This is a genomic window from Ewingella sp. AOP9-I1-14 (genome assembly GCF_052375995.1).
GTDB lineage: Bacteria > Pseudomonadota > Gammaproteobacteria > Enterobacterales > Enterobacteriaceae > Ewingella > Ewingella allii.
In genome coordinates, this window is the sequence record NZ_JBQSVA010000005.1 from 171,205 (window position 1) to 344,517 (window position 173,313).

Annotated in this window: 154 protein-coding genes and 2 pseudogenes (1 of these 156 only partly in view); 92 read left to right on the top strand and 64 right to left on the bottom strand. The window is 54.6% G+C overall.

Features of this window, described 5'->3' with window-relative positions; all coding sequences use genetic code 11:
• Positions 1-1,103 carry the 3' portion of a malate:quinone oxidoreductase gene (locus tag ACT3RT_RS15330; RefSeq protein WP_496203272.1) on the top strand. Its footprint begins 565 nt before the window's first position, so 1,103 of the gene's 1,668 nt are visible here — the last part of the coding sequence; the start codon falls outside the window, past its left edge; its stop codon occupies positions 1,101-1,103.
• A gap of 54 nt (positions 1,104-1,157) precedes the next feature.
• Here the strand turns inward: ACT3RT_RS15330 and cytX are convergent, their stop codons facing one another.
• Both cytX and ACT3RT_RS15340 read right to left on the bottom strand, forming a co-directional pair.
• The gene (cytX, locus tag ACT3RT_RS15335; protein WP_496203273.1) at positions 1,158-2,411 is read right to left on the bottom strand and encodes a putative hydroxymethylpyrimidine transporter CytX; all 1,254 of its coding nucleotides are present in this window, start codon (positions 2,409-2,411) and stop codon (positions 1,158-1,160) included.
• 220 nt (positions 2,412-2,631) lie between these two features.
• Positions 2,632-3,288 (bottom strand): Qnr family pentapeptide repeat protein, encoded by a 657-nt coding sequence (locus tag ACT3RT_RS15340; protein ID WP_496203274.1) that lies wholly within the window; start codon positions 3,286-3,288, stop codon positions 2,632-2,634.
• A 139-nt stretch (positions 3,289-3,427) separates the two neighbouring features.
• Between ACT3RT_RS15340 and dcp the strand changes: the two genes are divergently transcribed.
• Positions 3,428-5,590: a peptidyl-dipeptidase Dcp gene (dcp, locus tag ACT3RT_RS15345; protein WP_496203275.1), complete on the top strand. Its 2,163-nt coding sequence runs from the start codon at positions 3,428-3,430 to the stop codon at positions 5,588-5,590.
• 99 nt (positions 5,591-5,689) lie between these two features.
• Here dcp and ACT3RT_RS15350 read toward each other — a convergent pair whose 3' ends face one another.
• A complete protein-coding gene (locus tag ACT3RT_RS15350; RefSeq protein WP_485903063.1) occupies positions 5,690-6,892 on the bottom strand; it encodes an MFS transporter in 1,203 nt (400 codons plus the stop codon).
• Between the two features lie 122 nt (positions 6,893-7,014).
• A complete protein-coding gene (locus tag ACT3RT_RS15355; protein ID WP_485903012.1) occupies positions 7,015-7,668 on the bottom strand; it encodes a TetR/AcrR family transcriptional regulator in 654 nt (217 codons plus the stop codon).
• A gap of 148 nt (positions 7,669-7,816) precedes the next feature.
• On the opposite strand from ACT3RT_RS15355, the gene ACT3RT_RS15360 reads away from it, so the two are divergent.
• Positions 7,817-9,355 (top strand): MDR family MFS transporter, encoded by a 1,539-nt coding sequence (locus ACT3RT_RS15360; RefSeq protein WP_485903013.1) that lies wholly within the window; start codon positions 7,817-7,819, stop codon positions 9,353-9,355.
• Between the two features lie 62 nt (positions 9,356-9,417).
• Here ACT3RT_RS15360 and ACT3RT_RS15365 read toward each other — a convergent pair whose 3' ends face one another.
• A complete protein-coding gene (locus ACT3RT_RS15365) occupies positions 9,418-10,230 on the bottom strand; it encodes a Cof-type HAD-IIB family hydrolase (protein WP_353503665.1) in 813 nt (270 codons plus the stop codon).
• Between the two features lie 180 nt (positions 10,231-10,410).
• Here ACT3RT_RS15365 and ACT3RT_RS15370 point away from each other — a divergent pair, with 180 nt between their 5' ends.
• Positions 10,411-12,243 (top strand): ABC transporter ATP-binding protein, encoded by a 1,833-nt coding sequence (locus ACT3RT_RS15370; protein ID WP_485903014.1) that lies wholly within the window; start codon positions 10,411-10,413, stop codon positions 12,241-12,243.
• Positions 12,244-12,266: 23 nt separating this feature from the next.
• Here the strand turns inward: ACT3RT_RS15370 and ACT3RT_RS15375 are convergent, their stop codons facing one another.
• Positions 12,267-13,388: a GNAT family N-acetyltransferase gene (locus tag ACT3RT_RS15375; protein WP_496203276.1), complete on the bottom strand. Its 1,122-nt coding sequence runs from the start codon at positions 13,386-13,388 to the stop codon at positions 12,267-12,269.
• A 27-nt stretch (positions 13,389-13,415) separates the two neighbouring features.
• Positions 13,416-14,333, bottom strand: coding sequence for a LysR substrate-binding domain-containing protein (locus ACT3RT_RS15380; RefSeq protein ID WP_496203277.1), 918 nt, complete (start codon positions 14,331-14,333; stop codon positions 13,416-13,418).
• Positions 14,334-14,448: 115 nt separating this feature from the next.
• Between ACT3RT_RS15380 and ACT3RT_RS15385 the strand changes: the two genes are divergently transcribed.
• A complete protein-coding gene (locus ACT3RT_RS15385) occupies positions 14,449-15,204 on the top strand; it encodes a metallophosphoesterase family protein (protein ID WP_496203278.1) in 756 nt (251 codons plus the stop codon).
• 50 nt (positions 15,205-15,254) lie between these two features.
• Here ACT3RT_RS15385 and ACT3RT_RS15390 read toward each other — a convergent pair whose 3' ends face one another.
• Positions 15,255-15,890, bottom strand: coding sequence for a carbonic anhydrase (locus ACT3RT_RS15390; RefSeq protein WP_353504042.1), 636 nt, complete (start codon positions 15,888-15,890; stop codon positions 15,255-15,257).
• A gap of 322 nt (positions 15,891-16,212) precedes the next feature.
• Here ACT3RT_RS15390 and msrA point away from each other — a divergent pair, with 322 nt between their 5' ends.
• Complete coding sequence (gene msrA, locus ACT3RT_RS15395; protein WP_353503660.1) at positions 16,213-16,758, top strand: peptide-methionine (S)-S-oxide reductase MsrA; 546 nt, start codon at positions 16,213-16,215, stop codon at positions 16,756-16,758.
• Between the two features lie 203 nt (positions 16,759-16,961).
• Entirely contained in the window at positions 16,962-18,227 is a 1,266-nt protein-coding gene (gene folC, locus ACT3RT_RS15400; protein ID WP_496203279.1) for a bifunctional tetrahydrofolate synthase/dihydrofolate synthase, read from the top strand.
• A 61-nt stretch (positions 18,228-18,288) separates the two neighbouring features.
• Here folC and ACT3RT_RS15405 read toward each other — a convergent pair whose 3' ends face one another.
• The 7 genes from ACT3RT_RS15405 to ACT3RT_RS15435 form a co-directional block, all read right to left on the bottom strand.
• Complete coding sequence (locus ACT3RT_RS15405) at positions 18,289-19,311, bottom strand: DapH/DapD/GlmU-related protein (protein ID WP_353503658.1); 1,023 nt, start codon at positions 19,309-19,311, stop codon at positions 18,289-18,291.
• Positions 19,312-19,606: 295 nt separating this feature from the next.
• On the bottom strand, positions 19,607-20,026 hold the full coding sequence (locus tag ACT3RT_RS15410; protein WP_034793985.1) for a helix-turn-helix domain-containing protein: 420 nt from the start codon (positions 20,024-20,026) through the stop codon (positions 19,607-19,609).
• Complete coding sequence (locus tag ACT3RT_RS15415; protein ID WP_034793981.1) at positions 20,023-20,334, bottom strand: type II toxin-antitoxin system HigB family toxin; 312 nt, start codon at positions 20,332-20,334, stop codon at positions 20,023-20,025. Before ACT3RT_RS15415 ends, ACT3RT_RS15410 begins: the two co-directional genes overlap by 4 nt.
• 200 nt (positions 20,335-20,534) lie before the next feature.
• Complete coding sequence (locus ACT3RT_RS15420) at positions 20,535-20,984, bottom strand: GyrI-like domain-containing protein (protein WP_496203280.1); 450 nt, start codon at positions 20,982-20,984, stop codon at positions 20,535-20,537.
• Between the two features lie 271 nt (positions 20,985-21,255).
• Positions 21,256-22,608 (bottom strand): glutathione-disulfide reductase, encoded by a 1,353-nt coding sequence (gorA, locus tag ACT3RT_RS15425; protein ID WP_353503656.1) that lies wholly within the window; start codon positions 22,606-22,608, stop codon positions 21,256-21,258.
• A 193-nt stretch (positions 22,609-22,801) separates the two neighbouring features.
• A complete protein-coding gene (locus ACT3RT_RS15430) occupies positions 22,802-23,644 on the bottom strand; it encodes a 23S rRNA (adenine(2030)-N(6))-methyltransferase RlmJ (RefSeq protein ID WP_100936460.1) in 843 nt (280 codons plus the stop codon).
• A gap of 185 nt (positions 23,645-23,829) precedes the next feature.
• Positions 23,830-24,432 (bottom strand): histidine phosphatase family protein, encoded by a 603-nt coding sequence (locus ACT3RT_RS15435; protein WP_485903021.1) that lies wholly within the window; start codon positions 24,430-24,432, stop codon positions 23,830-23,832.
• 287 nt (positions 24,433-24,719) lie between these two features.
• Between ACT3RT_RS15435 and prlC the strand changes: the two genes are divergently transcribed.
• Complete coding sequence (gene prlC, locus ACT3RT_RS15440) at positions 24,720-26,795, top strand: oligopeptidase A (RefSeq protein ID WP_485903022.1); 2,076 nt, start codon at positions 24,720-24,722, stop codon at positions 26,793-26,795.
• A complete protein-coding gene (gene rsmJ, locus ACT3RT_RS15445; protein WP_034793967.1) occupies positions 26,792-27,538 on the top strand; it encodes a 16S rRNA (guanine(1516)-N(2))-methyltransferase RsmJ in 747 nt (248 codons plus the stop codon). Before prlC ends, rsmJ begins: the two co-directional genes overlap by 4 nt.
• Positions 27,539-27,619: 81 nt before the next feature.
• Here the strand turns inward: rsmJ and uspA are convergent, their stop codons facing one another.
• Positions 27,620-28,069 carry a universal stress protein UspA gene (gene uspA / locus ACT3RT_RS15450; protein ID WP_353503652.1) on the bottom strand — a complete coding sequence of 150 codons (450 nt, stop codon included), beginning with the start codon at positions 28,067-28,069 and terminating at the stop codon, positions 27,620-27,622.
• Between the two features lie 348 nt (positions 28,070-28,417).
• Between uspA and uspB the strand changes: the two genes are divergently transcribed.
• Positions 28,418-28,753: a universal stress protein UspB gene (gene uspB, locus ACT3RT_RS15455; protein ID WP_034793963.1), complete on the top strand. Its 336-nt coding sequence runs from the start codon at positions 28,418-28,420 to the stop codon at positions 28,751-28,753.
• Between the two features lie 123 nt (positions 28,754-28,876).
• Here the strand turns inward: uspB and pitA are convergent, their stop codons facing one another.
• The gene (gene pitA / locus ACT3RT_RS15460; RefSeq protein WP_485903023.1) at positions 28,877-30,391 is read right to left on the bottom strand and encodes an inorganic phosphate transporter PitA; all 1,515 of its coding nucleotides are present in this window, start codon (positions 30,389-30,391) and stop codon (positions 28,877-28,879) included.
• A 346-nt stretch (positions 30,392-30,737) separates the two neighbouring features.
• On the opposite strand from pitA, the gene ACT3RT_RS15465 reads away from it, so the two are divergent.
• Complete coding sequence (locus ACT3RT_RS15465; protein ID WP_496203281.1) at positions 30,738-31,934, top strand: NAD(P)/FAD-dependent oxidoreductase; 1,197 nt, start codon at positions 30,738-30,740, stop codon at positions 31,932-31,934.
• Positions 31,935-32,031: 97 nt separating this feature from the next.
• On the opposite strand, the gene ACT3RT_RS15470 is transcribed toward ACT3RT_RS15465, so the two are convergent.
• Positions 32,032-33,240: an MFS transporter gene (locus ACT3RT_RS15470; RefSeq protein ID WP_496203282.1), complete on the bottom strand. Its 1,209-nt coding sequence runs from the start codon at positions 33,238-33,240 to the stop codon at positions 32,032-32,034.
• A 484-nt stretch (positions 33,241-33,724) separates the two neighbouring features.
• On the opposite strand from ACT3RT_RS15470, the gene ACT3RT_RS15475 reads away from it, so the two are divergent.
• Both ACT3RT_RS15475 and ACT3RT_RS15480 read left to right on the top strand, forming a co-directional pair.
• Entirely contained in the window at positions 33,725-34,642 is a 918-nt protein-coding gene (locus ACT3RT_RS15475) for a LysR family transcriptional regulator (protein ID WP_496203283.1), read from the top strand.
• A gap of 306 nt (positions 34,643-34,948) precedes the next feature.
• Positions 34,949-36,322 carry a hypothetical protein gene (locus tag ACT3RT_RS15480; protein WP_496203284.1) on the top strand — a complete coding sequence of 458 codons (1,374 nt, stop codon included), beginning with the start codon at positions 34,949-34,951 and terminating at the stop codon, positions 36,320-36,322.
• A gap of 623 nt (positions 36,323-36,945) precedes the next feature.
• On the opposite strand, the gene ACT3RT_RS15485 is transcribed toward ACT3RT_RS15480, so the two are convergent.
• Positions 36,946-38,661, bottom strand: coding sequence for a bifunctional ornithine lipid synthase OlsF (locus ACT3RT_RS15485; RefSeq protein WP_485903028.1), 1,716 nt, complete (start codon positions 38,659-38,661; stop codon positions 36,946-36,948).
• 164 nt (positions 38,662-38,825) lie between these two features.
• On the opposite strand from ACT3RT_RS15485, the gene ACT3RT_RS15490 reads away from it, so the two are divergent.
• Entirely contained in the window at positions 38,826-39,806 is a 981-nt protein-coding gene (locus ACT3RT_RS15490) for an alpha/beta hydrolase (RefSeq protein ID WP_353503645.1), read from the top strand.
• Between the two features lie 51 nt (positions 39,807-39,857).
• Here ACT3RT_RS15490 and ACT3RT_RS15495 read toward each other — a convergent pair whose 3' ends face one another.
• Positions 39,858-40,385 (bottom strand): GNAT family N-acetyltransferase, encoded by a 528-nt coding sequence (locus tag ACT3RT_RS15495; RefSeq protein WP_353503644.1) that lies wholly within the window; start codon positions 40,383-40,385, stop codon positions 39,858-39,860.
• A gap of 595 nt (positions 40,386-40,980) precedes the next feature.
• Here ACT3RT_RS15495 and ACT3RT_RS15500 point away from each other — a divergent pair.
• The 5 genes from ACT3RT_RS15500 (at position 40,981) to licT (ending at position 47,543) form a co-directional block, all read left to right on the top strand.
• Positions 40,981-41,676: a pirin family protein gene (locus ACT3RT_RS15500; protein WP_353503643.1), complete on the top strand. Its 696-nt coding sequence runs from the start codon at positions 40,981-40,983 to the stop codon at positions 41,674-41,676.
• Between the two features lie 204 nt (positions 41,677-41,880).
• Positions 41,881-42,879 (top strand): gluconate operon transcriptional repressor GntR, encoded by a 999-nt coding sequence (gntR, locus tag ACT3RT_RS15505; RefSeq protein ID WP_353504041.1) that lies wholly within the window; start codon positions 41,881-41,883, stop codon positions 42,877-42,879.
• A gap of 371 nt (positions 42,880-43,250) precedes the next feature.
• On the top strand, positions 43,251-45,134 hold the full coding sequence (locus tag ACT3RT_RS15510) for a beta-glucoside-specific PTS transporter subunit IIABC (protein WP_496203285.1): 1,884 nt from the start codon (positions 43,251-43,253) through the stop codon (positions 45,132-45,134).
• Positions 45,135-45,153: 19 nt separating this feature from the next.
• Positions 45,154-46,563: a glycoside hydrolase family 1 protein gene (locus tag ACT3RT_RS15515; RefSeq protein WP_485903030.1), complete on the top strand. Its 1,410-nt coding sequence runs from the start codon at positions 45,154-45,156 to the stop codon at positions 46,561-46,563.
• A gap of 152 nt (positions 46,564-46,715) precedes the next feature.
• The gene (gene licT, locus ACT3RT_RS15520; protein ID WP_496200434.1) at positions 46,716-47,543 is read left to right on the top strand and encodes a BglG family transcription antiterminator LicT; all 828 of its coding nucleotides are present in this window, start codon (positions 46,716-46,718) and stop codon (positions 47,541-47,543) included.
• A 121-nt stretch (positions 47,544-47,664) separates the two neighbouring features.
• Here the strand turns inward: licT and ACT3RT_RS15525 are convergent, their stop codons facing one another.
• Positions 47,665-48,183 carry a gluconokinase gene (locus tag ACT3RT_RS15525; protein ID WP_353503639.1) on the bottom strand — a complete coding sequence of 173 codons (519 nt, stop codon included), beginning with the start codon at positions 48,181-48,183 and terminating at the stop codon, positions 47,665-47,667.
• A gap of 246 nt (positions 48,184-48,429) precedes the next feature.
• Between ACT3RT_RS15525 and gntT the strand changes: the two genes are divergently transcribed.
• The gene (gntT, locus tag ACT3RT_RS15530) at positions 48,430-49,746 is read left to right on the top strand and encodes a gluconate transporter (RefSeq protein ID WP_353503638.1); all 1,317 of its coding nucleotides are present in this window, start codon (positions 48,430-48,432) and stop codon (positions 49,744-49,746) included.
• Positions 49,747-49,889: 143 nt separating this feature from the next.
• Positions 49,890-50,024, top strand: coding sequence for a hypothetical protein (locus ACT3RT_RS15535; RefSeq protein ID WP_353503637.1), 135 nt, complete (start codon positions 49,890-49,892; stop codon positions 50,022-50,024).
• 73 nt (positions 50,025-50,097) lie between these two features.
• Here the strand turns inward: ACT3RT_RS15535 and ACT3RT_RS15540 are convergent, their stop codons facing one another.
• From ACT3RT_RS15540 to ACT3RT_RS15550, 3 genes are all read right to left on the bottom strand, one after another.
• The gene (locus ACT3RT_RS15540; protein WP_154145695.1) at positions 50,098-50,421 is read right to left on the bottom strand and encodes a helix-turn-helix domain-containing protein; all 324 of its coding nucleotides are present in this window, start codon (positions 50,419-50,421) and stop codon (positions 50,098-50,100) included.
• Entirely contained in the window at positions 50,418-50,768 is a 351-nt protein-coding gene (locus tag ACT3RT_RS15545) for a type II toxin-antitoxin system RelE/ParE family toxin (protein WP_496203286.1), read from the bottom strand. Before ACT3RT_RS15545 ends, ACT3RT_RS15540 begins: the two co-directional genes overlap by 4 nt.
• Positions 50,769-50,834: 66 nt before the next feature.
• The gene (locus ACT3RT_RS15550) at positions 50,835-51,428 is read right to left on the bottom strand and encodes a YhgN family NAAT transporter (RefSeq protein ID WP_034793928.1); all 594 of its coding nucleotides are present in this window, start codon (positions 51,426-51,428) and stop codon (positions 50,835-50,837) included.
• A gap of 293 nt (positions 51,429-51,721) precedes the next feature.
• Here ACT3RT_RS15550 and asd point away from each other — a divergent pair, with 293 nt between their 5' ends.
• From asd to glgP, 6 genes are all read left to right on the top strand, one after another.
• The gene (asd, locus tag ACT3RT_RS15555; RefSeq protein WP_034793925.1) at positions 51,722-52,825 is read left to right on the top strand and encodes an aspartate-semialdehyde dehydrogenase; all 1,104 of its coding nucleotides are present in this window, start codon (positions 51,722-51,724) and stop codon (positions 52,823-52,825) included.
• Between the two features lie 384 nt (positions 52,826-53,209).
• The gene (glgB, locus tag ACT3RT_RS15560) at positions 53,210-55,396 is read left to right on the top strand and encodes a 1,4-alpha-glucan branching protein GlgB (RefSeq protein WP_353503635.1); all 2,187 of its coding nucleotides are present in this window, start codon (positions 53,210-53,212) and stop codon (positions 55,394-55,396) included.
• On the top strand, positions 55,393-57,384 hold the full coding sequence (gene glgX, locus ACT3RT_RS15565; RefSeq protein WP_496203287.1) for a glycogen debranching protein GlgX: 1,992 nt from the start codon (positions 55,393-55,395) through the stop codon (positions 57,382-57,384). Before glgB ends, glgX begins: the two co-directional genes overlap by 4 nt.
• 74 nt (positions 57,385-57,458) lie before the next feature.
• Positions 57,459-58,736: a glucose-1-phosphate adenylyltransferase gene (glgC, locus tag ACT3RT_RS15570; RefSeq protein ID WP_496203288.1), complete on the top strand. Its 1,278-nt coding sequence runs from the start codon at positions 57,459-57,461 to the stop codon at positions 58,734-58,736.
• 178 nt (positions 58,737-58,914) lie between these two features.
• Positions 58,915-60,351 carry a glycogen synthase GlgA gene (gene glgA, locus ACT3RT_RS15575; protein ID WP_353503632.1) on the top strand — a complete coding sequence of 479 codons (1,437 nt, stop codon included), beginning with the start codon at positions 58,915-58,917 and terminating at the stop codon, positions 60,349-60,351.
• Between the two features lie 40 nt (positions 60,352-60,391).
• Positions 60,392-62,839, top strand: coding sequence for a glycogen phosphorylase (glgP, locus tag ACT3RT_RS15580; protein ID WP_496203289.1), 2,448 nt, complete (start codon positions 60,392-60,394; stop codon positions 62,837-62,839).
• Positions 62,840-63,051: 212 nt separating this feature from the next.
• Here glgP and glpD read toward each other — a convergent pair whose 3' ends face one another.
• From glpD to ACT3RT_RS15605, 5 genes are all read right to left on the bottom strand, one after another.
• The gene (gene glpD / locus ACT3RT_RS15585) at positions 63,052-64,563 is read right to left on the bottom strand and encodes a glycerol-3-phosphate dehydrogenase (protein ID WP_353503629.1); all 1,512 of its coding nucleotides are present in this window, start codon (positions 64,561-64,563) and stop codon (positions 63,052-63,054) included.
• A 275-nt stretch (positions 64,564-64,838) separates the two neighbouring features.
• Positions 64,839-65,597: a DeoR/GlpR family transcriptional regulator gene (locus ACT3RT_RS15590; RefSeq protein WP_034793903.1), complete on the bottom strand. Its 759-nt coding sequence runs from the start codon at positions 65,595-65,597 to the stop codon at positions 64,839-64,841.
• Positions 65,598-65,606: 9 nt separating this feature from the next.
• The gene (gene glpG / locus ACT3RT_RS15595; RefSeq protein ID WP_485903034.1) at positions 65,607-66,443 is read right to left on the bottom strand and encodes a rhomboid family intramembrane serine protease GlpG; all 837 of its coding nucleotides are present in this window, start codon (positions 66,441-66,443) and stop codon (positions 65,607-65,609) included.
• Positions 66,444-66,635: 192 nt separating this feature from the next.
• On the bottom strand, positions 66,636-67,262 hold the full coding sequence (ycaC, locus tag ACT3RT_RS15600) for an isochorismate family cysteine hydrolase YcaC (protein ID WP_485903035.1): 627 nt from the start codon (positions 67,260-67,262) through the stop codon (positions 66,636-66,638).
• A 90-nt stretch (positions 67,263-67,352) separates the two neighbouring features.
• Complete coding sequence (locus tag ACT3RT_RS15605) at positions 67,353-68,222, bottom strand: pirin family protein (RefSeq protein WP_485903065.1); 870 nt, start codon at positions 68,220-68,222, stop codon at positions 67,353-67,355.
• A 137-nt stretch (positions 68,223-68,359) separates the two neighbouring features.
• Between ACT3RT_RS15605 and ACT3RT_RS15610 the strand changes: the two genes are divergently transcribed.
• Entirely contained in the window at positions 68,360-69,265 is a 906-nt protein-coding gene (locus ACT3RT_RS15610; protein ID WP_496203290.1) for a LysR family transcriptional regulator, read from the top strand.
• 6 nt (positions 69,266-69,271) lie between these two features.
• On the opposite strand, the gene ACT3RT_RS15615 is transcribed toward ACT3RT_RS15610, so the two are convergent.
• The 4 genes from ACT3RT_RS15615 to ulaG all read right to left on the bottom strand — a co-directional run bounded on the left by ACT3RT_RS15615 (position 69,272) and on the right by ulaG (position 73,043).
• Positions 69,272-70,462 carry a trans-sulfuration enzyme family protein gene (locus ACT3RT_RS15615; RefSeq protein ID WP_396131860.1) on the bottom strand — a complete coding sequence of 397 codons (1,191 nt, stop codon included), beginning with the start codon at positions 70,460-70,462 and terminating at the stop codon, positions 69,272-69,274.
• A gap of 224 nt (positions 70,463-70,686) precedes the next feature.
• Positions 70,687-71,007 carry a thiosulfate sulfurtransferase GlpE gene (glpE, locus tag ACT3RT_RS15620; protein WP_034793888.1) on the bottom strand — a complete coding sequence of 107 codons (321 nt, stop codon included), beginning with the start codon at positions 71,005-71,007 and terminating at the stop codon, positions 70,687-70,689.
• 84 nt (positions 71,008-71,091) lie between these two features.
• Complete coding sequence (gene ulaR, locus ACT3RT_RS15625; protein ID WP_353503624.1) at positions 71,092-71,847, bottom strand: HTH-type transcriptional regulator UlaR; 756 nt, start codon at positions 71,845-71,847, stop codon at positions 71,092-71,094.
• Between the two features lie 131 nt (positions 71,848-71,978).
• Positions 71,979-73,043: an L-ascorbate 6-phosphate lactonase gene (gene ulaG, locus ACT3RT_RS15630; RefSeq protein ID WP_353503623.1), complete on the bottom strand. Its 1,065-nt coding sequence runs from the start codon at positions 73,041-73,043 to the stop codon at positions 71,979-71,981.
• Between the two features lie 418 nt (positions 73,044-73,461).
• On the opposite strand from ulaG, the gene ulaA reads away from it, so the two are divergent.
• The 8 genes from ulaA (at position 73,462) to malQ (ending at position 82,636) form a co-directional block, all read left to right on the top strand.
• On the top strand, positions 73,462-74,865 hold the full coding sequence (gene ulaA / locus ACT3RT_RS15635) for a PTS ascorbate transporter subunit IIC (RefSeq protein ID WP_353503622.1): 1,404 nt from the start codon (positions 73,462-73,464) through the stop codon (positions 74,863-74,865).
• Between the two features lie 47 nt (positions 74,866-74,912).
• Positions 74,913-75,221, top strand: coding sequence for a PTS ascorbate transporter subunit IIB (gene ulaB, locus ACT3RT_RS15640; protein WP_353503621.1), 309 nt, complete (start codon positions 74,913-74,915; stop codon positions 75,219-75,221).
• A gap of 10 nt (positions 75,222-75,231) precedes the next feature.
• Positions 75,232-75,714, top strand: a complete 483-nt coding sequence (gene ulaC, locus ACT3RT_RS15645; protein WP_396131862.1) for a PTS ascorbate transporter subunit IIA — start codon at positions 75,232-75,234, stop codon at positions 75,712-75,714.
• An 18-nt stretch (positions 75,715-75,732) separates the two neighbouring features.
• Entirely contained in the window at positions 75,733-76,389 is a 657-nt protein-coding gene (locus ACT3RT_RS15650) for a 3-keto-L-gulonate-6-phosphate decarboxylase UlaD (RefSeq protein ID WP_034793873.1), read from the top strand.
• A 10-nt stretch (positions 76,390-76,399) separates the two neighbouring features.
• Positions 76,400-77,263 (top strand): L-ribulose-5-phosphate 3-epimerase, encoded by an 864-nt coding sequence (locus tag ACT3RT_RS15655; protein WP_496203291.1) that lies wholly within the window; start codon positions 76,400-76,402, stop codon positions 77,261-77,263.
• Positions 77,257-77,946 carry an L-ribulose-5-phosphate 4-epimerase gene (locus ACT3RT_RS15660; RefSeq protein ID WP_185689053.1) on the top strand — a complete coding sequence of 230 codons (690 nt, stop codon included), beginning with the start codon at positions 77,257-77,259 and terminating at the stop codon, positions 77,944-77,946. Before ACT3RT_RS15655 ends, ACT3RT_RS15660 begins: the two co-directional genes overlap by 7 nt.
• Positions 77,947-78,128: 182 nt before the next feature.
• Complete coding sequence (gene malP, locus ACT3RT_RS15665; protein ID WP_496203292.1) at positions 78,129-80,549, top strand: maltodextrin phosphorylase; 2,421 nt, start codon at positions 78,129-78,131, stop codon at positions 80,547-80,549.
• An 8-nt stretch (positions 80,550-80,557) separates the two neighbouring features.
• A complete protein-coding gene (gene malQ / locus ACT3RT_RS15670) occupies positions 80,558-82,636 on the top strand; it encodes a 4-alpha-glucanotransferase (RefSeq protein ID WP_496203293.1) in 2,079 nt (692 codons plus the stop codon).
• A 57-nt stretch (positions 82,637-82,693) separates the two neighbouring features.
• Here malQ and nfuA read toward each other — a convergent pair whose 3' ends face one another.
• On the bottom strand, positions 82,694-83,269 hold the full coding sequence (nfuA, locus tag ACT3RT_RS15675; protein ID WP_353503616.1) for a Fe-S biogenesis protein NfuA: 576 nt from the start codon (positions 83,267-83,269) through the stop codon (positions 82,694-82,696).
• Between the two features lie 59 nt (positions 83,270-83,328).
• A complete protein-coding gene (gntX, locus tag ACT3RT_RS15680; protein WP_496203294.1) occupies positions 83,329-84,018 on the bottom strand; it encodes a DNA utilization protein GntX in 690 nt (229 codons plus the stop codon).
• A gap of 44 nt (positions 84,019-84,062) precedes the next feature.
• Between gntX and bioH the strand changes: the two genes are divergently transcribed.
• The 3 genes from bioH (at position 84,063) to ACT3RT_RS15695 (ending at position 86,130) form a co-directional block, all read left to right on the top strand.
• The gene (gene bioH / locus ACT3RT_RS15685; protein ID WP_496200444.1) at positions 84,063-84,833 is read left to right on the top strand and encodes a pimeloyl-ACP methyl ester esterase BioH; all 771 of its coding nucleotides are present in this window, start codon (positions 84,063-84,065) and stop codon (positions 84,831-84,833) included.
• Between the two features lie 230 nt (positions 84,834-85,063).
• Positions 85,064-85,339, top strand: coding sequence for a YdgH/BhsA/McbA-like domain containing protein (locus ACT3RT_RS15690; RefSeq protein ID WP_034793855.1), 276 nt, complete (start codon positions 85,064-85,066; stop codon positions 85,337-85,339).
• A 170-nt stretch (positions 85,340-85,509) separates the two neighbouring features.
• On the top strand, positions 85,510-86,130 hold the full coding sequence (locus ACT3RT_RS15695; RefSeq protein WP_353503613.1) for a malonate decarboxylase holo-ACP synthase: 621 nt from the start codon (positions 85,510-85,512) through the stop codon (positions 86,128-86,130).
• On the opposite strand, the gene ACT3RT_RS15700 is transcribed toward ACT3RT_RS15695, so the two are convergent.
• The 5 genes from ACT3RT_RS15700 to greB form a co-directional block, all read right to left on the bottom strand.
• Positions 86,127-86,366 (bottom strand): FeoC-like transcriptional regulator, encoded by a 240-nt coding sequence (locus ACT3RT_RS15700; protein WP_353503612.1) that lies wholly within the window; start codon positions 86,364-86,366, stop codon positions 86,127-86,129. The two genes, ACT3RT_RS15695 and ACT3RT_RS15700, sit on opposite strands and share 4 nt — an antisense overlap.
• A gap of 9 nt (positions 86,367-86,375) precedes the next feature.
• Positions 86,376-88,691 carry a Fe(2+) transporter permease subunit FeoB gene (gene feoB, locus ACT3RT_RS15705; RefSeq protein WP_353503611.1) on the bottom strand — a complete coding sequence of 772 codons (2,316 nt, stop codon included), beginning with the start codon at positions 88,689-88,691 and terminating at the stop codon, positions 86,376-86,378.
• 72 nt (positions 88,692-88,763) lie between these two features.
• The gene (feoA, locus tag ACT3RT_RS15710; RefSeq protein WP_353503610.1) at positions 88,764-88,988 is read right to left on the bottom strand and encodes a ferrous iron transporter A; all 225 of its coding nucleotides are present in this window, start codon (positions 88,986-88,988) and stop codon (positions 88,764-88,766) included.
• Positions 88,989-89,372: 384 nt separating this feature from the next.
• Positions 89,373-91,718 carry a Tex family protein gene (locus ACT3RT_RS15715; protein ID WP_496203295.1) on the bottom strand — a complete coding sequence of 782 codons (2,346 nt, stop codon included), beginning with the start codon at positions 91,716-91,718 and terminating at the stop codon, positions 89,373-89,375.
• 113 nt (positions 91,719-91,831) lie between these two features.
• The gene (greB, locus tag ACT3RT_RS15720; RefSeq protein ID WP_353503608.1) at positions 91,832-92,320 is read right to left on the bottom strand and encodes a transcription elongation factor GreB; all 489 of its coding nucleotides are present in this window, start codon (positions 92,318-92,320) and stop codon (positions 91,832-91,834) included.
• A 284-nt stretch (positions 92,321-92,604) separates the two neighbouring features.
• Here greB and ompR point away from each other — a divergent pair, with 284 nt between their 5' ends.
• Both ompR and envZ read left to right on the top strand, forming a co-directional pair.
• Positions 92,605-93,324: an osmolarity response regulator transcription factor OmpR gene (ompR, locus tag ACT3RT_RS15725; RefSeq protein ID WP_009635740.1), complete on the top strand. Its 720-nt coding sequence runs from the start codon at positions 92,605-92,607 to the stop codon at positions 93,322-93,324.
• Positions 93,321-94,682: a two-component system sensor histidine kinase EnvZ gene (gene envZ / locus ACT3RT_RS15730; protein ID WP_396131873.1), complete on the top strand. Its 1,362-nt coding sequence runs from the start codon at positions 93,321-93,323 to the stop codon at positions 94,680-94,682. The genes ompR and envZ overlap by 4 nt, the downstream gene beginning before the upstream one ends.
• A 689-nt stretch (positions 94,683-95,371) precedes the next feature.
• Here the strand turns inward: envZ and pckA are convergent.
• The 5 genes from pckA to ACT3RT_RS15755 all read right to left on the bottom strand — a co-directional run bounded on the left by pckA (position 95,372) and on the right by ACT3RT_RS15755 (position 101,574).
• Complete coding sequence (gene pckA, locus ACT3RT_RS15735) at positions 95,372-96,991, bottom strand: phosphoenolpyruvate carboxykinase (ATP) (protein ID WP_353503606.1); 1,620 nt, start codon at positions 96,989-96,991, stop codon at positions 95,372-95,374.
• Positions 96,992-97,238: 247 nt separating this feature from the next.
• The gene (gene hslO, locus ACT3RT_RS15740) at positions 97,239-98,123 is read right to left on the bottom strand and encodes an Hsp33 family molecular chaperone HslO (RefSeq protein WP_353503605.1); all 885 of its coding nucleotides are present in this window, start codon (positions 98,121-98,123) and stop codon (positions 97,239-97,241) included.
• A 30-nt stretch (positions 98,124-98,153) separates the two neighbouring features.
• Positions 98,154-98,558, bottom strand: coding sequence for a ribosome-associated heat shock protein Hsp15 (hslR, locus tag ACT3RT_RS15745; RefSeq protein WP_496203296.1), 405 nt, complete (start codon positions 98,556-98,558; stop codon positions 98,154-98,156).
• Between the two features lie 9 nt (positions 98,559-98,567).
• Positions 98,568-99,272: a GMP/IMP nucleotidase gene (gene yrfG, locus ACT3RT_RS15750; protein WP_496203297.1), complete on the bottom strand. Its 705-nt coding sequence runs from the start codon at positions 99,270-99,272 to the stop codon at positions 98,568-98,570.
• 154 nt (positions 99,273-99,426) lie between these two features.
• Positions 99,427-101,574, bottom strand: coding sequence for an intracellular growth attenuator family protein (locus tag ACT3RT_RS15755; RefSeq protein WP_353503602.1), 2,148 nt, complete (start codon positions 101,572-101,574; stop codon positions 99,427-99,429).
• Between the two features lie 474 nt (positions 101,575-102,048).
• Between ACT3RT_RS15755 and nudE the strand changes: the two genes are divergently transcribed.
• Entirely contained in the window at positions 102,049-102,606 is a 558-nt protein-coding gene (gene nudE, locus ACT3RT_RS15760) for an ADP compounds hydrolase NudE (protein WP_353503601.1), read from the top strand.
• A 99-nt stretch (positions 102,607-102,705) separates the two neighbouring features.
• On the opposite strand, the gene mrcA is transcribed toward nudE, so the two are convergent.
• On the bottom strand, positions 102,706-105,261 hold the full coding sequence (mrcA, locus tag ACT3RT_RS15765) for a peptidoglycan glycosyltransferase/peptidoglycan DD-transpeptidase MrcA (protein WP_485903045.1): 2,556 nt from the start codon (positions 105,259-105,261) through the stop codon (positions 102,706-102,708).
• A 121-nt stretch (positions 105,262-105,382) separates the two neighbouring features.
• On the opposite strand from mrcA, the gene pilM reads away from it, so the two are divergent.
• The 11 genes and pseudogenes from pilM to trpS all read left to right on the top strand — a co-directional run bounded on the left by pilM (position 105,383) and on the right by trpS (position 115,496).
• Positions 105,383-106,243: a pilus assembly protein PilM gene (pilM, locus tag ACT3RT_RS15770; RefSeq protein WP_353503599.1), complete on the top strand. Its 861-nt coding sequence runs from the start codon at positions 105,383-105,385 to the stop codon at positions 106,241-106,243.
• Positions 106,231-106,776: a PilN domain-containing protein gene (locus tag ACT3RT_RS15775; protein WP_496203298.1), complete on the top strand. Its 546-nt coding sequence runs from the start codon at positions 106,231-106,233 to the stop codon at positions 106,774-106,776. The genes pilM and ACT3RT_RS15775 overlap by 13 nt, the downstream gene beginning before the upstream one ends.
• Positions 106,777-106,791: 15 nt before the next feature.
• Positions 106,792-107,655: a hypothetical protein gene (locus ACT3RT_RS15780; RefSeq protein ID WP_496203299.1), complete on the top strand. Its 864-nt coding sequence runs from the start codon at positions 106,792-106,794 to the stop codon at positions 107,653-107,655.
• A 37-nt stretch (positions 107,656-107,692) separates the two neighbouring features.
• Complete coding sequence (gene hofQ, locus ACT3RT_RS15785; protein WP_496203300.1) at positions 107,693-108,964, top strand: DNA uptake porin HofQ; 1,272 nt, start codon at positions 107,693-107,695, stop codon at positions 108,962-108,964.
• A gap of 344 nt (positions 108,965-109,308) precedes the next feature.
• Positions 109,309-109,830 (top strand): shikimate kinase AroK, encoded by a 522-nt coding sequence (aroK, locus tag ACT3RT_RS15790; protein ID WP_034793822.1) that lies wholly within the window; start codon positions 109,309-109,311, stop codon positions 109,828-109,830.
• A 57-nt stretch (positions 109,831-109,887) separates the two neighbouring features.
• Positions 109,888-110,970 carry a 3-dehydroquinate synthase gene (aroB, locus tag ACT3RT_RS15795; RefSeq protein WP_034793819.1) on the top strand — a complete coding sequence of 361 codons (1,083 nt, stop codon included), beginning with the start codon at positions 109,888-109,890 and terminating at the stop codon, positions 110,968-110,970.
• Between the two features lie 141 nt (positions 110,971-111,111).
• Positions 111,112-112,137, top strand: a complete 1,026-nt coding sequence (locus ACT3RT_RS15800; RefSeq protein WP_485903049.1) for an SPOR domain-containing protein — start codon at positions 111,112-111,114, stop codon at positions 112,135-112,137.
• A gap of 80 nt (positions 112,138-112,217) precedes the next feature.
• Positions 112,218-113,030 (top strand): adenine-specific DNA-methyltransferase, encoded by an 813-nt coding sequence (gene dam / locus ACT3RT_RS15805; protein WP_353503596.1) that lies wholly within the window; start codon positions 112,218-112,220, stop codon positions 113,028-113,030.
• Between the two features lie 61 nt (positions 113,031-113,091).
• Positions 113,092-113,781 carry a ribulose-phosphate 3-epimerase gene (gene rpe, locus ACT3RT_RS15810; RefSeq protein ID WP_496203301.1) on the top strand — a complete coding sequence of 230 codons (690 nt, stop codon included), beginning with the start codon at positions 113,092-113,094 and terminating at the stop codon, positions 113,779-113,781.
• A pseudogene (locus ACT3RT_RS15815) lies at positions 113,774-114,486 on the top strand (phosphoglycolate phosphatase). Before rpe ends, ACT3RT_RS15815 begins: the two are co-directional and overlap by 8 nt.
• Positions 114,487-114,488: 2 nt before the next feature.
• Positions 114,489-115,496, top strand: a complete 1,008-nt coding sequence (trpS, locus tag ACT3RT_RS15820; protein WP_185689073.1) for a tryptophan--tRNA ligase — start codon at positions 114,489-114,491, stop codon at positions 115,494-115,496.
• Positions 115,497-115,578: 82 nt separating this feature from the next.
• Here the strand turns inward: trpS and cysG are convergent, their stop codons facing one another.
• From cysG to nudI, 4 genes are all read right to left on the bottom strand, one after another.
• Positions 115,579-116,961: a siroheme synthase CysG gene (cysG, locus tag ACT3RT_RS15825; RefSeq protein WP_496203302.1), complete on the bottom strand. Its 1,383-nt coding sequence runs from the start codon at positions 116,959-116,961 to the stop codon at positions 115,579-115,581.
• Positions 116,962-116,975: 14 nt separating this feature from the next.
• Positions 116,976-117,302, bottom strand: coding sequence for a nitrite reductase small subunit NirD (gene nirD, locus ACT3RT_RS15830; protein WP_496203303.1), 327 nt, complete (start codon positions 117,300-117,302; stop codon positions 116,976-116,978).
• Positions 117,299-119,851, bottom strand: a complete 2,553-nt coding sequence (nirB, locus tag ACT3RT_RS15835; protein ID WP_485903051.1) for a nitrite reductase large subunit NirB — start codon at positions 119,849-119,851, stop codon at positions 117,299-117,301. The genes nirD and nirB overlap by 4 nt, the downstream gene beginning before the upstream one ends.
• A gap of 159 nt (positions 119,852-120,010) precedes the next feature.
• Complete coding sequence (gene nudI, locus ACT3RT_RS15840) at positions 120,011-120,436, bottom strand: nucleoside triphosphatase NudI (protein ID WP_486031593.1); 426 nt, start codon at positions 120,434-120,436, stop codon at positions 120,011-120,013.
• A gap of 134 nt (positions 120,437-120,570) precedes the next feature.
• On the opposite strand from nudI, the gene ACT3RT_RS15845 reads away from it, so the two are divergent.
• On the top strand, positions 120,571-121,854 hold the full coding sequence (locus tag ACT3RT_RS15845; protein ID WP_353503590.1) for a cytosine deaminase: 1,284 nt from the start codon (positions 120,571-120,573) through the stop codon (positions 121,852-121,854).
• On the opposite strand, the gene ACT3RT_RS15850 is transcribed toward ACT3RT_RS15845, so the two are convergent.
• Genes ACT3RT_RS15850 through ACT3RT_RS15860 form a run of 3 tightly spaced genes read right to left on the bottom strand, consistent with a single transcriptional unit; the run spans position 121,851 to position 124,517 of the window.
• Positions 121,851-122,861 carry a LacI family DNA-binding transcriptional regulator gene (locus ACT3RT_RS15850; protein WP_496203304.1) on the bottom strand — a complete coding sequence of 337 codons (1,011 nt, stop codon included), beginning with the start codon at positions 122,859-122,861 and terminating at the stop codon, positions 121,851-121,853. The two genes, ACT3RT_RS15845 and ACT3RT_RS15850, sit on opposite strands and share 4 nt — an antisense overlap.
• Positions 122,862-122,899: 38 nt before the next feature.
• Complete coding sequence (locus tag ACT3RT_RS15855; protein ID WP_485903053.1) at positions 122,900-124,207, bottom strand: 6-phospho-beta-glucosidase; 1,308 nt, start codon at positions 124,205-124,207, stop codon at positions 122,900-122,902.
• Complete coding sequence (locus tag ACT3RT_RS15860; RefSeq protein ID WP_353503588.1) at positions 124,194-124,517, bottom strand: PTS sugar transporter subunit IIB; 324 nt, start codon at positions 124,515-124,517, stop codon at positions 124,194-124,196. The genes ACT3RT_RS15855 and ACT3RT_RS15860 overlap by 14 nt, the downstream gene beginning before the upstream one ends.
• Before the next feature lie 332 nt (positions 124,518-124,849).
• Between ACT3RT_RS15860 and ppiA the strand changes: the two genes are divergently transcribed.
• From ppiA to argD, 10 genes are all read left to right on the top strand, one after another.
• On the top strand, positions 124,850-125,419 hold the full coding sequence (gene ppiA / locus ACT3RT_RS15865; protein WP_496203305.1) for a peptidylprolyl isomerase A: 570 nt from the start codon (positions 124,850-124,852) through the stop codon (positions 125,417-125,419).
• A gap of 140 nt (positions 125,420-125,559) precedes the next feature.
• Complete coding sequence (locus tag ACT3RT_RS15870; RefSeq protein WP_353503587.1) at positions 125,560-127,083, top strand: helicase HerA-like domain-containing protein; 1,524 nt, start codon at positions 125,560-125,562, stop codon at positions 127,081-127,083.
• Between the two features lie 135 nt (positions 127,084-127,218).
• Positions 127,219-127,389, top strand: a complete 171-nt coding sequence (locus ACT3RT_RS15875) for a YhfG family protein (RefSeq protein WP_485903056.1) — start codon at positions 127,219-127,221, stop codon at positions 127,387-127,389.
• Complete coding sequence (locus ACT3RT_RS15880) at positions 127,379-127,981, top strand: putative adenosine monophosphate-protein transferase Fic (RefSeq protein WP_496203306.1); 603 nt, start codon at positions 127,379-127,381, stop codon at positions 127,979-127,981. Before ACT3RT_RS15875 ends, ACT3RT_RS15880 begins: the two co-directional genes overlap by 11 nt.
• 415 nt (positions 127,982-128,396) lie before the next feature.
• Entirely contained in the window at positions 128,397-128,630 is a 234-nt protein-coding gene (locus tag ACT3RT_RS15885; protein WP_185689084.1) for a hypothetical protein, read from the top strand.
• 39 nt (positions 128,631-128,669) lie between these two features.
• Positions 128,670-128,906, top strand: coding sequence for a hypothetical protein (locus ACT3RT_RS15890; RefSeq protein WP_496203307.1), 237 nt, complete (start codon positions 128,670-128,672; stop codon positions 128,904-128,906).
• A gap of 524 nt (positions 128,907-129,430) precedes the next feature.
• Positions 129,431-130,726 carry an HlyD family secretion protein gene (locus tag ACT3RT_RS15895; RefSeq protein ID WP_485904082.1) on the top strand — a complete coding sequence of 432 codons (1,296 nt, stop codon included), beginning with the start codon at positions 129,431-129,433 and terminating at the stop codon, positions 130,724-130,726.
• A complete protein-coding gene (locus ACT3RT_RS15900) occupies positions 130,716-132,833 on the top strand; it encodes a peptidase domain-containing ABC transporter (RefSeq protein WP_496203308.1) in 2,118 nt (705 codons plus the stop codon). Before ACT3RT_RS15895 ends, ACT3RT_RS15900 begins: the two co-directional genes overlap by 11 nt.
• Before the next feature lie 175 nt (positions 132,834-133,008).
• Positions 133,009-133,584, top strand: coding sequence for an aminodeoxychorismate synthase component II (locus tag ACT3RT_RS15905; RefSeq protein ID WP_496203309.1), 576 nt, complete (start codon positions 133,009-133,011; stop codon positions 133,582-133,584).
• A gap of 177 nt (positions 133,585-133,761) precedes the next feature.
• Positions 133,762-134,979: a bifunctional acetylornithine/succinyldiaminopimelate transaminase gene (gene argD, locus ACT3RT_RS15910; protein WP_496203323.1), complete on the top strand. Its 1,218-nt coding sequence runs from the start codon at positions 133,762-133,764 to the stop codon at positions 134,977-134,979.
• A gap of 404 nt (positions 134,980-135,383) precedes the next feature.
• Here the strand turns inward: argD and ACT3RT_RS15915 are convergent, their stop codons facing one another.
• Positions 135,384-137,462: a YccS/YhfK family putative transporter gene (locus ACT3RT_RS15915; protein WP_496203324.1), complete on the bottom strand. Its 2,079-nt coding sequence runs from the start codon at positions 137,460-137,462 to the stop codon at positions 135,384-135,386.
• Positions 137,463-137,559: 97 nt separating this feature from the next.
• The gene (crp, locus tag ACT3RT_RS15920; protein WP_034793770.1) at positions 137,560-138,192 is read right to left on the bottom strand and encodes a cAMP-activated global transcriptional regulator CRP; all 633 of its coding nucleotides are present in this window, start codon (positions 138,190-138,192) and stop codon (positions 137,560-137,562) included.
• 364 nt (positions 138,193-138,556) lie between these two features.
• Between crp and ACT3RT_RS15925 the strand changes: the two genes are divergently transcribed.
• Positions 138,557-138,964, top strand: a complete 408-nt coding sequence (locus ACT3RT_RS15925) for an OsmC family protein (RefSeq protein ID WP_185689089.1) — start codon at positions 138,557-138,559, stop codon at positions 138,962-138,964.
• A gap of 3 nt (positions 138,965-138,967) precedes the next feature.
• On the opposite strand, the gene ACT3RT_RS15930 is transcribed toward ACT3RT_RS15925, so the two are convergent.
• Entirely contained in the window at positions 138,968-139,873 is a 906-nt protein-coding gene (locus ACT3RT_RS15930) for a LysR substrate-binding domain-containing protein (protein ID WP_496203310.1), read from the bottom strand.
• A 192-nt stretch (positions 139,874-140,065) separates the two neighbouring features.
• Here ACT3RT_RS15930 and ACT3RT_RS15935 point away from each other — a divergent pair, with 192 nt between their 5' ends.
• On the top strand, positions 140,066-141,262 hold the full coding sequence (locus tag ACT3RT_RS15935; RefSeq protein WP_353503577.1) for an MFS transporter: 1,197 nt from the start codon (positions 140,066-140,068) through the stop codon (positions 141,260-141,262).
• Between the two features lie 21 nt (positions 141,263-141,283).
• A complete protein-coding gene (locus tag ACT3RT_RS15940) occupies positions 141,284-142,471 on the top strand; it encodes an amidohydrolase (RefSeq protein WP_496203311.1) in 1,188 nt (395 codons plus the stop codon).
• Between the two features lie 6 nt (positions 142,472-142,477).
• On the opposite strand, the gene ACT3RT_RS15945 is transcribed toward ACT3RT_RS15940, so the two are convergent.
• A complete protein-coding gene (locus ACT3RT_RS15945) occupies positions 142,478-143,347 on the bottom strand; it encodes a phosphoribulokinase (protein ID WP_034793756.1) in 870 nt (289 codons plus the stop codon).
• Positions 143,348-143,640: 293 nt separating this feature from the next.
• Between ACT3RT_RS15945 and ACT3RT_RS15950 the strand changes: the two genes are divergently transcribed.
• The gene (locus ACT3RT_RS15950) at positions 143,641-144,459 is read left to right on the top strand and encodes a creatininase family protein (RefSeq protein ID WP_485904093.1); all 819 of its coding nucleotides are present in this window, start codon (positions 143,641-143,643) and stop codon (positions 144,457-144,459) included.
• A gap of 28 nt (positions 144,460-144,487) precedes the next feature.
• Here ACT3RT_RS15950 and ACT3RT_RS15955 read toward each other — a convergent pair whose 3' ends face one another.
• Positions 144,488-145,387 (bottom strand): LysR family transcriptional regulator, encoded by a 900-nt coding sequence (locus ACT3RT_RS15955; RefSeq protein ID WP_353503575.1) that lies wholly within the window; start codon positions 145,385-145,387, stop codon positions 144,488-144,490.
• 120 nt (positions 145,388-145,507) lie between these two features.
• On the opposite strand from ACT3RT_RS15955, the gene ACT3RT_RS15960 reads away from it, so the two are divergent.
• Genes ACT3RT_RS15960 through ACT3RT_RS15990 form a run of 7 tightly spaced genes read left to right on the top strand, consistent with a single transcriptional unit; the run spans position 145,508 to position 152,801 of the window.
• Positions 145,508-146,530, top strand: a complete 1,023-nt coding sequence (locus ACT3RT_RS15960; protein ID WP_185689092.1) for a BMP family protein — start codon at positions 145,508-145,510, stop codon at positions 146,528-146,530.
• 17 nt (positions 146,531-146,547) lie between these two features.
• The gene (locus ACT3RT_RS15965; protein WP_496203312.1) at positions 146,548-148,116 is read left to right on the top strand and encodes an ABC transporter ATP-binding protein; all 1,569 of its coding nucleotides are present in this window, start codon (positions 146,548-146,550) and stop codon (positions 148,114-148,116) included.
• Positions 148,113-149,231 carry an ABC transporter permease gene (locus ACT3RT_RS15970; RefSeq protein ID WP_485904098.1) on the top strand — a complete coding sequence of 373 codons (1,119 nt, stop codon included), beginning with the start codon at positions 148,113-148,115 and terminating at the stop codon, positions 149,229-149,231. The genes ACT3RT_RS15965 and ACT3RT_RS15970 overlap by 4 nt, the downstream gene beginning before the upstream one ends.
• A complete protein-coding gene (locus tag ACT3RT_RS15975; protein WP_496203313.1) occupies positions 149,228-150,166 on the top strand; it encodes an ABC transporter permease in 939 nt (312 codons plus the stop codon). The genes ACT3RT_RS15970 and ACT3RT_RS15975 overlap by 4 nt, the downstream gene beginning before the upstream one ends.
• Positions 150,167-150,171: 5 nt before the next feature.
• The gene (locus ACT3RT_RS15980; protein WP_496203314.1) at positions 150,172-150,615 is read left to right on the top strand and encodes a cupin domain-containing protein; all 444 of its coding nucleotides are present in this window, start codon (positions 150,172-150,174) and stop codon (positions 150,613-150,615) included.
• Positions 150,612-151,394, top strand: a complete 783-nt coding sequence (locus ACT3RT_RS15985) for a cysteine hydrolase family protein (protein WP_353503569.1) — start codon at positions 150,612-150,614, stop codon at positions 151,392-151,394. The genes ACT3RT_RS15980 and ACT3RT_RS15985 overlap by 4 nt, the downstream gene beginning before the upstream one ends.
• Before the next feature lie 15 nt (positions 151,395-151,409).
• The gene (locus ACT3RT_RS15990; RefSeq protein WP_154148060.1) at positions 151,410-152,801 is read left to right on the top strand and encodes an amidohydrolase family protein; all 1,392 of its coding nucleotides are present in this window, start codon (positions 151,410-151,412) and stop codon (positions 152,799-152,801) included.
• 5 nt (positions 152,802-152,806) lie between these two features.
• Here ACT3RT_RS15990 and ACT3RT_RS15995 read toward each other — a convergent pair whose 3' ends face one another.
• Together ACT3RT_RS15995 and ACT3RT_RS16000 are read right to left on the bottom strand one after the other, a co-directional pair.
• Positions 152,807-153,055, bottom strand: coding sequence for a YheU family protein (locus tag ACT3RT_RS15995; protein ID WP_034793736.1), 249 nt, complete (start codon positions 153,053-153,055; stop codon positions 152,807-152,809).
• A gap of 17 nt (positions 153,056-153,072) precedes the next feature.
• Positions 153,073-154,080 carry a hydrolase gene (locus ACT3RT_RS16000; protein ID WP_485904106.1) on the bottom strand — a complete coding sequence of 336 codons (1,008 nt, stop codon included), beginning with the start codon at positions 154,078-154,080 and terminating at the stop codon, positions 153,073-153,075.
• Between the two features lie 101 nt (positions 154,081-154,181).
• On the opposite strand from ACT3RT_RS16000, the gene ACT3RT_RS16005 reads away from it, so the two are divergent.
• Positions 154,182-154,784: a LysE family translocator gene (locus ACT3RT_RS16005; protein WP_496203315.1), complete on the top strand. Its 603-nt coding sequence runs from the start codon at positions 154,182-154,184 to the stop codon at positions 154,782-154,784.
• Between the two features lie 51 nt (positions 154,785-154,835).
• Here ACT3RT_RS16005 and ACT3RT_RS16010 read toward each other — a convergent pair whose 3' ends face one another.
• Together ACT3RT_RS16010 and ACT3RT_RS16015 are read right to left on the bottom strand one after the other, a co-directional pair.
• The gene (locus ACT3RT_RS16010; RefSeq protein ID WP_485904108.1) at positions 154,836-156,074 is read right to left on the bottom strand and encodes a 5-bromo-4-chloroindolyl phosphate hydrolysis family protein; all 1,239 of its coding nucleotides are present in this window, start codon (positions 156,072-156,074) and stop codon (positions 154,836-154,838) included.
• A 2-nt stretch (positions 156,075-156,076) separates the two neighbouring features.
• A complete protein-coding gene (locus ACT3RT_RS16015) occupies positions 156,077-157,237 on the bottom strand; it encodes a toxic anion resistance protein (protein ID WP_496203316.1) in 1,161 nt (386 codons plus the stop codon).
• A 271-nt stretch (positions 157,238-157,508) separates the two neighbouring features.
• Between ACT3RT_RS16015 and tauA the strand changes: the two genes are divergently transcribed.
• The 4 genes from tauA to tauD are packed head-to-tail and all read left to right on the top strand — an operon-like array spanning position 157,509 to position 160,969.
• A complete protein-coding gene (gene tauA, locus ACT3RT_RS16020; RefSeq protein WP_496203317.1) occupies positions 157,509-158,510 on the top strand; it encodes a taurine ABC transporter substrate-binding protein in 1,002 nt (333 codons plus the stop codon).
• Positions 158,511-158,520: 10 nt separating this feature from the next.
• Entirely contained in the window at positions 158,521-159,288 is a 768-nt protein-coding gene (gene tauB / locus ACT3RT_RS16025) for a taurine ABC transporter ATP-binding subunit (RefSeq protein ID WP_353503564.1), read from the top strand.
• Positions 159,285-160,124, top strand: a complete 840-nt coding sequence (tauC, locus tag ACT3RT_RS16030; RefSeq protein ID WP_353503563.1) for a taurine ABC transporter permease TauC — start codon at positions 159,285-159,287, stop codon at positions 160,122-160,124. Before tauB ends, tauC begins: the two co-directional genes overlap by 4 nt.
• On the top strand, positions 160,121-160,969 hold the full coding sequence (gene tauD, locus ACT3RT_RS16035) for a taurine dioxygenase (RefSeq protein WP_496200479.1): 849 nt from the start codon (positions 160,121-160,123) through the stop codon (positions 160,967-160,969). Before tauC ends, tauD begins: the two co-directional genes overlap by 4 nt.
• 74 nt (positions 160,970-161,043) lie before the next feature.
• Here tauD and ACT3RT_RS16040 read toward each other — a convergent pair whose 3' ends face one another.
• Positions 161,044-162,963 carry an ABC transporter ATP-binding protein gene (locus ACT3RT_RS16040; RefSeq protein ID WP_496203318.1) on the bottom strand — a complete coding sequence of 640 codons (1,920 nt, stop codon included), beginning with the start codon at positions 162,961-162,963 and terminating at the stop codon, positions 161,044-161,046.
• A 131-nt stretch (positions 162,964-163,094) separates the two neighbouring features.
• Between ACT3RT_RS16040 and kefG the strand changes: the two are divergent.
• The 4 genes and pseudogenes from kefG to slyD all read left to right on the top strand — a co-directional run bounded on the left by kefG (position 163,095) and on the right by slyD (position 166,491).
• Positions 163,095-163,648, top strand: a pseudogene (gene kefG / locus ACT3RT_RS16045) (glutathione-regulated potassium-efflux system ancillary protein KefG).
• Positions 163,648-165,456 carry a glutathione-regulated potassium-efflux system protein KefB gene (gene kefB / locus ACT3RT_RS16050; RefSeq protein ID WP_486031568.1) on the top strand — a complete coding sequence of 603 codons (1,809 nt, stop codon included), beginning with the start codon at positions 163,648-163,650 and terminating at the stop codon, positions 165,454-165,456. Before kefG ends, kefB begins: the two are co-directional and overlap by 1 nt.
• A 112-nt stretch (positions 165,457-165,568) precedes the next feature.
• Positions 165,569-165,772 carry a YheV family putative zinc ribbon protein gene (locus ACT3RT_RS16055; protein WP_034793711.1) on the top strand — a complete coding sequence of 68 codons (204 nt, stop codon included), beginning with the start codon at positions 165,569-165,571 and terminating at the stop codon, positions 165,770-165,772.
• Positions 165,773-165,891: 119 nt separating this feature from the next.
• Positions 165,892-166,491: a peptidylprolyl isomerase gene (gene slyD / locus ACT3RT_RS16060; RefSeq protein WP_496203319.1), complete on the top strand. Its 600-nt coding sequence runs from the start codon at positions 165,892-165,894 to the stop codon at positions 166,489-166,491.
• Positions 166,492-166,573: 82 nt separating this feature from the next.
• Here slyD and ACT3RT_RS16065 read toward each other — a convergent pair whose 3' ends face one another.
• Entirely contained in the window at positions 166,574-166,792 is a 219-nt protein-coding gene (locus tag ACT3RT_RS16065; RefSeq protein ID WP_034793707.1) for a protein SlyX, read from the bottom strand.
• Positions 166,793-167,036: 244 nt separating this feature from the next.
• Here ACT3RT_RS16065 and fkpA point away from each other — a divergent pair, with 244 nt between their 5' ends.
• The 8 genes from fkpA to fusA all read left to right on the top strand — a co-directional run bounded on the left by fkpA (position 167,037) and on the right by fusA (position 173,227).
• On the top strand, positions 167,037-167,885 hold the full coding sequence (gene fkpA, locus ACT3RT_RS16070; RefSeq protein WP_353503559.1) for an FKBP-type peptidyl-prolyl cis-trans isomerase: 849 nt from the start codon (positions 167,037-167,039) through the stop codon (positions 167,883-167,885).
• A 254-nt stretch (positions 167,886-168,139) separates the two neighbouring features.
• Positions 168,140-168,862 (top strand): helix-turn-helix transcriptional regulator, encoded by a 723-nt coding sequence (locus ACT3RT_RS16075; protein WP_034793705.1) that lies wholly within the window; start codon positions 168,140-168,142, stop codon positions 168,860-168,862.
• On the top strand, positions 168,859-169,251 hold the full coding sequence (gene tusD, locus ACT3RT_RS16080) for a sulfurtransferase complex subunit TusD (RefSeq protein ID WP_185689107.1): 393 nt from the start codon (positions 168,859-168,861) through the stop codon (positions 169,249-169,251). The genes ACT3RT_RS16075 and tusD overlap by 4 nt, the downstream gene beginning before the upstream one ends.
• Before the next feature lie 19 nt (positions 169,252-169,270).
• Positions 169,271-169,630 carry a sulfurtransferase complex subunit TusC gene (tusC, locus tag ACT3RT_RS16085; RefSeq protein ID WP_396131914.1) on the top strand — a complete coding sequence of 120 codons (360 nt, stop codon included), beginning with the start codon at positions 169,271-169,273 and terminating at the stop codon, positions 169,628-169,630.
• A 13-nt stretch (positions 169,631-169,643) separates the two neighbouring features.
• Complete coding sequence (tusB, locus tag ACT3RT_RS16090) at positions 169,644-169,931, top strand: sulfurtransferase complex subunit TusB (protein ID WP_353503556.1); 288 nt, start codon at positions 169,644-169,646, stop codon at positions 169,929-169,931.
• Between the two features lie 143 nt (positions 169,932-170,074).
• The gene (gene rpsL, locus ACT3RT_RS16095; protein ID WP_013573668.1) at positions 170,075-170,449 is read left to right on the top strand and encodes a 30S ribosomal protein S12; all 375 of its coding nucleotides are present in this window, start codon (positions 170,075-170,077) and stop codon (positions 170,447-170,449) included.
• Between the two features lie 96 nt (positions 170,450-170,545).
• Positions 170,546-171,016, top strand: coding sequence for a 30S ribosomal protein S7 (gene rpsG / locus ACT3RT_RS16100; protein ID WP_005969574.1), 471 nt, complete (start codon positions 170,546-170,548; stop codon positions 171,014-171,016).
• Positions 171,017-171,112: 96 nt separating this feature from the next.
• Positions 171,113-173,227 (top strand): elongation factor G, encoded by a 2,115-nt coding sequence (fusA, locus tag ACT3RT_RS16105; RefSeq protein WP_353503555.1) that lies wholly within the window; start codon positions 171,113-171,115, stop codon positions 173,225-173,227.
• Positions 173,228-173,313 lie beyond the last annotated feature (86 nt).

Consider the following 173,313-nt stretch of genomic DNA (forward strand, 5'->3'; position numbering starts at 1 on the left):
ACCAGAAAATTGCTGCGACCCGCATTCCAATTGGTACTGACGTTAACTTCGGTGAAATCACCCACCAGTTAGTGGCATCGCTGCAGAAAAATCAAAACTTCTCCCTGAGCCTTGGCCACGAAGTCCGCGACATCAAACGCAACCCAGACAACACCTGGAACGTGACCGTCGCTGACCTGAAAAACAACGGCAAAGAGAGCGTTGTGAAGGCTAAATTCGTGTTTATCGGTGCTGGCGGCGCGTCCCTGACCCTGCTGCAAAAATCCGGTATTCCAGAAGCTGACAACTACGGCGGCTTCCCGGTTGGCGGCCAATTCCTGGTGACTGAAAACCCAGAAATCGTAAACCGTCACTTGGCGAAAGTGTATGGCAAAGCCTCTGTTGGCGCGCCTCCGATGTCCGTTCCACACTTGGATACTCGTGTTTTCAACGGTAAACGCGTTCTGCTGTTCGGACCGTTCGCGACTTTCTCCAGCAAGTTCCTGAAAAATGGTTCTCTGTGGGATCTGTTCGGTTCCGTGAACTTCTCTAACATCGGCCCGATGACTGACGTCGGTATCGACAACTTCGATCTGGTTAAATACCTGATTAGCCAAGTTATGTTGAGCGACAACGACCGTTACGAAGCGCTGAAAGAGTACTTCCCAGACGCGAAGAAAGAAGACTGGAGACTGTGGACTGCGGGCCAACGTGTTCAGATCATCAAGAAAGACCCGAAAGAAGGCGGCGTACTGCGTCTGGGCACCGAAGTGGTTAGCTCTAAAGATGGCAGCATCGCGGCGCTGTTAGGCGCATCACCGGGCGCATCAACTGCGGCTCCAATCATGCTGCACCTGATGGAAACCGTGTTTAAAGATAAAGTTGCTACCCAAGAATGGCAAACCAAACTGAAGCAGATCATTCCTTCATACGGCACCAAACTGAACGGCAACGTGGAAGCGACCGAGAAAGAATTGGGCTACACCAGCCGCGTTCTGCAACTCGACAACCCAACGCCAGCAGCCCAACCTGCTGAGCAGGCACCGGCGGCAGAAGCTGCTCCGGCTCCACAGGGCAATACCGAGAAGAAAGAACAGAAACAACCAGCCGATATCGCGCTGTAAGTTACGTTCTCTTCTGATGCATGAAAACCGCCTTTAGGGGCGGTTTTTTTATGCTTACGCTTTACGCCCCAACCCCCAGCAAACCAGTGCGGCAACCAACAGTGACGGTAGCGTAGCCCCGACGTCGGGCAGGAAATGCGCCATCAGGTGATACACCGCGATACCTATTACCCAAGCTGCAAGCGAGCGCATATTCAGGTCGTGGTGAGCGTGGCGGCGCAAAATGAAGTGATGAGTCAGCACCACGCCAAACAGTGGCGCAAACACCGAGCCAATCAGTAGCAGGAAGTTCTCATACTGGGTCAGCGGCACGCTCCAGGCGATTAGCGTACACAGCAGGCCAATCCCCAGCGTCAGTTTGCCGATGCCAATAGGCAGCGAGGTGCCGGCGGACACCGCCGCCGAGTGAATATCCGCGAAGGCATTTTCATGTTCGTCGACCAAAATCAGCAATAGAGGAATGCCCAAGGCGACGCCCGAAAGGGCCAGCAGAAGGGCATTGGCGTCAGCCGAGTTGGTGACGAAAGCCAGCGTGTAGGCCACGCCGAGCGACATCATCCAGCAGCTGCCAAGGAAATACCCGCAGGCCGTTCCCCAGAAATTTTGCCGCGCCGATTTGCCAAAGCGGGTGTAATCCGAAACCAGCGGCAGCCATGAAAAGGCCATCGACACCACGATATCGCAGGCCAGCGCGAACGGCATCGAACCGTCTCCGGCTTTGTGCCACAGGGCGGCGAGGTCAGCGTGCTGGAATAGATAAACCGTCAGCCACGCGCAGCTTGCCATCAGCAGCCAGATACCCCAGCGGCGTAGTACTACGCGAATAAATGCCAGAGGGCCGCTGGCCGCCAGCAGTGTCGCCACCGCGCCAAAAATAAAGGTCCACAGGGTCGAATTCGCCCAAGGCGTGCCGCTTCCCCAAGCTCGCTGGGCCAGCAGGCTTGCTGCATCGCGCATCACCACGATTTCAAACGCGCCCCAGCCGACCAGCTGTATCAGGTTAAACAGCACCGGCAGGGCAACGCCGCGCTTGCCGAGAGTCAGCCGCAGCGAGGCCATCGACGACAGCCCGGTCTGCCCGCCAATCACGCCGACCAGCGCCAATAGCGCCACGCCCACCGCGCTGCCAAGCAAAATGGCCGCCAGCGAACCCGCCAGCCCAAGGCCCGGCGCCAGAATCGCGCCCGCCTGCAGCACCATCAGACCCATGCCGAGCGAGAACCACAGCGAGAATAAATCAGACCAGCCGAGCACCCGAGACTTCTCAGGAATCGACGTTTGAGGCGAGTAAATACTATTATCTTTCATGGGGTTAATTTCGTTATCACAGCGAACGGCTGTTATAGCATATCTGCTGTGGGTTCAGATGACAGAGGGGGAGGAAACGCACTTTTCGGTGCTATTAGCATTTTCTCTAAGGAAGAGTTGTCTGAGGAGGCAGTTGTCAACCGTAAGTTGACAACTGCGATGGACGGAAAAGAGTACTTAACCCAGCTTTATGCATTGTCTTGACCATTCCCCCCACCCCCTACTTAGAATGAATCACAATCACCCCGAGCTTCTCCAGCAAATGGCTTTGCTGCCAGTCGTCGATTTTCGCGCCGTCGAGATCCACCATGCGCAGGTTGAGTTCGCCGAGGTCTGAGTTGGTCAGGTCGCAGTGGGTGACGTTAATGTCATTCCAGTTGAATTCGGTGAATTCGCCGCCGGAAAGGTCGGAGCCACTGAGGTTTGCGCCGCGCAGATTGGCGCCGCTCCAGCGGTTTTCCCACAGTTCACATTTCTCCAGCACCACCTTGCTGAAATTGGTGTAGCTGAAGTTGTTTTTGGTGAGAAAGGCGCTGCAAAACCAGCTGCGAGGGGTGATCATATTCATGAAATTAGCCCCGGCAAAGTCTGCGCCGGTCGCTTTGCATTCGCGCATTTCCAGCCCTAACGCCTGAATATATTTGAAATCCGCCATGGTCAAATCGCAGTGTTTAAAGCTGGCATCTTTCATTTGGGCGTTCTGGAAAGAGCAGCCTTTCTGGTTCTCATCATCATAAAAGCTGCAATTGAGGAAGGCGGTGTCGCTCAGATCTGCGCCGTCAAAACGGCATTGCAGAAAGCGGCAATCCTCTAAAATTTCACCGGTGAATTGCAACTGGCTGATGCGTTTCTGAATGAAGATCTGTTTTTTTATCATGAGAGTTACCTGTAATTATTTACAGGTGTTATAACCTATGAACAGCAGAATTCACAATAATCTCATCACGATTTTGCTGATCCAGCGAGCTGTTACTATGCTCAAGGACTTAACGGAAATTAGGCAAAGGAACCCTTCAATGCGTCTTTCAAACCTCTTTTTGGCTATTAGTTTGGCATGCAGCTCGTACGTGGCAGTGGCGGAGACCCCTTCCACGGCGACCTCAAAGCAGGAAAATGTCATGAACAGTCCCGAACAAACGGTAAACCCTTTCTTTGAACGCAGCCCGTTGATTTATCAGGCTCCGCAGTTCGACAAATACAAAGAGAGTGATTACGCCCCGGCGATTGCCGAAGGTATTAAACAGAAGCTGGCTGAAGTCGATAAAATTGCTAATGACACGGCGCCGCCAACCTTTGAGAACACCTACGTGGCGCTGGAGAAATCCGGCGTGCTGCTGACCCGCGTATTGAGCGTGTTTGATGCGATGACCTCGGCCAATACCACTGACGGCCTGCAGAAAATTGATGAAGAGACCTCGCCAAAACTGGCGGCAATGTCGGACAGCATTCACCTCAACAGCAAGCTGTTTGATCGCCTGAAAACGGTTTACGAGCAGCGTAATTCCTCAAAATTAGATGCCGAGTCCCAGCGGCTGATTGAAGTGACATATAAAGATTTCGAGCTGGCGGGTGCCAACCTGTCTGATGCCGATAAAGAAAAACTCAAGGCCCTGAACCAGCAGGCGGCGACGCTCAGCACTCAATTCACCAATAAGCTGCTGGCGGCCAGCAAGGCGGGCGGGCTGACGCTGAAAGACCAGAAACAGCTGGCCGGTTTGAGCGAGGCCGAGCTTTCAGCTGCGTCTCAGGCAGCAAAAGATCGCAAGCTGACCGACGCGTGGCTACTGGTGTTACAGAACACTACCCAGCAGCCGTTGCTTCAGCCGTTGGAAGACCGCGACACCCGCAAAGCACTCTATGAGGCGTCGATTAATCGTGCCGAGCACGGCGATGCAAACGACACGCGCCAGCTGATTTCCAAGCTGGCGAAGGTCCGCGCCGAGCAGGCGCAGATCCTGGGTTTCCCTTCTTATGCTGCATGGAAATTGCAAAACCAGATGGCGAAAACGCCGCAGGCCGCGCTCGACTTCATGCATAAAATTGTTCCAGCCGCTACTGCTCGCGCTGAACGAGAAGCACAGGACATTCAGACGCTAATTGATAAGCAAAAAGGCGGCTTCAAGCTGGCGGCATGGGACTGGCAGCACTATTCCGAGCAGGTGCGCAAAGAGAAATATGACCTCGACGACGCGCAGATCAAACCCTATTTCGAGCTGAACAATGTGCTGGAAAACGGCGTGTTTTATGCTGCCAACCTGCTCTACGGGGTGACTTTCAAAGAGCGCCATGACCTGCCGGTTTATAACCCTGACGTGCGGGTGTTCGAGGTGTTCGACAAAGATGGCCAATCCATGGCGCTGTTCTACGCCGATTATTACCAGCGCGATAACAAAGGCGGTGGTGCGTGGATGAGCAATTTCGTCGATCAGTCCAAGCTGTTTGGCACCAAGCCGGTGATCTATAACGTCGCCAACTTCCAAAAACCGGCGGATGGAAAACCTGCGCTGCTCTCTTGGGACGAAGTGATCACCATGTTCCACGAGTTCGGCCACGCGCTGCATGGCCTGTTCGCCGACCAGCAGTATCCAAGCCTCTCCGGAACCGCGACGCCGCGTGACTTCGTCGAATTCCCATCGCAGTTCAACGAGCACTGGGCGAGTGATCCGAAAGTCTTCTCCCACTTCGCCAAAAATTACCAAACCGGCGAGGCCATGCCGCAGGCGCTGCGCGACAAAATCGAGAAAGCCAGCAAGTTCAATAAAGGCTATGAGATGACCGAGTTGTTGGCCGCTGCGCTGCTCGATATGCACTGGCACAGCCTGAGCGCCAGTGATCCAGAGCAGGACGTGGACAAGTTCGAAGCGGCCTCGCTGAAGAAAGACAATATCGATCTAGCCTATGTGCCGCCGCGCTACCGTTCCAGCTACTTCCAACACATCTGGGGCAATGGCTACGCCGCCGGTTATTACGCCTATCTGTGGACCGAAATGCTGGCCGATGACGCCTTCGCGGGTATCGAAGAGCAGGGCGGGCTGACCCGTGAAAACGGGCAGAAATTCCGTGACAAGATCTTGTCTCGCGGCAATAGTGAAGATCTCGAAAAACTCTATGAAACCTGGCGCGGTAAGGCTCCTTCTATTGAGCCAATGCTGATAAATCGTGGGTTGAAAGAGGAGTAATGGATGGAAGGCCCGGAGTTATTTCTGGGCCTTTTTTTGATCTTGAAAAAACAATAAAATCAAAAGATTGTTTCTTTAATCTGCGGCGGCGAGACTTTATTAAACCGCCTCCCGCACCGCCAGCCTATGCCCTAGCCAGAAGAACAGCAGGCCGGTGGCGGCGGAGGCAATGAGCGCGATAAACATCACCGATGGGGCTGCGTAACTGAGCAGGAAACCACAGAGGACGGGGTTGATGGCCCCGCCGAGGTTGCTCAGGTTTTGCATGCCGTAATAGCTGCCTTTCATATTGTCCGGCGCAATAAAGTCGATGAACATATATTCCGCCGGAATGACGATTAGCTCGCCGAAGCTGAAAATCGCCATCGCAATCACCCAAATCAGTACCGACGGCCCAGCCAGCATAAAGCCTGCCAGTCCAATCATGAAAAATACTGTGCCGAGGAACAGCCATTTGAGCAGGGTGGCCTGGCGCATGCGGCTGCTAAGGGCATACTGAAAAACAATCACAATCAGGGCGTTAGTGATCATCACCGCGCCGATCACCTTGTAGGCGAACACGGCGTCGGAGGTCAAAATCAGGTATTGCGAGAGGTAGCCGGTGAACTGGCCGAAGACAATCGAACCCAGCGTGCTGCCAAGGGTGAAGTAAATCAGGCGGCGGTCGTGGGCCAAAATACTCAGGGTTTGGCGCAAGTTCGGCTTTGGTAGCGGCTTCTGTTCGATTTCCGCCTGTGCCGGGCGATTGGGGATATTGCGAATGCCCCAGCTCAGGGTGATCACCGTGACCAGTGCCAATCCGCCGGAGATCAAAAACGGCAGCATTGGGCTAAAACCTGCCAGCCATACGCCAAGGGAAGAGCCGACCGCCCAGCCGACGTTAATCAGCGTGTAGTTCATTGAAAAGGCTTTCACCCGCTTCTCCACGGGTAACCAACTGGCAATACAGGCTTTTAGGGTGATACTCAGTAGCGCGTATGAGGAGTTGAGCAGCGCCAGTACCACTAGCACGCCAGTGATAGAGGGCAGGACCGGCAGCAGGAAAAAGCTGAGTGAGAAGAAGCTTATCGAGGCGGCGATCAGCGTTCGATGGTTAAATTTATCCACCAGATAGCCGCCGTACAGGCTGCTGAGGATGCCCAGGGCCAGACTAGCCCCCATTATCACGCCGACGCTTTTGGGCAGCAGATGATAATGCTCGGTAAGATAAATGGTGATGAAGGGTAGCGTGATGCCACGCCCGATGGTGAGAACCAGCGAGCTGGCGAGTAAAGCGAGAATAATCGGCGGCATTCCCTTCATTTTTTTAACGTTCATCCTTCAAATTTTTAACATCCAGACCAAACACTCTACTCTCATCTCGAGCATTTTTTGTGTCGTAAAAAAGTTAAAAATGAAGGTATTACGCATATAAAATGCTGCGTTTATTCCTTATTTTGGGGTGCAATGCCGCGAAGTAATAAGGAGGCGACGTGGCGGGATAAATCCTCGGCCGTCAGCTTGGTTTTTCCCGCGATACGCTGGTTTTGCATGGCGGCAATCGGCAACAGCGTCAGGCCAAATAGAGAGAGAAAGACCAACTCTGGCTCGATATCAGGATTGAGATAGCCCTGTTTTTGCCAGCCCAACATGCACTGGTGAACCGCTTTTTTTTCATTGTCTCCAAAACGCGCGTCCATCCGCTCTTTCAGCAAACCGCTCTCGCTGAGCACTTCGCGTATCCACAGCGGCGCAAACCAGGAGTGCTTGACGGAAATATCGATAAAACGCTGGGCCAGCGCGGTAATGGCTGCCACAGGGTCATTGGGATGCGCTTCAAACAGGCTGCCCACCGAGGCGCGAGCCGGCAGAAAACGCTCGTCGATCAGCACGTCCAGCAGCTGTTCGCGGGTATTGAAGTAGTAATGCAGCATGGCGGAAGTGACGCCAGCCTCGCGGGCAATGGCGCTCAGCGGGGTTTCGGCAATGCCTTGCTGGGCAAACATTTTCAGGGCGGTATCCAGCAAAAGGTCGCGTTTATCGGCGCTTTTACTGGTGCCTGCCGGTCGGCCCGGGCGACGCGGTTGTTTCTCTGTCATGACTTTCCCTGAGAGGTGTAGGTGGATTCTGATTAAGACGTTTTACCACTTTTTGACGGCGATATATTCACTTTGATCCATTGACCAGATGATTGAGTTTCTCATATATTAATTATCCAGTTAATTAATTACAAGTCAGACTCCTTTTATGACACTAGAGAATCAATCCAGCCTGATCGGTGACGGACAAGCAGTGAAAGCCCCGGTGGCGCAGAGCCAGCCCTCTTTCCGCATTGTCTTTTTTGCGCTGATGATGGCAATGCTGCTGGCGGCGTTAGACCAGACTATCGTTTCTACCGCGCTGCCCACCATTGTCGGCGAGCTGGGCGGTCTGTCCGACTTGTCTTGGGTGGTCACGGCTTACCTGCTGGCATCGACCATCGTAGTGCCGCTGTACGGCAAATTTGGTGACCTGTTTGGCCGCAAAATCGTGCTGCAAACGGCGATCATTGTGTTTTTGGTCGGCTCGGCGCTCTGTGGTCTGGCGCAGAATATGACCGAACTTATCCTGATGCGTGCCTTGCAAGGGCTGGGCGGGGGCGGCCTGATGGTGGTTTCCATGGCGGCGGTGGGCGACATTGTTACTCCCGCCGAACGCGGTAAGTATCAGGGCTTTTTCGGCGCCGTATTTGGGCTGGCGACGGTGGTCGGGCCGCTGCTCGGCGGCTTCCTGGTGGAGCACTTCAGCTGGCGCTGGATTTTCTACATCAACCTGCCGTTGGGCATTGTGGCGTTGCTTATCATCGGTGCGGCATTCCAGTCGCGGGTAGAGCGCGTTAAGCATGAGATTGACTACATTGGCGCGGCGTATTTGGCGACCGCGCTGACCTGCATCATCCTGTTTACCAGCGAAGGCGGCACTGTATTGTCATGGTCAGACGGCCAACTGTGGTGCATTTTGGCCTTCGGGTTAGTCTCGGTGGGCGGCTTTATTTACGAAGAGCGGCTGGCGATTGAACCCATCATTCCGCTGCATTTATTCCGCCAGCGCACCTTTATGCTGAGCTGCTTGATTAGCTTCATCATTGGTATGGCGCTGTTCGGCTCGGTGACTTTCCTGCCGCTCTATTTGCAGGTGGTGAAAGACTCGACGCCGTCCGAAGCGGGGATGCAGATGCTGCCGCTGATGGGCGGGATTATTTTTAGTTCGATTCTTAGCGGGCGGATTATCAGTAAGACCGGCAAGTACCGTATTTTCCCGCCAGTCGGCACCTTGCTGGCCTTTATCGGCATGATGCTGCTGGGGTCCATGAAGCTCGACGCGCCGCTGTATACGCTTTATCTCTATATGGCGATGGTGGGTCTGGGTATTGGGATGGTGATGCAGGTGCTGATCCTCGCCGCGCAAAACAGCGTCGAGCTGAAGATGATTGGCGTGGCGACCTCCAGCACCACGCTTTTCCGTTCCATTGGCGGCTCGATTGGCGTCGCCGGGTTTGGCGCGGTCTTCACCCACGTGCTGCAAAACAAGTTGGAAGCGCTGATCCCCTCTGGTACCCAGTTGCCCCGGGCATTAGGAGCAAAGGCCGTGCACGAACTGCCGCCGACCATCCGCGAGGACTATTTCCAAGCCTTTGGCTCGGCGATCCACTCGGTGTATCACATCGCCGCGGCGGTGATGATTGTCGGGTTCGGGCTGGCGTTGATGATGAAGGACGTGCCGCTGCGCGGGAAAGTGTCGAGATAAAACTGTGCTGCACCTCCCCTGAAAGGGGAGGTATCAAACCCAGAACCGCCACACTTCCTCAATCAGGCAAAAGGTTTCTCGTGCTTGATAATCTTATCAATCACATCCAACACCCCTTCCTCATTGTTCGACCCAGCGACGTAATTGGCGGCGGCGGTTGCCGAGGCCATGGCGTTCGACATTGAGAAGCCAAACCCGGCCTGTTGCAGCATTTCGATGTCATTGCCGCCGTCGCCGAAGGTGACGACTTCGCTATCGTCGATGCCCCACAGCTCCTGCAAAATGCGCAGCCCGTTGGCTTTATGGCGGCCGGGAATGATCAGGTCGGCAGAGCCGTGGCCGCTGGAAACCGGGGTGACAATATGGCCCAGCTCGCGGTCAATGGAAGTCATCAGCTCCGCCAGATGCTCGTCGGAAATATTCAGGGCGAATTTGAAAATGGTGTCGTTGATTTCGCTGGTGCTGTCGATTTGAATCAGGTGATGGTAAAAACGTTTCATCTTCTGGTAAAAATCTTCAGGGCGGGACGCGTGAATATAGGCGCTGTTCTTGCCGCAAATTACCGTGCGCACGCCGGGAATTTCATGCAGGAAATTGAGGATTTTCTCGACGGACTCGGCAGGGATTTCCGCCACTGACACGTCCTGCCCTTCATTTACAATATAAGCGCCGTTCTCAGCGACAAAGGCTATCTCAGAGGCGATTTCAGGGAAGAAGGATTTAAGCTGGAAATATTGGTTACCGCTGGCGACGACGAATTTAATACCCTGCTGTTTTAATTGGGTATATTGCGACAAAAAACGCGTTTTGTTGTATTTTTTATCATCATCGAGAAACGTGCCGTCCATATCCACTGCGATTAACTTTACTGACATAAATCCCTCTCGTTGCGCTCAAAATGTAACTTTCATCATAAAAGCTATCGTGTAAAGGTCAAACGAAATGGCCGCCGAAAAGGGTCTACGCTTATAGCTTGTTGCACGTCACCAATGCCAATTCACCGGCGAAATATCAGGGCAGGACAGCTCTGACAAATATAACTTCAGAGGTTCTCTATGTTGTACCGCCGTTTTGAACGAATTATTGATATCTTCCGCAAGGCGCCAGCGGACGCGCCACCCGACAAAGTGGGCGCTTTCTATCTCTATTATTTGCGTCAGGTTTGGCCGATGTTCGCCGCGCTGCTGGTGGTCGGGCTGGTGGCGTCATTAATCGAAGTGGCACTGTTCAGCTATCTCAGCCGTATTATCGATTTAACTAATAGCACGCCTCCGGCGCAGTTCTTCAGCTTGCACGGGCCGGAGCTGCTGTGGATGGCGGCGGTGGCGCTGATCCTGCGTCCGGTCTTCTTCGGGCTACATGACCTGCTGGTGCATCAGACGATCAGTCCGGGCATGACCAGCATGATCCGCTGGCAAAACCACAACTACGTGCTGCGCCAAAGCCTGAACTTCTTCCAGAACGATTTTGCCGGGCGTATCGCGCAACGCATTATGCAAACCGGTAACTCATTGCGTGACTCGGCGGTGCAGGCGGTGGACGCCATCTGGCACGTGCTGATTTACGCGGCCAGCGCCCTGGTGCTGTTCGCCGAAGCCGACTGGCGGCTGATGATCCCGCTGATTATCTGGATTCTGGGCTATATTGCCTGCCTCTACTATTTCGTGCCGCGCGTGAAGGCTCGCTCGGTGGAGTCCTCCGAGGCGCGTTCCAAACTGATGGGCTGCATTGTCGACGGCTACACCAATATCACCACGCTCAAGCTGTTTGCACATACCGACCTCGAGCAGCAATACGCCCGCGATGCCATTACTGAGCAGACCCATAAAACTCAGATGGCCAGCCGCGTGGTGACCAGCATGGACGTAGCCATCACCACCATGAACGGCCTGCTAATTGTCGGGACTACGGGTCTGGCGGTGTGGCTGTGGACCCAGTCGCTGATTAGCGTCGGGGCTATTGCCCTGGCGACCGGGCTGGTGATCCGCATTGTTAACATGTCCAGCTGGATCATGTGGGTGGTGAACGGCATTTTCGAAAATATCGGCATGGTTCAGGACGGGCTGAAGACCATCGCCCAGCCGATCAAAGTGAGTGATAAGCCGGACGCAAAACAGCTGGACGTTCACAGCGGAGAGATTCGTTTCGATCAGGTGAATTTCAACTACGGCAAAGAGCGTCAGGTGATTGGCGGGCTGAATCTGAATATTCGTCCGGGCGAGAAAATTGGCCTAATCGGGCCGTCGGGTGCCGGTAAATCGACGCTGGTGAACCTGCTGCTGCGACTGTATGACATTGATGGTGGGCGGATTTCTATCGACCAGCAGGATATTTCTCAGGTCACGCAGGAGAGCCTGCGGGCGCAAATTGGCATGATCACTCAGGACACGTCGCTGCTGCACCGCTCAATTCGCGACAACCTGCTGTATGGCAGTCCGGACGCCACTGATGACGATATTTGGCAGGCGATTCATCGCGCCCGCGCCGATGAGTTTATCCCCGAACTGTATGACCCGCAGGGCCGTTCCGGGCTGGACGCTCACGTCGGCGAACGCGGCGTGAAGCTCTCCGGCGGCCAGCGCCAGCGTATTGCCATTGCCCGCGTGTTACTGAAAAACGCGCCGATTTTGATTCTGGATGAAGCCACCTCGGCGCTGGATTCCGAGGTCGAGGCGGCGATTCAGGAAAGCTTCGAAGATCTGATGCAGGGCAAAACGGTGATCGCCATTGCTCACCGCCTGTCGACCATCGTCAAAATGGACCGTCTGGTGGTACTGGAGAAAGGCAAAATTGTCGAAGCCGGCACCCACGCCGAGCTGCTGGCGCACAACGGCCTGTATGCCCGCCTGTGGCAGCATCAGACCGGGGGCTTTGTCGGCACCGATTAATATCTAGTTTGAAAACGACACCGTCAGGCTTTGCGATAAGGCAGAGCCTGACGTGCTTCCTCCTCCCACTGCAACACCGCCGCGCGCTCCTCTTGCAAGAAATTCTCCACCGCAGCCTGTAACCCGCCGTGGCGTAAATGGTGCCACGAATGGGTGATCACCGGCTCAAAGCCGCGCAGCAGCTTGTGTTCGCCCTGCGCCCCGGCGTCAAACCGCGCCAGCCCTTTGGCAATCGCGTAGTCCATCCCCTGATAGAAACAGGTTTCGAAATGCAGCCGGTCGAACTCCGCCAGACAGCCCCAGTAGCGGCCATAAAAGGTGTCGCCGTCCACCAGACTAAATGCCATTGCCACCGGCTGGCCGCCGAGGGTGGTGAGGACGACACGCAGGCTCTGCGGCATACGTTCGGCCAGCAGGCTGAAGAATTCCCGCGTCAGATAAGGCGCACGGCCGCGCACCAGATAGGTATTGGCATAGCAGGTGTAGATGAAATCCCACTGCGCTTCAGTGACCTGCGCGCCCTCCAGCCATGCAAATTCAAAGCCCTGAGCCGCCACCAGTTCGCGCTCTTTGCGCATCTGTTTGCGTTTGCGCGAAGCCAGCGTGTCGAGGAAATCCTGAAAGTCGCGATAACCGCGATTGTGCCAGTGATACTGCAAGCCGGTGCGCTGTAGCCATTCGCCTCGGCCAGCAAACAGCCCATGATTGCCCGCGTCGGTAAAGTTGATATGCCCGCCGGAGAGCTGCTGCTGGGCTAAATAGTCCGGCAGTTGGTCGAGCAGTTGCGCGGCGGCGGCGGGGTCGCCCAGCAGGCGGGCGCCGGTCACTGGGCTAAAAGGCACCGCGCCGAGCCACTTGGGGTAATAGCGAATTCCCGCGCGCTCGCTGGCTTCCGCCCATCCCTGATCGAAAACATATTCTCCGGCGGAGTGCATTTTGCGGTAGCCGGGAATGGCCGCCAGACAGTTTTCGCCTTCCATCCACAGCAAGTGCTCCGTCTGCCAGCCCGTGCGCGGCGTGATGCTGCCACTCTCTTCCAAAGCAGAAAGAAAGGCGTGACGCTGGAAGGGCTGACCGGCGGGCACCATGGCGTCCCACTGCTCGGCGGGGAAATCGGCCAGACGGTTCAACGCGGTAATGGGCATGGCAATTCTCTCTGTCTTGGTAGCGAATTAAGGTTTTATCGGGTGGCCCTGCGGGTCAATCAGGGCGTCATCAAACTGCATCGACTCGGCAAAGCTAATGAAATTCACAATCGCCGGGGTTCTTTCCCACTGGCGGAACAGCATCACAATGCACGAGGGGATCTCCGGCGGCTGAATCGACCGGTAGACCACGCCGGGCAGGGAGATCACTCTCGACAGGCTGGCCGGGATCACGGCGATGCCGACGTTAAAGGCCACCTGCGCCAGTACGTCCACCAAGCCACCCGACGGATACTGCTGGCGAATCGAAAAGCCGCCGCGCCGCGCCACTTCGTGCATCCCTGAGGTCTGTTCGGCCATCACGAAGGCTTCTCCTGCCAACTGCAGAGGAGCAATGGGCTCGACAGCGTCCGCCAGCGGGTGAGAGGCGGGGAGCGCGAGGCAGAAATTATCTCGCTGGAGGGCGCGCATTTGCAGGCCGTCCGGCAGCGGCGTTGGGCCACGGACCAGCGCCACGTCCAGCGAGCCGTCGAGTAAATCCTGCGGCAGCGACACCATCGGCCTCTCGGAGGTCAGCAGCGCGATTTGAGGCCGCTGCTGCTTGTATTCGCACACCAGCTGGCCGAGCAAGCCTGACCACAAAGCTGAACCCACGTAGCCCAGCGCTACCTGCCCAATCTCACCCCGCGCGGCGCGCAGTCCGGTGTCCAGCGTGCGCTGTGCTTGCAGCAGAGTGGCGGCAGCTTCGTGACGAAATAATTCCCCAGCTTGGGTCAGATGAACAGCGCGTTTTGTGCGCACGAACAGCGGGGTGCCGACCATCTCTTCCAGTTGCTTGATTTGCACTGACAGCGTGGGGGCCGCGATATTCAGACTCTCAGCCGCCGCGGCGAAATGCAGCTGGTCGGCCACCGCCATAAAGTAGCGCAAATGTCTCAGCTCCACGGCATTCCTCCTAATAATTAGTCTTTACCTAATTATTCTAACGATCCTGATGATTGAAGTTAACAGCCTACGATCGCATCGTATTGCGATAGTTTGAGAAAAATGGAAACAAAAAATGATCAGGCAAATTGCCGTTTTTAGTGATGTACACGCCAACTTGCCGGCGTTAAAGGCCGTGCTGGAAGATATTGATGCGCGACGCATCACCGAGATTTACTGCCTTGGCGACTTGGTAGATTTTGCCCCTTGGCCGAACGAGGTGATTGAGCTGCTGCGCCAGCGCCAAATTCCCACGGTGATGGGCAATCATGATGACCGTGTGGCATTTGACCGCCCGGTGACGCCAATGGCAAAGCACTCGCCGCAAGAGCGCGAGGCGCGAGTAGAAGCTATCGCGCTGAGTAAAGCGACGATTAGCGCCGAAAATATGGCCTACCTGCGCGATTTACCCTTTAAGCGGCAGGTAGTGCTGGGGGAGGGAGATAAGGCAAAAAGCCTGCTGTTGGTGCATGCCAGTGCTAACGCCATTCACGAATATATCTATCAAGATCATAGTCCAAGCGCGTTAGCCGACATGTGCGCGGCCAATCATGCCGATGGTATGCTAATGGGCCACACGCATTGTGCCTATCTCCGGCAGCTCGCGACGGCGAGTGGGAAAAGCGTATTAATTGGCAATACCGGCGCCACCGGGCGAATAAAATTGGGGCAGCCTTTGGCAACCTATATGATCTGTACTTGGGAAGAGGGTGATATTTCAGCAGAGATTGTGGCATTGGAATATAACGTGGTGGAAACGGCATCGGCCATTATTCATAGCCCAATCCCTGATTTCTACGCGAGGGAGTTAATAACTCACTCCCTCGGTTGAACCTGCTGAAATAATAAGTCACCTTGCAAGGTGACTTATTAAATGGCGAATTAGGTCGCCGTCGCTTCAGGATTGTCAGACAGTGAGATAAAGGTCTTGGTCTTGCTGTCGAATGCTTCAATCGAGCCAGACTCGATATCATAAACCCAGCCGTGCAGGTTCATTTGGCCCTTGGCTAATGCCAGCGCCACGCAAGGGTGGGTGCGCAAGTTACCCAACTGGGCGATGACGTTTTCATGCACCATGCCGTTAACGCGCGCTTGGGAAGTTTCATGCCCGGCGGAGTCATTGATGGCTTTCGCCGCATCCGCATAGCGCAGCCAGTGGGCCACGGCAGGCATGTGGTCGAGGCAGGAGCAGTTTGCCACGGCGGTCATTGCGCCGCAGTCTGAGTGACCGCACACCACGATATCGCGAATGCCGAGCGCCATCACGGCGTATTCGACGGTGGCGGACACGCCGCCAGGCTCAGGCCCAAAAGGTGGCACGATGTTACCTGCGTTACGAATAACAAACAGTTCGCCGGGCTCACGCTGGGTGACTAATTCCGGAACTAAACGGCTGTCGGAGCAGGATATAAAAAGGGTCTTAGGGTTTTGATTAGATGCGAGCTTTTTGAAAAGCTTAGAACGCTGTGGGAATGCGTCTTTTTGGAATCTTAAAAAACCTTCAATTACGTCTTTCATCATGAATTCCATATATATTAATTGCAGCGATGTTGCCACGAAAAACAGGGCAAATCAATCAGTGGCGAATATGTGTAATTATATGTCATTAACTGCATGGCCCGTCGCCGATTAATATCAGGATTTTCCTGATATTTTACTCTATTATTATCCATAAGAAGGTTGTGGCTTATTTGCGGTATAGCTTGCAGCAGGGTTTGCGCAATGCTCGCGGCACTTTTCGCGCAGCCATTCCGCCCTTTTTCTGTTGTTATTCCTTTATGAACGCTGAACGACTAGTCTTATGACATAAGAGGTCGTATCCCAATGTGAAGGAGTCTGTATGACAATCGAATATGCCGTCTTCGGTGGTGGGTGTTTCTGGTGTACCGAAGCCGTTTTTAAAGACGTGATTGGTGTCGAATCGGTTGAGAGTGTCTACACCGGTGGCCGCCGTCCAAACCCAACTTACGAGCAGGTATGCAGCGGCGCGACGGGTCACGCAGAAGCCATTCGCGTTGGCTTTGACCCAGAGAAACTGAGCTACGGCGACCTGCTGGATATCCATTTCGTGACCCATGATCCGACCCAGTTGAACCGTCAGGGCAACGACATCGGCACGCAGTATCGCTCGGTTTTATTCCCGGCAGATCAGCACCAGCAGGCCGAAGCCGAGGCTGCTATTCAGCGCGCCCAGGCCGACAACAGCCAGCCGGTGGTCACCACCATCGAGCCACTGGGTGAAGTCTATGTCGCCGAAGATTACCACCAGAACTACTGGGACGGCGCGGGCCAGCGCAATGGTTACTGTCTGGCAGTGATCCCTCCGAAATTGCAAAAGCTGCGTAAGAGCTATGCGGCTAAGGTGAAATCTCTGCAACAGCCGTGAATTTTTTTCGCCTAATGGCGTGAAAAAGCCGTAATGTGAAATTTATTAGCGCGCCCGTGGGGAAACCTACCGGCGCGTTTTTTCATTGTGAGAAAACATTTCACTCATGTTGTTGGGCAGGAGGACATGTTGTATAAACTTTCTGCTCTATAGGGTTTATAAAATATAAAAATTGAAGATTACTTATCCGAGGAAAATATAACATGAGTGAAAAAGTCGGTGTTCCACAGGCAACTTCCGATTTGCATGACTGGCTGTCCTATATTGATAGTCTCCACTCGCAAGTTATAGATATGAGTCTTAATAGAATTAAAGCGGTGGCTAATACTTTAGAGGTATTAAAACCTGCGCCATTTATTTTTTTAGTGGGTGGCACCAATGGCAAAGGCACCACCTGTCACACGCTGGAAAAAACGCTGCAACTCTCCGGCTATAAAGTGGGGGTGTTTAGCTCGCCTCACATGATCAATTACACCGAAACCGTGCGCATTCAGGGTAAAGAGCTGGCCGGAAGCGAGCACGTTGCCGCCTTTGTTGCCATTAACCATGCCCGTCAATACACTACGCTCACGCCATTTGAATTCAACACCTTAGGTGCTTTCTGGCTGATGAAGCAGGCGCAGGTGGATGTGGCGATTATCGAAGTTGGTATGGGCGGGCGTGATGACGCGACCAATATCATCGAGCCAGACATTTCGGTGATAACCAACGTTGCGCTGGACCACGAAGACTGGCTGGGCAAAGACACCGAGGCCATCGGCGAGATCAAAGCCGGTATTTTCCGCGCCGGTAAACCTGCCATCATTGGGCAGGCGAGCGCGCCCGCGTCGCTGCTGGCCTACGCTCAGAAAATTGGCGCGGTGACCCATCAGCGCGACGCCAATTGGCAACTCGACGTAGAAGAAAATAAATGGTCATTCAGTGATGCCGCAGGCCAACTGACTGACTTAGCCATTCCTAAAATGCCGCTGGAAAACGTGGCGACAGCAATTGCCGCTCTGCGCGCCAGTGGATTAAATTTCACGCCTGCCGCTCTGCAAGAGGTTATTCTTCACGCCAATTTACCGGGTCGTTTCCAAATTATTGGCAATAGCCCAACCACTATTTTAGATGTCGCGCATAACCCGCACGCGGCGGCTTATTTAGCGGAAAGATTACGCAAATTCCCAATTAAGGGAAATTATCGTTTTGTTATCGGCATGCTTATTAATAAAGATATCAAAGGTACTGTCGACCATTTAAAAACTTTATCTGATAAATGGTATTGCTGTGGAGTGCAGGCCGGGCCGCGAAGCACTAAGCCGGAAGATGTCGCGCAATATTTACCTCAGGCGCAAAAATTCGCCGATATTTTGGCGGGCTGGGAAGCCGCAAAACGCGATGTGCAAGAAGGGGATGTGATTGTGGTCTGTGGGTCATTCTTCTCCGTCGCGCCGGTGTTGAATGCGTTGAACTTAGAGTCTGAATAAACAGTTTGCCAGAATAAAAACGCCCGCAGGTTGAGATGCCTGCGGGCGTTTTTGCTTCTAATCACTCAGCGAATGTCTGCCAAACATCATCTGGAACATAGGTCGGGTTCTGCCCCGAGCGATGCAATGTCGGTAATAACAGGCTTTGCTCTCCGGGGCGATCTACCACTTCAACCGTCCCCGTGGTCGCGTTTCTGCGGAACAGCAAGTTTGACTTGCCGGCCAGCGTAATGGCTTTCACCGTGCTGCCGTCGGCTTTGGTTACCGGCAGGCCAGCGGTGATATACAGACCGGCTTCCACCGCGCAGTTATCTCCCAACGAAATACCCACCCCGGAGTTGGCGCCCAATAGACAGTTGGCGCCAATCGACACCACGTGCTTCCCGCCACCCGAGGTGCTGCCCATAATCGAGGCACCGCCGCCGATGTGCGAACCGCCCTGAATAGTGGCGCCAAGGCTGATGCGCCCTTCGACCATGCAAGGCCCGAGGGTGCCGGAGTTCATGTTGCAAAAACCCGCCGAAGAGACAAAAGTACCCGGCGCCAGATAAGCCCCGAGCATGATTTTGTTGGGATCGAGCAGGTAGACGTCGGTGGCTGGCACATAATCGACCATGCGCGGCAGCCTGAAAACGCTATACACCGTCGGCCTGCCCGGCGTGTTTCTGCTGACTTTTTGCAACTCTTTCAGCTGTTGCGGCAGGCAGGGGCCGTGAGAGGTCCAGGCCACATCGATCAACAGCTCGGTAAAACCGGCGAGGTTGGCCTGCCACGGCTTAATTTTGCGCTGGCTCAGCAAATGCAGGCGCAGGTACAGGTCGTGCAGGTCGCGGGGGGGCTGACGTAAATCAGCAATGGTGGTGTGGATGGCAATGCTTCGCACCCGACGCATTGTGTCGTGGTCCGGCGTTGCTAATTGGAATTGTGTTTGTGCTTCACTGGCGGAAAGATAACGTGTTTCTGAAATTTCTGTCACCGACTGCAAAGTTGTTTCGGCAAACCAACTATCCAGTACTACTCCATTCTCGGCAACCGTTGCAAGGCCGTGTCCGCTGGCCCCTTGTGCAACATAATTGTCTGTCATGTCTTTTCGTTCTTGTGGTGAAAATAACGGAATTCACAAAATGGCAGGTTCGTCACAAAGAGAGAATAGGGCGCGATTAAAGAATTATGTAATCAGATGTGAGTCATGGATTTTTATCAAAAAATGGAACTTAAAACGATTTTTCGCCACGCTTTCGCCACTATTTTAATGATTTTAACGGTTGGGGGCGGTAAAGTTGATTTTTGCCTTATAAGAGCAGATTAGCTTTACGAATTAGCTACCCCCTTTAATCTGCTCGCCAATAAAAACCCCCGCTAAGAAGCAGGGGCATTTTTTAGTCTTCGTTGACGAATATCGAAACAGGCAGATTGAAGCGTTTTGCCAGCGCTTTCATGTGCTCCACCGTTAAATTCCTGTCGCCATTCAAAATGCGACTGACTAATGAGCGTTGGCCAATTTCATTCTCAAAATCGCTCTGCGTGAGTCCATACTGATCCATTAAAACGCGTAACATGGAAACGCCCGGAGGCGTGGCCGCCAGCAAAGCGTTAAATTCAGCAAAATCGGGCGACTCATTTTCATAACGATCGATTTTGGCCGTTAACATCTCAATGAGCGGGTTGCTTGGATCAAATTCTACAAGGTACTCAGCAAGCTCAACGGCTTCTTTATAGTCAGCCTTAGACGTGCTGCCTCCTAAGAGAGGTACAATGCTAACCAACTGTTGTGAGGCTTTGATTGCTTCGCTAATCATGCTGGGTTCTCCCGATATTTCTTCACTAACTTATCGTATTCAGCGTGAGTGGATATTGATTTGATGAACAACCGCCCGTATTCAAAGTCAGCGAAGAACATTAACCTGAGGTTATTGCCGCCTACATCAACTACCCACCACTTATCTCTGTACTTCATCCTATCCAGACTGGGAAAAACCTCCCTCATCTCATCTGGATCACTAAAATTTCCTCGCTTGAACGCTCTGTAGACATCATTTAGCGCTTTAGCATCGTTGGGAAACTTTTGTGCTGCTTCATCAAATGGTCCCTTTGATACAACGTGCATGGCTCACTCCCTGTTCCAACTTGGAAACATGATAGCGCACTTTTTATACGTTTCCAAGTTGGAACATGTGTGGCTGAGCGATGCCTCACGTTGCTACGCAAATCTCGCCCTCAATCCTCTTTTACAAAGTCTACAAATACGTGGGTTTTCTGCGAGCAAATAATAATCCCCAACACATCGGGGATAATTATTTATGGCACCTATTTCACCGCAATATAAATACTAATACTTTGTTCACCCGAGTAATATTCAAAGTCAGTAGTATAAGCCCGCTGATATTGAGCTTCTTCGCTCTGGAAATAACGCCAGACTTCGCCCCATAAATCGATACAGGCTTGCGGCAATTCACCTTCGGCAGAGAAGACCAGATAATTACCCTCTTGAATCTCTACGGCTTCCAACCCAGAGTCGTCTTGTGTGGAAAGCGTATTCGCTGCGGCATAGACATCAAAGCTGCCATTGAAATCTGACTCATACCCCGAGTAAACCCCATAAACTTTCGATGTGGGTTGCAAGCGAGGTGCAGCCTGCGCGAAAAACTGCTGCCACAGCGGGCCGATTTTTGCGGTTTCAGCCTCCCTCTCATCCTGATTTTTTGTCCGTGTCTTAAAACCAAATACCGTAAATTTTTCAATCTGTTGGGTCTGCATATTCATTCCTTTATTGCACGGAGATAAAGTGAAACCAAAAGCAGATGATGACTTTTAAAATTATGGAAAGGAAGTGGGTAGAGCGTTGTGGGCCACGGCCTACAGCCGCCGTCGATTTGTCCCATTCTTTCCCATTATCTTAAGAATAATATAGAAGCTGCTTGCTGTGTTTTGCCCGCCCTGTCGGCGGGCTTTTTTATTCTCAATATCCCAAAAACAAAAAAGCCGCAGAGATAAACCTGCGGCTTTTAATTAATTCCAGATTGAGTAATTAACGCATGGTCACGAACTCTTCAGCACCTGTTGGGTGAATCGCTACGGTGTTATCGAAGTCTTTCTTGGTGGCGCCCATTTTGATGGCTACCGCGAAGCCTTGCAGCATTTCGTCCATGCCGTAACCGATGCCGTGCAGGCCAACGATTTTCTCTTCTTTACCCACGCAGACCAGCTTCATGCGGCACGGCTGGCGGTGCTGGGTGACGGCGGTGTACATCGCGGTGAAAGCAGATTTGTACACTTTCACATTGTCCGCGCCGAATTTCTCAATAGCTTCCGGCTCGGTCAGGCCCACGGTGCCGATGGCAGGGTGGCTGAAGACCACGGTCGCGATGTTGCTGTAGTCCAGATGCTCGTCCGGCTTGTTGTTGAACAGGCGCTCGGAGAGACGACGGCCCGCCGCAACGGCGACTGGCGTTAGCTCGACGGCACCGGTGTTATCACCCACCGCGTAAATGCCTTTAACACTGGTGTTCTGGAACTTATCGACGATGATGTAGCCTTTGTCGTTAGTTTTCACGCCAGTAGCTTTCAGATTGAAGTTGTCAGTCTCTGGCTCACGGCCAATCGCCCACACCAGGCTGTCGACTTCAAACTCTTTGCCATTTTCCAGTTTCAGGGTCAGGCTGCCGTCGGCATTTTTGACCACTTCTTTTGGAATCGACTCTGTATGCAGCGCCGGGCCTTCGGTGTTCATCACTTCAACCAGCGTTTCAACGATCAATGGATCGAAAGTACGCAGCGGCGCGTGTTTACGCACGAACAGGTGAGTTTCTGCACCCAGCGCGTTCATCACGCCAGCAATCTCAACCGCGATATAGCCTGCGCCCACAACCGCAACGCGTTTTGGCATTTCAGTCAGGTCAAAGAAACCGTCTGAGTCGATACCGTATTCCGCACCCGGAATGTTCGGGTGGCTAGGGCGGCCGCCGGTGGCGATCAGGATGTGATCGGCAGTGATCTTCTCGCCGTTAACTTCCACAGTGTGATCGTCGATGAAGCGAGCAAAGCCGCGGATCACGTCCACTTTATTTTTACCCAGCACGTTGTCGTACGAGGTGTGAATACGGTCGATGTAGGCAGTACGGTTGGCGACCAGCGTCTTCCAGTTGAAGCTGTTGACCGTGGTATCGAAGCCATAATCTGGGCCGTAGTTACGGATTGCTTCAGCAATCTGCGCCGCGTGCCACATGACTTTCTTCGGAACGCAACCTACGTTGACACAGGTGCCGCCAAGCTCTTTTGCTTCGATCAGCGCACATTTTTGCCCATGCATGGCGGCACGGTTAATTGATGCGATACCGCCGCTGCCGCCGCCAATTGCCAGATAGTCATAATGTTTAGTCATCGGTTAGTCCGTTAGAGAAAGTGAATGGGCCTCAATGGGCGTCATGAATCTTAAAAAATTGCCTAAGAGTTTAACGTGAGAATTCGCTTTGTCGCAAAGGTTGCATCAATGATTGTAATAGGTGTGGAACGTTTTGATAGCCAGAGCCTTGGGGGAGGCGGCTCTGGCCAGGGGAGAGTGAGGCTGGCAGAATTTACTCTGGCACCACCCATTTCACCAACTGGTGGCCCGTGCCCGATGGCACCAGCGTTTCCAGCAGCCACGGCAGCACGTTGTTCATCTGCTGTTCCAGCTTCCACGGCGGGTTAATCACGATCATGCCCGAGGCGGTCATACCGCGCTGGTCACTGTCCGGACGCACACCCAGCTCGATTTGCAGAATGCGGCGAATGCCGGTGGCTTCGAGGTCGCGCAGCATCTTCTTGATTTGCTGACGCATGACTACTGGATACCATAGCGCGTAGGTGCCGGTCGCGAAGCGTTTGTAACCTTCCTGAATGCCTTTCACCACGTCCTGATAATCGGTTTTCAGCTCGTAAGGCGGGTCCATCAAAATCAAACCACGGCGTGACTGTGGTGGAAGTTGGGCCTTCAACTGCTGGTAGCCGTCTTCGCGCACGACGCGGGCGCGGTTGTCTTTCTGGAACTCACTGCGCAGCAGCGGGAAGTCGCTCGGGTGCAGTTCGGTCAGGTGCAGTTTGTCCTCTTCACGCAGCAGCTGGCGGGCAATCAGCGGCGAGCCGGGGTAGTAGCGCAGGCTCTCGTTGCGGTTGAAATGCTTGATGGCCGACATATAGGCCGCCAGTTCCGCAGGCTGATCTTCACGCTGCCAAATACGCGCGATGCCTTCCAAATATTCGCCGGTGCGCTCGGCGTGTTCGCCACTCAGCAGGTAGCGACCAGCGCCCGCGTGGGTGTCGAGATACAGGAAAGGTTTCTCTTTTTCTTTCAGAGATTCAATGATCAGGCTCTGAACGGTGTGTTTCAGGACGTCGGCGTGGTTGCCAGCGTGAAAACTGTGGCGGTAACTCAACATAGGTTTTACGTTTCCGAATAATGAATGTAGACAGTAAAATCAGTGGGTTACCGAAAGTTTATACTGTACTGGGAATGTGAAGAAGGCGGCCAGCTGTCGCGACGCGCCTTGAATGGGGCTTAGTATAAACTGTCTGGCGAAGAAATTGGCAAAAGCCTTACCTCATCGCCAGCGGCTTGGACAGATTAGGAGGCGTTCGGGCAGGTGTCGGACACGCCGTTCAGGTTTTCCTGCTCGATTTTAAAGGTCACTTTTGGCGTCGCGGCGGACTTATCTAAGGTCAGGATAAAGATGCTGTCGAAATCCTTGCCCGGCCACTCCGGCACCACGCTTGGGTCACCGCCGTTCTCTTTGACGATATTTTTCACGATTTTGTCGAGGTTCTTGTGCTCCCAGGAGACAAAAATCTTCGCGTCTTTGTACTTATCGTCCTGCAACTCTTTGGTTACGCCGTCAACGTCGTCGGCGTGAAACTGAATATTGATTGGCTGGTTGAGGCGCACGGCGGTGGGCATGATGGTGGAAAGCGGGCGCAGTGAGTTACCCAGCTTTTGCTCTTTCGGGCCTGCGGCAAAAATGTGGTCAGGATTGCCATAGCGCGGCAATAACACGCCCGGCAGCGCCAGTGCGCGGTTCAGCCCTTTGCAGGTCAACTGGCCGCTACTGCTCGCCGGTTTTTCGCCGTGACGGACAAAAATCAGCGTTTCTTGCGCGCTGGCCATCTGACTGGTCATCACCAGCGAGAGCAGGCCAGCGGCCAACATTCCTAACTTCATCGCTTTCATCATTTTATCCTTTGCTCTGTTTTTGTTGATTTGAGCACATCCTAACCCGGGCCCAAAGCCGGCGCGAATGCCAGCTGGCTTAATTTTCGTTACCGGTTGAAACAGCCTACATCTCTTCCAGCCATTGATTTTCGCCGAAACTGGCCTCATGTTAGAAATTACGCCATTTTTATTGCAATTCGAATTTATGACTGACGCGCGAAGACGCCAAATACCGCGCCGCGCATCAGACCCAAGGCGATAAGCGCACGACGCTATCGCCCTTAGCGACACAAAAAGGACTGGCCCCTATGACTGAACAGCAAAATCTGTCGAACAACCCGCTTCTGAAACCTTTTGTCCTGCCGCCGTTTTCTGCGATCCGTCCTGAACACATTGTCCCTGCCATCAAATCCGTGATCGAAGATTACCGCCAGACGGTGGAAGAGGTTGTGGCGCAATCCGGGCCTTTTAGCTGGGAAAACCTGTGCCAGCCGCTGGCGGAAAGTGACGATCGTTTTAGCCGTATCTGGTCGCCGGTCGGCCATCTGAACGCGGTAAAGAACAGCCCAGAGCTGCGCGAGGCCTATGAGCAATGTCTGCCGCTGATTTCTGAATTCAGCACTTGGATGGGCCAGCACGCGGGGCTGTATCAGGCTTATCGCGAGCTGAAAGAGGGCGCGAACTTCGACCAACTGACGCTGGCGCAGAAAAAATCGGTTGATAACGCGCTGCGTGATTTCGAGCTGTCCGGTATCGGGTTATCGCCAGAGAAGCAAAAGCGCTACGGCGAAATCTCGGCTCGCCTGTCCGAGCTGGGTTCGACCTACAGCAACAATGTGCTCGACGCCACCATGGGCTGGAGCAAGTTGATCACCGATGTGAAGGATTTGAAAGGCTTGCCGGAGAGCGCGCTGGCCGCTGCCAAAGCGCTGGCTGAGTCGAAAGAGCAAGAAGGCTGGCTGTTGACGCTGGATATCCCGAGCTACCTGCCGGTGATGACCTATGCGGAAAACCGTGAGCTGCGTGAAGAGATGTATCGCGCCTTCCTGACCCGCGCCTCGGATCAAGGCCCGAACGCCGGTAAGTGGGACAACAGCCAAGTGATGGCCGATGAGCTGGCGCTGCGCCACGAACTGGCCGAGCTGCTGGGCTTTACATCCTTTGCCGACCAGTCTCTGGCCACTAAAATGGCCGAAAGCCCGTCTCAGGTGATCGACTTCCTTAATGGCCTGGCGAAACGCGCCCGCCCGCAGGCTGAGCAAGAGCTGGCCCAGCTTCGCGCCTTCGCCAAAGAGCATTACGGCGTGGATGAGATGGAAGCCTGGGACCTGCCGTTCTACGGTGAAAAGCAGAAACAGCACCTGTTCTCTATCAATGACGAACAGCTGCGCCCGTACTTCCCTGAGCAGCGTGCGCTGGAAGGCTTGTTCGAGGTGGTGAAACGCATTTATGGCATCACCGCCAAAGAGCGCAAAGACGTGGACACGTGGCACAAAGACGTGCGTTTCTTCGACCTGTTTGACGACAGCGGCGAACTGCGCGGCAGCTTCTACCTCGACCTCTATGCTCGCGAACACAAACGCGGCGGCGCATGGATGAACGACTGCGCGGGCAGCCTGCGCAAAGCCAACGGCGAAGTGCAGAAGCCGGTGGCCTACCTGACCTGTAACTTCAACCGCCCGGTGGGTAACGGCCCGGCGCTGTTTACTCACAATGAAGTCACCACGCTGTTCCATGAGTTCGGCCACGGCCTGCACCATATGCTGACCAAAATCGACGTCTCGGGCGTTGCGGGTATCAGCGGGGTGCCGTGGGACGCCGTCGAACTGCCAAGCCAGTTTATGGAAAACTGGTGCTGGGAGCCGGAAGCGCTGGCGTTTATCTCCGGGCATTTCGAAACCGGCGAGCCATTGCCGACCGACATGCTGGATAAAATGCTGGCAGCCAAGAACTATCAGGCGGCGCTGTTTATCCTGCGTCAGCTGGAGTTCGGCCTGTTCGACTTCCGCATGCACGCCGAGTATGACCCTGCCAAGGGCGCGCAGATCCTGCAAACCCTCGCGGAAATCAAAAAGCAGGTCGCCGTGGTGCCATCGCCAAGCTGGGGTCGTTTCCCACACGCCTTCAGCCACATTTTCGCCGGTGGCTACGCGGCGGGTTACTACAGCTATCTGTGGGCCGAAGTGCTGTCTGCCGATGCTTACTCGCGCTTCGAAGAAGAGGGGATTTTCAACCGCGAAACCGGCCAGTCCTTCCTCGACAACATTCTGTCGCGCGGCGGTTCTGAAGAACCGATGGAGCTGTTCAAACGCTTCCGTGGGCGCGAGCCTCAGCTAGATGCTATGCTGCGCCATTATGGAATTAAGGAAAGCGTCACCTCGTGAGTGTCTGTTTAATCTGTGAAGAAGGCGCCTCTCAGGGCGCCTTATCTATTCTGGCCGAGCGCTGGAACCTGACCTCTGACCCCGACGCCAATATGGCGCTGGTGCTGACCCCTGAGCGTCTCGAACTGCGCAAGCTGGACGAGCCAAAGCTGGGGGCGATTTTCGTCGATTTCGTCGGCGGGACCATGGCGCACCGCCGCAAGTTCGGCGGCGGGCGGGGCGAAGCGGTGGCGAAAGCCGTCGGCGTCAAAGGCAGCTATTTGCCAAACGTGGTGGATGCCACAGCAGGCCTCGGACGCGACGCGTTCGTGCTGGCGTCACTGGGCTGCCACGTGCGCATGCTGGAGCGTAATCCGGTGGTCGCGGCGCTGCTCGATGACGGTCTGGAAAGAGGCTATCGCGATGCTGAAATCGGCCCGTGGCTGCGCGAGCGCATGACGCTGCTGCACGCCTCGAGCCTGACCGCCTTGTCGGAACTGACGCCGAAGCCGGAAGTGGTCTACCTCGACCCGATGTATCCGCATAAGCAGAAAAGCGCGCTGGTGAAGAAAGAGATGCGCGTCTTTCAGGGGCTGGTGGGGCCGGACGAAGATGCCGATGGCCTGCTGGAACCGGCGCGCCGTCTGGCAACCAAGCGTATCGTGGTGAAACGGCCAGACTACGCCCCGCCGATGGCGGACATTGCCGCGCAGGCCGCGGTAGTCACCAAAAGCCACCGGTTTGATATTTATACGCCGCTTTGAGCCTTCATCGTGTTCTGCGACACCATAAAAAAGGAGATGCTAAGCATCTCCTTTTCTTTATGTAGCGCGGGACCGGCGGAATTAGTCGATGGCGGCTTCGTCTTCTTCGTCACGCAGAGGGACGATCAGCATATCGATGTGTACGGTGTTGATCAGCTGGCGCGCAGAGGACATCAGCTTGCTCCAGAAGTCCTGATGATGGCCACACAGCACCAAATCGACGTCATATTTCTTGATAGCATCAACCAGCACCTGGGCTAAATCACCGCTGCCGCTCAGGGTTTCTGAAATAGGATAGCCGGCATTCTGGGACAGCTCGTTCAACGCGTGGTGAGTCTCTTCAGAAATGCGTTTCTGCATGTCACCCAAATTCACGTCAATCAGGCCGGTGTACAGGTCGGAATAATTTACGTCAACATGAATGAGTGACACTTTGGCGTTATAAGGACGCGCCATAGAAACCGCTTTCTCTACCAGTACTTTGCTTTCAGGGGAAAGATCAACCGCAATGAGTATGTGTTTGTAAGACATGAGAAAACTCCTTCCATAAGTCAGTTAATAACCATTTCAGCATCATGCGAGTTCCATGTCTTAAGTATAGCGCTAAAACGGACAGATAAATCAAGCGCATCGCCCGCGTTTCTGGCAAGAGATAAATACTTCCCCACTTTTTTATATCGTTTCCTACACTCAATATTAGGGGGCCGACGCAATATGCTTGCGCCCCCGAGTTTCTGCACGAGTTAGGAGGGCGGGCGAGAGGTTGCCCGGGGGGTGTGATGTCATAAGAGGTTGGGCGGGGTCGCAAAGCGTCATCAATAAGGACAGCCCGTTTTTCTGATGGTTGTCCGCGTGATGAACCCGTCTTGAGGGGGAGTTATGATCAGTCCCGTTGCGCTGTTTTGGGCTTTATGTTTTGTCTTCGTGGTGAATATGCTGCGCTATTACTCTTCTTTGCGGGCGCTACTGGTGGTGCTGCGTGACTGCGATCCGCTGCTCTATCAATATGTCGATGGGCGGGGATTCTTCACCACTCACGGGCAGCCGAGTAAGCAAATTAGACTGGTGAGCTACATCTATGCTCAGCGCTATACCGATCATCACGACCCTGAGTTTATTCGCCGTTGTGAGCGAGTGCGCGGTCAGTTTATGTTAACCACGGCGCTGTGCGGGCTCATCCTCGTCAGTATGTTAGCGATGCTCATTTGGTTCTAATCTACAGGTTTTATTGTTCAGCTAAGGGAGGGAGTTTTGCTTTTCCAGCCAATAAAAAAGGCGACTTGCTATTAACAAGTCGCCTTTTGCATTTATTAACCTAACTCAAATCAACTTATCAAATTAGATAAGTTTCAGCGCGATCCAGTACAGGCTACCTGAAAGCACAATCGACACCGGCAGGGTTAAGATCCATGCCATGGCGATGCTTTTCACGGTTTTGCTCTGCACGCCGCCGCCGTCAACCAGCATGGTACCGGCAACCGCTGAAGAGAGTACGTGGGTGGTGGATACCGGCATACCGGTATAACTTGCCACGCCAATCGACAGTGCCGCGGTCAGCTGGGCTGACAGGCCCTGCGCGTAGGTCATGCCTTTCTTGCCAATCTTCTCGCCGATGGTGGTCGCAACGCGCTTCCAGCCAATCATCGTACCCAGCGCCAAGGCCAGTGCGACGGCAATAATGATCCACAGCGGCGCGTACTCTACCGTTTGCAGAATGTCGCCTTTCAGGTTGCCCAGGAAGCGTTTATCGGCTGAAGAGGTTTCGTCCAACTTCGCGGCTTTGTCTGCGGTATCGGCCACGCACATCAGCAGGCGGCGCATGTGGCTGCGCTGCTCTGGCGACAGGTCGCTGTAAGATTGCAGATTCGCCAGCAGTGATTGCGCGCGATCGATAGCGTCCAGCGCGTGTGAGCTATCGCAGTGGAACACTTTCTCTTTCTGCGTATCTGCGGCATCAGCCGCCGCTTCGTCCGGCGTTGGCACCAGCGGCGTCAGCGCCACCACGTGCGGCAGGGCGTCGCTGTGCTGCTGATAATATTGCTGCAAGTGAGTCACTGCGTCACGGGTACGCGCGATGTCGTAACCGGTGGCATTCATATTCAGCACGAAGCCCGCAGGCGCAACACCAATCAACACCAGCATAATCAGACCAATGCCTTTCTGACCGTCGTTCGCACCGTGTGAGAAGCTCACGCCGATAGCAGACAGGATCAGGCCGATACGGGTCCAGAATGGCGGCTTCTTCTTGCCGTCTTTCTTTTCACGCTCAGCAGGCGTCAGGTGAATACGCGCGTGTTTCTTGGTGCCGCTCCAGTAGCGACGCAAAATGAAGATCATCGCCCCCGCCATAATCATCCCCACCAGTGGAGAGACAATCAGCGACGCGAAAATACCTATCATTTTGGGAATGTTTAACGCATCGACCACCGAGCTGTGAGTCACTAATGCATTAGTCAAACCGACGCCGATGATGGCACCAATCAGGGTATGGGAGCTGGAGGCCGGAAGGCCAAAATACCAAGTGCCGAGGTTCCAGATGATGGCGGCGAGCAGCATGGAGAACACCATGGCCAGACCGTGGGTGGAACCGACATTCAGTAGCAGGTCAGTCGGCAAGAGGTGAACGATGGCATAAGCCACACTCAATCCGCCGAGAATAACGCCTAAGAAGTTAAATACCCCAGCCATAACGACCGCAAGTTGCGAGCGCATTGCACGGGTATAGATGACGGTAGCTACTGCGTTAGCCGTATCATGGAAGCCGTTGATAGCTTCGTAGAACAGCACAAACAGTAACGCGAGGATCAACAACGAACCGGTATGGATGTCTAACCCGGCAAATAAATGCAGCATAATTGTTACGCCAGTTTGTGGTCATGAACGCCGCGCATTATCTGCGAGAACGGGGCGACGGTAAAAGGAAAATATGACATTTTTTTGACTAAAAGCAGGTTGATTTTGTAGCTTGTTCGAAGTAACTCTTTTCAAATCAGAAGGTTACTCCTCCGTCTTTCATGACACATTTCGTTACCAGCGCCATCTATTTACTTTCCCGGCTGGCATCAGCTCCTTCCGCACCTTACAATCGCCGCCCGTGACAGGTTTCTGGCGACTATTTAGCCTGCTTTTCTGTCAAAAAAAGTACAGCAATCAGTACAACTTTAAACGTAGTTGAAGATCAGAAAAAAGTGAGGCCGATGTGGAACAGGTTGATGTAGTCGTGGTTGGCGCAGGCGCTGCGGGCATGTTTTGTGCCGCGCTGGCGGGTCAGGGTGGCCGCCGCGTTGTGCTGCTCGACAACGGCAAAAAAGCGGGCCGTAAAATCCTCATGTCAGGGGGCGGGCGCTGTAACTTCACCAATCTGTATGCCGAACCGGCGGCTTATCTTTCCAACAATCCGCATTTTTGCAAATCGGCGCTGGCGCGCTACACCCAGTGGGATTTCATCGACATGGTTAACCGCCATGGCATCGCGTGGCATGAGAAAACCCTCGGCCAGCTGTTCTGCGATGACTCGGCGCAGCAAATCGTCGCCATGCTGGAGAGTGAATGCACGAAGGGCAAGGTGGAAATCCGCCTGCGCAGCGAAATCACCTCGGTGGTGAAAACCGAAACTGGCTTTGAAATCAATGTGAACGGCTCAACTGTAAGTACTCACTCACTTGTGGTGGCGAGCGGCGGGTTATCCATGCCGGGCCTCGGCGCATCGCCATGGGGATATCGCCTGGCGGAGCAATTTGGCCTGAAAGTGCTACCAACCCGAGCCGGCTTGGTGCCCTTTACGCTGCATAAGCCGCTGTTGGACCATCTGCAGACCCTGTCCGGCGTTTCGGTGCCGTCGGTTTTGACTGCCGAAGACGGCACGGTGTTTCGCGAAAGCATCTTATTTACCCATCGTGGCCTGTCCGGCCCGGCGGTTTTACAGCTTTCCAGCTACTGGCAGCCCGGCGAGTTTGTGAGCGTTAACTTACTCCCTGAGCTGGATTTAGCCGGCTTTTTGAACGATCAGCGCCAGCAGCACCCTAACCAAAGCCTGAAAAATACGCTGGCGATGCAGCTGCCGAAGCGTCTGGTTGAGTGTCTGCAAACCCTCGGCCAAATTCCCGATGTCACCCTCAAGCAGCTCAACGTGCCGCAGCAGGCAGACTTAGTCGAACAGCTACAAAACTGGCGCGTTCAGCCGAACGGTACCGAAGGCTATCGCACGGCTGAAGTCACCCTCGGCGGCGTCGACACCAAAGAGCTGTCATCCAAAACCATGGGCGCCACTAAAGTCCCCGGCCTGTACTTCATCGGCGAAGTGGTTGACGTCACCGGCTGGCTCGGCGGCTACAACTTCCAGTGGGCCTGGAGCTCGGCGTGGGCCTGCGCGCAGGAGCTGGTGCGCGCCAGATGATCATAAAATCGCACTGAGGTAGCTCAGCCCAGAACGTCGATTGGGTCGCTCATCTAATCAACTCCACGACGTGCTGGACTAAGTGGCACTCTTATTTTTAGTTAAGGGTGGCCTTTTCACGCATCGGCTTGGGGTCTTCGTTGGATATTTGCTTGTAAGCCAATACCGATGAAAAAGAGGCTAACAGGCAGCAGACGAAGGCAAAGAGAAATACGGCGGGATAGCCAAATAGTGACACAATGCCCCCGCCCACCAGTCCTGCAATTAAGATCCCTATATCAAAACAAGACTCATAGGTACTCAGCGCCAGACCGATATTTTCATCAGGCATACTTTTTAATGCCGGAAGGGCAAGCAAGGGGTAAATCATTGACAGGCCGAATCCTGTTAAGAAAGATCCCAGCATTGCCTCGTAGGGATGAGATGAAAGTGCAATCAATAATAAACCAATGGCTTCAATGGCAATTGAAAACAGTGTCAGTTTTAAACCTGAACTGTCTGCTTTCCACCCCAAGGTTAGTCTTGAAACAACATAACCTACGCCAAATAAAGCTAAGGCGACGGCTGCCTGGCTTCCCCACCCATTTTTAATAAAATAGAGCACGAGAAACGTCGTAATAGAGGCATAACCTATATTGGCCAGCGAGAATCCCGATCCCGCTTTCCATATTCTTTGGATCGCATAGGAAAGTTTCGCGTGATTTTTTACGGGATGCGTTGCCACAGGTTTAATGATAGCGACGAGCAAAAGACCAAACGCAGGTAGAACCGTCATAGCAATAGCAGAAATAGTAATACCAGTGTGGTAATACGACCATGTACCCGCATAATTACCCAGCGCTAAGCCCAGGAACATGGCGATACCCACCCAAGACATAATTTTCCCGGCATGTTCTCGACCGACGAGGCCAATAGGCCACGTGCCACTGCAAGTAAAAATTAAGCTTTCGCCAATACCCATGAGTATTCGCGAAAAAATAATGACAGATAAAGCGACTTTAGCTGAATCAATAAAACCGAATGAAAACAAACATAATAGCCCCGCCAGCAAGGTGAGGGACAGTCCCAGCACCATACCTTTTCGTGGTCCATGATTGTCAGAATATCGACCAGCGGCTGCTCGAGAAAACAGTGTTGATAATGATTCAGTGGCGACAACCAGGCCAACATAAAAAGCGGAATAGCCCAAGGACTCATTAATATACAGAGGCAATGTCGCGAGGGATAATCCAAGTGTTGTTATAGCGATAAAAAGAATGCTCGCGACGCAGCTCGCAGCAATAATATTATTCTTTATCTTATACATGACTATTTTCCTCGTAAATGACCTTGTCCTCGTTAAGCGTTATTCGGCCTTCAAGAAATGCCCGGACAGCCCGATAGATCATCTTTTTTTCGGCCAGAAGAATCGCTTCTTTCAGGTCACTCTCAGTCATTCCATTCGCTATTCTGACGGGTTCCTGATCAATAATAGGCCTTGTTGATACCCATAGTATAAAGCCGAGAATTTCTCGTTGGGTTATATTATTTAACGTTATATTTAGCGGGATGTGTGCCTGAAATAACGTGCTGTGTATTAGATGCGTTTTTTCTTTGCAACAAGAATAACGCTGAGTCTCCTTGTTAACTATTTCCATTATTGATATGCAGTACTGTTAATTTAATTTTCTATCAAGGTTATGACCGATGATAAATGGTAATTGGAGAATAAATTCAACGTAATGATTTGTAAATCCCTCTAACCGACCTTACACTAAAGAAAAAATGTCTTTAATACGTATAAGGTTATTATGGAAAGCCTTAAGGGGATGACCGCGTTCGTTTCTGCCGCTGAGCTTCTCAGTTATGCAGGTGCGGGCCGAGTTCTGGGTGTCTCTTCTTCCGCCATTGCTAAAAGTGTAGCCAGACTTGAGAACGAGCTGGGGGTTAGGCTGTTCTACAGAACAACCCGCAGTATTGGGCTAACGGAAGAAGGTGCGATTTTTTATGAGCGTTGTAAGCATATACTGGATGATATTTACGACGCACAGGCGATGATTTCGTCCACGCGGTCGCGTCCTAAGGGCAGACTGCGTGTGAGCGTGCCGCAGATCTTCGGCCACAATCTGCTTATGCCATTGCTACCTGAGTTCCTAAAGGTGTATCCAGAAATCGAACTCGATATCGATTTTGAGGATCGTGTGATTGATATAATTGGCGAAGGGATAGATATTGCGGTGAGAAGTGGGGAGCTCAGGGATACGCGATTGATTGGTCATCGGCTAGGGGAGCAGCATTTTGTTGTTTGTGGTTCTAATAGTTATTTAGAAAAACAGGGTACTCCTCAGGACCCTACCGATCTCGTCAAACATAATTGTATCCATTTTAAATACCCCTCAAATGGTCTCCTCGCCCAATGGTCGTTTTCAGCGCCTAATACACACTTAAGTCTTCCCCGTAATCTTATCTTTAATAATACGGATGCCGGGTTACGCGCTGCCATTGATGGACTTGGTATTGCCCATTTACCTGTTTATGTTGCGGAAAGCGCGATAAAAAATAAACTTCTGCAACCGATACTCACCGAGTTTATGGTTCCCCTTGGTTCATTATCACTTATTTGGCCCTCTAATCGGCATCTGTCTCCCAAGGTCCGGGCTTTTGTAGACTTCATTATTAATGAAGTGCGTGCCAACCCAGCGATGTTCGAGCCAAAATTGCTGGAATAAATAACCGAAATTTCTTTTAGACCTTATTCGGAATATGCGCCGCGCTCAGTAAAAATAAAAAGGCTGCCGTTTGGCAGCTTTTGGTTAGCATACTGACTGGTTTTAACTAAACAGCTTCACGAAGCTGGTCATATTTACCTGACCGAGATCCTGCGCCAAGGCCGAGAACGGCGATATGGCTCATTATTGGGTAGGCTGACTAACTTCTGCACAGCGGGCGGAACTAACCCAAACGATTATCCACTCAAATCTTCGTCATCTGAAGACAACTTTGATATTCATCATCGAATCGAATGGATACTCACCATGCCAAACCCATATAACTACGGAATGCCGAATAATAATTACATTTATCGGCCGCCCGAACCGCCTGCTCATCCGCAAAATTATATTTATCAGCAGCCTGCGCTGCCGAATAATCAGCAGATTTATCAACAGCCTAATAACGGTAACTGGGGACCGATGCCGGCCGCACCGCGTCCAGGCAATGTGCCGCTGCCGCCGGTGCATGTGCCGATGCCACCACCGCCGATTAACAGTCTCTATGCGTCGACCAGCAATCATCGGCAGTACGACTATGTGCCGATGCCGCCGCCGCCGCACCCGAAAATCATTCCGCTGCCTGCCTATGAGCCGCCGCGCCAGAATAATTTACATCCGCTGGCCCAGCAGGAAGTCAGGCGCAATCCGCTACCTTCCACCAGCCGACCGCCTGCTGCTGCTCCGGCGCAAAGCAGCTCGCGCCCTCGCGCCAACACCCTTGCCGCCACGCCGCCGAAGTTTGACGTGCGCGGCAATGATGTCGCCGCCACGCAGCGGGAGTCGCGTTGGGCAGTGCATTTATGGAGCAATATGAGCAGCAGTCAGACCAGCCTATTGGTCAACCATATGCACCAGATGATTGGCACCCTGCGCTCGTGCGAAAGCCGTTTCAGCGAATTCACTGCGGGCATGGACAAAGCGACGGTGGCCGATTTGCACCGGGGTTTAAGGAAGGCCGGGGAGCTGGAGCGCGAATTAAAAGATTGGTCGCGTTCAGGCGAAAGCAGCGCCGTGCTGGCTAACCGTTTGCAGGGCTCCATCAAGCAAACCATCGACGTGCTTGGTAGCGCGATGAACTACTACAAGCCCGCCGTCTCCCAGCAAATTCGCTCCCAATCGGTGTTTACCGATCGCGGCAGGCAGAAGATTCGTTCCGACCAGGTGCGCAGCAGCAGCCGCGAAAACCGCCACGCGGGGATTGTCGACACGTTGAACCGACGCCCCTCCACGGAGAACTTTTTCCCGCAGCGCATCAACCATGCAAAATCGAGCAATGAGCGCATCCCAACCTCTGACACGGCCAAGCGCTTTAAGGTCAGCGGCACGCCATTTATCGCCGGTGCGTCGGGGACGGGGCAGTTTGTTATTCAGCATCTGGAGATGTCGAAGCCCTTCGCCCAGTGTTCGTCGCAAGAGAAGCAAAGCCGGGAAAAAATCCTGATAATGTACGCCGCGCTGATGACGCTTTCCGGACATCACAGCGTTATGGAAACCCTGATGATCGGCAGAAAACTTGGCTATCTGGCGGACCTCCCCGATCCGCTGCAAGGCCCCGGCAGCTATGACAAATGCATGAAAGCCCTCGACTCGCGCCTGCGCAGCATGGGAATGGACGCCAACGTGAGATTGCGGGCTTAACAATGGGGCAGCTTTCGCGATGGTGAAGCTGCCTTTTTCGCCATTTATCATCCCCTAACTACTTGTATGAGTATTGAAGCTATAGCTGATAGGTCATATTTTAGGCATATGAGACTTATAGGGAGAGGAAAATGGGGAACTTCAAACAACTCGTGGCGAAGCAGTCGCCCGAAAGCCAACAACGCATTGCAGAGAAAAGGGAACAGTTGCGAAGTGAAATAAAAAAGGCGCAGTTTCCTGCGCCTCTGGCGTGATGTTGACTCTACTCGCTTCTAGAAACTCACCTTCACCCCGACCCTGACAATGATGAGCCATCGGCTGTCAGATCAAGCCCTGAGCCAGCCATCGCAGTGACGGCCGCGTTATCATCGGAAACTAGCATATTTTTGAGCGCCAGGGATTGGCCCCGCTGCTGATTAAGATACCTTCGCATTACTGCCATTGACCACCACGCGGAATGTGGGATGAAAACACCCGGCGCGCCGCGAAGCTGGCGTACTGAGTGGTGCTGTCACGCAATATAGAGAATGGAGATAACGTCGGCAGTCAGGCGCGTCCTACCTGCTTGTAGGACGCATCTGAAGATAAGGAAAAGGATGATAAATCGGTAGGAAAGGGCCGTTTTACGCCGATTTTTGGCACTGATGCACGCCAATGTAACGCTCAAACTTGGCGGTTTTTAGCTGGCTTAAATCTACCAAGACCAGCCCGTCGATGCAGTTATTGAACGCCGGGTCTGAGCCGAAGTCGATAAACTGCACGCCGCCCGCCTCGCACAGCTCGGTGTACTGCTTGTACAGCGGCGGAATGGCGCAGCCCAGATTGCTCAACATTCTTTTCAGGCGCTGAAGGTCTTCTGCATAGTTATCACCGGAGAACTGCGCCAGCACGTCGGGCAGCGAAGCCGGGTAAGGGCGGCGCGAAGTCGCCAGCGACAGGGTCGGAGCAAAGTAAATCCGGTAGAAGGCAATCAGCAGGTCGCGAGCCGCCAGTGGCAGGCCGCCGGAAATCGACACCGGGCCAAACAGATAGCGGGTTTGCGGATACTTCGCCAGATAGGCCCCAATGCCCAGCCACAGGTAGTCGAGGCCGCGTTTCCCCCAGTAGGCGGGTTGGATAAAGCTGCGGCCAAGCTCAATGCCCTGGGCTAAAATCGGGTCCATCTGATGGCCGTAATGGAACAGGCTTTGGCTATAAATAGTGTCGATGCCGTGCTCCTGCACGTGGTCCGCGGTCGGCATAAAACGGTACGCGCCAACGATTTCCAAATCCTGCGGATCCCACAGTACCAGGTGATAATAGCTGTCGTCATAGCTGTCGAGGTCGCGGCGGCGGCCACTGCCTTCACCCACCGCGCGGAAGGCGATTTCGCGCAGACGCCCCAGCTCGCGCAGGATCGGCACATAGTCCTCGCCGTTGCGGCGATAAAGATAGATAAGCTTGCCGTCCGGCGTCTGCCCCAGCTTTTCACTGCCTTCCAGCGCCCGTTTCAGCACGGCGCGGTCTTCGGCGCGGGCAATGGCCGACTCTGACTGGAACAGCCCCTCTTTGCCTTGCCCAAGGCGATAAACGTGGCGACGAAAACGCTCGGCTAAATCATTGGCGTGGGTGTGTCCGTCGTGCCAACTGGCATAAGGAATCCGCGCGCCAATCTGCAATTTCAAACTGTTGCCGCGCTGGCGGAACATTTCCCGCACCAGCAGCAGCGAAGAGAGCGGGCGATAAACCAGCGAGCTGAGATAGAACAGCGCGCTGTTATTGCCACTGATGTGCACCGGCACAATGGGCGCGCGCACCTTGGCGGCCATGCGAATAAAACCGGTATGCCAGCGGCCGTCGCGCACCCCTTTCGAACTCAGGCGCGACACCTCGCCCGCCGGGAAGACAACCAGCACGCCCTGGTTTTCCAAATGCTCTTGCATCGCGGAGACCTGCGAGCGCTGTGTGCGATTGCCCATATTATCCACCGGAATCATCAGGCTGCTGATGGACTCCACGCGCGATAACAGGCGATTGGCCATCACTTTGACATCCGGACGCACCGAGGCCACGGCATGCAGCAATGCCAGACCGTCTAATGTGCCAATCGGGTGATTCGCAATCACCACCACCGGACCGTAGCTTGGGATCTGCTCCAAATCGCGTTCGGCCAGTTCACAGCGAATATCGAAATATTCCAGCACCTGCTCGACCATATCCATGCCTTTTAGGTGGCGATGCTGGTCGGCAAGCTGGTGGAAGTCTTTCTCGTGGAACAGAGTTTTCAGCAGGCTAAGCTGCCATGACGGGGTTTTACGCTGCGGGTCGAGATCCTGAAGTACGGTGTCCATGCTAAACATAGGCTTGTCCTCCGGTGAAGTTAATCAGAACATAAGCAGCGCGGATGACAGTAAAATGGCAGGTAAGTGACAGAACGGGGAAGTTTGCCCTTTCTGCAAGGGCGGTCATCCACTTCTATACTTACTCCTCACTCACTGAATTCTGGAAATACCGAGGAGCAGAGATGAGCCAAGTTCAAAAAGCCTTATCGCCCGAAAACGCCGCTACCAATCGGCATATTGAAGATTTCCTGACCCAACTCAACAGCGCCGGAGGGAAACCGATGGAGCAGCTGGAGCCAAAAGAAGCGCGGCAGGTGCTGGTGGACGCGCAAAAGTCGGTGGAAGTGAACCTCAGTGGCATCGAAACCAGCGAAAAAGTGATTATTGTTGATGATCATTCGGTGACGCTGTCCATCGTTCGCCCGATTGGTCATAGCAAAAAGCTTCCGGCGTTTATGTTCTTTCACGGCGGTGGCTGGATCCTCGGTGACTTCCCAACCCATAAGCGTTTGGTCCGTGATTTAGTGGTCGGCAGCGGCGCGGTGGCGGTATTCGTTAACTACACGCCATCCCCCGAGGCGCAGTATCCGGTGGCGATCAACGAGGCTTACGCCGCGACTAAATGGGTGGCGGAGCACGGAGATGAAATCAACGTCGACAGCTCGCGGCTGGCAGTGGCCGGTAATAGCGTCGGGGGGAATATGTCCGCCGCCGTGGCCCTGATGGCGAAAGAAAAAGGCGCGCCGCATATCGCCTTCCAGCTGCTGCTTTGGCCGGTCACTGACGCCAATTTCGAGACAGAATCCTACCAGCGTTACCCTGAAGGCTTCTTCCTGACCCGTAATATGATGAAGTGGTTTTGGGACGCTTACACCACCGACGCCGGAAAACGCCAAGAGCTGCACGCCTCGCCGCTTCAAGCCAAACCTGAACAGCTCGCTGGCCTGCCTCCAGCGCTGATCCAAGTCGCCGAATATGATGTTTTACGCGATGAAGGGGAAGCTTATGGCCGCAAGCTCAATGAAGCCGGGGTGGAGGTCACTCTGGTCAGGTATGACGGGCTGATTCATGACTACGGGCTGCTCAACCCGCTGGCTGAAATTCCCGCCGTGAAAGTCGCGCTGGCCCAGGCCGCCGGCGCGTTGAGGCATTATCTGGAGTAGGGCCTTTTGCTCCTCCCCCTGACAAGAGGGAGGAGCAAAACCTAAAAACCATCAAACAGCGCCAGTCGTTACTCGCCCCATATGGTGCGCATCCACGAATTTTCCGTCGCGAACGGCATAGCAGGGACTGGTGCCTTCGATTTCAAACCCAAACTTTTGATACAGCGCCAGCGCCGCCTGGTTGTCGACAAACACGGTCAGCTCGATGCGCCGCACGTTAATCCAGTTATCGCAAAGGTCGGTGATGGTTTTCAGCAGCAGGCTGCCGACGCCTTGGCCGTGATAACTCGCGTCAACGCCCATGCCGAAAGAAGCAACGTGGCGGCGGCGCAGGTTTGGCTCAATTCTTAAGGTTATCTGCCCCACGATCCGATCGCCGTCGCACGCCACATAGCTGAAAAGGCTAGGGGAGGTGTCGGCTAGCCGCTCTTCCCAGCGGGCGAGGGTCGGCAGAGGGAGTTGCAGGGTGTCGCTGTAGAGCTGAGTCTGGGCATAAAGATGATTAAGCTGCGCAGCATCGCTTGGTAATGAATGACGGACGCTGAACTGACTCGATTTGCCGGACTCGTTCTCGCTCATAGCAACTTCCTTTTTTTTTAGAGTGGATGTGGTGTTTACTGCTTGAATAACCTCTGAATTTATCCGTCTTTAAAAAAGAGTCAATCAATAGTTTGGCGAAAAAAAGTGCTTTACAAGTGCGAATGATAATGATTATTATTGTCATGTGTTCCGGAGATGGCCACACACCATGGTCAAACGGGTCTCCAGAATGCACGACATTGCTCACATTGCTTCCAGTGTTTCTTAGCCAGCCGGGTGCTGGCTTTTTTTTTATCCCTTTTTCCCGTCATATTTTGAGCTGTGGGGGCGTTGGCTGCACTCAGTCACCCGAATCACTTACCTATGTAAGCTCATCGGGATTCCTTCATTTGCCGCCTTCCCACAACTCAAACTATTTAGGGAAAATATTTGATTCCTCACTCTCCCAACACGAATTATTTTGGGAAAAATAGTTATCTTTCTTCACTCTCCCAACCCTTCAATTTCTCCTACAAATCCTTTGAATTTAGCTGTCTACACTTGTTCATATTATTTGAACAGAGGAGTGAGATTTTTACGCTTTCTTATTCTCCGGCGTTGACTAGACTAGAGAAAACATTGAGGAGAGTTGAACATGATCTACTTACGCAAAGCACAAGAACGCGGTCACGCAAACCATGGCTGGCTTGATAGCTGGCATACGTTCTCCTTCGCCGATTATTATGATGCGAACTTTATGGGTTTCTCCGCGCTGCGGGTGATTAACGAAGATTTTATCGATGCTGGCCAAGGCTTTGGCAAGCACCCGCATAAAGACATGGAAATTCTGACCTACGTGCTGGAAGGCACCGTGGAGCATCAGGACAGCATGGGCAACAAAGAGCAGATCCACGCGGGTGAATTCCAGATTATGAGTGCCGGTACCGGCGTGACGCACTCGGAGTACAACGGCAGCGCAGATAAGAAGCTGCACCTGTATCAGATTTGGATCATTCCTGAGAAGACAGGCATTGCGCCGCGTTATGAGCAACGCCTGTTCGATGCGCCTCAGGGCCGCCAGCTGGTGCTGTCGCCAGATGCGCGCGACGGCTCGCTGAAAGTGTTCCAGGATATGGAGCTTTCTCGCTGGGCGCTGAAGAAAGACGAGCAGTCGGTCTATCAGATTTCGGCTGAGCGCCGCGTGTGGATCCAAGTGGTCAAAGGCACCGTTGAGATTAACGGCCAGAAAGCGTCAACCAGCGACGCCTTTGCTATCTGGGATGAAACCGCGCTATCGATTCACGCCGACGTTGACAGCGAAATCCTGTTGTTTGACCTGCCGCCGGTGTGACGGCAACGTAAGCTGAAATCAGTGCCAGTGGCGCTGATAACTAACGAAAAGCGGCACTTAGGTGTCGCTTTTTTATTGCTCGCTCCCCCTTCTTTTGTTGAGCCGCCTCTGATTGCCGCGACGTACAGTTATCCGTCGGGTGGAAACTTTGCTAAGATCACGACATCAACCCTTAACCCGTTCATTGGCTTTATCTAATTGAAAATATCCAAGAAAAAACGGCCAGTGCTGCAGGACGTTGCCGACAAAGTGGGCATCACCAAAATGACGGTCAGCCGTTATTTGCGCAACCCTGAGCAGGTTTCTGCCGTGCTGCAAGAGAAAATCTCCGCGGCGCTTGATGAACTGGGTTATATCCCGAACCGCGCCCCTGACATTCTTTCCAACGCCAAGAGCCGGGCCATCGGCGTGCTGCTGCCTTCACTGACTAACCAAGTGTTCGCCGAAGTGCTGCGCGGCATTGAAAGCGTTACCGACATTCATGGCTATCAGACCATGCTAGCGCACTACGGCTACAGCCCGGAGCGCGAGGAACAGCGGCTGACGTCGCTGCTCTCTTACAATATCGACGGGCTTATCTTGTCAGAGCGCAACCACACCCCGCGCACCCTGAAGATGATTGAAGTGGCGGGCATCCCAGTAGTGGAAATGATGGATTGCGTCTCGCCCTGCGTCGATTTAGCCGTCGGCTTCAACAACTATGAAGCGGCGCGGCAAATGACCCAGCAGATTATTGCTCGCGGGCATCGCCACGTGGTCTATTTCGGCGCCCGTCAGGATGAGCGAACGCTGATTAAGCAGCAGGGTTACGAACAGGCGATGCGTGAATCAGGGCTGGTGCCTTACAGCGTGATGACCAGCCGCTCGTCGAGTTATTCCGCCGGTGCCGAGCTGTTGAAGCAGGCGCAGCAGGACTGGCCGCAAATCGACAGTATTTTTTGTACCAATGATGACTTGGCGGCCGGGGCGTTTTTCGAATGCCAGCGTCAGGGTCTGCATATCCCTTCGCAAATGGCGATTGCCGGTTTCCACGGCCACAACATGGGGCAGGCGATGGAGCCACAGCTCGCCAGCGTGCTGACGCCGCGCGAACGCATGGGGCAAATTACCGCTGAGAGAATGCTGGCGAGGCTGCGCGGCGAGGCGGTGACGCCGAAGATGGTGGATGTAGGTTTCACCATCTCCGCTGGTGGTAGCATTTAGTCCTTTGGGCCTAGTTTGCTTGCCACTTTGAATCCGCGCTGTGCTCATAACCCTCACGTACTACGTGTACGCTCGGGTTCTTGCGCGCAGTCCGAATCCAAATTGGCTGCGCCACTGACGGCCCATCTTTGCATCTGTTGAGCTAAAATTTGTGCTGTTGCACAAATTTCATTCTATGAGCCTTATCACAGAACGCTATTTCTACTGTTGTTTGAAGATTTAGACAACGCTATAAACGAGCTTCCGGGACGTTATCAGAGCAGTGCCCTGAGCGAAACCTGATTCGAAGTCTGTCTTAACTGGCAGCCTTCGAATCAGGTTTTTTTTTGGCCGAAATTTGGCAAGTCAGTTCGCTGATTAGGATAAAAACGATGAATATCAAATCTCTGGCAGAAAATTTATTAAGGCTAGTCGGCGGCGAAAGTAACGTCGAGACGGTGGTGCACTGTGCGACGCGCCTGCGGTTTTCCCTGCGTGACAACGATAAAGCCGACACCGCCGCGATAGAACAGCTGGACGGCGTGATCACTACCGTGAGCGGCTCCGGCCAGTTCCAGATAGTGATTGGTAATCGGGTAGCCGAGGTGTATCGCGAGCTAGGGGAGATCTCCTCCGTGCTGGATGACAACACCAAAAGCCGCGAAAAACCGACCAAACGCAGCGGCAGCCGTATTGGGCAGCTGATCGACATCGTGTCGGCGATTTTCACCCCGCTGCTGGGAGCCATGGCCGCCGCTGGCGTGCTGAAAGGCTTGCTGAACATCGCTACTTCCCAAGGCTGGCTGGATAAAACCGAATCCACTTACATCATCCTGCAAGCCGCCTCCGACAGCCTTTTCTACTTCCTGCCAATCATGCTGGCCATTACCTCGGCGCGGCGTTTTCAGGGCAACGTCTTTGTGGCAGTGTCGATTGCCGGGGCGCTGATTTATCCGTCGATGATTGACCTGTTCACCCGTCAGGTGGAGGTGACGTTCTTCGGCATTCCGGTAGTGATGATGAAGTACACCTCGACGGTGGTGCCGATCATTCTGTCGGTTTACGTCATGTGTCACTTAGAGCGACTGCTGAATAAATTCATTCACGAAACCGTGCGCAACATCATCACGCCGTTCCTGCTGCTGGTGGTGATGGTGCCGCTGACGCTAGTCACGCTGGGGCCGGTGGGGATTTACACCAGCGAGGCGGCGGCGGGCGTTTTCGTTGCCATCTTCAGCTATAACCCGATTATTGCCAGCGCGCTGTTCGCCGCGCTGTGGCAGGTGTTCGTCATCTTCGGCATGCACTGGGCCTTTACGCCGGTGATCATCAACGACATTACCGTGCTGGGGCGCAGCACCTTAAAAGCCTCGACGGTACCGGCGGTATTTGCTCAGGCCGGGGCCGTGCTCGGCGTGATGTTCAAAACGCGTAATAAAAAGATGAAAGCGCTGGCGGGAAGTACCTTTATCACCGCGTTGTTTGGTATCACCGAGCCTGCGGTTTACGGCGTAACCCTAAAACTGAAGAAGCCCTTTGTCTGCGCGGTCATTGCCGCTGCGGTCGGCGGCGGCGTGGTGGGTTACTCCAACAGCGCGGCGATTTCCACCGGTATTCCAAGCTTGCTGACCCTGCCGATTTTCTATGGCGAAGGCTTCGGCGGGCTGATCCTCGGCATCGTGATCTCCTTCGTGATGGCGGCGGTACTGACCTATATCGTCGGCTTTGAAGACCCGATTGATGAGTCAGCTCCTGCGCCGTCACCCAGCGCTTCACCTGGGAAAAACGCGAAACCTCAGCCAGTTACCGCTATGTCCGCCGATATCGCCGAAGACATTATGGTGCCCGTCAACGGGCGCGTGGTGGCGCTCGAGCAGGTCAACGACAAAGTGTTCTCCAGCGGCGTGGTGGGGGATGGCATCGCGATCCAGCCCACCGAGGGCAAGGTCTATTCCCCGGTCGATGGAGTCGTGACCGCCACATTTGATTCTGGCCACGCGCTGCATATTTTGTCCGACAACGGGGCTGAAATCCTGATCCACATTGGGCTGGATACCGTCCAGCTCAACGGCCAGCACTACGCCATGCACGTGAAGGAGAATCAGAGCGTGAAGCGCGGAGATTTACTGATCGACTTCGACCTTGCCGCCATCGAAAAAGCCGGTTTTGACACCATCACGCCGGTGATTATCGCTAATTCAGACCGCTATCAAACCTTCCATAAAACGCGTCTGCCTGCCGCCAATACCGGGGATGTCTTGTTGACGCTGTCTTGATGCTCAAAGGAGAAAAATTGTGAAATATTCGGAACTTAAACCTTTCCCGACAGACTTTTTATGGGGCGCTTCCACCTCGGCTTATCAGGTGGAAGGCGCATGGGATGAAGATGGCAAAGGGCCGTCGGTTATCGACGCCCGCCGCGAATACCCGGAAGGCACCACCGACTTTAAAGTTGCCAGCGATCACTATCATCGCTACAAAGAAGACATTGCGATGTTCGCCGAAATTGGCCTGAAGTCGTACCGTTTTTCCATCGCCTGGACGCGAATTATCCCCGACGGCAGTGGCGAAATTAACCCGGCCGGGATCGACTTCTACCATCGGCTGATCGACGAGATCCTCAGCCACGGCATTGTGCCGATCGTCACCATGTACCACTTTGATCTGCCGCAGGCGCTGCAAGAAAAAGGCGGCTGGTACAACCGCGAAACGGTGGATGCCTTCGCTCGTTACGCCGACGTGCTGTTCGATGAATACGGCAGTAAAGTGAAATATTGGCTGACCATCAACGAGCAGAACCTGATGATTTTGCAGGGCGCGGCGCTCGGCACGCTGGATGAAAAGCTGGTGAATCAGAAGAAAAACCTCTACCAGCAAAACCACAATATGCTGGTGGCGCAGGCCAAGGTGATGAATTCACTGCACAATAAGATCCCGGGAGCGAAAATTGGCCCGGCGCCGAACATTGCGGTGATTTACCCTGCGACATCCAAACCGGAAGATATTCTGGCAGCGTTCAACTACAACGCCATCCGCAACTGGCTCTATCTGGATATGGCGGCGCGCGGCGAATACAACACGCTGGCTTGGCGATATATGGAAGAGAAGGGCTATGCGCCGGAGATTTTGCCGGGGGATATGGAGATCTTGCGCAGCGGCAAGCCGGACTTCATCGCCTTCAACTACTACACCACCCAGGCGGTGGAAGCCAGCCGGGGCGACGGCACCGACGAAGTGATTCGCGGTGGCAATAAGCTGTTGAAATCAGGGGAAGATGGCGTGCATCGCGGCGCGGCGAATGACCACCTGCCGCGCACCCAGTTTGGCACTGAAATTGACCCGGTAGGTTTTCGCAACACGCTGCGTGAAATCTACGATCGCTACCACCTGCCGCTATTAATTACCGAAAATGGCCTGGGGGCCTTCGATAAGCTGGATGAGAATGGGGAAATAAACGACGACTACCGTATCGATTATTTACGCCGCCATCTGGAGCAAATGCAGCTGGCCATCACCGACGGCGTTGAGGTATTTGGCTATACGCCGTGGTCGGCGTTGGATCTAATTTCCACCCATCAGGGCTGTTCTAAGCGCTATGGATTAATTTATGTTAATCGTGACGAATTTGATTTAAAAGATCTGAAGCGTATTCGTAAGTTAAGCTCTTACTGGTATGCGGATGTGATTAAAAATAATGCGCTATAAGCGCGATTAAAGGCGTATAAACGCCATAAGCTGTCTGTTGTTGCCAATAAGGTGATAGCGCATTTCGCGTTATCGCCTTAATGCTTTTATAGGCAATAACCCTTTTAAAACCCTCGCTAAAGTAAGGATCTATCCGGCATGAGAAAACTGGGATGAGAGTCTTAAAAATACTCAGTAATAATGCGGTGATTGCCACGGAAGATGATCAACAAGAAGTGGTGGCGATTGGCCGTGGTATTGGTTTTGGCAAGCAGGTGGGAGACAGTCTGAATACCGCGGATATCGAGAGCCAGTTTGTGAAAAAGGCCAGCGGTATGACGGATATTCTGGCGCAACTGACGGCGGCTATCCCCACGGAATGCTTATTTATTACTCAGGAAATTATCAAGCTAGCTAAAAGCCGTCTCAACATCGAGGCGCAGGAGACGCTGTTTTTCGCGCTAAGCGACCATATTAGTTTTGCGGTTGAGCGTTATAAAAAAGGCATTGAGATAAAGAACATCCTACTCTGGGATATTAAGCAGTTTTATCAGGCGGAGTTTGCCGTTGCCCTCGAGGCTTTGGCGATGATTAACCAAAAATTACATTGTGAACTGCCCGAGGATGAAGCCGGTTTTATTGCTCTGCATCTGGCGAATGCGACCACCAACAATATGCAAAGCACCATGCAGAGTGCCAGCATGATTAAAGATATTCTTAACATCATCAAATATGATTTACGCATCAAGTACGATGAAAAGTCTATCGACTATCAGCGCATTATCACTCACCTGAAATTCTTCTCGCTGCGTTTATTAAACCGCACCGAAGTGAATCATGACGATAAAAGTATTTACGCCGGAATTCAGGACGCCATGCCCGTGGCTTATCAGTGCGCGTTAAAGATAAATGATTACGTGCTGAAGAATCACCGCTGTCAGCTGACCACGGATGAAATCATGTTTTTAACCATTCATATCAATCGCTTGAAGCCGGATTGATGTTTTGTTTTTGTCCCTCCATTATTTAGGGGAGGGTTGGGGTTGGCTGTATTGAGCGCGGAATTAAACCACTCCTCATCCCAGCCTTCTCCTCTGAGAGGAGAAGGAGCAAACCTTTTTCCTATTTCGCATTCAGCTTCTGCAATGCCGCTACGCAGCGATCTACCACGCCGTCGAATTTGTGGTCGATATTCACGCGCAGCACATCTGGCTCGTCTTCGCCCGGCTCTTCCAAGGCTTCGAATTGGCTTTTCAGCAAATCCAGCGGCATGAAATGCCCGGCGCGGGCTTTCAGGCGTTCCGAAATAACGTCAACGCTACCTTTTAAATACAAGAAAACCACGCCCTGATTGTCATCACGCAGCGCGTCGCGATAGCGACGTTTGAGCGCGGAGCAGACAATAATGCCGGTTTCGTTTTTATGGTACAGGCTATAGGCCGCGTCGTTCAGGCGTTTGAGCCACGGCGCGCGGTCGTCATCGTTCAGTGGGTGGCCGCTGGCCATTTTCTGGATATTGGCGCGGGGATGAAGGTCATCACCGTCAATAAATTTAGCGTTGATTTCACGCGCCAGTGCTGCGCCTACGGTGGATTTACCGCTGCCTGACACGCCCATCAGAATGATGCTTTGTCCTGCCATAAGTATGATCTCTATCCCAAAATGAAAATTTCGACTGCGGAGTGAGTCCTAATATTAGCATGTTACCGGTATCATGATACCGGTAACAAATGGAGATGTGATTAATATCACAAAGGAATGCACTGCTGATTTAGCGGTCGCGACCTGTACCCGTTGCACTGTTAACTCCTACAACTTATTGAAAATCAAAAATAATGTACCGGCGTTTGATCACCTGCGCTGGAGAAAGCATTAAGGGGAAAAGATATGCCATTAGTTATTGTAGCCGTAGGCGTCGCGCTACTGCTGTTGCTTATGATCCGATTCAAACTCAACGGGTTTATCGCACTGATTCTGGTCGCGCTGGCGGTCGGCATCATGCAGGGTATGCCGGTCGATAAAGTTATCACTTCGATTAAAAACGGGGTTGGCGGCACGCTGGGAAGTCTGGCGCTGATCATGGGCTTTGGTGCCATGCTCGGTAAAATGCTGGCTGACTGCGGGGGTGCGCAGCGTATTGCCACCACGCTGATTAAGAAGTTTGGTAAAGAGTACATTCAATGGGCCGTGGTGCTGACTGGCTTTATCGTCGGCTTTGCGCTGTTCTATGAAGTGGGTTTCGTACTGATGCTGCCGCTGGTATTTACCATCGCCGCCGCCGCGCGCCTGCCGCTGCTATATGTCGGCGTGCCGATGGCGGCTGCGCTGTCCGTGACCCACGGCTTCCTGCCACCACACCCAGGTCCAACGGCGATTGCCACCATCTTCCATGCAGATATGGGTAAAACCCTGCTCTATGGCTCATTGCTGGCCGTACCGACGGTTATCATCGCCGGGCCGCTGTTTGCGCGCTTCCTCAAAGGAATCGACAAGCCGGTGCCAGAAGGCTTATTCAACCCGAAAACCTTTACTGAAGAAGAGATGCCAAGCTTCGGCGTGAGCGTCGCGACGTCGCTGGTGCCGGTGATCCTGATGGCTTTCCGCGCGGTGTGTGAGATGGTGCTGCCGAAGGGCCACGCTATCCTGCCTTACGCAGAATTCTTCGGTGACCCGGTGATGGCAACCCTGATTGCCGTGCTGATTGCTATCTTCACCTTTGGTCTGAACCGTGGCCGTACCATGACAGAAGTGATGGATACCGTGACTGACTCCATCAAAATCATCGCTATGATGCTGTTGATCATCGGCGGTGGCGGTGCGTTCAAACAGGTACTGGTAGACAGCGGCATCGAGCCATACATCGCTAACATCATGAACGGCAGCCACCTGTCGCCAATTCTGCTGGCATGGTCGATTGCGGCAGTGCTGCGTATCGCGCTGGGTTCGGCAACCGTGGCGGCCATTACCGCTGGCGGCATTGCGGCTCCGCTGATTGCCACCACCGGCGTTAGCCCTGAGCTGATGGTTATTTCCGTAGGTTCCGGCAGCCTGATTTTCTCTCACGTTAATGACCCAGGCTTCTGGCTGTTCAAAGAGTATTTCAACCTGACTATCGTCGAAACGTTCAAGTCATGGTCGGTGCTGGAAACCATCATCTCCCTCTGCGGCTTGGGCGGCTGTTTGCTGCTGTCGATGGTGGTGTAAAACGTTATCTGTTGAAGTAAAAACAACAGGTTATCAATAAAAACGGCGAGCCATGTGCTCGCCGTTTTTTTATGGGGAAGACAAAAAACTCGCGTTGAACTCTTACCTTGTGAGAGTAAAGTTGCGGTTCAATGGAGATGAACATGAATAAACAACTATTCGAACAACTTCGGCAATCAGCTGAGGAAATGGTGGCGATCCGTAAGGGCGCGATGGCACCTACGCATGTCACTCGTGTGCTGATGCCTCTAGTGGGGAAAAAGCCTTTAAAAGCCTGATAAGATCAGAAGAATTGGAATAAAAAAGGCGAGCCATATACTCGCCGTTTTTTGTTGGTACGGAGTGAGAAGCTTATGCAAAGACGACTTTAATTGTGCCGGTGGTTTGTTTGGATTTAGCGACGACGATTTGTACATCTCGGCCCAGACGGCTCAAGCAATCGAGCATTTTAGCTTCGCTAATACCTCTGAACTGACCGCGTAATAAGCCTGATAACTTAGGCTGGCTCATGCCAAAAAGCTCGGCGGCTGCGACTTGAGTCAAACGTCTGCTTTTCATGATTTCGCCAATCTTTTGTGCCAACTGAGCTTTTACTAACATCTCTTCCGCATTAGGCAAACCAATGTCGGCGTAAACATTGCCGCTGCTTGCTTCGACGTCAATATGGTCATTCATTTTGCTTGTCCTCTTGCATGGGCTTCTGCAATTTTCAGGCGCTCATGGATTTTTTCAATATCAGGCTTTGGCGTAGCAATGCCACTTGATGACTTTTTCTGAAAGACATGCAGGACATACACACTTGCTCCTATTTTCACTGTATAAACAGCACGATAGGTATCACTCATGAAATCATCGACAACTTCTAGAACACCAGCACCTTTGAAGCCTTTTAGCGGTTTTGCATCAGTATGTTTGCCACCCTGTTGCGCAAGGTGTAATGCATAACCAAATACGTCCTGCACATCAGCAGGCAGAGAGGCTAAATCTTTTTTACTGCTACCAACCCATATCAGTGGCTTCATTGTGTTCACTCCTTGAACTATAATGCATTATACCCATTTGGGTATAATGCTATCTATCCTTTTTCACTAAATCTTCAAATACGCCCTAACTCCATCCAGGAACATCTGGGTGGAAAGCATGATCAGCACCAGACCCATCAGGCGTTCGAGGGCGCTGACGCCTTTGTCGCCGAGCAGGCGCAGGAACAGGTTTGATAGCAACAGGATGCACATCGACAGGCCCCAGGCGATGAACAGTGCCAGCGTCAGGTGTGACATCTGATTCGGATATTGATGCGAGAGCAGCATCAGCGTTGCCAGAATCGACGGGCCGGCCACCAGTGGGATTGCCATCGGCACCAGGAAGGGTTCTTCGCCCGCCGGAAGGCCGGTGCTGCTTTTCTCTTCTGATGGGAAAATCATCTTGATGGCGATCAGGAACAGAATAATACCGCCGGAAATCGACACCGTTTCTGTGCGCAGATTGAGGAAGGAGAGGATCTTCTCACCGGCAAACAGGAAAATAAGCATCAGGATCAGCGCGATCAACATCTCGCGGATCAGCACCACCCGACGACGCTTAGGATCTAAATGTTTGAGCACCGACATAAAGATCGGCAGGTTACCTAGTGGGTCCATAATTAAAAACAGCAAAATAGTTGCTGAAATCATTTCGGTCATAACTACCTCAGAAGAGAGTCGGCCAATATACCCGTGGGTAAATAAAGGCTCTGTTTTTACCTGTTATATAAGTTGCGCTGCTAAAAAAGCCCGCACTATCGATTAAATTCACTTGCCACTTCTACACCATTTTGTAAGGTGGTATACCCGTCTTCGTTTGTTTCGAATAGGTACTGTCTTTTGCCTGTCACCCGAACGGTTTCCGGGACAAATCCTTTGTGTTGACAGGGTCGTCAGCGCTAAAAAATCAAACTCATTACGCAGCTATCACCTTTCAGGTCAGGACAGTAATTATGAAAAATGTAGGTTTCATTGGCTGGCGCGGTATGGTCGGTTCTGTACTCATGCAACGCATGATTGAAGAACGCGATTTTGACGCCATCCGCCCGGTATTCTTCTCCACCTCGCAACACGGCCAGGCCGCTCCGTCATTTACCGGGCAGCAGGGCACATTGCAGGATGCTTATGATCTCGACGCACTGAGTGCGTTGGACATTATCATTACCTGTCAGGGCGGCGATTATACCAATGAAATCTATCCGAAGCTGCGTCAAATCGGTTGGAATGGCTACTGGATCGACGCAGCATCGTCTTTAAGAATGAACGATGACGCGATCATTATTCTGGACCCGGTCAACAGCGCAGTAATTCATCAGGGTATCGACAAAGGTATTAAGACCTTTGCCGGCGGTAACTGCACCGTCAGCCTGATGCTGATGTCACTCGGCGGCCTGTTTGCCAATGACCTGATTGAGTGGGCCTCTGTCGCCACTTATCAGGCGGCATCTGGCGGCGGCGCGCGCCACATGCGCGAATTGCTGACCCAAATGGGCATGCTGCACAACAACGTGGCGAAAGAGCTGCAAGATCCGGCTTCGGCCATTCTGGATATCGAACGCAAAGTCACTGCGCTGACCCGCAGCGGTACTCTGCCAACCGACAACTTCGGCGTTCCTTTAGCGGGCGGTCTGATCCCTTGGATTGACAAGCAGCTCGACAACGGCCAGACCAAAGAAGAGTGGAAAGGTCAGGCTGAAACCAACAAAATCCTTGGTACTTCAAGCGTGATCCCAGTGGATGGCCTGTGCGTGCGCATCGGCGCGCTGCGCTGCCACAGCCAGGCTTTCACCCTGAAACTAAAAAAAGACGTGTCGATTCCAGAAATCGAACAGATGCTGGCCACCCACAATGACTGGGTTCGCGTGATCCCGAATGATCGTGAACTGTCGATGCGTGAACTGACTCCGGCCGCGGTCACCGGCACCATGAACACCCCGGTTGGGCGTCTGCGTAAACTGAACATGGGTCCACAGTATCTCTCCGCCTTCACCGTGGGCGACCAGCTGCTGTGGGGCGCCGCTGAGCCTCTGCGCCGCATGCTGCGCATCTTGCTGTAACTCCTGATAATCCTCCCTCGGGGCACCAGCACGGTGTCCCGTTTTAACTCCTTTTATCAAGCACTTCACCCTGTTCCTGTCTCTCCTCCTAGCGCTTTCCCCTGAATTTCAAGACACCCAAAATTCCTCTGCTTATCCACCCTGCCTTTTAACGACCTTTGTCTATGCTTAGTAGATGACCCATTTGAATTTGAGAAGGGGGAAATAGCACATTTTTAGAAACTGTGAACATGAGCGTCGTCGAGCACGTTTAAGCAAAAAATAACGGCACGCGCATCACAGGGCGCATGAGAAAACGGGCGCACAATTTATTTGAGAAATAACATTAATCATCTGCTTGATGTCATTGAATTTATTGATTTAATTAATCATAGGACGAAATTCATGTCAGTACTTCCCGATCAGCACGTTATTAATCAGCTTATTTCTGGACACTACGCTGATCCTTTTTCCTTACTGGGGATGCACACCGTCGCGGCAGGTATTGAAGTTCGCGCTCTGCTGCCAGACGCTGATCAAGTGTGGGTGGTGGACGCCGACAAGGGTACGCAGGTGTGTGAGCTGCGCCGCTATGACGATCGCGGTTTTTTTGTCGGGTTAATACCACGGCGCAAGAACCCGTTTCGCTATCAGTTGGACGTGCGTTGGGGCGAAAATACCCATCGCCTCGACGACCCTTATCGCTTCGGCACTCTGTTGCAGGAGCTGGATATCTGGCTGTTGGCCGAGGGCACGCACCTCCGCCCTTATGAACAACTGGGCGCGCACCCGCAGGTGCTGGATGGCGTCGAAGGCGTGAGTTTCGCCGTCTGGGCGCCGAATGCCACGCGGATCTCCGTAGTGGGTGAGTTCAATTACTGGGACGGCCGCCGCCACCCGATGCGTCAGCGCCGCGAAAACGGCATTTGGGAGCTGTTTATCCCCGCCGTTAAGCAGGGCCAGCTCTACAAATATGAAATTATTGATTGCCGTGGCCATGTTTCGCTGCGCGCCGACCCTTATGCTTTTGAAGCCCAGATGCGCCCGGAGACGGCTTCTCTGGTGCGCCAACTGCCTGAAAAGGTGCCGTTTTCCGCCGAACGCAAGAAAGCCAATGCCTTTAACCAGCCCATCTCCGTTTACGAGGTGCATCTCGGCTCGTGGCGTCGCCATACCGATGATAATTTCTGGCTGAGCTATGGTGAGCTGGCCGAGCAGCTGGTCTCCTACGCCAAATGGATGGGCTTCACCCATATTGAACTGATGCCAATTAACGAGCATCCGTTCGACGGCAGCTGGGGCTATCAGCCGCTCGGCATGTATGCCCCGACCCGTCGCTACGGCACGCCGCAAGAGTTCAAAGCCTTTATCGACGCCGCCCACGACGCCGGGCTGAACGTGATCCTCGACTGGGTGCCGGGCCATTTCCCGAGCGACGCCCACGGGCTGGCGCAGTTCGACGGCACCGCGCTGTACGAATATGCCGATCCGCGCGAAGGTTATCATCAGGACTGGAACACGCTGATTTACAACTATGGCCGCCACGAAGTGCGCAACTATCTGGCGGGTAATGGTTTTTACTGGATTGAGCGCTACGGCATTGATGGTTTGCGCGTCGATGCCGTGGCGTCGATGATCTACCGCGACTACAGTCGCAAGCCGGGAGAGTGGGTGCCCAATCACTACGGCGGGCGGGAAAATCTCGAAGCGATCTCCTTCCTGCGCTACACCAACCAGACCATTGGCCGCGAGCTGGACGGGGCAGTGACGCTGGCGGAAGAGTCCACCGACTACCCCGGCGTCACCATGCCGCCGGACGCCAACGGCCTCGGCTTCCACTACAAGTGGAATATGGGCTGGATGCATGACTCCCTCAATTACATGCAGCTTGACCCGGTTCACCGCAAATATCACCACCACCTCATGACCTTTGGCGTGCTTTATGCCTACAGCGAGAACTTCATTTTACCGCTGTCGCACGATGAAGTGGTGCACGGCAAAGGCTCGCTGCTCGACAGAATGCCGGGCGACACCTGGCAGAAGTTTGCCAACCTGCGGGCCTATTACGGCTTTATGTGGGCGCATCCGGGCAAGAAACTGCTGTTTATGGGCTGTGAGTTTGCCCAAGGGCGCGAATGGGATTTCAACAACAGCCTCGACTGGCATCTGCTGGATGACCAAAACGGCTGGCACAGCGGCGTGCAGCATTTAGTGCGCGATTTAAACCACGTTTATCGCCAGCAGTCGCCGCTGTATGAGCTGGATTTCAACCCGCGCGGCTTTGAATGGCTGGTGGTGGATGACCATGAAAACTCGGTGTTTGCCTTTGCTCGTCGCGACGAGCACGGCAACGAAATCATCGTGGTCAGCAACTTCACGCCGGTGCCGCGCTACGATTACCGCATCGGCGTCGGGCGTCCGGGGCGCTACCACGAAGTGCTGAATACCGATTCGCACTTCTATCGCGGCAGCAATGTCGGCAACGGCGGTGATATTTACAGCCATGCCCACCACCACCATCAGCGCGATCACTCCATATCGCTGACCATTCCTCCGCTGGCGACTCTCTATCTCAGGCGGGAGGATCTATGAATAAGCTCCAGCCCGGTAAATCGCAGCCGTTTGGCGCCACGTTGCAGCCAGAGGGCGTCAACTTCAGCCTGTTTTCCGCCCACGCGGAGAAGGTCGAGTTGTGCCTGTTTGATGAAGCAGGCAGCGAGCAGCGCTTAACCTTGCCGGGGAGAACCGGCAACCTGTGGCACGGCTTTCTGCCAAACGCCAAGGCAGGGCAGCGCTACGGTTATCGGGTTTACGGGCCGTTTGAACCGGCGCGGGGGTTACGTTTCAATCCTAAAAAGCTGTTGATCGATCCAGCCGCTCGGGCGCTAGAAGGAGAGCTGCGGGACAACGCGCGGCTCGCCGGCGGCATTGACGCGCCGGATGACAAAGACAGCGCGGTGGCCGCGCCAAAGTCAGTAGTGGTCAATGACGCCTTTGATTGGGAGGATGACGCGCCGCCCGCCACGCCGTGGAGCGAAACGGTGATTTATGAGGCGCACGTTCGCGGTTTGACTCGCCAGCATCCGGGCATTCCGGCGGCGCTGCGCGGCACTTATGCCGGGCTGGCGCATCCGGTGATGCTGCAATATCTGCAACATCTGGGCATTACCGCCATTGAATTATTGCCGGTGCAGCATCACGCCGACGAGCCGCGCCTACAGCGGCTTGGGCTGAGCAATTACTGGGGCTATAACGTGCTGGCCCCTTGCGCGGTGGAACCAGGTTACGCCAGCCGCCACAAAAACCTATCGGCATTGAATGAATTTAAAGCAGCGGTCAAAGCGCTGCATCAGGCGGGAATCGAAGTGATCCTCGACGTGGTGTTCAACCACAGCGCGGAGCTGGACGTCGACGGGCCATTTATCTCCTTCCGTGGCATCGATAACGCCAGCTGGTACTGGCTGCGCGAAGACGGCAGCGACGACAACGTGACCGGCTGCGGCAACGCGCTGCGTCTGGTGGATGAAGAAACCATCGCCTGGACGCTCGACTGCCTGCGTTATTGGGTGCGGGAATGTCACGTCGACGGTTTCCGCTTTGATTTAGCCACGGTGCTCGGCAGAACGCCAACCTTCGACACCCAATCGCCGCTGTTCGCCGCAATTCAAGCCGATGACGTGCTATCTGGCTGCAAGCTGATTGCCGAACCCTGGGACATCGGCCCCGGCGGCTACCAACTGGGGCATTTCCCCGCGCCTTTCGCCGAGTGGAGCGACCTGTGGCGCGATGACATGCGCAAATTCTGGCTGCACGGCAATCTGCCGCTAGGGCAGTTCGCCCAGCGCTTTGCCGCCTCCGCCGACCTGTTCAATCACGACGATCGCGCACCTTATGCCAGCGTCAACATGCTTACCGCCCACGACGGCTTCACGCTGCGCGACATCGTGAGCTTTAACGACAAGCACAATCAGGCCAACGGCGAAGATAACCGCGACGGCCACAATGAGAATTACAGCCAGAACCATGGCGAAGAAGGGCTGAACGCCTCGCCTGCGGTGCAGCACCAGCGCTGGCTGAGCCAGCGCGCTCTGTTGGCCACGCTGCTGCTGTCTCAGGGCACGCCGATGCTGCTGGCGGGCGATGAGCAGGGCCACAGCCAGCAGGGCAACAATAATGCCTACTGTCAGGATAACGCGTTGACGTGGCTCGACTGGAACCACGCCGATGAAAGCCTGACGGCGTACGTGGCGGCGCTGATTGCGCTGCGCAAAAAGATCCCCGCGCTGTCCCGTTCTTCATGGTGGCAGGCCGAGGGAGATGACGTTGAATGGCTGGACCAGCAAGGCCAGCCGATGAGCAATGAGGGTTGGGAGCATGGCCCGCAGCAGTGGCTGCAAATCCGCCTTTCGGGGCGCTGGCTGGTGGTTCTCAACGCATCGCTTAACGATGTTGATATGCAATTGCCCGCAGGGAACTGGCGCCTGGTTGCGCCATTCGCTGAGGGAGCACCGCCGGTCAGGGAGGGCGGAATGTGGTGTGCGCAAGCGAAAACCCTATCTGTACTGGAGAGCGGCGAATAAGTGATTAACAACCAATCGTCGGGCAACACCTTCGGCACAGCGCAACGTCAGCAGAGTGATGCAAGGAGTTCATCATGAGTAAAACAGAACATCGAGACCCGGTCATGCTGGCAAGACAGCTGCCGCTCAAGTCCGTGGCGCTAATTTTGGCCGGAGGACGCGGTTCGCGCTTGAAAGATTTAACCGCCACGCGGGCCAAGCCTGCGGTGCACTTTGGTGGCAAATTCCGCATCATCGATTTTGCCCTGTCGAACTGCCTGAACTCGGGCATTCGTCGCATCGGCGTAATCACGCAATATCAATCACATACCCTTGTTCAGCATATTCAGCGCGGCTGGTCGTTTCTCAATGAGGAGATGAACGAGTTCGTCGATTTACTCCCCGCCCAGCAGCGCCAGAGCACCGAGCATTGGTACAAAGGTACCGCCGACGCGGTGTATCAGAATCTGGACATTATTCGCCGCTATGAGGCGGAGTACGTGGTGATTCTGGCCGGGGACCACATCTACAAAATGGACTACTCGCGCATGCTGGTGGACCACGTGGAAAAAGGCGGTGAATGCACCGTGGCCTGTCTGGCCGTGCCGCTGGCGGAAGCCAGTGAATTTGGCGTGATGGACGTCAGCGAAGACTATCAAATCAAGAGCTTCCTCGAAAAACCGCAGGATCCGCCCTCTATACCGAGCCAGCCGGACATGGCGCTGGCCAGCATGGGGGTCTACATTTTTAATGCGGATTACCTTTTCCGTCTGCTCGAAGAGGACATGGCGAGCGAAGAGTCCAGCCACGACTTTGGCAAAGATCTTATTCCGAAAATTACGCGTCAGGGCGCGGCCTGGGCCCATCCTTTCAGCCTCTCCTGCGTGACGCAAAACAGCGAGCAGCCACCGTACTGGCGCGACGTCGGTACGCTGGACGCTTACTGGAAAGCCAATCTGGATTTAGCGTCGGTGACGCCTGAGCTGGATATGTATGACCGCTCGTGGCCTATCCGCACCCATATGGAGCCGCTGCCGCCGGCCAAGTTTGTGCAAGACAGGTCGGGAAGCCACGGCATGACCATGAACTCTCTGGTAGCCGGGGGCTGCATTGTCTCTGGCTCGGTGGTGGTCAACGCCGTGCTGTTCCCGCGCGTGCGGGTGAACTCGTTTTGCAATATTGATTCGACAGTCTTGCTACCGGACGTCAACGTCGCTCGCTCCTGTCGTTTGCGTAAATGCGTGATCGACCGTGCCTGTCATATTCCTGAGGGCATGGTGATTGGCGAAAACGCCGACGAAGACAGTAAACGTTTTTATCGTTCAGAGGGCGGGGTCGTGCTCGTCACCAGGGCGATGCTCGCGAAATTGTAATACCCGGCATTTTGCAGCCCAACGCGTTGGGTCGGCCGGTAAGAAGTGAAAAGCTGATTAGATGAAATGAACGTGGTCCGGGACGGTCAAGAGGGAGAATATTGACGTCTGCCCCGATAATATTTGCTCGCCATTTCGGCCCTTATCCCGTGATGGCGGTGATGACTCAGGAGCGCGAATGCAGGTTTTACATGTTTGTTCAGAGCTGTTCCCCCTGTTGAAAACGGGCGGACTGGCTGACGTCGCGGGTGCGCTTCCCGCCGCACAAATTGAAGGGGGGACTGACGTTCGCGTCTTGATTCCGGCGTTCCCTGATATCAAACGCGGGCTGGGCGAGACGCAGGTCGTGGGGCAACTTGATACTTTTGCGGGGCAGGTGACGCTGCGCTACGGCGTCTATCAGGGCGTGGGAATTTATATTATTGACGTGCCCATTTTGTATGACCGTCCCGGCAGTCCGTATCACGATCAATCTTTATATGCTTACCCGGATAACCATCTGCGCTTTGCCCTGCTGGGCTGGATGGCGGCGGAGCTGGGTGCCGGGTTCGATCCGTCTTGGCAGCCGGATATTCTGCAATCCCATGACTGGCACGCCGGGCTGACGTCCGCCTACGTGCGCGCACGTAATCTGCCGGTGAAAACCGTGTTTACGGTGCACAATCTGGCATTTCAGGGGCTGTTCGAAAGCCACCATTTGCAGCAGCTGCAAATCCCGCAAGAATTCTTCCAGATGCACGGCTTGGAGTTCTTCGGCCAGATTTCTTACCTCAAGGCCGGGCTGTATTACTCCGACCACGTCACCACCGTCAGCCCAACCTACGCCAAGGAGATCACTCGGCCGGAGTTTGGTTACGGCATGGAGTCGCTACTGCTGGAGCTGGAGCGCGAAGGGCGTCTCACCGGTATTCTCAACGGCGTAGACGATGCTATCTGGCAGCCGCGCAATGATGTGCTGCTGTCTGCGCGTTACGACGCCGACGACCTGCGCTCCAAAGCCATCAACAAAGCCTATTTGCAGCGGGCGATGGGGCTGGACGTCGATGACTCGCGGCTGGTGTTTGCCGTGGTCAGCCGCCTGACCAGCCAAAAAGGGTTGGATCTGGTGCTGGAAGCGCTGCCCGATCTGCTGGAACGCGGCGGCCAATTGGCGCTGCTCGGCGCGGGCGATGCCGTGTTGCAGCAGGCATTTTTGGCGGCGGCGGCGGACAATCCGGGGCAGGTTGGCGTTCAGCTGGGTTATCACGAAGCGTTCTCGCACCGCATTATTGGCGGCGCTGATGTGATCATGGTGCCGAGCCGTTTCGAGCCTTGCGGCCTGACTCAGCTCTACGGCCTGAAGTACGGCACGCTGCCGCTGGTGCGTCGCACCGGCGGGCTGGCTGATACCGTGGTGGACTGCGCGCTGGAGAATCTGGCCGACGGCACCGCCAGCGGTTTTGTTTTCGAAGAGGCGAACGGCAAGTCATTGGGTAACGCTATTCGTCGGGCCTTTGTTCTCTGGAGCCGGCCAAAGCATTGGCGGCACGTGCAGCATCACGCCATGGGAATCGACTTCGGCTGGCAGGTAGCGGCTCAGGCCTATCTGTCTCTTTATCAACGCCTGTTGTCATAATGGCCGCGCAGCGGCATGACTTGATTGGGAACGCAACGCTATGACCTCACCGTTTAATTACACATCGCCTACTGTCAGTGTTGAAGCGCTGAAACACTCTATTGCCTATAAGTTGATGTTTATCATCGGCAAAGACCCCTCTATCGCCACCCAACACGACTGGCTGAACGCCACGCTGTTTGCCGTGCGCGACCGCATGGTAGAACGCTGGCTGCGCTCCAACCGCGCGCAAACGTCGCAGGATGTGCGTCAGGTTTATTATCTGTCGATGGAGTTTTTGATTGGCCGCACCTTGTCTAACGCGCTGCTGTCGATGGGCATCTACGATGACATCAAGCAGGCGCTGGATGAAATGGGCTTCGACCTTGAGGAGCTGATCGGCGAAGAGAATGACCCCGGCTTGGGCAATGGCGGTTTGGGGCGTTTAGCGGCCTGTTTCCTTGATTCACTGGCGACGCTGGCGCTGCCTGGGCGTGGCTACGGCATCCGTTATGAATACGGCATGTTCACGCAGAACATCATTAATGGTCAGCAGATGGAGTCGCCGGACTACTGGCTGGAGTACGGCAACCCGTGGGAATTCCAGCGTCACAGCACTCGCTACAAAGTGCGTTTTGGCGGGCGTTTGCAGCATGAAGGCAGCAAAACCCGCTGGCTAGAAACCGAAGAAGTTATTGCGCTGGCCTATGATCAGGTCATCCCCGGCTTCGACACCGACGCCACCAACACGCTGCGCCTGTGGGGTGCGCAGGCCAGTAACGAAATCAACCTCGGCAAATTCAATCAGGGCGACTACTTTGCGGCGGTGGAAGATAAAAACCACTCGGAAAACGTGTCGCGGGTGCTCTACCCGGATGACTCCACCTACTCGGGCCGCGAGCTGCGCCTGCGCCAAGAGTACTTTTTGGTGTCGGCTACCGTGCAGGACATCCTCAACCGCCACTACGTCACGCACCACACTTACGAGAATCTGGCGGACAAAATCGCCATCCACCTCAATGATACTCACCCGGTGCTCTCCATCCCTGAGCTAATGCGTCTGCTGATTGACGAGCATAAATTCACGTGGGAGCAGGCGTGGGGGACAGTGACGCAGGTCTTCTCCTACACCAACCACACCCTAATGAGCGAAGCGTTGGAAACCTGGCCGGTGGATATGATTGGCAAAATCCTGCCGCGCCATCTGGAAATTATCTTCCAGATTAACGACCACTTCCTCAAAGAGGTGGCGGTGAAAGTGCCGGATGACAGCGGCATTCTCTCCCGCGTGTCGATTATTGATGAAGGCAACGGCCGCCGTGTACGCATGGCGTGGCTGGCGGTGATTGCCAGCCATAAAGTGAACGGCGTGTCGGCGCTGCACTCGGAGTTGATGGTGCAGTCGCTGTTTGTCGACTTCGCCCACATCTATCCAGACCGTTTCTGCAATAAAACCAATGGCGTGACCCCGCGCCGCTGGCTGGGGCTGGCCAACAAGCCGCTGTCGAAAGTGCTGGATGACGCCATCGGCCATAACTGGCGTACGGACCTCAGCCAGCTGGAAGAGCTGAAACAGAATATCGACTACCCAAGCTTCCTCGAGGCGCTGCGCAAGGCCAAGCTGGAGAACAAAAAGCGGCTGGCGCTGTATATCGCTCAGAAGCTCGACGTGGTGGTGGACCCGAAAAGCCTGTTCGACGTGCAGATTAAGCGCATTCACGAGTACAAACGCCAGCTGATGAACGTGCTGCACGTCATCACCCGTTATAACCGGATTATCGAAGATCCCGATGCTGGCTGGGTGCCGCGCACGGTGATTTTTGCCGGGAAAGCGGCCTCTGCGTACTACGCGGCCAAGCAAATTATTCGCCTGATCAACGACGTAGCCGCGGTGATCAATGAAGATCCCCGCGTGCGCGACAAACTCAAAGTAGTGTTCATTCCGAACTACAGCGTGAGTTTGGCACAGATCATCATTCCGGCGGCGGATCTCTCTGAACAGATCTCGCTGGCGGGCACCGAGGCGTCCGGCACCAGTAATATGAAGTTTGCGCTCAACGGCGCGCTAACCATCGGCACGCTGGATGGCGCCAATGTCGAAATGCTGGAGCACGTCGGCGAAGAGAATATCTTTATCTTCGGCAACACTACCCCGCAGGTCGAGCAGCTGCGCCGCGACGGCTACAACCCGCACAGCTACTATGAGCAGGACGCTGAGTTGCATCAGGTGCTAACTCAGATTGCCACCGGCGTCTTCAGCCCTAATGAGCCAAAACGCTACAGCAATCTGTTCGACACGCTGGTTAACCTTGGCGACCATTATCAGGTATTGGCGGACTATCGCAGCTATGTCGATACCCAAGATAAAGTGGATGAACTCTACAAACAGCCCGAAGAGTGGACCCGCCGCACCCTGCTGAACATCGCCAACATGGGCTATTTTTCCTCCGACCGCACCATCCAAGAATACGCGGATGAGATCTGGAACATTAAGCCGATTAAGCTGTGAGGGAAGTAATTGAAACGGTATTGACAGACTTGGAGTGAAAGCTTAGTTTTCGACCACAAGCCCAGCACTGCTCGTAGATAATCTTTAGGATCTACTCAGCGGTTCTGGGCTTTTTCATGTCTAAGAGAATGATAATAGTGAGGTAGATGGCAATGATGATTGAATAAAAAAGGCATCCATCTGGATGCCTTTTTGCTTGCTAGCCCCAGTGATTAGGAGGCAAGCGAGATGTCTTTCTTCTGCTGCTTATTGGCTGCCAGCCACTCGGCGACGCGCGCCTGTTGGGCTTTGTCCAGCCACATGCCGAGTTTGGTACGGCGCCAGATGGCGTCGTCGAGTTCGCAAACCCACTCTTTCTCAACCAGATAGCGCAACTCGGCTTCGTACAGACCGTGACCGAAATCTTCGCCCAGTGACTCAAGGCTGGTAGCGTCGGCGATAAACAACTCGGTCTGACTGCCGTAAGTGTGGGTATAGCGGCGGGCCAGTGATTCAGGCAACCATTTGAAACGGTTACGCAAATTGGCGGCGTAAGTTTCACGGTCACCGCCGAGTTTACCACCCGGCAGCACGGCGTTTTTGGTCCACGCCGGGCCTGCTTTCGGATAGTATTTACCCAGTTTCTCCATCGCGTGCTCAGCCAGCTTACGGTAAGTGGTGAGTTTGCCGCCGAACACCGACAGCAGCGGCGCTTTGCCGTTTTGGTCATGAACGTCCAACGTGTAATCACGAGTCACGGCCTGTGGAGAATCTGATTCGTCGTCGCACAGCGGGCGAACGCCGGAGTAGCTCCAGACGATATCTTCGGTGGTCAGCTGTTTCTTAAAGTGGTCGTTATACACTTTCAGCAGATAGCTGGTCTCTTTCTCGTCGATCTGCACGTCTTTCGGATCGCCGTGGTACTCCACGTCGGTGGTGCCGATGATCGAGAACTCGTCCAGCCATGGAATAACGAACACAATACGGTGGTCTTCGTTTTGCAGAATATAGGCCTGCGGCTGATTGTGCGCACGTGGCACCACGATATGGCTGCCTTTGATCAGGCGGATGCCGTATGGCGATTTCAGTTTCAGGCCGTCGTCGAAGAAGTGTTTCACCCAAGGGCCAGTGGCGTTGACCAGACCTTTGGCGCGCCAGGTGAAGGTTTTGCCGGTATCGACTTCTTCGGCTTCCACCATCCACATGCCGTCTTCGCGCCATGCGCGAGTGACTCGGGTGCGAGTACGAACTTCGCCGCCGCGCTCTTCCACTTCCTGAGCGTTAAGTACGACTAAACGCGCATCATCAACCCAACAGTCAGAGTATTCGAAACCTTTGGTTAGCTCCGGCTTGAGCACGGAATCTGCGCCAAACTTCAGCCCTTTACTGGACGGCAGGCTGGTGCGTTTGCCCAAATGGTCGTACATAAACAGGCCGATGCGGATCATCCAGGCCGGGCGCAGGTGAGGCTGGTGTGGCAGGCGGAAACGCATTGGGAAGGCAATGTGTGGCGCAAGGCGCAGCAGCACTTCGCGCTCGGCCAGTGCTTCACTGACCAGGCGGAATTCATAATGTTCGAGGTAGCGCAGGCCACCGTGAATCAGTTTTGAGCTAGCTGAAGAGGTTGCGCAGGCCAAGTCTTGCGCTTCCAGCAGCAGAACGGACAGCCCGCGGCCAGCCGCATCCGTAGCGATGCCAGTACCATTGATACCGCCACCGATTACGATCAAGTCTTTGGTTTCCACGTCATCTTCCTCCAGATGTTCGTAATAGCTCTTTTATGTTCGTTTTCGCTCATGATTGTAATCGAGAAACAGCAAACAAGCCAAGCGTTAACCAAATAAAAACATTTAGGCGTGATGCAGGTAACATAATTTTGGCGATTTAGCGCAATCAGATTAAAGAATAGACAAAGATGGCAGGAATTCGCGCGGTGCTTTTCGTAATTGCTCGTTTAAGACGATAAAGAAGGGGGAACGGGGAGCCGGACGCGCAGGGCGCACGTCCGGATAGGGCGGATTTAGCAGAGTTCGAGCTGGACGTCGTACTTCTCAATCAGCTTCATCACGCTTTCTGGCGGCTTCTGATCGGTAAACATATAGTCAATCAGACTCATGTTGCCGAGGTTTACCATGGCGTTACGGCCAAATTTCGAGTGGTCGGTCACTAGCATTACGCAGCGCGAATTCTCAATGATGGCGCGCTTGGTGCGCACTTCGTGATAGTCGAACTCCAGCAGTGAGCCATCCATGTCGATGCCGCTGATGCCCAAAATGCCGTAGTCGAGACGAAACTGGGAGATAAAGTCCAGCGTCGCTTCGCCCATAATGCCGCCATCGCGGGTGCGCACTTCGCCACCGGCGAGGATCAAACGAAAATCCTCTTTGGCGGTGAGCAGGGTGGCAACGTTGAGGTTGTTGGTCACTACGCGCAGGTTTTTGTGATTCAACAGCGCGTGGGCCACGGCTTCCGGCGTGGTGCCGATATCAATAAATAGCGTCGCGCCGTCGGGGATTTGCGCCGCGACGCGCTGGGCGATGCGCGCTTTCTCTTCCGACCACATGATTTTACGGTCGTGATAGGCGGCATTCACCGAGCTGGAAGGTAGGGCAGCACCGCCGTGGTGGCGATGAATTTTGTTCTGCTCGGCGAGGTCATTCAGGTCGCGACGAATGGTTTGCGGGCTGACGGCAAAGTGCTCAACCAGCTCTTCCGTACTCACATAACCCTGCTGGCGCACCAGTTCAATAATGGCATCATGGCGTTGTGTCTGTTTCACCGAAATCCCCTAATTCTGTTTTTTATGTGACGTACGGGTGTCAACAAAGGCCATGAGCAGGCCAAGCACCAGACCGAAAACGTGCGCGGCATTGGCGATAGCCAGCCCCATCACGTTGAAATAGCCCAACACCAACCAGGCAATGGAAAATACCATTAGTCCGCGTGGCAGAGAAATACCGCGTTCCGGTTTTAACTCGCCGGTCAGCCAGACATACCCCATCAGGGCATATACTACGCCGGATAAGCCGCCAAACCAGATCCCGCTGAAAAGTGACTGTCCCCAGCCGCTGACCAGTGCCGAAACCAGGGTAATAGTGAACAGTTTGCCAGTGCCCAAACGCTTTTCAACCGGGCCGCCGAGGTACCACCACCACAGCAGGTTAAACAGAATATGCAGCAGGGAGAAGTGCAGCAGCGCCGGGCTGAACCAGCGCCAAATCTCGAGATATTGGCTGCTGTCCATCGGCCATGCCAGCGTGCGCATGACATTTTCGTCGCCATAAATCTGTTGCAGAATATAGACCGCGATGCACAAGAACATCATCACCATGGTCAGCGGGCCTGCCTGACTGCGAATGCGCTGCCAGTAGGAGTAATGCTGATAGCTGAGGTTAGCGCCGGTGTTGCCGGTCTGCCAGCTGGCCGCCTGATAGCGCGGATGCAGCGGGTCTTCTAGAAAGAGGGCTAATTGCTGCTCGACTTCCGGTAGCCGGGCTTCATCTTCCAGCCAGATTTGCACTTCCTGACTTTCATTTTTGACCTGCAGTTTTATCCCTTGAGTTGCCATGTAATCGACAAAGGCCAGCGCCAGACGGGGGTTGTTCAGGCTGAGAATGCGCACCATATTATTCAGCTGGTCCTGTAGTAGTTTGATTTTTAAGAGACATTTGTAGGGTAAACCTTTTCTGCCAGCGTTTAGAGAGTCGATTATAACGTCAGCGGACAAGGTTGTTGTCGAAAAATCAAATTATGCAGGAGGGATAACAGAGTGAAGAAAATTCCCGCATCCCTGCGGGAAAGTTGATAAGTCGCAAAATCAGCTCTTTTGAGTCAGTTTGCTGTAGCTGGTCATCAGGTTGCGATAATCAGGAATGTGGTTGGAGAACAGCGCGCCCAGCCCTTCCACATCGTTACGCCAGTCGCGGTGTAGCTCACAGGCCACGCCGAACCAGGTCATCAGCTGTGCGCCCGCATTGGACATGCGATCCCATGCCGAATGGCGAGTCATTTCATTGAAGGTGCCGGAAGCATCGGTGACCACGAAGACCTCGAACCCTTCTTCAATGGCGGACAGCGCTGGGAAGGCTACGCACACTTCGGTGACCACGCCGGCGATCAGCAGCTGTTTCTTGCCAGTGGCTTTGATGGCTTTGACGAAGTCTTCGTTGTCCCACGCATTAATCTGCCCAGGGCGTGCGATATAGGGCGCATCTGGGAACTGGCTTTTCAGCTCAGGCACCAGCGGGCCGTTTGGACCCTCTTCAAAACTGGTGGTTAAGATGGTCGGCAGCTTGAAGTAGCTGGCGATATCGGCCAAGGCCAGCACGTTATTTTTGAATTTATCCGGGTCGATATCGCGCACCAGAGAGAGCAGGCCGGTTTGGTGATCGACCAACAGCACGGCGACATCATCTTTGTTCAAACGCTTGTAAGCTACAGTCATGGGGAACTCCTTTAAGGTTAAAATGCCCGAAGGCGTTAAGCCAACCCGCGAAGGGGCGCCAGCGTTAAGCTGCCAGCGCCACTCATCAGGTTAGGAATGCATCTGACCAAATCGGCCACTGTTGAAATCGTCGATGGCTTCTCTGATCTCCTCCTGCGTGTTCATCACGAAAGGCCCGTGCCCCACGATTGGCTCATCAATTGGCTCGCCGCTGAGCAGCAAGAACACCGCGTCGGTATTGGCTTCCAGCTCAATGCTGCTGCCCTGCGGGTCGAACTGCACCAGTTGCGCTTCACGTGCCACGTCATTGCCGTTGATAAGCAAGGTGCCGTGCAGCATCACCAGCATCAGGGTTCTGCCTGCTGCAACGTCGAAACGCGCCTTACCGTTTTGCGTCATCCGCACGTCCCACACGTCCAGCGGCGAGAAGGTATGCGCCGGGCCGCGTTGGCCGTCGAACTCACCAGCGATCACCCGCAGGTAACCCGCGTTATCCGGCAAATTGACCGCCGGAATATGCTTGTCGGTCAGCGTCTGGTAGCCGGGCGTGGTCATTTTGTCTTTTGCTGGCAAATTGACCCACAGCTGCACCATTTCCAGCCCGCCGCCTTTACGTGAGAAGGCTTCGGAGTGGAACTCTTCGTGCAAAATGCCCGAACCGGCGGTCATCCACTGTACGTCGCCAGGGCCGATAACGCCGCCCGCGCCGGTGGAGTCGCGATGTTGCACTTCACCTTGATAGACGATGGTGACCGTCTCAAAGCCACGGTGCGGGTGCTGCCCGACGCCGCGCGGCTGGCCATCGTTTGGGGTGAACTGCGCCGGACCCGCGTAGTCGAGCAGCAGGAACGGACTGACATGCTTGCCGTGGCTGCCATAACTGAACATCGAACGGACCGGGAAGCCATCGCCAACCCAGTGCTGACGCGGTGCGCTATAAATGCCGAGGATTTTCTTCATCATCATCTCCAGTCAAAAAAGGGGGCCAAAACAACATCGCTCTGGCTGATGGAATAATGATAGATGTGCAACGATATGCCCGGTAGATGCTAAAATTGCCATCAGTGTTCTATCAGTAGAACGATATGGAGAGCGCGATGCGCGACTTGAACGATCTCTATTACTTTGTCGAAGTGGTGAATCATCGCGGCTTCTCGCCAGCCGGGCGCGCCTTGGGTATGCCGAAATCCAAGCTCAGCCGCCGCATTGCGCTGCTAGAGGAGAGGCTGGGGACGCGGCTTATTCAGCGTTCCACCCGGCGCTTTACCGTGACCGAGGTGGGGCAGGTTTATTACCAGCACTGCCGCGCAATGCTGATTGAGGCCGAGGCCGCGGACGAAGCTATTGCTCTGCGCTACGCCGAGCCGCGTGGCGTGGTGCGAGTGACCTGCCCCGTGGCGCTTCTAGACGCGCGAGTGGCGGAGATGCTGGCGGAATTTATGGTCGAATATCCGCTGGTGGATGTGCATTTGGAAGCTACCAATCGGCGAGTTGACGTGGTGGGTGAAGGCATTGACGTAGCGATCCGCGTTCGGCCGCCGCCGCTGGAAGACAGTGAGCTGGTGATGCGCGTATTGGCGGACCGTGCGCAGTGCTTAGTGGCCAGCCCCAAGCTATTGGAAAAACAGGGATTACCCTTGACTCCCGCTGATCTTATCGGTTGGCCAAGCTTGGATTTGGGCGTGCCGCAAAACGACCACGTTTGGACGTTGAATGGGCCGGACGGCGAGCAGGCGGCGATTCGCCATCAGCCGCGTTTAGTGACGCGCAGTATGCCTGCATTGCGGGCTGCGGCGGTGGCTGGCGTAGGGATTGTGCAGTTGCCGACCATGATGCTGACGGAGCAGATTGCCCGAGGGGAGCTGATACAGGTGCTGCAGGGTTGGCAGCCGCGACGCGAAATTATTCATGCGGTTTTCGCGTCACGACGAGGACTTTTGCCTTCCGTCAGGGCACTGCTCGACCTGCTGGCCGAGCGTTTTTCGAATCTGAAAGAAGACTAAAGCCTGTTACAGACCTTCGAGCGCCTGCTCAAGGTCTGCCACCAGATCTTCGACATCTTCGATGCCAATACTGATGCGCACCAAGCCGTCAGTGATGCCGCTCAGACGGCGGACTTCTGGCGAAACCGCGCTGTGGGTGGTGGTCGCCGGATGACATGCTAAGGAGTCGGTATCGCCGACGGAAACGGCCTGAGTGATCAGCGTCAGCTTGTCGAGGAAGGTGCGCGCTGCTTCACGGCCGCCGCGCAGTTCAATTGCCATGATGCCGCCGAACAGTTTCATCTGACGCGCTGCAATCTCATGGCCCGGATGGCTTTTCAGCCCCGGATAGAACACCTGCGACACCGCCGGATGCGCATGCAGTACTTCGGCAATATGCGCCGCGCCGACGGAGCTGGCTTCAACGCGCAGTGGCAGCGTTTTCAAACCACGGGTCAATAAAGCGGCTTCGAACGGGCTTAAACAGCCGCCGAACTGCTTCAGACACAGCACGCGAATTGGGTCGATCAGCGCTTTGCTACCCACCACGATACCGCCGGTGGCGTCGCCGTGACCGCTGATATATTTGGTGGCGGAGTGCAGGGAGATGTCGATCCCCATATCTAACGGACGGGTCAGGTAAGGGGTGGCAAAGGTGTTATCCACCACGCTGACAGCGCCAGCCTGCTTGGCGATACGGGCAATTTCTGCAATATCGGCAATACCTAAAACGGGGTTGGCTGGGGTTTCCACAAACACCATTTTGGTCTGCGGTGTCAGGGCGGCTTGCAGATCTTTGGTGTCCGCCACGTAAATCGGTTTGATGCCGTAGCGCGGCAGCAGGTTGCGGATCACACCCTCGGTGCCGCCATACAGCGTACCCACGTGGATGATCTCATCGCCCGGCGACAGCAGGGCAAAAAGCACGGCGCTGATGGCCGCCATGCCGCTGGCACAGGCCACGGCACTTTCGCCGCCTTCCAGCGCCGCCATTTTCTGCTCAACAACCGCCACGGTTGGGTTTGCGAAACGGCTATAGGAGTAGCCCGGCTCTTCGCCGCTGAAGCGACGCGCGCCGCTGTCAAAGTCATCGTAAGAGAAAGATGAGGTCGCGGTGATTGGAGTGGTGATCGCGCCAGTTAAAGGGTCAGGCTGTTGACCCGCGTGCACGGCAAGCGTACGCATACCCAATTGGCGGGTGTTTTCCAGATGTTTCATCTTCATATCCTGTAAAAATCAGGGATAAATTATATCAATACTTATAAGCAGTAGCTGTTTTCGCTTAAGAACATTTGGCACTCAGGACCAAACCAAACGATATATCCCCTGCGCCACCCGTGTTCGTTATATGTAGAGAAGCCGCCGCCATGTTGGCAGCGACTAAAATTCCTGGAGTGCTTATTTGGCCGGAGACTCAGCCGAAGATGAAGCCGGACGGGGGATTAGGCTTCAACATCCTGTGGGAAGGTGTTTGACCAGGCTTCGAAACCGCCATCAATGCTGTAGACCGATTCGAAACCCTGAGTCAGCAGGTACTGGGCTGCGCCACGGCTGCTAATGCCGTGATAGCACATCACCATCACCGGGGTTTTGGTGTCGGCGCGTTCCATGAATGCCAGCATGCTTTCATTGCTGAGGTGGAATGCGCCCGGAGCATGGGCTGCGCCAAAGCTTTGCGGATCACGGATATCTACCATGACCGCGTCGCCCTGTTTCAGGCGGGTGTGCGCTTGTTCAACGCTGATCGATTCAAATTGTTCCATTCTGGCGAGCCTCAATAATCAGTTATCGGCATATTCTACCTAATTATTTGCTCACCAAGACCAGACAAACCACAGGGTTAAGACTTAAACCAGAATCACTCTCACGCCTTTTTGACGCAATTGTTCAAGGATTTCAACGTCCGCCTCCTTGCCGGTGATCAGCACATCGATTTGCTCGGTGCGGCTAAATAGCATTCCCGCGCGCTGGCCGACTTTGCTGCTATCAACCAGAACTGCCAGCTTGCCGACGTAATTGAGCATTTTCTGTTCGGCCATGGCGGTCAGCATGTCGGTTTTATACAGGCCGTCGGTGGTCAGGCCCGCGCCGCTGGTGAACATCCAGTGCCCGGCATACAGGCTCGCATCGCCATCTTGTGGCGCGAGGGTGATGGACTGACTCTTGTTGTACTGCCCACCCATGATGACCACGCTTTCGTGCTCTTGCTCAATCAGGTAGTTAGCCAGCGGCAGATAGTTGGTGATCACCTGAATATCTTTGCCACACATTTCGCGGCCCAGCAGAAATGCCGTCGAGCCACAGTTGATCACTACACTTTCACCCGGTTCGCAGAGCTGCGCTGCCGCCTGAGCGATGCGTTTTTTCTCATCGAGATTATGAGTCTGGTGGATATTGAGCGGCGTCCAGTTCTCCCGTGGCGAACTGACGGCTTCGGCACCGTTGCGAACTTTGCGCAATTTCCCCAGCTCATTGAGTTTGGTGATATCACGGCGCGCGGTGGCCGGAGAAATATCGAAGCTGTCGATCACATCGGAGACAGAGATCTGGCCCTTACGTTGTAAGAGGTTAAGGATCGCGTTGTGACGTTGGGGTTCAGTCATGATTGCTCCGCAAGGGAAATGATTATTGCGTGATTATAATCGAGTGATTCAATCATTCATACACCCTTAGTTTTGTTACACCTCTTTGTTGGAAAAGGCAGGGAGGTCGCCCCTGCCTGTATCCAATATGATTAAAGGAATGATTTGAAAGGTAAATCTGTTTCAGAAGTGAAGCAGTCATCGAAGCCACGCGGGTAGTGGTATTCGAAATTATCTTTATCATTTGGATAAGTAAATTTGCCGCCAACCTGCCAAATAAATGGCTTAAAGTCATATTTCAGTCGGTCTTTTTTCATATTCCACAGCATGCGGATTTCTTGCGGGTCAGCCTGGAAGTTTGACCAAATATCATGGTGGAAGGGGATAACTACCTGAGTTTTAAGAGATTCTGCCATCCGCAAAATATCAACGCTGGTCATTTTATCCGTTACGCCACGCGGGTTTTCGCCATAAGAGCCGAGCGCTACGTCCACCTGATGCTCATTGCCATGTTTGGCGAAATAGTTGGAATAGTGGGAGTCGCCGCTATGGTACAGATTGCCGCCTGGCGTTTTGAACAGGTAGTTCACCGCGCGTTTGTCCATCATATCTGGCAACACGCCTTCGGCTTTTTGGTCTGCTGGCAGCGTGATTAGCACGGTGCGGTCGAAGGAGTCCAGCGCGTGGATTTCCACATCTTTGATTTTCACCACTTTGCCCGGGGTCATCACGATGCAGCGTTCAGCCGGTACGCCCCAGCTCATCCAGAGATCCACGCAGGTCTGTGGGCCGATAAACGGCACGTCTGATGAGCAATTCTGCATGACGGCGGCGGCGACGTTAACGTCAATGTGATCGTTATGATCGTGGGTAGAGAGCACGGCGTCGATCTCTCTAATAGCAAAGGGATCAAGCACAAATGGCGTGGTGCGCAGGTTCGGCTGGAGCTTTTTCACCCCCGCCATACGCTGCATCTGATGGCCGGTTTTCATCAGCGGGCTGCTGTGATTTTGCTTGCCCACGCCGCACCATAAATCGACGCAAATATTCGCCCCACCCTCTGATTTCAACCAGATCCCGGTACAGCCGAGCCACCACATCGCGAAGGTCCCCGGCGCGACGCGCTCTTGCTCAATCTCTTCATTAAGCCAGGTTCCCCACTCTGGGAAAGTATTCAGTATCCACGACTCGCGGGTAATGCTTTGAACTTTACTCATGGTTTGACCCTCTTCATGACACCAATGTGTCGATATTTTTAGTCTGAATGATTTTTGGTGATTACATATGATTGCTATGCGCCGAACTTAGCACCAATAAATCATCGATACAAGATGGGTTTTGAGAGTTTATCTGTTGGTCGAGCCAACCTTTGAGCTTGAAAGCCAAGAGTTAACTGACTGAGGTAATTGCTGGTTATTGTTATATCTTTATGAATTTAAAGCTTTAAATCTAATTTTTGTTTTATCGTGGATATTCTTGAAGCGGATATCTTGCGAGGAGTATCACAAATAATCATCTTCAATCTTTTAATGATTTATTGTGAGCGTTACTGTGCATCCGTCCTTACAGTATTTGTGACTATCGCTTTGCGTGATCATCTCAAAGCGTGTCTCTCGAAGGTTAACGGAGAGTCTTATGGAATTCCTCTACACCGTATTCACCGTATTTTTTAATCAAGTCATGACCAATGCCCCGCTGCTGCTGGGTATTGTCACCATGCTGGGCTACATCCTGCTTAGGAAAAGCGTGAGTGTCGTCATCAAGGGCACCATCAAAACCATCATCGGTTTTATGTTGCTACAGGCCGGCTCGGGGATTTTGACCAGCACGTTCAAACCCGTGGTTGCCAAGCTTTCTGAAGTGTATGGCATTAATGGCGCCATTTCTGACACCTACGCCTCAATGATGGCAACGGTTGAAAGAATGGGGGAAGCCTACAGCTGGGTGGGGTATGCCGTACTGATCGCCTTGGCTCTCAACATTCTGTATGTCGTTTTCCGCCGTATTACGGGCATTCGCACCATCATGCTGACCGGCCACATCATGTTCCAGCAGGCCGGGCTTATCGCCGTGTTCTTCTTCGTAATGGGCTACCCGATGTGGACCACCATTTGGGCGACGGCGTTTCTGGTCTCGCTCTACTGGGGTATTACCTCCAACATGATGTACAAACCCACTCAGGCCGTGACTGAAAACAGCGGCTTCTCGATTGGGCACCAGCAGCAATTCGCCTCATGGATTGCTTATAAAATCGCCCCGTATCTGGGTAAAAAAGAAGACAGCGTCGAGAACCTCAAGCTGCCGGGCTGGTTGAATATCTTCCATGACAATATCGTCTCGACGGCCATCGTGATGACGATTTTCTTCGGCATCATCCTCTGCTCGTTTGGGCTTGATACCTTGCAACTGATGGCCGGTAAAACCCACTGGACTATCTATATCCTGCAAACGGGCCTGATGTTTGCGGTCGCTATTTTCATCATTATTCAGGGCGTGCGCATGTTCGTCGCTGAATTAACCGAAGCCTTTAACGGCATCTCCCAACGCTTAATTCCCGGTGCGGTTTTAGCTATCGACTGCGCGGCGATTTACAGCTTCGCGCCGAACGCCGTGGTCTGGGGCTTTATGTGGGGCACCATCGGGCAACTGATCGCCGTGGGCATTCTGTTCGCACTCGGTTCTTCCATCATGATCATTCCCGGCTTTATTCCGATGTTCTTCTCCAACGCCACCATTGGCGTGTTCGCCAATCACTTTGGCGGCTGGCGCGCGGCGCTCAAAATCTGTCTGGTGATGGGCATGCTGGAGATCTTCGGCTGCGTCTGGGCTATCAAGCTGACAGGCCTGAGTGCCTGGATGGGCATGGCCGACTGGTCGATTCTGGCACCACCGCTGATGCAGGGCTTCTTCAGTATCGGCATGGCCTTTATGGGCGTCATCGTCGTCATCGCGCTGCTTTATATGTACTTCGCCGGTCGCAGCCTGCGTGCCGAAGAAGATGCTGAAAAACAGGCGCTTAGCCAGCCTGCTTCTCACTAAGTCACTCACTCTTATTTATCTATTTCACATTGACCGGAGATTTTCACATGACAGTACGAATTCTAGCGGTATGCGGTTGCGGGCAAGGCAGTTCAATGATCATGAAAATGAAAATTGGCCAGTTTCTCACCCAAGAGGGTGTTGATCACACCATGAACAGCTGCGCAGTAGGTGAATACAAATCTGAACTCGGCGGGGCAGATATCATCGTGGCTTCAACCCACGTAGCGGATGAAATCACCGTGAGCGGCAATAAATACGTCGTTGGCGTGCGCAATATGCTTTCTGCGGCAGATTTTGGCCCGAAAGTGATGGAAGTGATTAACGCGCACTTCGCCAGCGATCTGAAGAAGTAAGGATAACGCCATGAAATTACGTGATTCTCTGGCTGAAAATGACTCTATTCGCCTGAATGCCGAGGCTGAAACCTGGCAGGAGGCGGTGAAAATCGGGGTGGATATGCTGGTAGCGGCGGGCGTGGTTGAACCGCGCTACTACCAGGCGATCCTCGATGGCGTCGAGCGCTTCGGTCCTTATTTCGTGATTGCTCCCGGTCTGGCGATGCCACACGGCCGCCCGGAAGAGGGGGTGCTCAAAACGGGGTTTGCGCTGGTCACTTTGAAAAAACCTTTGGTCTTCAACCATGAAGATAACGACCCGGTAGACATCCTCATCACCCTGGCGGCGGTCGATGCCAATGCCCATCAAGAGGTGGGCATCATGCAGGTGGTGAATCTGTTTGAAGATGAGGAGAACTTTGATCGCTTGCGCGCCTGTACCACAGCTCAGCAAGTGCTGGATTTAATAGATAAAACCTCAGCAGCTTCTGACGCTGCGTTGACTGACTAAACGTAAAGGGAACATAGCATGTCTAAAACATTACCGATGTTGCAGGTTGCGCTTGATAACCAGTCGATGGATGACGCCTACAAAACGACGCGCCTGATAGCTAATGAAGTCGACATTATCGAAGTGGGTACCATTTTGTGCGTGGCGGAAGGGGTGCGCGCCGTCCGCGATTTAAAAGCACTGTATCCAGAAAAGATCGTATTAGCCGACGCCAAAATTGCTGACGCAGGGAAAATTTTGTCGCGCATGTGCTTTGAAGCCAATGCCGATTGGGTGACGGTTATCTGCTGTGCTGACATCAACACCACCAAGGGCGCGCTGGAAGTCGCTAAAGAGTTTGGCGGCGATGTGCAGATTGAATTGACAGGCTACTGGACGTGGGAACAGGCTCAGGAGTGGCGCGCTGCCGGTATTCAGCAAGTGGTATATCACCGCAGCCGCGACGCACAGGCCGCTGGCGTAGCCTGGAGCGATGCCGATATTACGGCAATTCAACGCCTGTCCAGCATGGGCTTTAAAGTCACCATCACCGGTGGTCTGGCGCTGGAAGATCTGCCGCTGTTTAAAGATATCCCGGTGCACGTCTTTATCGCTGGTCGCAGTATTCGTGATGCGAAAGACCCGGTCGAGGCCGCTCGCCAGTTCAAAAAATCAATCAGCCAGCTTTGGGGCTAAGGACAGCGCAATGATGCACAAAGCCGTTCCACTCGGTATTTATGAAAAGGCCCTGCCTGCGGGGGAAGACTGGTTCGCACGCCTGAAAATGGCCAAAGAGCTAGGCTTTGATTTCGTCGAAATGTCGGTCGATGAAAGCGATCACCGATTGGCGCGGCTGGACTGGAGTCGCGAACAGCGAATAGCGGTGGTAGATGCCGTTGCCCGCACCGGTGTTCGCATTCCTTCCATGTGCCTCAGTGCGCATCGCCGTTTCCCACTTGGGTCCGAAGATGATGCCACCCGCGCGCAGGGGCTGGAGGTGATGCGTAAAGCCATCGTGCTGGCGCAGGACCTTGGCATTCGAGTTATCCAGCTTGCTGGCTACGACGTCTATTATCAGGAAGCCAATGACCACACCCGCGAGCGTTTCCGCGCTGGCCTGAAAGAGGCCGTGGAGATGGCAAGCCGCGCGCAGGTCACGCTGGCGATGGAAATCATGGATTACCCGCTGATGAATTCCATTAGCAAAGCTTTAGGCTACGCCCACTATCTGAACAATCCGTGGTTCCAGCTCTATCCCGACATCGGCAACTTATCGGCGTGGGATAACGACGTGCAAATGGAACTGGCGAGTGGCGCAGGCCATATCGTGGCGGTACACGTTAAAGACACTCAGCAGGGCGTGTTTAAAAATGTGCCTTTCGGCCAAGGCGTGGTGGAGTTCGAACGCTGCTTCAAGACGCTGCTCGACACCGGCTATCGCGGCCCCTATTTGATTGAAATGTGGAGCGAAACCGCGATCGACCCAGTTAAAGAGGTGCGCGAAGCTCGCGCATGGGTGGTAGATAAAATGCAGAAAGCCGGGTTAAACGTGGAGGCCGCAGTATGTTAGAGCAACTGAAAAGACAGGTTTTCGACGCCAATATGGCGCTGCCTGCGCGGGGTTTAGTCACCTTTACTTGGGGCAATGTCAGCGGCATCGACCGGACCTCCGGCCTGATGGTGATCAAACCCAGCGGCGTAGAGTATGAAGTGATGAGTGCCGACGACATGGTAGTGGTGAATATGCTGGGTGATGTGGTCGAAGGGCATTTCAAACCTTCTTCTGACACGGCAACCCATCTCGCGCTCTATGCCCGTTACCCAGAGCTGGGCGGCATTGTTCACACGCACTCAACCTATGCCACTTCATGGGCGCAGGCCAATGCACCTATTCCCGCGCTGGGTACCACTCATGCTGACTACTTCGCGGGGGCGATCCCCTGTACTCGACCACTCAGCCGAGCTGAAGTGACGGGTGAATATGAGCTGGAAACGGGCCACGTGATTGCCGAAACGCTGGGGGACGCTGACCCCTTGCATATGCCCGGCATTCTGGTTTCGCAGCATGGCCCCTTCTGCTGGGGAACCACGCCTGAAATGGCGGTACACAATGCCGTGGTGCTGGAAGAAGTGGCAAAAATGGCGTGGATAACCGGCACCCTTAACCGGCAATTACCGCCGATGGATGACTATCTTCTGAACAAACATTTTACTCGCAAACATGGCCCGGACGCTTATTACGGCCAGAATTAGCGCTGTTGCTTGGCCTCCAGCCGTAATATTTACCAACAAATCCCTAAGCTTATCGCGCCCTCGCGATGAGCTTTTTTGTCCTATTGGGTTTATACCTATAGTTGATCCCAGATCACAGATTTCGCTTTCATGCAGAACAGACTTCTTCTCCCGTAGTGTAACGAAAAGGAAAGAGCTGCCTTATGACCAAGCCCACTCTCAAGCAGGACGTTTTTTTGGCGGCGCTAACCCGCCAATGGCAAGCCTTCGGGCTCACTTCCGCCAAGGACATGACTTTACATCAATGGTGGCATGCCGTTAGCGCCGCCGTCGCCGAACAGCTTCCCCCCCAAAACGACACCGTTCCCGCCAGCAAAAAGCGCCAGAAGATAACGCGCCATGTGAACTACATTTCCATGGAGTTTTTGGTGGGGCGTTTGACGGGTAACAACCTGATTAACCTAGGTTGGTTCGACACCGTCGCTGACGTGCTGAAGCAGTTTGATATTAACCTCAGCGACTTGCTGGAAGAGGAAATTGACCCGGCTCTCGGCAACGGCGGCTTGGGGCGACTGGCCGCTTGCTACCTCGACGCCATGGCTTCGGTCGGCCAGCCTGCGATTGGCTATGGGCTGAACTATCAATATGGTTTGTTCCGCCAACGCTTTGTCGAAGGGCAGCAGAAAGAGTCGCCGGACGACTGGCATCGCAACCAATATCCGTGGTTTCGCCACAACAGCTCGCTGGCCGTCAGCGTGGGCATCGGCGGGAAAATCGTCAAAAATGATGCCGGAGTGAGTCGATGGGAGCCAGAGTTTACGCTGCGTGGCGAAGCCTGGGACTTGCCGGTGATTGGCTATCGCAACGGCGTAACCCAGCCGCTGCGCCTGTGGGAAGCCACCCACCCGCACCCCTTTGATTTGGAAAAATTCAACGACGGTGAGTTTCTTAAAGCCGAACAACAGGGCGTGGATGCCGCCAAACTGACCAAAGTGCTGTACCCCAATGACAACCATCAGGCCGGCAAACGCCTGCGCCTGATGCAGCAATATTTCCAGTGCGCCTGCTCGGTGGCCGATATTCTGCGCCGCCACCACTTCCTTGGGCGGAAAATTGCCGAGCTGCCGGACTATGAGGTGATTCAGCTCAACGACACCCACCCGACCATTGCCATTCCCGAAATGCTGCGGGTGCTGCTCGATGAGCACCAGCTGAGCTGGGATGATGCCTGGCACATCACCAGCCGCACCTTTGCCTATACCAACCACACTCTGATGCCAGAAGCGTTAGAAACCTGGGATGAAAAGCTGGTGCGCAGCCTGCTGCCGCGACACTTCCAGATAATCAAACAGATCAACGCCAACTTTAAGAAAGTGGTCGACAAACAGTGGCCGGGCGACGAACAGGTGTGGGCCAAACTGGCGGTTCATCATGACAAGCAGGTGCGCATGGCGAACCTGTGCGTGGTGGCCGGGTTTGCCGTCAACGGCGTCGCCGCGCTGCATTCTGATTTAGTGGTGAAAGACCTGTTCCCCGAGTATCACCAGCTGTGGCCGGAAAAATTCCACAATGTCACCAACGGCATCACGCCGCGCCGCTGGATTAAACAGTGTAATCCGGCGCTTTCGGCGCTGATCGATAAGCGTCTTGAGACGGACGCGTGGGTGACCGATCTCAGCTTGCTAAAGCAGCTGGAAAGCGGCGTAAAAGACAAAAAATTCTGCAAAGAGTACCGCAAGATAAAGCATGACAATAAAGTGCGCCTTGCCGAGTACGTCTGGCAGCGGCTGGGGATCAAACTCAATCCGAACGCCATCTTTGACGTGCAGATTAAGCGCCTGCATGAGTACAAACGCCAGCATCTGAATCTGCTGCACATCTTGTCGCTGTATAAGCAAATTCGCGAGAATCCAAAACTGGATATCGTCCCCCGAGTTTTCCTGTTCGGCGCGAAAGCCGCTCCGGGCTACTACTTGGCGAAAAACATCATCTATGCCATCAATCAAGTTGCCGAGGCGATCAACAACGATCCGATCGTCGGCGATCGCCTGAAAGTGGTGTTTATCCCCGACTATTCTGTGTCGGTGGCGGAGTTGATGATCCCGGCCGCCGATGTCTCAGAGCAGATTTCCACCGCCGGTAAAGAGGCGTCGGGCACCGGCAACATGAAGCTGGCGCTCAACGGTGCGCTGACGATCGGCACGCTGGACGGCGCCAATGTTGAGATTGCCGAGCAGGTGGGGGATGAGAATATCTTTATCTTTGGTCTGGACGTTGATGGCGTTAAGGCGCTGCAAAAGAAAGGCTATAAACCGCAGAGCGTGGTGAAAAAGGATAAACATCTCAAAGCCATTCTCGACGAACTCGCCAACGGCTTCTTCACCAAAGGGGATAAACACGCTTTTGATTTGATGCTTAATAGCTTCAAAGAGGGCGGCGACCCTTATCTGGTACTGGCCGATTTTGCTGCCTATTGCGAGGCGCAGAAAAACGTCGATGCACTTTACCGCGACGCCGACGAGTGGACCCGCCGCGCTATTCTCAACACGGCTCGCGTCGGCATGTTTAGCGCCGACCGCTCGATTCACGATTATCAGCAACGCATCTGGCAGGCCAAACGGTAGGAGCAGGAATGGAGGGCAAGCAACTCGAACACGCGGCACAGCAGGCAGGTATTGTAGACAGTTTTATCAATATGCAGGATGAAGTGCAGTCAGTTTCTGATGAAACCAAGCAGGCGCTGCTCTCCGCCATGGGGCGCGCCGAGCAGGATCTTGGCTCGGCGTCGCCACTGCCCGCCGTGCTGGTGTTTCATGAGCACCAGCCGGTGGAGCTAGCGCCGCAATATTCGTCGGATTTGCACTGGCAGCTAACCTTGGAAAATGGCGATGTTTCCTCCGGGGAGCATGTCGCCAACCAGCCGCTGCGTTTGCCGAAAAACCTGCCGACGGGGTATCACCAGTTAACCCTCAGCCACGGCAAGAAACAGTGGGGCTGTCGCATCATTATCGCGCCGTCTCGCTGTTACGAGCCGCAGGCCGTACTCAATGGCGAGAAGCTTTGGGGCGCGACGGTTCAGCTTTACACCCTCAGGTCAGAAAAGAACTGGGGCGTGGGGGATTTCGGCGACCTCAAGCAGATGCTGGAGCAGGTCGCCCAGCGCGGCGGGGCATTTATTGGCCTCAACCCAATTCATGCGCTCTATCCGGCCAACCCGCTTAGCGCCAGCCCCTACAGCCCATCGTCGCGGCGCTGGCTGAACGTCACTTATATTGATGTTAGCCAAGTGCCTGAATTTATTGAAAGCGAAGAAGCCCAGAGCTGGTGGAGAGAACCGGAAACCCGCGATGCGCTGCATCAGGCGCGCAGCCGGGAATATGTCGACTATGCGCAAGTGATGAAGCTGAAATCTGACGGGCTAAAACTGGCGTGGAAGACCTTTGTCGACATGCCGGAGGCCAGTCAGCGCAAGCGTGACTTTCGCAGTTTTGTTCATTTGGGCGGCGAAAGTCTGTATCAGCTTGCTGTTTTCGACGCCCTGCATATTCATCTGCGGGATTTGGACTTGGGCCTGTGGGGCTGGCCTGTGTGGCCGGAAACCTACCGCGACATTAACAGCCCCGACGTGGTGGCTTTTCGCGAGCGCTACGCCGACGAAGTAGAGTTCTATTTATGGTTGCAGTGGTTAGCCCACGAGCAATTTTCTGACTGTTATGAAACCAGCGTTGCGCTGGGAATGCCCATAGGTTTATACCGCGATTTGGCCGTTGGCGTGGCCGAGGGCGGGGCTGAAACCTGGTCTGACCCCAACCTCTACTGTTTGCGGGCGACGGTCGGCGCGCCGCCGGACCTGCTCGGGCCGCAGGGGCAGAACTGGGGGCTTCCGCCGATAGATCCCCACGTAATGCAAGATCGCGCCTATCAGCCATTTATCGATTTACTGCGCGCCAATATGTCGCAGTGCGGCGCGCTGCGCATCGATCACGTGATGGGGCTGCTGCGGCTGTGGTGGATCCCCGCCCACGAACATGCGGCGAAAGGGGCTTATGTGCGTTATCCCCTGCAAGACCTGCTCGGCGTGCTGGCCTTAGAAAGCCAGCGCCACCGGTGCATGGTGATTGGCGAAGATTTGGGTATCGTGCCGCAAGAGATTGTCGCCAGCCTGCGCGACAGCGGCGTTTACTCCTACAAAGTGCTCTATTTCGAGCAGGAGAAAAACGGCGCTTATCGCGCGCCGGGGGACTACATCACGCAGGCGATGGCCACGGTAACCACTCATGATTTACCGACTCTGCGCGGCTATTGGGAAGGGGGCGATCTCACGCTCGGTGAGAAGCTGGGGATTTACCCGGATGCCAGCGTGCTGGCGCGGCTGCGCGCCGAGCGGGAAACCAATAAGCAGAACCTGCTGGATGCGCTGCATCGTCAGGGCTGCGTAGCGAAAAGCGTCGGAAAACAGGCCAGCCGGATGTCGATGACCCCAGCGTTAAATCGCGGTTTGCAGCGATATCTGGCGGGCAGCGCCAGCGCCTTACTGGGCCTGCAACCTGAAGATTGGCTGGACATGGCGACGCCGGTCAACGTGCCCGGCACCAATACGGAATACCCCAACTGGCAGCGCAAACTGACTCACAGCCTCGAGGAGATGTTTAGCGAAGAGTGGGTCAATCGGCTGATAAAGGATTTGGACCGGAGGCGCAAAAGGGCATAAAAAAAGGGTTCAGCTTAGCTGAACCCTTCTGTTTTCTAGCCTTGGCAAGCTGTTCTATTAGTAGAACGAGTGCTCGCCGCGCTGGTGTTCGGTCAGGTCACGAACGCCTTTCAGCTCTGGGAAGTTTTCCAGCAGTTCTTTCTCGATGCCGTCTTTCAGGGTGACATCAATCATTGAACAGCCGTTACAGCCGCCGCCGAATTGCAGAACAGCGATGCCGTCATCGGTGATTTCCATCAGAGAGACGCGGCCGCCGTGGCTGGCAAGCTGTGGGTTGATACGAGATTGCAGTTGATATTCAACGCGTTCCATCAGCGGCGCGTCGTCAGAAACTTTACGCATTTTCGCATTAGGGGCTTTCAGCGTGAGCTGTGAGCCAAGCTGGTCGGTAACAAAGTCGATTTCAGCATCAGCCAGATAAGGCTTGCTCAGCTCGTCGATGTAAGCGGACAGCTTTTCGAATTTCAATTCAGTATCCGTTGCTTCCACCGCGTCAGGTGGGCAGTAGGACACACCGCACTCCGCGGTCGGCGTACCGGGGTTGATCACGAATACGCGGATCTGGGTGCCTTCTTCTTGGCTTGCCAACAGTTTGGCAAAGTGCGCTTGGGCAGCATCGGTAATAAGAATCATAACATTGGCTCAATAGTTGACTACTCCAGTTGGTTATAATACGCCCTTTACTTAGCCGACTACAAGGTGCGACAAACGCACCAAATCTGTAGCGAGGCAATCCCCTGATTTCTCAGTAACTTACTGATTTCACATAATGTGCTCCCCGTTGTAACAACATCATCAAGCAGCGCAACATGCTTGCCGTGGAAGTTTTCGCGGCAAATAAAGGCTCGGCGTAGATTCATTTTCCGTGCTGATTCGGAAAGCCGTTGCTGCGGCGGCGTGGCGCGAATTCGCTGCAAAGCATAGGGGTGAAATTGGCATTGCAACCAGCGAGCCAGCGGCGCGGCCAGCAGTTCGCTCTGGTTATAGCCACGTCCAAAGTAGCGTCGGCGATGCAAAGGCACGCTGAGCAAAATATCCGGGCGAACCAACTCGCCGGCCCGAAACCGCGCCAGCCAGCGAAACAGCAGCAGCCTGGCGAGCGGTATGGCCAGCTCGGGCTGTTTGGCGAATTTCAGACGCATCACTAAGCCGCTGAGTGGCGCAATGTAGTCACTCACTTGCACCAAGGCGTCCCACGGCGGCGGCTTGCGCAGGCAGCGCCCGCAGTCGAGTTTGGCGTGGCTGCTGGATAGGCCGCAGCGCGGGCAGCAGGGCGGCGGCACGGGGAGGTATTTGACGCAAACGCTACAGATGCCGTGCCGCGCAAGATGCAGCGGCTGTTGGCATAGCCAGCACTGCGCCTGAATTGTTATCCTTAACATCACTTTTCCCTCAGTGGATTTCGAAACCCAACGGACATTACCCTATGAATAAGCTCTACTGGCAGACCTTTGGTGAAGGCGATCTCGATCTTGTGCTGCTTCACGGATGGGGGCTGAGTGCGGAAGTCTGGCGTTACACCGCCGAGCGACTCGCGCCGCATTTTCGGCTGCACCTGGTCGACCTGCCGGGCTATGGCCGCAGTGAAGGTTTTGGGCCGATGAGTATTGAGGAGATGGCCGACACCGTGCTGGCCGCCGCGCCAGAAAAAGCCGTGTGGCTAGGCTGGTCGCTGGGCGGGCTGGTCGCCAGCCAGATTGCCCTGAGTGCGCCAGCGCGCGTCGAAAAGCTGATCACCGTGGCCTCTTCCCCCTGTTTTGCCGCCCACGACGAGTGGCCGGGGATTAAGTCTGAAGTGCTGCACGGCTTCCAGCACCAGCTGAGTGAGGATTTCCAGCGCACGGTGGAGCGTTTTCTGGCCCTGCAAACGCTGGGCAGCGACAGCGCCCGTCAGGATGCCCGCATGTTGAAGTCGGTTGTGCTGGGCCAGCCGATGCCGTCGGTAGAGGTGCTCAATGGTGGATTAGAGATTTTGCGGCAGGTGGATTTGCGTCAGGCTATGTGCCAACTCAGCGTGCCGATGCTGCGAATTTATGGCGCGCTCGACGGTCTGGTGCCGCGCAAAATTGTGCCGTTATTGGATGCCCTGTGGCCGGAAAGCGAGTCGCATATCATTGAAAAATCGGCCCATGCGCCTTTTATTTCTCACCCAGAAGCCTTTTGTGAGCAGATAAAGCAGTTCGCTGTCACACATTGAAATTTCATGTAAATATTTTATACATTTCTACTGGATATTTTTTGGGCGTGACTAATACTTAGGCAGATAATACCGAACAGTGATTGTCGGGCCAGCCTATGGCTCGGTGACATCACGCCGCGTTTCTGGGGGATTTTGGTGTCAGGCCAGGAAGGTTACGCCAGCGCGGGTTTCATCGTCGGTATTGTCATGGGAGCTTTATCAAAATAATCACTCTTAGAGGTAACTTCATGAAATCTTATAAAATTATGGCAGCAGTCGTTCTGGCAGGCGTATTCTCAACCAGCGCAATGGCGGCAGAGTTGATCACTAAAGAAGTGGCACAAGAGAAAGGTTTGGTTAGCCTGGGTACCATCACGACCAGCAATGAATACACTGCACCAATGGACGCGCGCGAAGAGCTGTCCAAGCAGGCTGATGAGAAAGGCGGCAAATACTTCGTGATCATCGGTGGTCAAGAGAAGAAGAAAATCAGCGCAACGGCTGAAGTCTTTAAAGACAAATAAGTTTTTAACGGCAAATAAGTTTTACAGTCTTCACGAGAAGGGTGCCTAAGGGCGCCCTTTTTTATGGAGCATTCTTCAGGTTAAGTTCGCGGGCGGGTTGTGTATCATTAGCTGACTACCCTTTATTGCAGTGGGGTTTTTGCTGCTTTGAATAATAAGGAAGCTAAACGATGAGTTTGCCGCGTGCCCATGACCTGATTTGGATTGCCGACCGTTCGGCGCTGGAAAGTGATCAAGCCTTGCCCGAGTGGGTAAGCCACTGGCGGACGCATTTACCGCTGGTGGTGCGTCGGGGGCAGCGTGCTGATGGCGCAATCGCCGTGGGAATTCGTGGTATGACGCGCACTCAGCGGGCGACGGCCTGGGTGGCACCTTCCTCCATCGTGCGTACCGTGACGCCGGAATCGCTAGTCGCCAATCCGGTGTCATTACTGCATTCACGCTTTATTTCCCTGCCTCCAATGCAGTCGCTGATCACCTTTGCCAGCCTGAAATGGCCGTGGACATGGGGTGTGATCGGTAGCTGCGCCTACACTATGGCCAGTGATATCCCGGCGATGCACGCCGACAGCAATCTCGACTTGCTGATCCGCTGTGACCAGCCGGTATCGCCAGAGGCGTTCCGTGAGTTGAGCAATACTTTGCAGCAGCTGCCGTGCCGCACCGATGTACAAATCGTGACGCCGCAGGGCGACTTTGCCCTCGGCGAGTGGTTGCAGGGCGGTGAGGTGGAATTAGAAACGGACGCGGGCTTGGTGCAAGTCCGCGATCCGTGGCAATCGCTGAGTTAAGAGGGGATCAGCCGGTAGCTGACGGTCAGACATTTTTTGCCGTCTGCACAACTTTTGCAGCTGCCGCTGAGGCAGCTGTTATCAGGTTCAACGGCCTCCAGCTTTCTCATCGCTACCAGTTTGTCGAGCATCGCCTGCACCAGCGGCTGCGGCGCTTTCAGTTGCAGGCTCAGCTGGCGTGCATCGGCCATTCCGGCCAGTGCGACGTTATCGCGAACGGCTATCAGAGAAGTCATCTCAACTCCTTAATGGCAATCGTTAACTGCCGGCTGGCAGCAGGCGGCGACGTTGCGCGGTTTCAGCGTGACGGTCACGCGGCTGCGCATTTTCCTCAGCGCCACCAACACCAGCGCATTAAAAGCAATCACGGTGAGAATGATGCCCAGACTGCTGGCCGGGTGCTGGCTAAAGGTGGCGGTCTGGAAGAACAGGGTTGCCAGCGAATAGGCCACGTTCAGCCCCCAGGCGATGGAGAAGGACATCCATCCACGGCTGGTTTCGCGAGCGATGGCCCCCATGACCGACACGCAAGGCACATACAGCAGCACAAAGATCAGGTAGCTATAAGCTGAAATCGCCGTGCCAAATTTACTGCTCATCACGCCCATCGAGGTGGCAGCCATTTCGCCGTCGCCCTTGCTGGCTTCAATCGGGTTCGACAGTACGCTCAGGCTGAAGGTATCTTTCAGGCCCTGCCAGGTTTCGTGCACCGCGCCGTTCAGTTCATCCAACAGGTTGAAGTTGGCGGCATCAAACTCCTGCGTGGTGATGTGCTCGGCGGTATATAAGGTGTTGAGCGTGCCGACCACCACTTCTTTCGCCATCGCGCCCGTCACCAGTCCGACCGTCGCCTGCCAGTTGTCTTCATGAACGCCCATCGGTTTCAGCAGCGGGGTTAGCACTTTACTGACGCTGGCCAGCGCCGAGTCATTAATGTTGTCCACCGCCTTGCCGCTAAAGGAGAAACTGTTCAGCGCGCCGATACAAATACTTGCGATAACAATGACTTTACCCGCGCGCAGCACAAAACCTTTCAGCCGCTGCCAGGTTTGCAGCAGCAGGCTTTTCAGATGCGGAATGTGGTAAACCGGCAGCTCCATCACGAAGGGAGAAGCTTCGCCGCGCATGATGGTGTATTTCAGCACCAGGCCGGTGAGGATGGCGACCACAATGCCCAGCAGGTAGAGCGAGAACACCACCGATGCGCCGCTCTGGCCAAAGAACGCGGCGGAGAACACGGCGAAAATCGCCAGACGCGCGCCGCAGGACATAAACGGCGCCATCATGACGGTCATCAGCCTTTCGCGCGGCGCGTCCAAGGTGCGTGCGCCCATAATCGAAGGCACATTACAGCCAAAACCGACAATCAGCGGCACGAAGGATTTGCCCGGCAGCCCTAGCGCTTGCATCAGGCGGTCCATCACGAACGCGGCTCGCGCCATGTAGCCGGAGTCTTCAAGGAATGAGAGGAACAGGTACATCATGCCGATTTGCGGCACCAGCGGCAGCACGGTGTTGATACCGCCGCCAATCCCCTGCGCGAGGAAAATCGTCAGCCACTGTGGGAAGTGCAGGGTGAAACCTACCCACTGCATGCCTTGAATGAAAACAGCCGCCGAGCCGATATCGAAAATCGGTTGCAGCGCGCCGCCGATGTTAATCGCCAGCAGGAACATCAGGTACATCACCAGCAGGAAAATCGGCACGCCGAGGAAACGGTTGAGGATCACCCGGTCGAGAAGTTGCGTCATGCGATTCGGCGCGGTCAGGTGTGAATTACTTACCGCCTCGCACAGATTGACGATGCTCTGATAGCGCGCATCGGCGATCAGCAGCGCCGGGTCTTCATGCTGCTGGCTGACCAGCCTTTGGCGCACGGCGGGCAATAGCGCGGCGGCTTGCGGGGCGTGAGTCTGGCTATAAATGTCGCCTTCCAGCATCTGCAAGGCCAGCCAGCGGCGCTGTTGTAATGGCAGAGTGTCGGGCATGGCGTCGGCCATGGCGTCCACTTCCTGCTGTAAAATCGGCGGGTAAATCACCCGAGAGAGGTCAGAGGCGGCAGGGCGGCTATCAATGCATTTTTTCAGCTCGCTGATGCCGCTGGCGCGGGTAGAAATCAGCGCAATGACCGGGCAACCCAGCCGTTTTTCCAGAGCAGAAATATCAATAGTGATGTTCTGGGTCTGGGCAATATCCAGCATATTCAGCGCCACAATGCAGGGAATGCCAAGCTCCAGCAGTTGCAGCGTTAAGTAGAGGTTTCGCTCCAGATTCGAGGCATCCACCACGTTGATTATCAGGTCGGCGTCGCCGCTGAGAATGTAGTGGCAGGCAATTTGCTCGTCGAGCGAGGTTTGCTCGGAGATGGTGGTGAGCGAATAGGTGCCTGGCAGATCAACCAGCGTAACCTGATGCCCGGCCGTGGAGAACTGGCCTTCTTTGCGCTCGACGGTGACGCCTGCCCAATTCCCCACGCGTTGACGTGCGCCAGTTAATTGGTTGAAAAGGGTGGTTTTACCGGAGTTCGGATTACCAATTAAGCCAATAGTCAGTGCTTTCATACGTTGATTTCTACGTGAGAGAAGAGAGCGGCGCGGGCATTAAATTAAAGCGAGCCCGCGCTGAAAAAATCATCAGGCCTGAATTTCCAGCTTTAGCAGGTCGAGGTCTTTTTTGCGCACGACCAGACTGGTGCGACGGGTTTCGATTTGTACCGGATCACCCATGGGCGCTACGCGGATAATATTGAACAGAGAGCCGGGCAGCATGCCCAGTGACAGCAGTTTCTGCCGATAAGCCGGGCTGATTTCATGTGAAAAGCCGGTAATTTTATAAGCACGTTGAGAGAGTAGTTGCATAGGTCCTCGCGAAGCGTTCAGGCGGAATGGGGACGGCGATAGCGCCGTGCTTCCTTGCCCGGTTATTACCCCCTGACTGGGGTAAATCGTTGCGAAATAGGGTCTGGTTGGTGTCCGGCGAAGCCTTGCCAGACTAATTACTTTTAGAAGTAAAAATGCGAATAGTTATCATAATTAGTACGCACGAAGAGAGTTAAAAAAGGGACATTCCCTAAAAGACTCCCTTCGCGATGGGGCTATCCTATTCCTCTGTTAGGGCAGATTTATTGATTTAACTCAGTGATTACGTGATTAGTAATCATTCAAGAAGTAGGGGTATTGGCGGGAATAATAAAAAAGCCGCTGAAATTCAGCGGCTTTGAGTAAGAGCAGAAATTGGCGCTTTTAGTGCTTTTTACCAAAGGCGGCGGCGAGGGCGTCGCCCATCGCGCTGTTGCCCGCAGGCGTAGACGCCGCGCGTCCGGCCGGTTTGTTCGGCGCACCGCGCTTTTGCGCGTCACGGCCGTTGCCACCTGCAGGTGCCGCCGAACCGCCACCGCGACGAGCCGAGGTTTCGCCCGGCTGCTCGTTAAGACGCATGGTCAGGGCGATACGCTTACGCTGCAAGTCCACTTCCATCACTTTCACTTTAACGATATCGCCCGCTTTGACCACGGTGTGTGGGTCATCGACAAACTTATTCGCCAGCGAAGAGATGTGCACCAGACCGTCCTGATGTACGCCGATATCCACGAAGGCGCCGAAGTTGGTCACGTTAGTCACCGAACCTTCCAGCACCATGCCCGGCAGCAGGTCATTCATGGTTTCAACGCCGTCAGCAAAGGTCGCGGTTTTGAACTCAGGGCGCGGATCGTGCCCCGGCTTTTCCAGCTCTTTGATGATGTCGGTCACCGTCGGCACGCCGAACTGCTCGTCGGTGAACTCGCTGGCTTTCAGGCCGCGCAGGGCGTTGGAGTCGCCCATCAGCTCTTTCAGCGCCAGATTGGTGGCCGCCAAAATGCGCTGCACCACCGGGTAAGTTTCCGGGTGAACGGTTGAGGCATCCAGCGGGTTATCGCCGTGGTTGATACGCAGGAAGCCCGCGCACTGTTCAAAGGCTTTTGGCCCCAGGCGGCTCACTTTCAGCAGCTGCTCACGGTTGCGGAACTGGCCGTTTTCGTCGCGCCAGCTGACAATATTCTGCGCCATCATGCGCGTCAGGCCCGCGACGCGAGTCAACAACGGCACCGAGGCGGTATTCAGGTCAACGCCCACGGCGTTCACGCAGTCCTCCACCACGGCATCGAGTTTCTTCGCCAATTGGGTCTGGCTGACGTCATGCTGGTACTGGCCGACACCAATGGATTTCGGATCAATTTTCACCAGCTCGGCCAGCGGGTCTTGCAGGCGGCGGGCAATAGAAACCGCGCCACGAATAGACACGTCGAGGTCGGGGAACTCCTGCGCCGCCAGCTCAGAGGCTGAATAGACCGACGCGCCCGCCTCGCTGACAATCACTTTCTGCGCTTTCACTTCCGGGAACTGTTTTTGCAGGTCGAGGAAGAAACGCTCGGTTTCGCGAGAAGCCGTGCCGTTGCCGATAGCCACCAGTTCAACATTGTGTTTGATGCACAGCGCCGCAACCTGCTGGGCCGCTTTCGCCGCCTGACCGGTGTGTGGGTAAACGGTGTCAATGCCGACCAGCTTGCCGGTGTTGTCGACTACCGCCACTTTCACGCCGGTGCGCAGGCCGGGGTCGAGGCCCATGGTGGCGCGCATTCCGGCCGGAGCGGCCATCAGCAGGTCGTGCATGTTGCGGGCGAAGACGTTAATCGCTTCGTCTTCGGCGCGCTCGCGCACCGTGCTCATCAGCTCGGTTTCAAGGTGCAACAGCACTTTGATGCGCCATGTCCAGTTGACCACCGCGCGACGCCAAACGTCGGCTGGCGCATTGTTCAGGCGCAGCCCGAGGTGCTCAATGATCAGCTGCTCGGCATAGCTCTCTTTTGGCGCTTCGTCATGCTGCGGATCGGCGTTCAGCGCCAGTTGCAGCACGCCTTCGTTGCGACCACGGAACATCGCCAGCGCGCGGTGAGAAGGGACTTTGGAAATCGGTTCGTGATGGTCGAAGTAGTCGCTAAATTTCGCGCCTTCCTGCTCTTTGCCATCGACCACGCGAGAGACTAAGTGGGCATTCTTCCACAGGTAGTCGCGAACTTTGGCCAACAAGCTGGCATCTTCGGCGAAACGCTCCATTAAGATGTAGCGCGCACCGTCAAGGGCGGCTTTGGTGTCGGCGACGCCTTTTTCTGCATCAACGAATTTGGCTGCGGTGGCGTCCGGCTCGTTTTGCGGCTCATTCCACAGCAGGTCGGCCAGCGGCTCGAGGCCAGCTTCAATGGCGATTTGCCCGCGAGTCCGGCGCTTAGGTTTATACGGCAGGTATAAATCTTCCAGCTCGGTTTTGCTCAGCGTGGTGTTAATCGCTTTAGCGAGGTCGTCGCTCAGTTTTCCCTGATCCTCAATGGATTTGAGAATGGTTTGGCGGCGATCTTCAAGTTCACGCAGATAGCCCAGACGGCTGTCCAACTGACGCAGTTGGGTATCATCCAACCCACCGGTGACTTCCTTACGATACCGCGCAATAAATGGCACGGTATTACCTTCATCCAGCAGACGCACCACGGAAGCAACCTGCTCCGGGCGAACCTGCAATTCAGTTGCGATAATGCGGCTCAGTTGATCATTCATAGGCTTTTCATTCGTTGAGTGACATAAAAACTGGGGGACAGTTATACGTTTTGAGGGTGAAAAATGCCAGTTATCTGGCCCTTCTCACCGGCGTTTTGAGAGTCATGGAAGGTTTACGAACTTGGCGCTTGTTCATCATAGTTGATTTCATTCACATACCACATGGCTTCGCCCACCGGGGTTTGCACCACGGCGCTGTCGCCCACCTCTTTCTTCAGCAGGGCGCGGGCCATCGGCGAGTCGATAGAAATGTAATCTTTGCGGCCAAAAATTTCGTCATAGCCGACGATGCGAAAACGCTTGGTGTCGCCGTCGTCATTTTCGATATCAACCCAGGCCCCAAAGAACACTTTGCCTTTTTGCTGCGGCGAGTAATCGACAATGCGCAGTTGCTCAAGGCACTTGGTCAGATAGCGCACCCGGCGGTCAATCTCGCGCAGGCGCTTCTTATTATATTGGTAATCGGCGTTTTCACTGCGGTCGCCAAGGCTGGCAGCCCAGGTGACTTTCTTGGTCACTTCGGGCCGCTCTTCGCGCCAGAGGAAGTCCAGCTCTTGCTTAAGTTTGTTATAACCTTCGCGGGTAATCAGTTTGGTTTTCATATTCTGTTCACGAGTGAGTCTGTGCGCCAAAGGGGGATATTTTCATAGCCGGGTTGCAGGCTCAAGATTGCTAGAGCAAATTAGCCGGAAAGAGGTAAAGTGGCAATCATGCTGATTTATGTTAACGAGGGCGTGAGTTGCCGCTGAAAATTGTTGATAAATTAGGAAAAGCATAATCTTTGTAACAATTTCGACTAGAATATATACCATTAATAGCTGTCTGTTTTAGCACGAATTTCTAACAATACAGACTTCGGGTATTCATGCCTTTGGGAGTAATAAAAATGCAAGAGAATCATAAGATTCTGGTTGTTGATGACGATATGCGCCTGCGGGCTCTTTTAGAACGTTACCTGACCGAACAAGGTTTTCAGGTACGCAGCGTAGCGAACGCCGAACAGATGGATCGCTTGCTGACTCGTGAATCATTCCACCTAATGGTGCTGGATTTAATGCTTCCTGGCGAAGACGGCCTGTCCATTTGCCGCCGCCTGCGCAGCCAAAGTAACCCGATGCCAATCATTATGGTTACCGCGAAAGGTGAAGAAGTTGACCGTATCGTTGGTCTGGAAATCGGCGCCGATGACTATATTCCTAAGCCATTTAACCCGCGTGAATTGCTGGCCCGTATCCGCGCCGTGCTGCGCCGTCAGGCTAATGAACTGCCGGGCGCGCCTTCTCAAGAAGAAGCGGTGATCTCCTTCGGTAAGTTCAAACTGAACCTCGGCACCCGCGAGATGTTCCGTGAAGATGAGCCTATGCCATTGACCAGCGGTGAGTTTGCCGTGTTGAAAGCCTTAGTAAGCCACCCGCGTGAGCCGCTATCTCGCGACAAATTGATGAACTTGGCCCGTGGCCGCGAATACAGCGCCATGGAGCGTTCCATCGACGTGCAAATCTCCCGCCTGCGCCGCATGGTGGAAGAAGATCCGGCACACCCACGTTACATCCAAACCGTTTGGGGCTTGGGTTACGTCTTTGTACCGGACGGCAGTAAGGCATGAGACGAATACGCTTTTCACCGCGTAGCTCGTTTGCCCGAACCCTGCTGTTGATCGTCACCTTGCTGTTCGTCAGCTTGGTGACGACCTATTTGGTCGTGCTGAATTTCGCCATTCTGCCGAGTCTGCAACAGTTCAATAAGGTCTTGGCTTACGAAGTGCGTATGCTCATGACCGATCAGTTGCAGCTGGAAGATGGCACGCTGCTGGCCGTTCCTCCGGCATTCCGCCGTGAAATCTACCGCGAGCTGGGGATTTCCCTCTATACCAACTCTGCCGCTGAAGAGAGCGGGCTGCGTTGGGCGCAACATTACGAATTCCTCAGTCAGCAAATGGCGCAGCAGCTCGGTGGCCCAACCGATGTTCGCGTCGAAGTGAACAAGAATACCCCGGTCGTGTGGCTGAAAACCTGGCTGTCGCCTGACATCTGGGTGCGCGTACCGTTGACCGAAATTCATCAAGGCGACTTCTCCCCGCTGTTCCGCTACACCTTGGCGATTATGCTGTTAGCCATAGGCGGCGCATGGCTGTTTATCCGTATTCAAAACCGACCCTTGGTGGAACTCGAACACGCCGCATTGCAGGTGGGTAAGGGGATAATCCCGGCCCCGCTGCGCGAGTACGGCGCGTCTGAGGTGCGTTCGGTGACCCGCGCGTTCAACCAGATGGCCGCCGGCGTGAAGCAGCTTGCCGACGACCGAACCTTGCTGATGGCCGGTGTCAGCCACGACCTGCGCACGCCGTTGACCCGTATTCGTTTAGCGACGGAGATGATGAGCGACGGCGATGGCTACCTCGCGGAGTCCATCAACAAGGACATCGAAGAGTGCAATGCCATTATTGAGCAGTTCATCGATTATCTGCGCACCGGGCAGGAGTTGCAGACCGAAGAGTGCGATCTCAACTCGATTCTCGGCGAAGTGATTGCCGCCGAAAGTGGATACGAGCGTGAAATCGATAGCGATTTGGTCAGCGGCGAAGTGCTGGTCAATGTGCATCCGCTGTCTATCAAACGCGCCGTGGTGAATATGGTGGTGAACGCCGCCCGCTACGGCAACGGCTGGATAAAAGTTAGCAGCGGCAAGGAGTTGCAGCGCGGTTGGTTCCAGGTTGAAGACGACGGCCCCGGCATTGAACCAAGCCAGCTGAAGCACCTGTTCCAGCCATTTGTTCGCGGCGACAGCGCCCGTACTACCAGCGGCACCGGACTAGGTTTAGCGATTGTGCAGCGCATCATCGATGCCCACGCCGGTTCGCTAGATATCGGCCGCAGCCCGCGCGGTGGACTCCGCATTCGGGCATATCTCCCCCTGCCGGTGGAGAAGGCAGTTGTGACTTCACTTCCGCAGAAAACCGTTTGAGTTAAGGGGGTATAGCCCCTTGCTCCTCAAGCCTTAAGTTCAAATTCAAAACCGTGGGCGTCGGCCCACACCGACCAAGGGAGGCGTAAACGCGCCTCCCTTGGAACCCTGCGTTTTTTATTGCTGTGAGATCGAGGCTTCGCAGGGTTGGAATGGACGTGTTTCAGTCACCATAATGACAGCCGCGAAAAGCCGCCGCTTAGGCGGTTCCCTCGCTGCGGGATTACAACCCGCGCAAAAAAGGCGCGGTTTTCCACCTCTTGCTCGGCGTCATTTCTGAACGCGGCCTACTGGCATTTACGCCGAACCGTTTCATTCAATTCGCAAAACAAACCTGAACCTACTGAAAAGGGACGATTGAAAAGCCTCAAAACCGCGCTCAAAAATGGCGCCGAATGAATGGTTCGAGACCAAAGGCTCGAAGCCTGAAATTCGGGAACCGCCTAAGCGGCGACATTTTGCGGTGTGAACTGAAGTGACTGAAACATGTCCCTCCAACAAGCGAAGCGCGCAGTAAAAGAGCCGGGGATTCTCAAGGGGCGCGGCGATAGGCGCCCCTTGAGGCCGGTGTGGCGGCAGCGCACGACCTTGACCTTAAGGCCGGTGTGGGCCGGCGCCCACGACCTTGACCTTAAGGCCGGTGTGGGCCGGCGCCCACGACCTTGACCTTCAAAATTTGCAAAAGCTTTTTAAAGCTTTGGCCCCGCCGCGACCAACCGCGCTCCCGCCTCGGTATCCGTGTACTTATCAAAGTTAGTCACAAACTGCTGTGCGAGGTCGTGCGCCTTCTCTTGCCACTGCTCGGCGGAACCGTAGGTGTTGCGCGGGTCGAGGATGTGGGTGTCTACGCCCGGCAGTGCGGTTGGCACGGCGAGGTTGAAGACTGGCAGAGTGAAGGTTTCGGCGTCATCGATGGTGCCATTCAGGATGGCGTCGATGATGGCGCGGGTGTTCTGGATAGAAATGCGTTTACCCGTGCCGTTCCAGCCGGTGTTCACCAGATAGGCCTGAGCTCCGGCAGCTTCCATACGTTTTACCAGCACTTCGGCGTACTGTGTCGGGTGCAGCATCAAGAAGGCTGCGCCGAAACAGGCGGAGAAGGTTGGGGTGGGCTCGGTGACGCCGCGCTCGGTCCCTGCCAGCTTGGCGGTGAAGCCAGAGAGGAAGTGATATTGGGTCTGATCGGCAGTCAGGCGTGATACCGGCGGCAGAACGCCGAACGCGTCTGCGGTCAGGAAAATCACCTTGGTCGCGTGGCCCGCTTTCGACACTGGCTTGACGATGTTTTGGATATGGTAAATCGGGTAGGAAACGCGGGTGTTCTCGGTTTTCGAGTTATCGTCGAAGTCGATTTTACCGGCGGCATCTACCACCACGTTTTCCAACAGCGCGTCGCGGGTGATGGCGCCATAAATGTCTGGCTCGGCTTCTTTACTCAGCTTGATGGTTTTGGCGTAGCAGCCACCTTCAAAGTTGAACACGCCGTCGTCATCCCAGCCGTGCTCGTCGTCGCCAATCAGCTGGCGTTTCGGGTCGGTGGACAGAGTGGTTTTGCCTGTGCCAGACAGGCCAAAGAACACCGCCACGTCGCCTTTTTCGCCGACGTTGGCGGAACAGTGCATGGAGGCAATACCTTGCAGTGGTAGCAGGTAGTTCATCACCGAGAACATGCCTTTTTTCATCTCGCCGCCGTACCAGGAGCCGCCAATCAGCTGAATGCGCTCGGTCAGGTTGAACGCCACAAAGTTCTCAGAGTTCAGACCTTGCTGCTGCCAGTTCGGGTTGGTGCATTTCGCGCCGTTCATTACGATGAAATCCGGCTCGAAGTTTTCCAGCTCGGCGTCCGTTGGGCGAATGAACATGTTTTTCACGAAATGCGCCTGCCAGGCCACTTCGGTAATAAAGCGGACTTTCAGACGTGAATCAGCGTTCGCGCCGCAGAAGGCGTCGATGATGAACAGGCGCTTAGAGGAGAGCTGCTGAGTCACCAGCGCTTTCAGCTCGCTCCACACTTCCTGACTGAGCGGCTTATTGTCATTCTTCCCTTTGCCCTGATCGGCCCACCAAACGGTGTCTCGAGTGGTGTCATCGCGCACAATGTACTTATCTTTTGGCGAACGGCCGGTAAAGATTCCGGTATCAACATTCACCGCGCCCAGCTCAGTGACTTGACCACGCTCAAAACCTTGCAGACCGGGTGCTGTCTCTTCTTTGAAGAGCAGGTCGTAATCCGGGTTATAAACAATTTCGCGGGTATCCTTGATACCGTAGGTGGCCAGTTTTTCTTTGCTGAGATGGTGGGTCGGCATGTCCCTGCTCCTAGATCGGATGGTCAAATCTGAACGGCTTTGTGGCCGCCATGTAAAATGAAATGCACTGCAATTGTAAAGATTTATGGCTTTTTATCTGCGGTTTTCTTCAAAGAATGGCATCTATGGCGGGTTTTTTGGCAGTTCTGAGAGACAGTGCACGAAGACGGTGTAACGAAAGTAAAGTAATTGAATGAAGCCGGAGCAATGTCAGACATTGCTCCGTATTTGATGGTGTTTATGGCGTTTAGTGAACGGCGCTGTCGGCGTCCGGCAGATTGCCGCTGGCTTTGTAGGTTGCCAGGTCCATGGCGTCGAACGCGTAATCGCTGCCACAGTAATCACAGTGCATTTCGATTTTGCCATCTTCTTCCAGCATCTCGAGCACTTCTTCGCCCGGCAGGGTCATCAGGGCATCTGCACAACGCTCGCGGGAGCAGGTGCAGCGGAAGCAGACGTCTTGTGGTTCGTAGACCGTCACTTCTTCCTGATGATACAGGCGGTATAGCACTTCGGTGGCTGGCAGGGTGAACAGCTCTTCCGCTTTGATGGTGGTGGTCAGCTGTGACAGGTGGCTGAACTCTTCCGGGTCAGTCTCTTGCGCAGGCAGCACTTGCAGCAGCAGGCCGCCCGCCGCGGCTTTACCCTCGGACTCGCCGGTACGGATAAAGATGCGCGTTGGCAGCTGCTCTGAACGCAGGAAGTAGTTTTCGAGACATTCCGCCAGCGTTTCGCCTTCTAAATCAACCACGCCCTGATAGCGCTCACCTTCCGTTGGGGAAATGGTGATCACCATGTAGCCGTTGCCAATCATCTGCTTCAGCGAGCTATCGGCGGCGATATCGCCTTGCAGACGGGCCACGCCGCGCATCTCTTGCTTGTTGTTGCCGTTAATAACCGCCAGCTTCAGTGGGCCATCGCCCTGAAGTTGTACGGTGATGTCGCCATCAAACTTCAGCGTGGCGGTCAGCAGGCTGGTCGCCACCAACATCTCACCCAGCAAGGTGCGAACTTCTGCCGGATAGTCGTGGCCAGCGACGATTTGCTCAAACGTCTCGCTGAGGGAAACCAGTTCACCGCGCACAGCGTGGTTTGTGAACAGGTAGCGGTGTAATTGGTCATGATTGGACATACTGTTCTCTCTACTTAAGCGACTTTCCGTTTATTCGGCATCGCCATATTTAAATTTAATCAGGTTGCGGCGCTCCTTCTTATCAGGGCGCCGATCAGGATGTGGCATGGCTTTCATTTTACGCGCCTCAGAGATTTTCTCTCGGCTGGTAATGCTTAGTTCAGTTTCCTGATAAAGCTTTTGCGCCTCTTCGGCGCTTCGCCGCTGGGTTGTCAGGTCCAGAACCACGACGGTTTTTTCATCATTTCCCTGACGCAGTTTGATTTCGGCATTCACTTCAACCAGCTTACTCGGCTTGCCGCGCTGGCCGTTGTAATGCACTTTGCCGCCATCAATCATCTCACGCGCTAAGGCTCGCGTTTTGTAAAACCGCGCGGCCCACAGCCATTTGTCGAGGCGAACCCCGTTGTCATCCTCTGGCGTTTTGCCTTTCATATTTCTCCCCTAGGTCAGCAACGATCGGCTTTCCCGGCCTGTCACGGGCTGAATGGACGGCAGCAGGCTCAGGTAGTCAGTGATCGAAGGATGGGCCTCAAACGCTTTGTTCGCCAGCGTAGAGTCGGGATTTTCTATACCCAGACAATAGCGGATACCAAAGGTTTTTGCCGCATTGAGGATGGGTTCTCCATCATCCACAAACAGGGTGCGCTGTGGATCAAAACCGGTTTTCTGCTGCACCGCCTGCCACAAACGCTGATCTTCCTTTGGATAACCAAATGTGTGGGTAGAAAGTAATAAATCAAGGTGCTGGTCCAAACCGGTGTGCTGGCACTTGACCTCAAGGCTGTGCGGATGGGCGTTGGTCAGCAAAATGGTCTGGCGGCCGCTGGCGCGTAAATGCTGCAAAAAGGGCAGGGTGTCGTCGCGCAGGCGCGCCCTGTGGCCGGCCTCGGTGGTCATCTGGTAAATATCCAGATCCAGCTTGTTGCACCAATAGTCAAAGCAGTACCAGTTCATGGTGTGCTGGACAGCAAGGTATTCGGCGTGAATATATTGCCGCGCCTCTTCGAAACTCAGGCTGCGCTGTTGGCTCAGCGCCTGCGGGACATCTTGCAGCCAAAACTGGCTGTCGAAGGCGAGATCCAACAGCGTGCCGTCCATGTCCAGCAGCAGGGTATCAATGTTATTCCAGTCAAACTCCGGTGGCATACAGGCTCCATATCTCCACGGTGAACGACTTGAGTGCCGTTGCTGGGAGAGAAATATCATAAAGGGCAGAGGAAGCGGCAGGGTAGCACATCCTTCCTTCACGCCGCCGAGGCTGGCGTGAGGGAAGTCAGGTGTTTATTGTAACCTGAAAAGATTAATTCAGCGTGTGAGGCGCGGGCGTGACGATAGTCGGATTGAAGCAGTTGTTGTAGTAATGCTGGATGTCATTCATCCGATGTTTGTCTTTCAACATGCGTTTTGCCAACAGCACGGCGTTCACCACTAAGCAAACCACTAACAGAATCAACAACAAGCTGGTGCCCAAATAGCGCCATAGCGTCGAGATATCCGGCTCGCTGTGCAGTGAAATATGCCGTGTGCCGTTGGCGTCAACGTTAATGCTGGTGATCACCCCTTGGGCAGTGAATGGCGTATGCAGCAGCATGGAAGAGAGATTCTGCAACTGTTTCCACTGGTTTAACGGGCTATAGGCATAGAGGGAAACCGGCGGGGCAGGCTGGTCGACCAACTGCTTGCCTTCATCATTGCTGATTAAGAAGCCGCCCGGCGGTGGGCTATTGAGCGCCTGTGCCGCGCGGCGTGTTTCCAGCGCGAAGAATGACGAAGTGGCGGTATTCACCAGTTCGCTCAGCGACTGGGCGCTTACCGGGCGTAGTAACACGTTCATGCCTTTCAGGGTGCCAGATTTGGCGCGCTTAACCAGCGTTGCCCAGTTGTCGGCATTGCCCAGATTAACCAGCGCGTTTTTCAGCCGCACACAATCATCGCTGTTACTGCACAATGTCTGCGTTTTCAACACGATATCTGAGAAGTCGTCCAGCAGGATCATGCCCGATTTTTCAATCGCGGTGGCGAGCTGTGGGTTGATGTTCTGCTCGGTGCCACTGTCGTTTGGATGCAGCTGAGTATTCACCGTGGTGAGCAGCGCGGTGGCAGCGTCGATGGATTCTGATTCCGGTATTGGCAGCGGCGCGGCTTCGTTCCAGTAAATGCCAGAGCAGTCAAATGGCATGAAGCTGGTCGGCGCGGCGCGGGCGCTCTCTGGCGGCACATAGCACATGCCGGTGCCCTGAACTTTTAGCGTGTCGCCAACCCGCAGCGGCGTTTTCTCCAGCGCTTGCACGCTGTTAACCTGGGTGCTCTGCGCGCCTTGCAGCCACGCGACGCTGAGTTTCAGAGGTAATCCGAGTGGGACATAAATCAGCAAAACCAGCAGTAGCACCAAGGCACTGGCAGCCAGCACCAGATTCTTACCCCACTGTTGCAGCGGGAAATTTTTCACTTCGTCATGCAGCGACAGGTAACTGCCCTGACGCACCACTTGGCTGTTCATATAGACTTCAACATCGGTCGGCTGACCCAGATCGCGGGCAATGAACGGCTGCCAGTGCGGCGGATAGATCAGGTCTACCGCGCCCAAAGAAATATTGCTGATATCACCCTGTTTCGACTCGCCAAACAGGCCCCAGCGCTTAGGCTGGCCGCGCAGACAGTGGATCTCTTTGCGATGCTTGCCCAGGCGTTCAGCCAAGTAGCGCCAGCTTACCCAACCCGCCAGCACCACCGCCAGAGCCAGCGTCCACGGCAGGATCACCGCCGGTCCTACCAGCGTAATAAATAGCAGCAGCATAATGGCCGAGATAGCAATGGCTTCGCGCACGCCGTTGGAGCGCGTCAGGGCGTGCTCTTCGCGGGTTTCATGGCGAACTTTGACCAACTGAATGTGTTCACTCTCTTCATGGCGAATCGAGGCGTTCTGCGGAGGAGTCGGGATAACGGAAGGGGCCGGGGCCGAGCGTTCGTAAATATGATTGACCAGCGAATGGCCGTTGAGCGAGATAACCAAGGGGACTGTCTGGGTTTTAATCAGCTCAACGTGGTTTTCCTGCGCGATGTACTGTTCCCAAAACGGCGGCAGATGCACTTCGGTCGTTTCGAGGAAATATCGCCATTTATTGGGATCTTCGCTGGCGACGCCGTAACGGGTGATCGCCCGCGTGACCGCGTAGACGTTTTCACTTTTGGCGGTGAGCGTCAGTTTATCTCGCAAAACCATCAGGTTACTGCGATGAGTAATTGGCGTTTGGCTCAGTTTTTCGTGTTGACGCAAATATTGCTCGACGGCATCTCTTTCATGCTGCGTAAGCTTGCGCTGATTGGGTTTGCTGAAATGCACGGTTGAAGATGCAGTATTGCGACGTCGGACGATAAACCAGAAGAATACGCCTGCGGCAATTGCGGTGATACACAATAAGAATAGTGTCACGATTACTGTGCTCATCCGATCCCCTGATTAAGATGATTTGTATCAACACGCTGTGAATTCATAAGTGCAAATAGTCTATCAAAACAAAGATTTAACAATGAAATCCATCAGCACGATTTAAACTGTGCTGGAAAGGATTAATTCATGGGTTGTTTTTAGCGGCTCTCTTTTGTGAGCCGAATGTGGCGTATACCGCCTACTTATCACGTAAAAACAGCCACTTTGGATCATACCAATATTCTTAACGAAGCGGGTATCGGTATAATCCTATTTTTATGCGTCGTGCTTTTTGTTAATGGGTGTTTATATAAATTGCGACGTAAATCACCTAGTTATTTCTGCGAAATTGTTCAGCTTTGTTGAGGTTGCCGAATTTATGTCGCACAAATATTGCGATGAAGGTTCGCATTAACGCACAATGCCATCAAGTGACAATGAACTGAAACCCATTGCGACACCGTGTCAGGTGAACAATAAATTGGGGAAACCATGGATAAGCACCTGCAAAAACCTGAGATTCTAAAAGTGGAGACTGTTGCCAGCTCTCGCTTATTTACTATCGAATCCGTCGATCTCTCCTTCAGTAATGGCGTGCAGCGCGTGTATGAGCGTATGCGCCCCTCTAATCGCGAAGCAGTGCTGATTGTGCCAGTTATCGGCGATGATCTGCTGCTGATTCACGAGTACGCCGTGGGTATCGACAGCTATGAGCTGGGTTTTCCAAAAGGACTGATTGATCCGGGCGAAACGGTATTTGAAGCCGCCAACCGTGAGCTGATGGAAGAGGTGGGCTACGGGGCTAACCAGTTAGAGTTTCTCTCGAAGCTGACCATGGCACCCTCTTATTTCTCCAGCCGGATGAATATCGTGATTGCCAAAGGGTTGTACCCGCAAAGTTTGGAAGGCGATGAGCCGGAGCCTTTGCCGCAAACGCGCTGGCCGATTGCCCGCATGCTTGAACTGCTGAAAGAGCCTGACTTCAATGAAGCGCGTAACGTCAGCGCGCTGTTCCTCGCTCACGATTTCCTGACCCGAAACGCGATGTAAGCCGCTGACTTTACTTAGCCGCTTTCTCCCAGCAATAGACATAAAAAAAGCCGGTCATGCATGATGCAGACCGGCTTTTTTGTTTCAGGCGTTAGGCCATTAGAACAGCTCGTGTTCCTGACCGTTGTCCATGATCGTTGTCCCCACCTCGTGCACGGCGTGCTCGGTTGGCTGGGTTCCTTCGATAAAGTACTCAGGACGGCTGGCACCGCCGCCATCAGACAGTTTGCCCGTCTGCTTGTCGATAGTGACGGTCACGATGCCCGGCGGAGGCGTCTGCTTCTGCACAGGTACGCCTTCCAGCACGGCTTTCATGTAGTCATCCCACGCTGGCTGAGCACTCTTCGCGCCGCCTTCCGCCCCGGAGATCTGGTCAGGAATCGCGCCAGAAGCCGTGGTGCGGCCTAGGTCGCGACGGTGATCGTCAAAACCAATCCACACTGAGGTTACAACATCCGGGCCATAGCCAGAGAACCAGGCATCTTTCGAGCTGTTGGTTGTACCGGTTTTACCGCCAATGTCGTTACGCTTCAGGTCACGACCCGCGCGCCAGCCGGTGCCCATCCAACCTGGTTCACCAAAGATATTGGTGTTCAGCGCATCGCTGATCAGGAAGGAGAGCGGGGTGCTGATCACGTGCGGCGCATACTGGTCTTCACCCGCAGGCTGTTGGCCTTCTGGGACTTGCTCTAGTTTTGGCATCGGCACGCTGTTGTTGTTATTGCCTTCGCTGGAAACCGCCACGTTTTCGACGTTGTCGTCAGATAGCACGGCTGATTTCTGCGTGTCGCCGTAAATCACCGGAATATTACAGGTGCGGCAGGCAATTTTTGGTTTCGCTTCAAACTGGACCTGACCTGACTCATCAACGATTTTGGTGATGAAGTAAGGGTCAACCAGATAACCGCCGTTGGTCAGAGCCGCATAGCCACGAACCACCTGCAACGGAGTGAAGGAAGCAGAACCCAGCGCCAGCGACTCGGAGTGAACGATGTTGGCCGCTGGGAACCCAAAGCGCAGCAGGTATTCCGCCGCGTAGTCTACGCCCATCGCACGCATCGCACGCACCATGACCACGTTCTTAGACTCACCCAGACCCTGACGCAGGCGGATCGGCCCAGCATAGGTTGGAGGGGAGTTCTTCGGACGCCAATCTTGACCGGCACCGGCATCCCAACGAGTGATAGGCATGTCGTTAAGAATGGTTGCCAGCGTCAGGCCCTTGTCCATCGCCGCGGTATACAGGAACGGCTTGATGTTCGAACCTAACTGGCGCAGAGCCTGCGTCGCACGGTTGAACTTGCTCTGGTTGAAATCAAAACCGCCGACCAGCGCTTCAACAGCACCGGTATTCGGGTTGAGGGAAACCAGCGCCGAGTTGACATCAGGAACCTGCGCCAACCACCAAACGTCACCGACTTTACGCACCCAAATCTGCTGGCCCGGCTGCACCACGTCAGAGACTTTCTTCGGCGTCGGGCCTTGGCTGTTGTCAGTACGGTAAGGACGCGCCCAGCGCATGCCGCTAAACGGCAGAGAAATCACCGCGCGGTTGGCCATGGTCGCCGTTGCCTGCTCGCCGTCAACCTGAGTCACCACGGCTGGGAACAGCGGGCCGTAGACTGGCAGGGTTTTCAGCGACTGAACGATTTTCTGCTCATCCCACGGCGTTTCACCCACTTTCCACAATTGGTTCGATGGGCCGCGATAGCCGTGGCGCATGTCATAGTTCAGCACGTTGGTGCGCACGGCCTCTTGCGCCGCCAACTGGGTTTTCTTGGTGATGGTGGTGTAGACCATGTAGCCGTCGTTATAGGCGTTGTCGCCATAACGTTTCACCATTTCCTGACGAACCATCTCGGTCAGGTAAGGGGCTGAAAACTCAATGTGCGGGGCGTGGTAATTGGCAACCAGTGGCTCAGCGCGAGCCTGATCGTACTGGGCCTGCGTGATGTATTTCTCATCCAGCATACGGGCCAGAACGGTATTACGACGGGCCAACGAGCGATCGTGAGAATAGAGCGGGTTGAAGGTTGATGGCGCTTTTGGCAGACCGGCAATCACGGCCATCTCGCTCAACGTCAGCTGATTCACCTCTTTGCCAAAATAGACCTGTGCCGCAGCGCCCACGCCGTAAGCGCGATAGCCCAGATAAATCTTGTTCAAATAAAGCTCAAGGATCTCATCCTTGTTCATCATTTGTTCAATGCGGATAGCCAGAAACGCTTCTTTGATTTTACGGGTCAAGGTGCGTTCAGGACTTAAGAAGAAGTTACGCGCCAGCTGCTGAGTAATGGTACTCGCACCTTGGGACGCATGGCCGGAGACCAGCGCCACGGAAGCCGCACGGAAAATACCGATAGGGTCAACGCCATGGTGCTCGTAGAAACGGCTGTCCTCCGTCGCAATAAAGGCATGCACCAGCTCCGGTGGGATCTGGTCGAGTTTCAGCGGGATACGACGTTTTTCACCGTACTGGGCGATCAAATCGCCGTCAGCACTATAAACCTGCATAGGTGTTTGCAAGCGCACGTCTTTAAGCGTGGCAACGTCAGGAAGCTGTGGCTCGATATATTTGTACAAGCCAAATATCGAGGCTGCTCCCAGCAAAATGCAACACACTGCAAGAATCAAAAAATACTTTACGAACTTCACCTGAGATTTCCCATTTAGTGGCAATTGGGCAGTTTATAAACAACCGCGCGGTAGTATAAAGGCAAGCCTACGACATGGATACGTTCTTTTATGAACTTGACGATATGGAGATCAGACGCAAATGCGATCACAAGCATGGCAGGTAGGCCTGGATATTCAAGCTGGTTTTGCCCGAGCGATCGCCGTCCAACGGCGACATTACGGTTGGCAACTGAGGCAGTGGTGGGAGCATCCTCTGCCCCCACTTTCTTTACGCGGGGGGATTTTACATGAGACCACGGCGCTTTCAGCTATTTTATCGAATTGGCGCAGCACCCTTCCTGTAAAAATTTCGTTGCGAATTTGCCTTCCTGCTCATCGGGTTATGCAGCACAGCCTCCCCCAGCCTGATGTCCGGCTGTCTGGCGCCGCACGCAGCGCTTTTATCTTTGCCAGTGGAGCAAAACACTTCCCGCTCAGCGTTGAGCAACTGGTGATGGACTACCGTGCCGCGCCGATGGACGCGCAAAACATCATTGTCACGGCGGCCCGCCGCGAAGAGCTGCAGCAGTGGCAGCGTTTTCTGGCTGCATCTCATCTCACGCCGGAAGTGGTGGAGCTGGCGCCCTGTGCTCTGCAATTGGCGGCAAGCGTCGCGGGGGAAAGCGCGGAAAAACTGCTGCTGCACCGGCTTGATGAAGGCTGGCTGTGGGCGTCGCCACACGGGCTGCCTTTCCAATTTGGCGTGTTTGACGCGCAGGAAGTCAAAGACATCAGCCAACTCGCTAGTCTGGCAAAAGAGCAGTACCGGGCCGCAAAACTCTGCGATGAACAGCTGCTGTTCAGCAGTCCGAGGGTTGAAGAGTTGCCGCAAGGCGTCGGCTCTTGGTCGCCTTTTCGCGCATTGACCCAGTTTTCCCCGCCGCTGCCCGCCAATCCTGCGGCATTCGCGCTGGCGATGGGCTTAGCCCTTAGAGCGAGGGATAACGGATGTTGCAGGTAAATTTACTGCCCTGGCGCGCCCAACAGAGGCAAAAGCAACAACGCTTTTGGCTCTTCCTCACGGTGCTGACCCTGATGTTGACTCTGCTGGTGGCGGCAGTGGGGTGGTGGCTTGTCCAGCGTGATCTGGCTGAGCAGAGGGTGGCGGCGCAACAGTTGAGTGAGTGGCAAAAACGTTTAGGCACCCAGCTTAAGAAGGTGGATGAGGCCCGGCTGCAATTACAGTCGCTACAGCTATCCGCCAGCCAGCGCCAGCAGCGCTACGAGAAGAGTGCCTCTTATCTGCAACTGCTCGGGCTATTGTCGCAGCATATTCCCGACGGCCTGTGGCTCACTCAGCTTAACGAGGGCGCGAGCGGCGTGCTCAGGCTACAAGGCGAGTCAAGGGTTTATCACAGCGTGATGGCTTTCTCTCAGGCATTGAGGGAGGATTTGCTACTCGCCGATGTCCGGCTGCTGGATATGCAGCGCCAGCCCAATCACAACCTGCAGTTCTTGATGCAGCTGCGCCTTGCGGTTCCGCAACGCGACTAAATAAAGGAGAAGGTGATGAACCACGCCTTACTCAGTGCCTTTGACCGCGCGCTGGACCAGCCGGTTTGGAATCGAATACTTATGCTGGCCCTGCTCAGCGGCGCGTGCGGCGCACTCCTCTACTTCTTGCTGTTGAGCTCCTCTTTGCAGCAACGCCAGGAAGGGCAACAGCAAAACGCTGACTTACAGCAGGCAATCTTACAGCAACAGACCAACTTGCTGACTCAGCCCGCGCTGGCGGTGCTTTTGCAGCAACAAAGGCCGCTTCTTGCCAGCCGCGAGTTTCAACCTATTACCCTGTTAAAGCAGATAACCGCGCCACTGCGCGAGTTGAAAAGCATCTTAGTTAAATGGCTGCCAGAGGAGAGTGGCGTTTCCCCCCCGCAAGATGAACCCGAAGCGGAGCGGGGCAGTTTGTCGGTGAAGGCCGGCTTTACTGACCTAATGAGGTTGATGAGTGAGCTGGCCGATGGTCCAAATTCGCCGAGCTTGGATCAGCTGAATCTGCGGGCAGGGGGCGGGCAACTGGATGTCAGGTTCTCTTTAACCGCAGAAAGTTTTAAACCCAAGGCGCTAACAGGGATGAAGAGCTGGGAGAACATCGTGCGCGATCCCTTCGCTGCCGCGACATCAGCCTCCTGCCCGGACCCGGTTCACAGCTTTAAGGGGGTGCTGCTGGCGGGGATTATCGGCAGCGGCGAGCAGCGCCAAGGATGGCTGATGTGGCCGGGCGCGGGTTGGCAAAAGGTTTCGCCCGGATGGCGCGACGGCGCGTCGGGCTGGCAGGTTGATGCTGTCACGCCGGGCAGCGTGCTGTTTGATTTCGACCATCCGCCCTGCGCCACACAACGATTTAAGCTTCAGTTAGGCAGCCAGTAAAGCTGCCGCTCATTCTATGCCAAGGAAAGGAATAATAATGAATCGAGTAAAAGGCGTTCTTGGAATGACATTCCTCTGTTTCGCGCTATTTAACAGTTTGTGGAGCCGGGCGAGCGCCGCTGCGCCCATTACGCTGGAATTTCAAAACGCACCGCTGACCGTCATCCTGCAAGCGTTGGCAGATCATCAGCAAATGAACCTGGTCACTGCGCCGGGTGTGCAGGGGAATTTAAGCGTCAGGCTGGCCGACGTCCCCTGGCAGCAGGCGCTGGATATTATTTTGCAGATGGGCAAGGTCAGCAGCCATCGGCAGGGAAACGTGTTGATGGTTACACCTACTCCCGATCCCGCGCTGCTGCGCCTCAAGAGGGAAGAAGAGAGCGAAAATGAGCTGCGCCAAAGGCCGCTCATCAGCATGACGCTGCCTCTTCATTATGCCGACGCGACGGAGACGGCGGCGAGCCTGAATGCGCAGAAAGGCTCGCTGCTCTCAGAAAGGGGGCGGGCATCGGCGGATATTCGCACCAACACGATTTTGATTCGCGACACCCAGCAAGCGCTGGACACCGTCGCACCCTGGGTCAGGGAGATGGATTTGCCTTTGCAGCAGGTGCAGCTGGCGGCGCACATTGTTACCATGAACAGCGAAAGCCTGCGCGAACTCGGGGTGCGCTGGGGGTTTAGCGGCGACGCTGCCGTCACCAAGTCGGTCAGGATGAATAGCTTCAATATGGGGCTGCCGGTGGATAATCCGGCCTTTACTGCGGGGTTCAATCTGGCGCACATCAGCGGCCGGATACTGGATTTGGAGCTGACCGCGCTGGAGCAGGAAAATCAGGTGGATATCATCGCCAGCCCGCGCCTGCTGACAGCCCACATGCAAACCGCCAGCATCAAGCAGGGAAGTGAGATCCCATACCAAGTCTCCAGCGGCGGCCGGGGGCGCACGTCTATTGAATTCAAAGAGGCCGTGTTGGGCATGGAGGTGACGCCCAAAATTCAGCGCAATGGCAATATCACCCTGGCCTTACACATCAGCCAAAATATGCCGGGCAAAACGGTGAAACAGGCCGAGGGCGAGGCGCTGGCCATTGATAAACAAGAGATAAAAACTCAAGTCACTGTTAAAGACGGCGAAACCGTGGTGCTGGGGGGCATTTTCCAACGACACAATCAGAGCGCGCAAAACAAAGTTCCTCTGCTTGGCGACATCCCTGTGGTGGGCTCTTTATTCAAACATCAGGCAAAAAACCAGAAACGACGCGAACTGGTGATTTTTATTACTCCCACCTTAATTAACAGCCAATAGGTACCCGTTGCTATAATAAAAACAGAGAAATAGTGCTGAGCTTATACAACTTTTTGCGTCCTGAAAGGCTTCTGAGTTTGACGCTGCCGTCGATTTAGCTTACAAGGGTTACCGAATTGAGCACCGTGATTTTTAATGACTGCTGACACGCCGATAAAAAACGTACGGTTTCCCTCCCGCGGCGCGCGATGCGATTTATTCGGTTGCCAAACTACCAAGAGTGTTGAGATAATTTTTGTCTGATCTCGCACTATCGCTCATGAGGTTTCAGTTTAGGTCCCGCCGCTAATTTGATTGGCGGGGCGGGTTATCATTAACGAATTGTCTTAGTAATACCGAAAAACATGGCAGAGAAACGCAATATCTTTCTGGTTGGGCCTATGGGTGCCGGCAAAAGCACTATTGGTCGACAGTTAGCTCAGCAACTCAATATGGAGTTTTTCGACTCCGATCACGAAATTGAGCGACGTACCGGGGCTGATGTAGGCTGGGTATTTGATTTAGAAGGCGAAGACGGATTCCGCGACCGCGAAGAAAAAGTGATCAACGAACTCACAGAAAAACAAGGCATCGTTCTGGCGACCGGTGGGGGTTCTGTTAAATCACGCGAAACCCGCAACCGTTTATCAGCGCGTGGCGTTGTCGTCTATCTTGAAACTACCATCGAAAAACAATTGGCGCGTACACAACGCGACAAAAAACGTCCATTGTTACAGGTGAGTTCACCTCCACGCGAAGTGCTTGAAGCACTGGCGAAAGAACGTAACCCACTGTACGAAGAAATTGCGGATGTGACTATCCGTACTGATGATCAAAGCGCCAAGGTCGTTGCTAACCAAATCATTAACATGTTGGAAAGCAATTAATTTTTGGCATTCTGTTATTGCCTGAAGGTGTAAGTTAAGAAGGTCACTGAGCGCGAAATGGAGAGGATTACCGTAACCTTAGGGGAGCGTAGCTACCCAATTACGATTGCTGCCGGATTGTTCCACGATCCGGCTTCTTTTATGCCTGTAAAGGCAGGTGATCAGGTCATGCTGGTGACAAACCAGACTCTGGCACCTCTCTATCTGGACTCTGTTCGTTCAGTGCTGGAGCAGGCAGGCGTTCGTGTTGATCAGGTGATACTGCCTGATGGTGAACAATACAAATCCCTGTCTGTTCTTAATGATGTTTTCTCAGCCCTGCTGGAAAAACCTCATGGTCGCGATACCACGCTTATTGCCCTTGGTGGCGGCGTGGTGGGCGACTTGACCGGCTTTGCTGCCGCCAGTTATCAGCGTGGGGTACGCTTTATACAGGTGCCTACCACGTTGCTATCTCAGGTCGATTCTTCCGTTGGTGGCAAAACTGCCGTCAACCATCCGCTGGGCAAAAACATGATCGGCGCGTTCTATCAACCCGCTTCGGTTGTGGTCGATCTCGACTGCCTGCGCACCCTGCCTGCCCGTGAGATGTCCTCCGGTCTGGCTGAGGTCATAAAATACGGCATTATTCTTGATGCCGACTTCTTCGATTGGCTTGAAGACAATATGGATGCCCTGTTAGCGCTGGATATGAACGCGCTGGCTTACTGTATCCGTCGTTGCTGCGAGATCAAAGCTGACGTGGTTGCCGCCGACGAGCGCGAAAGTGGTATGCGCGCTTTGCTCAATCTTGGCCATACTTACGGGCATGCGATTGAAGCTGAAATGGGTTACGGCAACTGGTTGCACGGTGAAGCCGTCGCGGCTGGCATGGTCATGGCGTGTTATACCGCGCATCGTTTAGGCCAATTTACTCTGGCTGACATTGCCCGAGTGAAAAATCTGCTCGTGCGTGCCGGACTGCCGGTTACCGGTCCTCAGGAAATGCCTGCTGAAGCCTATTTGCCGCACATGATGCGCGACAAGAAAGTCTTGGCAGGTGAGCTGCGTCTGGTATTGCCGAAAGCGATTGGTCAGTCTGAAGTTCGCTCCGGTGTGTCTCATGAAATGGTGCTGGCATCGATTGAGGATTGTCGGTAACGCCTCTGCCTGTGTGCTGCGTGTCACAGGCTTGCGCCTACCCTTTACCCCTTTGCCAGCAAAGCGTTATATTTATCAGTCAGGATAGTTGCTCCGCATAAGGTCGCATTTGCTGGCCTTTAGCCGGGTTGGAGGTTTTAGATGGATGATTTAACACCGGAAGACGATCTCAAGCCAGACACTAGCGATCGCCGCCCAACGCGCTCACGCAAACCGCCTTCTTCTGGACCTAAACTTGCCGTATCACGCCAACATGTGATGATTGGTGTCGGCATTCTGGTACTGCTGTTACTGATTGTCGGTATTGGTTCTGCCCTCAAAGCCCCAACCAAGCATGAAGCTTCGCAAGTCAATAATGGACCGAAAGACATCAACTTGTCGGGTTCAGGCAATGACGCAGCGGCGCCGACTCAGCCTACTGAGCAAGCTCAACAAAATGCAGCCGCCGCGAGCGGCGACGCACAGCCGAAAAGTATCGGCCTGCCTCCTATTTCCTCTACGCCAACTGAAGCTCAGCCTCAGCCCGATAACGGCCAGGCCAAAGAGCGTGTTGATTTGCCGGGAGATATGTCTGACGCGCTCTCTTCTCAGCAAGGTCAGGTTAACTCTGCCGCGCAGGATGGCATAAATGCCGGAGCACAGTCGCTGACTTCACTGCCGACCGCGCCAGCCACCGTTGACGGTGCTGCTAAAGGCACTGCGCCAGTTGCGCCGCGTAACACGCAGCAGCAGACTACGCACAAAGCCGCGCAGCCGAAAGCCACGCACACTGCCCCAGCGCACGCCAATAAGCCTGCGGCTACCAAGCCAGCAGCGACAGCGTCTCATCCGGCGAAAGAAACGACTAAGCCAGTTGCTACGGCGAGTGCACCAACGACGGGCAGCGGCGGAGCGATTAAATCCGCACCGGGCAGCCACTTCACGTTGCAGCTGAGTGGGGCTTCTCAGTCGAACTCCCTGAACGCCTTCGCTAAACAGCAGGGCCTGAAAAACTATCTGGTTTATCAGACTTCGCGTGATGGTAAGCCTTGGTATGTTCTGGTGAGCGGCAACTATGCTTCTTCTGCAGAAGCTAAGAGCGCAATTTCTCGTTTGCCAGCTGAAGTTCAAGCCAAAAAACCGTGGGTTAAGCCTGTACATCAAGTACAGCAAGACCTGAAAAAATGAATCTGATCTCAACGCGATTTGCTGTCTAAAAACAGGGTACAATCCGCGGCTGTGAATTGTATAAGTAGCTAACTGACGGCATGAAGAAAAACCGCGCTTTTTTGAAATGGGCTGGTGGCAAATACCCGCTGGTCGATGACATCAAACGTCATCTTCCAGCAGGTGATTGTTTAATAGAGCCTTTTGTTGGTGCGGGGTCGGTGTTTCTTAACACCGACTATAAATCGTACATTCTGGCTGACATCAACAGCGACCTGATCAACCTCTACAACATTGTTAAATCGCGCACCGCAGAATTCGTGCGCGATGCTCGCGTGCTGTTCTCTCCTGAATTCAACCAATCAGAACGTTTCTACGCCTTGAGAGAAGAATTCAACCTGACGAGTGATATCTACCGCCGCTCGGTGTTGTTCCTGTATCTCAACCGCCATTGTTACAACGGGCTGTGTCGCTATAATCTTAGCGGTGCGTTCAATGTGCCTTTTGGTCGTTATAAGAAGCCCTATTTCCCGGAAGCGGAACTCTACTGGTTTGCCGAAAAAGCACAGAATGCACAGTTTGTTTGCGAGCATTACCAGCAAACTCTGCTGAAGGCGGTTTCCGGATCGGTGGTGTATTGTGACCCTCCGTATGCGCCGTTATCGGCCACGGCTAATTTTACGGCTTACCATACCAACAGTTTCAGCATGGCAGATCAGCAGAATCTGGCCCGTCTGGCGCATCAGTTATCTTCAGAGCGCGACGTGCCGGTGTTGATCTCCAACCATGAAACGCCACTCACGTTGGAGTGGTACGCTGGCGCGAAGCTGCATCGGGTTTCTGCCCGCCGGACTATCAGCAGCAATGTATCGCAACGCAGTAAAGTGAATGAGCTGTTAGCGCTTTATCGCTGATCTTTCTCGTTGATTTAAAACCGATTATTTCTGTAAACCTATAAGTAGTTTGGAGAAGCGGATGAAAAAGTTTTTAATTGCCCCGTCTATTCTTTCGGCTGACTTTGCGCGTTTGGGCGAAGACACTGTGAAAGCACTGGAAGCTGGCGGTGACGTCGTTCACTTTGACGTCATGGATAACCACTACGTGCCTAACCTGACCATCGGACCTTTGGTCTGCCAGTCGCTGCATAATTACCTACAGAAATCCGGCATCAACGCGCCAATTGATGTTCACCTGATGGTTAAGCCGGTTGATCGCCTGATCCCTGACTTTGCCGCAGCCGGTGCCACTTATATCTCTTTCCATCCGGAAGCGTCAAAGCACGTCGACCGCACTATCCAGCTGATCAAAGAGCACGGCTGTAAAGCCGGTCTGGTGTTCAACCCTGCGACCTCTCTGAGCTACCTCGATTATGTGATGGACAAACTCGACGTGATCCTGCTGATGTCCGTCAACCCAGGCTTCGGCGGCCAGTCGTTTATTCCGGGCACCCTCGACAAACTGCGCCAGGTGCGCAAACTGATCGACGACAGCGGCTATGACATCCGTTTGGAAATTGACGGTGGCGTGAAAGCTGAAAACATTGGTGAGATTGCCGCAGCGGGCGCTGACATGTTTGTCGCCGGTTCTGCCATCTTCAACCAGCCTGACTACCGCACGGTGATTGACCATATGCGCAGCGAACTGGCGAAGGTTTCCCATGACTGATTCTCTGCCCGCAGGCGTTATGACACTTAAAGGCGCTGCTTTTGATCTCGACGGCACCTTGGTAGACAGCGCGCCGGGACTGGCAGATGCGGTAGATATGGCCCTGAAAGATATGGGTTTACCGGCTGCTGGCGTTGAGCGTATCAGCACCTGGATTGGCAACGGCGCTGATGTCATGGTTGAACGCGCCGTGCGCTGGGCCGAGGGAGATATGTCTCCTGCGGCTTTGCAGCGTGTGCGGGATAAATTCGACCACTACTACGCCGACACCGCCGCCGACGGCAGTCGCCTCTATCCACAGGTCAAAGAGACGCTGGCCGCCTTGCACGCGCAGGGCCTGCCGCTGGGTCTTATCACCAACAAGCCGACGCCGTTTGTCGCGCCACTGCTGGCATCGCTGGGCATAGAAAGCTATTTTTCTGTGGTGATCGGCGGTGATGATGTTGTACAAAAGAAACCGCACCCCGCGCCGATTTACCTGATGCTCGCGCAGCTTGGTTTACGTGCCAGCGAACTGGTTTTTGTCGGGGATTCGCGTAATGATATTCAGGCGGCACAGGCCGCCGGTTGCCGCTGCGTTGGTTTGACGTACGGCTATAACTACGGTGAAAGCATCGCGCTGAGCAAGCCCGACAGCGTGTTGGACCATTTCGCCGACCTCTTGCCCACTTTTGGGCTGTTATCTTAAAAGATCAGGAAGCATAAAAATGAGTAAACCCATCGTATTTAGTGGTGCACAGCCCTCAGGTGAACTGACCATTGGCAACTACATGGGTGCGCTGCGTCAGTGGGTTAAGTTGCAGGACGATTACGAGTGCATCTACTGCATCGTCGACTTGCATGCGATCACCGTGCGTCAAGACCCTGCGCAGCTGCGCAAGGCGACGCTCGACACGTTAGCGCTGTACTTGGCCTGCGGCATTGACCCGCAAAAAAGTACCATTTTTGTGCAATCCCACGTTCCTGAGCACACGCAGCTGAGTTGGGCACTGAACGGCTACACCTACTTCGGTGAGCTGGGCCGTATGACCCAGTTTAAAGACAAATCAACGCGTTATGAAAATAGCGGTATCAGCGTTGGTCTGTTTAACTACCCAGTATTGATGGCTGCCGATATCCTGCTGTACCAGACCAATCAGGTGCCAGTAGGTGAAGACCAGAAGCAGCATTTGGAACTGAGCCGCGATATCGCCAACCGTTTCAATGCGCTGTACGGCGACGTGTTCACTATTCCAGAGCCATTCATTCCTAAGTCCGGCGCGCGCGTGATGTCTCTGCAAGAGCCGACCAAGAAGATGTCCAAGTCTGACGATAACCGTAACAACGTTATCGGCCTGCTGGAAGATCCGAAAGCAGTGGCGAAAAAAATCAAACGCGCAATGACTGACTCCGAAGAGCCGCCTGTCGTGCGTTATGACTTAGTCAACAAGCCGGGTGTCTCTAACCTGCTGGATATCTTGTCTGGCGTGACCGGCAAAAGCATCCCTGAGCTGGAAGCTGAGTTCGACGGCCAGATGTATGGTCATCTGAAAGGCGCAGTAGCGGATGCTGTCTCAGGCATGCTGACCGAGCTGCAAGAGCGTTATCACCGTTTCCGCAATGACGAAGCCTTGTTGCAGCAGATCATGCGTGATGGTGCAGAGAAAGCTCGCGTGCGCGCAACTGCAACTCTGGCTAAAGTTTACGAATCCATCGGTCTGGTTGCCGCGCCTTAAGCTTGAAGCTCGAGCAATAAAAAACCACGCCTTGGCGTGGTTTTTTTATGTCAGTCAATCAGCCGCGGTTTGGTCTACATGGTTAACTGACAGTCTCGCTGGCAAACCAATTCAACTGCTTACGCAAACTGACCACTGAGCCAACGATAATTAAACTTGGGCTTTCCACCTGCTTGGCAAGCTGGCTGAGGGAGGACAATTCGCCGGTGATCACCCGTTGGCGCTGAGTGGTGCCATTTTCCACGAGCGCGACCGGCGTGGTGGCCGCGAGGCCGTTTTTCAGCAGGTTGGCCTGAATATCTGCCGCCTGCGTCAGCCCCATATAGAACACCAGCGTCTGCTGGCCCTGCGCCAGACAGGCCCAGTCGAGCTTGCCATCCTGCTTGGCGTGGCCGGTTATCAGCCGGACACTTTGCGCGTGGTCACGGTGAGTCAGCGGAATGCCACTGTAGGCCGAACAGCCGGAGGCCGCCGTAATGCCCGGCACCACTGAGAAAGCAATGCCTTCGGCTTTCAGCGCTTCCAGCTCTTCGCCGCCGCGCCCGAAGATAAAGGGGTCACCGCCTTTAAGCCGCACCACGCGTTTACCCAGCCTGGCCTGCTCGAGCAAAATATCGTTGATTCTCTCTTGCGGCACGCAGTGGTGCCCGACGCGCTTGCCGACAAAAATCCGCTCGGCGTCGCGGCGGACAAGATTCAGCACGGCGTCAGACACCAGCCGGTCATACACCACCACGTCGGCCAGCTGCATCTGTTGCAAACCTTTTAGCGTTAGTAAACCGGCGTCTCCCGGCCCCGCGCCTACCAGCACCACTTCGCCATGATGCTCCACCGGCTGGCTAAATAGCTCTTCGATGTAGGCGTCGCTCTGTTGGATGTCATTGTTGGCCAATGACTGCGCCAGACGATGATGATTAAACAGCTTTTCCCACCAGCGGCGGCGCTGCGACATATCCTGAAAATGGGTTTTCACCCGCTGGCGCAGCTGCCCGGCGGTGTCGGCCAGTTTGCCAAGATGCTGAGGCAGAATCGCCTCCAGCCGTTCGCGCAGCAGGCGGGCGAGCACCGGAGCATTGCCGCCGGAGGAGACGGCAATCATCAGCGGAGAACGGTCGATGATCGACGGCATGATGAAGCTGGCGCTTTCCGGCGCGTCCACCACGTTGCAGAACACCCGGCGCTGTTCGGCGGCTTGGCTGACTTGCTGATTAACCGCTTCGGAATCCGTCGCGGTGATCACCAGCCACTTTTCATCCACCAGCAGCGGCGAGAACGGCCCGCGCAGCAGACGCACCTTCCCTTCAGCTTGCCAGACGTCGAACTGCGCGCTGAAGCTGGTGGCATTCACCAGCAAATCAGCTCCGGCGTCGAGCAGCAGACGCGCCTTGCGCTCCGCGACGTCTCCCGCCCCCACCAGCAGACAGGCTTTGTTGTGTAACTGGCAAAACAGCGGGAAATAGTCCATCGCGCGCGGCGCTCCTAAAGATTAATTTGCACGTTGCCGTCGCGAACTCGCGTCGGGTAGGCGGTGATCGAGTGACTCTCATCTTCCATGCACAGTCCGTCCGTCAGGCGGAAATGCTGCTTTTTCAGCGGGCTGGCGACCCACAGCTCGCCCTGATGTTCGGCGATGATGCCGCGCGACAATACGCTGGCTTGGGCGAAAGGGTCAATATTCGATAAAGCAAAAACCTGCTCATCGGCGCGCGGGCGGAATAGCGCCACTTGCTGTTCACCGGCCAGCGCACAAACGCCGCAGCCCGGCAGAATTTGTTCAATAGAACAAAGGGTTAGCCACTGGCTCATAATACTTCCTCCCCGGCGTCAATCAGGTTAACGGGAATACGTTCTTCAGGCCGCGCAGGGCGGTGTTGCTGGCGCTCGCCGACAAACTGCACGTTCGGGTCACGCTGGGCGCTATTGATAAAGTGGGTGAAGCGGGTTTGCGCCGCCGGGTCGTTCAGCGTTTCCTGCCATTCGCAGACCGCCGAGTCGCGCAGGCGGGCGAGTTCTGCTTCCAACTGCTCATTCAGGCCAAGCTTGTCGTCAATGATCACTTTGCGCAGGTAATCAATGCCACCTTCGAGGCTCTCCAGCCAGACCGAGGTGCGTTGCAGCTTATCGGCGGTGCGGATGTAGAACATCATGAAGCGGTCGAGGTATTGCAGCAGTTGGTCGTTGTCCAAATCCGCCGCCAGCAAATCGCCGTGACGTGGCTTCATGCCGCCGTTGCCGCAGACATACAGGTTCCAGCCGTTTTCGGTGGCGATGATCCCCACGTCTTTGCCCTGAGCTTCTGAGCATTCACGGGTACAGCCCGAAACGCCGAATTTCATTTTGTGCGGGGTGCGGATGCCCTTGTAGCGGTTTTCCAGACTGATGCCGAAGCCCAAGCTGTCACCGACGCCAAATCGACACCAGGTGCTGCCTACGCAGGTTTTCGCCATGCGCAGTGCCTTAGCGTAAGCCTGGCCTGTTTCGAATCCGGCATTAATTAGCTTCTGCCAAATTGCCGGTAAATCATCTTTCTGCGCGCCGAACATGCCGATGCGCTGTGAGCCGGTGATTTTGGTATAGAGGTTATATTCCGCGGCAATCTCGCCAATGGCTTGCAGGCCCTGCGGGGTAATTTCGCCGCCCGGAGAGCGCGGAATAACGGAATAAGTGCCGTCTTTTTGCATGTTGGCGAGGAACACGTCATTGGTGTCCTGAAGAGGCGCGTGCTGCGGTTTGAGCACGTAATCATTCCAGCAGGAGGCCAGCAGCGAGCCGACGGTCGGTTTACAAACTTCGCAGCCGTAGCCCTGACCATATTTCGCCAGCAGCTGCTCGAAGGACTTAATGCCTTCGACGCGGATCAGGTGGTAAAGCTCTTGGCGCGAATAGGCGAAGTGCTCGCAAAGGTGATGATTCACCTCTATGCCTTGCTTGCTCAGCTCGGCGTTCAGCACTTGGGTCACCAGCGGAATACAGCCGCCGCAGCCGGTGCCGGCTTTGGTGGCGGATTTCAGTGCCGCCACCGTGTGGCAGCCGCCCTGAACCGCTTTGATAATGTCGCCCTTGGTCACGTCGAAGCAGGAGCAGATTTGCGCGCTTTCCGGCAGGGCGTCGGTGCCAATCACCGCGCCGCCGCTGCCCGCGTGGGCTGGCAGGATCAGCGCGTCTGGGTTTTCCGGCAGTGGGATGCTGTTGAGCACCAATTGCAGCAGATTGCCGTAATCGCTGGTGTCGCCGACCAACACCGCGCCGAGCAGGGTTTTGTTGTCTTCGCTGACCACCAGACGTTTGTATAAAGCTTTGCTTTCATCGAGATAGACATAGCTGCGCGCGCCCTCGGTGCGGGCATGGGCGTCGCCGATACCCGCCACGTCAACGCCCAGCAGCTTGAGTTTGGCGCTCATGTCTGCGCCGGTGAACTGGTTTTCGCGGCCTAACAGATGGTCGGCGGTGACCTGAGCCATTTTATAGCCCGGCGCAACCAAGCCGAAGGTGCGCTGGTTCCACGAGGCGCATTCGCCGATGGCGTAGACATCCGCGTCGCTGGTCTGGCACTGGTCGTTAATCACGATGCCGCCGCGCGGGGCAATCTCCAAATCACACTGGCGCGCCAGCTTGTCCTGCGGGCGGATGCCGGTGGAGAAGACGATGAAATCCACTTCCAGCGAGCTGCCGTCGGCGAAAGCCATGGTTTTGCGGGCGAACTGGCCGCCTTGGGAGATCTCTTTGGTGTTCTTCGCGGTATGAACTTGCACGCCCATGCTTTCGATTTTCTGCCGCAGCTGGTTGCCGCCCATCACGTCGAGCTGTTCGGCCATCAGGCCGGGGGCGAATTCAATTACATGGGTTTCGACGCCCAGATTTTTCAGCGCGCCTGCGGCTTCCAGCCCCAACAGGCCGCCGCCCACCACCGCGCCGCGTTTGCTGCGACGGGCGCAGGCTTCAATGGCGTGCAGGTCTTCAATGGTGCGATAGACGAAGCAGTCCTGGCCGTCAGACCCGGCAATCGGCGGCACCCACGGATAGGAGCCGGTGGCGATCACCAGTTTGTCGTAATAGAGGGTGCGGCCGCTGCTGGAGTGAATCACCTTCTCGGCGCGGTTCAGCGTGATAGCTCGCTCGCCGATCAGCACCTTAACGCCGTGCTTCTCGTAGAAGCCTTCGCGCACCAGAGATAACTCTTCGGCGGTGTGGTGGGAAAAATAGGAGGAAAGATGAACGCGGTCGTAGGCGACGCGCGGCTCTTCACAAAATACCGTGATATCGAACTGGCCCGGCTCGGCTTTATCCAGTAAATCTTCAATAAAGCGATGGCCGACCATGCCGTTACCAATAATCGCCAGTCTGACTTTGCTCATGTTTGCCTCGGAATTGATTTCTATAGGCTCAACATAACGCGCGTGAAGTCGGGCACCTTGACGCAAATCAAGCCGCCTCTAATATACTCCCTAGGTGGTATTTGACTGATTTATATTGGTTTTTATGTAAGTGGACGATTTTAAATAGGTTTATCTATGCTAGAGCAATCCCCGCTGTTTAAGGGTGATCTGGGTTGCCTCATTCAAATCGTATTGGGATAGGTCTGCCGGATGAACCCACGCAAAACTCTCAAACTCGTCGTTAATTGTGACGTTATTATTTTTTGCCAAACAGTTGAAGAGTAGGTAAATCATATAAATCTCTTCTTGCGAACCATCTTGGTAGGTTTTCACTCTCACATCATCCCTAAATGTCCAAGGTTCAATTTTTTCCAGCTCAAGAGCATCGCCAAGTTCTTCGCGTATTTCTCGCAATAATGCCTCTAGTATTGTCTCACCTGGTTCTACCCCACCGCCAGATAACGCCCACTGACCCGGGAAAACGCCTTTGTGGGCAGCCATCTTGCAGAGTAAATAGGTGCCTTGATACTCAATTAATGGGCAAACAATTATCCTTTGGCGCATACAAATCCTTTAGTCTGTGATGATGTTTCTTCAAGAATACCGAATGAATGGCATCAGGACTGTGTGAGGTGTCGACTTGTGGGCGGTTTCCGCTATTGTGGGCGAAGAACATCAAATTCTCAGCGAGGTAACAGGTGACTCAGACCAGTTTGCAGACTATCAAAAACGTTCGACTGCCTTACGCCGACGGGTTGTGGCAGATTCAAATCGAAGGCGGGCGCATTCGCCAAATCACCAGTCAGCCACAGGGGAATGGGCAGACCGAGGGCGTGCTGGATGCTCAGGGCGGGCTGGCGATCCCGCCGTTTGTCGAACCGCATATTCATCTCGATACCACCCAGACTGCCGGGCAACCGGCGTGGAACCAGTCCGGCACCCTGTTCGAAGGCATTGAACGCTGGGCCGAGCGCAAGGCGCAGTTGACCCACGAGGATGTCAAAGCGCGTGCGTGGCAGACCCTCAAGTGGCAGATTGCCAACGGTATCCAGCATGTGCGAACCCACGTGGATGTCTCTGACCCAACGCTGACCGCGCTGAAAGCCATGTTGGAAGTGAAAGCCGAAGTCGCGCCTTGGGTCGACGTACAGATTGTCGCTTTCCCGCAGGAAGGCATCATGTCCTATCCGAATGGCGAAGCCTTGCTGGAAGAGGCGCTGAGGCTGGGGGCCGACGTGGTGGGGGCAATTCCGCACTTTGAATTTACCCGCGAGTATGGCGTGGAGTCGCTGCACAAGACCTTCGCGCTGGCGCAAAAGTACCACAAGCTTGTCGACGTGCACTGCGATGAAATCGATGACGAGCAGTCGCGCTTTGTGGAAACCGTCGCGGCTCTTGCCCTGCGCGAAAATATGGGCGCGCGCGTCACCGCCAGCCATACCACCGCGATGCACTCTTACAACGGGGCATATACCTCGCGGCTGTTCCGCCTGCTGAAGATGTCCGGCATTAACTTCGTCGCCAATCCGCTGGTGAATATTCATCTGCAAGGTCGCTTTGACACTTACCCGAAACGTCGCGGCGTGACGCGGGTGAAAGAGATGCTCGACGCCGGGATTAACGTCTGTTTCGGCCACGATGACGTGTTCGACCCGTGGTATCCGCTGGGCACCGCTAACATGCTGCAAGTGCTGCATATGGGGCTGCATGTCTGCCAACTGATGGGCTACCAGCAGATTGACGATGGCCTGAAGTTAATCACCACTTACAGCGCCAAAACCCTGAATCTTCAAGGCTATAACTTGAAAAGTGGCAATGAAGCCAATCTGGTGATTCTCCCGGCTGAGAGCGGATTCGACGCGGTGCGCCGCCAGACGCCAGTGCGCTACTCCATCCGTCGCGGGGTGGTGATTGCCGAGACGCAGCCCGCGCAGACGGTGATCCATTTGCAGAAAACCGAGTCGGTCAACTTCAACAGTTAGACGGCCTGCGCGTCAGTGCGCGGTGGCGCGATAGAGTCGCGGCTGACGATTTTCGGTGGGAACTGCTGGTGGATGATATCGCCCTCGAGCGACAGTTCATCCAGCAGTAGGCGCGTGGCGAACTGCGCCATGTCGGTTATCGGGAAGTGCACGCTGGTCAGCGCCGGGCGTACAAACTCGGCGCGCTCGCCGCTGTCATAGCAAATCAGTGAAATATCTTCCGGCACCCGCAGGCGGTGTTCGCTGATCGCCAGCAGGGCGCCAATCGCCATATCCTCATTGCAGCAGTAAATCGCCGTTGGCTTCACCGGCTGGCGTAACAAGGTGTCGGTGTGGCGGAAGCCGCTATCCAGTTTGTAATCCCCCTCCAACGTCGCTAAAGGCGCAATCCCCGCCTGCTGCATGGCGTCGGCGAAGCCTTGCCAGCGCAGTTTGGCGGAGTGGCGCAGCAGCGGCCCACTGATACAGGCTATCTGCTGATGACCGGCGTCGAGCAGCATCTGGGTGGCGATGCGGCTGGCGAGGGCGTGGTCGAAGCTGATGCAGCGAGATTCCAGTCCGGGCACCAGACGGTCGAGCAGCACGAAAGGATTGTTGTCGTGGGCCAGCTGTTTCAGGCGTTCATCGCTGATGTGGCGCACGTGCAGGATCAGGCCGTCACAGCGTAAGCCGAACAGCCGCGCAATGGCCTGCTGTTCGTTCTCCTCGCTATCACGCCCTTGAGTGACGACTAACTGCTTCCCCTGCGACTCGGCTTCGGTTTGCACCACGTCCATCAGTGCGCCAAAAAACGCACCGCGATAGGAGGTGGTGACTAACCCCAGCGTATGGCTTTGGCTCGACGCCAGCGCACGGGCCGCCGGATGCGGGCTGTAGCCCAACATCGCGATAGCCCGAACCACGATTTCACGCGTGGCTGCTTTGACCTTTTGGTCGCCATTCGCCACCCGAGAAACGGTGGCCCGGGACACTCCGGCATAGGCTGCGACGTCTTCCAATGTCACCATACTGGCTCCTGTAGCCCCGCCAGTCAGGGGCAGGGAAATTATCTAAATTGAGGTAAATACGGCGCGTTGAGCTGTAAAACCTCATCGAAGAGTTGTTGTGCCAGCGCGGCGTCGCCGACCAACGGGTTGGTCATCAGCGCCAGCAGGCCGCTTTGTCGGTCGCCGTGCACCGCGCAGTCGATGGTCAGGCGCTCAAAGGTTTTCACCTGATCCGCCAGTGTATGCAGTACCGGCGCTAAGCGCCCGAACACCAGCGGCGTCGCGCCGTGGGCGTCGATAATACAGTTGGTTTCTACCACGGCGTCATCCGGTAAGCCATGAATAGCGCCGTGATTTGATGTATTTACCACCATTTGCGTGCCGAGATTATTATGGATTGAGCGAATCAGTTCCAGTGCCACTTCCGAATAGAAGGAGCCGCCGCGGAAACTCAGCTGCTCCGGCTTGGTATTCAGATTCGGATCGGCGTACAGCGCGAACAGCTCTTTCTCCACCTGCATCACTTTTTCGGCACGGGTTCCGCCGTCCGCCGCCTGTTTAATCTCATCTTCCAGCATGGCACGCGGCAGATAGAAATAGCGGTGATATGGGCAAGGGATCACCCCCAGCGCCCGCAGCAGCTCAGGCTTCCACGGCTGATCCTTGATGTTGTTCATGGTCAACGTCGCGCCGTCGCACAGCAGATCCAGCGTCTTTTGCGTCACGTCTTGGCCGTTTTCCAGCACGCGATGTACCCACACCATGTGGTTCAGCCCGGCGAACTGCAGATGAATATCCTCATCCTTCGCGCCAAGCATTTTCGAAATCATGTGGTGCATGGTGATGGGTACGTTGCACAGGCCAATGATTTTGGCTTTGCTGTGGCGGGCCACGGCTTCGGTGACGATCCCAGCCGGGTTGGTGAAGTTGATGATGAAGGCATCTGGCGCTAACTCTTCAACTTTTCGAGCAATTTCTAGCAGCACTGGGATGGTACGCAGCGCCTTGGCAAAGCCGCCCACGCCGGTGGTTTCTTGGCCAATCAGGCCATACTTCAAGCCGAGGCGCTCGTCGGCGGCGCGGGCAGGGAGCTGGCCGACGCGCAGCTGGGTGAGCACGAATTTGGCGTCGCGAATAGCGTCATCCAGCTGGAAATGCACGCTAACTTTGACGTGCTCCAGCCCGGCTTTCGCCAGCATGCGGCGGGTCAGCTCGGAGATAATGGTGACTTTTTCGCGGCCCGCTTCGACATCCACTAAGGCCAGTTCGGTGACCGGCAGCTCGTTAAAGCGCAGGATCAAGCCTTCGACCAGCTCCGGCGTATAGCTGCTGCCCCCGCCGACGATGGTGATTTTAAACTGACTCATGGGCACCTCCGATAAGCTCCAGCGCCGTCGCCAGCACTTTGTCGCCGCGCATGGTGCCGTAATCCATCATGTCTATTACCGCGACTTTCTTGCCGAGCGGGGCGGCGAGGTCAGAGAGACGGGCCAGTTCATAGCGTACCTGCGGGCCGAGCAGCACCACGTCGGCTTCGCCAATAATGTGTTCAAACTCGGCCACCGGCACGGCGCGCACGTCGACGTCCAGCTCGCGGGTTTTCGCCTCACTCAGCATTCGCTGAACCAACATACTGGTCGACATTCCTGCGGCACAGCAAAGGACAATTTTTTTCATGTTCGACTCCTGCCTTTTTGAAAGTGTGATTCAGTGATAGGTGATTAAAATTGAAGAATGAGAGCGCTCTCATTTTTATATCTTAGCCGGATAGCGTTGTCAAAAAACCCCCCATGTCACAAAGCGAGAGATAGCCGACAAAACTTTTTTTTACTTGGCAGGTCATAGCTATACGTAAATAAAAGTAAAGCTCTGGCACTGTAGGTATAGGCTCTTTAGAATCAATGGGTTTATCCCGTTAGATTTCGAGCTGAAGCCGCGCGGGCTGCCGCCTAGCTGCATCTTGAAATCTATCGGGTACAGTTGTTTGTATTTTGGATAAAGGAATCGTCATGTTTAAACGTACTTTAGTGACCGTCACTGCGCTGCTCTCCCTCACCGCGCTGTCACCTGCCGCACTCGCTGCCGCACAGCAACACGTACTGCTGACGACCTCCGCAGGTAATATCGAAGTCGAACTCGACAGTGCTAAAGCACCGGTTTCTGTGAAGAATTTCGTCGATTACACGCAAAGTGGTTACTACAACAACACCATTTTCCACCGCGTTATTCCAGGCTTCATGATTCAGGGTGGCGGTTTCACCACTGACATGCAGCAGAAGCAGACCAAAGCACCAATCAAAAACGAAGCTGACAATGGCTTGCGTAACCTGCGCGGCACCATCGCCATGGCGCGGACTTCTGAGAAAGACAGCGCGACCAGCCAGTTCTTCTTCAACGTGGCTGACAACGCCTTCCTCGACCACGGCCAGCGTGACTTCGGTTATGCGGTATTCGGTAAGGTTATCAAGGGGATGGATGTGGTTGATAAAATCGCTCAGGTGAAAACTGATAACGTAGGCCCATACCAGAACGTGCCAACCACGCCAGTGGTTATCCTTTCTGCCAAAGTCCTGCCATAATTTAAGCCAGCAGCAAGAATGCGAAAGCCTCCTATCCGGAGGCTTTTTTATGTCGAAAATTCGGATTTCTTGACGCCTATTCATCTGCCTTATAGGTTTTAATCAGTGCCAGAACCCACCCCTGTTCAAAGGATAATGAAATGAGTGAACCCCGCCTGATCGCGATTGCCATGCAGGATGGCAAACCCGTGCAAAACTTGACGCTACTGCCTGCGCTGGCTAACCGCCACGGTTTAATCACCGGCGCGACCGGCACGGGTAAAACCGTGACCCTTCAACGCATGGCCGAGCAATTTTCGCGTATCGGCGTGCCGGTATTTTTGGCCGATGTGAAAGGTGATTTGTCAGGGATTGGCGCACCGGGCGTGGCGTCGGACAAGCTGAATGCGCGGCTTCAGGGCATTGGTGTGACTGACTGGCAGCCGCGGGCTTGCACCATTATTCCATGGGATATTTTTGCCGAAAAAGGGCATCCGATCCGCGCCACGGTGTCGGATCTTGGTCCACTGCTGCTCGCCCGCCTGCTCGACCTGAATGAAGTGCAAACCGGCGTGCTCAATCTGGTGTTTAAGATTGCCGATGACAGCGGCATGCTGCTGCTCGACATGAAAGATCTGCGCGCAATGGTGCAAGTGGTGGGTGACAACGCCAAACAGTTCCAGACCCAGTACGGCAACATTTCGTCGGCTTCCATTGGCGCAATTCAGCGCGGGCTGCTGACGCTGGAAGGACAGGGCGCCAACCAGTTCTTCGGCGAACCTATGTTGGATATCAAGGACTTGATGAAAACTGACGCCAACGGGCAGGGCATCATTAACCTGCTGGCGGCGGATAAACTGATTAACCAGCCGAAACTGTACGCCGTGTTCCTGCTTTGGCTGTTGGCGGAGCTTTTTGAGCATCTGCCAGAAGTCGGCGACCCCGAGCAGCCAAAACTGGTGTTCTTCTTCGACGAAGCGCACCTGCTGTTCACCGACGCCCCCGCCGCGCTGCTGACCAAGATTGAACAGGTTGTTCGCCTGATTCGCTCGAAAGGGGTGGGTATCTACTTCGTCACCCAGAACCCGCTAGATATTCCCGACAGCGTGCTCGGCCAGCTGGGAAATCGCGTGCAGCACGCCCTGCGAGCTTTCACGCCGCGTGACCAGAAGGCGGTGAAAGCGGCGGCGCAGACCCTGCGCGCTAACCCGAAATTTGATGCTGAAACGGCAATTTCCGAGCTGGGCGTTGGCGAAGCGCTGGTCTCCTTCTTGGATGAGAAAGGGCGCCCGAACGTGGTCGAGCGGGCGATGGTTATCGCGCCAGAATCCAAAATGGGCATGCTCGGCGATGAAGGGATGAACAGCGCGCTGAACAAATCGCCACTCTATGGCCGATATGAAGATGCCATTGACCGCGAGTCGGCGTATGAAAAGATTCAGGCTCAGGGCTTTGGCACCGTGGCACAGCCTGCTGGCACGGCGGCGCAAAAGCCGGCTGCAACGCAGGCTGAGGGTGGCGGCTTGATGGGCAGCTTGAATGAGATCCTCTTCGGCTCTACCGGCCCGCGTGGCGGGAAAAAAGACGGGGTGGTGCAGGTCGCAGCCAAAAGCATGGCGCGCGACTTAGGTCGGCAGATCCTGCGCGGCGTGCTTGGCTCTATTATGGGTGGTCGCAAGAAGTAGCGCAAAGTAAGCCCTATCCCGCCGTTTTCTAAGAATGCCCTGCAAATGCCGGGCATTTTTTTTTGCCCTCACTTTCCCTGACTATACTTACCTCAGAAATACGCTAGCGAGCGTACCCACGCTAAGGAGTCTGAGATGAGTACCAAGCTGACCGCGAAACAGAAAGAGAAGTTGTTCAAAGAGCGCCAAAATCGCAATTTCCAAGCCAGTTCACTGTTGGATGGTTTGCACATCGAGCTTGTGACCCTCACCCCAGAGCAAGTTGCCCAGCGACTGGATGACCTAAGGGGGCACTATGAACGATAAGCTGAATGCAGGCGTCGACCCCTATCTCTATCCCGGTATCCAGGTGCTGGAAAATAAACTAGGTATTCACGAGGCGAATCGATTAGCGCAGGCGGAAATGGCCTTTACCGCGCTGCGGGCTGCCACTATCTCCCTTGGGCAACCCGAGATGGGCTTGCCGCACCTTTGCGCCATTCACCAAACGCTGTTTCAGGACATTTATCCTTGGGCTGGTAAATTTCGTGAAATGGATATCTACAAAGAAGACACGCCTTTCTGCCACCTCGCCTATATCGAGAAAGAGGGCAATGCGCTGATGCAGGAGCTGGAAGATGAGGGTTATCTGGTTGATCTTCCTCACAAAGATTTCTGCAAGAAATTGGCTCATTACTATACGGGTATCAATCTGCTGCATCCGTTCCGCGACGGCAATGGACGGGCGCAACGCATCTTCTTCGAGCAACTGATTATTCACGCAGGTTACGACGTTGATTGGAAAAATATCGACCGTGAAAGCTGGTTAGACGCCAATAAAAAAGCCGTTTTTGGTGATGAACAGCCGCTAACTGCCCTCTTTAAACAGACTGTCCTTGAAATAGAAGACACTAAGTAAAATCTGCCTTCTTCTCACCCGGTTCTGAAGTCAGGGCCGGGAAAGCCCCTCTTGTTGATAGCTTCTCTCTCTTTATTTATTAACCAGAAAACTAAACGGCTGTTTATATTAAATTTTTAATTATAAATAAGTAATGCTGTATTGATTGAAATTATTTTCATTAATGTCTAGTGGGTTTCTTAGTTATATATAAGACAGGATGAGCTTTTTTTAAAATGAGTTTACTCCTGAAAAGTTGTTCTGTTAGTCTCTTGTCGGTGGCAAACGCTTAGTTATTATTGCTAATTTAGCAGAGCATTTGCATTGCTTATAAATGATGAATGCCATCAGGGATTATCACTATTATGTACTATAGATGATAATTTATATAAAACTTCGATGAATATTTATGATCGAAAAATAATAAGGATATTATATGAAAGAGTTATCTGTTGTAGAAATGAATGCAGTATCAGGCGCTGGCTGGGGGCCTTGGGCTGGGGCTGGCGTTGGGGCTTTAGCTGGCCTTTTGGCTGTGGCTTTGACCTGTAAACTGACAAATGAAACATCAGAAAATAGAACTCAAGAGCAAGGAAGGGATAATAGATATATTATTACTACTGCTACTGTGTTAGGCGCACTTTCTGGTGCCATTGCCGAAGCGCGTTAATAGCCATCACTGACTCAATAAAATTAATAAGGAAATTATATGAAAGAGTTATCTGTTGTAGAAATGAATGCAGTATCAGGCGCAGGCTGGGGGCCTTGGGCTGGGGCTGGCGTTGGGGCTTTAGCTGGCCTTTTGGCTGTGGCTTTGACCTGTAAACTGACAAATGAAACATCAGAAAATAGAACTCAAGAGCAAGGAAGGGATAATAGATATATTATTACTACTGCTACTGTGTTAGGCGCACTTTCTGGCGCAATCGCCGAAGCGCGTTCATAATCTAGGCAGTAAAGTCAGTTATTTTCACAATGCATATTAGAATAATGGCTGTTCACCGTGAGAATGATTGAATTAATGCCGTGGTGACTTCACCACGGTATTATCCGAAGTTTCTTAAATGAAAGTGATGGCAGAGTTAACTTTTTCATACCCCCCATTCACTTGCCGTGCGAAGGCGCTGATTTAGGCTGTAGATGCAGAGAGTTAATGATTAGAAACGATTAAATGTTAACGAAATGTCACCAAAATGGCATGTGATTAAGAAGAGGTGTTTTTAAGATCTAAGAAAATACTTATGTCAGAACAGCCAATTTACTCGGGATGAATAATGTCTATTATTACTCACGCAGTCTACTGTGTGGGTCAAGGATTTTGACCTAACAAAATCAAAATTTAATAAGGATATTATATGAAGATTAGTAGTAAAAATTATTGACTTAGTGCTGGGATGACTATCATCGCGGCAGTATGGCTATTACAGAAGAATACATGGATGCATTTTTGCGCTGACATTAAGGGATGTAATGAACAGGAAAGGAATCTTCCGACAAGAAGCCTTAGAAAATAAGAAGCAGCAATGGGAAGGTAAAGCCTTGTTGCTCGCAGGGGCCTCTCCATGGTTAATCAGTCTTATTGCATTAGCATTTATCATTTTTATTTGCGGATTTCTCTATTTTTGTGAGTATTCACGAAGAATCGATGTCAGTGGTGAAGTGATCACGCTGCCCCATTCCGTCAATATTTATGCGCCACAACAGGGATACATCACCAAGACTTATGTCAAAGTGGGAGATGAAATCAAAAAAGGCGACCCTATCTACGCCATTGATCTCTCTCATACCACCTCATCAGGCAATGTTAGCGCTGAAACTAAAATTGCTCTTGAAAAACAGGTCGTTAATCTTGAAGCAATTACTGCGCATTTGAAGCAAAACCGGCATGTTACCGCTGAGAACTTAAAGAGCCAGCTGAAAAAATATACCGAATCTAATAAAGAAACCCGCAGATTAGTCGAAAGCTCGCGCCGGGGCGTAGAAAACATGCGCCAAGGTCTAAAAAGTTACGAAGAATATTTGACTCGCGGTTTAATCAATAAAGATCAACTTAATAATCACCGCAGTCAGTTTTACCAGCAGCAAAGCACTTATCAAAATTTAAACAGCCAGGCAATTCAGGAAGAGCTGCAGGTGGCTAAAATTGAGAGCGACCTGTTAACGCAGATAGCTGACATTGATAACCAAATTTCGCAAAACGAATTTCAATTAAACGATCTGCGCCGAAAGATGATTGAATCTGATGCCGGCGAAAGCGTGATTGTCAGTGCAAAATCAGCGGGCATCGTGGAATCGCTAAGCGTGACGACCGGGCAAATGGTCAGTTCAGGTAACAGTCTGGCGCAAATAATGCCGGTTAAAGATATTAAATATTATCTTCTCCTTTGGTTACCAAGCAGCAGTCTGCCTTATATTAAAACTGGTGACGGGATTAATATCCGCTATGACGCATTTCCATCAGAAAAATTTGGGCAGTTCCCCGGCACCATTGATCTTATTTCTAAATTGCCCGCATCCAAACAGGAGTTGGGTCAATACAGTACTGCATTGACGGACCCCAAAGGGGAGCTGACGGATAATTATTATAAAGTTTTGGTTTCTATTAATAGAACCGATTTTAGCGATAAAGGCAAGATGATGTATTTATCCCATGGTTTAAAAGCCAGAGCGATTGTCTTCCTCGAAAAACGGCCTTTGTATCAGTGGATGTTCACCCCTTTTTATAATATTAAAGACAGCGTAACTGGCCCAGTCGATGAAAAATAATACATTTAGCTACATCATCCAAAAGCTGAACTTTGGGATGAAAAGAAAGGTTCCGCATATTCTGCAAACAGAAATGTCGGAATGCGGTTTGGCCTGTCTGGCGATGGTTTGCGGCTATTATGGCCTGAATATCGACATGTTTAATTTCCGCCAGAAATTTTCAGTTTCCAGCCAGGGTGCGACCTTAAATGCGATTGTCCAGTCAGCCACGGCGGTGAATTTAAAAAGCCGCTCGCTGGCGCTTGATATGGATGAAATTAAACAGCTTAAACTGCCATGCATATTGCACTGGGATATGAATCACTTCGTGGTATTGGTGGCAGTGAAACGCTCTGGCTATGTGGTTCACGACCCGGCTTTTGGTAAGCGGGTTATCTCCCATCAGGATATGTCTAAGCATTTTACCGGCGTAGCCCTGGAATTGTGGCCCGACAGTAAGTTTCAAAAAGAGACGCTGAAAACCCGCGTCAAGCTGCTGGATTTAGCAAGAAGCGTCGTCGGTTTGAAGGGCGCGTTAACCAAGATATTCTTCCTCTCAATTGTGATTGAAGCCATCAACCTGCTGACGCCAGTGGGCACGCAGCTAGTAATGGACCATGTGATTCAGGCCAAGGACCTCGGCCTGCTTTCGGTTATCTGTATCGGCTTGCTCACGGCCATTATTTTTAGCTCCTTTGTTAGCATGCTACGCGGCTGGGTGTCGCTGGTTATCGGCTCGCTGATTGATGTGCAATGGAAAAACTCCTTCTTCGATCACCTGATTCGCCTGCCACTCTCTTTCTTTGAGAAGCGCCATCTTGGCGATATTCAGTCACGCTTTAGCTCGCTGGATACCATCCGCAGCACTTTCACCAACAGCATTATCGGTGGGGTGATTGATGGCATCATGACTATTGGCCTGATTGGGATGATGGTGGCCTACGGCGGCTGGCTATGTTGGGTGGTGGTTGGCTTCACCGCCCTTTACGCCATCATGCGTCTGGCAACGTATGATTTTTACCGTCGACTGTCGGAAGAGAAAATTGTTAAAGACGCCAAGGCGGGTTCCCACTTTATGGAAACCCTCTACGGGGTGGCCACCATTAAGGCGCTGGGGCTGAACCACAAGCGTTCGCGTTTTTGGCTGAATCTGAATATTGATGCCACCAATACCGGCATCCGCCTCAACCGTTTCACCATGCTGTTTGGCGGTATTAATACCTTTATTACCGCGATTGATCAGGTGGCTATTCTCTGGCTCGGTGCCACCATGGTGGTGGATAATGCCATGACGCTGGGGATGTTTATGGCGTTCAATGCCTACCGTGGGCAGTTCTCCGGCCGCGCTTCCAACCTTATTGACCTGTTCCTACAGCTGCGCATGTTATCGCTACATAACGACAGGATCTCCGACATTGTCTTTACTGAGGCTGAGCAAGAGGCGCCGGCGCGTCAGGTCTTCCCGCCAAACAAACCGATCTCTTTTGAAGTTAAAGGGCTCGGTTTTCAGTATGACGATTTATCTCGCCCGGTATTCAATGAGTTGAGTTTCAACATTGAACCCGGCGATAGCGTGGCGATTGTCGGGCCATCGGGGGTAGGTAAAACCACCTTGCTGAAGGTGATGACCGGCTTATTGCCTCCAAGTCAGGGGACGGTGCTGGCCGATGGCCTCGACATTAATAAGATTGGCGTGAACAACTACCGGGAAAGCATTTCCTGCGTGTTACAGGAAGATAAGCTGTTTTCCGGCTCCATTGCCGACAATATCGTCAGTTTTGATGTGGAGCCGGACCGTGAACTGATGCTGGCTTGCGCGGTATATTGCAACATTCATAATGAAATTATGCAGATGTCGATGGGCTATGAGACGTTGATTGGCGAGCTGGGCAGTGGGCTGTCGGGCGGGCAGAAGCAGAGGCTGTTAATTGCCCGCGCACTGTATCGCAAGCCGAATATCATCTTTATGGATGAAGCGACCAGCCATCTTGATTTGGACAACGAGGAGATCATCAACAAATCGATTTCCCAGTTGCAAATCACCCGCATTATTGTGGCGCACCGGCCATCGACGATTGCTTCCGCCAATCGAGTGATCACCTTGGGGGGAGCCATTCCCGCGCCCTAGTCGAATAATCTGACGCGAAGCGGCCTGGCTGGTTTCACAATACCTTCTGCTTGTGCAAGAATGCCCGCACTTGTTTAGGTAAAAGCCAGGTCGAAAATGAATTGCGTAGAATGCTGTCGATATCTGAGTGTAGATGAAGCTGAATGTTTTTACTTATCAGTAGGATACCTCTGACATGCTGCTGCTTATCGACAACTACGACTCCTTTACCTACAACCTGTATCAATATTTTTGCGAGCTGGGTGCCGACGTTTTAGTTAAGCGTAACGATCAACTCAGCCTCGCCGACATTGAGCAGTTGGCTCCTTCCCACTTGGTTATCTCGCCCGGCCCTTGTACCCCGGACGACGCGGGCATCTCCCTCGCCGCCATCACCCATTTCGCCGATAAGCTGCCGATCCTTGGCGTCTGCCTCGGGCATCAGGCCATGGCGCAGGCTTTTGGCGGGCAGGTGGTACGATCTCGGCAGGCGGTGCATGGCAAAACCTCGCCGATTCGTCATAACGGCGAAAGCGTTTTCCGTGATTTGAACAACCCGCTGACCGTCACCCGCTATCACTCACTGATTGTTACCCCTGAAAGCCTGCCGGACTGTTTTACCCTGACGGCGTGGACCGAGCGCGATGGTCATCCCGATGAGATCATGGGCATCGCCCATAAGCAGCTTCCGTTGCACGGTGTGCAGTTCCACCCGGAGAGTATCCTCAGCGAGCAGGGCCACCAGCTGTTGGATAATTTTCTTAAGATTTAATAGCTTAACTTCCCCGAGACAATTTCTTATCCGCCAGAGCAGATTTCCGTTTGCTTGTGGGTGATTTATTATGCATATTTTATGACTATATTTTCACATCCGTGTAGGCTGTGGATCTCTCTGCACCATGCTTGTTAGCAACAAGCTATGTCAGACAATGTATTGAAGGGGATGTAAATAATGGCGGAAAAATCAGCGGTAACGCGTCAAGATCACGATCGGACTATTTTGCCGGTTTATGCACCAGCGCAGTTCATTCCGGTGAAAGGGAAAGGCAGCCGCGTGTGGGATCAGCAGGGTACCGAGTATGTTGATTTTGCGGGCGGTATTGCGGTCACCGCGCTGGGGCATTGCCATCCGGCGTTAGTGAAAGCGTTGCATGAGCAGGGTGAAACCCTGTGGCATGTGAGTAACGTCTTCACCAATGAACCGGCATTACGACTGGCGCAGAAGCTGATCGACGCGACCTTTGCCGATCGCGTATTTTTTGCTAACTCTGGCGCCGAGGCCAACGAGGCCGCCTTTAAGCTGGCACGCTACTACGCCGCGCATCGCCACAGCCCTTATAAAAGCAAAATCATTGCCTTCCACAACGCCTTCCACGGCCGCACTTTCTTTACCGTTACCGTGGGCGGGCAGCCGAAATACTCCGACGGCTTTGGTCCAAAACCTGCCGACATAGTCCATGTGCCTTTCAACGATCTCGACGCCGTTAAAGCCGTGATTGATGACCACACCTGCGCCATCGTAGTCGAGCCGGTACAGGGCGAAGGCGGTGTTACGCCTGCCACGCAAGAGTTCATGCAAGGTCTGCGCGAACTGTGCGATAAGCATCAAGCCTTGTTGGTGCTCGACGAAGTTCAAACCGGCATGGGCCGTTCCGGCAAGCTGTTCAGCTATATGCATTACGGCGTGAAGCCGGACATTATCACCACCGCAAAAGCGCTGGGCGGCGGTTTCCCAGTCAGCGCGATGCTGGCAACGGAAGAAGTGGCGTCAGTCATGGAGCCGGGCAAGCACGGCACCACCTACGGCGGCAACCCACTGGCCTGCGCCGTGGCCGGTGCCGCGCTAGACATTATCAACACGCCAGAGGTGTTGTCGGGCGTGGCGGAGCGCCGCGAGAAATTCATTCAGGCGCTGGAAGCGATTAATGAAGAATTCAGCCTGTTCAAAGCAGTGCGCGGGCAAGGCCTGTTGATTGGTGCCGAGCTTGCCGACACCTATAAAAACCGCGCCGGTGATTTCCACAAAGCCGCCGCTGAGTTCGGACTCATGATGCTAGTCGCAGGCCCGAACGTGATCCGCTTCGCACCATCGCTGGTGATTGAGTTTGCGGATATTAGCGAGGGGATGGAGCGCTTTAAGCAGGCCATTAGGAAGGTGCTGGCTTAAGGTCAAGACCTTGCGTTGCCACGCAAACTGGCCTCAAGGGGCGCCTATCGCCACGCCCCTTAAGAATCCCCGGCTCTTTACTGCGCGCTCCGCTCGCTAGGCGGACGTGTTTCAGGTACTTCCGTTATCCACCGCAAAATGTCGCCGCTTAGGCGGTGCCTTCGCTTCAGGCTTCGAGCCATAGGTCTCGAACCATTCGCTCAGCGCCATTTTTGACTGCGGTTTTGAGGAATTTAGACCGTGCCGTTTCAGTGTGTTTTGCCTTGCTCCCTTTCCTTTTTAAGGAGAGGGCAGGGGTGAGGTTTGCTGCATAGAGCACGATTCAAACCACTCCTCATCCCAACCTTCTCCTCTGAGAGGAGAAGGAGCTAAACCCAACCGTGGCCGTTTCAGTGGTTTCGACTTTAAAGGCGTGCTTTGACGCGCCTCGTCAACCAAACCCCATGATGAGGGCGCTGCTTCCACGCGAGTGAAGAAATCGTGTGCATCACGCTGAGGTGCGACAGCACGCGGCGCAGGTGGCGTTCCATCTCGGTTATCGGCATGTCGGGGTGCAACTCGGGCGCGGCGAACAGGCTGTTTTCACTACTTGGGCCATCGTAGGTCAGGCGCTGTTGACAGCTTTGCAGCGCGATTTCGCAACGCTGTAGATAATCCATCGCCAACTGCGGGGTCAGCATATAGTGTTCGCGGGCCAGAATGGTCATGGCGTTGATATGCTCGACGATAAACTGGCTGTGGGTCACCCACAGACGCATATCGGCCAGATAGCGCGAATTAAAGCCCGGCTCCTGCATGGCCTGATTTAATGAGGTAAACAGCGCGTTGTGCGCCTGATTGACCTTCATGCGTGCGTAGGCCAGTTTCTCCGGCTCGGGATCTTCTTCAAGTAGTAGGCGGATGGCGGTTTGGTCGCTCTCCAGCGCCTGATAGGCATTTTGCCGCAACAGCCCGCTCTGCCACTGTGGCCATAGCCACAGAGTGCCGCCGAAGGCCAGCGCGCAGCCAATCAGGGTGTCGATGAGCCTTGGCACGAGGAAGTGCGCGCCGTTCATCGCCAGCAGTTGCAGGGTATACACCGCCGTGACCGTAATACCAATGGTCGCCAGCCCGTAGTTCTTGCGCAGCACCGTGTAAGACACCACGGTGATCACCAGCATGCTCAGTAGGGTAACGCTTTCGGGAAGCTCCAACTGCAAAAGCCCTGATGCGACGAGCAAGCCAACCAGCGTGCCGAGCGCACGGTGCTGGATCCGCACCCGCGTGGCGTTGTAGCCGTTTTGGCTGACCAACATCACCGTCATCAAAATCCAATAAGGCTTCGGCAAATTGAAAAACAGCCCGAGACTGCTGCCAATAGCCAGCATCACGCCCAGCCGGGCGGCATTGCGCAGCGCGGCGGATTTAAAAGAGAGATAGCTTTTCAGCGCAGGCCAGAACGGCAGGCGGTTTTGCGTCTGCATTAGGTCGCGGCGGTAGAGTGGGCGCTGAGTGCGCAGCAAGCGAGCAATACGGCTAAAGTGGTAATAACAGAATTGGCCGACCGGGTTATCGCGATAGCGCGAGGCAATTTTCTCCAGCGCCGCGAGTTCATTGGTCATGTTGAAACGGTCTGAGCGGCGGTGATAAAGAATGTCATCGGCGATCACTCGCAGACGGGCGGCGATCACCTGCGCATTGCGGCGAATCACCGCCTCGGCGTGGCTCTCTTCCACCAGCTTCTGCACTTCTTCCGGCAGATGCAGGCTGACGGCGATGTGCTCCTGTAAGTCGAGCGCCACCTGAAAACGCTGGAATAGCCGCTTGTGCTGGTGATGCCCCTGCTGCGGCAGCATGTGTAATTGCTGGTAGAGCAGGGCGATCAGGTCGACCACCTGCTGCTGGCGTTTCAGCAGCGGCGGCAGCGCGGTTTCCGGATCGGTGTGTTGGGTGAGCAGGCTGTATTTGGCTTCGAAATAGTCGGCCAGCTGGATATAAAGCTGGCTGAGGGTTTCGCGCATTGGTTGCTCTTCAGAGAGGCGAAACCAGACCCAGTTAAACAGTCCGTACCACGCGGTGCCGACGATATACAGCAGCGGCGCGTGCCAGATGGGCACCAGCCCGGCCATGCTCAGGGTGAAAATGGTGGCCACCAGCGCACCCGGCAGTAAACGCGCGTGCAGGGGGCCAATCTCGCCGGTCACGCCAATAATCAGCGCCAGCGATAACATAATAAGGGGCAGGGGAATGTGCCAATCCACCAGCATCAGTTGCAGCATCACGCTGCCGAATGCAAACAGAGAGCCGCCGACAATCAGGCGTTTGAAAAAGCGTTTGTGGGGAGTATCCAGACCAGAAATGTTGCAGCAGGCGGGCACCAGCGAGAACAGCAGGCCCATTTGCAGCTGGCCGAACATCCAGCCGATAGCGACCGGAATTGCCAGTACCAGCGTCTGACGTAGCGCGTAGTTGACCTCGGGATGATAGAAAAACCGACGCCACAATCTCATGCGTTGCTGCTTAACACGCACTATCAATCAGTCTCCCTAGGCTCCAATAAAAACGGCGCGACAGTTGCCTGCCGCGCCGTTTCTCAGGGAATTAACGTGTGCCGTAAACGACAATCGTTTTACCGTGAGCGGAGATCAGGCTCTGATCTTCCAGCATTTTTAGAATTCGACCAACGGTTTCGCGGGAGCAACCCACGATCTGGCCAATTTCCTGACGAGTGATTTTGATCTGCATCCCGTCTGGGTGAGTCATCGCATCCGGTTGTTTTGCCAGATTCAGCAAGGTCTGCGCGATACGGCCGGTAACGTCGAGGAAGGCCAGGTTACCGACTTTCTCAGAGGTTACTTGCAGGCGTGTCGCCATCTGAGCGGATAAGCGCATCAGAATGTCCGGATTAACCTGAATCAACTGGCGGAATTTTTTATAGGAAATTTCAGCCACTTCGCAGGCAGTTTTTGCACGAACCCAAGCACTACGTTCCTGACCTTCTTCGAAGAGTCCCAGCTCGCCGATGAAGTCACCTTGATTCAGGTAGGACAGTATCATCTCTTTGCCTTCTTCATCTTTAATCAGGACGGCAACCGACCCTTTCACGATGTAGTAAAGCGTTTCGGCCTTTTCACCTTGGTGAATCAGCGTACTTTTAGAAGGATACTTATGTATATGACAGTGAGACAGGAACCATTCGAGAGTAGGGTCTGTTTGTGGCTTGCCGAGAACCATTTGCTATTATCCTCTGTTGTTATCGCTGCCCAAAATCACAGGGCTCAGAGTTCCCTGTACGGCGTCTTTAAATACGCGCCCTTTTAGCATATGAACTGTCCAGCAATGCTGCAAGCGGGAGTCGGAGTGAAACAAGAATCTGAATATTTCTGTTAACACCGTGGCTTCAGAGTGAAAACCACAAACCCATCACCGCAATTTACTGAAACAGTGTGTAACGGCTTTGTTTGTAGCACAGGTTTGCGCGGGTGTCTTCTGTTGTCTCGCTTCAGCATGATGGCGATCGGGTTACGTTGCCGGTTTTTTTCTAAAAGAGTAGTCTGAAGGAAATTTCTGCTTCATAAACGCATCAGGAGTAAGGCACATGCAGGCACGGGTAAAATGGGTTGAAGGGCTGACATTTTTGGGTGAATCCGCCTCTGGACATCAGGTTCTGATGGACGGCAATGCGGGCGACAAGGCCCCAAGCCCGATGGAAATGTTGCTGATGTCTGCGGGAGGTTGCAGCGCCATCGACGTGGTGTCGATTCTGCAAAAAGGTCGCAACGAGGTGCACAATTGCGAAGTGAAACTGACCTCAGAACGCCGCGAAGAAGCTCCGCGCCTGTTCACGCGCATCAACCTGCATTTTATTGTCAGCGGCAAAGATTTGACTGACAAAGTGGTCGAGCGCGCCGTGGCGCTGTCTGCCGAGAAATACTGTTCTGTTTCATTGATGCTGGGCAAAGCCGCCACCATCACCCACAGCTTTGAAATCGTCGAAGCAGAGTAACCTCTACCAAGGGTACTGCTGACACTTCAGCCGCAATAACTCTAAGAATCGCCGCGCCGCAAAGGTTAGCGGCGATTTTTGCGAATAGAACACGCAGAACTCCGCCTCCGGCAGGCTATCAATGTCCAGCAAGCAGAGTTTGTCTTCCAAGTGGAAAGGGGCGTACATCGCGCGCGCCACAATGGTCAGATAATCCGACTGCAACACCATATTCAGCCCGCAAACCACGGAATCCGTGCGCAAAGGTGCCGGGCCAGCCTGATAAAACGCCGCCATGGTCAACTTTAGCTGTCGGTAATAGCCCATATCCGTTTCAGGAAAGACCCAGCGCGCGCCCTGTAGCTCATCTAAGGTTTTCGCCTGTGCCAGAGGGTGCCCGCGCCGCGCCAGCACGCCAAAGGGGGCGCGAAACAGCGGCTCACGAATCAAATCCTCCAGCGGCAATCCCGGCCCGGCGCTGCCGACGGCAAAGTCGAGACGCCCCTCGCGCAGGGCGGGAAGCAACATGGAAAGCTGCCCCTCTTTCACCAGCAGCTTGGTCTGCGGGAACTGTTCGGTAAAGCTGTCGGCCAGAGGCGGAAAGACCGTTAGGGCCAGCAGCGACGAGCAGCCCATGGCCACCGAACCTTGCGAAAAGTGATTCATCTGCTGAATCTCGGCGGCGGCCCGCTCCAGCTCCTCCAGAATAAACTGCATGCGCTGGGCAAAGGCGCGACCCGTTTCGGTCAGCGCCATCCCCTGATTGCCGCGCAGGATAAGCTGGGTGTCCAGCACCTGCTCCAGCTCGCGCAGTGAGCGGCTTACCGCCGGTTGGGATTGATTCATCGCCCGCGCCGCGCCGCGAATACTGCCGCTGCGGATCACCTGCTGGAAGGTTCTCAACTGCTGTAATTTTGGAAGATATTTCATCCCTGGTCCCCTATGCCAAAAAAGCATCACACTGCTGAAAATTGCATCTTATGGCGCAAGAATAAAGCTGATAGGTTCAGAGCGAAGCGTCTAACTAGTTGTTATTTATTCATAAAGTGACGCAGGTCGCATTTCTGAGCTTTCACGCCTCGTGATAAGTGCCTCATGGGTATAACAAAAAGGATATCAGCTGTGAAAAATCGTTCTTTAATGATTTTCTTGCTGTTTATAGGTTATGTGTTGGTTTATATCGACAAAACCGTTATTGGTTTTGCGCTATTGCCAATCGAAAAGGAATTCAATCTTCAGCCCGAACAACTGGGGTATATCACCGGCATCTTCTTTCTGGCTTATTCTCTGTTCCAAATTCCTGCGGGCTGGCTCAACGACCGTATCGGCTTTAAAAAGGTACTGATCCTCTCCCTGTTTATGCTCGGCGGCTTCGCGCTGTGCTTTGGCCTGCTCGGGTTTGGCCTCGGGCTGCTGATTTGCTTCCGCTTTCTGGCGGGCGTGGGTCATTCGGGTTACCCAACGTCATGTGCCAAAGCCGTGGTGGCGAATTTCGCCCTCGAGCAGCGCACCTTTGCGCAATCCATCCTGCTCTCCTCCGCCGGGCTGGCGATGACCGCCGGGCCGCTGATCGCGGTCTATAGTCTGGACTCACTGGGCTGGCGCGGCTCATTTTCCGTATTGGGCCTGCTGGCGTTTGCGGTGGCGATCTGCATCGTGATTTTTGTGCCGAAGGCCGAACAGGCGGTCAGCTCGGCGCGAAATAAGGCGCAGGGCAGTTATCGCGCCTTGCTCAAAAATCCCATCGTCGTGCTGCTGTTTATCTCCATCTTCTGCATCAACATTCCCTCCTACGGCCTGATGGCGTGGCTGCCGAAATATCTGGTGCAGCATCGCGGCATGTCGCTGGAAACCTCCGGCTTAGTGGTCGCTACCGGCGGGCTGGGCATCTGGATCTCCTCGCTGGCCACCGGCTGGCTGGTGGGGCGTTATATGCAGGGCAAAGAGCCGAAGGTGGTGTTTAGCTGCTCCATGCTCAGCGCGCTGTGCATCTGGCTGGTGTATACCACCTCGTCGGCGATGACCGCCGGGCTGTTTTTATTCCTCGGCTACATCTTCCTGATGGCATCGTTCGTCACCGTGTTTACCCTGCCGATGAAACGCCTGCCGACGGATGTCATGGGCGCCGCCATGGGCATCATCAACACCGGCGGCACGCTGGGTGGCTTCGTCGCCCCGATAGTCATGGGATATCTGATAACCGTGACCCAAAGTTACCTTTCACCCTTTATTTTTCTCTCCGTGGCGATGGTCGTTGCGGGCGTGGTGATCCTGCCGCTAGCCAAGGCCACGCGCCCGTTGGTTAGCGATGCGGCTTAACGACAACATTTAAGGAAAGAGATGATGACGATCCATTTTGAAAGCCTGCTGGAAGAAGTAAAACCGAAAGTTATCGCCTGGCGTCGGCATATCCATGCCCACCCTGAGCTGTCGTTTCAGGAGCAGGCCACGGCGGATTACATCGCCAATGAGCTGGCGACCTTCGGGCATCTCGAGCTGAGAAGGCTGACGCCAAACAGCGTGGTGGCGGAGCTACGCGGGGCGTATCCCGGCCCGACTTATGCCCTGCGCGCCGACATCGACGCTTTGCCGATTCAGGAGGAAACCGACGAGCCGTTCTGCTCCACCGTGCCGGGCGTAATGCACGCCTGCGGCCACGACGCCCACTCGGCGATGTTGCTGGGCGCGGCGTGGGTGCTGAGTCAGTGCCAGTCCGAGCTGAATGGTTCGGTGCGTTTCATCTTCCAGCATGCCGAAGAGTTACCGCCGGGCGGCGCGCAGGAGCTGGTAAATCTGGGCGTGTTGGACGGCGTGAGCCAGATCTTCGGCCTGCACGTCATGCCCAACTACCCGACGGGGGAGGTCGGCCTGAAAGAGGGCGTGTTCTGCGCCTCCAGCGACAACTTCGACATTGTTATCCACGGCAAGGGCGGCCACGGCTCGATGCCGCAGCTGTGCATTGATCCGGTAGTGATTGGCGCGGAAGTGGTGATGGCGCTGCAAACGCTGGTATCGCGCAGGCTCGATCCGCTGCGCGTGCCGGTGCTGACGGTTGCTACTTTTCAGGGCGGCGAAAGCTACAACGTTATCCCCGAGCGGGCGCGGCTGGCCGGAACCTTGCGTACCCACGACAGCGGCGTGCGTCAGGTGGTGCCGGGGTTAATGGAGCAGACCATCGCGGGCATCGTCTCGGCCTATGGCGCGAAGCATGAAATTCGCTGGACGCCCGGCTATGTCAATGGCGATAACCACCCGGACGCCTGCGCGGTAGCGCGGCAGGTGATTGCCAACACGCTGGGGCAGGGAGCGTTAAGAGAGCTTGAACACCCGCTGTTTGGTGGCGAAGATTTCTCTTCTTATCAGCAGGTTGTGCCGGGCTGCTTCCTGTTTATCGGCAGCGGCAATGAGGCTATCGGGGCGACGTACAATGTACATCACCCGCGATTTAAGCTGGATGAAGAGGTGCTACAGATTGGCGTTAAACTGCACGTCGGCTTTATCCGTCAGCTGCTGATCGATCAGGCCTAAGCCCGGCTACTCGATTTTCTTCCCTTCCATCAGGCGCTGCACCAGCGGCGCCATGATTAACTCCATCGCCAGCCCCATCTTGCCGCCCGGCACCACCAACGTATTGATGTGCGAAATGAATGAGCCTTGCAGCATCGCCAGCAGGTAAGGGAAATCAATGTCGTCCAGCCCACGGAAGTGGATCACCACGAAGCTCTCATCCAGCGACGGAATCGCTTTCGCCGCGAACGGGTTGGAGGTGTCCACTGTCGGCACGCGCTGGAAGTTAATATGCGTGCGGGAGAACTGCGGCGTGATGTAGTTAATGTAGTCATCCATCGAACGCACTACAGAGTCCATCACGGCTTCGCGCGAATGGCCGCGTTCGCCGGTGTCGCGTACCAGTTTCTGGATCCACTCAAGGTTAACAATCGGCACTACGCCAACCAGCAAATCAACCTGCGCCGCCACGTCGATTTTGTCGGCGACGACGCCACCGTGTAGCCCCTCGTAGAACAGCACGTCGGTGGGTTCGGCCAGCGCTTGCCACGGCGTGAAGGTGCCGGGCACCTGATTGTAGGGAACGGCTTCGTCATAAGTATGCAAATACTTGCGCGAGCGCCCGCTGCCCGAGCGGCCATATTCAATAAAGCTTTGCTCGAGCAGGGCGAAGTCATTGGCCTCTGGCCCGAAGTAGCTGATGTGGCGGCCCTGATCGCGCGCCTTACGAATGGCGGCGTCCATCTCCGGGCGGGTAAAACGGTGAAAACTGTCCCCTTCCAGCTCGGCGGAACGCAGCCCAAGCTGTTGGAAAATCTTGCGAAACGCCAAACTGGTGGTGGTAGTTCCTGCGCCGCTGGAGCCGGTCACGGCAATAACTGGGTGTTTAGCTGACATGTGCGCTTTTCTCCGTAAAGATGATGCTGGCAGACGTGCGTCGGTCTATTCTCAGATGCAAACCTTGCGTCAACGCTGCGCATAATTAATCCCATTGTTACCATGTTTATGCGTTTAGCGACAAGTTTCCCGCCGACAATCTTTGATCAAACGGCGGCTGACCAAAAGATGGCGGTTTTGCACAGAGTGATGCCCTAAACGCAACGCAATGGCACTTTTTTGATGCTTTAATCTCCACCGCTTTACTCTAGACTGAACGGATAATTTGCCGCTTTTTTCGGAGTGCATTTGCTATGAACATGCCGTCATCCCGCTGGTGGTGGGACCTGTCCACGCTGGAATTCAGCCAGCTTGATATGCAAAATCTGGTGGCTATCCTGCCGATTGGCGCGGTGGAGCAGCACGGGCCGCATCTGCCGGTGCGGGTGGATGCCGCGATCAATGCCGGAATTGTCTCCCGCGCTGTAGAGCTGCTGCCCGCTGACCTGCCGGTGCTGGTGCTGCCCGCGCTGCCGATTGGCAAATCCGACGAGCATCTTGAATACCCCGGCACCTTAAGCCTGCCTTACGAGGTGCTGGGGAAAGTATGGTTTGAAGTGGCAAAAAGCGCATGGCGCGCCGGGGTGCGAAAGCTGATTTTTTGGAATTCCCACGGCGGCCAGCCGCAGCTGATGGAAATCGTCTGCCGCCAGTTGCGCATTGAGTTAGGAATGTTCGCCGTGGGTGCCAGTTGGTTCGCCACCTTCGACAGTTCCGACTTATACAGCCCCGGCGAGCGCGCCTTCGGCATTCACGGCGGCGAATCAGAAACTAGCGTGATGCTGCATCTGCACCCCGACTTAGTGGCGATGGACAAGGCCGAAAACTTTACCTCGGCGGCGGAAGCGCTGGCGGCGCGGGGCGGCATTCTGACCCCAGAGGGCGGCGTCAGCTTTGGCTGGCAGGCGCAGGATTTACACCCGGCAGGCGTCACCGGCAATGCCGCCGCCGCCGACGCCCAGCGCGGCGAAGTTGAAGTAGAACGCGCCGCGCAGGCCTTGGTGCGACTGGCGCAGGAGGTGCATGACTATCCACTTAGCGCCGTGACGCAGGCAACGCGCTTCAAGCCATAACCGCTCTCTTTTTGATGACGCAGCCCCGTCAGGCGGTTTGCGTCATCATGCCCTTCACCGTTTCCGCCAGCACGCTGCCAATGGCGCTGGTGCCGCGATCGTGTCCTATCAGCATCAATTTCTGCGTCTGCTGGCCTAGCTCACGCACCGGAATGTACATCAGCCGCCCGGCGCGCAGGTCGAACTCAATATCAAAAGGCGTGAGGAAGGTCAGACCTTGGTCTTCCATGGCGGCGTGGCGCATCACTTCTATCGAATTGGTTTCAATCACCGGGTGCGCCGTCACCAGCGCCTTGGCGAATACGTCATTCAGGTAAGGACGGATCACGGTGGTTTTATCTGCGATAACAATCGGATAGGCAATGCAGTCGCTGATGCGCAAACTGGTTTTATCCGCCAGCGGATGGCCCGGCGCGACCACCGCGCCCAGTCGGCCGACGGCGCTGGAGAGCACTCGCAGCGTCGGCGGCAGCACAAAATCAAAGCCCAGGCCGAGATCGGCCTCGCCCGATTCCACCGCCGACATAATGTCATCGCCGCTGGTCAGTTGGCGCAGGATCAGCTTCACCCGAGGGTTGGCGCGGCGAAACTCGCTGGCCATGCGCGGGATCAGATTGGCCGCCAGCCCGCTCATCATCGCCACCGTCACCTCGCCACGGCGTAATCCCTTCAGCTCCTCGATTTTCACCTGCGCCCACTCCAGCTCTTTAAAGGTCTGGCGAACGTGGTGGATCAGCACTTCTCCGGCGGCGGTCAGCACCATTTTGCGCGGCAGGCGCTGGAACAGCGGGGTGCCCAGCTCATCTTCCAACGCCAGTATCTGGCGGTTAATTGCCGACGCCGAAATATGCAAACGGGCCGCCGCTTTGCGGATGGAACCGGCGCGCGCCACCTGATCGAGATACATCAACAGCCGGTGCTGCAACATAAGAACTTCTCCGTTGAAGAGCGTTGCTTTAAAGGCATCGCAGAGTGCGAAAAACTGTGCTTTTAAGGTAACGAATTAAGCGGCATAAATGAAGGACTGTTATCGGGGGGAGTAAAGGCTATGTCTGGTTTATCGCGCCGTAATTTTGCCAAAGCGCTGGCAAGCATGATGTTGATTCCGTTGGCTGCACCACTGATGTCCCGCAAGGCGTTTGCTGCGGGTGAAACCATAAAAGTTGCTCTGTTATTACCGGGTTCCGTGGCCGACGGCGGCTGGAGCCAGCTGGCTTATCAGGGTTTGCAGAACCTGAAAGCGCAGGGATTCAACGTCGCCAGCAGCGAAAGCGTGCCGCAGGCGCAGATGGAGCAGGTGATCCGGGGTTATGCCGATGACGGCTACAACCTGATCATCGGCCACAGCTTCGAATACGGCTCGGCGTTCAATGAAATTGCGCCGGAATATCCGGACACCTACTTCTTCGCCACCACCTTTAAGCCGTCAGAAAAAGCGCCGAACAACGTCGAATTCGTTGATTTAGCGTACTTGAACGCGGCCTATGGCGCTGGGGCGCTGGCGGCGCTGATTTCCGAAAAAGGCAAAGCCGTGGGCTATGTCGGTGGCGGGGATAACCCAACCCAGCAGGGCATGATGCGCGCCTTTATTGCCGGAGCAGAGAAAACCCGTCCGGGGATCAAAGGCTTGGGCATCGTCACCGGCGATTACGACAACGCCGCCAAGGGCCGCGAGGCTGCCAGCACCATGATTGGCAACGGCGCGGACGTCATTTGGCACAGCGCAGATGTCACCGGCTTAGGCGCGATTCAGGGCGCGGCGGCAGCCAAGGTGAAAGCCATCGGCTGCTATTCCGACCAGAAAAGCATCGCGCCAGATTTCGTCGCCACCAGCTTCGAAACCAACCTGCCGTGGGTGGTTGAACAAGTGGCGCACAGCGTGCGTGACAAGAAATTTCTCGGCGGGCAGGAGTGGAAGCCAAAAGTCTCTGACGCCTGGCTGCCGCTGTACGGCAGTGACAAATACAACAGCAAGTTAGTTAGCGCGGCGGCCTGGGCGACGTTTCAGGACATCTGGGCGCAGCTGGCCAGCGGCAGTATCGACGTTGCCAGTTTGATTAAAGCGAAATAAAAGCCTGAGGAAGTTGCATGACGTTATCCACCTCCGTTACCGACGCGGTCGTCGAACTGCGCGGTATCTGTAAACAGTTCGGCAAGGTTCGGGCCAACGATAAGGTCGATATGACCATTGCGGCCGGTGAAATTGTCGCCCTGCTCGGGGAAAACGGCGCAGGCAAAAGTACATTGATGCAAATTTTGTACGGCTTATATCAGGCCGACACCGGGGATATTTTGGTAGAAGGCCGTCGGGTCAGCATTAAGGACCCCGGCGACGCGATTCGGCTGGGCATCGGCATGGTTCACCAAGAATTCATGCTGGTTCAGCCGATGAGCGTGGTGGAAAACGTGATTTTAGGGCTGAAAGAGACGCGCAGCGGCTATCTGGACTTGCATGCCGCCGCCAGGCGTCTGCAACAGATTTCGGACAAACACGGGCTGGCGGTTGACCCGTGGGCCAAGATCCAACATCTGCCGATTGGCGTTCAGCAGCGGGTGGAGATCCTCAAGTTGCTGTACCGCGATGCCAAAGTGCTCATTCTCGACGAGCCGACGGCGGTACTGACGCCGCGCGAAAAAGAGGGGCTGTTTGCCACGCTGGACTCGCTGCGTGCCGAAGGCCGCTCGGTGGTGATCGTCACCCATAAACTGTATGAAATCATGGCGGTGGCCGACCGCGTTTGCGTGATGCGCAGCGGGAAAATGGTCGAAAGCGTCGCCGTGACAGAGACGTCAGAAACCGATTTAGCCCGCCGCATGGTGGGGCGCGACGTGCTGCTGCGGGTGGAAAAGCCCCAGCAGACACCGGGCGAAGAGGTGCTGCATATCGACAACATCGCCATGCGCGATGAAGCCGGAAACCAGAAAATTTGGCGCGTGGCGCTGAAAGTCCGCGCTGGGGAGATCCTCGGTATCGCCGGGGTTGACGGCAACGGGCAGTCAGAACTGGCCGACGCCTTGCTCAACCTGCGGCCCATTGAGGCCGGGCGCATTGTGCTGGGCGGCGTCGATATCTCCGACTTCACACCGGCCCAGCGGCGCAGTGCGGGGATCGGCTTTATTCCCGCAGACCGCCGTGGCGTTGGCTCGGTCACATCCATGTCGATCAGTGATAACGCCATTCTCGGCGCGCCCCGGCAACATGCGCGGGCGCGCGGCTGGCTGTTCAGCAAAAAATCCATCGCCGCCAAGGCGCAGGAGATTGTGAACCACTTCCGCGTAGTGACGCCGGATCTCGATTTTGAAGCTGGAAAGCTCTCCGGCGGCAACCTGCAAAAACTGATTCTAGGTCGTGAAGTGTTGCGTCGCCCACGGCTGCTGGTGGTTGAGCAGCCGACGCGCGGGCTGGACGTTGGCGCAGTGGAAGCGGTGTGGCAAGGCTTGCTGGAAGCACGTCAGCAGGGCTGTGCGATTGTGATGATCTCCGCCGAACTGGAGGAAATTATGAATTTATCCGACCGCATCGCGGTGATGTACGCCGGGCAAATCGCCGGGGTGCTGGACGCCGCCGAGGCGACCACTGAACAAATTGGCGAGCTGATGGCCGGTGGCAAGCTGGCAAATCTCAAGCCGGGCAGCAGTCTGAAGGAGGCGTCATGAAAGCATTCTTAGCGCGCCGCCACGCGCCGGTGGATTCCACCCTCTCGCTGGTGCTCACCACGGCGCTGGCGCTAGTCGCCGCCTTCGTGCTGGCCGGTTTACTGTTTATTCCCTTTGGCGCCAGCCCGTTATCGGCATTTGGCTCGCTGTTCGCCGAGGCTTTTGGCTCGCTGCGCGGCTTTAGCCAGACGCTGGTACAGGCTACGCCGCTGATTTTGATTGCTCAGGCCACCATCGTGATTTGGCGCGGCGGGCTGGGTTATATCGGCTTTGAAGGCTGCTTCTTGGTGGGCGCGGCCGCGGCCTCTTATGTCGCGCTAGGGGGCACGCCGCAGGGCATGTCCTTCATGCTGCCCGCGTGGGCCTTCTGGCCGGTGGTGATTGTCGCGGCCTTTGCGGCCGGGGCGATTTGGGCGGGCATCGTCGGCATTATGCGCGTGCGCTTCGGCGGCAATGACGTGCTTATCTCGCTGATGGCTAACTACGTGGCGGCCTTCCTGATCCAATACTTAGTCTCTGGCCCGATGCGCGCGCCGGGCGACTTACCCCAGACTCCGCGTCTGCCGGTGGAAAGCTGGCTGCCGATGATTTTACCTGGCGTTCGGGCACACATGGGCTTATTGATTGCGCTGGCCTGCTCGGTGCTGGTGTGGGTGCTGATCCGCGCCACGCCGATCGGCTACGAGATGATTGTCAGCGGCCTGAACCCGAAAGCCGCGCGCTATGGCGGCATTAATGTGGTGCGCCGCCAGATGCTGGCCGTGTTCCTCGGTGGCGGCATGGCCGCGCTGGCCGGGCTGTGCGCGGTGCTCGGCGTGCAACATCGCCTGATGGACGGATTAGCCGGCGGCGTCGGCTTTGTCGGCGTGGTCGTGGCCCTGCTGGCGCGGCTCAATCCGCTGGTGGTGATCCCGACGGCCATTTTATACGGCGGGTTGGAAGTCGGCGGCAGCGCGATGCAGCGCCAGACCGGCCTGCCGACCTCGGTGATTTTCATTCTGGAAAGCCTAGTGGTGCTGTTGATCCTCGCCGGAGACATTCTGCGCTATTACCGAATTAATTGGCCGGGGCGGGCAGAAACCCCGCTGGCCGCCGCCACGGAGAACAAATCATGAGTCTGTGGGCGCATCTGGACACTGCATTTTTCATCACGTGGTTAGCCGCGGCGGTTCGCCTCGCCGGGCCGGTCCTGCTGGCTTCGCTGGGGGAAATCTACGCCGAACGCTCCGGGGTGCTGAATATCGGCATTGAAGGCACGGTGCTGATGGGCGCGCTGTCGAGCTATCTGGTGGCGGTGTGGTCCGGCTCCACCGTGCTCGGCTTCTTCGCCGGGGGCGTAGGCGGATTAATCGTCGGGCTGTTTCTGGCATTCCTCTACCTGCGGGCGCTCGCCAGTCAGGTGGTGGTCGGCATCGTGTTCAACATTCTGGCGGCAGGCATTGCCACCTATGTCTACAGTCTGGTGATAGGCAACGCCACCTCGCCGACTATCGACATGTTCAATGCCTTGCCGATCCCCGGCCTGTCGCACATGCCGGTGGTGGGGAAAATCTTCTTTAATCAGCCCTGGCCGCTCTACCTGACGCTGATCCTGGTGGCCGTGGCGCAGATTGGCCTGTTCCACACGCGCTTTGGTCTAACGCTGCGCGCCGTTGGCGAGAACCCGCGCGCTGCCCACGCCGCCGGGCTGAATGTCCAGCGAGTCAGAACCTACGGCGTGATGCTCTCCTGCCTTGGCGCAGGGCTGGCGGGAGGCTATCTGGTCACCGCGCAGATTGGCCTGTTTCGCGACAATATTGTCAGCGGGCAGGGGTTTATCGCGCTGGCGATTGTGATTTTCGGCCGCTGGAGCCCGGTTAAAGCCCTGCTGGCGGCCTTTATTTTCGGCGCTGCCGACGCGCTGCAGCTCTCTTTGCAGCTGTTCGACAACGCGCTTCCGGCGCAGGTGCTGCTGGCCCTGCCTTACTTACTCACCATTCTGGCGATGTCCGGCATCGTCGGCAAAACCGTTCAGCCGGGCGCACTGACCCAGCCCTATCGCAAGGAGTAGTCACTATGTTGCACAGTTTCCGTGGTACCAACGTCAAGTCTGCACAGGCTTTTCGTATCAGCCCGAAAGATACCAACTACTTCGCCATTCTGTTCGACCATGAGCAGGATCAGATTGAAAACATCTTCGTGATTGAGATTTTTAAAGTCGGTGGCGCGACGCCGCCAAACGAGCACGCCACCGCCCACGAGTTTTTCTACGTGCTGCACGGCGAAGGTATTGCGCGCTGCGACGGCAAAGAGATGGTGCTGAAGAAGGGCGACGCGCTGCTGCTCGCGCCGGGCAATGAGCATCTGATTCAAAATACCGGTAGCTCGAAGCTCTATACCCTGACGGTGATGACCCCGAACGAAGGCTTTGCCGAGCTGATTCGCGGCGGCGAGCCGGTCGAGCTGGACGAAGAAGACCTGCGCATTCTGAGCGGGGCGGCGGGGAGCGAGGCGGCATGAGTTCACGGCAGTCTGATTTAATTCCTTTAGGGGCCAGCCCGCGCAACCAGTGGCACGTCTCCGCGCAGCAGGTGGATTTAGTGCGCGACGCCGTGCCGCCGCAGACCATCACGGTGGCTGACGGCGACCGGCAGATTCGGCTCGACGTGCAGCGTACCGCGCTGATTGTCATCGATATGCAAAATGACTTTTGCCATCCCGACGGCTGGCTGGGGCATATTGGCGTCGACGTCACCCCCGCGCGTGGCCCGATTGCGCCTTTGCAGCGCCTGCTGCCGGTGGCGCGCCAGTCGGATATTCCGGTGATTTGGCTCAACTGGGGCAACCGCGCCGACAAGCTGAACCTCAGCCCGGCGGTGCTGCACGTCTACAAGCCGACGGGAGAAGGCGTGGGGCTGGGCGATCCGCTGCCGGTTTCCGGCGCGCCGGTGCTGCAACACGCCAGCTGGGCCGCCGCCGTGGTGGACGAGCTGCCCAAGCAGGCCGGGGATATCAGCGTGGATAAATATCGCATGTCCGGCTTCAAAGACACCGAGCTGGACAGCATTCTGCGCAATCTCAACGTCACCACGCTGCTGTTCGCCGGAGTGAATGCCGACCAGTGCGTGCTTTGCACCTTGCAGGACGCCAACTTCCAGGGCTACGACTGCCTGCTGTTGGAGGACTGCTGCGCCACTACCTCGCCGCAATACTGCCTGGACGCCACCTTGTACAACGTTCGCCAATGCTTTGGTTTTGTTACCGATTCTGACCAGCTCCTTACCCAGCTTTCGGCTTAATCGGCAGGAGAGTAAATGTCTTATATTTTGGCCGATGGCTGGCTGGTCACCATGAACCCGCAGCGCGATGTGTTGGAGCAGGCCAGCCTGTTGATTGAAGGTGACAGAATTCGGGCGATAGGCACGCGCCAGCAGCTGGTCGCCAGCCATCCTGAGTCTGAAGTGCTGGACTGCCGCGACGCCATCATCATTCCCGGCATGGTCAACACCCACACCCATCTGTTCCAGACCCTGTTGAAAGGGCTGGGCGATGACATGGTGCTGAAAAAGTGGTTCACCTGCATGACCGGTCCGAGCGCGGTGGAGCTGACGGAAGAGGACGTGTTCGCCGCCGCCATGCACGGCTGCGTGGAGTCGCTGCGTTCCGGCGTCACCTCGCTGGTGGATTTCATGTATGCCCATCCGCGCCCCGGCTTGACCGCCAAAGTGGTGGAAGCCTTTGAACTGACGGGCATTCGTGGTCGCGTTTGTCGCGGGTTTATCACGGCGGGGGCCGAACACGGCATTCCCACCGAGCTAATCGAAACCCCCGAGGCGGCGCTGGCCGACGCCCGCCAGCTGATTTATCACTACAACCGCGAAGGCGGCAGGGTGAAGGTCGGCATTGCGCCAAGCATGATTTGGGCGCTGGACGAAAAAGTGCTGCGCGGCACCCGTGAGCTGGCGAATGAAACCGGGGCGCTGATCACCACCCACGTGGCGGAAACCGATTTTGAGATTGCCCAGTCGCAGCTGCGTTTTCAAAGCACGGATACCGAGTTTCTCAGCGACATTGGCTTCCTCGGCCCCGACGTGCTGGCGGTACACTGCGTGCAGTGCAGCAGCCGCGACATCCGCACGTTGAAGCATTACGACGTGCGGGTGTCGCACAATCCGTGCAGCAACATGTACTTAGCTTCCGGCGTCGCGCCGATTCCTGAGATGCTGGCGGCGGGTTTGACCGTCGGCTTAGGCTCCGACGGCCCGGCCAGCAGCAACAACCACAGCCTGTTTCAGGCGATGAAAATGGCGGCGCTGGTGCAAAAGGGCGTGCATCGCGATCCGACCATCATGACTGCCGAAAAGGTGCTGGAGATGGCGACCATAGACGGCGCGCGGGCAATAGGCCTTGAGCATGAAATCGGCTCGCTGGAAGTCGGCAAAAAGGCGGATGTGGTGGTGATTGGCACTAACCACCCGGCGATGACGCCGGTGCATCACCCGGTTTCCGCGTTGGTTTACTCGGCGCTGGGGCACGAAGTCACCGACGTGTTTGTCGACGGCCAGCCAGTATTGCGTAACGGCCAGCTGACGCGGGTTAATGAGCGGGAAGTGATGGTGCGCTCGCAGCAGGCGGCGAACAGCCTTGCGGCGAGGGCGGGGAGTGACAAATTTAAACGCCGTCCGTGGCGCTCAAGCAGTTTCTGACTTCGCTAGTTCCATTCATCCTGACGCTCTTCATCCCCCGCGCGGAATTGGCCGCGCGGCATGATGTTCAGCGTTTCGTGCAGTTCTGACCACACAAGCACAATCTCGCCGCTTTTTAGCTGGCGGCGCACATCTTCGACTTTCTGCTCCAGCGTGCGCTCTTGCTCGCCGTAGTCGGTACCCTCACGCAGCACAAAGGCTTCAATCACGTTGGTGAGGATCTCTGCGTCCAGTTCTTTCCACGGAATAATCACGGGTTACTTTCCTAAAGCTACTTGCCAATAAACAGGGAGGACTTTGCATCAAAGTCAGTTAAATAGGGAGCGATCCACGCCGGAATACGCTGCTCCAGCCACATTTGCGGGTTGCGCAGGCTGCCGGACACAAAGCCGACGTGGCCGCCGTGCTCGGTCAGCTGATATTCAATGCTTGGCGGCAAATCGGCCAGCGGCGGGATCACCTCCGGCGTCATAAAGGGGTCGTCTTTGGCATGAATGATCAGCAGCGGAATGCGCACCTGCGACAGCAACGGCATGCCGCTGCAGCGGCGATAATAGTCCAGCGCGTCGGCGAAGCCGTGGGCCTTGGAGGTAATGGCGTCATCGAATTCGCGCAGGCGCTTAATGGATTTCAGCTGTTGCAACGTAACCGGCAGGGTGCCGGGGTACTTCGCCAGTTTGCGCGAGGCGTTCAGTTTGAGCTGCTCCAGCAGATAGCGCTGGTAAAAGCGCGAAGCGCCGCGCTCAAGCCTTAACGCGCAGGGTTCCAGCATCAGCGGCGCTGACACCACCACCGCGGCTTTCAGGTGGCAGCGAACCCCTTCTTGCCCGAGATAACAGGCCAGCATATTGCCGCCGAGCGAGACGCCCACCGCGCCGGTTGGCACGTCGCCATGAGTTTCGCGCAGCCAGTTGAGGAAGAAGCGCGCGTCCTCGGTTTCGCCAGAATGGTAGATGCGCTGCTGCTTATTCGGCTCACCGCTACAGCCGCGAAAATGCATCACCACCCCCAGCCAGCCCTGCTCGCGCCACGCGTGCAGTAGCCCGTGGGCATAAGGGCTGTAGAAATTACCTTCCAACCCGTGGAACAGCACCATGCGCGGCTTATCTTGCGCCAGCGCCGGGTCTTCACTCCAGGCTAAATCAATGAAATCGCCATCCGGCGTGTCCAGCCGCTGCCAGTGTGGTTCAAGCTGCACGCGGCGTCGAACCAACCGGGGCAGGATGGTTTGAAGGTGCGGGTTTGCGGCCCCACGAATAGGCTGGAACGATTCATACATAAGATATAAGGTTTTTTGATAAGTAATTATTGTGCGAGCTAAATCACACTGATAGCTTTTAATCCTAACGCATATTCTTCAGGGTGGAGTACCCAAACTTAATGGAACCTAGTTTATTCTTTTCAATGCTTGGCTTTTTGTGGGTCGCTGCTATTACACCCGGTCCGAACAATATGTTATTGACCACCTCTGGCGCTAATTTCGGGTTCTTCCGCTCAGTTTGGCTGTTAATCGGCATCATGCTTGGCATGCAAAGCGTGGTGCTGCTGGTGGCATTTGGCGTCGGCAGCCTGATTATGGTTTACCCCGCGTTGCACCTGTTTCTCAAAATCGCCGGTAGCCTCTATTTGCTCTGGCTGGCGTGGAAAATTGCCACTTCGGCCTATGAGAAGTTAGAGGTAGGCGCGCCGCCGCCGAAGCCGCTGTACTGGTATCAAGGCTGGCTGCTGCAATTTCTCAACCCAAAAGCCTGGCTGATGGGGCTGGGCGCGGTCGCCAGTTTTAGCCTGGCTGGCGCGCAATATAACCACTCAATCGCGGCCATCAGCGTCGGGATTTTCATCGTGAATCTGGTGTCAGGCGTTATCTGGCTGGGATTCGGCACCGTAATTGGCCGCCTGCTCAGCACCCGCCGCGCCTGGTACACCTTCAACGTCGCCATGGGTGTGTTGACTGCTGCCTGCGTGTTGTTGATTTGGCATTAAGATCCTTGTCAATTGCCCCTCCTGGTTGAAGAGGAGGGGCAACCTAATGCATTACTTGAAGCCGTCGGTTTTCAGCAGGCTATCAAGCATCTCCATTTCCACATTGAATTTGAGCTGATTATTTTCCTGCAATTGCTCATATTGCTGGGCGAAAGCGGAGCGCAGACCTTGCAAGGCGTGGAAGCATTTATCCATCGCTTGCTTACTGCTGCTGGACAGGCTCTCGAGGGCCGCCAGCTTTTCAACTTGCTCCACCACGCTTTCCAGCGCGGGCATATAGCGACTTAAGAACGCGTTGCCCGGCTTCACGTCTTCGGGATCTTCCTCCATGCTGGTCAAAATCATCCGAGCATTTTTGATGATGCCTTGTAGCTCAGTCTGCATGGCAGCGGGCAGCGTCTTTTTCTCCAGCATCAATAAGATACCCGCATAGTCATCTTTGGCCGGGCGGAAGACCTTCTTCACCGGCGCGGTTTTCGCCACGAGGATGGTGTTGGAGGATACATCCTCTACAGCATCGCGCGGTGGGCGGTAAGAACTAACGATCTTGGGTTCAGGCTTGGGCGCAGGTTTTGGCTCGTCGGGTTCATCGCGCGGTGGGCGATAAGAACTAACGATCTCGGGTTCAGGCTTGGGAGCAGGTTTTGGCTCGTCAGGCTCATCACGCGGTGGGCGGAAGGACGAGACGATGTTTTCATCCTCGCTTTTTTGCTGCTTTAGCTGTTGATTATGTAGATATTCTTTATAGCTCACTTCTGACGTATGAGTGGCGGCGGGTTCAGCTTTGATTGGCGTGATTGAGTGCGCTGAACTCACGATCATCTTGCGAGCTATCACGACGATAACCAGAAAAACGACGTAGAACGGATAGGCGGCTAATAAATTATCGAAGATTGCGGCATAAGATATGAGGGCTATGCCCCAGAGCAGGGCTTTCCACAATAGGTTGGCGCGAAATTGAGTCAGTAAACTGAGTAGCAATGCGGCCGTTGCCATCCAGAAAGGGAGCACTAAGCTATTGCCCAAAATGGCCCAAGCGACGCCGACTGGGATACTCCAATAAAAACTTTGTCGGTCAGTTAAAAAATTATGAAGCAGCATATAGCTAGGGAGCAGGACTAGCCATATGACGCCGTCTTGCTCGTCTTTGGGGATTAGAAGGTATTCGTCAGAGCTGGAAACGAAGCCAATGCAACCGAAAAGAATAACGATGTAAGTGAAAATCCTGAAACCACGAGAGTCGCGATAAAACTCGCTAAAAGAATCCGTATGGTAGTCAATCTCTCTCATTGTTAACCAACCACCTTCGCCTGCGCATTTTGCCCTGCGGCAATCGACGCCAGTTTCGTGCGCAGCTCTTGCTCCATACCACCCAGCTCTTTCTCTACTTCAGCCCGACGTTGGCGCGCATTGCTGGCGATAGACAGCGTCTCTTCCAACGTGTTCAGCAGGCGGTTTTGCACATCGCGTAGCGTATCGATATCGATAATCGAGCGTTCTACCTCGGTGGCGGTTTCGATGCTGCCCAGTTCTAACATTTCGGCATTGCGGCGCAGCATTTCATTGGTGGTGTCCGCCACGTCTTTTTGCAGCTTGGCGGCCTGACGCTGTGAGTTGAGGCTCAGGGCGAGGACGATTTGGCTTTTCCAGATAGGAATAGTGGTCAGGATGCTGCTTTGAATTTTTTCGGCCAGAGACTGGCTATTGTTTTGCATCAGGCGAATTTGCGGCGCGGTTTGAATCGCAAAGGTGCGCGAGAGCAGCAGGTCGTGCAGACGACGCTCAAAACGCTGGATGCCATTGACCAAATCACGAACTAACTGAGCATCCATGGCATCGCCAGACTGCTCAGCCTTGGCCTGCGCCTGGGGTAAATCGGAGGCTTGAATCTGCTCAATCTTCTTTTTACCGGCGATGATATGCAGGCTGATTTGTTTGAAATATTCGCTGTTGCGAATAAACAGCTGTTCCAGCGTGGCGATGTTACGCAGCAGCTCGACAATAGTGTCCTGCAACTTATTGGAGATGGTATCCACTTGCTGAGCCAGCGTCTGATATTCCATCAGCGTACGCTCGAGCTTGCTGAACATCTTGCCAATCAATGGCAGAGATTCGAGCAGGCCCTTTTTCTGCTCAAAAACTGTCAAATCGATGCTTTTCACTTTGCCAAGCATCGTGGTGAGCTGCTGACCAATCTCGCCCGCGTCTTTGGCGCGCACTTCTTGCATCATGGATTCGCTAAAGCGCGACATGGCGTTCATAGTCTTCGCACCATAGGCAATCGAGAGCACCGGATCGGTGATATCAATTTGCGCCACGATCTCGTCCAGCTGTTGCTGATCTTCGGCAGTGAGAGCCTTGGTTGGCTCGCCGCTGGTGGTGGAAAGGTCGGTGGCGAGTTCGGTCGAAAGTGCGGCTTCCGGCTGTACAGGTGTTGGTGTGGTTTCCGTCACTGCGTGATCCTTTTGATCGAGGATAAAGCCGCGAAAGCAGCTCAATTCATAAATTTGGCTAATAATAGCGTGATTTTAACCCGCACGATCTATGACTACCAGCAACAAACCCTCATACATTTTTATTCTTTGAATTGGCGTCATATTCCATAAAGTAATTAAAGATAATTTCTAATTACTTTCTATCCTTTTGCGGCTCCGCTAAAACTGTCTGACAAACCGCCAAAACGGTCTGATAACCCCCTTTAAATCCTGTGCGGAGCAATTTCTTATGGCGAGCAAAACCTTTGGTTCTTTCAAGTTACACGGCGTGGCGCTGGCTTTAAGTCTTGCGGCTTTTGGCGCACAGGCGGCGGATGTCACCGTGGCCTACCAAACGTCGGCGGAGCCGGCGAAAGTCGCGCAGGCGGAAAACAGTTTTGGCAAAGAGTCCGGCGCGCAGGTTGACTGGCGCAAGTTCGACAGCGGCTCGAGCGTGCTGCGTGCGCTGGCGTCCGGCGATGTGCAGATTGGCAATATCGGCTCCAGCCCGTTGGCGGTGGCTGCCAGCCAGAAGCTGCCTATTGAAGTGTTTTTGATCGCCTCTGAGCTGGGTAGCTCGGAAGCGCTGGTGGTGAAGAAAGAGATTAAAGATCCGAAAGACTTGGTTGGCAAGCGCATCGCGGTGCCTTTCATCTCCACCACCCATTACAGCCTGCTGTCGGCACTCAAGCATTGGGATATCGACCCAAAACAGGTCACCATCGTGAACCTTCAGCCACCGGCCATCGCCGCCGCCTGGGCGCGGGGTGATATTGACGGCGCTTATGTTTGGGCGCCGGCGGTGAATGAATTGGAGAAAACCGGCAAGGTGCTGACAGACTCCTCGCAGGTCGGCAAATGGGGTTCGCCAACTCTCGACGTGTGGGTGGTGCGCAAGGACTTCGCCAAAGCGCATCCTGAGATTGTGACGGCTTTCGTCCGCAGTGCTTTGAAAGCGCAGGGGGACTACCTGCAACAGCCAGAGAAGTGGCTACAGGACAAAGGCAATCTTGATGCTTTGTCGCGCCTGAGTGGCGTTCCGGCCGAGCAAGTGCCTGATTTAGTGAAGGGAAATCGTTATTTGCCAGTGGACGAGCAGGTCACCCAGCTGGGTAAGCCGGTGGATAAAGCCATTAAAGACACCGCGGCGTTCCTCAAAGAGCAGGGCAAAGTGCAGCAGGTGGACGACGACTACAGCGATTACGTGACTAACCAGTTCGTCAAAGCCGTTCAGGCCAGCCCGAAATCCTGAGGAGAACGCCATGCTTAACGTCTCGCACCTTTCGGCAGAATATCAGGGCCGCCCGGCCCTAAAAGATATCTCTTTGCAGATTGCCAGCGGCGAACTGGTGGTGGTGCTCGGCCCGTCGGGCTGCGGCAAAACCACCTTACTTAACCTGATTGCCGGATTTTTGCCTGCGTCGAGCGGCTCTATCACTCTCGACGGCGTGCCGGTCAGCGGGCCGGGTGCCGATCGCGGCGTGGTGTTCCAGCATGAGGGATTACTGCCGTGGCGCGACGTAGTGAGCAACGTGGAGTTCGGCCTGCAATTGGCGGGCATCAACAAGAGCCAGCGCCGGGAAACCGCGCTGCGCATGCTCAATAAAGTCGGGCTGAAAGACTACGAGCAGCACTTCATCTGGCAGCTTTCCGGCGGGATGCGTCAGCGAGTGGGCATTGCTCGCGCGCTGGCGGCCGACCCGCGCCTGCTGCTGTTGGATGAGCCTTTCGGCGCGCTCGACGCCTTTACTCGCGAACAGATGCAGGAGTTGCTGCTGACTATTTGGCGCGACACCGGCAAACAAATTTTGCTTATTACTCATGATATTGAAGAGGCGGTGTTCCTCGCCAGCGAGCTGTTGCTGCTCTCGCCGGGGCCGGGGCAGGTGGTAGAACGCCTGAAGCTCGACTTCGGCCAGCGTTACGCCAACGGCGAGCCGTGCCGCGCCATCAAGTCAGACCCGCAGTTTATTGCTCAGCGTGAATACGTGCTGAGTAAAGTCTTCCAGCAGCGCGAGGTGTTGATATGAGTCTGGATTCTGCGCTCAACAATCAAACCACCGTGGCAGCCACTCGGCGCTCATGGCTGGCGCGCATTCCGCGCAACGTGCGGCTGAGCATTGCCACGCTGCTGGTGCTAGTGGTGGTGTGGTGGGCGGTGACCGCGCTGAAACTCATCAGCCCGCTGTTTCTCCCCGCGCCGCAGCAGGTGCTGCATCAGCTGTATGTCATCGCCAGCCCGCAAGGCTTTATGGACGCCACGCTGTGGCAGCATTTGGCGGCCAGCCTGACGCGCATTTTGATCGCGCTGCTGGCGGCGGTGGTGATTGGCGTGCCGGTGGGTATTGCTATGGGGCTGAATGATACGGTGCGCGGCATTTTGGACCCGCTGATTGAGTTGTATCGCCCGGTGCCGCCGTTGGCGTACCTGCCGCTGATGGTGATCTGGTTTGGTATCGGCGAAACCTCGAAAATTCTGCTGATCTATCTGGCGATTTTCGCCCCGGTGGCGCTCTCCGCCGTGGCGGGCGTGCGCAGCGTTTCTCAGGTGCGAGTCCGCGCCGCGCAGGCCCTCGGTGCCAGTAAGTTACAGGTGCTGCGCTATGTGGTGCTGCCGAGCGCGCTGCCGGAAATTCTGACCGGCATTCGGATTGGCCTCGGCGTCGGCTGGTCCACGCTGGTGGCCGCCGAGCTGATTGCCGCCACGCGCGGTTTGGGTTTTATGGTGCAGTCCGCCGGTGAGTTTTTGGCGACTGATGTGGTTATTGCGGGCATCAGCGTGATCGCGCTGATCGCCTTTAGTCTTGAAATCGGCCTGCGCGCCTTACAGCGCAAACTCACCCCGTGGCACGGAGAACAACAATGAACGAACGTTTGATTATCACGCCGTTAGGCCCGTATATCGGCGCGCAGGTTGAGAATATCGACCTGACTCGTCCCCTGTCTGACGCGCAGTTTGAGCAGTTCTACCACGCTTTGCTCAAGCATCAGGTGCTGTTTGCCCGCAATCAGCCGATCACTCCGGCGCAGCAGCGAGCGCTGGCCGCGCGGTTCGGCGATTTGCACATTCACCCGGTTTACCCGCACGCGCCGGATGTCGAAGAGATCATCGTCCTCGACACCCACGACGACAACCCGCCGGACAATGACAACTGGCACACCGACGTCACCTTTATCGAAACGCCTCCGGCGATTGCGGTGTTGGCGTCAAAGCACCTGCCGACCACCGGCGGCGACACGCTGTGGGCCAGCGGCATTGCGGCCTACGAGGCGCTGTCCGAGCCTTTCCGCCAGTTGCTGACGGGTCTGCAGGCCGAGCACGACTTCACCAAGTCATTCCAGGAATTCAAATATCGCAAGACGCCGGAAGAGCACCAGCAGTGGCAGAAAGCCAAAGAGAAGAACCTGCCGTTGCTGCACCCGGTGATTCGAACTCACCCCGTGAGCGGCAAGCAGGCGCTGTTTGTGAACGAAGGTTTTACCACCCGAATTGTCGGTCTGAGCGAGAAGGAGAGTGCGGCGATCCTGACTTTCCTGTTTAACCACGTGACCAAGCCGGAGTTTCAGGTGCGCTGGCGCTGGCAGCAGGATGACATCGCGATCTGGGATAACCGCGTGACGCAGCATTACGCGAATGCGGATTATCTGCCGCAGCGGCGGATTATGCATCGGGCGACGGTGCTGGGTGATAAGCCTTTTTATAAAGGGTGACGCGTGGTTGTGCGGGGCTGCGACGGCGTTTAAGGTTTTGCTCCTCCCCTTTCCAGGGGAGGGGGCTAGCCAAATCAACTCTCTACATCAAACGCCTTCGACATCTCTTCGAGCTGTTCTTGGGCGTCGAGCCAGGTCATTTCGGTCTCTTCCAGCGCGCCTTTGGTTTTGGTTTGCTGTTGCAGACACTCGGTGAGCTCGGCTTTGCGGCTGATGTCGTAAATGGCGGAATCGGCGAGCTTCTCTTCAATAGCCGCCAGTTCACTGCTCAGCTTTTCCATCTGCGTTTCCAGCTTGGTTATCTGCTTGCGTAGCGGCTGGGTCTGGTTGCGAAAATCGGCTTCGCGGCGCTTCTGGTCTTTGCGCGATTGCGCGCTGTTTACGCCGCCGTCTTTGGCCGGAGCTTCTTGCTGGCTCTCCTGACGCTGAATCTCCACCAGCCACTGCTGGTAATCTTCCAAATCGCCGTCGAACTGTTCGACTTTGCCGCCGTGAACCAGATAGAGGTCGTCGGTGGTGGAACGCAGTAAGTGGCGGTCGTGCGACACCACCACCATCGCGCCTTCGAAATCGATCAATGCTTCGGTCAGCGCCTGACGCATATCGAGATCCAAGTGGTTGGTTGGTTCGTCGAGCAGCAGCAGGTTAGGGCGCTGCCAGACGATCAGGGCCAGCACCAGACGCGCTTTTTCGCCACCGGAGAAACGGCCGGTCGGGTCTGTCACTTTATCGCCGTGGAAGCCGAAACCGCCGAGATAGTCGCGCAGTTGCTGCTCAGTCTCTTTACTCGCCAGACGCACTAAGTGCTGCAACGGCGAGTCTTCGGCGCGCAGGAACTCCAACTGATGCTGGGCGAAGTAGCCCAGTTTGACCCCTTTCGACAGGCCAATATCTCCCTGCAAAGGCTCCATAGTGCCCGCTAACAGCTTGATCAACGTGGATTTACCGGCGCCGTTTCTGCCCAGCAGCCCGATGCGCGAACCTGGCACCAGATTCAGCTTGATGGATTCCAGAATAGTGGTGTCGCCATAGCCCGCGCTGACTTTTTCCATGCGCAGCAGCGGGTCGGGCAAACTTTCTGGCGAACGGAAGCTAAAATGAAAAGGATTATCCACGTGCGCCGGGGCAATCAGCTCCATGCGTTCCAGCATCTTGATACGGCTCTGCGCCTGCTTGGCCTTGGTGGCCTGTGCGCGGAAACGGTCAATATAGCTCTGCAAATGGGCGACTTTCTCTTGCTGGCTCTCAAACAGCGACTGCTGCTGCGCCAGTTTCGTCGCCCGTTGGCGCTCGAAGGAGGAGTAGTTGCCGGTGTATTCGTTCAGCGTTTGCTGCTCGATATGCAGGATTTTATCGACAATCGGGTCGAGGAAATCGCGGTCATGGGAGATCAGCACCAGCGTGCCGGTGTAGCTTTTCAGCCACTTCTCCAGCCAGATCACCGCGTCTAAATCAAGGTGGTTGGTCGGTTCGTCGAGCAGCAGTAAGTCAGAGCGACAAATCAGCGCCTGCGCCAGGTTAAGGCGCATACGCCAACCGCCCGAGAAGGATTTCACCGGCTGCTGCAATTGGCTTTGGCTAAAGCCCAGCCCGCTGAGCAGGCTGGCGGCGCGCGCCGGAATGGTCCACGCCTGAATGGCGTCGAGCTTGCCGTGGGCGTGAGCAATGGCGTTGCCGTCGTCGCGCTCGTTGGCGGCGTGCAATTCAGATTCTAACTGACGAAACTCGCGGTCGCCGTCGATAACATACTCTATGGCTGGCACGTCAAGCGCGGGCGTTTCCTGATTAACCCAGGCCAAAGCCCAGTTATTCGGGAAAGTCATGTTGCCAGCATCGGCGCTCATTTCGTTTTTCAACAGTGAGATAAGTGTCGATTTACCACAGCCGTTTTTGCCGACCAGACCGACTTTTTGGCCGGGATTAATGGTCGCTGATGCGTTATCTAGCAGGACGTTAGTGCCGCGTCGGATTTGTAATGAGGAGAAAACAATCATAAAGCGCCGTGTTGAGAGTATGTTAAATTGTCACGATCATAAGTTAAACAAGACGTATTGCGTCCTATTTTTAGTCTTTGCGAAGCATGGTAACGGAAAAACCGCACCCTGACGACGCTTTGGAGGTATTGATGTCGCAGCCACCAAAGGTTTTGCTGCTGTATGCCCACCCGGAATCGCCCGATTCGGTCGCCAACCGCGTTTTGTTGCAACAAGCGCAGCAATTAGAGCATGTCACCGTTCACGATTTGTACGCCCACTACCCCGATTTTTTCATCGATATTCACCGCGAACAACAGCTGTTGCGCGACCATAAAGTGATTGTTTTTCAACATCCTCTTTATACCTATAGCTGCCCGGCGCTGCTAAAAGAGTGGATGGATCGCGTCTTGGCTCGCGGCTTTGCCAGCGGCGCAGGTGGCAACGCGCTGCGGGGAAAGTATTGGCGCTCCGTGGTCACTACCGGCGAGCCGGAGGGTGCCTATAAAGCAGGCGGTTATAATCGCTACCCGATGTCGGACATTATGCGCCCTTCGAGCTGACATCGGCCATGTGCCATATGCACTGGATGACGCCGATTATCATCTATTGGGCCCGCCGCCAGAAACCTGATGTATTACATAGTCATGCGCAGGCTTACGGCGATTGGTTAAGGTCTCCACTGCCACACGGAGGCAATCAATAATGGACGGTTCGAATCTTCCGGCGGCGATTTTGCTGTTTCTGTTCGCTGCGGTGGTTGCTGTACCTATTGCCCAGAAATTGGGCATTGGCGCCGTGCTTGGCTACCTGCTGGCCGGGATTGCCATCGGCCCGTGGGGGCTAGGTTTTATTCGCGACGTGGATGAAATTCTGCACTTCTCCGAGCTTGGGGTGGTGTTCCTGATGTTTATCATCGGGCTGGAGCTGAATCCCGGTAAGCTGTGGGAGCTGCGCAGGCAGATCTTCGGCGTAGGGGCGGGGCAGGTGATCTTGACCGCCGCCGTGCTGGGCGGGCTGCTCTATTTGACGAATTTCGCCTGGCAGGCGGCGCTGATTGGCGGTATCGGTTTGGCAATGTCTTCCACCGCCATGGCCCTGCAATTAATGCGCGACAAGAGCATGACCCGCAATGAAGGCGGCCAGCTTGGCTTTGCGGTTTTACTGTTTCAGGATATCGCGGTTATCCCCGCGTTGGCGCTGATCCCCCTGCTGGCCGGTGGCCCGGAAGGCGGCAATAACTGGGGCATGATTGGCCTTAAAGTGCTGGCTTTTGCCGGGATGCTGATTGGCGGGCGTTTCCTGCTGCGGCCGATTTTCCGGCTGATCGTGGCCTCCGGCGTGCGCGAAGTGTTCACCGCCGCCGCGCTGCTGTTGGTGCTCGGCTCGGCGCTGTTTATGGATTCGCTTGGCTTCTCCATGGCTCTCGGGACCTTTATCGCCGGGGTGCTGTTGGCGGAAAGTGAGTATCAGCACGAACTGGAAATCGCCATCGAGCCGTTTAAAGGTTTACTGCTTGGGCTGTTCTTTATCTCGGTCGGCATGGCGCTCAACCTTGGCGTGCTTTACACCCACGTGCTGGAAGTGCTGATTGGCGTGGTGGTGCTGGTGTCGATTAAAGGCGCGGTGCTGTACACGCTGGCGCGGGTGTTTGGCATTCGTACCTCGGTCCGGCTGCAATTCTCAGCGGTGCTCAGTCAGGGCGGGGAGTTCGCCTTCGTGCTGTTCTCGGCCGCCGGTGCGCAGAAGGTCATCTCCTCCTCGCAGCTCTCCCTGCTGTTGGTGGTGGTGACGCTGTCGATGATGACCACGCCGCTGCTGATGCAGGCGGTGGATAAGATTCTGGTACGCCGCTACAACGATAACGAAGAGAGCGATGAGAAGCACTTCGTGCAGGATGACCAGCCGCAGGTGATTATCGTCGGCTTTGGGCGTTTTGGTCAGGTGATTGGCCGCCTGCTGATGGCCAACAAGAAACGCATTACCGTGCTGGAGCGCGATATCAGCGCCGTCGGCCTGATGCGCACCTATGGGTATAAAGTCTATTACGGCGATGCCACCGAGCTGGAACTGCTGCGAGCCTCTGGCGCGGAGAAAGCCAAATCTATCGTGATCACCTGTAATGAGCCGGAAGATACGATGGAAATCGTGCATCTGTGCCAGCAGCATTTCCCACATCTGAATATTCTGGCGCGTGCTCGCGGGCGTGTTGAAGCCCACGAGCTATTGCAGGCGGGCGTGACTCACTTCTCGCGTGAAACCTTCTCCAGCGCGCTGGAGTTAGGCAAGAAGACGCTGGTGACGCTGGGGATGCATCCGCACAGCGCCTACCGCGCACAGCAGCACTTCCGCCGTCTGGATATGCGCATGTTGCGCGAACTGGTGCCGCAAAACCGTGGCGACGTGGCGCAGATTTCCCGTGTGAAAGAGGCGCGGCGCGAGCTGGAAGACATCTTCCAAAGTGAAATGCACAACGAGCGCCGCCAGCTAGATGGCTGGGACGACGACGAGTAAGCCGGGCTATAGCTGTCGAGAAGCCCGGCGGATAAATTTTTTTTTGCAAAACGTTTCACCTGCCCCCATGTATAAAGCAGGCGCAAGACGCGACATTTTTGGAGAGTAAGTCATGGCTACAACCCGTAAACGTTTCATCGCTGGCGCCGTTTGCCCGCAATGTAAGGCGCTGGATACCCTCGCTTTATGGATTGAAGATCAGGTTGAGGTGGTCGAGTGCATCAAGTGCGGTTTACATAAACGCCAGACCGATGAGCAGGTGGATAAAACCTTGCGCCGCGACGAACAAGTTATCGGTATTTTTGATCCGAAGTAGCGTTAATCGTCGTGTTTTTTGTATGCTATCAGGTACAGAGGCGCGGATTTCCGTTACACTCTTCGCCAAATTTATTCGGCACTGTTGTTGTCATTCAGTTTCCAACGGTAGGAGTTATCATGAAAGTAGCAAAAGACCTGGTCGTCAGCGTGGCATATCAGGTACGTACAGAAGACGGTGTGTTGGTTGATGAATCACCGGTGAGCGCACCGTTGGATTATCTGCACGGTCATGGTTCCCTGATCTCCGGTCTGGAAACCGCGCTGGATGGTCATGCGGTCGGTGACAAATTCGACGTGCACGTTGGCGCCAACGACGCTTACGGCAACTACGACGAAAACCTGGTGCAGCGCGTGCCTAAAGACGTGTTCATGGGTGTTGAAGAGCTGGAAGTGGGTATGCGTTTCCTGGCTGACACCGATCAGGGTCCAGTTCCGGTCGAAATCACTGAAGTTGATGGCGACCACGTTGTTGTTGATGGCAACCATATGCTGGCTGGCCAGAACCTGAACTTCCACGTAGAAGTGGTCGCGATCCGCGAAGCCACGGCTGAAGAACTGGCTCACGGCCACGTTCACGGCGAGCACGGTCATGACCATGGTCACGACCACGACCATGACCACGGCGGTTGCTGCGGCGGCCACGGTCACAGCCATGATCACGGCCATGACCACGGCAGCAAAGGCGGTTGCGGTAACGGCGGATGTGGTTGCCACTAAGGCCCACTAAGTCGTTAAAGCGAAAAAGGCACCCACTGGGTGCCTTTTTTGTTGCTGCGTCGCGAGGCGCAGGCCTGTGGCATTAGTAATGCGGCGGCGGCGTCTCTTCCGACTGATCGGCGATTTGCGACGGCTGCGACGCGCGCAGCTTATCGGTCAATAAGCGCAGATGATCGTGCAACCGGCTCATTTCTAACTGGTGTGATGTGACGATGTGATTGAGTTCATCAATGGTCACTTCCTGAAATGCCAGACGGCTTTCTAGCATCTCTAAACGTTTCTCGATGGCGCTCTGGTCCATGGGTTTCACCTCTTATGCTGCAATGGACGGATTCTACCTGCAAATGCGGGGAATTACCTGACGGGCTGTCTGAGAGTTTTCGTATTTTAAGGAAATTAAGAAACTTATTGTCGCAAAAAGGTTCTGAATAATACGCTATTGGTTAGTATAGAGATTGTCTTGTTCGAACATGGACAGTTATAGTAACCGCCGTACTTTCGTTATTGTTACCTGAGGCTACGTGCTTCAGGTCTTGGAGAAATGGATGAAATCACTGTTTAAAGTAACACTGTTAGCGACCACCATGGCACTGGCACTGAATGCGACGCAGGCCATGGCAGATGATGCAGCAAAAGCTGCTCCAGCTCCTGCCGCTGCACCAGCCGCCGCCGCACCGGCAGCGACTGCTACAACTAAGTTTAATAGTGATGATGAGCAGGCTGCTTACGCGCTGGGTGCTTCACTTGGCCGCTACATGGACAATTCTCTGAAAGAACAAGAGAAATTGGGCATCAAACTGGACAAAGACCAGTTGATCGCTGGTGTGCAGGACGCGTTTGCTAACAAGAGCAAACTGTCTGACGCCGACATCGAGAAAACGCTGCAAACTTTCGAAGGCCGCGTGAAGGCTTCCGCTCAGGCTAAAGTTGAACAAGACGCTAAAGCTAACGCAGAGAAAGGCGACAAATTCCGTGCTGACTTCGCCAAGACTAAAGGCGTGAAGAAAACTGAATCTGGCCTGCTGTATCAGGTAGAAAAACCAGGTACTGGCGAAGTGCCGAAAGACAGCGACACCGTAGTTGTTAACTACAAAGGTACTCTGACCGACGGGACTGAGTTCGATAACTCTTATACTCGCGGCGAGCCACTCTCCTTCCGTCTTGACGGCGTGATCCCAGGCTGGACCGAAGGTCTGAAGCACGTTAAGAAAGGCGGTAAAATCAAGCTGGTCATTCCACCAGACTTGGCTTACGGCAAAACGGGCGTCCCGGGCATCCCTGCAAACTCTACTCTGGTATTCGACGTAGAACTGCTGGACGTTAAAGCAGCGCCTAAAGCTGACCCAAAAGCGGCAGACCAGCCAGCTGACGCTGCAGCACCTAAAACAAACTAATCTGTTTTGGTTGCTCTAAAAACCGTCGCTAAACGCGGCGGTTTTTTTTGCCTGAAAGATTAATTCCGGCTGTGACCCTCATTTTACTGCGGTTACTCTATGATGATCACTTGACGCGTTTGCCTGTCGAGCATAACGTCACTATTCCATGTGATCTCAAGGGTGTCTGCCTGTTTATAGCAGTGAAGGCCCCGAATATTGATTGATGCGTATTGCTGGTTCAAGCGAGCGCAATGTAGAGGGTGGTAGCTTCGATGTCTAATTCGCTTATATCTGGCGAAACCGGCGAACTGGATTTGCTGGACCAACGTCCTTTCACTCAGACCGACCACGAAATTCTCACCTCCTATGAGGCGGTAGTTGATGGTCTGGCGATGCTTATCGGCGAGCACTGTGAAATTGTTCTGCATTCTCTTGAAGACTTGAAATGCTCGGCGATTCGAATTGCCAATGGTGAACACACCGGGCGTAAAATCGGTTCGCCTATTACCGACCTGGCGCTGCGCATGCTGCACGATATGACAGGTGCCGACAGCAATGTGTCGAAAGCCTATTTCACTCGCGCCAAAAGTGGCGTGTTGATGAAGTCAGTCACCATCGCTATTCGCAATCGCGAGCAGCGAGTGATCGGCCTGCTTTGTATCAACATGAACCTCGACGTGCCTTTCTCGCAAATCATGCAGACCTTTATGCCGCCAGAAACGCAGGAAGTGGCGCCTTCGGTGAACTTCGCCTCGTCGGTTGACGACTTGGTGGCACAAACGCTGGAGTTCACCATTGAAGAGGTGAATGCCGACCGCAACGTGTCGAATAACGCCAAGAATCGTCAGGTGGTTCTGAATCTTTACGAGAAAGGCATTTTTGATATCAAAGATGCCATTAACCAGGTGGCCGATCGCCTGAACATCTCCAAACACACGGTTTATCTCTATATCCGCCAATTTAAGAGCGGCGATCTGGTGGGGAACGAACGTTGAAACTGCGTTATTGCCTGCTGGTGACCGGCCCTGCCTACGGCACGCAACAAGCCAGCGCGGCCTATCAATTTGCTCTGGCGCTGTTAGCCGCCGGGCATCAGTTAGACAGCATCTTTTTCTATCGCGAAGGCGTTCTGAACGGCAATCAGCTTTCTGCGCCAGCGTCAGACGAGTTCGACTTGGTGCGCGCCTGGCAGCGATTGGCCGTCGACAACCACGTGGCGCTGAATGTCTGCGTGGCCGCGGCGCTGCGCCGTGGCGTGATTGATGGCGATGAAGCCCGCAATCAGGGCGGTGAGTTTGCTAACCTGCAATCAGGTTTTGCCTTGACCGGGCTGGGAAGTTTGGCGGAAGCGTCGCTGACCTGCGATCGGCTAGTGCAGTTTTAAATACAAGGTGTAATCCAATATGAAAAAAGTCGCCTTTATTTTTACGCATGGGCCACACGGCAGTTCTGCAGGCAGGGAAGGACTTGATGCTTTGCTCGCCACCTCGGCGTTAACTGAAGACATTGGCGTGTTCTTTGTCGCCGATGGCGTATTTCAGCTGTTACCGAACCAACAGCCAGAAAAAATTCTTTCGCGTAATTATATCGTCACTTACGGCGTTTTATCCTTATACGATATCGACCAGTGTTTCATCTGCGAGGAGTCCTTGGCGGCGCGCGGATTGTCGAGTGTGGACAACTGGGTGCTGGATGTTGAGAGGCTGGCGGCGGCTGAATTGCGCGCTAAGTTAGCGGAATACGATGTCGTGATGACATTTTAATGCAGGAAAAACCATGCTTTTTACCTTAGCGAATTCTCCCCAAGCGTGTGATTTCCCCACACTTGTTAGTCTGATTGGCTCACAGGACGCCTTACTGCTGATGCAAGACGGCGTACTGGCGGCCTTGAAAGACAGCGCGGCGCACCCATATCTAGCTACGGCAGAACATTCCGTCTATGCCCTAAGTGAAGATTTAGCCGCCCGAGGATTAGTTGGTCAAATTTCACACAATATTACGCTGATCGACTATACTGGTTTCGTCGCGCTGACCGAAAAACACCCTCAGCAAATCGCATGGTGATCACCTCCAACGCTGTATATTTCTTGACACCTTTGTAGGTCAGCCCTAAAATTCTGCGTCCCCATATTAGCTAATGCTGTATATGGGGTGATTTAACACGCGTTTACAAAGTAGTTTATGAACCAAAATCCAGGAGCTTTTTAATGGCAACAATTAATCAGCTGGTACGCAAACCACGCTCTACGAAGGTTGCTAAAAGCAACGTTCCAGCGCTGGAAGCTTGCCCGCAGAAACGTGGCGTATGTACTCGTGTATATACCACCACTCCTAAAAAACCAAACTCCGCACTGCGTAAAGTATGCCGTGTGCGTTTGACTAACGGTTTTGAAGTTACCTCCTACATCGGCGGTGAAGGTCATAACCTGCAGGAACACTCCGTGATCCTGATCCGTGGCGGTCGTGTAAAAGACTTGCCAGGTGTGCGTTATCACACCGTCCGTGGCGCGCTGGACTGTTCAGGCGTTAAGGATCGTAAGCAATCTCGTTCTAAATACGGCGTCAAGAAGCCGAAGTCTTAATGGTTCTCCGTTAAGTAAGGCCAAACATTTTTACATTAATGTCAAAATAAACTCTTTGAGTTTTGGACAATCCTGAATTAACAACGGAGTATTTCCATGCCACGTCGTCGCGTCATTGGTCAACGTAAAATTCTGCCAGATCCTAAGTTCGGGTCCGAACTGCTGGCTAAATTCGTAAACATTCTGATGGTAGATGGTAAAAAATCTACTGCAGAAGCAATCGTCTACACTGCTCTTGAGACCCTGGCTCAACGTAGCGGTAAAGGCCACCTGGAAGCTTTCGAAGTCGCTCTGGACAACGTTCGTCCGACTGTCGAAGTTAAGTCCCGCCGCGTAGGTGGTTCTACTTATCAGGTTCCAGTTGAAGTACGTCCGGTTCGTCGTAATGCCCTGGCAATGCGTTGGATCGTTGAAGCTGCTCGTAAACGCGGTGATAAATCCATGGCTCTTCGCCTGGCGAACGAACTTTCTGACGCAGCAGAGAACAAAGGTACTGCTGTTAAGAAACGTGAAGACGTTCACCGTATGGCTGAAGCCAACAAGGCGTTCGCCCACTACCGCTGGTAATCACTTCGCAGTAGTTATGCTAACCAAGCGGGCGCTTCAAGAAGCCAACCCGCTTGGGTTAACTGAACTTGAACGTCCTAGTTATAGAGGAATCAAATGGCTCGTAAAACACCCATTGAGCGCTACCGTAACATTGGTATCAGTGCTCACATCGACGCCGGTAAAACGACCACTACCGAACGTGTTTTGTTCTACACCGGTGTAAACCACAAAATCGGTGAAGTTCATGATGGCGCAGCTACCATGGACTGGATGGAGCAAGAACAGGAACGTGGTATTACCATCACGTCCGCTGCTACCACCTGTTACTGGGCTGGTATGGCTAAGCAGTTCGAACCACACCACATCAACATCATCGACACCCCAGGGCACGTTGACTTCACCATCGAAGTAGAACGTTCCATGCGTGTTCTTGATGGCGCGGTAATGGTTTACTGTGCTGTTGGTGGTGTTCAGCCACAGTCTGAGACCGTATGGCGTCAGGCAAACAAATATAAAGTTCCTCGTATCGCGTTCGTTAACAAAATGGACCGTATGGGTGCTAACTTCCTGAAAGTTGTTGATCAGATTGAAAAACGTCTGGGCGCAACTCCGGTGCCTCTGCAACTGGCAATCGGCGCGGAAGAGAAATTCACCGGTGTTGTTGACCTGGTGAAGATGAAAGCTATCAACTGGAACGAAGCTGATCAGGGCGTGACCTTCGAATACGAAGAGATCCCAGCTGACATGCAAGAACTGGCTGAAGAATGGCATCAGAAACTGGTTGAGTCCGCTGCTGAAGGCTCTGATGAGCTGATGGAGAAATTCTTTGGTGGCGAAGAGTTGACTGAAGAAGAGATCAAAACTTCTCTGCGTAAGCGCGTTCTGAACAACGAAATCATCTTGGTTACCTGTGGTTCTGCGTTTAAAAACAAAGGCGTACAGGCAATGCTGGATGCTGTTGTTGAGTATCTGCCAGCACCAACCGACGTTGAAGCTATCAACGGTATGTTGGATGACGGTAAAGACACTCCAGCAGTTCGTCACTCTGATGATGCCGAGCCGTTCTCTGCTCTGGCGTTCAAAATCGCAACTGACCCATTCGTGGGTAACTTGACGTTCTTCCGTGTTTATTCCGGTCTCGTCAACTCAGGTGACACTGTATTTAACCCAGTGAAATCTCAGCGCGAACGTCTGGGCCGTATCGTTCAGATGCACGCTAACAAGCGTGAAGAAATTAAAGAAGTTCGTGCGGGCGACATCGCTGCGGCAATCGGTTTGAAAGACGTAACTACCGGTGACACTCTGTGTGATCCAGACAATGTGATCATTCTGGAGCGTATGGAGTTCCCTGAGCCGGTTATCTCCGTTGCGGTAGAACCAAAAACCAAAGCTGACCAAGAAAAAATGGGTCTGGCTCTGGGCCGTCTGGCGAAAGAAGACCCATCATTCCGCGTATGGACTGACGAAGAATCTGGTCAGACTATCATCGCAGGTATGGGTGAGCTTCACCTGGACATCTTGGTTGACCGTATGCGTCGCGAATTTAACGTTGAAGCGAACGTCGGTAAGCCACAAGTTGCTTACCGTGAAGCAATTCGCGGTAAAGTTACCGACGTTGAAGGTAAACACGCTAAGCAGTCTGGTGGTCGCGGTCAGTATGGTCACGTTGTGATCGACATGTACCCACTAGAACCTGGCACAAATCCGAAAGGATATGAGTTTGTCAACGAAATCAAAGGCGGTGTGATTCCAACTGAATTCATCGGCGCGATTGACAAAGGCATCCAGGAACAGCTGAAGTCTGGTCCACTGGCGGGTTACCCGGTAGTAGATCTGGGCGTGCGTCTGCACTTCGGTTCTTACCATGACGTTGACTCCTCTGAGCTGGCGTTTAAACTGGCCGCTTCTATCGCCTTCAAAGATGGCTTTAAGAAAGCGAAACCAGTTCTGCTTGAGCCGATCATGAAGGTTGAAGTAGAAACTCCGGAAGAGAACACTGGTGATGTCATCGGTGACCTTAGCCGTCGTCGTGGTCAACTGAAAGGTCAGGAATCCAACGCTACTGGCGTTCAGATTCACGCTGAAGTTCCGTTGTCCGAGATGTTCGGATACGCAACTCAACTGCGTTCTCTGACCAAAGGCCGTGCTTCTTACTCCATGGAGTTCCTGAAGTACGATGATGCGCCGAACAACGTCGCTCAGGCCGTTATTGAAGCTCGTGGCAAATAAGCCACTGGTTTAAACACAATGATCCAGTGCTCTCTCTATGAAGGGGGAGCACAAGAGTAAGGAATATAGCCGTGTCTAAAGAAAAA

Excerpts from the sequence above, each read along its gene's own strand:
- prlC (WP_485903022.1), top strand. The coding sequence starts at position 24,720 with ATGACTGAACAGCAAAATCTGTCGAACAACCCGCTTCTGAAACCTTTT.
- glgX (WP_496203287.1), top strand. The coding sequence starts at position 55,393 with ATGAATAAGCTCCAGCCCGGTAAATCGCAGCCGTTTGGCGCCACGTTG.
- ACT3RT_RS15605 (WP_485903065.1), bottom strand. The coding sequence starts at position 68,222 with ATGAAGAAAATCCTCGGCATTTATAGCGCACCGCGTCAGCACTGGGTT.
- ACT3RT_RS15500 (WP_353503643.1), top strand. The coding sequence starts at position 40,981 with ATGATCTACTTACGCAAAGCACAAGAACGCGGTCACGCAAACCATGGC.
- ACT3RT_RS15615 (WP_396131860.1), bottom strand. The coding sequence starts at position 70,462 with ATGAAACATCTGGAAAACACCCGCCAATTGGGTATGCGTACGCTTGCC.
- hslO (WP_353503605.1), bottom strand. The coding sequence starts at position 98,123 with ATGTCCAATCATGACCAATTACACCGCTACCTGTTCACAAACCACGCT.
- ACT3RT_RS15420 (WP_496203280.1), bottom strand. The coding sequence starts at position 20,984 with ATGCAGACCCAACAGATTGAAAAATTTACGGTATTTGGTTTTAAGACA.
- ycaC (WP_485903035.1), bottom strand. The coding sequence starts at position 67,262 with ATGACTGTAGCTTACAAGCGTTTGAACAAAGATGATGTCGCCGTGCTG.
- ACT3RT_RS15365 (WP_353503665.1), bottom strand. The coding sequence starts at position 10,230 with ATGTCAGTAAAGTTAATCGCAGTGGATATGGACGGCACGTTTCTCGAT.
- glpG (WP_485903034.1), bottom strand. The coding sequence starts at position 66,443 with ATGGTGCGCATTCTCAGCCTGAACAACCCCCGTCTGGCGCTGGCCTTT.
- ACT3RT_RS15495 (WP_353503644.1), bottom strand. The coding sequence starts at position 40,385 with ATGAGCGAGAACGAGTCCGGCAAATCGAGTCAGTTCAGCGTCCGTCAT.
- dam (WP_353503596.1), top strand. The coding sequence starts at position 112,218 with ATGAAGAAAAACCGCGCTTTTTTGAAATGGGCTGGTGGCAAATACCCG.
- ACT3RT_RS15880 (WP_496203306.1), top strand. The coding sequence starts at position 127,379 with ATGAACGATAAGCTGAATGCAGGCGTCGACCCCTATCTCTATCCCGGT.
- ACT3RT_RS15855 (WP_485903053.1), bottom strand. The coding sequence starts at position 124,207 with ATGAGTCAGTTTAAAATCACCATCGTCGGCGGGGGCAGCAGCTATACG.
- ACT3RT_RS16010 (WP_485904108.1), bottom strand. The coding sequence starts at position 156,074 with ATGAGAGAGATTGACTACCATACGGATTCTTTTAGCGAGTTTTATCGC.
- kefB (WP_486031568.1), top strand. The coding sequence starts at position 163,648 with ATGGACGGTTCGAATCTTCCGGCGGCGATTTTGCTGTTTCTGTTCGCT.
- uspB (WP_034793963.1), top strand. The coding sequence starts at position 28,418 with ATGATCAGTCCCGTTGCGCTGTTTTGGGCTTTATGTTTTGTCTTCGTG.
- folC (WP_496203279.1), top strand. The coding sequence starts at position 16,962 with ATGAGTGAAAAAGTCGGTGTTCCACAGGCAACTTCCGATTTGCATGAC.
- cysG (WP_496203302.1), bottom strand. The coding sequence starts at position 116,961 with ATGGACTATTTCCCGCTGTTTTGCCAGTTACACAACAAAGCCTGTCTG.
- ulaA (WP_353503622.1), top strand. The coding sequence starts at position 73,462 with ATGGAATTCCTCTACACCGTATTCACCGTATTTTTTAATCAAGTCATG.
- ppiA (WP_496203305.1), top strand. The coding sequence starts at position 124,850 with ATGTTTAAACGTACTTTAGTGACCGTCACTGCGCTGCTCTCCCTCACC.
- ACT3RT_RS15660 (WP_185689053.1), top strand. The coding sequence starts at position 77,257 with ATGTTAGAGCAACTGAAAAGACAGGTTTTCGACGCCAATATGGCGCTG.
- dcp (WP_496203275.1), top strand. The coding sequence starts at position 3,428 with ATGCGTCTTTCAAACCTCTTTTTGGCTATTAGTTTGGCATGCAGCTCG.
- ulaB (WP_353503621.1), top strand. The coding sequence starts at position 74,913 with ATGACAGTACGAATTCTAGCGGTATGCGGTTGCGGGCAAGGCAGTTCA.
- tauD (WP_496200479.1), top strand. The coding sequence starts at position 160,121 with ATGAACGAACGTTTGATTATCACGCCGTTAGGCCCGTATATCGGCGCG.
- ACT3RT_RS15975 (WP_496203313.1), top strand. The coding sequence starts at position 149,228 with ATGAGTCTGTGGGCGCATCTGGACACTGCATTTTTCATCACGTGGTTA.
- slyD (WP_496203319.1), top strand. The coding sequence starts at position 165,892 with ATGAAAGTAGCAAAAGACCTGGTCGTCAGCGTGGCATATCAGGTACGT.
- ACT3RT_RS15375 (WP_496203276.1), bottom strand. The coding sequence starts at position 13,388 with ATGCCCATTACCGCGTTGAACCGTCTGGCCGATTTCCCCGCCGAGCAG.
- ACT3RT_RS15925 (WP_185689089.1), top strand. The coding sequence starts at position 138,557 with ATGCAGGCACGGGTAAAATGGGTTGAAGGGCTGACATTTTTGGGTGAA.
- ACT3RT_RS15610 (WP_496203290.1), top strand. The coding sequence starts at position 68,360 with ATGCGCGACTTGAACGATCTCTATTACTTTGTCGAAGTGGTGAATCAT.
- nfuA (WP_353503616.1), bottom strand. The coding sequence starts at position 83,269 with ATGATTCTTATTACCGATGCTGCCCAAGCGCACTTTGCCAAACTGTTG.
- glpE (WP_034793888.1), bottom strand. The coding sequence starts at position 71,007 with ATGGAACAATTTGAATCGATCAGCGTTGAACAAGCGCACACCCGCCTG.
- tusC (WP_396131914.1), top strand. The coding sequence starts at position 169,271 with ATGAAAAAAGTCGCCTTTATTTTTACGCATGGGCCACACGGCAGTTCT.
- feoB (WP_353503611.1), bottom strand. The coding sequence starts at position 88,691 with ATGAAAGCACTGACTATTGGCTTAATTGGTAATCCGAACTCCGGTAAA.
- nudI (WP_486031593.1), bottom strand. The coding sequence starts at position 120,436 with ATGCGCCAAAGGATAATTGTTTGCCCATTAATTGAGTATCAAGGCACC.
- trpS (WP_185689073.1), top strand. The coding sequence starts at position 114,489 with ATGAGTAAACCCATCGTATTTAGTGGTGCACAGCCCTCAGGTGAACTG.
- glgC (WP_496203288.1), top strand. The coding sequence starts at position 57,459 with ATGAGTAAAACAGAACATCGAGACCCGGTCATGCTGGCAAGACAGCTG.
- ACT3RT_RS15860 (WP_353503588.1), bottom strand. The coding sequence starts at position 124,517 with ATGAAAAAAATTGTCCTTTGCTGTGCCGCAGGAATGTCGACCAGTATG.
- cytX (WP_496203273.1), bottom strand. The coding sequence starts at position 2,411 with ATGAAAGATAATAGTATTTACTCGCCTCAAACGTCGATTCCTGAGAAG.
- ACT3RT_RS15655 (WP_496203291.1), top strand. The coding sequence starts at position 76,400 with ATGATGCACAAAGCCGTTCCACTCGGTATTTATGAAAAGGCCCTGCCT.
- ACT3RT_RS15370 (WP_485903014.1), top strand. The coding sequence starts at position 10,411 with ATGTTGTACCGCCGTTTTGAACGAATTATTGATATCTTCCGCAAGGCG.
- bioH (WP_496200444.1), top strand. The coding sequence starts at position 84,063 with ATGAATAAGCTCTACTGGCAGACCTTTGGTGAAGGCGATCTCGATCTT.
- ACT3RT_RS15350 (WP_485903063.1), bottom strand. The coding sequence starts at position 6,892 with ATGAAGGGAATGCCGCCGATTATTCTCGCTTTACTCGCCAGCTCGCTG.
- ACT3RT_RS15700 (WP_353503612.1), bottom strand. The coding sequence starts at position 86,366 with ATGACTTCTCTGATAGCCGTTCGCGATAACGTCGCACTGGCCGGAATG.
- tauC (WP_353503563.1), top strand. The coding sequence starts at position 159,285 with ATGAGTCTGGATTCTGCGCTCAACAATCAAACCACCGTGGCAGCCACT.
- hofQ (WP_496203300.1), top strand. The coding sequence starts at position 107,693 with ATGAATCGAGTAAAAGGCGTTCTTGGAATGACATTCCTCTGTTTCGCG.
- ACT3RT_RS16075 (WP_034793705.1), top strand. The coding sequence starts at position 168,140 with ATGTCTAATTCGCTTATATCTGGCGAAACCGGCGAACTGGATTTGCTG.
- nirB (WP_485903051.1), bottom strand. The coding sequence starts at position 119,851 with ATGAGCAAAGTCAGACTGGCGATTATTGGTAACGGCATGGTCGGCCAT.
- tusB (WP_353503556.1), top strand. The coding sequence starts at position 169,644 with ATGCTTTTTACCTTAGCGAATTCTCCCCAAGCGTGTGATTTCCCCACA.
- licT (WP_496200434.1), top strand. The coding sequence starts at position 46,716 with ATGAGAGTCTTAAAAATACTCAGTAATAATGCGGTGATTGCCACGGAA.
- ACT3RT_RS15800 (WP_485903049.1), top strand. The coding sequence starts at position 111,112 with ATGGATGATTTAACACCGGAAGACGATCTCAAGCCAGACACTAGCGAT.
- rpsL (WP_013573668.1), top strand. The coding sequence starts at position 170,075 with ATGGCAACAATTAATCAGCTGGTACGCAAACCACGCTCTACGAAGGTT.
- ACT3RT_RS15385 (WP_496203278.1), top strand. The coding sequence starts at position 14,449 with ATGATCAGGCAAATTGCCGTTTTTAGTGATGTACACGCCAACTTGCCG.
- ACT3RT_RS15990 (WP_154148060.1), top strand. The coding sequence starts at position 151,410 with ATGTCTTATATTTTGGCCGATGGCTGGCTGGTCACCATGAACCCGCAG.
- ACT3RT_RS15905 (WP_496203309.1), top strand. The coding sequence starts at position 133,009 with ATGCTGCTGCTTATCGACAACTACGACTCCTTTACCTACAACCTGTAT.
- malP (WP_496203292.1), top strand. The coding sequence starts at position 78,129 with ATGACCAAGCCCACTCTCAAGCAGGACGTTTTTTTGGCGGCGCTAACC.
- tauA (WP_496203317.1), top strand. The coding sequence starts at position 157,509 with ATGGCGAGCAAAACCTTTGGTTCTTTCAAGTTACACGGCGTGGCGCTG.
- crp (WP_034793770.1), bottom strand. The coding sequence starts at position 138,192 with ATGGTTCTCGGCAAGCCACAAACAGACCCTACTCTCGAATGGTTCCTG.
- ACT3RT_RS15545 (WP_496203286.1), bottom strand. The coding sequence starts at position 50,768 with ATGAAGCCACTGATATGGGTTGGTAGCAGTAAAAAAGATTTAGCCTCT.
- greB (WP_353503608.1), bottom strand. The coding sequence starts at position 92,320 with ATGAAAACCAAACTGATTACCCGCGAAGGTTATAACAAACTTAAGCAA.
- ACT3RT_RS15980 (WP_496203314.1), top strand. The coding sequence starts at position 150,172 with ATGTTGCACAGTTTCCGTGGTACCAACGTCAAGTCTGCACAGGCTTTT.
- nirD (WP_496203303.1), bottom strand. The coding sequence starts at position 117,302 with ATGAGCCAGTGGCTAACCCTTTGTTCTATTGAACAAATTCTGCCGGGC.
- ACT3RT_RS15355 (WP_485903012.1), bottom strand. The coding sequence starts at position 7,668 with ATGACAGAGAAACAACCGCGTCGCCCGGGCCGACCGGCAGGCACCAGT.
- ACT3RT_RS15900 (WP_496203308.1), top strand. The coding sequence starts at position 130,716 with ATGAAAAATAATACATTTAGCTACATCATCCAAAAGCTGAACTTTGGG.
- yrfG (WP_496203297.1), bottom strand. The coding sequence starts at position 99,272 with ATGCCACCGGAGTTTGACTGGAATAACATTGATACCCTGCTGCTGGAC.
- ACT3RT_RS15340 (WP_496203274.1), bottom strand. The coding sequence starts at position 3,288 with ATGATAAAAAAACAGATCTTCATTCAGAAACGCATCAGCCAGTTGCAA.
- gorA (WP_353503656.1), bottom strand. The coding sequence starts at position 22,608 with ATGACTAAACATTATGACTATCTGGCAATTGGCGGCGGCAGCGGCGGT.
- aroK (WP_034793822.1), top strand. The coding sequence starts at position 109,309 with ATGGCAGAGAAACGCAATATCTTTCTGGTTGGGCCTATGGGTGCCGGC.
- ACT3RT_RS15510 (WP_496203285.1), top strand. The coding sequence starts at position 43,251 with ATGAATATCAAATCTCTGGCAGAAAATTTATTAAGGCTAGTCGGCGGC.
- ACT3RT_RS16000 (WP_485904106.1), bottom strand. The coding sequence starts at position 154,080 with ATGTATGAATCGTTCCAGCCTATTCGTGGGGCCGCAAACCCGCACCTT.
- ACT3RT_RS15410 (WP_034793985.1), bottom strand. The coding sequence starts at position 20,026 with ATGATTAGCGAAGCAATCAAAGCCTCACAACAGTTGGTTAGCATTGTA.
- uspA (WP_353503652.1), bottom strand. The coding sequence starts at position 28,069 with ATGTCTTACAAACACATACTCATTGCGGTTGATCTTTCCCCTGAAAGC.
- glgB (WP_353503635.1), top strand. The coding sequence starts at position 53,210 with ATGTCAGTACTTCCCGATCAGCACGTTATTAATCAGCTTATTTCTGGA.
- ACT3RT_RS15985 (WP_353503569.1), top strand. The coding sequence starts at position 150,612 with ATGAGTTCACGGCAGTCTGATTTAATTCCTTTAGGGGCCAGCCCGCGC.
- ACT3RT_RS15490 (WP_353503645.1), top strand. The coding sequence starts at position 38,826 with ATGAGCCAAGTTCAAAAAGCCTTATCGCCCGAAAACGCCGCTACCAAT.
- ACT3RT_RS15535 (WP_353503637.1), top strand. The coding sequence starts at position 49,890 with ATGAATAAACAACTATTCGAACAACTTCGGCAATCAGCTGAGGAAATG.
- glgA (WP_353503632.1), top strand. The coding sequence starts at position 58,915 with ATGCAGGTTTTACATGTTTGTTCAGAGCTGTTCCCCCTGTTGAAAACG.
- envZ (WP_396131873.1), top strand. The coding sequence starts at position 93,321 with ATGAGACGAATACGCTTTTCACCGCGTAGCTCGTTTGCCCGAACCCTG.
- ACT3RT_RS15715 (WP_496203295.1), bottom strand. The coding sequence starts at position 91,718 with ATGAATGATCAACTGAGCCGCATTATCGCAACTGAATTGCAGGTTCGC.
- ACT3RT_RS15950 (WP_485904093.1), top strand. The coding sequence starts at position 143,641 with ATGAACATGCCGTCATCCCGCTGGTGGTGGGACCTGTCCACGCTGGAA.
- ACT3RT_RS15895 (WP_485904082.1), top strand. The coding sequence starts at position 129,431 with ATGAACAGGAAAGGAATCTTCCGACAAGAAGCCTTAGAAAATAAGAAG.
- ACT3RT_RS15690 (WP_034793855.1), top strand. The coding sequence starts at position 85,064 with ATGAAATCTTATAAAATTATGGCAGCAGTCGTTCTGGCAGGCGTATTC.
- malQ (WP_496203293.1), top strand. The coding sequence starts at position 80,558 with ATGGAGGGCAAGCAACTCGAACACGCGGCACAGCAGGCAGGTATTGTA.
- ACT3RT_RS15540 (WP_154145695.1), bottom strand. The coding sequence starts at position 50,421 with ATGAATGACCATATTGACGTCGAAGCAAGCAGCGGCAATGTTTACGCC.
- pilM (WP_353503599.1), top strand. The coding sequence starts at position 105,383 with ATGCGATCACAAGCATGGCAGGTAGGCCTGGATATTCAAGCTGGTTTT.
- ACT3RT_RS15970 (WP_485904098.1), top strand. The coding sequence starts at position 148,113 with ATGAAAGCATTCTTAGCGCGCCGCCACGCGCCGGTGGATTCCACCCTC.
- aroB (WP_034793819.1), top strand. The coding sequence starts at position 109,888 with ATGGAGAGGATTACCGTAACCTTAGGGGAGCGTAGCTACCCAATTACG.
- ACT3RT_RS15550 (WP_034793928.1), bottom strand. The coding sequence starts at position 51,428 with ATGACCGAAATGATTTCAGCAACTATTTTGCTGTTTTTAATTATGGAC.
- fkpA (WP_353503559.1), top strand. The coding sequence starts at position 167,037 with ATGAAATCACTGTTTAAAGTAACACTGTTAGCGACCACCATGGCACTG.
- ACT3RT_RS15695 (WP_353503613.1), top strand. The coding sequence starts at position 85,510 with ATGAGTTTGCCGCGTGCCCATGACCTGATTTGGATTGCCGACCGTTCG.
- ACT3RT_RS15475 (WP_496203283.1), top strand. The coding sequence starts at position 33,725 with ATGGAAAGCCTTAAGGGGATGACCGCGTTCGTTTCTGCCGCTGAGCTT.
- ACT3RT_RS15890 (WP_496203307.1), top strand. The coding sequence starts at position 128,670 with ATGAAAGAGTTATCTGTTGTAGAAATGAATGCAGTATCAGGCGCAGGC.
- gntT (WP_353503638.1), top strand. The coding sequence starts at position 48,430 with ATGCCATTAGTTATTGTAGCCGTAGGCGTCGCGCTACTGCTGTTGCTT.
- rpsG (WP_005969574.1), top strand. The coding sequence starts at position 170,546 with ATGCCACGTCGTCGCGTCATTGGTCAACGTAAAATTCTGCCAGATCCT.
- gntX (WP_496203294.1), bottom strand. The coding sequence starts at position 84,018 with ATGTTAAGGATAACAATTCAGGCGCAGTGCTGGCTATGCCAACAGCCG.
- ACT3RT_RS15875 (WP_485903056.1), top strand. The coding sequence starts at position 127,219 with ATGAGTACCAAGCTGACCGCGAAACAGAAAGAGAAGTTGTTCAAAGAG.
- rpe (WP_496203301.1), top strand. The coding sequence starts at position 113,092 with ATGAAAAAGTTTTTAATTGCCCCGTCTATTCTTTCGGCTGACTTTGCG.
- msrA (WP_353503660.1), top strand. The coding sequence starts at position 16,213 with ATGACAATCGAATATGCCGTCTTCGGTGGTGGGTGTTTCTGGTGTACC.
- ACT3RT_RS15955 (WP_353503575.1), bottom strand. The coding sequence starts at position 145,387 with ATGTTGCAGCACCGGCTGTTGATGTATCTCGATCAGGTGGCGCGCGCC.
- ACT3RT_RS15480 (WP_496203284.1), top strand. The coding sequence starts at position 34,949 with ATGCCAAACCCATATAACTACGGAATGCCGAATAATAATTACATTTAT.
- asd (WP_034793925.1), top strand. The coding sequence starts at position 51,722 with ATGAAAAATGTAGGTTTCATTGGCTGGCGCGGTATGGTCGGTTCTGTA.
- ACT3RT_RS15945 (WP_034793756.1), bottom strand. The coding sequence starts at position 143,347 with ATGTCAGCTAAACACCCAGTTATTGCCGTGACCGGCTCCAGCGGCGCA.
- ulaR (WP_353503624.1), bottom strand. The coding sequence starts at position 71,847 with ATGACTGAACCCCAACGTCACAACGCGATCCTTAACCTCTTACAACGT.
- ACT3RT_RS15525 (WP_353503639.1), bottom strand. The coding sequence starts at position 48,183 with ATGGCAGGACAAAGCATCATTCTGATGGGCGTGTCAGGCAGCGGTAAA.
- ACT3RT_RS15930 (WP_496203310.1), bottom strand. The coding sequence starts at position 139,873 with ATGAAATATCTTCCAAAATTACAGCAGTTGAGAACCTTCCAGCAGGTG.
- ACT3RT_RS15780 (WP_496203299.1), top strand. The coding sequence starts at position 106,792 with ATGAACCACGCCTTACTCAGTGCCTTTGACCGCGCGCTGGACCAGCCG.
- ACT3RT_RS15965 (WP_496203312.1), top strand. The coding sequence starts at position 146,548 with ATGACGTTATCCACCTCCGTTACCGACGCGGTCGTCGAACTGCGCGGT.
- ACT3RT_RS15360 (WP_485903013.1), top strand. The coding sequence starts at position 7,817 with ATGACACTAGAGAATCAATCCAGCCTGATCGGTGACGGACAAGCAGTG.
- ACT3RT_RS16005 (WP_496203315.1), top strand. The coding sequence starts at position 154,182 with ATGGAACCTAGTTTATTCTTTTCAATGCTTGGCTTTTTGTGGGTCGCT.
- ACT3RT_RS15405 (WP_353503658.1), bottom strand. The coding sequence starts at position 19,311 with ATGACAGACAATTATGTTGCACAAGGGGCCAGCGGACACGGCCTTGCA.
- ACT3RT_RS16040 (WP_496203318.1), bottom strand. The coding sequence starts at position 162,963 with ATGATTGTTTTCTCCTCATTACAAATCCGACGCGGCACTAACGTCCTG.
- ACT3RT_RS15850 (WP_496203304.1), bottom strand. The coding sequence starts at position 122,861 with ATGGTGACATTGGAAGACGTCGCAGCCTATGCCGGAGTGTCCCGGGCC.
- pckA (WP_353503606.1), bottom strand. The coding sequence starts at position 96,991 with ATGCCGACCCACCATCTCAGCAAAGAAAAACTGGCCACCTACGGTATC.
- ACT3RT_RS15885 (WP_185689084.1), top strand. The coding sequence starts at position 128,397 with ATGAAAGAGTTATCTGTTGTAGAAATGAATGCAGTATCAGGCGCTGGC.
- ulaG (WP_353503623.1), bottom strand. The coding sequence starts at position 73,043 with ATGAGTAAAGTTCAAAGCATTACCCGCGAGTCGTGGATACTGAATACT.
- ACT3RT_RS15430 (WP_100936460.1), bottom strand. The coding sequence starts at position 23,644 with ATGTTGAGTTACCGCCACAGTTTTCACGCTGGCAACCACGCCGACGTC.
- ACT3RT_RS16055 (WP_034793711.1), top strand. The coding sequence starts at position 165,569 with ATGGCTACAACCCGTAAACGTTTCATCGCTGGCGCCGTTTGCCCGCAA.
- ulaC (WP_396131862.1), top strand. The coding sequence starts at position 75,232 with ATGAAATTACGTGATTCTCTGGCTGAAAATGACTCTATTCGCCTGAAT.
- feoA (WP_353503610.1), bottom strand. The coding sequence starts at position 88,988 with ATGCAACTACTCTCTCAACGTGCTTATAAAATTACCGGCTTTTCACAT.
- ACT3RT_RS15415 (WP_034793981.1), bottom strand. The coding sequence starts at position 20,334 with ATGCACGTTGTATCAAAGGGACCATTTGATGAAGCAGCACAAAAGTTT.
- ACT3RT_RS15775 (WP_496203298.1), top strand. The coding sequence starts at position 106,231 with ATGTTGCAGGTAAATTTACTGCCCTGGCGCGCCCAACAGAGGCAAAAG.
- ACT3RT_RS15650 (WP_034793873.1), top strand. The coding sequence starts at position 75,733 with ATGTCTAAAACATTACCGATGTTGCAGGTTGCGCTTGATAACCAGTCG.
- ACT3RT_RS15485 (WP_485903028.1), bottom strand. The coding sequence starts at position 38,661 with ATGTTTAGCATGGACACCGTACTTCAGGATCTCGACCCGCAGCGTAAA.
- hslR (WP_496203296.1), bottom strand. The coding sequence starts at position 98,558 with ATGAAAGGCAAAACGCCAGAGGATGACAACGGGGTTCGCCTCGACAAA.
- fusA (WP_353503555.1), top strand. The coding sequence starts at position 171,113 with ATGGCTCGTAAAACACCCATTGAGCGCTACCGTAACATTGGTATCAGT.
- pitA (WP_485903023.1), bottom strand. The coding sequence starts at position 30,391 with ATGCTGCATTTATTTGCCGGGTTAGACATCCATACCGGTTCGTTGTTG.
- nudE (WP_353503601.1), top strand. The coding sequence starts at position 102,049 with ATGGATAAGCACCTGCAAAAACCTGAGATTCTAAAAGTGGAGACTGTT.
- ACT3RT_RS15435 (WP_485903021.1), bottom strand. The coding sequence starts at position 24,432 with ATGATGAAAGCGATGAAGTTAGGAATGTTGGCCGCTGGCCTGCTCTCG.
- ACT3RT_RS15940 (WP_496203311.1), top strand. The coding sequence starts at position 141,284 with ATGATGACGATCCATTTTGAAAGCCTGCTGGAAGAAGTAAAACCGAAA.
- ACT3RT_RS15470 (WP_496203282.1), bottom strand. The coding sequence starts at position 33,240 with ATGTATAAGATAAAGAATAATATTATTGCTGCGAGCTGCGTCGCGAGC.
- ACT3RT_RS15960 (WP_185689092.1), top strand. The coding sequence starts at position 145,508 with ATGTCTGGTTTATCGCGCCGTAATTTTGCCAAAGCGCTGGCAAGCATG.
- ACT3RT_RS15390 (WP_353504042.1), bottom strand. The coding sequence starts at position 15,890 with ATGAAAGACGTAATTGAAGGTTTTTTAAGATTCCAAAAAGACGCATTC.
- ACT3RT_RS16065 (WP_034793707.1), bottom strand. The coding sequence starts at position 166,792 with ATGGACCAGAGCGCCATCGAGAAACGTTTAGAGATGCTAGAAAGCCGT.
- tauB (WP_353503564.1), top strand. The coding sequence starts at position 158,521 with ATGCTTAACGTCTCGCACCTTTCGGCAGAATATCAGGGCCGCCCGGCC.
- glgP (WP_496203289.1), top strand. The coding sequence starts at position 60,392 with ATGACCTCACCGTTTAATTACACATCGCCTACTGTCAGTGTTGAAGCG.
- ompR (WP_009635740.1), top strand. The coding sequence starts at position 92,605 with ATGCAAGAGAATCATAAGATTCTGGTTGTTGATGACGATATGCGCCTG.
- ACT3RT_RS15755 (WP_353503602.1), bottom strand. The coding sequence starts at position 101,574 with ATGAGCACAGTAATCGTGACACTATTCTTATTGTGTATCACCGCAATT.
- ACT3RT_RS15870 (WP_353503587.1), top strand. The coding sequence starts at position 125,560 with ATGAGTGAACCCCGCCTGATCGCGATTGCCATGCAGGATGGCAAACCC.